We start from the raw sequence: 227,230 nt of genomic DNA, 5'->3' as shown, positions 1-227,230 counted from the left end.
CCGACCAACCGGTCAATGGCATTCCCACCAACTTGCGGTTCGCTCTGCAGAACCTGACGGTCGCGCTCCCTGCAACGAGTGAGGCCGACGGTCTGAAGGATCTGCTGGCACTGGGCTACAAGAACGTCGACATGTCCTTCGCCATGGCCGGGCAGTGGAGCGAGGGGAGCGGAGAATTCAATTTGCGCGACCTGTCGTTCCAGGGCGCGGACATGGCCAATCTCGCCCTGTCGGGCAGCCTCGGCAACATCACCAAGGACGTGTTCGATCCCGACACCGCCGTCGCGACCGTCGCCTTCATGGCAGCCCGCATCAAGAGTCTCGATCTGCGTCTTGAAAACAAGGGTCTGTTTGAACGCTTCATCGCCAAGACGGCCAAGGAAGAAAAGACGACGCCGGAATCCCTGCGCCAGACCTACGGCATGGGTGCGGCAATCGTCGTGCCATCGCTGATCGGGAACTCTGAACAGGCCTCGCGCCTTAGCCAGGCCATCGCCCGGTTCGTCGCCAAGCCGGGCCTCCTCATGATCAGCGCGAAGACCAAGGACCCGTCGGGCCTGGGCGTCGTCGAGGCGCTGTCGTTCGACGACCCGAAGGCTGCATTCGACAAGCTGGATATCACCGCCAGGGCGGAATAAGCGCTTCCTTAGAGGCGATCAGGCGGAGAGGACAAGCTCCTCGCCCGCCTGGGCCTCGACCACCGCGATCGCCGTCAGGTTGACGATGCCACGGGCCGTTACCGACGGGGTCAGCACGTGCGCGGGCTTGGCGGGGCCGATCAGGATCGGGCCGACGGGCAGGGAATCGGCCAGGATCTTGGTGAACTGGAACGCGATGTTGGCCGCATCCAGGTTCGGCATGATCAGCACGTTCGCGGCCCCCTTGAGTCGCGAGGCCGGATAGACCCGCTCGCGGATCAGTTCGGACAATGCCGCATCGGCCTGCATCTCGCCGTCGACCTCGAGTTCCGGTGCCCGCGCGCGGATGAGTTCGAGGGCGTCGCGCATCTTGATGGCCGAGCGGGTATCCGCCGCGCCGAAATCCGCATGGGACAGCAAGGCGATCTTGGGCTCGAGTCCGAACCGCCGCACATGGCTCGCGCAGGCGATCGTCATGTCGGCGATTTCCTGCGCGTTGGGATCGGGCTGCACATGGGTGTCGGCAAGGAAATACGCGCCCTTCGACGTGATCACGAGCGACAGGGCCGCCATGTCGCGCACCCCCGGCGCGAGGCCGATGATGTCCTTGATGTGCTTGAGGCGGGATTGAAACCGCCCTTCCAGCCCGCAGATGAGCGCGTCCGCATCGCCCCGGCGCACGGCGAGCGCGCCGATGACGGTGCTGTTGGTGCGCACGAGGGTTTTGGCGGCATCGGGGGTGATTCCCTTGCGGCCGGCGGCCTCCACGTAGGTGGCCACATAATCGCGATAGCGCGGATCGTCCTCCGGATTCACCAGTTCGAAATGCCGGCCGATCTCGAGTGACAGGCCGTAGCGCACGATGCGGGCCTCGACGACGTTGGGTCGCCCGATCAGGATCGGTCGCGCGATGCCTTCCTCCACGATCACCTGCACGGCGCGCAGGACGCGCTCGTCCTCGCCTTCCGCATAGATGACCCGCTTCGGGTTGGCCTTCGCCTTCGAGAACAGCGGCTTCATGATGAAGCCGGAGCGGAACACGAACCGCGTCAAGGAATCCGCGTAGGCGTCGAGGTCGTCCAGCGGCGACTTGGCGACGCCGGAATCCATGGCGGCCTTGGCGACCGCAGGGGCGATGCGCAGGATCAGGCGCGGGTCGAAGGGGCTCGGGATAAGGGATTTGGCGCCGAACGGATGCGCCTCGCCCCCATAGGCCCGCGCGACGACCTCGGACGGCGCTTCGCGGGCGAGCGACGCGATCGCCTTGACGGCAGCGGCCTTCATCTCTTCGTTGATGGTGGTGGCGCCCACATCCAGCGCGCCCCGGAAGATATAGGGGAAGCACAGGACGTTGTTGACCTGGTTCGGGTAGTCGGACCGCCCGGTGCAGATCATCGCGTCGGGCCGTGCGGCCTCCGCCAGTTCGGGCATGATCTCCGGATAGGGATTGGCCAGCGCCATGATGAGCGGACGCGGCGCCATGCGCGCGAGAAGCTCGGGCTTGAGCACGCCGCCGGCGGAGACACCGAGGAACACGTCCGCATCGGTGATGATGTCCGACAGGGTGCGGGCGTCTGTGCGCTGCGCATAGACCGATTTCCAGCGATCCATGAGAACCTCGCGGCCCTCATAAACAACGCCCTCGATATCCGACAGCCAGATGTTCTCGCGCCTTGCGCCGAGCGACACCAGCAGGTTGAGACAGGCGAGCGCCGCGGCGCCCGCGCCCGAGGTGACGATCTTCACGTCCTCGATGCGCTTGCCCGCGATTTCGAGCGCATTCGTCACCGCCGCCCCGACGATGATCGCGGTGCCGTGCTGGTCGTCGTGGAAGACCGGGATGCCCATGCGGGCCTTCAGGCGCTCCTCGACCTCGAAGCATTCCGGCGCCTTGATGTCCTCGAGGTTGATGCCGCCGAAAGTCGGCTCGAGTGCGGCGATCACGTCGACGAGCCGGTCGACGTTCTTCTCGTCGATCTCGATGTCGAACACGTCGATACCCGAGAATTTCTTGAACAGGACGGCCTTGCCCTCCATCACCGGTTTCGAGGCGAGCGGGCCGATATCGCCCAGCCCCAGCACGGCGGTGCCGTTGGTGATGACCGCCACGAGGTTCTGGCGCGAGGTGAGGTTGGCGGCCTCGGCCGGATCGGCCGCGATCGCCTCGCAGGGGGCAGCGACACCCGGCGTATAGGCAAGCGCGAGGTCGCGCTGGTTCCCAAGCGGTTTGGTGGGCTGGATCTCGAGCTTTCCCGGACGCGGGAAGCGGTGGTAAAACAACGCGCCCTGCTTTAGATCCTGCGAGATGTTATCAGCCATCCCCAACGCTCCTCACGCCAAGTGCCAGTTCGTTTTCGTCACGTGCCCTTGTGCGCGCCTTGCCGGGTGGCGTCAACGCCGGCCCCAGAGCGGTCCCTGACCCATGGGACTTGGTCATCGCCTGAAAAACTGGCGCAATCCCGATAACCAGACCGACGTGCATCTCAGCCGGCTCGCGGCGCGTCACGGCTTTGACATCGGCGCGTTCAGCTATGGACGGCCCAAGGTGCGTTTCGCCGAATCGGGCAGGAAGCTGACCATCGGCCGCTATTGCTCCATCGCCGACAAGGTGGAGATCCTGCTCGGTGGGAATCACCGGGTCGACTGGGCGACGACCTATCCGTTTTCAGCCCTGCGGAGCCTGTGGCCATCCGCGCCCGAAACGAACGATTACCACGGCTCGCGCGGAGACGTGACGATCGGGAATGACGTGTGGCTCGGGTCGGGCGCGACCATCCTGTCGGGCGTGACGGTGGGGCATGGTGCGGTCGTCGCCGCCCATGCGCTGGTGACCAAGGACGTCCCGCCTTACGCGATCGTTGGCGGCAATCCGGCCAAACTCATCCGCTACCGGTTCGACGAGGCGACGATTGCGGCGCTGCTCGAGGCCCGATGGTGGGACCTGCCGCGCGAGCGGATCGCCACGCTGATCCATCTGCTCCAGAGCGACCGCATCCGCGAGCTGATCGCGGCCGTCAAGGTGCTGCGGGCTCAATCGTCTTAAGGGTCCGCCGTCCCAGCGCCCTCGCCTTCAGGGCCAAGGCGGGCTTTTCGACGCCCATCCACGACAGGGACGCGATCGCGAGCGTCAGTACCAGCGCCGGCACGAGCAGCGCGAGGGGCGCCACCAGCGGAAACAGGGCGTGCAGACTCTGCTGGACGGGCCAGCCGTACAGATAGGTGCCATATGACAGGTCCTGTCGCGGCTCAAGGCTCCAGCGCGATAAAGCCGGCGACAGCGCAATCCAGATCATCGCGTAAGCGGTGCCGGTGAAGAGCAGCGGGGTGTAGAGCGCGGTGGATGCAAGCAGGAACGTCAGCGCGGCAAATGCGACAACAATCATCGCCGACAGCCGGACCGTGTCCCGCCACACATAGAGCGCACCGCCGCAGGCGAAAATCAGCGGAAGACGCAACGCCGTCTCGATGCCCTTGGGCACTGCGGGATCAGTCCACGCGAGAGCGAGAAGGGCAACGAACAGCCCCCCGACGAGCGCTGCCGCAAAGATCCGCGACCTGAGAAGACCCGTCACACCGAGAAGCAGCACGCCGCCGTAGCACAGCACTTCATATTTCAGCGTCCAGACCGTTCCCATCGGGAACCGGAACGGATTGTTCTCGAAGACTCCCGGCAGCGCGATGTTGCTCTTGTAGGTCGTCAACGTCGCCACGATGAAGCGCCAGACGCCTTCGCTGCGCCAATACGTCCCCAGCGGCAACACGGTCATGACACTGCCGAAGACGAGCGCCACCACCAGCGTTGCCACGATCAGCCCGGGCGCGATTCGCAAGGCGCGGGCGAGAACGTAGTCCCGAAAGCCGCGACGGTCGAAGCTCATGGTGACGAGAAAGCCCGAGATCGCGAAGAAGCCGTTGACCGCGTGTTCGCCGAGGGTGAAGCCCGTGGCCCGCGTGAGCGGCTCGTCCTCGATCGTGCCGGTGGTGACGCTGAACGCGTGCGACAGCACCACCGCCAGGGCAAGTGCCAGCCGCAGCACCGTGAAGTGATTGTTCTCCCGCACCATCGCGGACGAGAGGGTTGGCATGCTGGCGAAAAACCGCTTCACGACAGCCCCTCCCGCCCCAGTGCGGTCCGGCCGCGCAGAAACGCAAAGGCGCCGGCGGCAGATCCCGCATAGCGCTCGATGAGGGCGCGCCGGAAGGTGAGGCACACGCCGAGCGTCTTCAGGGCATTGACCAGAAACATTCCCAGCGCGGGCGCGGGAAGATTGTACTTCCGGCTCACATAGGCGCGCGACCACGCCTGATGCCAGCGGGCACGAAAGATCCGGCCGGGTTTCGGCCCGCTCGAGCGCCCTCGCCCGTGCCGGACGACGGCCTGCGGAACATAGACGAGCGCCGCGCCGCTATCGGCGATCCGGCGGCAGAGATCGTCATCCTCGTAGAACAGGAAGATGTGGGGATCGAAGCCGCCGAGTTGGAGAAACAGCGCGCGGCGGACGAGAAAGCACGCACCCGAAAAGAACGGCGCGCAGGCTTCCCCATCCGGGAGAGCCAATGCGCCGCGCGGGTTCGTGAGGTACGGCGCGAGCAGCGAACGCGGCTGGAAGAACACCCGGCCGCTCGGTTCCACGATCTGCGGCGCGAACAGGCCCGCATCCGGATAGCGCGCGGCGGCATCGAGAAGGGCCGCGACAGCCCCGGCCTCGACGATGACATCGGGATTGACCACCAGCACGAAGTCGCTCTCGGCGGCGCGCGCGCCGAGATTGTTCGCCCGGCCATAGCCTTCGTTGCGCAGGTTGCGGACGACCCTTGCACCGAAAGCCTCGGCAATGGCCACCGTGTCGTCGAGGGACGCGTTGTCGACGACGACGACCGGCACCTGCTCGGCCTTCAGGGCCGCGAGACAATCCGGCAGCGCGTGGGCGCTGTCGAAGGTCACGACGATGGCCGTCGCCGGGATCATTTCTCCTGCAGGTTCAGACGAATGTGCGATTCGCGCAGCTGCTTGGGCGAGACCTCGGACGGCGCACCGAGCAGAAGATCCTCGGCCCGCTGGTTCATCGGGAAGATCGTGATCTCGCGCAGGTTCACCGCGCCGCAGAGCAGCATCACGATACGGTCGATGCCCGCCGCCATGCCGCCGTGCGGCGGCGCGCCGTAATGGAACGCGCGATACATGCCGCCGAACTTGTCCTCAAGCGTCTTCTCGTCATAGCCGGCAATACCGAACGCCTTCTTCATCACGTCCGGACGATGGTTGCGGATCGCCCCCGAGGCGAGCTCGAAGCCGTTGCACACCATGTCGTATTGATAAGCGGTGAGCGTGAGGATGCGCTCCTTGTCGGCATCGGTGAGCGCGAGAAAGTCCTCCGCCTCGATGGCCGGCATCGAGAACGGGTTGTGCGAGAAGTCGATCTTCTTCTCGTCCTCGTTCCACTCATATTGCGGGAAATCGACGATCCACGCGAAAGCGAACTGGTTCCTGTCGCCGAGCCCCAGCTCGTCGCCGATGCGAACGCGCGCCTTGCCGGCAAGCGAGGCGGCCTTGTCCTCGGTTCCGGCCGAGAAGAACACCGCGTCGCCGGCCTTCAGACCGGCCTTCTCGCGGATCGCGGCCTGCGCCTCGGCGGGGATGAACTTCGCAATCGGACCCTTGCCGACGATCGCCCCGCCCTCTTCCTCGAACACCACATAGCCGAGGCCGGGCGCGCCTTCCGTGCGGGCCCATTCGTTGAGCTTGTCGAAGAACGAGCGCGGCTGGGCGGCCGCCCCCGTGGCCGGGATCGCGCGCACGACCCCGCCCGACTTGATGACGTTCTTGAAGGCGTTGAAGCTTACATCGTCGCGGGAGAACTCGTCCGACACGTCCACGATGACGAGCGGGTTGCGCAGGTCGGGCTTGTCGGTGCCGTATTTCAGCAGGGCGTCGAAGTACTTGATGCGGGGAAAGACGTCGGTCACCGGCTTGCCGTCGGCGAAATCCTTGAAGGTGTCGCGGATGACCGGCTCCATGGTCTGGAACACGTCCTCCTGGGTGACAAAGCTCATTTCCACGTCGATCTGGTAGAACTCGCCCGGCAGGCGGTCGGCGCGGGGGTCCTCGTCGCGGAAGCAGGGCGCGATCTGGAAATAGCGGTCGAAGCCCGAGATCATGATGAGCTGCTTGAACTGCTGCGGCGCCTGCGGCAGGGCGTAGAACTTGCCCGGATGCAGGCGCGACGGCACAAGAAAGTCGCGCGCGCCCTCGGGCGAGGAGGCAGTCAGGATCGGGGTCGTGAATTCCGTGAAGCTGCTCTCCTTCATGCGGCGGCGGATGGCGTCGATGATCGCCCCGCGCTTCATGATGTTCTGGTGCAGCTTGTCCCGGCGCAGATCGAGATAGCGATAACGAAGGCGGGTCTCCTCCGGGTATTCCTGGTCGCCGAAGACCGGCATCGGCAATTCGTCGGCCGGGCCCAGCACCTCGATCTCGGTGATGTAGAGTTCGATCAGGCCGGTCGGGAGATCGGCGTTTTCAGTACCGGCGGGACGCTTGCGCACCTTGCCGTCGACGCGGATCACCCATTCGGAGCGGGCACTCTCGGCGAGCTTGAAGGCCGGCGAATCCGGATCGATGACGCATTGCGTCATGCCGTAATGATCGCGCAGGTCGATGAAGAGGACACCGCCGTGATCGCGGATACGGTGGCACCAACCGGACAGGCGGGCCGTGCCGCCGACATCGGTGTCGCGGAGCGCGCCGCAGGTATGGGAGCGGTAGCGGTGCATTGGGGCGGTCATGGGAGCCTGCTCAGAATGGTGTTTTGCCGCACCATTCATGGCCGCCGGGCGATGTCAAGGCGGGCCGGGGTTCGACGGGGCTTTTGTCATGGACTGAGCCTCATCGAACCCCTCAAAAGCGCCTGGGCTTTTGCCGTGATCCGGAATCAGCCGGTGACGACCGGAAGTTCCGGGTCCTTGCCGCCGATGCAGGGGCGACGACCGCCGGACACCAGAGCGTATTCAGCCGCATCCAACGCGATGATCGCCATCGTATCGACGGCGAGATCGGCCTGGTTCGCGGCAGTCTCAGAGCGAGCAGTTTTGACGAGAACGTCCATTTCAACTCTCCATTCCAAGGTGGGGCGATCGCTTGGCGGCCCGGCAGGGTTGTCGAACCACGGTACAGCGACCTCACCTTAACGTTATTACATTAAGAGTAACATGTAGAGTCAAGCCTGCCGGGCGTTGGCGGCACTATTGTCGCAGCATTCGGCGTTTCGGACGCGACTGCCCAACGGAGTCTTATTTTGCCGGTGTTTTCGCATCGACAATCAGGATTTGGGAGCGCGTTCCGTTTATTACTCAGGTTGCAATATTTAAATGCTTCAATCTTAAATTGCCGCTCTTTGCTCGTCGGACTTCTTGCAATCCCGGGCAAATCGGGGGCTCAGAGCCGTTTCAGAGGAGGGGGACGTTCGACTCTGACGCTTCCGCGACACACAGGTGCGCCACCGCACAAGGATGCAGGCGCACGATCCGGAACACCCAGCGGTTGTTTGACGATACACTGTAACACTTCATAATGCCGACGAACCGGCGTCGCGTCCGGAGCGTGTGGGCGATGCCGCTTCTCCGCGCGGCTCAACAAAGGGAAACCAAAGCATGACTGAACACGACATCACGATCCAGGCCCCCGAAGCGCTGTGCGCGCCCCTGCCTTCCGAGATTCCCGCTCCTGCGACCCTGAGTGACAACGAGCTCGCCGCGGTTTCGGGCGGCATGACTCGGAAGGTCAACGAATACGAAGGCCAGCACTGACACTCGTCGCAATCGCCAGCCTTCGGAGCGCTGCGTCGTTCGCAAAACCGGCCGACGCGACAGAAGGCGCGCCGGCCATGACTCTCGTCGAAGGGAAGCCTGAGCTCCCCTTCGACAGGATCGATTTCTAAATGTCGAAGACGCTTAGCAGCACCTGAAATTAGGGTCCCGCTTCGGCAGCGGCGGCTCTTTCGGCAATTCGATAATCTTGTTCGGCGTAATCAGGATCGGATCCATGTACATTACGGGCTTCTTCGGTTTGGCTGAGGTTCCTCCCCCGCCATCTCCGGCGGACCCGCCACCGCTGCCGATCAGATCCATGAACTCAACGAAGTCATTGGAATATATCCCGCCCGACACGCGCGCCAAGTCATCGTCGCAAAGGGCCAACATAATCGTATCCGTTAAAATCTCGTCGCTCTGAAATTCTTGAGATAGACCTCCCCGACGGAGAGGTCGGCTTCAAGAACCGCGCAATTCAATAATGTTGCTGTTCACGCATTATGATAAATCCCGTTGCGTCAATTTGAGCAATTACCCCGCATATTCTTCAAGCCACAGCCCGATTTTATCTAGGCAAAGGAGGATTGAAATCTACAAGAGCTATCCGTTTAGATAGCTAACATTGTGATTGTGGTGTGCTATCGATAATTCTACTTACAGTATCTGGTTCTATATTTGATTTTCACAAGGCGGACTTGCCTTCTTGCTGTTTGTGCAACACTCTTTCATTAGCTTCATTGTTTGATTGAAAGCCCGAGGACAGGCCGTGACACAGAGCTTCTTTCGTCCGCAGGTCCTGGCGGGTGCGGACGAAACAGCGGCGTCCATGCCGGCTTCCCCCATGTCCTGGCACCTGCTCGGCGGCTTTCTGTTTCTCGCGACAGCCGTCTCGATCGCGTTCGCGGCCAATGCGGGCTATTCCCGCAAGGAGATGGCGTCCGGGGCGCTCGTCTCGAGCGCAGGTCTCGTGCGGGTGGCGGCGCGTCGCGACGGCATCGTGACCGACATCAGAATCCGCGAGGGCGATAGCGTGGCCGCCGGCCAGGCGCTTTTTACCGTCGACACGCAGCAGGGACTGGCGGGTGGCGGCACGCTCGGCACCGCGCTCTTTGCTTCGCTCGACGCCCAGGCCCGCCTGCTCCGCGAGCAGATCGCGGCCGATCCCGCCCGCGTCGCCAACGAGAGCATCCGGCTCGATGCCGCCATCGCAAGCGTCAAGGCCCAAAGAACCGCCATCGCCGCACAGCGCGACCTGCAGGCGCAGCATATCGAGGCCGTCGACGACCGGCGGCAGACGCTCGCCGAACTCTATCGCAAAGGGAACGCCACCAAGGTCGCACTGCAGGAGCAGGAGGCCAATCTGCTGGCCAGCCGTCAAAGCCTCGCCGACCTTGAGCGCCAGATGGCCGCGGTCGATCGCGAGCTCGAGCAGATCCAGCTCCAGCGCGAGCAATTGCCGGTGCAGCAGAACGAGCGTGTCTCGCAGCTGCGTCTCGCCCTGGCAGACCGGGAGCGCGATCGCGCCGAAGTGGAGGCGCGGGGCGCGCAGGTCGTCCGGGCGCCGATCGCCGGGCGCGTCACCGCGCTCCAGGCCAATGCGGGGCAGATCGTCGATGCGAGCCGCCCTCTCCTGACCCTGGTGCCCGACGGCGCCGAGCTCCTCGTCGAACTCTTCGTGCCGAGCCGGGCCATCGGCTTCGTGCGCGTCGGCCAGCGGGTGCGCCTCATGGTCGACGCGTTTCCCTATCAGCGGTTCGGAATCGTCGAGGGCCATGTGGAGACGGTCTCGCAGGCCGTCCTCGCGCCGAACGAAACGTATGGCAAGGTCGCCCTGAAGGAGCCTTCCTATCGGGTTGCCGTCGCCCTGCGCCAGCAGAGCATCGAGGCCTTCGGACATTCCGTCGCGCTGCAACCGGATATGTCCGTTCAGGCCGATATCATCCTGGAGGAACGCTCCCTTCTCGCGTGGCTGTTCGAGCCACTCCTGAGTGTCCGGGGGCGCATGTGAGCCTGCTCGACAAGCTCGACATTCTCGGCCGCCCGCAGCTGCCCCTGATCCGACAGACGGAGGCGGCCGAATGCGGATTGGCCTGCCTTGCCATGGTCGCCTCCTACCACGGCTACGCGCTCGACCTGATCAGCCTGCGCCGAAAGTTTTCGATCTCTCTCAAGGGCACCACCCTCAAGGACTTGCTCACGCTCGCGCAGCGCATCGGCCTGATGGGGCGGGGCCTGCGACTTGAACCAGAACAGCTGGGGCGCATCGCGACTCCGTGCATCCTGCACTGGGACATGAACCATTTTGTGGTGCTCAAGGAAGTCCGCGGACGGAAGCTCGTCATCCACGATCCCGCCTCGGGCCTGCGCACCTACACGCTGAAGGAGGCCGGACGCCACTTTACCGGCATTGCCCTGGAACTGTCGCCCACCCGCAGCTTCGAGAAAAAGCAGGAGACCAGCAGGCTGCCGCTGTCGGCCTTCTGGGGCCGTCTCAAGGGCATGAACCGCGCCCTTGGGCAGGCCCTCGTACTATCCGCCATCCTGCAGATCGTGACCCTGGCGAGCCCGTTCTACATGCAATTGGCGGTTGATGACGCCATCATGAAGAGCGATGCCGGCCTGCTCGGGGCGCTGGCACTCGGGTTTAGCCTGCTGCTCGTGATCAATACCGGGGCGGCGTGGCTGCGCGCGCAGGTGCTGATGTTCCTCGGCAACGCCCTGAACTTTCAGATGAGCGCGAACCTCTTCAACCACCTGGTCCGGCTGCCGCTGGAATGGTTCGAGAAACGGCATATCGGCGACGTCGTCTCACGCTTCGGTGCGACCGCGCCCATCCAGAGCCTGTTCTCGCAGGGCCTCATCGGCGCGGTGGTCGACGGGGTGATGGCGGTCCTGACGCTGGGGATGATCCTTGTCTACAGTCCCGCCCTGTCGGCCGTCGTTCTTTCGGTGCTGGCCTTGTATGCGGTGCTGCGCATCGCGTCGTATCTGTTGTCGCGCCAAATGCAGGAAGAGGTCATCGAAGCGGCAGCCCGGGAAAGCACGACCTTCATCGAGACCGTGAGGGCGATCCAGAGCATCAAGATCTTCGGTCGCGAGGCGGACCGGGAGGCGCTGTGGCAGAACCGCCATGCGGACGCCATCAACCGGGGCATGAAACAGGCCCGCCTCGCGCTCGGGTTCAACACGGCCAACCAGCTGCTCTACGGGCTCGAAAACGTGCTGGTCGTGTATCTGGGCGCGCGGGCCGCCATGGCGGGCGAGATCACCATCGGCATGCTCTATGCCTTCATGGCCTACAAAGAGCAGTTCCTCGGCAAGGCCACCAATCTGATCGAGATGGCGCTCCAATACCGGATGCTGGACCTTTACGTGTCCCGCCTGTCGGATATTGCGCTGACCGAGAAGGAGCCCGGCCATGGGCGTCGCGGCCTCATCGACCGGCCGATCAGCGGGGACATCGAGGTCCGATCGGTCCATTACCGCTATGCCGACATAGAACCGGAGGTGCTGTCCGGCGCGAGCTTCTCGGCAAGCCCCGGCGAATTCGTCGCCATCACCGGCCCGTCCGGTGGCGGCAAGACGACCCTGCTCAAGGTCATGCTGGGCCTGCTGACCCCGAGAGACGGATCCGTGCTGGTGGATGGCGTCCCGCTCGACCATGTGGGATTGCAGGCCTTCCGGTCGCAGGTCGGCGTCGTCATGCAGGACGATCACCTTCTCTCCGGCACCCTTGCGGACAACATCTGCTTCTTCGACGCGACCCTGGATGTGGACTGGATGCGGCGCTGCGCGGAGATGGCCGGCATCGACGACGAGATCATGGCGATGCCGATGAACTACAACACCCTGATCGGCGATATGGGCACGACCCTGTCGGGCGGCCAGCGCCAACGGGTTCTCCTCGCCCGCGCGCTTTATCGGCGGCCCAGGATCCTGTTCATGGACGAGGGCACGTCCAATCTCGACCTCGACAAGGAGCGGGAGGTGAACCGGGCGCTGGCCGAACTCGCCATCACCCGCATCGTCATCGCACACCGCCCGGATACCATCCGGGCCGCGGACCGCATCGTCGTCCTGCGCGGCGGCCAGCTCTCGGCCCCGATCGATTCCGAAGCCCTCGCTTTCGTCGAGACCGCCCGCTCCCATGGCAGCGTCGCATGAGGTCCTGATAAACACCCGCTAACCGTTGCGGGCCAACGGTCACCCCGGCACAAAGGCCCTCCACCGGTCGGTCGCCATGTCCCCGGTTTTGCGCGTCTGGCACCAAGTCAGGAGTCGCAGGAACGCCCGGCTTCGGCTAAAAGCCTTGACCATGGATTTGATCACTTCCACCGACGCCCTTGCGGCAGCCTGTGCCCGTCTTGCCGCCCACCCGTTCGTGACGGTCGATACGGAGTTTCTGCGAGAAACCACGTATTATCCCAAGCTCTGCCTGATCCAGATGGCGGGGCCGGATCCGGACGACGCCTTCCTGATCGATCCGCTGGCGGAGGGCATCAGTCTCGATCCCTTCATGGCCCTGATGGCCGACCCGGCCGTGACAAAGGTCTTCCACTCGGCCCGGCAGGATCTGGAGATCGTGTGGAATATCGGCCAGATGGTCCCCGCCCCGCTTTTCGACACCCAGATTGCCGCCATGGTCTGCGGCTACGGCGATTCGGTCTCCTACGAGCAACTGGTCAACGATTTGGCGAAGGCCCGCGTCGACAAGTCGTCGCGCTTTACCGATTGGTCGCGCCGGCCGCTCACCGAGGCGCAACTCACCTACGCCTTGTCGGACGTCACCTATCTGGTGACCGTCTATCAGGAATTGCTCGCCCAGCTCCAGAAGAGCGGCCGGCTCGCTTGGTTGAGCGAAGAAATGGCGGTGCTCACCGCGCCCGAGACCTACCAGGCCGATCCCGAAAACGCGTGGCGTCGCCTTGTGGGCCGCCTGCGCAAGCCCAAGGAGGTCGCCGTCCTGATGGAGATCGCCGCCTGGCGCGAGCGTGAGGCCCAGAGTCGCGATGTCCCCCGGGGACGGATCCTCAAGGACGACGCCGTCGTCGACCTCGCGGTTTCAGCCCCGCGCAACGTGGAGGCCCTCGGCCGGCTCCGGTCGATTCCCAACGGTTTCGAGCGCTCCCGCACCGGCGGGGACATTCTCGAGGCGGTGGAGCGCGGTCTTGCCCGTGATCCCTCCACGGTTCCGGCCCCCGAGCGCTCCCGAGGCCGCGGTGCGGCCGGCGCCGTCGTCGAACTGCTGAAGGTTCTCCTGAAGGCGATCGCCGAGGAAGAGGGCGTCGCGCCCAAGATCATCGCCACGGTGGACGAGCTGGAGGCCATCGCCGAGAGCGACAGCGCCGATGTGCCGTCCCTGAAAGGCTGGCGTCGGACCCTTTTCGGCGAGAAGGCCCTGGCCCTCAAGAACGGGGAATTCGGGCTGGTTCTGGAGCGCGGCCGGGTGAAGGTTCGGCCGATCCATGCGGCTGCGGCGGCGACCGCACCTGTCTGAACACGGCAGACGGAAACACCGGGCAATCCCGGTGTTTTGCTCGTCCTCGCGACATCGAGGGCTGGCGAGAGGCTTGCTGCCAGCAGGATTGCTCAGATCACTTCAATCACCGGATCCAGATTCGTGAGCTTGCCCAACGCTTTCATGCGTCCGGCGAGGCGCTCATTGGCAAGGTCCGCCATGGCCTTCGGCAGGCTGAGCACGATGTTTCGGCCGCGCACGACGAGTGGCGTGCGGGGCAGCACGCCTTCCATGGCGACCGAGACCGGATAAGCGATCCGCATCAGGGCGGCGAGGAAACGGGCGCGTTCCATCAACCGGGTTCCGGCCAGCACCTTGATGCGCGACCCGACCTTGTCGGGGGACAGGCCCTCATGCCGGAAGAAGATCGACAGCGCAAGATAGGCGCGCCCCGCATGGTCGAGGCCCGCAAAGGACCCGTAGGCGATGAGGTTGAGGCTCTGCTCGCCCCGGTAATCCGGGTGGGCGCGCCAGCCGATATCGGCCAGCAGACAGGCGGCCCGTCTCAGGCGACGCTCCGCATCCGTTTCCGGCAGGCCGACCGAGTCGATGAACTGGCTCGTCCAGGCCCACAATTCGTCGCCATGCCCGGGCGAGCGCGAGCGCAGCAGGTTGAGGTCGGCGGCGGCCGCTACCAGCGGATCGAGCTGCTGGGTCTCGTTGTCGAGCTTCTGGTAGAGCACCCCCTCGCGGACGCCATAGGCGGAGATGGCGACGTCCTTCGGTTGCCCGAGGCGGATGATTTCCTCAAGCAGAATCGCCCCGTAGGCGAGCAGCGGCCGGCGCGCTTCTGAAACGCTCTCGATGTCTTTCAGCGTCTTGGCGTCTGCCTCCTCCACCAGGTGGAGAAAGTCGAGGCTGCCGCCCGGATCGATGGTGTAGGCGTGCATGACGTGGAGGGGATAATCCGTCGCCGCCTGATGAAGCCGCGCCAGGGATCGCCAGGTGCCGCCCACCGCGTAGAAGGTCCGGCCATGGAGCTTTTCGAGATAGTCGGGTGCTCGTTCGAGCGACGCGCGGATGATCTTCTGGGCTTTCTTCACCGAGCCCCCGCTGAGGTCCTGGAGAGCAAGGCCGCCGAGCGGCATCGTCACGCCCACGCCCACATGACCTGCCCTGACATCCACCAGTTCGAGGCTGCCGCCGCCCATGTCGCCCACCAGGCCGTCCGGCGTGTGGAAGCCGGAGAGGACGCCGAGGGCTGACAGGCGGGCTTCCTCAGCCCCGGAGAGCAGCGCGATTTCGCGGCCGCAGGCTCTGGATGCCGCCTCAAGGAAGGCAGGCCCGTTCGACGCGTCCCGCGCGGCGGCGGTGGCGAGGACGAACACGTCCGAGACGTTCATGGTCGCGCACAGAACCCGGAACCGGGCAAGCGCCCGAAGCGCACGGCCGACCGCATCATCATCGAGACGGCCGGTGGTGGCTACATGACGGCCGAGGCCGCACAGGACCTTCTCGTTGTAGATCGGCGTCAGAGAGCGAACGAGGCCCTCGTAGGCCACGAGGCGGACCGAGTTCGAGCCGATATCGATGATCGCGATGGGCTGGCCCACCTTGAGCCGGCCCTGTGCCTCGCGCCGGTTGAGAAGCTGCATGTCAGCGCTGCCCACGTTTGGCCAGCGCTTTCGGGCTGGACGTCTTGAGCGACTTGCCGCGTCCGGACAAGCTGGGATTGGTCATGAAATACCGATGGGCGTTGAAGGGTTCCTCGCCTTTCGACAACGTGATCCGCTGGCTGGAGCCATCCGACAGGACGGTCCAGCTCTGCTCGTTGTCGAGGAGGTTGGCGAGCATGATCTGGTCGAGCACCTGCTGGTGAACGGTCGGGTTGAGGATCGGCAGGAGCGCCTCCACGCGCCGGTCGAGATTGCGCGACATGAGGTCCGCGGACGAGATGTACACATGCGCTTTCGGATTCGGCAGGCTCTTGCCGTTGCCGAAGGCGTAAATGCGGGTGTGTTCGAGGAACCGCCCGACGATCGACTTGACGCGGATATTCTCCGACAGGCCCTTGATGCCCGGCCTGAGGCAGCAGATGCCGCGCACGATGAGATCGACCTGCACGCCGGCAGCGCTCGCATCGTAGAGCGCATCGATGATCTCCTGATCGACGAGCGAGTTGCACTTGCACCAGATCGCGCCGGGGAGACCCGCCTTCGCGTTGGCGATCTCCTCGCCGATATGCTGGAGCAGGCGCTTCTTGAGCGTCAGCGGCGACACCGCCATCCGCTCGAGTTCGGCCGGCTCCGCATAGCCCGTGATGTAGTTGAAGATGCGGCCCACATCGCGCCCGATCACCGGATCGGCGGTGAAGAACGAGAGGTCGGTGTAAACCCGCGCCGTGATCGGGTGGTAGTTGCCGGTGCCCACATGGCAATAGGTGATGAGCTGGCCACCCTCCCGGCGCACCACCATCGACAGCTTGGCATGCGTCTTCAGCTCGATGAAGCCGAACACCACCTGGGCGCCGGCCCGCTCGAGATCCCGCGCCCAGCGGATATTGGCCTCTTCGTCGAAGCGGGCCTTCAGCTCGACCAGTGCAGTGACGGCCTTGCCCGACTCGGCCGCCTCGGCAAGTGCGGCGACGATGGGCGAATTGGACGAGGTCCGATAGAGCGTCTGCTTGATCGCCACCACGTTGGGATCGGCCGCCGCCTGACGCAGGAACTGCACCACCGCGTCGAACGACTCGTAGGGGTGATGGACGATCAGGTCCTTCTCGCGGATGGCGGCGAAACAATCGCCGCTATGCTCGCGGATGCGCTCCGGGAAGCGCGCATTATAAGGTTTGAACTTCAGATCGGGCCGCTCGAGCGCCACCAGATGCGACAGCTCGTCGAGCCCCAGCATGCCTTCCACGACGAACATTTCATCGCCGGAGATCTCGAGCTCCTCGGCCACGAAGAGGCGCAGATCCTCCGGCATCGCGGCCTCGACCTCAAGCCGGATCACGCTGCCGCGGCGGCGTTGCTTCAGGGCGCTCTCAAAGAGGCGGACGAGATCCTCGGCCTCTTCCTCGATTTCCAGATCGCTGTCGCGGATGACGCGGAACGCCCCCTGCCCCTGCATGTCGTAGCCGGGGAACAGCCGGTTGGTGTAGAGCGCGATCACCTGCTCCAGCGCGATGAAGCGGGTTGCGCCGGTCTCGGCGAAATCCGGCAGGCGGATGAAGCGGTCGGCCTTCGTCGGCAGGCGGATCAGGGCGTTGAGCACCTTGCCGTCGCTTTGGCGCGCCAGCTTGAGCGCGATGGACGCGCCAAGGTTCGGAATGAACGGGAAGGGATGGGCCGGATCGATGGCGAGCGGCGTGAGCAGCGGAAAGACGTGATTGAGGAAGTAATCCTCGAGCCAGGAGGCCTCGGGCTTGGTAAGGCCGGTCGCGCCGTCCACGAGGACGATGCCCTCCTCCAGCAAGGCGTCCTTGAGTTCCCGCCAGCGGCGCTGCTGGTCGGAGGCCAGCGCCGACACCGCGACGCTGATGCGGTTCAACTGCTCCTGTGGCGTCAATCCATCCTGCGAGGGCGCGGAGATACCCGAGCGGACCTGTCCGCGCAGGCCCGCCACGCGGACCATGAAGAACTCATCGAGATTGCCGGCCGAGATGGACAGGAAGCGCAACTGCTCGAGCAACGGATGCGAGCGGTTAGAGGCCTCCTCGAGAACCCGGCGGTTGAATTGCAGCCAGGACAATTCGCGATTGATGAATCGCTGGGGAAACTGGCGCAGCACGGCCCCGTCGAACTCGATATCCGGCGGCGCCTTCGGGGATGGCGCTTCGCTGACGATATCGTCCAGATCCAGGCTATTCCGCACGTCGCTCTCCGTCGCTGCTTTCAGGGTGACCTTCGGCGTCCGTTTTGGTTTGGACTGCGTGACGGTTTCACGACGGGGGGGCGTAAGGGGCTTCAATCGATGTCATCCATTTCCTGCGCGGCCCCGAGAATCTCAGCCGCCATGGCCCGCGACACGCGGCGGCCCCGACTCAGCGCTTCCTTATCGAGGATTTTCACCAGCTCGTCTGCCTTGGCGAGCGAGCGTTCGATCCTCAACGCGATATAGTCAACAACACTGGTATCCACCACCAGCTGTCTGTCCACGAAGAGCTTGACGAGGACGGCCTTGAGGAGCGCGTCGTCGGGCGCGCCGATCGATACGCCAGGCGCAAGACGGAGCCGTGACAGCAGGTCCGGCGTGCGCAATCCCCAGAGATCAGGCGGTTTCTCGCAGGTCAGCAGGAGGAAAGCGCGCTTTTCCCGCGCCAGATTGAGCAGATGAAACAGGGCCGCCTCGTCGCGGTCAGGCCCGTCGGCGTTCTCGATGGCAAGCGCCCCGCTCGACACCAGATGCGGCACCTGCGCTTCGCCGATCTCGAACGCGTCGATGGTCCAGGCATGGGCGGCGGCTGCCCAGATCGAGGCCAGATGGCTCTTGCCGCTGCCTTTGGGACCGGACAGGAGGAGGATCGTGTCGGTCCATGCGGGCCAGCGTTCGATTTGCGCATAGGCCAGCTCGTTCGACGGGGAGACCAGAAAATCCTCCCGTCCGAACCGGGGATCGAGCGGCAGATCGAAAGCGAGCTGCCGCGGTGGCTCACGCATCGAGATCGACCCTCGGCGTGATGATGGCAGGATCAGTGCCGCGATAGAGCGGGCTGGTCAGGTATTGGTGAAGACCGAAGCGGGCCACGACGCCAATTGCCGCGGCGAGCGGCACCGCCAGCAGCAAGCCGACGAAGCCGAAGACCGAGCCGAAGGCCAGAAGCGCGAACATCAGCCAGACCGGATGCAGCCCGACGCTTTCGCCCACGAGCTTGGGCGACAGGATGTTGCCCTCGACGAACTGGCCGAACACGAAAATGCCGAGGGTGGCGACGATCAGCGTCCAATCCGGCCAGAACTGCACGATGGCCACGCCCATGGACAGGATGAGGCCCGTCAGCGAGCCCACATAGGGAATGAAGCTAAGGATGCCCGATGTCATGCCGATCATGGCGCCGAAATTGAGCCCCAGCAGGGACAGCGCGACCGCGTAGAAGGTGCCGAGAATGATGCAGACCAGCGCCTGACCGCGCACGAAGCCCGCAATCGCCTTGTCGATATCGCGGGCAATCGCCCGGATCGTGTCGCGGTGGCGCATCGGCATCCAGGAATCGACGGTGGTGACCATGCGGTCCCAGTCGATCAGCATGTAGAACGCGACAACCGGTGTCACCACCAGCAGGGAGAAGATGCCCAGCAGCGCCTGCCCGCCCGACCACAGGGACTGGAGGAACGACCCCATCCAGGCCATTCCCTGCGAAATCAGATTTCCGACCGAGGTCTGCATGTCCTTGAGGGCGTTGGAGCCCCCCAGCCGCTCGATGAGCGGCCCGCCCTGCTCGACGGCCAATTGCTGCAGCCGCGCGACGTAGCTTGGCAGCCGCTCGACGAACTCGCCCAGCTGCTGGGCGATCAGCGGCACGACGACCATCAGGCCGACGATGAAGATCAGCACGAAGAGCACAAGGATGATGAGGCTTGCTCCGAGGCGGCCGAGACCGACGCGCTGTAGCCGGTCCGCCAACGGGTCGAGGAGGTAGGCCAAGGCAAATCCTGCGACGAACGGCAGCAGGATGGTGCTGAAGACCGCAAGCAGGCCGGCAACAATGAAAAGGCTGACGAGCCAGAAAATCATCTGCCGTTGGAATGTCATCGTGGCACCACTCGGAATGTCGCAAGCCGGCTCTGCCGACCAAACCCCGAAATAGGCACCCTGGCGCATGCGGGTCAAGGCTGTGCTCCCCGGCTGGCCTTCCCCTTCGTCAGCACCGCTCCGGCCGCGTTGCGGACAACCGACTGTGCGACACCCTCGCGATTGCGACAAAAAATGCGAGTATCGCTTGCCTCTCGGCAGCGCTCGTCTTACTGCCGCCGGGACACGGGGTGAGCGGATGACCGAGAAACTGCCGAACGGGATGACCTATGCTGAGGCAGGCGTCGATATCGATGCCGGCAACGCCATGGTCGATCAGATCAAGCCCCTCGTGCGCTCCACGCGGCGGCCGGGGGCCGATGCCGAGATCGGCGGCTTCGGCGGCCTCTTCGACCTGAAGGCGGCGGGTTTTTCCGATCCGATCCTGGTCGCGGCCAATGACGGGGTCGGCACGAAGGTCAAGATCGCCATCGACACCGGCATCCACGACACCATCGGCATCGATCTCGTGGCCATGTGCGTGAACGACATCATCGTGCAGGGCGCCGAGCCCTTGTTCTTTCTCGACTATTTCGCCACCGGCAAGCTGACACCGGAAATCGGCGTCGCCATCGTCAAGGGCATCGCGGCAGGCTGCGTACAGGCCGGCTGTGCCCTCGTGGGCGGCGAGACGGCCGAGATGCCCGGACTTTACGCGCGCGGCGACTACGATCTGGCAGGCTTTGCGGTGGGTGCGGCCGAACGTGGTACCCTGCTACCGAAGGGCGTGGTCGCGGGCGACGTGCTGATCGGCCTGCCGTCGTCGGGCGTCCATTCGAACGGCTTCTCGCTCGTCCGCCGCATCGTCGAGGCCTCCGGCCTGCCGTGGGATGCGCCGGCCCCCTTCGCGCCAGGCCGCAGCCTCGGCCAGGCCCTGCTCGATCCGACGCGGATCTACGTGAAGCCGCTGCTGTCCGCCCTGAAAGCTGGTGCTGGGATCAAGGCGCTGGCCCATATCACCGGCGGAGGCTTCCCGGACAACATTCCGCGGGTACTCCCCGATGGCGTGGGCGTGCTTCTCGACCTCGACGCCATTCCGGTCCCGCCGGTCTTCGGGTGGCTGTCCCGCACCGGCGGCGTCACCGAGGCCGAGATGCTGCGCACCTTCAACTGCGGGATCGGGATGATCGTCGTGGCCGCATCCGACGACGCCGAAGCAGTGATGCAGAGCCTCCGCGACGCCGGGGAAAGCCCTGTTCTTGTTGGCAAAACCGTTGTTCATACCGACGGCGAGCAGGTTCGCGCTTCGGGCCGATTGAAGGTCTGATGCGCCGACGCCGCATTGCCATTCTGATCTCGGGACGGGGCTCCAACAGCGCCACGCTCATGGCAGCCGCGCGGTCGACGGAATTCCCCGGTGAGGTCGTCCTCGTGATGTCGAACCGGCCGGAGGCCGAAGGGCTCGCGCGGGCCCGGGAGGCCGGGATTGCGACGGGGGTGGTCGATCACACATCCTACAACGATCGGGAGAGCTTCGACGAAGCACTTCATGCGATGCTTGAAGCCCACGCCGTCGACGTCGTGTGCCTGGCTGGGTTCATGCGGGTCCTGACGGACGCCTTCGTCGAGCGGTGGGCGGGGCGGATGATCAATATCCATCCGTCGCTCCTTCCGCTCTTCCGCGGCACCAAGACCCACCAACGGGCGCTCGATGCCGGGGTGCTCGTGCATGGCTGCACCGTGCATTTCGTGGTCCCGGAACTCGATGCCGGACCCATCATCGCCCAGGCGGCAATCCCGGTCGTGCCGGGCGATACGGCAGAGGCCCTGTCAGCGCGTGTGCTCGCGCAGGAACATCTGCTCTATCCGCGGGCGCTGCAGATGGTCTGTGATGGGTCGGCAACCCTCGTGGGCGAGCGTGTCGTGTTCGCGGGATCCTGGGCTCCGACGGGTTCAATGCGATCCCCGGATTGACCGGGCGCGGGTGCGGAAACGACAGTGGCCGGGTCAGGCCCGGCCACGACGTTCAGATTATCAGTGTCGGCACCTGCGGAAGTACAGCGAGCGGATCCGACCGCTCGGCCAGTCAGAGCGCCGGGCGCTGGAGCTTGCACGACTCGAGCGCGGCGAGGGCCTTGCCCCGGGCCGTGTCGTTGAAGACTCCCGTGTCGCGGTAGGCCTGGACTTCGTCGGCAGACATCGTCCGCAACGTACGGCCGGCATAGCAATCGCATTTGCGCGACAGCGAGGTCTCGCTGACGCCCTGGAGCTTGGCCTGCGTGACACCGCAGGCCTGACGGATGCGCGCCTGCAACTGGCTGACGCTTTCCGTCTTCAGCGCGGGGTCGGGCTGGTACATCGTCGGGGTGTTCGACGCGGATGCCAGAACCGCCGACGCGGACACGGTGAGGAATGCGGCTGCCAGCAGCGCGCGGAGGGCGGGTTTCATCGGAACTCCATGGGGCAACGATACAATCGTGCCCTAAGAATAGCCTCCTTGTGAGGCCGTCAAGGGGGATGCGCAAACAGCCTTAAAACTTAGGCAAGAGCACCCCTCCCCGGCACAAAAAAGGCCGCCCGGAGGCGGCCTCTTCGTGCCGGAGCTTCGGGATCAGCCGACGATTTCGTTGCCGGAGAAGAACTGCGCCATCTCAAGCTTGGCATTGTCCTGGCTGTCCGAGCCGTGCACCGAGTTCTCGCCGATGGACTTGGCGTAGAGCTTGCGGATCGTGCCCTCGGCGGCGCTTTCCGGGTTGGTCGCGCCCATGATCTCGCGATACTTCACGACGGCGTTGTCGCCTTCGAGAACCTGGACGACGACCGGACCGGAGACCATGAAATCGACCAGCTCACCGAAAAACGGGCGTTCCTTGTGAACGGCGTAGAAGGTCTCGGCCTCGCGACGGCTCATGAGGATCCGCTTCTGGGCGACGACCCGCAGACCGGCCTTTTCGATGACGGCATTGACGGCGCCCGTGAGGTTCCGCTCGGTCGCGTCCGGCTTGATGATGGAAAATGTGCGCTCGGTGGCCATGAAACTCACTCTCGGGATGAAATAGGGAAGGTGGCGCGCTTATAGCCGCGCGCTCCCCTGCCCTCAAGGGGCCTTTTCGCATCTGCGAAGATTCGCAAGGCCTGGCCATGGCGGCAGCCACGCTGCGCCCTACCTCTTCGGTCTGACACAACGGAGATGCTGTCATGAAGTGGATCAGCCTTGCGGCCTTTGCGGCGGCGCTCAGTGTGTCTTCCGTGTCCGCGCAGACGGCCGATCCCAGTGGGGTCTATGTCAACGAGACCGGCGAGACCCGGGTGCGTGTCGCCCGCTGCGGCCCCGTCCATTGCGGGACGATCATCGGCGTGAACGGGCAGACCATCGACGAGAACAATCCCGATCCATCGCTGAGGGCCCGCAGCCTCATCGGGGTCCTGATGATCGCCGATATCAAACCGGCCGAAGGCGGGTTTTCCGGGCAGCTCTACAATTACAAAGACGGTCGCACCTATGCGGGCAAGGCGGTCTTCGAGGGCGGCGCCATGCGGCTCTCGGGCTGTGTGCTCGGCGGCCTGATCTGCCGGACGCAGGTCTGGGCGCGCGCCAACTGACAATGCACCGCAAGACCAGTGGGAACCCGTCGGATCCCCACTGGTGCTTGTCGAAAGGTCAGCGCGCCTTCTGTCCGAAGAGCACGGCCTGCACGGCGGGATCTTTCATGTCGTAAGATCCGCGATCTTCCGCGCCGACCTCGATCCCCTTCTTCACGGCCGGCCGGCCGAGAACGACATCGAGCCAGCGCTTCACGTTCGGAAAGTCCTCGATGTTCTGACCCTGCCGTTCCCACAGCTTCGCCCACGGGGCGATTGCCATGTCGGCGATGGAATACGCGCCGGCGACGAAATCGCGATCGGCCAAACGCTTGTCGAGGATGCCATAGAGACGATTGGTCTCGTTGGTGTAGCGGTCGATGGCGTATTGCACCTTCTCGGGCGCATAGATGCGGAAATGGTGGGTCTGGCCGAGCATCGGGCCGAAACCGCCCATCTGCCAGAACAGCCATTGATCGACCTCGACCCGCTGGCGTTCATCGGTCGGGTAGAACTGCCCGGTCTTGCGACCAAGATATTGCAGGATCGCGCCGGATTCGAACACCGAGATGGGTTTGCCGTCAGGACCAGCAGGGTCGACAATCGCCGGCATCTTGTTGTTGGGCGAAATCGCCAGGAAGTCGGGTTTGAACTGATCGCCCTTGCCGATATTCACCGGGTGGATGCGATAGGGAAGACCCGCCTCCTCCAGCATGATGGTGACCTTCCATCCGTTCGGAGTCGGCCAGTAATACAGATCGATGGGTGGTTGGGCGGAAGCCGCCATAGCATACCTCTCCTTGGCTCACGATCGGGCGCGAATTGCGACGTTAGGGCAAAACGATGGATTGCGGCACCCTCTCCCCGCGCGCAAATGCGGTGGATAGAACGCATGGCTGCGCGTTAATGCTTGAATGTTTTAACATTGCGCAGGATGTTTGCTCGAGCACCGTCCACCATGGGTGCGCTTTAGGGGAAACATATGACGAAACGAATTCTACGGTCCGCACTCGCCTGCGCCCTCGCAATCGCCCCGCTCGGCAGCGCGCTGGCGGAAAGCGCCGAGAAGCCCGCGAAGGAATTGACCGTCGGGCAGAAGGCCGCGCGTGAGCGCATGACCCAATGCAGCACGGAGTGGAAAGCCGCAAAGGCCGCGGGAAAAACCGAGGCGGCGACGACGTGGCCGAAGTTCTGGAGCGCCTGCAACACCCGCCTGAAAGCAGTGAAGGCCTGAGCAGAGACATCTGCGGGCAGTTCCGAGCAGCGGAAGGCGTCGTCATGGCCGGTCTCAGAGCGCCTTCTTGAAGCCCTCGTGCGACCTCACATAGCCGATGCGCTCATAGAAGCGGTGCGCGTCCTTGCGAGCCTTGTTGGACGATAGCTCCAGCAGGCTCGCACCTCGGGCGCGCGCCTCGGTGGCGGCAAAATCCATCATCCTCGCACCGATGCCGGTCGAGCGCCGACTCGCCTTCACCTTCACGCTCTCCACCTTGGCCCGCAATGCGCCACGTCCGGTCAGGTTTGGAATGAAGGTGATCTGGAACGTGCCGACGACGACACCCTCCTCGACCGCGACAAACAACCGGTTGTCGGGGCTGCGCGCGATCGCCTCGAAAGCCCGCTCGTAGGAGAGCCGGTTTTCCGCCGTCCACACATCGCCATGGGCGCCAAGGTCATCCTCTTCATGGAGGCGGATGATGGCTTCCAGATCGGCTGGCATCGCCTCGCGGATGTCCAGGATGGTCACGCTTTTCTCCCCTGCTGGCAGGCTTATAGACGCGCGGTCGCGGTGCGCAAAGCATCGCCGCAAACGGTGCGCGGCATATGGTTGAAAAACGAGGTGTTCAAACGGCAAGGATTGATCTCTTGTCCGGAAGGATCAAAATCGGCGCAGGAGGACCACGGATGACGAAACTGGAACAGGAACGGCGGCGCCTGCAGCAGGCCGTGGCGCTGGCAGCCCTCATTCCGGTGGCGACAGGCCTCTACGGCGTCCTCTTCGGGCAAGCGTTGACGGGAGATTCGGTGAGCATTTCGGCAGAGAGCCATTTCCGGTTTCTCTCCGGCCTGCTCCTGGGCATCGGCGTCTTGTTCTGGACGACCGTGCCCCGGATCGAGATCCGGACCGATCGTTTCCGCATTCTCACGCTTCTGATCGTCATCGGCGGCCTTGCGCGGCTCGCAGCCTTCGCGCTGACCGGCCTGCCGTCCCTGTTCATGATCGGCGGCCTCGTCATGGAACTGGTCGTCACACCAGTGCTCTGCCTGTGGCAGACGCGGATCGCAAACCGCTATGCGGACGCATTCGGGGTCGCTTAAGCGGACGTTCGGGGCAAGCCCCACGGGCCGCGCCCCGCCACCAGGCGGATCACAAGTCCCGTTGGAAATGGAACTCGACCGTCCCCGAAATGTCGCCGATCGGCCTCTCGCCGGGCTGCAGGCCATAGCCGAGAGACTGGTAGAGCCGGTGCGCCGCTGAGAAGCGGGTGTCCGACCAGAGAACGATCCGGACGGCCCCGCGATCGCGCGCATAGGCTTCCACATGAGCGACGAGACGGGCGCCAAGGCCCCGACGACGCTGATCGGGGCGGACATAGAGCCGGTGCAGCTCGGCAGTCCCCGGTTCCGGAAACCCGATCGCCACGCAGGCGCAGACCCGACCGCGTTCATCCTCGAGAACCCAAAAGGCTTCGTCCTTCTGGACAAAGGCCCGGCTCGGCTCCCGCAGATCCTGCAGGTCCTCATGGGGGTCGACAAAACAGCCGGGATAATCGGCGAAGCATAGCGACAGCAACCCGAAGAGGTCCTGCGAATCGTCATCACGCGCCAGCCGGAGCGCAAGGGCCGGTGCCTGCGGAGCCTCGATCATCGTCGCGATCTCCTCACTCGATGCCGAGCTTGGCTTTCAGCAGCTCGTTGACCGCCTGTGGATTGGCCTTTCCACCGGTGGATTTCATCACCTGCCCGACGAACCATCCCAGCAGGGTCGGCTTGGCCTTCGCCTGCTCGACCTTTTCCGGATTGGACGCGATGATGGCATCGATCGCCGCCTCGATGGCGCCCGTATCCGTCACCTGCTTCATGCCGCGGGTTTCGACGATCTGGCGCGGGTCGCCGCCTTCGTTGTAGACGATCTCGAACAGGTCCTTGGCGATCTTGCCCGAAATCACGCCCTCGCCGATGAGATCGACGATTTCGCCGAGCTGGGCTGCCGACATGGGCGAGGCCGCGATATCCTCGCCCTTCTTGTTCAGGCGCCCGAACAGCTCGTTGATGACCCAGTTGGCCGCCGTCTTGCCGTCCCGGCCCTTGGCCACATCCTCGAAGAAGTCCGCCGAGGAGCGCTCGGCGACGAGGACGCCAGCATCATAGGCGGTCAGCGCGTAATCGGCGATAAAGCGCGTCTTCTTGGCATCCGGCAATTCGGGCAGGTGCTGGGCGAGGTCGTCCACATAGGCCTGATCGAATTCCAGCGGCAGCAGGTCGGGATCCGGGAAGTAGCGGTAATCATGCGCCTCTTCCTTCGAGCGCATAGAGCGCGTTTCGCCCTTGCCGGGATCGAACAGGCGGGTCTCCTGGTCGATGGAGCCGCCATCCTCCAGAATGCCGATCTGACGCCGCGCCTCATATTCGATCGCCTGGCCGATGAAGCGGATGGAATTGACGTTCTTGATCTCGCAGCGCGTGCCGAGCTCCTCACCCGGACGCCGGACAGACACGTTCACGTCGGCGCGCAGGTTGCCCTTCTCCATGTCGCCGTCGCAGGTGCCGAGATAGCGCAGGATGGTGCGCAACTTCGTCACAAAGGCCTTGGCCTCCTCAGACGAGCGCATATCGGGCTTGGACACGATTTCCATCAGGGCCACGCCCGACCGGTTGAGATCGACGAAGCTCAGGGTCGGGTGCAGGTCGTGGATCGACTTGCCGGCATCCTGCTCAAGGTGCAGGCGCTCGATGCGCACCGTAATCGTCTCGTTGTCGCTGACGTCGACGATGACCTCGCCCTCGCCCACGATCGGGCTCTTGAACTGGCTGATCTGGTAGCCCTGCGGCAGGTCCGGATAGAAGTAGTTCTTGCGGTCGAAGGTGCTGCGCAGGTTGACCTGGGCATTGAGCCCCAGACCGGTCCGGATGGCCTGCCGCACGCATTCTTCGTTGATGACCGGCAACATGCCGGGCATGGCCGCATCGACCAGCGAGACGTGGCTGTTGGGGTCACCCCCGAATTCCGTCGAGGCGCCCGAGAACAGCTTGGCCTGTGAATTGACCTGGGCGTGAATCTCCAGGCCGAGGACGATTTCCCAATCGCCGGTCGCGCCCTTGATCAGCTTCTTCGAATTGACTGGAGCGTTCATGCGCCTCGCGCCCTTTTATCGTGCATTTCAAGCCCGGAGTAAGTGCCATCGCGTGTCGGGGTCAACCCCCTTTGCGCGGCGGGAACCCTGACAGTCCAGGCGCGCCGCCAAGCTTAATTGAAGAGCCATTTGGAACTCGGAAGGCAAAAAGGCCAAGCCGATTTGAAACCTCACGGCGAATTGAACGTTGAGCCTGTATAACAGACGAAGGAGATGATAATGGCCATCGATCCCATCGACCGCGATCCCAACGTCGTTAATCGCGAAACCAACGTTTACGAGACCGAACCCCGGAGTTCCAACACTCTAGCCTACTTGATCGGCGGACTTGTTGTGGCGCTCGGCCTTCTGGCGTTCCTGTTCTATGACGGCGGCGCCCGGGACGTAAGCACCACCGGCAGCACGACGCCTCAAACCCAGACGATCCCGTCAAATCCGAGCGCGCCCACGACTCCCATGAGCCCCATGGCGCCGGCTCCGATGGCTCCGGCCGCTCCGGCGACCCCGGCGCCGCAGTAACCTCGACCACAACGCTATGCGACAAGGGCCCGATTTCGATCGGGCCCTTTTTGGTTACGAACGGGCGAACGCCCGGCGCGCCGCATAGCCGACGATCGCCCAGGCAAGCGCCGCTATCGTCCTGACGGGATAAAGCGTCGGGTAGTCGCCGCCGATCGGCGCAATCCAGGGCAGGCCCGTGGCGGTGATGGCCCAGGACACGAGAACAGATCCGGCCAAGGCCGCAATGGCGGCGATAAACACTTTGCCGAATTGATCCGCCTTCCAGCCCAGGATCACCGCGATGGCGATGAGGACTGGGTCGAACGCCGCGAGCAGCCAGACGGCGGCGGGAATGACCGGTGGGGTCATGCCTTCGCCCACCAGGCGGAGGGCAGCGCGATCCGTCCGGCGGCGTTTTCGATCACCTGTCCGGCAGCAAACAGCGTTTCCTCATCAAAGGCCCGCCCGATCAGCTGCAACCCCAAGGGGAGCCCCTGCGGATCAAGCCCTGCCGGAACCGCAATTCCCGGCAAACCCGCCATGTTCACCGTGACGGTGAAAATGTCGTTGAGATACATCTCGACCGGGTCGGCCGCGCCCTTTTCGCCGATGCCGAAAGCGGCTGTCGGAGTGGCGGGCGTAAGAATGGCGTGGACGCCCTTCGCGTAGACGTCCTCGAAATCGCGCTTGATCAGGGTGCGGATCTTCTGGGCCCGGACGTAGTAAGCATCGTAATAGCCCGCCGACAGCACATACGTGCCAATCATGATCCGGCGCTTGACCTCGCGACCAAAGCCTTCGGCCCGCGTGTTCTCGTACATCTCGGCGATATCGCGCCCCGGAACCCGCAATCCATAGCGCACGCCGTCGTAACGGGCGAGGTTAGACGACGCTTCGGCGGGTGCCACGATGTAATACGCCGGCAGCGCATATTTCGTATGGGGCAGAGAGACTTCGACGATCTCGGCGCCGGCGTCCCGCAGCCATTCCGCACCCTTGCTCCAGAGCGCCTCGATTTCGGGGGACATGCCCTCGACCCGATATTCCTTCGGAATGCCGATCTTGAGGCCCTTGACGCCACGGGACACGGCAGCCTCGAAATCGGGGACCGCAAGATCCGCGCTGGTGGTGTCCTTCAGGTCGAGGCCTGCCATCGACCGCAGCATGATGGCGGAATCCCGCACCGTGCGGGTGATCGGTCCGGCCTGGTCGAGCGAGGAGGCAAAGGCCACCGTTCCCCAGCGCGAGCAGCGCCCGTAGGTGGGCTTGATGCCGACGGTGCCCGTAAAGGCCGCCGGCTGGCGGATCGAACCGCCCGTATCGGTGGCCGTCGCTCCCAGGCACAGATGAGCCGCAACGGCCGATGCCGAGCCACCGGAGGAGCCGCCCGGGACGAGATGCGTCCCCTCGATTCCCCCAGCCCCGGCAGCGCCGACATTCGAGCCCGTCCGCCGCCACGGCGACACGACCGGCCCGAAGGCGCTGGTCTCGTTCGACGAGCCCATGGCGAACTCGTCCATGTTGAGCTTGCCCAGCATGACCGCGCCGTCGTTCCACAGGTTCTTCGTCACCGTGGATTCGTAGGGCGGATTGAACGTCTTGAGGATGTTGGAGCCCGCGGTGGACACGACGCCTTCGGTACAGAACAGGTCCTTGATCCCGAGCGGAATGCCCTCGAGCGGCCCCGCAGTGCCGGCGGCGATCTTCGCGTCCGAGGCCTTGGCCATGGCGAGCGCTTTTTCGGGCGTCTCGAGCACATAGGCGTTCAGCGCCCGCGCCTGCGCGATGGCCGCCACATGGGCGGTGGCGAGTTCGACGGCCGAGAAGGATTTGGCCTTCAGGCCATCCCGGGCTTCGGCGAGCGTCAGATGGGTCAGTTCGGTCACGACGTTCGATCCTCGTCATCCCGGCGACGGCAGCGATCCGGGAGCGTCATGGAGAGTTCACGGGAAGGCCTCGCCCCGGCAACCGGCCGGAGCAGGCGCGGGAGGGCGGCTCTCTTATTCGACCACCTTGGGCACCAGGAAGAAGTTGTCCTCGGCGGCGGGGGCATTGAGCAGGATCTTGTCCACGCAATACCCGTCCGTCACCCCGTCCTGGCGCTTGCGCATGGTCATCGGCGTGACGGATGTCATGGGCTCGATGCCATCCACATCCACTTCGTTGAGCTGCTCGACGAACGACAGGATCGCATTGAGTTCGCCCTGAAGGTGCGGAACCTCTTCGTCCGTCACCGCAATGCGCGCCAGATGCGCGATGCGGCGAACCGTTTTCTCATCGACCGACATGGATCGCCAACCCTTTTGATGTTGCGGGGGCTATAGCACCGGGGCGCCGTGAGCCGCAATGTCAGATGCGCAGGCCCACGGTCTTGTGGGGCACCACCACCTGAACCCCACTGCCCTCGAGGGCCGCGACGAAACGGTCGGCATTGGGCTCAAGCCCGGGGAACGAGCCGTAATGGCACGGGATCGCCGCCTTGACCTGGAAATACCGCCTGACGGCGAGCGCCGCCACATCGGGGCCCATGGTGTAGCGATCTCCGATCGGCACGATCACCACGTCCGGGCGATGGATTTCGGCGATCAGCGCCATGTCGCCAAAAATATCCGTGTCGCCCATGTGATAGACGGTAGGCTCGCCCGGCGCCTTGACGATGACGCCGTTGGCATTCCCGACCGGCCCGGCGGCTCCCATTTCGGTGAGGCTCGCGGAATGGTCGGCCCGTACCAGGGTGACGGTGAAGCCGCCCTGATCGGTGGTGCCGCCGGTGTTCATCGAGTCCAGCGATTCCACTCCTTGCGAACCGAGAAACCCGCAGAGGTCGGCATTGGTGACGATGGTCGCGCCGCTATCCCGCGCGATCGACACCGCATCGCCCACGTGGTCACCATGACCGTGGGTCAGGAGAATGTGCGTCACACCGCTCGACGCCGTCGCGACATCGCTCGAGAATGCCGGATTGCCGGTAAAGAACGGATCGATGAGCACGACCTTGTCGGCGAAATCGAGCCGGAAAGCGGAATGACCGAACCAGGTGATCTTCATGATGTCCTCGCTTGAAATTGCCCCGTTGAGCTAGGGCATTGCAGAGAAATTGGCTATAACCGCGGCGCCGGCCACAGGGGCCCGAGGGAAATTCGGTGAACGACAGCGACAAGGATCTGATCGCCCTCATTGATGGCCTGGCTCCCCGCGCCCGCCTCGTTGGCATGGATCTGGGCACGAAGACCATCGGGCTTGCCCTGTCGGATGTGGAGCGCCGGATTGCAACGCCGCTGGAAACCCTCAAGCGGGTGAAGTTCACCGCCGACGCCGAGCGCATCAAGGGGCTCCTGTCCCGCTATGATGTGGGCGGCCTCGTCATCGGCCTGCCGCTCAACATGGACGGCACCGAGGGGCCGCGCTCGCAGGCGACGCGCGCTTTCGTGCGCAATCTGAAAGGATTGGTGGGGCTGCCGATCCTGTTCTGGGACGAGCGGCTGTCGACCGTTGCCGTCACCCGCACGCTTCTCGATGCGGATGCGTCCCGCGCCAAGCGGGCGGAGTCGGTCGACAAGATGGCGGCTGCCTACATTCTCCAGGGTGCGCTCGATCGCTATGAGCGCATTCTCCGGGACCGCGACGACGCGGCCGAAGAAGAAGCCTTGAGGGCCGAACGGGAAACGCCGCCCGAAGGCGGCGCTCTCGACGACTGAAAAAACTCGCTCAGAACCCGTTTGCCCGGTTCCAGGCGCGAACCTGGTCCTTGGTGTAATAGGATGGCGGACGCCGCGGATAATTATTGCCGTACCGGGGCGGCGGATTGCCGTAGCGTGGCGGAGGATTGCCGTAGCGGGGCGGCGGCGGGTAGTAGGCCGGCGGCGGCGGCGGCGGATAATAGGCCGGCGGCGGGTAATCCGGATAGTAGCGACGCGGCGGCGGACCGTAATAGACCGGCGGCGGCGGATCGTCATCGAAGAAGAACTGCACTGTCTGTGCGGAAGGGGCAATCTCCACCGGCCATGCCGGCAGGGGCGCCGCCGTCGCGCCAACGGCACCGAGGGCGAGGACCGCCGCAACCGTACCGAGAACCAAACGCCTTGACCTCATCATTCCAACTCTCCTGCCCGCCGAATCCGGAAGGCTTTTCATGGGCGATCCTGACCCGATGAACTTGAACAATCAATGAACCCGGTTGTCCGCGCGCGGCTGCCCTTGCGGAGGGCTGTCGCCGGTGCGAACGCCTGCAAGGTCTGAACCCATAGCGAGGGCTTCCCGTTCCGTCGTCCCCTCGGCCATTCGGCGGTCGAGGAACCGCATGACGGGCGTCACGGTCGCGCCGTGGATCAGGATCGAGATGAGGATCACGAGACCAAGGGTACTCCACAGCAGGTCCGGCTCGGCAAACACGCCTCGCGTCAGGGCATACGCCAAGTAGTAGATCGACCCGATCCCGCGAATGCCGAAAAAGCTGATCACCGCGCGCTCGGAGGCGGGACAGCCCACACGGGAAAGGCTGACCCAGGCGGCGATGGGGCGGACCAGGAACACAACGATCACTGCGAATGCGACCGCCTGCCAGGTCAGCCCGCGCAACAACTCGCCGCTCGTCACCATGCCGCCAAGCATCACGAGGACCACCATCATGAGGAGCCGTTCGAGCTGTTCGGCAAAATCGTGGAGCTTCTCGTGATAATGGTGATTGCGTTCCGTGGCGCGCATGGCGAGCGCCGAGACGAACACCGCCACGAATCCGTAGCCGTGGACCATTTCGGTGACCGCGTAGACCAGGCAGGTCACGCCGAGGGCGACGAACCCATCGCCCGTTCGCGACAACCGCGCGCGGTTTGGCATGTGGAACAGAAGCCAGCCAAGCGCCGCGCCGGCCGCAAGGCCGATTGCGACACCGCAGGCGAGACGCCACACCACGTCGACCGCGGCCCATTGCCAGAACCACGCCGCTCCGCTCTCGCCCGCTTTCGACAGCGCGATGGCCGCCATCACGAACGGAAAGGCGAGGCTGTCGTTGAGACCCGCTTCCGACGTCAGCGCGAAGCGGGTCTCATCCTCTTCGCCGGTCTGGGGCGGCCCCACCTGCACGTCGCTTGCCAGAACCGGATCGGTGGGGGCAAGCGATGCGGCGAGAAGCAAGGCCGTGGCCACACCGAGCCCGAGAAGCCAATGCCCGAGGATCACGATGGCGGCGATGGTCAGCGGCATCGCGAAAGCCAGCAAGCGCCATGTCACCCGCCACGACCGAAATCCGGCAGGCCGGTCGATCTTCAGGCCGGCGCCCATCAGCGAGATGATGACCACCAATTCGCTCACGTGTTCGACAATTGTCGCGTGCTCGCCAGGATGCGGCATCGCTCCACGCAAGGCGGGCAGCCAGAACAGCGCCATGCCGATGGCGACGCAGACGATCGGCAGGGACAGGGGCGCCTCGCGCAGCAGCATCGGCAGCCATGCGGTCAGCAGAACGAGGGCGCCGAAGGCCGCCAGAACGAGAATGTAGGAGGTCATCGCTGCGAACGCGCGTTATCCCGTTTCGTTCCGATCTCTTGGCCACGCCCGAGGTTGCGCCCCTGGATGCATCGGCGCTGCGCTAGACGATTCGCCATTTATGCAATGTTATGACGTCTTTAACTCTCCGGCTGCTATCGGGAGATCCTGATGTCGGAGACCGGTTCATGTTTCGTCTTGCTCTTGCAATTGTTGCCCTGACCCTCGGCACAAGCCTCGTCGGGGCCCCGCCTGCAAACGCCCAGGGCCTGGTCCCTTGCGCGCCGGAGAATGGGTTCTGCCGGGTGCCCTACCCGACCCGCGTGATCTACGGGGTGCCCGGTCGCGATGCGGCCCGCGACGTGGGCGAGCGCGGCATTCCCTGCAACAATCAGGTCTTCGGCGACCCTGCTCCGGGAATTCCCAAGCGGTGCGCTTACATCGCCCGCGGTTACGGTGGTTTCGAGGACGCCCCCCGACCCCACCATCGCCCCGACGGCCCGCGCCACGGGAGACCGACCGGCGATGACGAATGGTCCGACGCAGAAAGGCCACGCCCGGATGAACGTTGGGGCTGGCGCACCTGCGCACGCGAGAATGATTTCTGCGAGTTCCGCGGACGCATGCGCGTCCGCTACGGCGCCGCCGGCCGCTTCGCCGAGGGCGTTTTCCGGGACGGGGTCCCCTGCGACAACGCCACCTTCGGCGACTCCGCCCCCGGCATCCGCAAGTTCTGCCAGGTCAGAGACTGACCACGGCACCCCGCCAACGGAGGAACGGGTCGACGGTCCAGCCAGAAAAAAGCCCGCTAAGTCACTGACCGAGCGGGCGAAATCGATTGGCTGGGGGACAAGGACTCGAACCTTGACTAGCGGAGTCAGAGAACTCTCGGAAGCGTTACGCCATAAGGCTTTGACCTGACCGTGTTGCATCCGTGTTGCAACATTAGCTGAAAAGCCTTTCCTCGATCGCGCGCATTGCGCGCTGGTCCGCTTCATCGTCGCTGAACAAATGGCCGTAGACGTCGAACGTCACCTGGATCGACGAATGGCCCATGACAGTCTGCACCCTTTTCGCGTTCATGCCGCTCTCGATGAACATCGAGGCGGCCGCATGCCGGAGAGAATGAAAGTTGTACTTGGCCTTCGCAATCTTGATCGGTTTCCCCTCTTTGTCGGTGCCGTCCTCATAGGTGGCGACACCGGCCTCGATCTGGATCGGCGCCCAGCCACGATTCACGATATTGGGATGATGCTCGACCTGTCCCGCCCCACTCGGAAAGACGAGATCGAGGTCGCCTTTTGGACAGGCGAGCTTCCATTCCCTGAGCGTGTTGACGACCATCGGAGCCAGGGGGACGTCGCGGGTCCCGGCCTCGCTCTTCGGGGCTCCGATCCTCTTCCAGGCATCCGCTCGCTGCGAGACGGTCAGGACTGCCCGTTTAAGGTCGACATCGGCCCAGCGTAGCCCGCGAAGCTCCGACGCCCTCAGTCCCGTGAAAACGGCCGTGACGATGAGCGGCCGCCACCTTCCCGCCGCCGCGCCAAGGATCGCCCTCAGCTCTTCCTTGGTCGGAATCTCCGGTCGAGCCTTGCCCCGTTTCGAGACGCGCATGGTCACGTCCGCCACCGGATTGATACCGGCCAATCCCCTGCCCTTGGCGAATCGGAAGATGCGCCCAAGGGATTGCACCGCGCGGCGGGTCGTTTCGGCAGAACGGCCCTTCGCCTTCAGGTCATCGATGAACGCATAGACCCGGGGCGTTGTGACCGTCGTCAGTTTCAGGCCGCCGACAAGAGGCCGAATGTGTTCGTTCACATGCTGCCGGTAGTGCAGGACGGTTGAATGTTCGAGCCCGCTCTCTTCGACGTGCTTCAGCCAGAGATCGGCCGCCTGGCCCACCGTCACACTTTGCGACTCGGCAACGTGGACGCCCGCTGACACCTGGCCGCGTGCGAGCACCAGGAACGCGTCGGCGTCCGCCTTCCGTATGAACTGCTTCGAGCGACGCTTTCCCGCTCCGTCGACGTAATCAGCCAACCACACGGCCTTGCCGCTTGGGAGCGTTCGTTTTCGGATAGAAGCCATTGCCTCATTCCTTCGTTGCGGGGGCAGTCAATTGTGCGTTCAATTGTCGGAGCGTGTCGCCGATGTTGATCATGAGCGCTCTGCGTTTCTCGCCTGTTAGCGAAAACGAAACGTGGCCCAATCCCACTTGCCAACCTGCGGTTCGGAGTCCTGCCAGGCTTTCGTCCGCAGGCTCCCACGATGCCGACATCATGCCAACCGTCAGTATCAAGATCCTATCAGCGGAGCGCTTGGACGATTGGGCGGCCTCTCTCATTGCATCAAGAAATATCTTGTCCCAGCACTGTTGAATCATCTTAACGATTGTGACGGGATCAACCCCGCATTGTGCGAGTTCTAGGGCGAGGGCAAGTTGCCAAACTTGTCCTTCTGAATACTTGATCCGTTTTCCCTTACCAGGCTTATCTCCCAGGGGGAGACCTAAGCGCTGGAGGTGTTTCAGGCGCCCGCGAAAAGCGCCGCGCTGAACTTCGGGCCCGGCTCCATGCATGTGGGCAAGGGCAGTTTCCAACTCTGCGTATCCATACATTCCGAGTCTTTCTTAAACGCGGCCGCCTATAGCTATACGATTCCATATCTAGTGCAAGTTTACACTTGACCTCAAAATTTTTCATAATTAACACGTTATAGCGTAAGTTTACACTTAATCTTTGGAGGATCGCGTGCTGATATCTGAGCGTGACACGATCAAGGGTGACCTTCTCGAAGGCGCAGACGAAATTGCCCGGTTCATGTTTGATGACCCCGGAAAGCGCCGCAAGATCTACCACCTCGCAGACAAGGCCGAGTTGCCCGTCTTTCGGCTTGGCACCGTTATCTGCGCTCGGAAAAGCACTCTGATGGCATGGATTGAGAGCCGCGAGCGGAGCGCTGTTTCGGGAGGCGAAACAGCCACGCGCGACGCTGCGGGGGCCTGATCTATGACGGCCACGATTTATCCCTTCCCGGCGACGCGCCGGCGAAGTCTCATCAAGAAAACTGCGGGCTACATGGCTTCGACAACCGCCTCTGTCGCGGAGAGCCATCTCAAGAATCAGCTTTCCCGCCTCGAGTCGCGCTTGCGAAAAGCGGGCGTTTCAGAGACGGCGATCCTCGGAGAACGCCGGGCGTATGAGGCTGCCATCCGTTCGGAGCTTTGGCGGCAAGTGCTCACGCCCGGGGGCGCCGCATGAGTCATGCTTTCCGTCGAGCGGCCACCGAACGTATCCACCGCATCGGGAATGAAGTCGAACCCTCAAGCGGATCGGCGCTGTCGAGTGCCCCGCCCGTCCCATCTTCTCAGCGTCTGGCGAGTTCGTTCGTTGTCGCGAAGCTGCGGTGGATTGACCAGATTCGCCTCGATGGGCGGCTCACGCCCACGTCAGTCATGGTCGGCCTTGCGATTGCGCAGCACGTCAACAGCAAGAGCCTGCTCGCGTGGCCACAACAGGCAACACTGTCAGCGGAGGTTCGACTGAGCGAGCGCACCATCCGTGAAGAGATTGGCAAGCTGGTCGAGTTTGGCCACCTGGCCCGTGGCAAAAAGGGCAAAGGCAACCTGAATTGTTACGGTTGGATCTTGTGGCAGCCGGTCCGCGGCTGAGGCAATCCAAACCGGCAACCAGCTTCCGGTTCACGTTGCGTTAAACCGGCAATCAACTACCGGTTCGCACTATGTCCAAACCGGAAGCCCACTGCCGGTTAAACCGGAAGCCCATTGCCGGTTTAAACCGGAAGCCCAGTTCCTCCAGAACACTTTGATAGAACACATTGAAGAACACGGGCCAACGAGAGCGGCGGGCGGGCGTGCCCTCAAGGGCCGCCAGAGCCCGGCCGACGCGTTCCAGCGAGACGCCTGTTTCTTCGATTTGATCATTCGCAATCCCCATCGAGATATGCCCAGCCTCACGCCAGGCCGGATCACCACCAGCCTGCTCGCTCGCAGCCCTGGGGGCCGCTCGCAGGCTGTCACCCTGTCGCCGCCCACCCCCCCGGGTGGCTGGGTCCTTCCCGCGCGCCCCTCCCCAGCGGGGGACCTTCCCCCCGGTTTTTGAACGTATTCGGACACCGCCAAATCCCATTTTGATTTGATTCAGCCTCAGAAAATTCGTCGCTTGACGAAGTTCACGGTGCGTTCTATATATTTCGTCACATAGCGAATTTTGGATTGCGACATGATCGGCACAACTGAACTGCTGGCTCTGGTTGAACGGGAATACGGTTGGTGGGACAGCCTTTGCCGGCGAGCGCGCGAATCAACGTCGGATGCGGCTCTCCTGCCGGTGAAGGATCTAGGCGGTCGAAAGTGGGCCAAGTTCGATCTCGAAGATTCGTTCTGCCTGAAACTCGCGCTCGATATCGAACGTGGCCTTGGAATCAGCTTCCGACAGGCGACGAAGCTCGTTTTCAATGCCGGTGCTCTCGAACTCCTGACCCGTTCGGAGGATGAACCAGATTTTTGGATCGCCTTCGTCCAGGACGCACCAGAAGGTCGTCGCCACCTATCGGGCTCCCTTGCCGATGTCCTGTCCGCATTCTCCAAGCACGCGCCGGCCTCTGGCGATGCGGTCGCCCTCGCATTCGGTTGCGTCAATGCAAGTTTGAGTTTTCGGGAGCTCCGTGAGCGAGCGCGAATCCTCGACTTGACAGACGCCCTTGGAGTCTGAGGCCAAGCCGATGCCGAGCACCGCTCTCGAAAACGTTCGTCACGCTCCCGAAGGCTGGACTCCAGGCCAGATCGAAAGCCGCTACGTCGCGGCGCAAAGTCTGACGCCACGCTCCTACAACGAGAAAGACCGGACAATTGAGGCCGTCTTTGCGACAGGCTATCGGGTGCGGCGCTGGTTCGGCTGGGAAGAGCTGGCGATCCGCGACGACGCCATCAACCTGCAGCGCGTCGGCCTGGGCAAGGTGCGGCTTCTCGACCACCACAACCAGTTTGAGCGGAATGCGGTCCTCGGGGTCGTGACCGATGCGCGGATCGCGAACGGCGCTCTCGTCGGCACCATTCGGTTTTCCGACAGCGATGCGGGCCTCGCGGCCGAGCGTCAGGTGTCGAGCGGAGAGCTGACGGGCATCTCCGTCGGCTATCGCATCAACAAACTGATCCTGTCCGAGACCGGTGAGGATGACGACGTTTACCGGGCCGATGCCTGGGAATTGCTCGAAGTCTCGCTCGTCTCCGTTCCTGCCGATCCGCACGCGGGCGTGCGATCGGCCGACACACTTCCAAGGAAAAGCCAGATGCTTGAAACTGAAACGACGACTGCGGCCGAACGCCAGCGCACGGCGGATATCACGTTCATCGGCCGCAAGGCTGGCCTCGACGACGAGGTGATCCAGTCTGCCATCCGCAACAACACGTCGCTTTCCGACTTCCGGCAGCTCGCCTTCGACAAGCTGGCTGCAGACGCCGACAAGATCCGCATTTCTGCGGTACATACCAGCGTCGAGTTTGGTCGACAGGATTCCGACGAGACGTTGCAAACGGCTATCACGGGAGCGTTGGTCTCACGGATGAGCGGCGCGGCCCCAGAGGGCCCCGCCCGCGAGTATGCGGGCCGTAGCCTTCTCGAACTCGGGTCCGCTCTGCTGCAAGCGCGTGGCGAGCGCGTTTCCTGGCTCGGCCGCGACCAGCTTGCCGAGAGGATCATGGCCCGGGGAATGCACTCGACGAGCGATTTCCCGGCGCTCTTGAATACTGCCGGCAATCGCGTGCTGGCCGATTCGTACAAGGTCGCTCAAAGCCCCTTGAAGGCTCTGGCACGGCGACGCACGAGGGTCGATTTTCGCGATGTGACGGGCATCAACCTGTCCGAGCCCCCGCGCCTTCTCAAAGTCAACGAGTCGGGCGAAATCCGCCACGGCAGCCGGGTCGAGGAAAGCCGGCCCCGGTACAAGATCGACGACTACGGGCGCATCTTCGCATTGACCCGCCGCGCCCTCGTGAATGACGATCTGTCGGCATTCGGTGACGCCCTCAGCGCCTTCGGTAGGGGCGCGGCGGCGACGGAAGCCGACCTGCTTGCGGACCTGTTTCTCACGAACGGCGGCAACGGAACGACCCTCTGGGACAACAAGCCCCTGTTCCATGCCGATCACCGCAACAGGGCTCCCTCGGGTGCTCCGCTTTCGATTGACAGCCTGGGGCAGGCCCGCCAGGCGATGCGCGAGCAAACCGATATCGACGGCAAGTCGCTCATCAACGTGTCGCCGCGGCACTTGGTCGTCGGACCGGCATTGGAAACTGCGGCCGAGCAGATCCTTGCAACGATAGCCGCCACGCAATCGGACCACGTCAATCCGTTCGCCGGTCGGCTGACGCTGCACGTCGAGCCGCGATTTACCGGGAATGCCTGGCGGCTGTTTGCAGATCCTGCCGAGCTGCCGTGCATCGAAGTTGCGTATCTTGAGGGCAACGAGGGTCCGCAACTGTCCATGAAGGAAGGATGGACCACGCTTGGCCAAGAGTTCCGAGCGCTGCTCACCTTCGGTTGCGGTGTCGTCGAGTTCCGGAGCGCTTACCTGAACCCTGGCGCCTGATAATTCTGCGCGGCAACTCGTGGGGGCGCCGCAGCTCGCCCGCTCAAGACCGCGACCCTCCCTGCGCCGCGCAGGGGCCGTGATATCAAGGGTCAAGGGTCGCGATGCTGCTCCCTCCCGCCTTTCAAGGCGGGAGGGAAACCAATTCAGCTTGGTCCACCGTGAGGACCGCCGGACGGGGCCCGGCGCGGATGTACCGCCGGGCCTCGTCTCCCCCAGTTGGAGGTCGCTGAGTCCTTGCCTTTGTGACGGCTGGCTGCCCTCGGTGCCGGAGGTTTGCCATGCCTTGCGACAAGCCCCTTCGCTTTAAGTCTCAGCTGGGGTCCGCTCGATCAACTCGCGGATCAAACGCGGCATTAATCGCGCTTGACGCGATTAATGCCGAGTGACGCCAGCTCTGCCTCATTCGCGATGATGACGCGCCGGATATCGGCTGGCTGAGCCATTCCAAGCGCCGCCGCCGCCAGGTCAGTGTCGAGCACGCGAGTTTTGGGGGTGTCGTATAGCGCGACACCCTCGTCTCTGCTCACCGAGCCGATGTCCGGACGCTCATCAACAAAAACCGGAAAGAATTGGAGAGCTTCGGAGATTTATCGGCCGCGCCGATAATTCACTCTGGAGCGGGCCGCCTTGGGACCGCTTTCCTTGTCAACGAATTGGAGAGTTTCGGGAGTTTGATGGCGAGGCCGACAAACTCCGGAACCAAAGGTGGCCGGCCCGCCATTGCCCACTTTCTCAACGAGATGGCGAGGGCTTCGAGGTTTACCGTCTTCGCCGGCAAACCCCGGTTCGAGCGGCCGTCTTTTCACCCGCGAGGTGAAAACTGGTGGCAGTGCCTACAGTTTCCGGAACCCAAGGGCTGGCAAATGCCCAGGTTTGCCCTCGCCGCGGGCAAACCTCCTGAGGTCTCAAATTCATTCCGGTTTGCCCTATTAATACAGGTCTCGGAGCCGGAGGTTATTTCGCACTACGAAAGAACCTAAGGGAGCGAGCTGACCATCAGTTGCCGTTGGGCCTGGGGCAGAGGATGCGCATGGCTCACGCGCAGCGTGAACCATGCCGGCCATCATCACGATCGACAGCCTATGGCTGATCGAGAACGAGCCTCGGGTGCTCGATACAGATCTGGCGGCGGCGCTTGGGATGGCTCGGCCCACAAATATCCGAGGGCTCATCGAGACGAATAGGCAGGAGCTTGAGAACTTCGGATCATTGCACACCAAGCGTGCAGTGATCCAAGCCGGGAAGGGGGCGAACCGCGAGGTCGCCATGTTCCTCTTGAATGAAGAACAGTCCCTCCCAATTTGCATGCTCTCCCGCGCTGACCGCGCCAAACAGGTCCGCGCCGACATCATAACGGTCTTCGTCGCCTACCGGCGACAGGGATGGCGAACCCGACGCATATCCGGCAAAACGTATCGCTCCGAACCGGCACGAACTTTCATCATTCGGCGGTTTAGCTGTTGAGCAGCGAAACCCCGGCTCAAAGGGTGGGCAGTTTGGCGTCCTCGCCGCGTCCGCCAATGCGGTCGTCCGTGGGCGTGGGCGCACCATCAAGTCGAACATCGGAGAACTTGAGTCCTTCGGGGGCGTTCACACCGCGAACACCCTCGCTTCCAAAAACGCAGCGGTGGCCTTTGCTTGAACGAGGACAAGGCCGGTATTCCCTATGCGGCGATTGCCTTTGGAGCAGCTTCGACGGTCACGAGGCGAGACGTTGCGCTCAAAACCCCAATGTGCGGCGTCTTGTCCCTGTTTGCTAAGACGGAAAACCGGATCAACCGATCTGCGTCATGACTGCGGCTGATATCAAGGAATTTAGTGACCGTCGCGTTGACCGAATTTGCGTTCGCCGAGACCATTTCAAGAATCGCGGGCCTCTCGGGGTGAAGCACGAGGGCATCAACTTTCCACGTTGAGGCTGCTCCATTTACTTCCGCGTCGCGAACAACATTCTTAACGCCAAAAGCCGATTCCAGACGTCCAAACAGGTCCTCAAGTTGAGTCTCGTTTCGACGCTCCGCTAGCCGAAAAGCCGTAAGCTCGACCGCAGTCTTGGACGCATTTGCGACGACCATAGCGGCCGTCACTAGAGCCTGCCGCGGCACGTCAACATCAAAAATCAAATCGCTATCAAAACGAATGTCGTTGATCACGGCCTGCTCGCGAGCGATTCTGGCGAATAAACGGGAGCCTCCGAGAAGCTCGGCCTCTCTAGCCCCATAGCCGGCGTCACTCACAAAAAAGCCGCGGGGATGCTGTCGCAGGCTCAGCACCACACGTGAACCGCCAGGATAAAGCAGCGGCGTCACAATTAGCGGCGCCTCGCCGGCTCCCTTAGTGAACGCAAGGGATCGAGCAATTTCGTCAGCGACCGCATACAGATCCGGTTTTGTGAAGCTCACGGCTCGGGTTGAAATTTCGGTGGAGATCACAGCATGCTCTCCTGGACAGGTGGACGCCTGAGGTCTTCTAAGCCCTGAACATTAAATGCAGTTCCCACGACCTTCATGAAATCTCTAAAGGATTGAGGCTCTTCGTCAATGGGAACGGCTACCTGGAGGTTTCCCTCGGGTGGGAACGCCTGACGGCCGAGAAGGGCGTTCTCGTAAAAAGGGTGGTGGTGCGACCCTGCAATCTCTGGGAGGCAGTTGAAGCGACGCCAGTGCTTATTGGCGTGAGGCGAAGTCGGAGCAACGTCGACCCTACTGATGCAAAGAGATTTTCCCTCATGGGATATTTCCAAGATGGCAGTCATATCCCGCAGAAGGTGATGCTTCCAAACCATAATCCGAACGCCCGCACCTTCAATGGCAGCCCCAGAACCATCGTCAAGCAATACGCGCAGGGTCAGCCGTTCGGCATCCTCAGAGTAAAACGGCTGCCTTCCGGCTCTCTGAGCGTCCTTTTTGCTCTCTCGCGACAGCTTACCCTCGTCCCAGTCAGGCCAACCAAATACAGTTTTTGGCTTCTTGACAAATGCCTGCCAGATATCGAGGGGGTAAGGAAAGGCCATGTGATATGTGGAACCGAATAAACGGAACTAGGCATCTGAGTTGTACTCTTCCTACACTATCGAGGTGTGGTTGTGTCCCTCCGTTGAATTGCACCTGGGAATTAGTTACGTTGATGGTTAATCGGTTCTTGCTGTTTCCAACCTTTTCCGCAGCCGAACCCCTGGCCCCTCCCCGTTCTCCGCAATGAAGATGACGCCGGCGGCTTCGAGAGCCGCCTTAACGGCGTCTACCGTTCGCTCTTTCAGTTCCTCGCCAGCCTCAAGTCGAGTGATCGTGTTGGTTGAAACCTTTGCCAGCTCAGCAAGCTTCCGCACACCGATCCCTAAGCCTGCCCTGGCCATTCTGCACTGCTCGGGGGACATTTCGCTACCTCATCAATTTTTCGCTTGTGTGTAGCGATTTAACTGATATTCGTTAACACACAGTAGCGATTTCAATACAAATTGCAAGGAACACGCCATGATCCCCCTTGGCAGTGAACGGGAGAGGTGCGCCGCGCTTGCGGACGCATACCAGGCTTTGAACGACCTTCGGACCGTTCGGGTCGAACTGTTGTTCGACCTGGACGGCAGGAAATTCGCCTTCATGGAGTCGGAGGGGCCGCCGCACTCTGACGAAGAATGCGCCGAGTTCGCTCGGATCAAGGGGCGCATCCGGACCGATCGCGCACTGAGGGAGGCCCTGCCGACCCTCCTGACCGATCACACCGCCGCCCCTTGGGCGCGGCAGGCGGAAGGGGCCTCGCGATGACGAGGGTCAATCACGGCCGGTTCCGGCGCCAGAAAATCCACGAGCCGGACGTCCCGGAAGAATTCCGCCAGGAACGCCCTCCGGGGCCCACCAAGGCGGAATTGAGGGCGTGGGCAGAGAAAGCCACCGCCGAGTACAGAAAGCCCGTCAGCAAGCTTCCTACGGCGTCCGCTGTGTCAGGGCGTCTTAAGCGGACCGATTCCTAGTAGTCGAACAATTCGATTCCAAAGCTTTTCGCGCAGATCGGCCGGGTCGGTCCAGAAGATGTGATTGTACTGCCGCGTGTCGAAATGAATTTCCTTCTCCATGCGCTCATGCGCCGTCCAGATCACGGGCACGTTCAGGCCAAGGGCAAAGCCTGCCTCGAAATAGACCCCGCCCCGCGGCTTATCTTTCTCCGACGTGAAGTCTGCTACCAGGAAACGCGACGTCCGAATCTGGGCGAGGATTTCGTCATCGATACGGTTCACATGCTCATGCTTGTCAATTCGAAAGGCTTCATAGCCCGCGTCTCCGATGGCCGGCTCGAGCCCATCCTGCCAGGCCGCACTCATTTCGCCGCCAAACCACATTGCAACAAAAGCGCGAGTGGAGCTTGAAATCTGCCGTTGCTCGCTTTCGCGGTATATGAAAGCCTCAGGCTGGACCCCAGCAAAAGCGACGCCGTTGGTGATCGATATAGAAATAAATCCTCTCTTTTGTAGGTAACTCAAGAAAAACATCAGCTCTTTTTCGTGCTCGCTGCCAATAATCGTCCCTGCTTCTACTGTGGTATCACTGCCCGGCTCGAAGGACACTGTTCGAGTGAGGGGTTTTGCTTTCGAAACCATGAGTTCCAGAAGGTCGTCGACGCGCCGTGAGAAGGACGGCATCGGCGAAAGCTCTGCCGCCAAATAATCACTCGTGACCTTGAGCGCGGCCCCCGCTTGGTTCGCCTCCCACATCTTGCGGCGTAGAAGGAGGAGCTTTTCCGCCGGCATCCCTCCTATTCCAGCGAGGGCAGATCCAGAGATCCAGAACCTGCCGCCAACGGCATCCGCAATCCCTGCGAAATTATCACCTTGCGAAGGTTCGAGACTGACCTTGCCCGGAAGCAGCTTCCTCAAATTTTCTGGAATCTCTGACATAAGATCGGTCCTTCTAGGCTCAATCCGTGTTGCATCCGTGTTGCATGGACCAAAATGCAACACATGCGAAACCCTTGTAAACTAAGGGAACGTGTTGCAACCATTTGCAACACGAAAGCCCCTAAATTGGACATTAAAAAAACCCGCTAAGTCACTGACTGAGCGGGCGAAATCGATTGGCTGGGGGACAAGGACTCGAACCTTGACTAGCGGAGTCAGAGTCCGCTGTTCTACCATTAAACTATCCCCCAACGAAGGTGTTGAATGAGCACGCATATTTCAGCGGACTCGCTCCCCGGGGGAGTCATCTTCAACCGTCGTGGTGGCGCTCAAATAGGGGCTTTTTGGATGGCGGTCAACCGATGTGTGGACCTCTTTCCGGGCAAAATACCGGCCGACTCGGCCATGCCGTCATAGCGGTCCCGCGGGCAATCCACGTCGGGACGCGACAGTGGCGCCGACCCCGCGAGAGTTGCCTTACCTTTGCGCCGCTTCGTCCGGCGTTGCAGGTCTCATGCGCAGCGAACTTGTGAGCGCGGCGACGAGGGCAAAGACGACCGCAAGCTGAAGGCATGCAGTGGCGGCGCTCTGGGGAAAGAGGGCGAACAAGGAGGCCACGAGAGCGGCACCGATGGTCTGGCCGATGAGCCGCGCCGCCGATTGCAGCGCGCTGGCGGCACCGCTTCGGTGGATGGGCGAGCCGGACACAATCGCCCGGCTGTTGGGCGCCTGGAACAACCCGAATCCGAGGCCGCACACGCCCATGCGCCACAGAATGTTCAGGACGGAGGGATCAGCAGGAAGCAGCACGAGGGATGCGATGCCGAGCGCCAGCAGGACCAGCCCGATCGTGCCGAGAATACCCGGCGGGAAGCGGTCGGACAGGCGGCCGGCCAAAGGTGAGACGAACGCGATGGCGAGCGGCCAGGGCGTCATCAGCACGCCAACCGCCACAAGACCGAATCCGAGCGCGCCATGAAAATAGAACGGCAAGGCGATGTAGCACAGGCTCTGAACGACGTAGGAGGCGAGCGCCGTTGCGGATGACAGGCCGACGAGACGGACCTTGAGAAGGTCGATGGGAATCACCGGGTGGGGCTTGGCCCTCTGGTCGCGATAGAGCCAGACCAGGAGCAGCAAGCTGAGAGCAAACAAGGAAGCGGGCGCGGTCCAGGTCTGACTGCGGCCGAAGCCGTCGATGGCGAGAACCAGCGTGCCGATGGCGACAGCGGTCAGCAGCGCGCCCGTGCCGTCGAAACGCCGTGACGAGAGCGGGTTGGTCGGCAGCGCCCAGGCGCCCACCGCAAGGGCCGCGATTCCCAACGGCAGATTGACGGCAAACAGCCAGGGCCAGGCGGCGACGGAAAGAAGCGCTGCGGCGACTGACGGACCGGCGGTGGCGGAGAGAGCCACGATCAGCGTGTTGTAGCCGATGCCGCGGCCAAGGGATTGTTTGGGGTAGATGAACCGGATCAGCGCGATGTTGACGCACATGATGCCGGACGCGCCAAGCCCCTGCAGGATTCGCGCAGTAATCAGCGCGGGCGCACTTGCGGCCATCGCGCAGGCTGCCGACGCGATGGTGAACAGGATCAGGCCGCCGCAATAGACCCGGCGATAGCCGATCTTTTCCCCGAGTGCCGACAAGGGAAAAAGCGAGAGCGCGATGGTCAGTTGATACGCGCTGACAACCCACACGACCACGGACGGGCTGACTGCAAGATCGCGCGCGATGGTGGGCAGCGCCAGGTTGATCAGGGTCCCGTCCATCACCGCCATGGTGACGGCGATGGCAACGGCCGTCATCGCCCAGTAGCGGCGCGGTGCCGGCAAGCCGTCGCTGTGCGTTGCGCTCGCCGTCACCGCTCGATCCTCCGCGCTTCGGTCTTACGCTGCGTCCCGCATCGGATCGACCGGGTGGCGCGCCAGCGGATGAACGACGATGTCGTGCATCCACGGATTGGCGGGCAGGCCCGTGATGGTCTCGTGCAGCTCGGTGGCATCCTTGGCCCGCCAGATGCCCCAATTCTCGAAACGGCAGGGGACCCGCCACATGCGGACCAGGCGGCCTTCCTTGATGAGCTCGGCAGCATGCGCGCGCTCCTCGTGGATGATGCGCTCCTTAAGCTCCGGGTCCATGTTTTCCGACCAGCGCAGTTTGATATTGACGAGGAATTCCATTTTATTCTCCTGAGGTGCCCGCGCGCGTCTGGCCCGCGAGATCGTTGATGACGGCATTGCTTGCGTTGAAGCCCGGAATGCCAGTGACGTACCCGCCCGGCCACGTTCCCGCGCCCGACAGATAGAAACCCTTGAGCGGCGTGCGGTAATCGTGAGCCGCCCGGTGCGGTCGTGCGCCGAACAGGGCGCCCGGCAGCATGTCGCCGTGGGTAATGTTGGCGTGGACGAGGCCAAGCTCATCCTGCAACGTGACAGGGTCGACGAAGCGATGATCGACGATGCAATCCTTGAGGTCGGGCATGAACTGCGTCAGCGTGTCGATGCAACGCTGGCCGAAAACGTCCCGCTCTGTGCTCCAATCGCCCTCCCGCAGGTCATAGGGTGCGTGCCACACATTGACGCTGAGCAGATGGTGGCCTTCCGGAGCGAGGCCCGGCGACGTCACGGACGGGATCAACCCCCACATGATCGGTTCGCGGGACGATCGCCCGCCAAGACCGTCAGCAACCGCCTTTTCGATGTAGTCGACGGACGGCGCGATGCGGAACTGCACCGCCGCCGCCTGCTCGGACGACACGTCGGCCGGCAGGCCGGCATAATGGGGCAGACCGTCGAGGGCGAGGACGAGCTTGAATGCGGAACCGCGCATGGGCACCGCCGCCACCTCGTGGCGGATGTCGGCGCCCACCGCTTCGTCGTCCAGAAGGTCGGCAAACAACGTGCGAGGATTGATCGCCGAGACGACAACCGGTGCGGTATACTCGTCGCCGCCCGCGAGCGCGACGCCGGTCACGCGGCCGTCGCGATGAAGGACCTGCGCGACCCTCGCGCCGGTCGCGATGTGAACGCCATGGTGCCGGCAGCAGGCTTCGAGCGCGTCGATGATGGCGCCCATTCCGCCAAGGGGCAGGCCGGTCGACCCACGCAGGGCGGCGCGGCGGGGATCGTCCTGGTCGAGCGCTGGCGAGGAGGCCAGCGACAAGGGGCGCATCATCAGACCGACCGCTGTTCCCGGCGCCGAGGGCGGCGTGAAAGTCGCGTTGAGCGCAACCATGCCCAGCAGCGCCTTGGCCTCTTCCGAGCGCAGCTCCTCGTCGAGGATCTGCCGCAGGCTGCCGAAGAACACCCGGTTGAACAGGCTCTCCTGTTCGCGCGGGAGATGGCGCGCGATGGTTGCGAGGTCCGGCGAGGGCGCGAACAGCGAGGTACCAAGGTGCTGCCCGAGGGTCTCGAGCTTGGACAGGAACGCAAAATAGCGGGCCGCCTCGCCTGCTGCGAAATGATCGAGCTGTGCCGCGATCCGGTCACGGTCGCGCCAGCCGATAAACGTCTTGCTGGGGAAGGGATGAACGACGGTCGGATCGGTCCGCACGAAGGTGAGCCCGAAGGAGGCAAGGTCGAGTTCCTGAATGAAACGCGGCTCGAAGCTGCCGGGCGAGTTGGTAAAGGCAGTGCGGTAGCCCGGCATGAATTCATAGGTCCCGCAGGGCCCCCCGAGGGTCTCGCGCGATTCCAGAACCGCCACCTTCAGGCCCGCACGGCCCAGATAGGCTGCGGCAATCAGGCCGTTATGTCCGCCGCCCACAATAATGGCGTCGAACCGATGACCGGTGTCTTTCGAGGTCTCGAGCATCCTGGAATCCTGTCATGCGTCCGCGGCGCCCGCGCCGTGATGCGCGAGCTTTTGCGGTCATCGAAAAATGAAGGCCGTGAGCGGCGCGCGAAGCGACCGTTAGGGGGCCAGAAAGGCGTTGGAGAAATAGCTCGCCGAGTCCTTGCGCCCCGTCATCCCGCCATATTGCTCCAGCGTCTTGTTCATCGAGTCCCAATCCCCGGCAGACATCACGCCGGTCGGCTTGCCCTCGGTGCCAGCGGTGTGGAGGGACGCCTCATAGGATTCCAGCGCGCTCTTGTGAAAGCTTGCCGGCTGCGTGTTGCCGGTCAGCTTGATGAAGAGCTGAACCGCCTCGTCCTTGTTGGCGAAGGTATAGTCGAGCCCTTTGCGCGTGGCGGCGAGAAAGCGCCGGACGACGTCGGGATTGTCTTTCAGGAACGTGTTGTTGACGATGATGCCGAAGCTGAGGTTGGTGACGCCCCAATCCGCATAGCGCAGGATCGACACGGTCTTGCCCTGCGCGATGAGCTGCGGCGCGTAGTAGTAGTCGTCGCCGCTGATGCAATCGAGCTGACCCGATGAGATGGCGGCGAACTTGGCGTCACCCGGCATGTTCACCAGCGAGATGTCCTTCACGTCCAGGCCATTGGCGCGCAGGAACGCTGGCAGGACCTGACCGTCGGAGCCGGTCGGCGTGGAGCCGACGCGTTTGCCCTTGACGTCAGCGGGCTTCTTGACGGTGTCGCCAAGACAGATCAGCGAGATCGGGCCCTTCTGCCAAAATCCTGCGACCGCCGTGATGGGCACGCCAGCGGAAATGGACTGCGCCGCCGTCGACAGGCTGGCATGGCCGATGGGATCGCGATTCTCGCCGACCACGAGCGTGGTGGTCTTGGACCCCTGCCCCTGCAGGATATCGACCTCCAGGCCGGCGTCCTTGTAGAATCCCTTCTCCTTGGCGACGAGCATCGGTGTCTGTCCGGGCCACCAGCTCCAGTCGAGCCTCACGCTCACCTTGTCGGCGGCATAGGCGGCGCTCGCGCTCAGGAGCGAGAGCGCAACCGCGCCGGCCATTATCCGAAACGTCGTCTTCATAGTGCCATCTCCGCATCCTGGGGGGTCGATTGGTCGTCCTCGTCGTCACGGATCACGCCCATGCGCTGGAAATGGCGCAGGATCTCGTTGACGATCGCATTGAAGGCTGGGGTGCCGCGGACGGAGAGCCGCCGCGGCCGCGGAAGGTCGACGTCGATGACCGCCTCGACGCGTCCCGGCCGCGGCGCCATCACCACGATCCGGTCGGCGAGGAAGACCGCCTCCTGAACGCTGTGCGTGACGAACAGAACGGTGGGACGGGATCGCAGCCACAGCTTCTGGAGATCGACCATCATCTGGTCGCGCGTGAGCGCATCCAGAGCCCCGAACGGCTCGTCCATCAACAGCAGGGCCGGGTCATGCACGAGGGCGCGACACACGCTCACGCGCTGGCTCATGCCGCCGGAGAGCTGATGGGGATAGGCCCCCTCGAAACCGTCGAGCCCCGCCGCGCCGAGCAGGTCGCGGGCGCGCTTGAGATAGAGATCCCGCGGGAGCTTTCGGGCCTCCGCCTGAATCATCACGTTGTCGAGAACGGTCCGCCAGTCGAGCAGGACCGGGCTTTGAAACACAATTCCGACATCCGTTTCCGGCTTGTCGACAACCCGGGTTCCGATCGACACGCGGCCCTTGGTGGCACTGTCGAGTCCAGCCACGATCCGCAGCAACGTGCTCTTGCCGCATCCGCTGGGACCCACGATGGAGACGAACTCTCCCTCGGCGACCGTCAGGCTTGTGGGCGAGAGAGCCTCCATGCCGTTATAGGACTTGGTCGCCTGCTCGATCCGGATCGGCTGTCCCATGCTTCTGGTCCCTCGCATCGTCAATGCCCCGCATCCTGCCGAACCGAGCTGTGCCATGGCATCAGGCGGCCCTCGGCCCATTGCACGATGGCAAAACTCGTGACCCCGATAAGGATCAGGAAGATCAGCGCGGCAAACATCAAGGCTGTCTGCAACTGCCCGCTGGCGAGCAGGATGAGATAGCCGAGGCCGCGATCAGCGCCCACGAATTCACCCACCACCGCGCCCACCACCGCGAGGGTGATGCAGACTTTAAGGCCGCCGAAAATGCTCGGCAGCGCGTAGGGAAAGTAGATCTTGCGGAACATCTCCCCGGCGGACAGGCCCATGGAGCGACCCAGATACGTCATGTCCTTGGGCACGCTCTTCAGGCCCACCACCGCGCTGATGACGACGGGGAAAAACGCCACGAGCACGCCGATCATCACCTTTGTGCTCAATCCGAAGCCGAGCCAGACCAGGATGAGAGGCGCTAGCGCCACCTTGGGCACGGCCTGGCTGATCACCAGGACGGGATAGATCGTCTCCTCGAACCACTTGTAGCGCGCGATCATGAAGGCGAGCGGCATGGCGACGACGATGCTGAACACAAATGCCAGCGTCGTCTCGAAGGCCGTGATCCCCGTGTGATAGATCAGCGCCGGAAATTCACTGACGATGACGTTCGCAACCGCAATGGGAGACGGCAGCAGATAGGGTGCTGGTTTGAACAGCACGACGCCGAGATGCCAGGCGATGAGAAGCACCGCCAGCGACAGGAAGGGATAGAACGCCTTCATCTTTCGCCACGACGGCGTCGGCGCTGCCGAAACGGATAATGTCGCGTCCGCTTGTCCCATTCGTCTCTCCGATCGTGATTGTCAGGCCCTGCGCCGATCATTCAACGGCGCAGGGCTCGCATGCAAGCGCGTCCGGTGCCTTAAGCGGCGCTGGCCTCGGCCTGCACCTGCTGCGGCGCAAAGCTCTCGTCGAAGAGGCGCAGCCAGTTGCCGCCGGCGATCTTGGCAATCTCATCTTCCGAGAAGCCACGTTTGGCCATTCCTTCGAGGATCTTGGGAAAATCGACCGATGACTGGAACCAGGACGGCCAGGCCGAGAATCCCTTGATTGGGATGGCGCTCTCGCGTGACCAGCGACCGGCGCGCCACCACTTGATCTCGCTCTCGGGCCAGCCGTCGTAGTAGTCGGTTCCCAATCCCACGGCGTCGACGCCCACGAGATCCACGGTCCAGGCCGTCATGTCGAGGAAGGTGTCGAGGGTGCAGTTCGAGCCATCGCGCATGATCTTCGGATACATGCTGAGCCCGATCACCCCGCCACGTTCCGCCAGCCGCTTGATCAGCGGCGTCGACTTGTTGCGACGGTTGAGCTCGATGTCGGTGCCGACGAATTCAGACGGGTTGGCGTGGGTAACGGCGATCGGTCGCGAGGAGTACTCGATCGCGTCGAAGCAGCTGCGCTCGGTGCAGTGCGACACGTCGACCAGCATCCCGAGCCGGTTCATCTCGTTGATCACATTGCGGCCGAAGAATTTCGACACGCCGTTCTCGTCGGGCTCCCAGCAGCCGGATGCAACACGGTTCTGCACGTTGTAGGTGAGCTGCGCGATGCGCACGCCGAGCTGGTAGAAGATCTCGACCAGCTCGATATCGTCCTCGAACGGCGAGGTATCCTGAAAGCCGTAGACGATGGCGGTGCGACCGGACGCGGCGATGCGCTGGATGTCCTCGCCGCTGGTGGCAAGCGCCACGAGATCCGCATTGTGCTCGAGCAGCCGGTTCCACTCGCCGATCACCGCGAGCGTCTCGCGTGCGTTCTCCCAGATGGCGAGTGTGACGTGGACGCATCCGACGCCCCCATCGCGCCATTCCTTGAAGCGGGCGCGCTCCGGCTTGTTGTATTGCAAGGCATCGATCAGGAGAGGCTTGCGGGCGAGTGAAGTGGTCATGTCGGCTCCTTTCGTCTTTTGGATGTCATTGGGCAAAGGGATCGCTCGCGGGTCCGTATTCCGTGACGATGGCTTTGACCTGTGAGAATTCGTCGAGGGCCTCGAGGCCGTTTTCACGCCCGATCCCCGATTGCTTGTAGCCCCCGAACGGGACGCGCAGATTGATCGCCCGATAAGTGTTGATCCACACCGTGCCGGCCTGCAGGCGCCGCGATACGCGACGGGCACGGGCGAGGTCCTTGGTCCAGAACCCTGCCGCCAGACCGTATTCGACGCCGTTGGCGATCGCGATCGCCTCGTCCTCGGTCGCAAAACTCTGGACCGTCACGACGGGGCCGAAAATCTCCTCGCGGCAGACGCGCATATCGCTGGTGACGTCGACCAGCACCGTCGGCGCGACCCAGAATCCGCCCGCAAGCGCGTCATCGACGACAGGTGCCGCACCGCCCAGAACAGCCCGCGCCCCATTGGCGACGGCCTCCGCCACAAAGCCGTTCACGCGCTCGAACTGGCGGCGCGAGGCGACGGGGCCGATATGGCTTGACGGTGACGACGGCACGCCCAGCCGGATGCGCTTTGCGGACGCGATGTAGCGTTCGAGAAAGGTGTCGTAGAGCGATTGATGGACGAGCACGCGGGAGCCGGCGACGCAGGTCTGGCCCGCGGCCGAGAAGGCTCCTTGCGTCGCGGCGATGACGGCAGCATCCAGATCCGCGTCCTCGAAAATGATGTGCGCGGATTTACCGCCCGCCTCGCAGACAAAGCGCTTCATGCCGGCGGCGATCTTGGCGCCGAGCAGGCGCGCGGTTGCCGTGCTGCCGGTAAAGCTCACCATGGCGACGTCCGGATGGGTCGCCAATTGTTCGCTCAGTGGCGCATCCGCGATGACGACGTTCACGAGGCCTTTTGGGAAGCCCGCTTCGATTGCAAGTTCGGCAAGGCGGATCGAGGAGCCGGGAGCCTCCGCGGGAGGCTTCAGGATCACCGCGTTGCCCATGGCGAGCGCGGGGGCGAGCTTCCAGGAGCCGAGAGAGAGCGCGCCGTTGAAGGGCGTGATGGCCACCACCACACCCAGAGCCTCGCGGATGATCTCCGCCTCGGCTGTGCGTGAGATCGTGCGATGGAGGCCCTGATGGGTCTCGAGCGCACTGGCGTAATAATGATACCATTGCGCCGTGGCGCGCATTTCTGCGGCGGTGGCCGCGTGGCTTTTGCCGTTGGCGAGGCTTTCGAGTTCGCCGAGTGCAGGCGCATTGGCGGCGATCAGATCACCCAGCCGGCGCAGGAGGGCGGCGCGCTCGGCCGGCGCCAGGACCGACCAGGGTTCGCTATCGAAGGCAGCCGACGCGCTGGCGATCGCAAGCGGCACCGCGCTCGGATTGATGCAGGACTGTGCCCAGACAGCGCCGGTCGCAGGGTCGACGAGGTCCAGCCTGTCGCCGGCTGGCGGCAGGGCGGCACCGTCAACATACGACGTGAAGGCGGGTGCGCGGGAGGTGGAAGAGGTCATCAGGACAAGGCTCCATGGCTTGCGCGCGACAAGGCTTCGCGCACCAGCGGTTCATCCATGCGGTGGCATGCCGCGACGTGGCGGCTGTCATGCGAACCGATGGGGCGAAGGACAGGACGTTCGATCTGGCAGCGGGAGATCGCAAAGGCGCAGGAGCGCTGGAAGCGGCAGCCCGGGAGCGGCGCGGACGGATCCGGCGGCTCGGAGCGGACTTCCAGGCGCGCCCGGGCGCGCTCGATCCTGGGATCGGGCACCGGAACCGCCGACAGCAGAGCCGAGGTATAGGGATGCAAGGGCTGCGCGAAAAGACTGTCGCGCGGCCCCATCTCCATGATCTGCCCGCCGTAGAGCACTACGATGCTGTGGGACACATGCCGGACGATGCTGAGATCGTGGGTGATGAAGAGGTAGGTCAGATTACGCTGGCGCTGAAGGTCCTGCAGCAGATTGACGATCTGACCCTGGATGCTCACATCGAGCGCCGACACGACCTCGTCGAGCACGATGAATTTCGGCTCAATGGCGAGCGCTCGCGCAATCGCCACGCGCTGCCGCTGGCCGCCGGAGAGCGCATGCGGATGCCGCTCGGCGGTTTCACGCCGAAGCCCCACATCGTCGAGCAGCTTGGCGACCCGGGCGCCGATCTCGGCTGGCGGCACAAGGCGATGCACGTGAAGAACCTCGCCCAGCGTCTCGCCGATGGTCATGCGGGGATTGAGGCTGGCATAGGGGTCCTGGAAGACGAGCTGGCTGATCCGCGGCAGCGCGCCGCGATCGCGCTTGAGCGCTGCCAGATCCTGGCCGAAGCACTCCACCGTGCCGCCGCTGAGGTGCGACAGGCCGAGAAGGCCGCGGCCCGTCGTGCTTTTGCCGCTGCCGCTTTCACCCACCAGACCGACGGTTTCACCCTCGTTGATATCGAACGAAATGGAATCGACCGCCCTCACCTCACCGACGACGCGCCGCAGCACGCCTTTGCGAATGGGGAAGCGGATCGAGACGTCCTTCAACCTGATTGCCGGAGTGCTCATCGCGCCGCCTCCCCTGCTCGCCGGGCAGGCGCGGTTACGAACGGATCGACAAAACAGCGCACCGGGTGTTCCCCGCCGGCGATGCCGTCCACCAGTTGCGGCAGGTCTTGGTGGCAGACGTCGCGCACATAGGAACAGCGTGGGTGGAAGGCGCAGCCGGACACGGGCGAGCGCGGATCGGGCGGCAGACCGGGGATCGGGCTCAGACGGTCGGAGACCTGGCCCTCAATCCGGGCGGTCGAGTCGAGCAGCGCCTTGGTATAGGGGTGGCGCGGCGAGGCGAACAGGTCCTCGGTCGTGGCGGTCTCGACGACGCGCCCGGCATACATCACCGCAACCCGATCGGTGACCCCGGCCACCACGCCGAGATCATGCGTGATGAGAATGAGCGCCATGCCGAGATCGCGGCGCAAGCGATCGATGAGCTGCAGGATCTGGGCCTGCGTCGTCACGTCGAGTGCGGTGGTCGGCTCGTCGGCGATGAGAACCTTCGGGTTCGCGCTGATCGCCATGGCAATGAGCGCGCGCTGGCGCATGCCCCCGGACAATTCGTGCGGATAGGAGCCGAGCCGCGAGGTCGCACCGGGGATGCCGACGAGATCGAGCAGTTCGGCGCAGCGCTTGCGGGCCTGCGCACCGGAAACCCCATCGTAGTGGATGAGCGGCTCGGCCATCTGGGTGCCAATGGTCATGGCCGGGTTCAGCGCCGTCAGCGCATCCTGCGAGATGAGCGCCAGACCGTGGCCCCGGATGCCGCGAACATCGCGCGCCGAGAGGGCAAGGACGTCGCGTCCATCGAAGCGCACCGCGCCGCCGCTTACCCGGCCGCCGCGCGGCAACAGTCGCAGCACCGCCAGCATCGTCTGGCTCTTGCCGCAGCCGGATTCGCCAACAATTCCCAACGCCTCGCCGGGCGACACAGCGAGCGACACGTCGTGAACGACCTGCACCTTGCGCGCATCGTTGCCATAGGCGACGCCAAGATGGCTGACCTCGAGGATCGGCGCGGCGGGAGATGGGGCGGCGTTGGAATGCATCGTCATGCCAACTTAATTTTCGGGTTGAAATAGGCGTAGAGAATGTCGACCACGAAGTTGATCAGCACGAAGGCGATCGCCAGGACGAGGATGCCGCCCTGGATCAGCGGAATATCGCGGGTCGAGATGGCCTGGTACATGGCAAGCCCGATGCCCGGCCACGAGAAGACGGTCTCGGTCAGCACCGCACCGCTGAGCAGGAAGCCCATCTGCATGCCGATGACCGTGATGACGGTTGGCATGGCATTCGGCAGGGCATGGCGCAGCACGATCCGCGCCTCACTCACGCCGCGGCTGCGCGCCGTGCGAATGTAGTCGCTGTTGATCACATCGAGGATCGCCGATCGGGTCATGCGGGCGATGACCGCCAATGACCAGGCGGCAAGCGTAAATGTCGGCAGCACCATGTGGGCTGCAAGGCCCGCAAGGCTGCCGGTCGCATCGTCCATGCCGCCCACGGGCAGCAGGCGCAGATGCAATCCGAAGATCAGGATCAGCACCAGACCGAGCCAGAACGACGGCATGCTGTTGAAGAACAGGACGACGACCGACAAACCCTGGTCGCGGATCGATCCCGGCTTCAGCGCCGCCCAGGTTCCGGCGGCCACGCCGACGATCGACGCGAGGATGATGGCCGCAATCGCCAGCAGCGAGGTGTTGAAGAGACGCGAAACGAGCACTTGCGTGACCGGCTCCGCGAAGGTGAAGGACTGGCCGAGATCGCCCTGCAGGAGGTTTTTCAGGTAGATTCCGTATTGGATATAGACGGGCTCGCTGAGACCCAGTGCCGTGCGCAGTTCCTGGCGGGTCTCTTCGGACGCGGTGCTGCCGAGCAGCACGTCGGCGGGGTCGCCTGGAATGATCTGCGCCAGCAGAAAGGTCGCGATCGTCACGCCGATGATCACGGGGATGATCTGCAGTGCGCGGTTGAGGATGAAGGAGAGCATGGCCTGTCAGCTCCGCTCTTTGGTGAAGCGCGGGTCCATCATGTCGCGCGCGCCGTCGCCGATGAGGTTGAAGCCAATCGCCAGAAGGACGATGGCAAGGCCGGGGATTGTTGCCACATGCGCTGCTGTTGCGATGGCCGTGCGGCCGCTTGCGAGCATCTGCCCCCATTCCGGCGTCGGCGGCTGCGGGCCAAGCCCCAGAAAGCTCAGGCTTGCCGAGAGAATGACGTTGCGGCCCGTCTGCAGCGTGCCGTACACGACGGCCGGCCCCAGAACGTTGGGCAGGATGTGGCGCAGCGCGATGCGGGCATGGCTGTAACCCAGCGTCCGCGCCGCCTCCACATAGAGTTCTTCCTTGATGCCGAGGACGACGCCGCGCACGATGCGGCCGAAGGCGGGGATCGTGACGACCACCATCGCGATGATCATCGATGTGAGTCCAGGGCCGAGCGCCGCGCTGATCCCGAGCGCCAGCAGAATGCCGGGAAACGCGAACATGATGTCGAACACACGCATGATCACGGTATCCCCGATCCCGCCCGCATAGCCGGCAAGAAGGCCGATCGCACCCCCGATCACGAGCGCGATCAGAGTGGGGAGAATGGCGACCAGCAGGGCGAACCGTGCGCCGTAGATCAGGCGGCTGAGAATATCGCGGCCGATCTCGTCGGTGCCGAGAATGTGCCAGCCTGAGAAAGGTCGCTGATAGCGTGCCAGCGGGTCCACATGGAGCGGGTCGAAGGGAGCGATCCAGTGAGCGAAGACGGCAGCAAAAATGATGATGGCGACGATGATCAATCCGATCACCAGCGAGCCGTTGGAGAGAACGCGACGAAGCACGCTCTCCTTCTGTTCGCTCGCTGCAGGAATGGATTGGGTCATCGTCGCCATCGTCATGTTACTCCTGTGGCTCAGCCGCTCAGGCGACGGTCCAGAGCTTGCCGAGGTTCGGGATCTGGTCCGGCAAACCGACGGCGCGCAGCGCCCGCCAGAGAGTTGCCTGGTTGCTCGAAATCACGGGAACGCCGGTATCCATCTCGAGATAAGGCAGGATCTCGAAGGTCCGGTAGGTGCCGCAGGAAATGAGGATCGCGTCGGCCGTCCCGGCTTCCTTGAGGGCCGCCTTGCCGAGCCGATAGGCGCTGTCGGCGTCATGGACGCTCGCATCGAACGGATCGGTGATCTGCAGGCCGATCATCGACTTGATGGTGAAGCCGTAGGACTCCATGTAGCTCGCCATCTTCCGGTTGACCTCGTCGGAATAGACCGTGCCGACCGCGATGGTTTTTGCGCCGAGCGCCTTGAGGCCCTCCATCTGGGCGCCCATCATGGTGATGGCCGGAATCCCGGTCTCTTTTTCGATGTCGGCGCAGACCGTCTCGTCATGGCCGGGGCCACGCAGGAAGGTTCCGGGCGCGCCGCATTGCACGATGAGATCGACCCGGGCGGTGGCAAGCTGACGGGCGGCCTCCATGACTTGGCCCATCATGACCTTCAGGCCCTCTTCGTCCACACGCGGCACGATCGTGCGTGCATCCGCGAAGGCGACGCCGACGGGGGCGACGGTGCGCCATTCCTCAGCGCCTTCGATGGCAGTGGCAGGCCTCATTTGGCCGATGCGCGCGCGCCAACCTAACATCATGTGATGAACTCCTGATAAAAGCGGAAAGGAAGAGAGAGGGACAGCGATGTCTCAGCGGACGCCAATGGCCGCGTAGTCGAAGAACACCGAGCGTGCGGGAACGATTCCGGTAACCCGTGCGCGCAACACGCGCGGCAACCGGTCCTGATACATGAAGATCCACGGTGCATCGGTGGCGATCAGCGCAGCCGCCTGGCGATAGAGCGCGTTGCGTTTGGCGTCGTCGCTCTCGCCGCGGGCGGCCGCGAAGAGGCGGTCCACCTCGGGGTTTTCATACCATCCGCGATTGACGCCGCTCGGGGGCTGCTGGGCTCCGCTGAACATCCGCTCGAGCCAATAGGTGCTGTCCGCTCCTGTCGTCCATCCGTTGAACGAGCCCTGGACATCGTCCTTGTAGCCGGGGCCCTCGGTCGACACGAGAGTGGCGAATTCGAGGAATTGCGGCTGCAGGTCGATGCCGACTGCTTTCAGGTCCTGTTGCAGCAGCGCGATGATCTGCGACGCCTGTCCGAAGCCAGGTCCGCTGTTGGGCGCGAGGATCTTGATCCTCGCCGGCGTGGCGATGCCGGCCGTGGCCAGCAATTGTTTGGCCTTGGCGGGATCGTAGGAATATGGCGCGGTTGACGGATCGCGCGGCAGTTCGTTGCCGGCGGGAACCGGACCCGTCGCCGGCGTCACCTGGCCATCGAGCAGCGCCGCAAGGCTGTCGCGGTTGATCGCATAGTTGAGCGCCTGGCGGAATTGCGGGTTCTTCGTCAGTTCAGCGCGGGCATTCAGACGCACGAAGTACTGGTTCGCAGGCTCCGCATATTGCACCTGAAGACTCGGATCGACCTTGAGCTGCGCGACCTGCTGGGAACTGGCGCTGGGGATGATGTCGATCTGCCCCGTCTGCATGGCGATGGCCATGGCGGTGGGATCCGTCATCGGACGGAACACGATCTGATCGAGCGCCGGCTTCTGTCCCCAGTAGGAGGCGTTCCGCGGCAGCGTGAGTTGCTGGCCCTGCTGGAATGCCGCCAGCGTGAAAGGCCCGGTGCCAACCGGGCGCAGGCCCAGTTGGTCGCCCTTGTGCTGCTCGATGGCGGCGGGGCTGATCATGCCGACTCGGCGATCGCTCAAAAGCCGCGGAAACCCAGAAAATGCCTCCTTCAACACAACCTGGAAGGTCGAAGGATCGACGACTTTGGTGCTTTTGATCCACCGGGTCAGAAACGTCATGTTGCCCGCGGCCCGGCTGTCGAAGACCGGCGATTCCTTGTTCATCATCCGGGCGAAATTGACGTCGGCCGCCGCTGCGTTGAATTCGGTTCCGTCATGAAATTTGACGCCCTTGCGCAGGACGAGCGTGTAGGTGAGACCATCGGCCGACACGCTCCAGGATTCCGCGAGGCCACCTTTCAGCTGCGGTGCCGTGTCGGTTGGCTTGCTGAGATCCTCGCGGATGAGCGGATCGAAGATCGCATCGATGACGCGCAGGCCGGGCGTCCCCGTCATGCGATGCGGATCGAGGGGCGGCACCGCGCCTTCCGATCCGATGATGATTGAAGCCCCGACCGCAGGGGCCGCCGACAGCAGGAGGGCCGGGCTTGTCGTCAAGGCGAGTGCAAACAGGATTGCAGGCGGGCGAGCCGTCGTGAAATTGCGCATCTTCGTTCCCCGTTATGGCGCGTCATCACATCGAGGGGACGTGAGCGGCCTGTTAGATCGAATGGACCGCACTCCGCCAGCTGAGGCAAATTTAAAAAATTTGCGTATTAATGTGGTTTACTTATAATTCACCGGGCGCACGAAAACGGAGGAGCCAACGGGTGACCCGACGACCCTCACCACTCGATAAGGCGTTTCAGGTCCCCGCGTCCTACACGGTCTCGATCAAGCATCTGAGAGCCTTCCTGCGCCTGGCTCACCACAGAAGCTTTACCCGCGCGGCCATGGACCTGCACATGTCGCAGCCCTCCCTGACGATGACGATCCGCCAGCTTGAGGACATCATCGGCAGCTCGCTCTTCGACCGCACAACCCGCAACGTGATCCTGACCCCGGAAGGACAGGACTTCGTGCCCATCGCGGAGCGCGTCGTCGGCGATTTTGACCTTGCGATCCAGAACATCCGGGTCGCCGCCTCGGCGCGCAAGGGACGGATCGGGATTGCGCTGAACCACTCCGTGGCCATCAAGGTCATTCCCAAAGTGCTTGAGAGTTTCCTCGCCGACCACCCAGGACTTCATGTCCAGTTGCGCGACGGAAACTCGGCCGATGTCCGCCGCCGCGTGCGGCGAAACGAGGTCGATATCGGCTTTGGCAGCAAGGACGAGGAAGACACGGATCTCGATTTCCGCCCGCTGTTCCGGGACCGCATGGGCTTGCTGGCGCGCAGCGATCATCCACTCGCCGCGAAACAAGCCTCGTTGGAATGGGCCGATCTTGCCGGATATGATTTCGTCGGCCTCACCTCGGACACGGCCACCGGACGCATTCTCGACCAGATCGCATACCTGCCGCCCTCTGTCACGGCGCCGCGCTATGAGGTTTCCACCAATCCGACACTCTGGGCGCTTCTCGAAAGCGGAATCGGCATCACGACAGCGCCGGCGATGTCGGTGGAGAACAACCCGAACCCGTTGCTGCGGTTCTTCCCGCTGAGCAACCCTGTGGCATGGCGGGACGTGTACCTGATCACCAGGCGCGGACGCATTCTCACGCCCACCGCTAACGATATCGTGCGTCGCGTCAGCAAGGAGGTGGCGGCGATTGCGCGCGGTCACACGCTCATCGAACCTTACGCCCTTTAAGGGTCTGGCTTGTCCCGGCTGGCCGTGTCCGCCCGGAAGCCCATCATGGAATCTCGCACGCGCCTATCGCGTCGGGGCGAGTTTCGCAGGCGCGGCTTTTCCGACTGCGCTGACGCTCGCCATGTCGTCCAGAATGGGGCAATCGGGCCGGCCGTCCCCGTGGCAATGGCTGGCGAGGTGGCGAAGAGTCCGGCACATGCCCTCGAGCTCGGCGATCTTGCCCTCGAGGTCGGCCAGATGTTTCAGGGCGAACGATTTGACGTCGGCGCTCGCGCGGGTCTTGTCACGCCAGAGGGCGAGCAGCCCAGCGGTTTCCTCGACCGAAAACCCAAGTCCGCGCGCGCGCCGGATGAAGCGGAGCGTGTGGATATCCTCGCTGCGATAAACGCGATATCCGCTCTCGGTGCGCAAGGCCGGCTGGATGAGCCCGATGCTCTCATAATAGCGTACCATCTTGGCCGAAAGCCCTGTTTCGCGTGCCGCCTCGCCGATGTTCATCTCGTCTCTCCGTCGTCTTGCACAGTGGTCACGCGACCGGTTGGGGATGGAGGGTCACCGGAATCTCCCGCGCGCTGCGCAACGGTGGCGTGAAACGACGAAGCCGCAGGGCATTGCCCACGACGCTGACGCTCGACAGCGCCATCGCAAGGCCCGCCACCATCGGCGACAGCAGGATCCCGAAATTTGGATACAACACGCCGGCCGCGACCGGAATCAGGATCGCGTTGTAGCCGAACGCCCAGAACAGGTTCTCGACGATGTTGCGGATGGTTGCCTTCGAGAGCGCGATGGCATTGGGCACGTTGCGCAGGTCGCCCGACATCAGGACCACGTCGGCGCTCTCGATGGCGATGTCCGTGCCCGTGCCGATCGCGAGCCCGACATCGGCCTGCGCCAGCGCCGGCGCGTCGTTGATGCCGTCGCCCACAAACGCAACGGCGACGCCGCCTGCCTGCAGACGCTTGACGACCGATGCCTTGTCGGTCGGCAGGACTTCGGCCACGACCTCGTCCACGCCCAATGTGCGGGCGATGGCGTCGGCCGTGCGGCGGTTGTCGCCGGTGATCATCACGATCCGCAGGCCCAGGGCGCGAAGCGCGTCGAGCGCTTCAGGCGTCGTCGCCTTGATCGGGTCGGCAACCGCGATGATGGCCGCGAGACGGCCGTCGATGGCCACATAGAGCGGCGACTTGCCCTGTTCGCCAAGCCGTTGAGCAACAGCCTGGAACGCTCCCACATCGAGACCGCGCTGAGCCATCAGCCTGTCGGCACCAACCGCGAGGGTGCGGCCACGCACAGTGGCCACAATGCCGTATCCCGGCAGGCTCTCGAAGGTCCCAGGCTCGTTCAAGGACAGTCCGCGACGACGCGCCTCCGCAACGATCGCCTCGGCGATGGGATGCTCGGAACGCATTTCGACGGACGCGACGAGGGCCAGAACCTCCGCTTCGTCGAACCCCTCGGCCACCTGCAGGTCGGTGAGTTTCGGGCGGCCTTCGGTGAGCGTGCCGGTCTTGTCGAGGGCGACAATCCGGGCATTCCGAAGGGCCTGGAGCGCTTCGCCGCGACGGAACAGGATTCCGAGTTCAGCCGCCTTCCCGGTGCCGACCATGATCGAGGTGGGCGTCGCCAATCCCATGGCGCAGGGGCACGCGATAATGAGCACCGCGACCGCGTTGACCATGGCGAAGCTCAGCGCCGGCGCGGGACCAAAGATGAGCCAGATCACAAACGTAACAGCAGCGCATGCCAGGACCGCCGGGACGAACCACATGGTGATCCGGTCGACGATGGCTTGAATGGGAAGCTTTGCGCCCTGGGCTGTCTCGACCGTCCGCACGATCTGCGCCAGCACCGTGTCGCTGCCGACCTTGGCGGCCTCGAACTGGAACGCGCCGGTCTTGTTGACCGTGCCGCCGACGACTTCGGAACCGGCATTCTTCTGCGACGGGATCGGCTCGCCCGTGATCATCGACTCGTCCACGAATGACGAACCGGATGTCACACGGCCATCGACGGGCACGCGCTCGCCCGGCCGCACCACGACGATGTCGCCGACACGGACCTCCTCGACGGGCACGTCGGCCTCTTCGGAATCCCGCACCACACGCGCGGTTTTGGGCTGCAGCGTGAGCAGCCGGCGGATCGCGTCGCCCGTCCGGCCCTTGGCGCGCGCTTCGAAATAGCGGCCGAGGAGGATCAGTGTCACGACCACCGCGCCGGCCTCGAAATACGTGTAGTCCATCCCGGCCGGCAGCAGCCATGGCGCGAAAGTGGCGATGACGGAATAGCCATAGGCCGTGCTCGTGCCGATCATCACGAGCGCGTTCATGTCCGGCGCACCGCGCATCAAGGCCGGCCATCCCTTCGCGTAGAACACCCGCCCCGGGCCGAACTGGACGATGCTCGCGAGAATGAAGCTCAGCCAGCCGATTAGGGTCTCGCCGATCGTTTCCGCGAGCGCATGGTGCAGGGCGTCCGAGAGGTGCGATCCCATCTCGAAAATCAGCAGCGGCACCGTGGCGATGGCCGCAACCACGATGGCGCCGCGCAGGCGTGCGGTGTCGGCAGCCTTGGATGTCGCCTCGCTGTCGCGCCGGTCGGCGGCGATCCCCACCGGCTCTGCCGGGTAGCCGACCTTCGCCGAGGCCGCGCGGATGGCAGCAACGGTGTCCACGCCTCCCACATAGCGCACATGTGCCCGCTCGGTGGCAAGATTGACGGCGGCGGAGATCACCCCAGGGACCGTTGAAATTGCCCGCTCGACCCGGCCGACGCAGGATGCGCAGGTCATACCCGAGATTGCCAGATCGGCAGTCTCCTCCCGGGGTTCGTAGCCGGCTTTGCGGATCGCGTCGAGGATGGGTGCGACATCACCGTCGCGGGTGACAATGTCAGCCCGTTCGGTCGCCAGGTTGACGGCGGCGCGATCCACGCCGGGAACCGCCAGAATTGCCTTCTCGACGCGGCCGACGCAGGACGCACACGTCATCCCCTCCACGGGAATGGAGAGCGCTGTGGCTGACAAGGTGGGTGGGCGAAGCATATCCGTCACGAGGGAATTCCTTTGAAATCTCGAGTCGGCTGTTGTGATAAACCTTCCCCTCGTAGGAAGGTCAAGCGCTCATTCCGGGCTGCGGATGGTGTCTGAGAATGTCGCTTGACCTTCCCATATGGGAACGCCGCAGGGTCGCTTCACGCCTTGAAAAGGAGATTCTCATGTGCGGTTGTTCCCAGCATACCAATGGCGCTGCCACCCAGGCGGCGACCACCTCCGGCCTTTCGATGCATGTCGAGGACATGACGTGCGGGCATTGCGCCAGCACCATCACCAGCGCCATCGAGACAGCTTTCCCCGGGACCCGCGTCGTCGCCGATCCGGCGGCAAAGCGCGTCACGGTCGAGGGTGCGGTCGACGCGGCCCGCCTCGGTCAGGTCATCGCCCTTGCCGGCTACACGCCCACGGCTGACAGGCTCTGACACATAGCCCCCTAGCCCGATTCCACAAAAAGGATCTGGAAGCATGCACACTGCGCATTGGTTCGCGGCCGGCCTGACGGCGGCACTCTTCACCACCGCCGTGGCGATCGCGGCGCCCGGCGGTGCCGGCCATCATCACGGCGAGATGGGTCCGGGCAAAGCCGGCGATACGTCGACGGCATCGCGCGTCATACCTATCACCCTGACCGATCGGGATGACGGCGCCATGCGGTTCTTTCCCGAGCGCGTCGAGGTCAGGACCGGCGAGCAGGTCCGATTCGTCCTGCGCAACAGCGGCAAGGTCGAGCACGAATTCGTGCTCGATACGCCCGCCAACAACGCCGCCCACAAGCAAGCGATGATGGCCGACCCGGCGATGGCGCACGACGATCCGAACGCCCGGCGTCTCGCCGCCAGCGCAAGCGGCGAGATCGTCTGGCAATTCACCGCGCCCGGAGAATACGAGTATGCCTGCCTCATCCCCGGTCACTACGAAGCCGGCATGAGAGGCACGGTCGTCGTCAGGTGAGGCTCAGCCGCGCCCGATAAAGGGCATTTTCGTCGCCATGACGGTCATGAACTGCACATTGGCGTCGAGCGGCAGGCTCGCCATGTAGACGATCGCGTCCGCCACGCGCTGCGGGTCGATGGTCGGCTCGATCGCAAACGACCCATCGGCCTGCACGATGCCCTTTGTCATGCGCTGGGTCATGTCCGTAAGGGCGTTGCCGATATCGATCTGTCCGCAGGCGATGTCGAAGGCGCGCCCGTCGAGCGAGGTGGAGCGAGTGAGACCGGTGATCGCGTGCTTGGTCGCCGTGTAGGGCGCGGAGAGCGGGCGCGGCACGTGCGCGGAAATCGAGCCGTTGTTGATGATCCGGCCGCCCTGCGGCTGTTGCGCTTTCATCAGCCTGAAGGCCCCCTGGGTGCACAGGAAGGCCCCCGTCAGATTCGTGTCGACCACTGTCTTCCACTGCGCGTAGGTGATGTCCTCGATCGGGACCGCCGGCGCGCCAACCCCGGCATTGTTGAAAAGCAGGTCGAGCCTTCCGAAAGCCGCGTGGATCGCGGCAAAGAGGGCTGCCACAGAGTCAGGGTCCGACACGTCACTGGGCACGACCAACGTGCGCTCGGGCGCTGCGGACGATGAAGCCACGGCCGCGAGCGGCGCCTGCCGGCGTCCCGTCAGCACCACATGGTAACCTGCCTGCACGAGTGCGAGGGCCACGGCGCGTCCGACGCCGCTGCCAGCGCCGGTGACGAGCGCGATCTTCGGAACGACAGTCATGGGCGCGATCCCTTTTGCGGTTGATGAGGACCAAGCTGATAGCCCATTTGGGCGCTTCCGGTCTCGGTCGGTTCTAACATCCGATTGGAAAGCCGCCTGATCTGAGGCATAGCTACGCGGACTTTCCTCCCAAAATCGCGGATCCATGACACTCTCAGATCTCGAAATGGTGGGCCGCCTCGCGCTGGCGGCCGGCCTTGGCAGCATGATCGGCTTCGAACGCGAGCGGCTGCTCTGGGCTGCGGGTCTGCGCACTCATATGCTGGTCGCGGTCGGCTCCTGCCTCATCATGATCGTGTCAGCGTTCGGCTTCGCCGATGTGCTCGGAACACCGAACGTCAATCTCGATCCATCGCGCATTGCGGCGCAGGTCGTTTCCGGGATCGGGTTCCTGGGCGCCGGTGCCATTCTCCTGCGGGGTGAAATCATCCGTGGGCTGACCACGGCGGCCAGTCTCTGGACGGTCGCGGGGATCGGCCTTGCAGTCGGTAGCGGTCTGTACATGGCGGCAACGGCCACCACCGTGATCGTGCTGGTGATCCTGGCAGGCCTCAAGCCGCTGGAAGCCCGCTTCCGCAACCGGAATCAATCGGCGCAGATCCGGATCATGGCCGATCGGGGCGCCTTCACGACCGACGTGGCGCGCCAGGCGCTGGGCTACCGCTTCGACTCGCTCCGGCAATTCGTGTCCTGCCCGTCCGACCACGGCGACAGCGACGAGATCAGCCTCACGATCGAGCGCATTTCGCACGACGAGGCCATCCACCTCACCGAGCAGCTCCGGAGCCTGAAGGACGTCAAATCCGTGGAGCTTGCCTGATCCGTGCCAAGCCTCCCCGCGTGCCCATCAGGCAGGTTTCTTTGGCCGACAGGCGATGATCGAGGCCAGAAAGCCGGGAAAGCGCTCGTCCAGATCCGCACGGCGCAGGCTGATGAGGCGCTTGGTGCCCTCTGGCTGCACATTGACAAGCCCCGCTTCCCGCAGCTTGGCCAGATGATAGCTGAGCCCCGTCTTCGAGCCGAGGTGCAGGAACTGGCTGCAGGTCATCGCGTCGTCGTCGTTGGCCGCCAGCGTTCCGACAATGGCAAGCCGCGTCTCGTCACCGAGGGCTGCCAGCACCTGGGCGAGGTCGAGTTCGTCGAGACGGGGATGCGGCAGCGTGCTCATGGCGGGAGACTAACCACGCCATGGAGGTAGTTCAAGAGGCGTTGAACTAACCCTTGACACAGCGTCGGGTTGGGAATCAATTGTTCAACATTCATTGAACAAGGCAAGCGACATGAACAGACGTCTGTTATGGCTGGCGCTCGGCACTTTCGCCATCGGCGCGGAGGCGTTCGTGATTTCGTCGCTGCTGCCGCAGATCGCCGAGGATACCGGGGTGTCCCTGATCGAGGCAGGGTATCTGGTGGTGAGCTTCGCCCTCGCCTATGCGTTCGGCGCACCGGTTCTCACCGCCTTGACGGGGGCGAGCGACCGCCGCCGGGTTCTCGTGATCAGCGCCCTCGTGTTTGCTGCCGGCGCACTCGCCGCCGCCTTCACCCCCAGCTACGCCGTCCTGATGATGGTGCGAACCGTCATCGCAGGGGCGGCCGGGCTCTATGCGGCGACGGCCCAGGCCACCGCCGTCGCCATCTCCCAGCCGGACCACCGGGCGCGCGCGATTTCCATCGTCGTCGGCGGCACCTCGCTCGCGGTGGCGCTCGGAGCCCCCCTGGGCGCCCTCATCGCTTCCGTTGCCGGCTGGCGGGGCACGTATCTCACCATTGCGGGTGCGGGCCTGACAGCCGCGGCCGCGATCTGGATCATGCTGCCGAAAGGAATCCGCGGCGAGCGACTGACGTTGCGGGAGCGCGTCGGGGTGCTGGCTCAACCCAACGTCCTGCCGACCCTGGTGACCACCCTGCTCTACATGACCGGCTGCTTTGCCGTGTTCACCTATATTGCGCCCCTGACGCTGCAGGCAGCGGGCCTCGGACGCAGCATGATCCCGACCGTCCTGCTGATCTACGGGATCGGTGCCGCCGTCGGCAATTACGTGGGCGGGCAGCTGGCCGACCGCTGGGGTGCGCAGCGCACGGTGGTCACGGCGATCATCCTCAATATCGGCATGCTGATCCTGTTCTCCGTGGTCGGACGCCTTCCGGATGGGTGGGGTGCGCCGGTCTTCCTTGTCGCCTTGGCGCCATGGGGAATCATGTCGTGGTCCTTTCCCCCGGCCCAGGCCAGCCGGATCCTCGCGGTCGCACCGGACAGCGCCCCGCTGGCGCTGTCGCTGAACGGGTCCGCACTCTATCTCGGGGTTGCGCTGGGCTCGTTCGTCGGAGGCCTCGTTTTGCGCTACGGAACGGTGATGGATATCGGCTGGATCTCGTCCTTCTTCCTGCTGGCCGCGCTGGGACTGATCTGGCGCAGTGCGCGCCGTCGCGCCAAAACCCTTTCCCTCTCAGCTCTCAATGCCTGACGCCGTCACTGGACTTGCCCAGGCGGAACACCACATCACACCTGCGCGCCACCACCTTCACAGGAGACTTCCCATGCAGAAGCGTCATCTCGGCAAACTTGAAGTCTCGGCCATGGGGCTCGGCTGCATGGGCATGTCGGATTTCTACGGCGGCCGCGACGAGCAGGAGGCGATTGCCACCCTGCATCGCGCCATCGAACTCGGCGTGACATTTCTCGATACCGCCGACATGTACGGCGTCGGTCGCAACGAGGAACTGGTCGGCCGCGCGGTGCGCGACCGCCGCGACGCGGTCGTCATCGCCACCAAATTCGGCAATGTCCGGGCACCCGATGGAACGTCGCTCGGCATCAACGGTCGGCCCGAATATGTCCGGCAGGCCTGTGACGCCAGCCTCAAGCGGCTCGGCATCGACACGATCGATCTCTATTATCAGCACCGGGTCGATCCCAACACGCCCATCGAGGACACGGTCGGGGCCATGGCGGAGCTCGTTCAAGCGGGAAAGGTGCGATACCTTGGCCTGTCAGAGGCCGGACCGCAGACGATCAGGAAAGCCCATGCGGTTCACCCGATCACCGCACTCCAGACCGAGTATTCCCTGTGGAGCCGCGATCCTGAGGCCGAGATCCTGCCGACCTTGCGAGAGCTGGGCATCGGCTTCGTGGCCTATTCGCCGCTCGGTCGCGGCTTCCTGACCGGACAGATCAAGAGCGTCGATGATCTCGAGGACGGCGATTATCGCCGGACGACGCCGCGCTTCCAGGGCGAAAACTTCCAGAAGAATCTCGACCTCGTGGGCGAGATCGAGACGATGGCGAAGGACAAGGGCTGCACACCCGCCCAGCTCGCGCTTGCCTGGGTTATGGCGCAGGCAACGGACATCGTCCCCATCCCCGGCACGAAGCGGCGGCGCTATCTCGAGGACAATGCCGGAGCGCTCCAGGTGACGCTCACGCCGGCTGACCTCGCGCGCCTCGACAGCATTATCCCGCCCGGAGCGGCCGCAGGCAGCCGCTATGCGGCCGCGCAGATGCAGAATCTCGGACGCTGAAGGGGTGGCTCAGGCCTCGTGCGCCGGCACGAGGTTCTGGGCGCTGCCCGTCGACAAATGGGCGGCATTGGCGGCCTGCAAGGCGACACGCTTGATGTCGCGGCGGCCGATTCCGAGATCCGACAATTCGCGCTCGCCGAGGCTTTCGAGCTCGAACACCGTCTCCCGGTACGAGAGCCAGGTCTGCACTTTCTTCATCACGATCGACATCAACATGGAATGAACTTTCGGAGACGAAAAGGATGCCCCGGGGGACCGGGGAGATCGGATGCGGGCAAATTAACGCTGGCTGAAGCGCTCGCCGAGCTGGCGTTCGATGGTGTCGTTGAAGACGCCGCCATTGTTCACGATGAAGCGGCCGATTTCCCGGTGAGCGCGCCGCTCATTGGCGAGGGAGATTGCCTCGACGATGCCTGACACCAGCGCTTTCGCACGGGCGGCCAGGGACGGGGTGACGGCGCGGGCTGCAGTGGTCGCTTCAAAATACGCGGCGACCGGGCTTGCGATAGACATAGGGTTCATCTCCTGGCGTGGTTGGACACCGATGATCCCGAGCGCTTCCGTCGTTGTTGTTTGTTGACACCAATCTACACGCTTTGCTGCGCTGCGGTATAAAGGTCAGCGCATATGACCTATGCGCCTCGGTCAAAGGTTTATCCGCCGATGGCGCTGAATGAGGCGAAGCCGTGCGCAATCACGCGGCAACAGCATGCGCGTGTGGCAGAGTGCCGGTTAAGCGGGCGCTTCCGTTAGGTCGGGACCAGGACCAACTCGCACGTCACGCAAACCGGGTTGTCGCCGCGCACGATCTCACCCACGGCGACCCTGCCGGACATGTCGACGACAGCAATGTCGATACGGGCACGCACGCCCTGACCTTCCGGCCCGACCCGGCCGTGGCGGATCAGGATTTCGGTCGCGTAAGAACTGACCTGCCGACCATCAGCGAACCGGACTTCATTGAGACTGCCGATCCCGTGCACCTCTGCGCTCTCTATGCCATGGGCTTCACAGACGGCTTCGATGGCCTGACAGAGATCCTCGTTCGGTCGAATTCTGAGCAGCAGGGCCGATGGGGCGCCTCCGCGATCGCTGCCTCCCGTTGGCTCGAACAGGGTGAAACCGCTCTCCTCATCCGGCATGGAGCGGAAGGTCGCGTTCCGGAAGCCAAAACCCGCAGCCATGACGGGAGCCGTCAGAACGCAGAGTGGGGTGAGCATGTGGCCCATGCAGAGCCCTGTTGCCGTGTGCCACAGGCCGTGACAGTGACCATAGAGCTGCCCGTCCCGTAGCCCCACGATCGCACCGCATTGGCGCAGGTCCACAGGCCCTTCCGGCGTGAGCGGTGCGCTATACCAGGCGGCATGCCCGTCATCGGGCGAGGCTGCGGGGATGACGTATTGGAAAGGCGCGCAGGTTCCACCCTCGAAGCCGACAAAACCACCGATGCAACCGGCGGCTTCGAACCCTCTTGCAAGGGCGTGGTCGACGCGCTCGCCTGCATCGAGCCGGAAATTCAAGCGAATGGGACGGTCCGCGGCGGTCACGGTCCGGGCACCGGCGACCGGCCCGGGATGATGGAGATGTCTGATCGTTTCCTCCTGGTCACAGCCTCGACGGATCCGTGCGCGGTTGAGAAAACGATACACCGGCATCGCTCCATTGCAATGACGGCAGCCGGCTACTAGCCTCCTGCCGACGATCGCCCACGGTGGCAAAGGATTGCTGTTGACCGCACCCATGACTGAGATGCCCATCAGCCCCGTCTCAAAGCGCGTCATGAACCTGTCGCATCTTGTCCGGCAGGCGGCCCGTCGCTTCGGCCAAGAAATTGGATTCGTGTGGGGCGAGACAACCTGGACCTGGTTGGATCTCGACCGGCGCATCAACGCGATGGCGTCGGTCCTCCTGTCGCGCGGCGTGAGCAAGGGCGATCGGGTTCTTGTGCAGGCCAGAAACAGCAATCAGCTTTTCGAGTCGATGTTCGCCTGTTTTCGCATCGGCGCGGTCTGGGTCCCGACGAATTTCAGGCAGACGCCAGCCGAGGTCGCGTTCCTGGCACAGGCGAGCGGAGCGTCAGCGCTCATTTGCCAGAACGATTTCCCCGACCATGTGGCGGCCGTTCGCGCCGCCCTTCCCGATCTGCGTTTCGTCATCTCGATCGGCGAGTCCACTTTCGGCGGCGATTACGATGGGCTTGTCAGGGAGGCGCTCGGTCAATCCGTGCCGGACGCGTCCGTCGCCTATGACGATCCGTGCTGGTTTTTCTTCACCTCGGGCACCACCGGTCGCCCGAAAGGCGCGATCCTTACTCACGGGCAATTGGCGTTCGTGATCACGAACCATCTGAGCGACCTCATGCCCGGCACGACGCAGGCCGACGCGTCCCTGGTGGTCGCGCCCCTGTCGCATGGGGCCGGCATCCATCAACTCGTCCAGACCGCGCGCGGGGCCAAGACCGTGTTGATGACGAGCGAGAAATTCGATCCTGCGGAGGCCTGGGCGCTCGTCGAACGGTGGCGGATCACCAACATGTTCACGGTGCCGACGATCGTGAAAATCCTCACCGAGCATCCCTCCGTGGACACGCACGACCATCGTTCGCTGCGCTATGTGATTTACGCCGGCGCGCCCATGTATCGTGAGGATCAGAAACATGCGTTGAGGAAACTCGGCAAGGTCCTGGTGCAATATTTCGGCCTCGGGGAAGTCACCGGAAACATCACCGTGCTGCCACCTGACATGCATGAGATCGAGGATCACGACGACCTGAGGCGCGGGACCTGCGGGTATGAACGCACCGGCATGCAGGTCTCCATTCAGGACAGTTCCGGCCGCGAGGTCGGTGCTGGCGAGACAGGCGAGATCTGCGTGTGCGGCCCCGCCGTCTTCGCCGGCTATTACAGAAATCCGGACGCCAATGCCAAGGCCTTCCGGGAGGGCTGGTTCCGGACCGGGGATCTCGGCCACATGGACCAGGAGGGATTCCTCTTCATCACTGGACGCGCCTCCGACATGTACATCTCCGGCGGGTCCAATGTGTATCCGCGCGAAACGGAAGAGACGTTGCTCGAGCACCCGGCCATCGCGGAGGTCGCGATCCTTGGCGTTCCTGACAGAACCTGGGGCGAGGTGGGCGTCGCAGTCTGTGTTCTGCGACCGGAAGCAACACTCGACGAACCCGGCCTGCTCGCCTGGATGGACGGCCGGGTTGCCCGTTACAAATGTCCGAAGCGCGTGTTCTTTTGGGATGCGTTGCCGAAATCGGGCTACGGCAAGATCACGAAGCTCGCCATCCGCGCGGAACTCGAAGCCCGCGGCAACCTGCCCCTCGAGACTGCCCCTTGAAGCCGCTCCCGCCCTATCGGACGATGAGGCGTGCGGTTCACAACGACCTAAACCGGAGAAAGCCATGATGACGCGCGCCATCCGCATGGAGACCCATGGCGGCCCCGAGGTGCTGCAATTGCGCGAGGTCGACATCGGTTCGCCTGACGCGGGACAGGTCCTCGTGGGCCAGACCGCCTGCGGGGTCAACTTCCTCGACGTGTATCATCGCACCGGCGCCTACCCGCTTCCCTTGCCCGGCGGCTGCGGGAGTGAGGCTGCCGGAACCGTCGAGGCCGTCGGGGCGGGCGTGACGGCTTTCAGCATTGGCGATCGTGTCGCCTATCAGGGTGGAGAGCCCGGTTCCTACGCGCAAAAGCGCATCCTTCCCGCTGCCCGGCTGGTGAAGGTCCCGGACGGCGTCACCGACGAGCAGGCCGCCGCCGTCCTCCTGAAAGGCATGACGGTCGAGTATCTGCTGAACCGGTGCGTGGACCTGAAAAGCGGTGATTTCGCCCTGATGTACGCGGCCGCGGGAGGGGTCGGTCTGCTCGCGGGGCAATGGGCAAAGCATCGCGGCATTCGGCTGATCGGCGTTGCAGCGGGCGCTGCCAAATGCGCGAAGGCGCTCGCCAACGGCTACGAGGTGGTCATCGACCGCAACAGTGAGGACGTCCTCGCGCGCATCCGCGAGATCACGGGCGGAAAGGGGGTACCCGTCGTGTTCGACTCGATCGGCAAGGCGACCTTCACGACCTCGATCGACTGCCTTGCTCCGCGCGGAATCCTTGTGTCCTTCGGCGCCACGTCCGGTCCGCCGCCGCCCGTCGAGGCCTCCCTGTTGCAGAAGAAAGGGTCGCTGTATTTCACCCGCCCCACCCTTGCCACCTATGCCGTTTCCCCAGAGGAATATGCAGCATCGTCCGGGGAAGTGTTCGCCATGGTGGCCAACTTTGCGCTCAGACCGGAGATCGGTCAGCGCTACCCGCTCGCAGACGCCGCGAAGGCCCACGAGGACCTCGAGGCGGGGCGCACCAGCGGCTCCACAATCCTGATCCCGTAAAGCACCTGCCGGTGCCCCGCCGGATGAGGCGGGACACCGGATGGGGTCAGGCTATCGCAGGCAGCACGGCCTCGATCTCGGCGCGTCGCTTCTCAAGGAAGGCGGGAAGCTTCAGGGCTTGCCCGAGCGCGTCAGCCGCCTCGTCGACCGCAAAGCCAGGATCATCGGTGGCAATCTCGAACAGCAGACCGCCCGGCTCGCGGAAATACACGGCCCGGAAATAGTCGCGGTTCTTCGGCTCGGTTGCGACGATCCCGTGATTTCGGGCCAGTTTCTCAACCATCTCGGTCTGCACGGCATCGCTTGCGGCCCGGAACGCCACATGGTGAACCGTCCCGGCCCCGGGGCGTCCTTTGAGAAAGCCCCCGGCTTCGCGCAGATCGACGATGCCGCCGAGGGCGGTGTCGCCTGACGCGAACCGCACGAGCGATCCTTCCCGCGCAACTTCCTTGAAGCCCAGCACATCCGTCAGGATCGCTCCCGTCGGTGCTGCTTCAGCCACCAGAAGACTGACGGAATGGAATCCCCTGATCGCAGCCTCTGCCGGAATGTCGGACCCGTTCCAGAACGGCGCATCGTCGATGCCGGCAATGCCGACCACGGCGAGGCGGGTTCCGTCAGGGTCTTTGAAGGACAAGACTGTCTCGCCGAACCGCTTCTCGGGCGCCTCGTGCAACACGCCCTTCTCCACAAACCGGTGCGTCCAGAATCCAATCGAAGCCTGCGGCACGCGGAACACCGTCTCCTGCGTCTCGCCCACACCGAGACGACCCGGTGCGGCATGTTCCCAGGGGAAAAACGTGAGGATCGTCCCAGGCTGCCCTGCCGCATCCCCATAATAGAGATGGTAGGTGCTCGGATCGTCGAAATTGACCGTTTTCTTGACGAGCCGGAGTCCAAGGACCTGCGTGTAGAAGTCCAGATTCCGGCTCGCCGGTCCCGCAATCGCCGTGACGTGATGAATGCCGTGCTGACGCATGATCCTGTTCCTCGATGGGGCGAGAGCCGCCCTGTGTGGCGCTCAAGATAAGCCTGCGGGCAATCCACGCCAGAGGCAGGTCAATGCATTCACGCAAAGTCAAAAGCGCGTTTCGGCTGATGGGAGTGCGTCTGAGGCGAAAACAGAATCGGCGGACGCACACATTCCCGTCCCCGGAATCGGCCCGACGATTGATCGCCGCCCTGCGCCTCGAGGCGTGTTTCACGCACGCCAGTCCCCCCTTGGGACGGGCGCATGATTCCGGCCATCCAATATCAGCGGAGAGCCGGCCCATATCTCGGCTCCACAACCCCACCCTCTACAGGCGCATCGGGGCGCTCATCTCTCTCCAGAGCAAGCCCACTTACCCGTCTGGATTATAGCCAGCGGGTGGCGTGAGACGGTAGGCCTGAAGGATCGTAACGTGTTTCGGAGGCGCCGCGGAATGGATCTCGAGGACGATATGAAGCCGTATCCCCGTTGGCTGCCATTCGCCATTGTGGCCATCGTCGTGGCGGGCGCCGTCTACGGGTTCCGAATGATGGGGGCCTAGCGTTCGTGCAGACAGGATAGCGCCCCGGATCGGGGCGCTATCGAAGTGTCACAGAATGCGCAGTGTCAGAGAACGAAGAAGTCGGTCGAGGCGACAGTCTTGGGAGCACCCATGAGGGTCGCGATATGGACCTGCGCAGCCGCACCGGTCCCGTCGGAATCGTAGTAAATTGCGCCGGTGTTGTCGTCGTAGATGATCCGGTCGCTCATGGACGTGGCGGTATTGCCGATGTGAAACGCCGAGGTTGGGACGACGCCCTTGCCGAGTCCGAGGAAGACAGAGCTCGCAAGCTCGATTTTGTCCGAGCCGTGAGTGAAATCCTTGATCTTGTCGAGATTGGCGCTCAGCGGCGAGGCATTGATCACGAACGTGTCCTTGCCCTTGCCGCCCGTCATGATGTCGTGGCCCTTGCCGCCCACGAGGCGATCGTTACCGTCGCCACCATAAAGGATGTCGTTGCCGGTGCCGCCAAGGATGGTGTCATGGTCGGCCCCGCCGAGCAGGCGATCATTGCCCGCATCGCCGCGCAGAACATCCCTGCCAGCCCCGCCGAAGAGAACGTCCTTGCCGCTGCCGCCGAACAGGCGGTCGCTGCCACTGCCGCCTTCGAGCCGATCGTGACCGGCCGAACCGTAGAGGTAATCATTGCCGCCCTGGCCCAGAAGAGTGTCATTACCGGCCCCGCCGACAAGCCGATCGTGGCCAGCACCGCCGTCAATTCTGTCGTTTCCACCCAAGCCGTAGAGAGTGTCCCTGCCGGAATACCCGTTCAGGTGGTCATCACCGGGCGTGCCGGTGAGGTGATCGTCAGTGCTCTTGCCATTCTGGACGGAGCGGGCGACCGGTGCCGCCACGGAGGGCTCGGACGTTGCGCTGAACGCACCTGCGCCGACGCGGATACTCAGGTCCTTGAAGCTCACCGCCGTCGTTTCGGAAGCCGATGAGCGGTAGACGCCTTCTTTCCAGTAGGTCTGGGTCTGGTCCGTGTAGCCGAGCGCACCGTTATAGTCGACGATCTTGACGCCATCGCGCCAGATATCGGCGCTGCCGTTGCCGCTGGCATCCAGCTTGATGTTCAGCTTCATCGTATACCATTTGCCCCGGACGATATCCTGGCTGTCCTGGTACAGGTCGCGATAGACGATGTTGCTGCTGGATCCGGACTTGCCGGAAATCGCCATCTTGTCGTTGCCGTTAAACTTAATCTCGACGGGGGGCGTGACGCCCATTCCGGAGTGCAACTGGCCGACGACCATCCACTTAGCCGTGTTCTTGGTGCCAGGTTCGATCATGAACTTGTATTCGACGCTGATTTCCTGCCGCATGCCGTAGCGGGCGGAATCGCTCATTTCAGCGCGTTCGACGCCTTGAATGTCAGTGTAATAACTGCTGGTGAACTGGTCGCCCTTGCGAACTTCGAAACGAACCGTGTTGTTGTCGGTCGACGTGAAGCTCCAGGATTTTTCGCCAGCGATATAAAATTGCCTGCCAAGATAAGAAATCGGTGTGTTGTCGTTGAGGTTCTCGAGAAACTGCGAAGGCAAAATAGCCATATTTTAGAATCCATTCAGTTTTCGCGTGGTCAAGTATTGCCGTTAAATACGCATTACAAATACACTCAGAAACCGTCGGATGGACGATCTATAACTAAAAAATACGGCGATTGACCGCGAGATGTTGCGTTTAGTCTAGCGCAGCCTACGAATAGACACTGCCCCATGCTTTAGTCTTGTCTTCCGATGCCAGTTATTTACCAATCCCTGCCAGTTAACTTGGCTTTGCCAAACCAAGGAGATCAGCTGAATTCGGCACACGGTTACGCAAGGTTACAAAGAAACAAAAAGAGCGCGGACTGAGCTTTTGAAAGAACGATGGTTGGCCCTCCGGGGAGGAGAGCGGTGGAATTCAAGCCGCAAGATTGCCGGGGAGACAACAAATACGGCCTACCTCTGAAGAGCTTAACAATGGGGCGAGAAAATGGCCATATGGCAAAGCTTAAGATTTTGCAAAAATTCTTCGTTTGAGCCGAAAAATTTCTCAACTGCCTCTGCGGCAGATCACGGCCGAACCCACCATCGCGCCGAGGCGCAGCCTTCGGCAGTCTGAGGCTACGCTTGTGCTGCGCCGCACACCAAGAGCAGAATAACCCCTGTGTGGGAATTGCCCTAACGTCAGCCACGTGATTTATCCCCCGAAACTTCTGCATCGGGGACCCCATGGCGACGATCACCTGGAAGGCATCTTACGGCCTCGCGCTGAAAGACCTCAACTTCGCAAGCCTCTATTACGGCAGCAAGTATGTTCGGTCCTCCGGCACCTTCGCAGTCCACTACGACCTCGACAAGCTCGGGTACTTTCGCGACGAGTTCCGTGGGTCTGGGTTCACTTACGATGCGGCGGGCATTCCGATCGCCGGCACGGTGAAGAGCTACACCTTCGTCCTCGATGGCAAGGCCCTTGGGATCGTATCAGGCATCGCGGCGCCAGTGACTTCGATCGTGAAGGCTGCGAGGTCCAAATCCACCAGCGACGACATGGCCGTGTACCGCCTCGCCTTGGCGGGTGACGACACGATCACGGGCGGGCGCGCCAGTGACCTGCTTGAGGGCTTCGCCGGCAAGGACAAACTCCAGGGCGGAATAGGGTCCGACAAGCTCTTCGGGGGCGCCGGGGCCGATAGCTTCGTCTACAAGTCGATCCGCGACAGCACGGTCGACTTCGCCGGCCGCGATCGGATCCAGGATTTTTCACGGAGCGAGAAGGACAAGATCGATCTCTCCGGAATCGACGCCAATCTCGAACGCGCCGGCAATCAGGCCTTCACGTTCCTCGGAACGGGCGCCTTCCACCAGACAAAGGGCGAACTACGCTACGAGAAGGCCGGCGGCCAGACCCACGTGTACGGCGATGTGAATGGCGACGGGGTGGCCGATTTCGCGGTGACGTCGAAAGGCTATGTGACGTTGGCGAAAGGCGATTTCTTTCTCTAGATCGCCCGTGGCCTCCAACTGACTTGCGCACGAGTGACGCCTGGGCCAGGAATGAGATTCCCCACTTAGCCGCAGAAAGAGAATTTTGTTCTCTTTGCGCGTTAGAAATGAGGCAACTTACCTTATCAGAACGCGCGCTCTTGCCAAACCGGAGAATTCTTTTCTACATCGACACAATCAACCGATGTGGAGAGCGACATGGACCGCCGTCACTTCCTGACACTATGCGGGGCAATTGCCGCCATGCCGCTGTTGGGCGCGAGCCCCTGGGCGCAGGGTGCCGTCAAGGCCCGCGTCGGCGTCATTCCGGTTCTGGGTGCCGCCCCGCTTTTCGTTGCCGAAAAGGAAGGTTACCTCAAGGAGGGCGGCCTCGAGATCGGTGTCACGACGTTCGAGTCGGGTCCGAACATGATCCAGGCGCTGGCCTCCGGCACCATCGACATCTACGTGGCCGGCGTTGCGCCTTTGGCCGTCGCCCGTTCCAAGGGAATCGACGTCCGGGTCGTTGCCGCAACGGCCGTGGCTGAAAACGTGTTCGTGGCGACCCCGAAGCTTGCCAAATACTTCACGCCGGGCACAAGCCCTGCTGCTGCCTTCAAGGCCTATCGGACGGCGGAAGGCAAACCTGCGCGGGTGGCGACGCAGCCCCCCGGCTCGGTTCCGAATACCACCTTGCAGTACTGGCTGTGGGAGACCGCCAAGATCGAAAAGGCCGACGTGGAGGTGATCTCCATGGGAATCGACGCGACGCAGCAAGCCGTCCTCGCCGGCGCTGTCGAGGGCGCCTCGATTCGCGAGCCGGCCGTCTCGATCGTCATGGGGCGCAATCCCGCCATCAAGCTCGTGGCGCTCGGCGACGAGATGTTCCCAGGCCAGCCGGGAACGGTGGTCGCCGTCGCCGGCGCATTCGCCGACAAGAACCCGGCTGCCGTGCAAACCCTTGTCAACGCTCTGGTGAGGGCGGCAGCCCTTATCGAGGCAGCGCCCGACCGCGCCGCGCCCGCCATCGAGGCGGCCCTCGGCAAGGGGATCGTCGACACCGCCACCATTCGCACCGCCCTCGCCTCCCCGGCCACCAGGTTCATCGTCGATCCCCGAGCCATCATCGAGCCGGCGCGCGCCATGCAGAGCTATCAGGTCAAGCTTGGATCGCTGGAGAAGGAACTCCCCTTCGACGGGCTGTTCGACACCCGCTTTTACGAGCGCGCCCTGAAGGGTGGCTGAGCGCCCCGATGCGCAGCCTCACTCTGGCGTTTCTCGGGCTCCTGGCCTTTCTGGGTCTGTGGGAGCTTGTCCCACGGCTCGGCCTCGTCAATGCGGCCCTGCTTTCCGTGCCGAGCGTTCTTCCGGCTGCTTTCCTGAAGGAGTTGGCAAGCGGCGAATGGGCGAAGGCGGTGTCCAGCAGTCTTTCCCATTATCTCATGGGCCTCTCGGTCGGGGCGGGGCTCGGGGTGGGCCTGGGCATTCTGACGGGGATGTATCCGGATGCGGAATCGTTCACTGCCTGGATCGTGCGGGTTCTGCGGCCGGTCCCAGGGCTCGCCTGGGTCCCGTTCGCGATCCTGTGGTTCGGGGTCAGCACCGGCGCCGCGGTTTTCATCATCACCATGGGCGTGTTCTGGATCGTGTATTTTGCCGCCCACGGAGCGGTTCGCGCGGTCGATCGCGACCTGATCGAGGTTGCTGAGGCCTTCGGCTTTCATTCCGGTCTCCAGCGCCTCCAGAAGATCCTCCTGCCCGCCGCGACGCCCGGGATTCTTGTCGGACTTCGAACCGCCCTCGGGCAGGCCTGGATGGCGGTCGTGGCAGCCGAGATCTTCGGCGTAGCCGGCCTCGGCCAGCGGATGATGCAGGCATCGAGCCTCCTCGCGACCGACGTGGTGGTGGTCTACATGCTGACGATGGCGGCGCTCTACGGACTTCTCGACACGGCCTTTGTGGCCTTGCAAGGAAGGCTGCTCAGATGGCGAGCGTAATCGAGATCAGGGACCTGTCGCTGACCTTCGAGCGCGACGGCGAGCGCACCGCCGTGCTGGAACATCTGGACCTGACAGTCGAGCGGGGCGAGTTCCTCGCCATCGTCGGTCCTTCCGGCGTCGGCAAGTCGACTCTCCTGCGTGTGTTGGCGGGACTCGCCACGTCCAGCTCGGGCACAGTGACAATCACGCCGACCGAAAGCGTCCGGCGGGCCGTGGCGCTGGTTTTCCAGGATTCGCGGCTTCTGCCATGGCGACGGGTGAGTGACAACGTGTCTTTCGGCCTGGAGCATGGCGGCCTGTCGCAGCGCGAGCGCAGGGCTGCGGCCGATGCGTGCCTCGATCTGGTGGGGCTGAGCGCCTTGTCGGAGCGCTGGCCGCACCAGTTGTCGGGCGGCCAGCGACAGCGGGTGTCGCTCGCGCGCGCACTGGCCGTCGAACCGGAGGTGCTTCTGATGGACGAACCCTTCTCCGCCCTCGACGCCATCACGCGGGAAGGCCTGCAGGACGAGCTGATCCGGGTCTGGCAGGCGACGGGCAAAACCGTCCTTTTCGTCACCCACGATATCGAGGAGGCGACCTATCTGGCCGACCGGGTGATCGTGCTGTCGGGCGCTCCGGGGCGCATCAGCGCCGCCTTTCCGGTCGAAACTGCCAGACCGCGCCATCGCCAGGACCCCGCCCTCTTCGACACCGCCAGGGCGCTGCGCGCCGGGCTGACCTCCGACATCGTCACGGATGGCGGCATGATCTGAGAGAGGCGGTCCCCCGCCGCCCCTCGCGAAGTCGTGCAGAGACCGAGCGACCGGAATGTGAAATGGGGGCGATCTGCTCTATGTTCCGGGCGGACCCGTTCGGCCGCCATGAGACCGCATCTCCGCATGCAAGCCCCGCTCTTTCTCACATCAATCCGCAGGATCCGCCTGCGGGAAATTCGGCTCGTCTCCGGGCTGGTACTGGGCCTGTTTCTGGTCACCCACTTCTCCAACCACGCGCTGGGCCTGATCTCGCTCGAGGCGATGGAGACCGGCCGCGCCGTGTTCAATCTGCTTTGGCGGAGCTGGCTGGGGACGGTGCTGCTCTATGGCGCGCTTTCTGGCCATTTCCTGCTCGCCCTCGTTGCCCTGTTCCGCAGGCGGACATTGCGGATGCCGGTAAGGGAGGCCGTCCAACTGGCCTTCGGCCTCGCCCTCCCCTTTCTGCTCATCCCGCATGTGGTCGGCACCCGGGTGGACTTCGCCCTCACGGGCCGCGGGGTCGGCTACGCGGATGTGGTTCGCAATCTGTGGATCCTGTCGCCTGATCTCGGGCTTAAACAAACCGTCGCGCTGGTCATCGCCTGGCTGCATTTTTGCGTCGGGCTTTATTTCTGGCTGCGCAACAAGGCCTGGTTCGCCCGAGTCGGGCTGACGCTTTATTCAGCAGCCCTTCTTGTTCCGGTCCTGGCTCTGCTCGGTTTTGCCGAAGCCGGTCGCGCGCTTTCGGAGGATCCTCTGAGGTATCCGGAGACGCCCATGATCCCCGGTGCCGAACAGGTGCTACCGGTTGTGCGGGACAGCCTGTTCGTGGCCATTTCGCTTTCGATCGCGGCGGTACTGGCGGCTCGCATGCTGCGCTATTACCTGCGCCGCTCCAGACGGGTCCAGGTGACCTATCCGGGCGGTCGCACGATCACCATCCTCCAAGGCTTCAGCGTCCTCGAAGGAAGCCGGCAGGCCGGCATCCCGCACCAATCCGTCTGCGGCGGGCGGGGACGCTGTTCGACCTGCCGCGTCCGCGTGATCGAAGGCCTGAGCGAGCAGCCGTCACCGACGCCGCAGGAGCGCGCGACGCTGGCCCGGATCGATGCGGGGCCCAACATTCGCCTGGCCTGTCAGCTGCGCCCGAGCCACGACCTGACCATCGCGCCGGTCCTGTCGGCGAACCGCCTCGGGCCGGTCCTGCTTGCCAGCGGCAGCCCGGCGGCGCGCGGCCGCGAGCGCGACCTCGCGGTGCTGTTCTGCGATCTGCGGGGATTCACGCGTCTCACGGAACATCGCCTGCCATACGACACGGTCTTTCTCCTCAACAGTTACTTCGAGGTTGTCGGACAGGCGGTGGAAAGTGCTGGCGGGCACCTCGACAAGTTCATCGGCGATGGGGCGCTTGCACTGTTCGGCCTGACCGACACGCCGGACGTCGCCTCGCGACAGGCCTTCGATGCCGCGCTGCGCATCTTCGAGGGCGTGCGCCACCTCAATGAGACCTACGCCAGCGAACTCGACCAACCGCTCCGTCTGGCGTTGAGCCTTCATGTGGGGCCTGCCATCGCAGGCGAAATGGGTTATGGCCACGCCATGGGCCTCACGGCGGTGGGAGACACCATCAATGCCGGCAGTCGTCTCGAAAACCTCGCCAAGGAATTGGATGCGGAACTCGTGATCTCGGCAGAGCTTGCGGCCCGTGCGGGCCTCGATCTGACGGCGCATGAGCGGCGGACGGTGAAGATCCGCGGCCGCAATCAGCCGATCGACGCCTGGATCATCACACAGGTCGGCGACATGACGGGAGCGGCAAGCATGTCAAATCGCGCGTTCAGGACGCCCTGATCGCGCATTTGCGTGAGATCGCTCGGGAACCTTAGCCGCTCCAAACCATTGTCCGGTTCTACAATGCTTATAAGGAGCCAAAAATAATGCGCCGTACCCTTATCGCTCTCGCTGCGACCTCCATGTTTGCCGGAGCGGCAATCGCCCAAACGGCCATCACCGTTCAGCCTGAGACCTTCGTCGTCGCCAAGCCGACCGACGTTCTCACGCACAACCTCATTGGCCTCAACGTCGTGAACGACGCCAACGACAAGATCGGCGAGATCAAGGATCTCATCCTGTCGCAGGGCGACCTGACTGGCTACATCGTCTCCGTCGGCGGTTTCCTCGGCATGGGCGAGCGCAACGTCATCGTGCGTCCGAATGCCGTGAAGGTCACCTATGTCGAAAACGACAAGAAGTGGCATGCTGTCATGAACGCGACGAAGGATCAGCTCAAGGCTGCGCCCGAGTTCAAGTACGACGGCAAGTGGAAGCGCTAAGCGCGCCCTTCACTCTTCACGCAAGCGGGTCCTTCGGGACCCGTTTGTCGTTTCAGCTGGCCCTGAGATACGCGTCAACCATGAGCGTGCCGGTGGTTGCGCGCTCCACATGGATGCCCACTCCGTAGGCGTCCTCGATCGCCCCGCCGTCGAGCACCTCGTGGGGCGAACCGTCGGCTACGATCACGCCGCTGTCGAGGAGCAGAAAGCGGTCGGCGAAGCGGCTCGCGAGCGACAGATCGTGCAGCGCCACGAGCGTGACGATGTTCCGCGCGATCGTGACCTTTCGGACCAGTTCCATCACCTCCAGCTGGCGTCGCAGATCGAGCGCACTCGTGGGCTCATCCAGCAACAGCACCTGCGGCTCGCGGACAAAGGCCTGCGCGGTCGCGACAAGCTGCTGCTGCCCGCCTGACAGATCCGTTACGTGCCGGTCAGACAGATGGTCGATACCGAGTTCACACAGGATCGTTTCGACGCGCGCGAGATCGTCTGGTGTCGTGCGCCCGCCGCGCCCGCTCTTGCGCGCCAGCAGCACGAGGTCGAAGACTGTGAGCGCGGCGCGGATGGCCACATGCTGCGACAGGAAGAAGACCGTCTCGTGCCGACGTCTCTGCGGGAGCGTTGCAAGGTCGGTTCCATCGAGCGAGAGGGAACCGCGCCGGGGCAACCTCAGGCCGGCGATCAACCGGAAGAGCGAGGACTTGCCGACGCCATTGGGCCCGACCACCGCGGTGATGGTTCCACGCCGCAGACCTGTCGCGCCGAGGCCCCGAAACAGGGGGACTTTGCCATAGCCGAAATGAATGTCGTTGATCGCGAGACTCATCACCAGTTTTCCCGTCGCACGGACATCACGAGGCTGAGGAAGAACGGCACGCCCACCAGCGCCGTGATGATTCCGATGGGATAGATGATGCCCGGTGTGATGGCCTTGGAGAGTGTCGAGGCGACGGACAGGATGACCGCGCCGGAGGCCGCCGAGACGGGAAGAAAATAGCGCTGATCTTCGCCTACCAGCAGGCGGGCGATGTGCGGGCCGACCAGTCCGATAAAGCCGATGGTCCCCACGAACGCTACGGCGGTCGAGGCCAGCAGCGAGATGCAGGCCAGCATCTCCAGCCGCAACCGGGCGACCGGGATGCCGAGGCTCGCGGCGCGGTCGTCTCCCATGGTGAGCGCGGTGAGCATCCAGCTGCGGCGCATGCAGATGGGAACAATCACCGCCAACAACCCGGCGCAGACCGCGATCTTGGTCCAAGTAGCGCGCGCCAGTGAGCCCATCATCCAGAAAATGATCTGCTGGAGCTGGGTTTCAGAGGCCTGATACTGGATGAAGGCGAGCAGCGCGTTGAAGGTGAAGAACAGCGCGATGCCGACCAGGATGAACGTTTCGATGGTCACGCCGCGCATGCGGGTGAACAGGAACAGGATGATCGAGGTGGCGAGCGCGAAGACAAACGCGTTGGCTGTCACCAGAAACGCGCCGGCGAAAGGCACAAGCCCGATCCCCGTGCCGATGGCGAGCGCTGCGCCAAAACTCGCGGCCGACGAGATGCCGAGGGTGAAGGGATCGGCCAGGGGATTGTTGAGGATCGTCTGCATCTGCGCTCCTGCAACACCGAGCATCGCGCCGACGAGTACGGCCATGACGGCCACCGGCAAGCGGACATTCCAGACGATGACGTCGACCTTCGGTCCCTGCGATCCTGGATCGACAATAGCCGACAGGACCTGCAGGAGACTGAAGTTTCCAGGTCCCACCGCAACGTCTGTGATCAGGGCCGCAAGAAGCACTGCAAGCGCTCCCGCCACGATTGCGACTTTGCGGGCGGCGCGGCGGCGATACCGGATTCCCGCGCCGTCCATCGTCAGGTCTGCCATTGAAAGCCCCATGCCGGGCTGGCGCGAGCCGGTGAGGACTCGCGCCACGCGACTACTTGAGTTCGGTCCAGAACACGCCCGTCAACGCGATGGGAAGGAACTGCTTGTGCATGTCGTCGAACGTCGCCTTCGGATCGAGATCCTTGAACGCGTCCGGATGGAGCCACTTGGCGAGCGCCTGAATGGCCACGAAGTGATACGGGCTCTGATAGAACTGATGATATATGGCCATCACGCGCTTGTTCTTGACGGCAGACGTTTCCTTGAAGCCGGGACGCTCGATGAGACCCTTGATCTGCTCCTGCGCGGACGCCTCCTTGGTCTCGTAGCCCAGCCACACAGCCTTGTTGCCGGGGTTTGAATTCGACCAGTTGGCGCCCGTCATGAGCAGGAAGGCCGGATCGTCGACAACGATCTTCTCGGGATTGACGAGACCGCCTGCGCCCGAGAAGAATTTGGAACCCCAGTTGAGGCCGCCCGCTTCCGCGACGAATTCGCCGAAGTTGAAATTGCCGAAGGTACGGCAGCACGCCGTCGGATCGAGACCGGCGGCCTGTTCGGCGAAGACCAGCGGGCGCTCGTTCTGCTTCAGCTTCGAGGTCACGTTGTAGACCCGCCGCATCTGCTGGAGATAATAATCGACGAAGGCCTGTGCCTGCTCCTGCCGGTCGAACACGCGCCCGAGCAGCAGCATGCTTGGCACGGTGTTCTGGGTCGGCCGCTCACGAAAATCGATGAAGATCGTCGGGATGCCAGCCTTGGCGAGGTTGTCGACGATGCCGGTCTCGTTGGCCTTGTCCAGGAACCCGAGCGAGAGGATGACCAGATCGGCGTTAAGCGAGATCGCCTTCTCGACACTGAAGTCACTGGACGCCAGCGCACCGACCTGCGTGACGGCTTTGGCCTCCGGCACCTTGGCCAGGTATTGATGCCAGCTGTCAGGATCGAACTTCTCGAGATCGTCGCCGATCGCCGCGAGCTGCGCGAAGGGCTTGTCCTTATTGAGGACGACGGTCGCATAGAAGAGACGGCCTTCTCCGAGAATGGCGTGCTGGACACCCTTCTTGACGGAAACAGTCCGACCCGCAAGGTCCGTCACCTTGATCATCTCGTCCGCAGCCTGCGCGGGGAGTGCCGCCGCAAGCGACGGCATCGCAAGCGCGCAGGCAACGGCAAGATGGCGCGACAGGCGGGTCAGGTGCGACCACGGTCGCTGATCGGTCAAACGGACGTTCGGCATGTCAATCCTCAATCGGTGGGTTAAAGGCCCAGCGTTGAAAGAAATCCTTCAAGCCAGAGAAGGACTCTCGGGTTTGCGGGCGGCGATCGCAAAACGATCCTGGCTTGCACGCTCTAGTCGTTGGCGCAGGCGCATGTTGCGGCCCTGCCCCCGATGAATGGCGGTGAGATCGCGGTCGACGACAATGTCGGTAAAGCCCGCGGCAGAAAGAAGCGCCACGATGCGGTCCGCTTCCGCGCCTTGCGAGAAATAGACCTGCGAGACGATGCGATCGTGAGTGGCGCGGTCGATGACGTGGCCTGTTGCACCCTTCTGGAAACGCCCGACAAGCCGCGCCATCGCGCGCAGCCATGCTGCCTTGAGGGTGCGCGGGACCGGCGTATCCGCGTCCACGATGAGAAGGCGGCCGCCGGGCTTGAGCACGCGAAACCATTCGGCGAACGCCACGTCGGGATTGACGAGGGTCCAGACCAGATGCCGGTTCACGAGGGCGTCATAGGTCGCGTCCGGCTCGAGTGTCTGCTCAGCATCGCCGAGCACGAAACGGATGGGCGCGCCCTTGCGGGCAATCTTGTCCCGCGCGCGGGCGAGCATCGGTTCGGCGAAGTCGATTCCGGTGACGGAAAATCCGATGTCATGAAGCAGCAGCGAGATGACCCCGGTTCCGCTCGCCACATCGAGCACCTGGCGCCCCTGCCCGGCGCCGAGGTGGCGACGGAACAACGCATGCCAGCCAGTGCGTTCTTCCTCGTTGAAAATCTCGTGGCCAGGTGAAAGGTCGAACGTTTCCGAACGCTTGCCCCAGTACTCGCGAATATCGTCTTTGACAGTGTGATTCAGGGCCACGTTCGAACTCATCGACAACACCAATTCCATGCCGGCGACCGAGCGTATAGATATGTATTCGGGCGATGTCACGCCAAAAAATGCGCCTTATATCAAGTTTTACTTTTAGATTGTTCTAATTAAAATGTAGCGACGCAATCGAAGATTCGCGATTACTTTGGAAGCTTTCGAAACTGCGCATGACAGATGGCGCCAGGGCGTCACCGTGCCGAGGCCGCAGCGACTGTGCGACAGGCGATGTCACGGGATGACTTGTGTGGGGCAAGCCCTACAATGAGGGGCATCGGCCGCAGAGCCGCCTGGAGTCATCCGCACCATGACGACCGAACTCACGCTTCTCGCCTGGACGCTCGTCCTCGCTCTCGTTCAGATCGGGCTGACAGCCATGCTGCGAACGAAGGAGACCGGCAGCGCGTATAATGCCGGTCCGCGGGATGAGCCCGGCCCGCCTGTCGGCCCGCTGACGGGGCGCATGCAACGGGCGCAGCGCAACCTCTTCGAGACGCTCCCGCTCTTTGCGGCCGCTATCTTGATCGCGCACGTGGCCGATCGCGACGGAACGCTGACGCGGTGGGGCGCGATGTTGTATTTCTGGTCCCGCGTCGCTTACGTGCCGCTCTACGCCTTCGGTGTTCCCTATATCCGCTCGCTCGTCTGGATGGTCGGGCTCGGCGGCACCATCATGGTGATCTGCGCCACCCTGCTGCCAACCTGAGCGCCGATCAGGCCGCAGTCTCAATCGCGAGTGCGGCAGGACAGCGGTCAAGCACCCACGCTCTGGCCGCCCGCACCTGCTCTCCGACCAGAACATGCTCGAGATAGATTGTCTGGCGCGCAGGGTCAGCGCCGGCAGCAACCCGATAGACATGGGTAAACGTGCCGGCCGACCGGTGGACGACGATGTACAGGGACGATGGCTCTGTCCGTCGCCCAGCTCGCGACCAGTCCATATTGGCCACGAAGATCGACATGTCACTCGTCGCAACAGTCAGGTGCCGTGCAGGGGGGCCGTTCGCGCTCATCGCTTCACACTCCGTACGAAAGAGGCGCGCTGACGAGGTGGCTGTGTTCCGTTTCGTTGCCGGTCGGGCCACATCCTTCCTTTCGGAAGCGCCACCTTGCTCGGACAGCAGGTTGGCGTTGGACGTCAGCCCAACTCTTGATGTGCGGCCTTGATATCCCGTCGACGCCGGCGATTCAAGACAGAATGCGACTACTCGGCTTCAGCCGGACAGGGCCAGGAACTGGGTGCCGTCAACCCTGCCGGGAGTTTGGTCGTGCCGTCACCGCAGGCGATATCGATCTGCGCCTGAGTCAGCCCCTTGGCCTTCGCCAGGTTCGCGCCGGCGAATTGGGTCAGGAAAACATAAGATCGCGTCAGGTCCACGGCGTCGAGATCGGCACCTGCGAGATTGGCCCGCGAGAGGTTCGAGAGGCTGAAATTCACCCCGCCGAGTTTTGCTTTGGCAAAGCCCGCGCGAGCGAGTTCAGCCCGCGACATATCGGCCCCGGTCAGGTCGGCGCTGCTGAAATCCGACCGGTTCATCTCCGACTTGCCGAGATTGGCGCCCGCAAGGTTGGCCTGAACGAAGGATGACCGACTCATATCGGCGCTGTGGAAATTGGCCTTGGCCAGATTGGCCTTGGTAAAATTGGCCCGCCAGCCGATCGCCTTGGTGAAATCCGCATCCGAGAGAACCGCCCCCTCGAATCGGGTGCGCGTGACCTCCGTCTCGTTGAGCTTTGCGCCCACCATGGAGGAACCGGCGAAATCGCTCGCGCTCAGGGCGGCCTTGGTCAGCACGCTGCCCGAAAAGTCGTCGCCGGCGAGCATCAGGCGCGCCTTCGAGCACCCCGTCCAGTTGATGTTGGGGCCGGGGTTATCGGAACAGCCGGCATACGCACCACTCGTCATGAGGACGCCGATCGCGCAGGTCCCGAGGAGCAGCCAAGGCCCTCTCATGCGGCTTTCGGCCTGCGGGGAGCTCTTACACAGCATGATACGACCTCGCTCTCAGCATCACTGTCCCTTGGAATGTGGTGCCAGGGCCCGCAGCAGGGAAGGCCCGACTGCTCATTTGCGGTTCAGAGGGCAAAAAAAGGCCCCGACGACGAGCGGCGGGGCCAGGTTCTCTCCTCGTACCATTCCCCAGCTGCCACTGAAAAATCGCAGTGAATGAGTGCATTTTGGAAACCCTCGGTCAAGAACACACTGTATCTATTGGTAAATATGATTAAATCAAACCGTACTGATATTAGGTTTCATTTCACATTTTGTTAGCGCTGTTGCCAAAGAGCCATATCAAAGCGCGTGACGTTTGGGTAAGTTGGGATCTCTGAAAACACGAACAAGGGAAACTCCCATGCGCTCTACTCTCCTCAGCCTGCTCGCCGGTACGGCAGCCCTGGCGATTGCTGCATCCGCTGCCCAGGCTGCGGACCTGCCGTCGCGTTACGCTCCTCCTCCGATGGTCGCCGCTATCCCCGTCTTCACCTGGACGGGCTTCTACGTCGGTGTGAACGCTGGTTACGGCTGGAACACGAGCAACAATAACAACGCATTCTACAATGGCGTTGGCTATTATGGCAGCAGCAGCAACGACGGCGGCTTCGTCGGCGGCGGTCAGGTCGGCTACAACTACCAGATGGGTCAGTTCGTCCTCGGTCTCGAGACGGACATCCAGTACGCTGACATCGGCGGCGGCAACAACAACTACGCCTTCAACGGCATCTATGGCGGCAACGGCGGCAGCGATGGCTACTTCGGCACCGTGCGCGCTCGCGCTGGTTTTGCCATTGACCGCGCTCTCATCTACGTGACCGGCGGTTTCGCTTACGGCGACGTTGGCACCACCGCTTCTAACTTCGGCTACTCGAGCAACAGCAGCACGAACACCGGCTGGGTTCTCGGCGGCGGCGTGGAATACGCCTTCACCAACAACCTGACTGCCAAGATCGAAGGTCTGTACGTCAACCTCGGCAGCAAGAACGATTACGGCTACGCCGGTGTCGCTCCGATCGCCGTCTACGACTACAGCAAGAAGGACAACGAGTTCGGCGTCATCCGCGCCGGCCTGAACTACAAGTTCAGCTCGTACTAAGATCTCGCGATCAACGAAAAGGCCCGGTGGAAACACCGGGCCTTTTTTCATGGCGTCCGCACGACAAGGGCTTTTCCCGCGCCGGCCTCGACATGGCGAGCCCTCCAATTCCATAATCCGTCGCACCAGAAGGATATCGTCCATGCGCAGGCTGATCGCACCGCCCGCTCTCGTTCTGATCGCGCTCTCACTGTCCGGCTGCAACACCGGGGCTCCGCAGGGCGTTCTGCCCCGCACGTCGGTCCCGCCGCCGCCCTCGCTGGCCGGCCCCGATTCGCGACGCAATTCCGCCTCGGCGGAAAAAGCAGCCGCAACCCAGCGCCGCCCTGTCAGCGTGCCCAGCACCTTGTCCACACCAGCGCCCGCTGAGAGCACCATTCAGCCGGTCATGACCGGCAGTGGCGTGGGTGCAGGGTTCAAATTCTGACGGTTGAGCCGTATCCCAATAGCGCGGATCTCATCGGTGATCAGGGCGGGCATAACAGCCCGTCCTTCGGGGGAGACACCGCCAGGGCACGTCAGGGCGCGACCATCAGGGCGGCACCGTCGCGCGCGACGATCCGGCCGGCTTTCATGACCAGTTTGCGCGGCCTGCGACTGACGATGGCTTCAGCCAGCGTTTCGCCGTCGAGCAGAACGAGATCCGCACGGGAGCCGGGTGCCAAACCGTAGTTTTCCAGCCCCATCATCCGCGCTCCGCCCCACGTGCAGGTATCAAGCGCCATCGCGACCTCGTCGTCGCGGCGAAGATTGTTGCGCAAGCCGACGAATACCGCGCGCTCGAGCATGTCGGCATTGCCGTAGGGCCCCCATGTATCGCGCACGCCGTCCGAACCCGCCGCCACCACAACGCCCGCATCCATCAGTCGCTTGACCGGCGGGACCGCCTTGAACGACGGCGCCGTGGTCAGAATGTGCACCCTCGCCTCTGCCAAAGCGTCGATCAGCAGACCCACCTGATCCTGCTCGGGCATCCCGAGGCAGAACGCATGGCTGATCGTCACGCGGCCCTGCAGGCCCAGCGCTCTGGTGCGCTCGATGATCAATTCCATCGAGAAAGCGCCGAGTTCGCCGGTTTCATGGAGATGAATGTCGACCGGGCGGCCGTATCGGTCGGCGAGGCCGAAGATGACGTCCAGATGCCCCTTCGGATCACGATCAATGGCGGACGGGTCGAGGCCACCGACGACCTGCGCCCCGAGTTTCAGCGCTTCCTCCATCAACGTCGCGGTTCCCGGGCGAATCAGCATGCCGCTCTGCGGGAAGGCGACGACCTCGATGTCCACGATGTCGCGCAGGCGCTCGCTCGTCTCAAGGACGCCCTCGATCCCGGCAAGGCCCATATCCGTGTCCACATCCACGTGCGAACGGATATGCGTCGAACCCAGCGAGGCCGACAGTAACGCCTGCCGCATGGACTGGCGGGCCGGCTCAATCCCCAGCAGCCGCTTCTGCGCGCGCTCGTTGTCGATCTTGTCCACAAGCCGGGGGCCCACATCGTTGCGGTACCAGGGCATGCCGAGCAGGGTCTTGTCGAGGTGGGTATGCGCCTCCACCAGGCCGGGGATCAGAATCGCCCCGTCGCCGTCGATCGATCGGGCGTCCTCGGGAGCATGGTCCCCATAAGCCACGATGGCCCCGTCGCGGATGGTGACCGACGTCGCATCGCCACCCATCGGCCGGACATTCGTCAGGAAGACCTCTTCGCTCATCTGTCATGCCCCTGTTTGTCGCGATGCCGGTGCCGCCCGACGGCGAAAGTTGGCATATCGGCGGACAATTATCGTATACAGCCGTGAACACAATTCATAGAACGGATTGGGCTTTTGTGCGAGATCGAAATGCATGCAAGATGGTGGAAACCGTTCCTCGCGTCCTCGGACCCGGTGCCCATGGCCCTCAATGCGCTCAAGACCAGTAAAATCCCCCGCAGCGATGCGGTTTATTTCGGCCTGCGACGGGCGATTATTGAACAGGCCCTGATGCCGGGCGACAAGATGACCGAAGACGTGATCGGCGATCGATTCGGCGTCAGCCGGACCATCGTCCGCACGGCCCTTGCCCGCCTTCATGCGGAAGGGCTGGTTGATCTTCAACCCAACAAGGGCGCGGCCATCGCCCAGCCCAGCCTGTCCGAGGCGCATGACATCTTCGAGGCCCGCATGTGCCTCGAGCGGCAGGTGTTGACCCGCCTCGCCGCCAAGGTCACTGACCGCGACATCGCCCTGCTCGAAAAGCACATCGCGCTCGAGCGCAAGGCGAGCCCTGCCGACGGGCCCGCCTCGATCCGGCTTGCGGGGGAGTTTCATATCCTGCTGGCCGACCTTTCCGGCAATACGGTGCTGGCGCGGTTTGTCGACGAGGTGGTGTCGCGCTGTTCGCTCATTCTCGCCCTGTACGGCAGGCCGCATTCGTCCGATTGCTCCCTGACCGAGCATGAGCAGATCATCGAGGCCCTGCGACAGCGCGACGGGGCCGGCGCCGTCGCCAGCATGGACCATCATCTCCACGCCGTAACCGAGCGGGCGCTGCTGTCCTCCACCGCCGACCGGCATCGCGACATCCGGTCGATCCTTGATCATTACGCAAAGTAATATCGAGTTGCGACAGTGCATGGACGATATCGCGCCGGCTCTAATTTACCCGTGAAGAGGCCCGATTAGTCGCGCTCAACTCTATCGGTCGGCGGGACTTCTGGAATACTCTCCGGGCTGGACTGCCGCAGAGGCCCGCGCAGAATCTTGCTTGGATCACGCCTCAATGTGCCCGATTGTGCATGCGGGAGCGTTGACGGCGAAATTTCTGTATGCAAGTTTTGCGTTGATTGTATCCAATAACAACGAACCAGAAGGCTCGTGGAGGTTCTTCATGACGATCAAGCTTGCCGCCACCCTGTCCGTCGCGCTCGGCGCCCTGATGGGGCTCTCGGCCGAGGCCAAGACCCTGCGCTGGTCTTCGCCGACCGACATCACGACGCTCGATCCGTATGCTCACACGGAAAGCTTCACGACGAGCATGCTGCACCATGTCTTCGACCCTCTGGTGCGCCGCGGCCGCACCCTTGAGCTCGAGCCGGCACTTGCGGTGAGTTGGAAGAACGTTAAGCCGGACACGTGGCGCTTCGAACTGCGTCGCAACGTGAAATTCCACAACGGCAATCCGTTTACGGCCGACGATGTGGTGGCGTCCTTCGCCCGCTTGCTCGACCCCGGCGCGCGGGCGCGGGGCAACATCGCGAACGTGCTGCGCGCCGAAAAGGTGGATGACTTCACGGTCGACATCGTCACCAAGGGCCCCTACCCGCTTCTGCTCAACGATCTCGCGGGCGTCTACATCCTCGACAAGGAGTGGATGGAGGCCAACGGCGCCCTGAAGCCGGGCAACATCGCCACCGGCGTCACCACCGCAGCCTCGACCACCGCCATCGGCACCGGCCCGTTCAAGGTCGAATCCTACAAGCCGGATTCGGGCACGAATTTCGTCGTCAATCCCGATTGGTGGGATAAGCCGCAGCACAACCTGACGCGGATCGAGTTCAAGCCGGTCAAGTCCGACGCCACCCGCGTCGCGGCGCTTCTGTCCGGCGAACTCGACCTCATCGCGCCGGCGCCCCTGCAGGATCTGGCGCGCATCGGCAATGCCCCGGGCTTCAAGGTGATCGAGGAGCCGTCGTTGCGCCTCATCATGCTGTCGCTCAACTTCCGCCCCGAATTGAAGGCGATGCCGGGTCAGAAGAACCCGCTGCTCGACCCCAAGGTCCGCCAGGCAATGTGGCATGCGATCGACATGGAGACGATCAAGAAGCGCGTGATGCGCGACAAGTCCCGCAACACCGGCACCCTCGTGGCGCCCCCGGTGCCCGGCTATGCCAAGGAGAACGACACGGTTCTGGCCTATGACGGCGCCAAGGCGAAGGCTCTGCTGGCGGAGGCGGGTTATCCCAACGGCTTCAAGGTGAAGCTCAACTGCCCGAACGACCGCTACATCAACGACGAGCAGACCTGCGTGGCGCTGGCCGCCATGTGGACGCGGGCGGGCATCCAGGCCGACCTGCAGACCGAGTCGCGCGCGACCTATTTTCCGCGCCAGGATCGCGGCGAGTTCGACGTGTCGATGGTCGGCTGGGCGACACTCCCGCCCATGGACGGCTTCAGCGTGCTGTCGGCCCTGCTGACGGCGCAGAAGGACGGCTATGGCGGCTCGAACTCCAGCACCTATGAGAACGCCCGCATCGAAGCCCTGACCCGTCAGGCGGCCTCCGAGCTCGACGAGCCGAAGCGCCGCGCCATGCTGGTCGAGGCGCTGAAGGTCGCGCATGACGACGTCGCCTATATCCCGCTTCACCAGCAGCCGCTGGCATGGGCGGCGCGCGACAACATCGACGTGCCCCAGTTCCCGGACGAATACGTCCGTCTCTGGTTCGCGACCGTCAAATAGACCCGCTTCGGGAAAGACGCGGCCCGCTTCATGACGAGGCGGGCCGCAGGTGAGAACCATGTTCAAAGTTCTTCTCTCACGGCTCGGCCAGGCAGCCCTCGTGATGCTTGTGGTCTCGGCCGTGTCGTTCGTGATGTTTCGCTATGTCGGCGATCCGGTCGCCACCATGGCGCGCGAGAACGCCTCCATCGCCGAGAAGGAGGAATTGCGCCAATCCCTCGGGCTCGATCAATCGATCGTCACCCAGTACGGCCGGTTTCTCAAGCGCACCCTGTCGGGCGATCTCGGCATCAGCTATCGCAACCAGCGGCCCGTGACACAGTTGATCGCGGAGCGCCTGCCGGCCACGATGGAACTGGTGATCGTCGCGACCTTCCTGTCGCTTGCCCTCGGGATCCCGCTCGGCGTCCTGTGCGCGTTGCGGCCCAACGGCGCAACCGCGCGCCTCGTCCAGGCGATCTCGCTCATCGGCATCTCGACGCCCACCTTCGTCACCGGCATCGTGCTGATCCTCGTCTTCGCCGTCACGCTCGGATGGCTGCCCTCCTTCGGGAGAGGACAGGTCGTCGATCTCGGCTGGTGGTCGACCGGCTTTCTCACCTGGAGCGGGATCAAGTCGCTGATCCTGCCGGGCATCACGCTCGCGCTCTACCAGCTCACCCTGATCATGCGGCTGGTGCGCTCGGAGATGATCGACGTGCTGTCGACGGACTACATCCGCTTCGCACGGGCGCGGGGATTGCCGACGCGCTACATCCATTTCCATCTGGCGCTGCGCAATGCCCTGATGCCGGTCATCACCGTGACCGGTCTCCAGATCGGATCGCTCATCGCGTTTGCGATCGTCACCGAGACGGTCTTCCAATGGCCCGGAATGGGACTGCTCTTCATCCAGGCGGTGAGCTTCGTCGATATCCCCGTGATGGCCGCCTACCTGCTCTTCGTCGGCCTTCTCTTCGTCATCATCAACACGATCGTCGACGTGCTCTATGCGGTCGTCGATCCCCGCCTGCGCGCGAGGTCCGCATGAACACCCTCGCGTCTCCCGGTCTGCGCCACCGCATCGGAGCGCCGATATCGGTGATGCTCGCCGCACTCCTGGCGCTCGTCATCATCGGCTGCGCGCTGTTTGCCGGCTGGCTCGCGCCCTATGACCCGACCGATCTGTCGACCTTCGACCTGATCAACGCCGAGATCCCGCCCGCCTTCACGGCCGATGGCGACGCTCGCTTCCTGCTGGGCACCGACAACCAGGGTCGCGACCTGCTCTCGGCCATGATGTACGGCGCGCGCGTGTCGATTGCCATCGGCGGCGGCGCGGTGCTGCTGGCCGCATCGATCGGTGTGTTCCTCGGTCTCGTCGCGGGCTATTTTGGCGGCAAGGTCGATGCACTCATCATGCGGATCGGCGACGTGATCCTGAGCTTCCCGACGATCCTGCTGGCGCTGCTCGTGAGCGGCATCGCGCGGGCGCTGTTTCCGCAGGCCGCCACGGCGCAATGGGCCCCTGTCATCCTGATCTGCGCCATCTCCATCCACGAATGGGTGCAATATGCCCGCACCGTGCGCGCCGCCACGATGGTGGAGACGGCGAAGGACTACGTGAAAGCCGTCAAGGTCATCGGATTGCCGTCCCGCCGCATCATGCTGCGCCACATCCTGCCCAACGTGATGGGACCGGTGCTGGTGATCGCCACGATCAATCTGGCGGGCGCCATCCTGACGGAAGCGACGCTCTCGTTCCTCGGCGTCGGCATGCCGCCGACCTACCCGTCGCTCGGCACCCTGATCCGCATCGGCAATGAATTCGTCTTCTCGGGAATCTGGTGGATCGCGCTCTTTCCGGCGCTCGTGCTCGTGCTTCTCGTCCTGGCCGTCAACGTGGTGGGCGACTGGCTGCGCGATCGCTTCAATCCCAAACTGCGGGTGAAACGATGACCGATCGCGCCCCGCCCGCCCTCGCCATCGACGGCCTGCGCGTTGAATATCCCCTCGCCAATGGCGGTCTTTTTACCGCTGTCGAGAATGCCTCGCTGATCATTCAACCCGGCGAGATCCATGCGCTCGTCGGCGAATCCGGCGCCGGCAAGACCACCATCGGCAATGCGGTCATGGGGCTTCTCGAGAAGCCGGGCCGCATCGCCGCGGGCTCGATCCACATAGCCGGCAAGAAGCTCGATCCCGCGAGCGGCTCCGCAGACGGGGTCATCCTCGGCCGCGATGTGGGGGCGGTGTTTCAGGATCCGATGACGAGCCTCAACCCGCTCTTCACGGTGGAAAGTCAGCTCACCGAGACCCTGCGCGCGCATCTCAAGCTCGACAAAGCCGCCGCACGCCAGCGCGCCTTGGAGCTGATGCGGTCCGTCGGCATTCCCGAGCCCGAACGGCGGCTGAAGGCCTATCCGCATCAATTGTCGGGTGGCCAGCGCCAGCGGGTCGTCATCGCGGCGGCCCTGTCATGCGATCCCGCACTGGTCGTCGCGGACGAACCGACGACAGCGCTCGACGTGTCGGTGCAGGCGCAGATCCTCAAGCTTCTGCGCGACCTGGCCGACAACCGTCGCATCGGCATTCTGCTCGTCACGCACAATATGGGCGTGGTCGCCCAGATCGCCGATCGCGTCACGATCATGCATCGCGGCCTCATCGTCGAGAGCGGAACCACGGCAGAGGTTCTCCGGCGTCCGAAGGCCGATTACGCCAAAGCGCTGATCGGCGCGGTGCCGCGGATCGATATGCGGCTCGATCGCTTCCCCGTCGTCGGCGAGGAGGCCAAGGGCCGCGCCGCCGATGCCCGCGAGGCCATCCGCACCAAGGCCTTTCGCGAGGTCGAGACGGTGGATGGATCCGAGATCCTGTCGGTTCGCAATCTGTGCGTCGACTACGTGACCAGCGGGCTGCTGCCGGGCTCCAAAGGCCACCGCTTCCGCGCCGTCGACGATGTGAGTTTCACCGTCCGCAGCGGCGAGGTGTTCGGCCTTGTGGGGGAATCCGGGTGCGGCAAGACGACGATCGCCAATGTGGTGGCGGGCCTCGTCAAGCCCACATCCGGACAGGTCCTGTATCAGGGCAAGCCCATCGCCGGGGACGGCGCCATAAGGCGGACCGGTCCGGTCCGGCAGGCGATCCAGATGATCTTTCAGGATCCCTATTCATCGCTCAACAGCCGCATCCGCATCGGCTCCATCCTGGCCGAGCCGATCCTGTTCTACAAACTGGCGCCGAGCCGCGCCGAGGCCGAAGCCGATGTGGCGCAGTTGATCGAAGCCGTCGGTCTCGATGCGGATTCGGCAGGGCGTTATGCACATGCCTTCTCGGGCGGACAACGCCAGCGCCTCTCGATCGCCCGAGCCCTCGGTGCGCGTCCGAGGCTGATCGTGTGCGATGAGCCGACCTCGTCCCTCGATGTCTCGGTCCAGGCCCAGATCCTGAACCTCTTGAAGGACCTGCGCGACGCCACCGGCCTCACCCTCCTGCTGATCAGCCACGACCTCGCGGTGGTTCGCCAGATGTGCGACCGCATCGCCGTCATGAAAAGCGGGAAGCTCGTCGAGGAAGCGGCGGCCGAGACGCTCTTCGAATCCCCGCAGCACCCCTACACACGCGAATTGCTGTCGCTGGTTCCGACGCTGGACCGCATTCGCGGCGAAGCCGACGCCACCTGAAACTGTCCCTACGCCTGACTGGAGAAACGTGAATGGCCGATATCATCATCACCCATGGCATTGTCGTCACGATGGATGAGGAGCGCCGTGTCATCGAGGATGGCGCCGTCGCCATCACCAACGACCGTATCGTGGCCGTCGGGACGACCGCTGACGTCATGGCGGCCCATCAGGCCCCGACGGTGATCGACGCCCGCAACAAGATCGTCATGCCGGGTCTGATCGACGGCCATGCCCATGCGGGCCACGGCCTCATCAAGACGATGGGCGGCGGCGACAGCGAGAAATGGTATGACGCGTGCCACGCCGCCTACACCGTCGCGTCCACTCCTGAATTCTGGCGCGCCGAGGCACGCCTCGCGGCGCTCGAGCGCCTGCGTTTCGGGGTCACCACCGGCATCTCCCTGCTGGGCGGTGGCGACACCATCCTGCGCACCGACGATCCGATCTATGGCGACGCCCATTGCGAGGGCGTGCGCGAGGTCGGCACCCGCTCCGTGGTGGCCGTCGGCCCGACCCGTCCGCCGCATCCGCGCACCTATGCGCGCATCGAGAACGAAGTCGCGCACGAATACCCGGTCGATTTCGAGCAGCAATACGCCACCTCCGTCAAGCTGATCGACACGTGGCACGGCACCCATGGCGGTAGGCTCAACATCGCCCTCATCACACCGACCCTACGCGCCGAGCATGTGGAAACCCTGGGCGCCGAAGAACTCGGCAAGGCGCGCGACCAGGCAGTGAAAGTGGCGGGCCTTGCCCGCGAGCGCGGCCTCGTCTTCACCCAGGACGGGCACAAGAAGGGCAGCGTTCTCTACGCCCAGGAGCTCGGCATTCTCGGCCCCAATGCCTTGCTGTCGCATTCCACCGATCTCACCGCGGAAGAGATCCGCATCGTGGCCGACACCGGCACGCACATCGCGCATAATCCCAGCGCCATTGGTTCGATTCTCGGCCGGTGCCCGGTGCCTGAACTGCTGGAGGCCGGCGCCAATGTGTGCCTCGGTTCGGACGCGACGGCACCGGACCGCTCCGGCGACATGTTCCGGCACATGCAGCAATGCATGCATTATCACCGCACCTTCTTCAAGGACCCGACCTGGCTGCCGCCGGGCCGCGTGCTGGAGATGTGCACCATCGATGCCGCGAAGGCGCTTGGCATGGACAAGGATATCGGCTCGCTCGAAGTCGGAAAGAAGGCCGACGTGGTGCTCGTCGATATGCGCCGCCCCCACCTCTATCCGCTCAACATGCCGGTTTCGCGCCTGATCTACTTCGCCAATGGCAACGATGTGGACACGGTGATCGTCGACGGCCGCATCGCTTTGAAGGGCCGGGCCGCGCAGTTCGTCAACGAGGACGAAGTGCTCGACGACGCCCAGCGCGAGACCGAGCTGATGCTCGACCGCACCGGCTTCCGGTCGATGCTGGAGACCCCGAAGATGTTCTGGAAGCACGTGCGCGCCACCGACCAGATCGAGGCCTAGGTCGCGGCCCAGCCGCTCTTTTCAACTCTCCCGTCAGGAGCCCGGCGCGCCGGGCTCCTCGCCTTCCCTTGCGCCGAGGTTACGCGATGCTCCAGGAACGACCGGTCCCGACCGCGAAGGCTCCCGTGATCCTCCTGTCGTCCGGATTTATCGGGCTTTGCCTGCTGGCCGCCGCGTTCAACCTCCGCCCGGCGCTCACGAGCCTTGCCACCATGCTGGCGGAGATCCAGGCCGGGCTCGACATCAGCAGTTTCCAGGCTGGTATCCTCACCACCATCCCGGTCCTGTGCTTTGGCGTCTTCGGGCCGCTCGCCCCCATGGTGTCGGCGCGTTTCGGTATCGAGAAGGCGATCGCGATCCTGCTCCTCGTCCTGGCGGCCGGGCTTGGCCTGCGCACCATCGGCAGCACGACAGCGTTGGTCAGCTCGACGTTGCTCGCTGGTGCCACCATCGGAATGGCGGGCGTCCTCCTTCCGGTGATCATCCGGCGCGATTTCCCCCATCGTCTCGGCCTGATGACGGGTCTCTACACGATGATCCTCAGCGTCGGCGGGGCGAGCGCTGCCGGTTTGACGCCGATGATCGAGCGGAGCTTGAGCAGTTGGACCTTGGCGCTGGCCGTCTGGTGCGTGCCGGTCCTGCTGGCCGCTGGCCTGTGGGGTGCCCTTGCGGCCGGTCGACAGGGTGCCTTCAAGGTTGCGCGCATGCCGCGCTTCACACGGCTGTTCCGGGATCCGACAGCCTGGGCAGTCACCGGCTTCATGGGCCTGCAGGCGGCACTGGCGTTCATCGTCCTCGGCTGGCTGCCGACCCTGCTGCGCGATCGGGGTATCGACGTGGTCGAGGCGGGCCTCGTCACTTCCGTGTCGATCATCGCCCAGACTCTCACCGCGCTGGCCGTTCCGGTTCTGGCCACGCGCCGGCTACCCCCCGGCCTGCTGGTGGTCGGCGTGCTCGCGGCCTCCGCGACCGGCTTCGTGGGGCTGCTTGTTGCCCCCCCGGTGACGGCGATCTTCTGGGGCTTCGTCCTCGGCCTCGGACAGGGTGGGCTCTTTGGCCTCGCCCTGCTGTTTATCTCCCTGCGCTCCCCATCGGCCGAGATCGCCGCCATGCTGTCCGGGATGTCCCAGAGCATCGGCTATCTTGGTGCCTCCCTCGGCCCTCTCGCGGTCAGCCTGCTGCGCGACGTGGCATACGGTCCCCAGGGGACAGCGGCGCTTTTCGTGGTCATCGCGTGCCTGGCGGGAATTTGCGGTCTTGGCGCAGCCCGCCCCCGTATGGTTCTGTCGGGCTGAATGGCGGGTGCGCCGACGCATATCGCGCTGACACCCGGCCACGATTGGTATATGCCGCAGCGGAATTAGCGAACGTCGGATGGTGCACATGACGTGGGTTGAAGCGATCGGGTGGCTCGGCGCCGCCCTGGCCATTGCCGGCAGCGCGATGAAGACGATCATCCCGCTGCGCTGCATCGGGATCGTCACCAATCTCACGTCGCTCGTCTACGCGTCATCGATGGGGCTCTATCCCAGCATGGCCGTCAACATGGTGCTCCTGCCCCTCAACGGCATCCGGCTCTACCAGATGCTGCGTCTGATCCAGAAGGTGAAAGTGGCCTCGCGCAGCGACCTGACGATGGATTGGCTCAAGCCCTTCATGGGCCGGCGCACCGTCAAAAGCGGCGAGGTGCTGTTTGCCAAGGGCGACACGGCCAATTGCATGTTCTACACCCTGTCCGGCCGCTACTTCCTCAAGGAACTGGGGATCGAAATTCCGCAAGGCCGGGTGGTGGGCGAAATGGGTTTCCTGTCGCCGGACCATACCCGCTCGCAGACCCTGCAATGTCTGGAGGCCGGCGACGTGCTCAGCATCACCTACGACGAGGTGCGCCAGCTCTACTTCCAGAACCCGGAATTCGGCTTCTACTTTCTGCGCCTCAGCAGCGAGCGGTTGTTCGAGAACAACAAGAAGCTCGAGGCCGAGATCGCCCGCCTGCGCAATGCCGCCGTCGAGCCCGGCATGGTGGAGCGATCGGTCTCGACCTAGCGACCCCTGCATCGGACAGGCCACCCCACATGAAATGGCCCCGCACACATCGTGCCGGGGCCATTTCGAGACATTGCTGCAGCGATCGGTTCAGGCCGCGTCGGACCGCGCGCCGTCCAGTTTCACGCGGAACGTCGCGTCGGTCTTCTGGGTGATTTCCTCGACACTGACACCCTCGGCCAGTTCGATCAGGGTCATCCCTCCATCGCCCTTCTTGTCGATGGAAAACACACCCAGATCCGTAATCACGAGATCGACGACCCGTGCGCCGGTGATCGGCAGGTTGCATTCCTTGAGGAGCTTGGGCGCGTCCTTGGCGGTATGCTCCATGACCACGACGACGCGCTTGACGCCCGCCACCAGATCCATGGCGCCGCCCATCCCCTTGACCATCTTGCCCGGGATCATCCAGTTGGCGAGATCGCCGTTCTGCGCCACCTGCATGGCGCCCAGAATGGACAGGTCGATATGGCCGCCCCGGATCATGCCGAACGAGTCCGCGCTCGAAAAGAAACTCGTCGTCGGCAGCTCGGTGATGGTCTGCTTGCCGGCGTTGATGAGGTCGGCATCCTCCTCGCCCTCGAGGGGGAACGGGCCCATGCCCAGCATGCCATTTTCGGATTGAAGCTGCACGCTCATGCCATGCGGAATGTTGTTCGACACGAGGGTCGGGATACCGATGCCCAGATTGACATAATATCCGTCGCGCAATTCCTTCGCGGCCCGAGCCGCCATCTGGTCGCGTGTCCAGGCCATCAGATTTCCTCCCCTGCCCCGGCGGGCACGGCTGGTTGATCGCGTTTGCGGGTTGTTCTGTGTTCGATGTGCTTGACCGGGTTGGGCACGTGAACGAGGCGCTTCACAAAGATCCCGGGCGTGTGGATCTGATCCGGGTCGATGTCGCCGGCGCTCACCAGATGCTCGACCTGCGCGACCGTCATTTTCGAGGCCGTGGCCATCATCGGGTTAAAGTTGCGGGCGGACTTGCGGTAGACAAGGTTACCTTCCGTGTCGCCCTTCCACGCATGCACGATGGACAGATCGGCCACGATTCCGCGTTCCATGATGTAGCGCTCGCCATCGAACTCGCGTTCCTCCTTGCCTTCGGCGATCAACGTTCCGACGCCCGTCTTGGTGAAGAAGGCAGGAATGCCCGCGCCACCGGCGCGGATGCGCTCGGCAAGGGTGCCCTGCGGGGTAAATTCCAGCTCGAGTTCGCCGGAAAGAAACTGCTGCGCGAAAAGCTTGTTCTCGCCCACATAGGAGGAGATCATCTTCCGGATCTGGCGGGTCTCCAGGAGACGCCCGAGGCCAATCCCGTCGACACCGGCATTGTTGGAGATGAAGGTGAGGTTCTTGGCGCCCGAATCACGGATGGCCTCGATGAGAATCTCGGGAATGCCGCACAGGCCGAACCCCCCGGCCATGATGGTCATCCCATCCTTGAGCAGCTCGGCCATGGCCGAGTGCGCATCCTTGTAGACCTTCTTCATTCCAAATCTCTCCCGCACCGCAGCCCTGGTCACGCCAAGGTCGTTCTTCACACCCTCCCGGGGGCACTCGGCGACACCCTGCAACTTGGCCTCAATTTAGACAATCCCTTCCTGTGCATATATGAAAAGCAAGCGGCGAGGCCGGGCAACCAGGCCATCGTCCGATTCGGTGCGGTTCTCCCAACGGCATCGCGGACCCGGATTTTTACTGAATGTCACGACGCGCCGTCCTGTCCATTGCGGTTGTCTGCCTGCTCGTGCTGGCTGTAGCAGCGGTGCCGTGGACGCTCCCCAAAGGGGGCTTGTCGGCGAGGATCGCGTCCCACCTCAAGCAGCAATACGATATCGACTTCGCCGTCTCGGGACGCAGCACCTTCGCGTTGCTGCCGACCCCCCGGATCAAGTTCGAAGACGTGCACCTCGAGGCTCCGGGACCTGCCGTGATCGCACAAGGCGGAACGTTGCGGGCCGAGCTCAATATTATCCCGCTTTTTCTTGGCAGGCTGGAGATGGGCGCGATTTCGCTAAGCGAGAGCAAGCTCAGCGCCTCATTCGAGCAGTTGAGACGCCACGATTGGTCGGGGGCAATCGCCGACGAGGCCCAACACATGCGTCTTTCCCGCGTGGTGATCGCCGGCTCGACCCTGCGATGGACTGACAGGCCGGACGACGGCCTCAGCAGTATTAACGCCATTCTGGCCTGGGCCGCCCTCGACGATACCCTGAGCGCGGTCGGCTCGTTTTCGTGGCGGGGCGAGACCGTCGCGGTCGAGCAGGCGCAGTTTCAGCCGCTGGCCCTGTCATCGGACCGCCCCGGTGCTCTCTCCTTCACGCTGGCGCTGCCGGCGGCGCGTGTGAGCGTGGACGGGACGGCGCAACTGGGCTCGGACCCGCGCTTCACTGGCAAGAGCCAGATCAAGGCCACGTCAGTTCGCGACTTCACCCGCTGGAGCGGACTTGACCTGCCGTTCGGCTCGTTGCTGAAGGCTGTCTCCGTCGATGGCATGCTGTCTTTCGATCGGCGCCGCCTCTCCTGGCCGTCCGTCACCGTCAAACTCGGCCCCGATGCACTCGAGGGCACCCTGGCGGTCCGCCTCGACGGGGAACGACCCCTGATCACCGGGACCCTTGCGGCAGACGAAGTCGATTTCTCCGATGTCGTGATGCCGCTGTCCTCCGTGACGACCTCCGCCGGAACCTGGAGCGACGAGGTCATCGACCTGTCGAGCGCCACCGGAAGCGATCTCGACCTGCGCCTCTCGGCCACCACGGCACAACTCGGCCGCATGCGCTTGGGTGACATGGCCATGAGCGTGCTCGTGCGGCCCGGCCGCGTCGAGGCCTCGTTGGGACGCGGAACCTTCCACGACGGCACCCTCAAAGGGCGGCTGTCGCTGACCCGCGTCGACGAGGGCACGGAATTGCGCGCCCAGGGCGCGTTTGACCGCGTCGACATGGCGGCCTTCCTCGCCGCGACGGGCCAGGGGCGGTGGATCCAGGGCCCCGGCCAGGGACAGTTCGCCATCGAGGGAACCGGGCGCACTCCCTCCGACCTCGTCCGGCACGCCAATGGGCGGAGCACCGTGACGATCAAGGACGGCGAGTTGATCGGCATTGGTCTGGACGAAGCTATCCGCCGGGTGGAGAAACGCCCGCTCGCGGCCTCGCTGGGCTGGAAAGGCGGCCGTACGCCGTTCGATCAGGCGCAGGTGCAATTCAACATCGTCGACGGCCTGGCGGACATCGCCGACAGCCGCCTGACGGCCTCCGGATTCGTGACCACCCTGCGCGGGCAGATCTCTCTCATCGAACGGGATCTGGATCTGAAGGCGGATGTCTCCGCCGCCAGCGCCACCACGCCGCTACCGCCGGCCATCGTGTTCGGCGTCTCTGGTCGCTGGCACAACGTCATCGTGACGCCGGATGCCCGGTCGCTTATCGAACGGTCAGGGGCCGCAAAGCCCCTCTTCGGACAGGCTCACCCGCTCGCAACCAGCGTCATGCCACGCCCCATCGCGACCTCGCAGTAGCCGAGATGCTCCGGGTTTGCGCGTGCGCCGATCGGTCTTCGGGACATCGCAACGCCGCGCTGCTGCTCCCTACCACAACGCAATAGTTCTGATGACTGTCGTTCAATGCCCGCCTCCGGCCCCGGGCGGGGCTGCCCGCGGTTTACGGATCAGCGGCAGCGCGAAGATGAACGAGATGAACAGGACCGTCAGCAGCAGAAACACATCGGCAAACGCCATCACCAGCGCTTCGCGGCGCAGCATGTTGGACATGGTGCGCAGAGCGGCGGCCGTCGCGTCGGAGCCAAGCCCATGGTACTTCTGCGTCAGGTTGTTGAGGGTTTCGATGGCGGTCTGACTGCCCCAGTTGACGTTTTCCCGCAGCCGCTGAAGGTGCAGATCCCACCGGTTGTTGAGGATCGTGTTGATCAGGGCGAGGCCCATCGCGCCGCCGAGGTTCCGCGTGAGGTTGTAGAGGCCGGACGCGTTCTTCAGCCGATGCGGCGGCAATGTCCCCAAGGCGATATTGTTGATCGGCACCATGCAGATCATCAGTCCCACGCCCCGGAAGACCTGGGGAATGAAGAGTTCCCAGAAATCCCAGTCCTTCGTGAGGCCGGTGATCAGCCACGTGCCGATGGCAAACGACGCAAAGCCCATTCCCATCATGACCCGCGGATCGAGCTTGCGCGACATGATGCCCGCCACCGGAGCCATCAGGAACATGCAGGCGCCCGAGACGAACATGGTCTCGCCGATCTGAAGGGAGGAATATCCGCGCACACGGCTGAGATAGACCGGATAGAGATAGGTCAGGCCGTAGAGCCCGATGCCCAGCACAAAGCTGAAGGCCGACCCGGCCGCGAAGTTCCGATCCTGGAACGCACGCAGGTCCACGATGGGATGCTCGGCGGTCAACGCCCGATAGAAGAACGCGATGCCACCCACGGCGCCCGCAACCGACAGGATCAACACCGTCCCGTCCTGGAACCAGTCGTTGACCGGCCCCTCTTCGAGAACGAATTCCAGGCTGCCCAGAAACACCGCCATGAAGGCAAGGCCAGCCCAGTCGAAGGTCTTGAACAGACTGAGATCCGGTTCGTCGAAATCGACCAGCAGATAGGTCGAGACGGTGACGAATATCCCCGGGATGATGTTGACGAGAAACAGCCAGTGCCAGGAGAACATGTCGGTGAGGTAGCCGCCGATGGTCGGCCCAATGGTCGGGGCCAACGTCGCCACTAGGCCGATGATCGGCGAGATAACCGGGCGCTTTTCGGGCGGGAAGATCGTGAACGCGGAGGCAAACACGGTCGGGATCATGCCGCCGCCGATGAAGCCCTGCAGCGCCCGCCAGACGATCATCTCCTCGATCGACGTTGAGGTGGCGCACATCAGGCTCATGAGCGTGAAGCCGCCGGCCGAAATGACGAACATCCACCTCGTCGACAACACGCGCGAGAGCGTGCCCGACAGGGGGATCATGATCACCTCGGCAATGAGGTAGCTGGTCTGAACCCACGAGATTTCATCGGACGAGGCCGAGAGGCCCGCCTGGATCTCGGCCAGCGAGGCCGAGACGATCTGGATGTCCAGGATCGCCATGAACATCCCGAACACCATGCAGATGAACGCGAATGTCCGCTTGCGCTCCTGTGCCGGGGTGCGAGGAAGCGGCCTTGCGCCGATGGGGGCATTGATCGCAGCCGTGCCGGCCATGAGGGTGGGTCTTTCAGCGCTCGGCGGTCTTGGGCGCGTTCGCGGGTGCGCGGGTGTCCACATCCACGACCACCGACATGCCCGGTCGCAGGAGGCCCTGTCGGGCCACCTCGGGACTGACCTTGATCCGCACAGGCACGCGCTGGACGATCTTGGTGAAGTTGCCTGTGGCGTTCTCCGGCGGCAGCAGGCTGAACACGGAGCCCGAGGCCGGGGACACGCTCTCGATCACGCCGGTGATATCGGCATCCGGATAGGCATCCACCTCGATGCGCACCGTCTGTCCGCTTTTGACGGCTGCGAGCTGCGTTTCTTTGAAGTTGGCTTCCACATGCACCGATTCCAGCGGCACGATGGCCGCCAGCCGCGTGCCCGGCTGCACGAAGGTTCCGACCTCGACGGCCTTGTTGCCCACGACTCCATCGACCGGCGCGCGCATCTCCGTGAAGGACAGATCGCGCTCCGCCTTGGCGACCGCCGTCTGCAGCTCGGCAGCCAGGCGCTGGGCCTCCACCTGCTGGGCTGCCAGCACATCCACATTGGCCTGCGCGGCGCGGAAGGCTGCCTGTGCGCTTCTTACGTTCGCGTCCGACCGATCGCGGCCTGCTTCGGCGGACTCGAAGGTCGCCTTGCTGGCGTAATCCGACTTGGCCAGTTGCTGCTGACGGGCGAAATCGGACGCTGCCCGGCGCGCATCGGCCTGCGCTGCGGCAATCTGGGCATCGGCCTGCGCGACCGAGGCCTTCTCAGCCTCGATCTGCCGCCCGATGCGCAGGATCGCGCTCTGCTGGGTATCGAGCTTGTCCTTGGCAGCCTGGAGCGCCAGGCGATAATCACCATCGTCGAGGGTGGCGATCAAATCGCCCGCCTTGACGCTCTGGTTGTGAGCCACCGCGACGGAGGCCACGTAGCCTGAGACTTTGGCCGACAGGATGGTGATATCGGCCTGCACATAGGCATCGTCGGTCGACACGAAGAAGCGGCCTGTCTGCCACCAATGGACACCCTTGTACCCTCCGAAAATGAGGGCAGCGGCAACGACCACGAGGACCACAAGCCGTTTTGCACGGCCGGATTTACCCGTTGCCGGCGCGCCGGTGGGAGCCTGCGCGGGCGGGGTGGCGACGGCGTTGCCGGCGGGCGCGGGTTCGCGCGGGAGGGCCGGGTTCGATTCGCCCCGGGCCCGTGAATCTTTATCGCGATAAGCCATATCAAGCCTCGTCGTCGGCGTCAGGCAGGCCGGGCAATTCCTCCGCAGCCAGCTCTAGACGTCCGACTTTACGGCGTCTATATGCTATGACTGAACGGTTCGGTCAATAGTCGTGAGGTAACAAAAAAGCGTATGGACGACGTGAAGGAGAGCGCCACTTTTCCCTGCCCGAAAGCCGATGATAGCGGAGAAGGGCTGAAGCGGCGGCAAATTCTGCAAGGGGCGCGAAACGTCTTTCTGGCGCACGGATTCGATGGCGCCAGCATGGGCGAGATCGCCCGCGCGGCCGGCGTTTCCAAGGGCACCCTGTATGTCTACTTCGACAGCAAGGAGAAGCTTTTCGAAGCCCTGACCCTTGAGCAGAAAGGCGTCCTGGCGGAAGTCCTGTTCAAGCTGAACCCGGACAATCCCGATGTTCGCTCCGTACTCGTCGAACTGGGACGGACCTTTCTCAAGTTCATGTGCGAGCCCGCCCATGTGTCGTCCGTGCGGATGGTGATGGGCGCCGCCGAGAAGGTCCCGGCGGTCGGACAAGCATTTTATGAGGGTGGACCCAGCAAGGGGATCGCGCGCCTGAGTGCCTATCTGTCGCAACAGGCGCAGGCTGGCAGGTTGACCATCGACGACCCAGAGACGGCCGCCGAGCATTTCCTCGCCCTCTGCCAGTCAGAGACCATGAAGAGATTGCTGTTCGCCGTCGGCGCGCCTCCGGATGAGGCGCAGATCGACATCAAGGTGCAGAAGGCCGTGCGGGTTTTCCTGGCAGCCTACGGACCCGCCGCCTGAGCGCGTCTCAGGCGTCCTCGCGCATCGCATCGGCGACCCGCGCGCGCAAGATATCGGGCTTGCAGAGAACGAGGGCGCCGCGCGTGCGCTCAATGAGACCCTCGTGCGACATCATGGTGAATTCCCGTGTCACCTGCTCCCGCCGGCAGCCGATGCGCGAGGCAATGATGTGATGAAAGGGCGGCGGCGTGATCACGCGTTCGTCGGCGCGCTCGTGACGCGGCGCTGAGAGGCGCAGCAGTTCCGAATACAGGCGATGCCTCAGATCGAGGACGGTCTGTTCCACGAAGCGCTCATTGAGTTCGCGGATTCGCGAGGCCAGCAGGCAGAACAGGCGTCCTGCCACGATCTTGTTGGAGAAAACCAGCTCCCGGAACGCCGTTGCCGGCATCACCGCCGCCTCCCCGCGCGTTAGCGCGGTGACATTGGCGGATCGCTTGATTCCATCCATGGCGGCCAGCTCGCCAAACAACTCGTTTGGCTTGAGCTCGTCGAGGATGACCTCTTTGCCCGATGCCGTGCGCATGAGGACACGCACCTCGCCCGAGAGGAGAAAGTAGACGTCCGACGACAGATCGTCGAAATCGACCAGCGTCTCCTCCATGTCGAAGCGGCGCCAGTTGCAGCGCGCCTCGAAGGGAGCAAGATCCAGATCCACGTCCTTGAATAGCAGCGCGTTGGTCAGCCGACCCATACCCATCCCCTGACGCATCCCAAATTGGGACACGGTTGTATCTCAACGTCAACATGATCGACCGTTACGGTATTTCATAACGAGGAAAGGCCGCATCGGTTCCGACACGGCCTTTCGATTCCTGATCTGACGTGCGGGTCGCCTATTCGGCGGCGGCCCGGCGCTGTTTGACCATGGCGTCCTTGACGGCTGCGATCACCCGATCCTGGACGGCCTCTGTCAGGTACGGATGCATGGGCAGGCTGACGACTTCCAGTGCGAGGCGCTCGGAGACCGGCAGGCCGTTGCCGGCGACCGGATAGCCCTTGTAGGCCGTCTGCTGGTGGAGCGGCTTGGGGTAATAGACGGCCGTCGGAACGCCCGCAGCCTTGAGATCGGCCTGGAACTGCTCGCGATCGAAACCAGCCATTCGCAGGGTGTATTGCGCCCAGACCGACGTGTAGCCTTCAGGCGTCTCCGGCACGACCGCGATGTCGCGCAGATGCGCGTTATAGCGCTTGGCGACCTTGTCGCGCGCCTCGATCTCGCTCGGGAAGATCTTCAGCTTCTCGATGAGAACGGCGGCCTGCATCGTGTCGAGGCGGCCGTTCATGCCGATCCGCACGTTGTCGTACTTGTCGCTGCCCTGCCCGTGCACGCGGATCGAGCGCATCACGGCAGCGAGTTCGTCATCATTGGTGAAGACCGCACCGCCGTCGCCGTAGCAGCCCAGGGGCTTGGCCGGGAAGAAGCTGGTGGTGGTGGCAAGGCCCATCGAGCCGACCTTGTGGCCCTTGTAACTCGCGCCGAAGCTCTGTGCGGCGTCGCACAGCATCCACATGCCCTCGCGCTCACAGACAGCCTCGATGGCATCATAATCGGCCGGAAGGCCGAAGAGATCGACCGGGATGACGGCGACCGGGTTGAGACCCAGTTTGCGGGCTGTCTTCACGCCTGCCTCGAGGCTCGCGATGTCGAGATTGAACGTGTCTTCGCGCACATCGATGAAGATGGGCGTGGCGCCGGTCCAGGCAACGACTTCGGCGGTGGCCGCGAAGGTGAAGGACGGGCAAAGGACCGCGTCGCATTCCTTGACGCCCTTGGCCATCAGTACGAAGCCGAGCGCATCGGTGCCGTTGGCGCACGAGATGGTGTGCTTGGCGCCGCAGAAGGCCGACAGGTCGGCTTCGAGCGTCTTGACCTCGGGGCCCATGATGTAGCCGCCGTGATTGACGACGCGCAGGATGGCCTCGTCCACGCGGGAGCCCAGGCGCTCGCGCTGGGCGGCAAGATCGATGAACGCAATCGGGTCCGACATCACACAATCTCCTCAAGTGTGTTGAGTCCGGTCTCGCGATAGCGCCGACCGGTTTCGGGGCAGACAAGATCGGCGCCGAGCTTGGCGCCCACATGGCTCATCCAGCCGATGCGCTTGGCGGGAACGCCCGCCATCAGCGCGAAGGCCGGAACGTCCTTGGCAACGACAGCACCCGCCGCGATGAACGCGTATTCGCCCAGGGTGTGGCCGCACACGATGGTGGCGTTGGCGCCGATGGACGCTCCGCGCTTGACCAGCGTCGGACGGTATTCGCTCTTGCGGGCGACTTCCGAGCGCGGGTTGTTCACGTTGGTGAAAACGCAGGACGGACCGCAGAACACGCCGTCCTCCAGCGTCACGCCTTCATAGACCGACACGTTGTTCTGGATTTTGACGTCGTTGCCGACACTGACCTTCGGGCCGATGACAACGTTCTGGCCGATATTGACGCGCTTGCCGAGGGAGACCTGCCCGAGAATATGGCTGAAGTGCCAGATCTTGGTGCCCTCGCCGATCTCGACGCCCGCATCCACATAAGCCGTCTCGTGGATCGTGACGCCCGGATAATCCTTGGCCACGCGCGGCTTTGCTGCGGAGGCGGCGGGAGCCTCGGCGACGGCGGGCGTGCCCCGCGCCTGGCGCAGAGATTCGGCGGCGCGCGACAGCACGGAGAGAACGCGCATGCCTTCGCGTCCGTCGGTTCGCGGCGTTTCGCCGGAGCGGGCGCAATCGATAAAGTGCTGGCACTCCTGCTTCAGCGGCTCGTCCTGCGGCACCGCGATGGCGACCGGATCGGCCTTGAGCGGCACCGGCATGCCATCCTTCCACTCGACCTTGTGCGGATAGAGCAGGAGCTTGCGCTCCCATGCTTCGCCATCGTCGAACACCGCCATGGCGTCGGAGCCGACGACCACGAGTTTCTGCTCCTTGAACGGATGCAGCCACGACACGAAGACGTGCGCGCGCTCTCCACCAGGGAAGGACAGATGCGTGGTTGTGACGTCGGCGATGGCGTCGTGCAGATAGTAACCGCCGACTGCCTCGACCTTGTCTGGCTCACTGCCGATCAGGGACAGGATCATCGAGAGATCGTGCGGCGCGAACGACCAGAGGATGTCCTCCTCGCGCCGGATCTTGCCGAGATTCAGGCGGTTCGAATAGACGTATTGCAGGCGACCCAACCGGCCATCCGCCACAAGCTTCTTCAACTCGAGGAAGATCGGATGATACTGCAGGAGGTGGCCCACCATCAGGCGGCGGTCGAGACGATCGGCGATGGCGCAAAGCTCGCGCGCTTCCTCCACCTCGAGCGACAGCGGCTTCTCGACGAAGACGTGCTTTCCGGCCTCCAGGCCGCGCTTGGCCAGCGTGTAGTGCAGTGCCGCCGGAGCAGCGATGGCGAGCGCGTGGACGTTGGCATCGGCCAACGCTTCCTCAAAGCTCAGTGCGCGACCGCCATGCTTGGCGATGAGTGCGTCGACGCTGGGCTTGTGCGCGTCGACGAGCGCTTCCAGGGCACCGAGTTCAGCGAAGTTGCGGACGAGGTTCTTGCCCCAATATCCGCAGCCGACAACGGCTACCCGAACGTCGCTTGCCATGTTCAACCGTTCCTCTTCGCTTCTCTGGTTCTGCCGTTAGGCCTTGACGACGCGGGCATCGGAGATCCCGGCCCGGGCGCAGGCGTTGCGCGTATCGACGACGACTTTCGAATGCGCCACGGTCAGGTTGTAATCGACATTGTCATGGTCGGTCGCAATGAGCACCGCGTCAAAGCCTGCGAGCGTCTTGGCATCGAGGATCACCGAACGACGGCCGGCGAGCTCCGCGTGTTCGCGCGTCATCGGAATCACCGGGATATAGGGGTCGTAGTAATCAACATGGGCGCCACGGCCCTCCATCAGCTCGATGAGCTTGAGAGACGGGCTTTCGCGCATGTCGTCGACGTTCTTCTTGTAGGCAATGCCGAGCAACAGGATCTTGGACCCGGTGAAGGCCTTGCCGCTGCGGTCGACAGCCTCGGCGAGCTTGTTCACCACATGATACGGCATCTGCGTGTTGATCTGGCCGGCCAGCTCGATGAAGCGGGTCGCGATGTCGAACTCGCGCGCCTTCCAGGTCAGGTAGAACGGATCGATGGGGATGCAGTGGCCGCCGAGCCCAGGGCCCGGATAGAACGGCATGAAGCCGAAAGGCTTGGTCTTGGCAGCGTCAATGACTTCCCACACGTCAATGCCCATGGCCGCGTAGACGACCTTCAGTTCATTGACGAGCGCGATGTTGACCGCACGGAAGATGTTCTCCGTCAGCTTGACCGCTTCGGCGGTCGCAGCCGACGAGACCGGGACGGTCTTGACGATGAGCTGGCTGTAGAGCGTGTCCGCCAGCGACAACGCCTCTGCGCCGTCGCCGCCGACGACCTTCGGGATGGTGGAGGTGCCAAAATCCGGATTGCCGGGATCTTCGCGCTCGGGCGAGAAGGCGAGGAAGAAATCGACGCCGCTCTTCAGGCCGGTCGCCTCGAAGATCGGGCGGATCACCTCGTCGGTGGTGCCCGGATAGGTGGTCGATTCGAGAACGATCAGCTGACCCTTGCGCAGGCGCGGCGCGATGGCGCGGGCCGTGTTGACCACATAGGAAAGGTCCGGCTCCCGGTGCTTTGTGAGCGGCGTGGGCACGCAGATGAGGATCGCGTCAGGCTCGGCGAGCCGGGCAAAATCGGCGGTCGCTTCGAACTTTCCGCTCGTCACGATCTCGGAGATGAGCGCTGAATCGATATGCTTGATGAAGCTTTCGCCACGGTTGATCTGGTCGACCCGCGGCGCATCGATGTCGTAGCCGATGACCTTGAACCCGGCTTTGGCGGCCGTGATGGCAAGGGGAATGCCCACATAGCCGAGGCCGACGATGCCGATTCGGGCAGAACGGTCCTTGAAGCGGGCCAGCGTGTCAGTGATGTCCACGGGCGCCCTATCGGCATTCACCGGGCGTTTTGCATGCATCTCAAGCTCCTGACTGTTCCTTGCGCGACACCAACAGGGTGTTTCAAGGCGGGGAACGCGCGGCCGCGATGGCACCGCTGATTTTGGGCGTTCTGTGGTGTGATTACTTTACAAAGTCAAGTCACAGCGCGGGTCGGATGGCCGCATGGCGGTGCGCCGGTCCTCCGACCGGCCCGGTGAGAACGCCTTGCCAGAGGGCTGTTCCCTTGTCAAAAGGCCTGATGCTCCACGCCAACGACCTCACCTACCGCATCGGCGCCCGCGTTCTGTTCGACAAGGCCTCGTTCGCCCTGCCGACCGGCAGCAAAGTGGGCCTTGTGGGGCGCAACGGCGCCGGCAAGACGACCCTGTTCCGCATCATCCAAGGCGAGATTTCGCCCGAAAGCGGCGATGTCACCCTCCCCCGCGGTTTGCGCATCGGTGCGGTGGCCCAGGAGGCCCCCGGCGGCCCCGAGAGTCTCATCGACGTGGTGCTGGCTGCCGACAAGGAGCGCACCGCCCTGCTCATTGAGGCTGAGACGGCCGAAGGGTTTCGCCGCGCCGAGATCGAGATGCGCCTGAACGATATCGGGGCCTATTCGGCTCCCGCCCGCGCCGCCACCATCCTGCACGGCCTTGGCTTCGATGCGGCGGCTCAGAACCGGCCCTGCTCGTCGTTTTCCGGGGGCTGGCGGATGCGGGTGGCGCTAGCAGCCATCCTGTTCTCGGAACCTGACCTGCTCCTTCTGGACGAGCCCACCAACTACCTCGATCTGGAGGGCACGCTCTGGCTCTACGACTACTTGAGCCGTTATCCGCACACGGTCCTGGTCATCAGCCACGACCGGGAACTGCTCGATACCAGCGTCAGTCACATTCTCCACCTCGACCAGGCCAAGTTGTCGATCTATCGGGGCGGCTACACGTCCTTCGCCAAGCAGTTTGCCGAAAAGCGGGAGCTGACGGCCAAGGCCAAGGTGAAGCAGGACGCGGAGCGCAAGCATCTGCAGGCCTTTGTGGACCGGTTCAAGGCCAAGGCTTCCAAGGCCCGCCAGGCGCAATCCCGCGTCAAGCGGCTGGCCAAGCTCGATCCGATTTCCACCATCGTCGAGGACGATGTCCTGCCCTTCGACCTGCCTTCGCCGGAGCGCATGCTCGCGCCGCCCCTCATTGCCGTGGAGGGCGTGGCCGTGGGGTATGGAGACCGGGTTATCCTCGATCGCCTCAACCTCACCATCCAGCCGGATGATCGAATCGCGCTGCTTGGCGCCAACGGCAACGGGAAGTCGACCTTCTGCAAACTGATCGGCGGACGGCTCGCGCCTCTCAAGGGCGAGGTCAAGCGTCCGGCGAAGATGGATGTGGCCTATTTCGCGCAGCATCAGGTCGACGAACTCAATCCCAATGCCACCGCCTATGATCACGTGGCCCAGCGGATGCCGGACGCGCCGGTGGCCAAAGCGCGGGCGCGCGCTGCCCGCTTCGGGTTCGGCGGCGCAAAGTCGGAGACGCCGGTCTCCAACCTGTCAGGCGGCGAGAAAGCCCGGCTTCTCATGGGATTGGCAGCCTTCAACGGTCCCAATCTGCTGATCCTGGACGAGCCCACCAACCACCTCGACATCGATAGTCGCACCGCGCTGATGGAAGCGATCAACGACTACGAAGGCGCCGTCATCCTCGTCAGCCATGACCGGTTTCTCATCGAGGCCTGCGCCGACCGCCTGTGGATCGTGGGCGACGGGACCGTCAGGACGTTTGAAGGCGATATGGACGATTACCGCCAGCTCGTGCTGTCCGGCGATCTCGATCCGCAGAAGCGGGACGAGAAACCCGACATCACAGCTGCCTCCCGCGTCGACGAGCGCCGCGCCGCCGCCGAACGCCGCGTGGCGCTGGCGCCGCTGCGCAAGAAGCTCGAGGCCCTCGAATCCCGTATGGCCAAGCTCACGGACGTCATCGCAAAGGTCGATTCCGCGCTGGCCGATGGCACGGCCTTTCTCAAGGATCCGGCGAAAGCAACCGGCCTGTCGAAGATGCGCGCCGAAGCCGCCGGGACGTTGGAGGCCGCCGAGGAAGAATGGCTCACGATCAGCGCCGCCATCGAGACAGCGAGCGCCTGACGGATTATTTGAGAATGCGGTCGAGCCGGTTGTCGACAAACAGGTAGAGCTCGCGGCCGCCAGGCTCCGAATAAAGCACCTGCACTTCGCGCGTGCCCTTGCCCTCCCCGATCAGCACATCGGTGGGCGGCTTGCCCTTGAGGCGAACGAGGTCGCATTCACCGATGCCCGGGGCGATTGCGCCGGCAGCTCCGGCCGAGGTGCCGGTGCAGCGTCCGTCACTGGTGAGGACGGGCCCGAAATCGGGTCCTGCGCTCATTGCCGGCATGGTGGTCGGCGCTACCGCTGCAGACGTCAACGGCTGCTGCGAGCCGGTGCTGCCGCAGGCCGACAGTCCGAGCGTCGCAAAAACGACCGTCGCGATGACCTTGGGATGCATGGACATTCAGTTTCCGTTCGGGTTGGCGCGCGCCTTGAGGGCGTCGTCGTAGAGTTGCCGCACGTCGTCGCGAAAGGCCCGGCGCGAGGCAGCCCGCGAATAGAACATGTGCCCGCCGTCGTAAACCTTGAGCGCGACCCGTCGCTGCGCCCCGAGGTCGGGCATCTGGTTCAGCAGCAGCTGCGTGGCGTAATAGGGCGTCACGAGATCGGTGAAGCCGTGCGAGATGAGCACCCGGAGATTGCCATCGAGCGCCAGGGCCTGCTGCAATTCACCGAGGTTTTCCGGAGCGCTTCGCCCGCTATCCCACTTCCACGCCCGGTTGACCGCGTTGCTGAGGAGTTCGTAGCGTCCCTCCGGCCGATAGTTCAGCGTCCGGCTCAAATGGTCGATCATTGCGCTGGTGAGGGGGCCGGTCATCGCGGTGAGGACCGGATCCTCGAAACGCGAGGACTGACTGAACGGATTGGGATCGGCGCTCGACACGTTCGTGTCGTAGGCACTGACCACCCGTGATTGATCACGCAGCATTTCGCGCTGGAAGGTCCGCGTATCGATCCGCCCGGCAAGACGCTTCGTCAGCGCGGGGTCGAGGCCGGTCAGGGCACTGGTTCGCGTCGCGACGCGGTCGAGCGCCGCGGGATCGACCACGCCGCGCAGGAGGTCGACGATATACTCGCCTGACGCATAGCGTTCGGCCTCGCTCAGATCCGCACGGGAAACCGGGCCTTTCTTTGCCAGAGCCGCCGCCGCCATGGAGGGCAGGCGCGCCGCATCGCTCCAGAGCGCATGCGAGGATTGCTCGATCCAGTTGAAGTCGAGCACCGGAGAAACCAGCACCAGACCGCTGACGCCAATGCCGAGATCGCTTTGCAGCTTTTCGGCCAATAGAGGTCCACGAAACCCGCCGTAGCTTTCGCCGGCGATGAATTTGGGAGACCGCAGCCTGTTCTTCTCCTTCAGCCACCGGACGATGAAGGCCGACAGGCCATCGATATCACCCTGGACGGAATAGAACCGCTCGCGCACCTGATCGGCACCGAGAACCCGGCTGTAACCGGTGCCGGGCGGATCGATGAAGACGAGATCGGTGAAATCGAGCCAGGTCTCGGCATTGGGCGCGAGTGCGGGCGGGGCCGACGGGCTGATGCTGGGACCGTCGAGCGACAGCCGCCACGGCCCGATGGCAAGGAGATTGAGATAGGCCGAGGATGCGCCGGGACCGCCGTTGACCGCAAAGGTGACAGGCCGCTCGACCTGATCCTCCTCATCCCGCACATAGGCGACGAACCCGTATTCGGCCTGGGGCGTGCCATCCGGGCTGGTGAGCGTGAGGCTGCCCGCCGTCGCCGTCAGCTTGATCGTCCGCCCGGGCAATTCAATCGTATGGCGGGTCACTGATTCAGGCGGAAGGCGCGATTCGGGCTGCGGACGCCGCGCCTCCGCACGCTCGGTTGGCGCAGCGCGGGGCGCATCCTGCGCGACAGCGGAAAGCGGCAAAACGAGCGCGAGACAGAGGGTCGGAAACAGCGGCAAACGCGACAACAGGGTCATCCAGGCAATCCTCATGGGCTTTGCGTCCAATGGAACAGGGGGCGATGCGTTCCGAGCGGCTCGGGGATATCAGGCCTTGCGCTCCCACCTCCCGTTCTCGTCCTGCTGCCAGTAGGTCGCCTCGTGGCCGCCCTGCTTGACGGAGCGCCATTGATCGCGGGCAACCGCCAGCGCGCGGTCGTCGTCGCCGTCAAAGAGGATGGCGACGCGCTCATAGGCCCCGAGATCCGTCGGTAAGTCAGCGCTTTCCACGAGAAAGCGGATCGCAGCACCATTCGCATTGCCGGGCGACAGGGTGAGCAGGATGGGTTGCTCCTCCCCCAGAGGCTCCCGGTCGGTGCCGTGCGGCAGAAAGCTGTCGTCCGCAAATGTCCAGAGATGGTCGTCGAGGGCCGAAAGACGCTCGTCGGTCGTGGCCTGCACGACCGCCCGCCAGCCCCGCCCCAGTGTCTTCTGGAGCAGGGTCGGCAGGACCGCCTCGAGAGGCTGTCGCTGCAGGTGGTAGAAAAGGACGTCAGGCATGGGATCCCGTCCGGCCGAGGCCGGTCTTCCAGCCCTTATGCAGGGTCATGACCTGTCTCATCGCTCGTAATGGTCGTGGACCAGCCGGTCGAGGAGCCTCACGCCCCAGCCCGATGCCCAGCCCTTGTTCGTCTCGGTCTGGGGGGAACTCATGGCGGTTCCGGCAATGTCGAGATGCGCCCACGGCACATCGTTGACGAAGCGCTGCAGGAGAGCCGCCGCCGTGCTCGACCCGCCATAGCGCCCTGCCGCATTCTTCATGTCGGCGAATTTCGACTCGATCATCTTGTCGAATTCGGGACCGAGCGGCATCCGCCACACCCGTTCGCCGGTTTCGCGACCGGCTACGCTCAGGCGCTCGGCAAGTTCATCGTTGTTCGAGAACAGCCCGGCATATTCCTGCGCCAAAGCAACGAGGATGGCGCCAGTGAGCGTTGCCAGATTGATCATGAATGTCGGCTTGAAGCGGTCCTGCACGTACCAGAGGAGATCAGCCAGGACGAGGCGACCCTCGGCGTCGGTATTGATGATCTCGATGGTCTGGCCGGACATGGTCGTGACGATGTCGCCGGGACGCTGTGCATTCCCGTCCGGCATGTTCTCCACGAGGCCGATCGCGCCGACGACGTTGACCTTGGCCTTTCGGCTGGCCAAGGCGTGCATGAGTCCGACCACGCTGGCAGCGCCGGCCATGTCGCCCTTCATGTCTTCCATCCCGCCGCCCGGCTTGATGGAGATGCCGCCCGAATCGAAAACGACGCCCTTGCCCACGAAGGCGATAGGCGCGTCAGACGATTTGCCGCCATTCCACCGCATGATGGCGACGCGACTGCCGCGCGAGGAGCCCTGCCCCACCGCAAGCAGCGCCCGCATGCCGAGCTTTTCCATCGCTTTCTCGTGGAGAATCTCCACTTCGACGCCAAGCTTGCTCAGCGCTTCGGCGCGGGCGGCGAATTCCTTGGGTCCGAGCACGTTCGGCGGTTCGTTGACAAGGTCGCGGGCAAGCAGGACGCCTGACGCCACCCCATCCCTTAGCTTGTGCGCCTTCTTCGTGGCTGCCGGATCGGCGACCTGCAGGGTCAGCTTGGTGGGGCCGCCGGGCTTCTTGTCGTCCTTCTTGGTCTTGTAGCGGTCGAAATGGTAGGCGCGCAGGCGGGCGCCCATGACGAGGTCGGCGACGTTCTCGGGCGACGGGTTGACCCCCGGCAGATCCAGCACAAGGGTCGCCGCGCGCCCGGCCACCTTGGCTCCCACGACGCCGCCGAGCTGTGGATAATCGATTTTCTCGAGATCCTTCTCGCCGCCGATCCCAACGACGATGAGCCGGTCGGCCTGGATTCCCGCAGGGACCGGGATCGTCATGACCGCTTTGGATTTCCCGGTGAATTTTTCTGCCGCAGCCGCCTTTGCGAGCAGGCTCGCGGCCGGATGTCCAAGCCGCTTGGCCACGGCGGAGCTTGGCTTGAGGGTCTCACCGACGAAAATCACAAGATCCCCGCCTTCCAAATCGCCAAAAGGCTGGAAGTCGATTTTTAAGCTGTCGGCCATAAGATCCTCGTGCCTGTTGGGGTCCGGTCGCGCGCTGCGACGTTTCGGACATACAGCAATTCCCATCCGGGATCACGCGGGCTTTGCCGCGAAAGCGGCGCAATCGCAAGTTCTTGAGTGCCCTGCTTCCCGACGGGACGCGCGGTCGTCTTGCCTGACAAGATGTGACAGGGTACCGAAGTCCTCATGACACTGCTCGAGCGTTACATCTTCAAGATCTCGTTCACGGCCTTCGCCGCGTGTCTGCTTGCGCTCACCGGCGTGATCTGGATCACGCAGGCCCTGCGCGAACTGGACTTGCTGACCGGCAAGGGTCAGACGATCTTCATCTTCCTGACCGTGACGGGTTTGTCCCTTCCGGCTCTGATCAACGTGATCTCCCCCGTCGCGCTGTTTCTCGCGACCCTCTATGCGCTGAACAAGCTCAACGGCGATTCCGAACTAATTGTCATGAGCGCTGCCGGCATGTCGCCACAGCGGCTGATGCGGCCGTTCCTTGCCCTTGGGATCTTCGTGTCGGTGATCGTGGGCCTGATCACGATCTACATCATGCCGGCAAGCTTCCAGGAGATGCGCAATCTCGTCACCAAGATCAGGGCCGATTTCGTGGCCACCATGGCCAAGGAGGGACAGTTCATCACCCTCGATAACGGGATTACGTTCCATTACCGCGAGCGGTCGGGGGATGCCCTGCTGGGAATCTTCATGGAAGACCAGCGGGACAAGAACAAGGTCGTGGTCTATCTGGCCGAGCGGGGCCAGACGGTGGAATCGAACGGCACCGCCTATCTCGTGCTGGAACAGGGCAGCGTCCAGCGCAAGGAGGCCGACAGCAAGGACAGTTCGATCGTCGCTTTCGAGCGTTACGCGGTCGATCTGTCGGCCTTCAACCAGGAGGGCGGCGACATCGTCTACAAGCCCCGCGAACGCGGCACGACACAGCTCCTTTTTCCCGACAAGGACGAGTTTTTCTATCAGTTTCAGGAAGGTCGCTTCCGCGCGGAACTCCACGACAGGTTGTCCTCCTGGCTTTACCCGCTCGCCATGATGGCGATCGCCTTCGCGGCTTTGGGCGATGCCCGCACGACCCGGCAGGGACGCGGGGTGGCGATGGCTCTCGCGGTTCTGGCGGTTGTCGTGTTGCGGGTGGCGGGCTTTGCAGCCTCGAGCGCCGTGGTGCGCAGCTCCTGGGCGACCATCGGCGTCTACGGCGCACCGCTTCTGGCCATCACCATCTCGCTCATGCTGATCCTCCAGGGTGCGGCGATCCGAAAAGCCCGGTCGCGAATCGCAGCCATAGGCCGAGCGCTCATGCCGTCTCGCGCCGACCGCCTGCAGAAGGCTTGACGATGCTCATCGGCGCGACCCTCGGCGGGTATTTTTCCCGGCAATTCCTGAAGACGATCTTTCTCGTTTTCGCCACCGTCTTCTCCCTCGTCTACACCCTCGACTTCGTCGAGCTGATGCGGCGCGCCGGCGACGCGGAGAATGCCACCGCAGGCCTGATGGCGCAGCTGGCGTTGTTCCGTACACCGGCGATCGCCGAGCAGGTCATGCCGTTTGCGGTCCTGTTCGGCAGCATGGCCGCGCTGCTGCAGCTCAGCCGCAAGCTGGAACTGGTAATTGCCCGAGCGGCAGGGGTGTCTGCCTGGCAGTTCCTGCAGCCCGGCCTGTTCGTCGCCCTCGTCATCGGCGTTGGCTCGGTGGCGATCTACAACCCGGTTTCGGCGTTGCTGAAACAGCGGGCAGCGGAGCTTGAGACGCGGATCTTCTCCCGCACCCTGCAGACGAACGGCAAGCCGATCTGGCTGCGGCAGCGGAGCACCGACGGACAGGCCATTTTCCGCGCGGCCGGGTCGGTCAACGACACCACGACGATCACCGGCGTGACTGTCTACACGTTTACCAATACGGGCACGTTCACCCAGCGAATCGAGGCGCCGGAGGCCACCCTCCACGAGGGTTTCTGGTCACTGAAAAACGCCCGCGTTCTCACCGCCACGGAGCATCCCCAGACGTTCGAGCAATACGTCATTGCGTCGAATCTCGAGCCGTCCCAGGTCAGGCAGAGCTTCATCGATCCGGACGCCGTGCCCTTCTGGGATCTTAAAAGCACGATCGACAGGCTCGAGCGCGCCGACCTGAACACCACCGCCTACAGGTTGCATTACGACGTGCTCCTCGCACGGCCCCTTCTGTTCATTGCGATGGTGCTTGTGGCCGCTTCCGTTTCGTTAAGATTCTTTCGATTTGGTGGCGTGGCCATGATGGTTCTGGGTGGCGTGGCCGCTGGCTTCATGCTTTATGTCGCCACTGAGCTAATGGTGGAGCTTGGCGCCGCCGGCATCATCAGCTCGACAGTCGCCGCATGGCTTCCGGCGATTGTTGGAAGTCTGCTAGGAATACTTGCCCTGTTATACCAGGAGGACGGTTGATGCGCCTCGTGGTGAAGGCTTCGCGAGGAGTGAGGATGGACCGGATTAAGACAACGATCGCACCGTTTGCGGTCGCGATGGCGCTTTTCTGCGCCGTCGGGTCGACACCCGTGCTGTCCCAGGGCCTGAACTCCCTCATGAGCAACCAGGCCCAGTCGAAGACCGGCGAAAAAGACCGCCTGCTCGTCGACGCCAAGGAAATCGTCTACAACAACGACAAGAATACTATTTCTGCCTCAGGCGACGTCCAGCTCAACTATCAGGGCCGTTCCCTGCAGGCCGACAAGGTCATTTACGACCGCAATACCGGCCGGGTTTACGCCGAGGGCAATGCGAAGCTGACGGACGAGAAGGGCGCGGTCATGAACGCCGCCCGATTCGAGCTGACGGACGATTTCAAGAGCGGCTTCATCGATTCCCTGCGCCTGGTTCAGACCTCCGTCGATAACGGCGTGACCGTGACGACCCGTTTCTCCTCGCCACGGGCCGAGCGTTCCGAAGGCGAGACGACCACGTTCGAGCGCGGCACCTACACGGCCTGCGAGCCCTGTAAGGACCATCCCGAGAAGCCGCCCCTCTGGCAGGTGCGCGCGGCCAAGATTATCCACAACAACAGCGAGCAGACGATCTACTACGAGGACGCGACCCTCGAGATCCTCGGCCTGCCCGTCGCCTACATGCCGTATTTCTGGACCCCGGACCCCACGGTTAAACGGAAGACCGGCTTTCTGGCCCCCAATTACATCGTGTCAAACTCGCTCGGATACGGGGGATCGGTCCCGTTCTTCTGGGCAATCGCGCCGAATTACGACCTGACGCTCAACCCAACCTTCCTGAGCCGGCAGGGCCTGCTGGCGCAAGCCGAGTGGCGTCACCGGCTTGAGACAGGCGCCTACAACATCCGGGCAGCCGGGATTTTCCAGCGGGACGGCGACGCCTTCTTGAAATCCCCCTACGGAGCGGGTGACCGGGACTTCCGCGGCTCGCTCGAATCGGCCGGTATTTTCCATATCAACGAAAGATGGAAGTGGGGCTGGGACGTCGCCCTGCTCTCGGACAAGTGGTTCCTGCAAAACTACGGTGTGAAGAGCGAAAGCATCAACTCGATTTACATCAAGGAATCGATCTCGACGCTCTACCTTCAGGGCCAGGGCGACCGGTCGTTCTTCGACATGCGGGGTTACTACTTCCAGGGCCTCTCCACCACCGACTGGCAGAAGCAGCAGCCCGTCGTGCTTCCCGTCGTCGACTACAACAAGCGCATTACTCCATCGACGATCGGTGGCGAACTATCCATCGACGTCAACGTGACGAGCCTGTCGCGGCAGGCCGCTCAATATGAGCAGGTGCCCATCCCCACCGCAGCCCTGTTCGGCCTCTACGAGACCTGCAGCGTCTTCCAGGCCGGCAAATGCCTGGTCCGCGGCATCAGCGGGACGACCTCGCGCGCTTCCGTCAATGTGTCCTGGCGCCGGGAATTCATCGATCCGGCCGGGCAGGTCTGGACGCCCTTCGCCTTCTTCAAGGGCGACGCCTATAAAGTTTCGGCTGATTTCACCGGCTACCAGAACGCCCAGTTGTCCAACTTCTTCAGCGGCAACGACAATGTCGATTTCCGCGGCATGCCGGGCGTCGGGCTTGAATACCGCTTCCCGTTCGTGGGCACGATCGGCACCTCCGGCACCCAGACCCTGGAGCCGATTGCCCAGATCATCGCGCGCCCGAACGAGACGCTCATCGGCAAGGTGCCCAACGAGGATGCGCAAAGCCTCGTTTTCGAGGACACGTCCCTGTTCGAGTGGAACAAGTTCACCGGTTACGATCGCAGCGAGGGCGGCGTTCGCGCCAATGTGGGGCTGCAATACACCGTCACGGGCGCGAACGATTTCTACGCCAATGTGCTGTTCGGACAATCCTATCAGGTGGCAGGCAGGAACTCGTTCTCCAAGGCCGACTTCGTCAATACCGGTCTTGATTCGGGCCTCGATCAGACCCAGTCGGATTATGTTGGCCGGTTCCAGATCTCGCCCAATAGGAACTTCTCGTTCGTGACGCGCGGACGGTTCGATCATGAGGATTTCGGCCTCAACCGGATCGAGACCAGCGCGATCATGAACTTCAACCCCTACCTGCCGATCAGCACTTCGCTGACTTATGCGCGCTATGCGGCACAGCCGGAAATCGGGTTCGCGCGCCGCCGTGAGGGCGTATCCGCCTCGGCGACCTGGAGCATCACCCCTAACTGGTCGATTTCGGGCTCCGTCCTGCTCGATCTCGACCGTTATCTCCTTGCGCGGGACACCTATGCGGCCGCCTACGCCATCAACCCGGCGACAGCGGTCTATAACCGCCAGGACAGTGCCTACATCACGGGCATGAGCGTCGGGCTCGGCTACGTCGACGAGTGCACGACCTTCTCGGTGAGCTATACCGTGTCTCCCCGCGATATCGCCGTGACGTCCGGCGAAAAGGACAAGAACCAGACCGTGATGTTCCGGCTCGAGCTGCGGACACTCGGCGAGGTCGCCTTCAATCAGAACATCGGGACGGCGGCCTCCAACGACGGCGTTGCAGCGCAGTGATCTCTGACGGACGCAGTCCGCTCCTTCTTCTGACGCAGGGCGATCCGGCAGGGATAGGGCCTGAACTGACCCTGCGGGCCTGGATGGAGCGTCTGGATCTGGGAATAGCACCCTTCGCGGTGCTCACCGATCCTGACTATATCGCCTCTGTCGCTCGATCATTCGGCTGGAACATCCCGGTGGCAGTGGTCGGCCCGCAGGACGCAGCCGCGGCCTTCACCAACGCCCTGCCGGTGATCCCCCTCTCCACCACGGTCTCGGCGGAACCCGGGAAGCCAGATCCTCTGGCTGCTGCCTCCACCATCGAATCCATCGAGAGTGCCGTTGCCCTGGTGAGCAGCGGGCAGGCGGACGCCGTGGTGACCAACCCGATCTCGAAACATGTGTTGTATCAGGCAGGGTTTCCTCATCCCGGCCATACGGAATTCCTGGCGGCCCTTGCAAGCGCGCGGGCCGGGCATCCCGTCCACCCGGTCATGATGCTCTGGAGCGAGGAGCTGGCTGTCGTGCCGGTGACGGTTCACATTCCGCTGTCTGCGGTCTCATCTGCCCTGACCACGGCGCTGATCGTCGAGACGGGTCGGATCGTGGCGCGGGAGCTGAGGGAACGCTTCGGGCTGCATCGCCCCCGCCTCGCTGTCGCGGGCCTGAACCCGCATGCGGGCGAAAACGGCGCGATGGGCCAGGAAGATGACGCCATCATCGCACCGGCTGTCGAGATTCTGAGGGCCGAAGGCATCGACACCGTCGGGCCTCTTCCGGCCGACACGATGTTCCACGCCCGCGCCCGCAGCCGTTTCGATGCGGCGCTGGCGATGTATCACGATCAGGCGCTGATCCCGATCAAGACGCTGGCCTTCGACGAGGCCGTCAACATTACCCTCGGCCTGCCTTTTGTCCGGACCTCGCCGGATCATGGGACCGCGTTCGATATTGCGGGCAAGGGCGTCGCCCGTCCGGACAGCCTGATCGCCGCCCTGAAGCTCGCCGCCCGCCTCACCAGAAGGCCGTCCGCGTGAGCCGGATCGATGACCTTCCGCCGCTGCGGGACGTGGTGCGCGATCATGGCCTGCTGGCCAAGAAATCCCTCGGGCAGAACTTCCTGTTCGACCTCAACCTCACGAGCCGGATTGCCCGATCGGCAGGTCCCCTTACCGATTGTACGGTGATCGAAGTCGGGCCAGGACCAGGCGGGCTCACCCGGGCCATCCTGGCGGCTGGCGCCCGCAAGGTCATCGCCATCGAGCGCGACCCCCGTTGCCTTCCGGCGCTGGCACAGATCGCCGCGCATTACCCCGGCAGGCTCGAAGTCGTGGAGGCGGATGCGCTGACGTTCGATCCGCGCCCCCTCGTGCAGGACGCACCCGTCCGCATCATCTCCAACCTTCCCTACAATGTCGGCACAGCCCTGCTGACGGGCTGGATCACGACCGAGCCGTGGCCGCCCTGGTGGCTGTCGCTGACGCTGATGTTCCAGCGTGAGGTGGCTGAGCGCATTGTCGGCGACGAGAGCGATCCGCGGGATTACGGCCGGTTGGGCGTGCTGTGCGGCTGGCGGACCGAGGCGAGCATTCTGTTCGACGTGCCGCCATCCGCGTTCGTCCCGCCGCCGAAGATCACGTCGAGCGTGGTCCACCTGACCCCGAGGGCAGAGCCCCTGCCCTGTCGGCTGAAGGCCCTGGAAGCCGTCACCCGAGCGGCCTTCGGACAACGGCGCAAGATGCTGCGGCAGAGCCTGAAATCCATCGCGCCGCAGCCGGGGATCATCATTGCAGAGGCCGGGCTTCTCGAGACCAGCCGGGCCGAAGAGGTGCCAGTGGCAGGATTTGTTGCCCTCGCGAATGCCTATGACCGCTCGCGGGCGGAATAGGCGAAAACCTATTCGACGGCAGCCGACAGCAGGGTCTCGATAAATCCGCTCAATTCGACCTGACGCTCACGGCGCAGGCGCTCGGCCGCCAGAATCGCCTTCAGGTCGCTGAATGTCCGGTCGAGGTCGTCATTGACGAGGACGTAATCGTAGGCCTCCCATTGCGCGATCTCGTCACGCGCATTTCTCAGGCGTCGGGCAATGACATCGGGCAGATCCTCCGCGCGGCGCTCAAGCCGGGCTTTGAGTTCCTCCATGGACGGGGGGAGAATGAAGACGCTCACCACGTCCGAGCGCATTTTCTCGACGATCTGCTTAGTGCCCTGCCAGTCGATATCGAACATCACGTCCTCGCCGCGGGACAAGGCCTGCTCGACCGCCTTGCGCGGCGTGCCGTAGTAATTGCCGTGGACCTGGGCCCATTCCAGAAGATCGCCCCGGTCGCGTTTTTCCTCGAATTCCGCGACATTCTCCATGAAGGTGTAGTGGACGTTGTTGATCTCGGACGGACGCTTGTGCCGCGTGGTCACGGAGATGGAGAGCCTGATGCCGCGGTCCTCCCGCACCAGGTTGCGCGTCAGGGTGGATTTTCCCGCGCCGGACGGGGACGACAGGATGAGGAGGAGGCCACGTCGCTTCAAGGGCACCACTGTCGTCTCCATCACTCGACGTTTTGAACCTGCTCGCGGAATTGCTCGATAACCGCCTTCAGTTCAAGCCCGATCCGCGAGAGAGACACATCGTTGGCCTTTGCACACAAGGTATTGGCCTCGCGACCGAATTCCTGTGCGAGAAAATCGAGGCGCCGTCCAGCGGGACCGCCTTCGTCGAGGAGACCGATGGCTGCCTCCACATGGGCGCGAAGACGGTCGAGTTCCTCGCGGATATCGGCCCGACCGGCGATCAGCACGGCCTCCTGATGCAGCCGATCTGGATCCAGCGTGGCCTGGCCGGCAAAGAGCTGGCTGATCTGGGACTCCAGCCGCGCCCGAATGGCCTCCGGCTGCCGCGAGGGCGACGCCTCCGCGTCGTCAACGAGAGAGGCGACCAACGCGAGTTGCTGACGCAAAACGGTGGCGAGGGCTTGCCCTTCCCGCAGGCGAGCCTCTTTCAACGCGGCGAGCAGGCTGGCGACTCCGCCTTTGAGCGCCGGCGCGAGGTCAGGGTCCTGACCGGGTTCGATCGCCTCCTCGTCGAGCTCCACGACGCCCCGGATCGCCAACAGGCCATCAAGCGAGGCAGGACGCACGCTGGCGGGGAGGTCGAGTGTGGCCACAGCGTCGATGAGCGACCGCAGGATATCCGTGTTGACCCGCAAGCGCGGAGCCGATGTCGCCTTGCTGACGGAGAGGGTCAACTGGCCCTGCCCGCGGCTCAGGCCCTTCAGCATCAGGCCTCGGGCCTCCTCCCCCAGGCCATCGAGGCCGGTGGGTGTGCGTACGCGGATCTCGAGACCGCGGCCATTCACGGTCTTGATCTCCCAGGCCCATTGATAGGATCCGGTCACGCCCGCCTCGCGGGCAAAACCCGTCATGCTCGCAATCGACACGCGTCACCTCGAACGAAAGATAGGGAAAGCCGAACCTTAGTCCGGCGACCGTCCGGTCACAAGCAGCCGGGTCCACCCCACGCGGGCGATCAGGGCTGTTTCAGCGCCGGCACATTCTTGGGGGTGGTCAGGTCGAAGGACTTGTTCTTGAGCGGGTCTTTCGCCGTCCCCTCGCTGGCGTCGAACCCTCTCGGCCTGCCGGTGCGCGGCAGGCTTCCGTCCTGCGCCACCGCCCCGGCGGGGGTCAGCTGGCTACGGCTGTCCGGGTCCGGCTCGGTTCGATCGACGGCATTGTCGTCCGGCGCAGCCTTGGCCTTCTCAAGCTGGCGCCAGCGGGTGACGTTGCGCAAATGCTGGTCATAGGTTTCGGCAAAGGCGTGTCCGCCTGAGCCATCCGCGACGAAATACAGGTCCTTCGTCCGCGACGGGTTGGCGACGGCCTCGAGAGCGGCCCGGCCCGGATTGGCGATCGGGCCCGGCGGCAGACCCTCGATCACGTAGGTGTTGTAGGGAGTCGCACTCTCGATCTCGCTGCGCATGATCCCCCGGCCGAGGGTTCCCTTGCCGCCCACCAGCCCGTAGACGATCGTCGGGTCCGATTGCAGTTTCATGCGCTTCATGAGGCGGTTGATGAACACGCCGGCGACGCGGGTGCGCTCGTCGGCACGGCCGGTTTCCTTCTCGACAATGGACGCCAGAATCACGAGTTCCTGCGCGGTCTTCACAGGCAGTTCGGGCGAGCGTCGCTGCCAGATCTGCGCCAGCGCCTGCCGATGGGCGGCCTGCATGGCGTTGACGATCTGCTGCCGGGTCATGCCACGCTCGAACTTGTAGGTATCGGGCAGGACGGTGCCCTCGCGCGGCGTCTCGGCGATCTCGCCGGTGAGAATGTCGTTGTCGAACAGGCGCGACATGATCTGTTCGCTCGTCAGACCCTCGGGAATCGTGATCGAGTGCAGGATCGCCTTGCCCTCCACGAGGGTGTCGATGGCGGATTCGATGCTCGTTCCGGCTTTGAACTGGAACTCGCCGGCTTTCAGCTGACCGCGCCGCCGATTGAGGAGCGCATAGGTCTCGAACAACATGGGTTGGGTTATGACGCCCTCGCGCCGGAGGATGTCGGCGATCTCGTTCGTGCCGGTGTTGCGCGGAATGACCACGACCTTCTCGGTCTGAAGCGGCCCCGGGGCCGTCACCTCCCGCTCCAGGACGCTGAAGCCGAACACCACCGCGATCGCGATGGCGACAAAAAGGGTCAACAATCCGCTGGCAACCGACAACATGCCACCGCGCTTGCGGCGGATGCGGGGCGGTGGCGGGGGCGCAGCCATGGGCTTGATCGCCTCGCTCGGGGAACGCGGCGAAAGACGCGGTTGCTGCTCCTCTGCCTGCGATTCGGGCGAGTTGAGAAGAGTCTGCTTTTTTCTGCCGAACATCACTGCGCTTTTCTGGTGTCGACAACGCGTCGCCGTCTGTCGAACACCCTAAGAGGGATTATGGCGAAAAGCCGTAACGTCGCTCCACGATCCTCAAGATAACCGGATCCTCAAGATAACCGGATCCTCAAGATAACTGGATCCTCAAGATAACTGGATCCTCAAGATAACCGAATCTTTAAGGGAACCGAAACCTCAAGAGACACGCCGGAAGATCACTGACGCATTGGTGCCGCCGAACCCGAACGAGTTCGACAGGGCCACATTGACCTCCTTGCGTTTGGCAACATGCGGCACAAGGTCAATCACGGTGTCGACGGACGGGTTGTCGAGATTGAGCGTCGGCGGGATCATGCCGTCCCTGATCGCCAGCATGGAGAAGATCGCCTCGATCGCGCCCGCCGCCCCCAGCAGGTGGCCCACGGCAGACTTGGTCGACGACATGGTGAGCGTCGCAGCGGCATCCCCGACGACGCGCTCGACCGCCTTGAGCTCAAGTTCGTCGCCGAGGGGCGTCGAGGTGCCATGGGCGTTCACATAGTCGATCTCGGACGGCGCGATGCCGGCCCGTTTGATGGCTGCCTGCATGCAACGGAACGCCCCATCCCCGTCTTCGGCTGGCGATGTGATGTGGAAGGCATCGCCCGACATGCCATAGCCGATCACCTCGGCATACATTTTCGCCCCACGGGCCTTGGCATGCCCGTACTCTTCCAGCACGACCATGCCCGCGCCCTCGCCCATGACGAAGCCGTCACGGTCCTTGTCATAGGGACGGGAGGCCCGGGTCGGGTCGTCGTTGAAGCCGGTCGACAGGGCCCGGCAGGCCGCAAACCCTGCAATGGACAGGCGGTTGATGGGCGATTCGGTGCCCCCCGCCACCATCACGTCGGCATCGCCGAGGCCGACGAGGCGGGCCGCGTCGCCGATGGCGTGGGAGCCGGTCGAGCAGGCGGTAACGACCGCGTGGTTCGGTCCCTTGAGACCGTGGGCGATCGAAACGTAGCCGCCCGCCAGATTGATCAGGCGGCCAGGAATGAAAAACGGAGAAATGCGGCGCGGCCCGCGCTCGATCAGGGTCGCCGAGGCCTCATAGATGCCGCCGATGCCGCCGATGCCGGAGCCGATGAGGACGCCGGATGCGCATTGATCCTCGTAGGTGGTGGGGTTCCAGCCCGCATCGTCGAGGGCCTGGGTGGCGGCCGCCATCGCGTAGACGATGAAGGGATCGACCTTGCGCTGCTCCTTGGGCTCCATCCACTGGTCGGGCGCAAAGGTGCCGTCCGTGCCATCTCCGAGGGGGATCTGGCAGGCGATCTGGCAGGCGAGGTCGTCGATCCTGAAACCTTCGATTCGGTTGGCGCCGCTCCGGCCCTCCAGAAGACGCGACCAAGTCGGCTCGACCCCGCAACCGAGCGGAGTGACCATGCCGAGACCCGTGACAACGACCCGCCTCATGCTGATTCCTGCCCTTTGGCGCATGTCAGCGAAAAGTTGCGCGACCTTCCGATGAACACCATGCCCAAGATGATGATGGGAAGCGGGCTATCGACGGCCGAACGTGCGGTGCGACCGGAACGCGCTCCAGACGAAAATCGGGCGCCGAACCTCAAGGTCCGGCGCCCGAGGGCGTGATTACGCCGCGTTCTTCTCAAGAAACTTGATCGCGTCACCCACCGTTACGATGGTCTCTGCGGCATCGTCGGGGATTTCGACGTTGAACTCTTCTTCGAACGCCATGACGAGCTCGACGGTGTCAAGGCTGTCCGCGCCCAAGTCATCGATGAAGTTCGCATTGTCGACCACCTTATCGGCCTCTACGCCCAGGTGCTCGACAACGATCTTCTTCACGCGATCAGCGACGTCACTCATCGTTTTTTCCTCAGTGGCTGCCGCCTCAGGATAGGGCGGTTGAAAATGGAAACTCAGATCAGCTGCTCAGCTGAGAACGCTGGAACGACTGCCTTGTGCCGTGCAAAGCCGCATTTTTCAGCGCCGGTCAACCCCTCCGACCCGAACTGGACCATGATTAACACAAGCGTATCGGCTCTGGCGAGGGGCGCGAAACGGATCGCAGGATGATTCCGCAATTGCCCCCAAGACCTTCTAGAACATGGCCATTCCGCCGTTGATATGCAGGGTCTGGCCGGTCATGTAGGCGGCTTCGGAGGAGGCGAGATAAACCACGGAGGCCGCGATTTCATCGCCCTGCCCAAGGCGTCCCATGGGAATCGTCGTCAGGATGGCGTCGCGCTGCTTCTCGTTGAGAGCGTCCGTCATCGGCGAACCGATGAAGCCGGGAGCGACGCAATTGACCGTGATGTTGCGGCTGGCAACCTCCGCCCCGAGCGCCTTGGTCATCCCCACGAGGCCTGCCTTTGACGCCGCGTAATTCGCCTGTCCGGGGTTCCCTGTCGCCCCTACGACCGAACCGATATTGACGATGCGCCCGTATCGGCGGCGCATCATGCCCTTGACGGCTGCGCGGGAGAGGCGGAAGGCCGCCGTGAGATTGACGGTCAGCACCGTCTCCCACTCCTCGTCCTTCATGCGCATAAACAGGTTGTCGCGGGTCACGCCCGCATTGTTGACCAGGATGTCGAGACCCTCCATGGCCAATTCCGCAGCCGGAACAAGAGCTTCGACCGAATCCTTGTCGGCGAGATTCGCCTCCGCCACATGGACCCGTTCGCCGAGTTCCGCAGCGAGCGCGTCAAGGGCGCTCCGACGGGTCCCGGACAGCATGACGGTCGCGCCCTGGGCATGAAGCGCCCGCGCAATCGCGCCGCCAATGCCGCCTGTCGCGCCGGTCACCAGAGCCTTCCGGCCAGTGAGATCGAACATGATGATGTGTCCTTACCCTTGAAGAGAGGCCGCGAAGGCGGCGACGTCGTCCGGCGTCCCGATCACGCTTGCGGCGGCGCCGGGCGCAATGCGTTTCGCGAGTCCGGTCAGAACCTTGCCCGACCCAACCTCATAAAATGATTCAACGCCCTGGGCTGCCATGAAGGCAACGCTCTCGCGCCAGCGCACGGTGCCTGTCACCTGACGCACAAGGCCATCGCGGATGGCGTCGGGATCCGTCACCGGCCCGGCGGTGACGTTCGACACCAGGGGGACGACGGGGACGTTGACCGTCACGCCGGCGAGCGCCGCGCGCATCGCGTCCGCGGCCGGCTGCATGAGCGCGCAGTGGAATGGCGCCGAGACGGCGAGCATGATGGCGCGTTTGGCGCCGCGCTCCTGCGCGATGCGGATCGCCCGTTCGACCGCCGCCTTGTTGCCGGACACGACCACCTGCGCGCCGCCATTGTCGTTGGCGGCATCGCACACCTCGCCTTCGCGGGCGGCTATCGCCACCTCGAGAGCGGCGTCGTATTCCAGCCCGAGCAGCGCCGCCATAGCCCCCTCGCCGACCGGGACCGCGCCCTGCATGGCGTTGCCACGGATGCGCAGGAGACGCGCCGTGTCCCCGATCGACAGGCTGCCAGCGGCGGCAAGCGCTGAATATTCGCCAAGCGAGTGTCCCGCCACAAAGGTCGCGTGGCGTTTGAGATCGAGACCGGCTTCGGCTTCCAGCACCCGCATGGCCGCAAGGCTGACTGCCATCAGGGCCGGCTGGGTGTTGGCCGTCAGCGTCAGGTCCTCGGCCGGACCCTCCCACATGACCGCCGACAGTTTCTGGGAGAGCGCTTCGTCGACTTCGTCGAAGACGGCTCTCGCTTGCGGAAAAGCATCGGCGAGCGCCTTGCCCATCCCGACAACCTGACTTCCCTGACCCGGAAATACGAATGCGCGTTTCATGCGGGACCGCCCTCTGAAGGAGAAAACCGGGCGGGACTCGCACTCCGGGAAGAGGGAGTCAAGGCAACGCGACCGGGTCGTGCGGGAATGGCGATACAAAAACGCCCCTGGCTCGGACGAGAGACAGGGGGCGGGTGGGGCGGTGTCGCGGGGCGGGCGGCGAAGGGGATCCGCGCCCGACCGCGTGGTCCGCTAGACGATCATGAAGTCGCTCAGGGCCAGCTTGTCCTTGGCCTGCAGGGTCGCAAACTTGATCTGCTCCGCGCCGCCATTGCCATCGCGATCATAGTAGAGAGAATTCTTGGTCTGGTCGTAGATGATCCGGTCCGATCCATCGGCAGCCGCTTTTCCGACATGGAAGGCGTCAGCCTTGAGGTGGCCCTTCTGGTTGCTCTCGTAATCGACCGTCGCGCCTTCCCGTAGAGCCAGCTTGCCGTCAACAATCGCGAACCTGTTGTTTGGATCATTGACGATCGCGTTCGCAAAGGTCCCAGCGCTCGAACCGAACGCGCTCAGCGCGCCGATCACCGTCCCGCCGACGCTGTTCTCGAGGAGCCGGCGCCCTCGAGATTGATCGTCTCGACCTGGTCGGAGACGCTGATCGTATTGACCCATTTTCTTGGCTTGCCGCTTTGTCGGTCATCCGTCAGCGCCGCGCGCTCTCACAGATCCCCTGCTCGTGGTCCCAGCGCCCACTCCGGTCGAGGCAGGCGTCGATCCGGGTGAACTCCAGACAATTCACCACGATCCACACGACCATCAGCAGCAGGGTGAGTGCGAAGGCGATGGGCCAGGTGGGTCTCATCGGCCTGCCCTGCCCGGAAAGGATGCGCGTTTAGCGGGTGGTGGGGCTTCACGCCCAACGTGCCTCGTTGCCGCGTGCCGCCAGTCTGTACGACCGGCGGCACGCGGGGAAAGTCTCCCGCACTCAATAGATGACGACATCGAGGGCCGTGAGGTGCAGCTTCTTGCTGAGGGTGCAGATCTCGACGGCAGCGTGTTTGCCGGAGCCATCGGCATCGAACGAGACCACGCCGGTCTTGGCCGAGTAGAGAATGTAGTCGTTCTTGTCCTTGGCGTGGCCATCGCCCGAGAAGAAGGCCTTCTTGAGCTTGCCGGGGTGGAACTCCGACCCCTTCCCGATCTTCTTGAAGATCGCGTCGTCGAGCGCCAACGTATCGTCCTTCACGTTGAAGTCGGTGATCTTGTCGAGGTTCGTCTTCTTGTTCGGCCGGCTGCTGAACACGAACACATCGCGGCCCGCGCCACCGATCAGCACGTCCTTGCCGAGGTCGCCAGAAAGCACGTCGTCGCCGATGCCGCCCGACAGGACGTCCCGGCCCATGCCCCCGATCAGCCTGTCATGGCCTGCGTTGCCCACCAGGGTGTTGGCCGCAGCATTCCCGAGAAGCTTGTTGTCACGGTCATTGCCGGACAGCGTGAGTGCATTCGCGCCCGACGCGATGAGGGTCTCGACATTCGCCCCGAGAACATAGTCGATGGCCGTCACGACCGTATCGGTTCCGCCCGACGCCTCCTCGACGATGCGGTCGCCAGCGGAATCGATCTGGTAAGTGTCATCGCCGGCGCCGCCCGTCAGCACGTCATTGCCGGCCCGCCCATCGAGGCTGTCATTGCCATCGCCGCCCGCGAGGGCGTTGGCACCGCCGTCGCCGATGAGCGTATCGGCGAAAGTCGAGCCCCGGATGCTACCGATCTTCACGAAGCGGTCGCCCGCAGCCTCGCCGGTGTTTTGGGAGCCGTCGGTTGCCGACAGATTCACGGTCACGGCCTGAGTCGCGTGTTGATAGGTGACCGAGCTGTCCCCGTCGGTGCCGTCGAACGTGTCGGCACCCGCGCCGCCGTCGAGCAGGTTGGCGCCCTTTCCGCCCTTCAGCACATCATTGCCGCCGCCACCGCTCAGGGTATCGTTGCCGTCTTTGCCCGACAGGGTATTGGCCGCGTCGTTGCCCGTGATCGCGTTGTCGCTGGCATTGCCCTGGAGCGTGATCGCTCCATTGCCCGTGGCGATGCCGATCTCGACCTCATCATCCAGGGTGTAGTTGATCGATACCTTGATGGTGTCGATGCCCTCGCCTTTCGATTCAATCGCGAAGTCCAAACCGTTATCGACCACATAGGTGTCGTCGCCCTTCCCGCCGACCATGTCGTCTTTGCCAGCGCCGCCATCGAGGGTATCGTTCCCTTCTCCGCCCTCTAGAATGTTATGGCCTGCGGTGCCGGTCAGGTTGTCGGAGAAGGTGGTGCCTATGACGCCGCTGATATTGAGCAGCCTGTCATTGGCCGCCTCGCCGGTGTTGCGCGAGCTGTCGCTTTGCGAGAGGTCGACGGTCACGGCGGCCTTCTCGTGCTCATAGGAGGCGATGCTGATGCCCCCGGTACCATCGAGAATGTCGCGCCCCGACCCGCCTTCCAGGATGTTCTTGCCACTGTCGCCCTTCAACTGATCGTCGCCGTCGCCACCCATCATGTGATCGTCGCCGTCCAATCCGTACATGAGATTGCCAGCGGCGTTGCCCCAGATCGTGTTGTTTTCATTGTTTCCCGTCAGGGACATGCCCCGGACGCCGATCGCTCGGAGATTCTCGACATTCTGGGCCAGAGCGAAGTCGATGGTGGTTTCGACCGTGTCGACCCCGTCGTGCTCCAGTTCCACGACCACGTCGAACCGGCTATCGACCCGATAAACGTCATCCGCAGCGCCGCCGGTCATCCGGTCGCCGTCGAGCCCGCCATCAAGGGTGTCATTGCCTATCCCACCATCGAGCAAATCGTTATTCTCACCACCCGCCAGCAGATCGTCGCCAATCCCACCAAAAAGAGAGTCGTTCCCGGCTCCTCCGGTCAGTGTGTCATGGCCCGCATCGCCCACGATCCAGTTGTCTTGGGCGTCTCCGCCGATCACGTCGGCAAACGCCGATCCCCAGACGCTCTCGATATTGATGAAATGGTCGTCCCGCGCCTCGCCAAGATTGCTTGAGCCATCCACTTTCGAAAGGTCGACCGTGACGGCCTGCGACGCATGACTATAGGACGCGACGCTGGCGCCGCCGGAGCCGTCGATGGTGTCGCCGCCGGCGCCGCCCTCCAGCAGGTTGCTGCCACCGCCGCCCAGCAGAACGTCCGCGCCGTCGCCACCAAGAAGCGTGTCGTCCCCCCCACCGCCGTCGAGCTGGTTTGCTGAGACGTTGCCGGTCAAATGATCGGCGCCGGCGCCGGCCCGGATATTCTCGATGGCGGCGAGGATGTCGTTGCCTTCGCCAGTATCTTGCGAACGGGTCAGAGACAGGTCGATGGTGTGGCTGACATTCGCGTCGTAGATGACGGTGTCGCTACCGCCGCGGCCGTCGATCGTGTCGGCACCTGAGCCGCCGAGGAACGTCTCGCTGCCCTCCCCGCCAATGGCGAAGTCGTCGCCGGCACCGAGATCGATCACGCCCGTTACGGTGCCGCCCCTGCCGTCATATGTATCGGCGCCGTCCTGAAGAAGCAGAGCCTTGGGGCCCTCGATGTGGCCTTTGTTGGTGACGATATCGTTGTAGATGCCACCCTGGATGCCGATCTTTCCACCATCGATGGTTCCCGTGTTGGTAACCTGCATTCTGCCTCCCGCGACATCACCCTCCTTAAAGAAGATCCCGACCTCGCCCGAATGAATCGTTCCGCGATTATCGACACCCATGCCCCAGTGGCCTTCCACCGCATGTTTCGACGCCGATATCGTCCCTTCGTTGACCGTGATGCTGCCACTTCCATAGCGAACGCCGTTATCTCCACCGACGATCCGTCCTGTTTTCCCAACAGTCACATTCCCGTAACTGAGGTCGACGGCGGTCCCGGTGGCCCCCGAATTATGGACGAAGCCGTCGACTTTCAGCTGGCCGAGGCTCACTGAAACGACACAGTTGTTGGCAGTGACGACTTCACCCTTTGCCGTAACGGTGACGGTGTCAGTGACGCCAACAACGACTGTGTCTGTGACCTGATGGTCGATGATTACCTCTGACATTGAAACCTCTTCTCCATTGCGGTGTTAACGCCGGCATCCCATCCCGCGAGACGGCCAGCAGGTAACGCTCCAACGTTGCTTTTTAGGATTAGGTCCCTCTCATGCGGCGGATCGCGTGCCGCAGGGTACCATCCCGCACACTGCGCCGGTTCGAGGCCCCCCTGTCCGCCTCCCTTGCCTTCGGCCCGCATCCGGTGTAATCACGCCCGCTTCCGCTATTCCTTGAACCACGAAAAGGAGCCTCTTCATGGCTCGTGTGACCGTCGAAGATTGCATCGACAAGGTCGACAACCGGTTTGAGCTCGTGCTGCTCGCCAGCCACCGCGCCCGTCTCATTTCCTCGGGTTCGCCGCTCACCATCGACCGCGACCGCGACAAGAACCCCGTCGTCGCCCTGCGCGAAATCGCCGATGAGACCATTGCTCCGGACGATCTGAAGGAGCAGCTGATCCATTCGATGCAGAAATACGTCGAGGTGGACGAGCCAGAGGCCGAGACCGTTCCGCTGCTTGGCAATACGGCTGCTGCCGCAACGGCACGCAATGACAGCGACACGGACGTCACCTTCGATCGCATGAGCGAGGACGACCTGCTCCGCGGCCTGGAAGGCCTCGTTCCTCCGAGCAGCAGCGCGGATGACGACGAGCGCGAATAAGCGCCAAAAAACCTGATTTCATCAAAAGCCCGGCCTGAAGCCGGGCTTTTTCATGTCTGCATGGCCCCATTCCGAGAGAAACCTTGCAGTTTGGAGGCGTTGCACAATATCCTTTTAACTTCAGCCCGTTAAACCGCTGTGAGGAGATCGCCGCCGGATGATGCGCCAGTACGAACTAGTCGAGCGGGTGAAGCGCTATAACCCGTCGACTGACGAGGCGCTTCTGAACCGTGCTTACGTGTATGCCATGATGGCGCATGGCAACCAGAAGCGCGCATCCGGCGACCTGTTCTTTGGCCATCCGCTTGAAGTGGCGGCCATTCTCACCGACCTGAAACTCGACGACGCCACCATCGCGGCCGCCGTCCTCCACGACACTGTCGAGGACACCCAGGCGACGCTCGAGGAAATCACCAAGTCGTTCGGGCCGCAAATCGGCGCTCTCGTGGACGGTCTCACCAAGATCAAGCGCCTCGATCTGGTGTCCCGGCGCGCGGCCCAGGGTGAGAACTTCCGCAAGCTCCTGCTGGCGGTGGCCGATGACGTACGGGTGCTTCTGGTCAAGCTGGCCGACCGCCTGCACAACATGCGCACCTTGCAATTCATGCCGCCCGACAAGCGCCACCGGATCGCCGAGGAGACCCTCGACATCTACGCGCCGCTGGCCGGCCGCATGGGTATCCAGGAGATCCGCGAGGAACTCGAGGACCTGTCCTTCCACACGCTCGACCCGGAGGCCTACGAGGCGATCAGCCGGCATCTCAACGAGGTGACGGCCAAGAGCGAGAAGCTCGTCGAGGAAATCGAGCAGACGCTGACCGCCAAGCTGAAGGCGCAGGGCATCAATGCGGAGGTCTCGGGCCGGCAGAAGCGACCCTATTCGATCTGGCGCAAGATGGAACGCAAGTCCGTGTCCTTCGAACAGCTCTCCGACATCTTCGGGTTCCGCGTGATCGTCGACACGGTTGACGAATGCTACCGGGCGCTTGGCGTGGTGCATACCAGCTGGCCGATGATCCCCGGCCGCTACAAGGACTATATTTCGACGCCGAAGCAGAACGATTACCGCTCGCTCCACACCACCGTCATCGGACCGAGCCGGCAGCGTGTGGAATTGCAGATCCGCACCGTCGCCATGGAAGAGGTCGCCGAATACGGCATCGCCGCGCACGCCCTCTACAAGGAGGGCGTCAATGACAATTCGCGTCTGGCGGTGGAGAGCCGGGCATACCAGTGGCTGCGCCGCACGATCGATCTGCTGGCCGAAGGCGACAACCCGGAGGAATTCCTTGAGCACACCAAGCTCGAGCTGTTCCACGATCAGGTCTTCTGCTTCACGCCGAAAGCGCGCCTCATCGCCCTGCCGCGCGGCGCTACTCCGATCGATTTCGCCTATGCGGTCCACACCGATGTCGGCAATACGGCGGTGGGCTGCAAGATCAACGGACGGATGTCCCCGCTTCTGACCGAGTTGCAGAACGGCGACGAGGTCGAGATCGTCCGGGCCGAGGGCCAGACGCCGCCAGCCGCCTGGGAATCGCTGGTGGTGACCGGGAAGGCCCGCGCCTCGATCCGCCGGGCGACCCGGGCCGCGGTGCGACAGCAATATACCGGTCTCGGCACGCAGATTCTCGAACGCGCCTTCGAGCGCGCCAACCGGGCCTATTCCCACGAGAAGCTGAAGGGCGCCCTTCCGCGCCTTGCCCGCGGGTCGACCGAGGACGTCCTGGCGGCGGTGGGCAGGGGTGAGATGTTTTCCGGCGATGTCGTGCGCGCCGTTTATCCCGACTACAAGGAGGATCGCCGCGCCGGCCTTGCCGACCAGTCGGCAGCCATCGAGCGGCCGGGCGGTTCAAGCGAAACGGTGACCGACGGCATTCCGATCCGCGGCCTCAACGACGACCTGCCGGTGCATTTCGCCCCCAACGGCGGAGCGGTGCCGGGCGACCGTATCGTCGGCATCCTGACGCCCGGCGAAGGGGTGACGATCTACCCGATTCAATCCGCCTCTCTCGCGGATTTCGACAACGAGCCGGATCGCTGGATCGACGTGCGGTGGGATCTCGAGGCCGAACCGCAGCGCTACCCCGCCCGCATCAAGCTGCAATCCATCAACGAGCCGGGGTCGCTGGCCCAGATCACGCAGGTGATTGCCGATCATGAAGGCAACATCGACAACGTCACCATGAAACGGCGAACCCAGGACTTTACCGACGTTACCATCGACCTCGGTGTCTGGGACCTCAAACATCTCAACGCGATCATCGCGGAGCTGCGCGCCAAGCGCACGGTGAGCCGCGTGGATCGCGTCACAGGATAATTCGGCATGCGTGACAGAAAGCCTCGCATCGCCGTCATCCTGGATGAGAACACGAGCACCGGCGGCAGCCATTATGAGACGTCGAAGGCCTATTTCGCGGCCATTGCGCAGGCCGGCGGAGTCCCGTTCGGCATTCCCTACCTGCCGGATCTCGTGGAACCGGTCGCGGATGACTTCGACGGTTTCCTGAGCGTCGGCGGCCGCATCCGGTTTCCGCAAAGCTGGTACGTGGATGGGGATCGCTCCCAATATCCGGCCTCCGACAGGCTGGCGGTCGACCAGGCGCTGATGGAGGGTTTTCTCGCCCGGGGGAAACCGGTGCTGGGCATCTGCAATGGCATGCAGATGCTGGCCTGCCTCCACGGCTGCCGCATGGTGTCGGACGTGCAGTCATCACGCCCGGGCGCCCTTGCGCACGACAGGAGCGACGTTCTCCACCCTGTGCAGGTCGCAGGCGACACAGCGCTTGCGCGCATCCTCGGCACCGCAACCTTCGATGCCAACACGTTCCATCGGGAAGCGATCGTCACCGTGTCGGACCAGGTTGTGGCCAGCGCCCATGCGCCCGATGGGATCATTGAGGCAATCGAAGTGCCATCGCATCGCTTCGCCATCGGCCTGCAATGGCATCCCGAACGCTTCACAGGCGGCGATCATCCGGGCTTGAAGGTTTTCGCGGCATTCGTGGAGGCCGCGCGGCCGGTCACCTAGCAGCGTTTGGCCGGCGATGCTTTGGACGCCGGGCGGAACACACGTATCCGATGCGCCAACGTTGAAAATGGGAGTCGACGCAAGCCGCTGGCATGGTTTAACCAGCCAGTCTCCTCGCAGGTTGGATGTGCCATGACCCCGAACGACGTCCTCGACGAATTTCGCTCCGCCGGCGCTCTGCTGGAAGGCCACTTCGTATTGTCGTCGGGGCTGCACTCGCCCGTCTTTCTGCAGAAGATGTTCATCTTCCAGGATCCGGTCCGCACCGAGCGGGTCTGCCGCGCACTGGCCGACCGCATTCGGGAGGTCTACGGCAAGGTGGATTACGTGGTGTCGCCGGCCGTCGGCGGGATTGTCCCCGGCTACGAGACGGCCCGGCACCTTGGCTGCAAAGCCATCTTCGTCGAGCGCGAGAATGGCGTCTTTGTGCTGCGGCGCGGCTTCACCATTCCGGCAGGCGCCCGTGTGGTGATGGTCGAGGACATCGTGACCACGGGCCTGTCGTCGCGGGAGTGCCTCGCGGCCCTGCGGGAGCATCCCGGCGAGGTGCTGGGGGCGGCCTGCCTGATCGACCGGTCAGGGGGCAAGGCGGATCTGGGCGCCACGCTGGTTTCCCTGCTGCAGCTCGACATCCCCGCCTATCCCGCCGACCAGCTCCCGCCGGAACTGGCGGCGATCCCGGCTACCAAACCGGGCAGCCGCAATATGACAACGTAGAACTGAAACATCACGATTACGTATAAATTCCGCTGTGACACTGCCACATTCTTGACACGATGCGGTCACGCGGCTTTAACTCGTGATGTTGTCACTTTTACTCGTCTTATGGGAATTCGAACAGCCAGTTTCCTGTTACGTCGCAATTTGATCGCGCCATTGTATTGCAAGCGTAGATAATGTTGATGCCGATGTACAGGCGATGCTGTTTCTATCACCCGGCAGATTAAAACAGAGAATATTTATGGCTGGCCAACAACGGATCGCTCTTTTTATCGACGGAGCGAATCTTTACGCAACGACTAAAACTCTCGGGTTCGACATCGACTACAAGCGGCTGTTGAAAGAGTTTCAAGGTCGCGGCACTTTGGTGCGGGCATTTTATTACACGGCCCTCGTTGAAGACCAAGAATACTCGTCCATTCGCCCGCTGATCGACTGGCTTGACTATAACGGATACCGCGTCGTCACCAAGCCCACCAAGGAATTCGTCGATTCCGCCGGCCGTCGCAAAGTCAAAGGCAACATGGATATTGAGCTCGCGATCGATGCGCTCGAGCTTGCCCCTTACGTCGACCAGATGGTGATTTTCTCAGGCGACGGCGATTTCAGGTCACTGGTCGAGGCGCTCCAGCGCCGCGGCGTCCACGTATCCGTTGCCTCCACCGTGACGACGCAGCCACCGATGGTCGCCGACGAGTTGCGGCGTCAGGCGGACGAATTCATCGAGCTTGCGCATATGGCCTCAAAAATCGGGCGCGACCCTTCCGATCGCCCCAATCGGTCGGCAGTCGCGGAAGGCGAGCGCCCTGACAGGGCGCGCCCTGCGGTCGCAGGGCCGGGCCTCGAGCGGCGCTACGGCATTCGCCAGAATCAAGGCGACGACGTCGACGTCTGACGCGAAGGCCGGCCGCACTGCTTCCGTCGGCCCTGGCGGATCAGCCCTTGTCGCGCAGGAGCCGTGACTTCTCGCGGTTCCAGGTCCGTTCCTTGTCGGCCTCCCGCTTGTCGTGAAGCTTCTTGCCGCGTCCAAGCCCCAGTTCCACTTTCGCCCGACCACGCTCGTTGAAGTAGATCTTCAGCGGCACCACGGTCATGCCGTCGCGCTGGGTCGCCCCGATGAGCCGATTGATCTGGCGCTTGTGGAGCAAAAGCCGACGGGGCCGCTTGGTTTCGTGGTTGAAGCGGTTCGCCTGCAGGTATTCCGGGATATAGGCGTTGAAAAGCACGAACTCGGTGCCCGACGGTCCCGCATGGGCATCGCCAATGGTCGCCTTGCCCTGACGCAGGGACTTGACCTCGGTGCCGGTCAAGGCAATCCCAGCCTCGAAGCTGTCCACGATCTCATAGTTGAATCGCGCTTTGCGGTTGTCCGCGACGATCTTGTTGGGCCGCGTGGTGTCTTTTGCCATGGCCTTATCCGTTGATCAGGCCGGCATGGACCATGGCAGCCCGCACGATGGTGCGGGTGCGCTCGGAGACCGGCAGGAGCGGGAGACGCACGTCCTCCGCCATCAGTCCGAGTACAGATGCTGCATACTTGGCCGGAGACGGATTGGTTTCGATGAACAGCGATTCGTGGAGCGGCATAAGCCGGTCCTGAATTGCCAGCGCGGCGCGGAAATCACCGGCAAGGCACGCGGTCTGCATATCGGCGCACAGGCGCGGCGCCACATTGGCCGTCACCGAGATGCAGCCCTGGCCGCCATGGGCCATGAACCCGAGCGCGGTGGCGTCCTCGCCGGAGAGCTGGATGAAATCCGGCCCCATGGCAAAGCGCTGCTGGCTGGCCCGTGCCATGCTGGCGGTCGCATCCTTTACGCCGACGATATTCTTGAGCTCATAGAGCCTCGTCATCGTCTCGACCGACATGTCGACCACCGAGCGCCCGGGAATGTTGTAGATCACGATCGGAATGCCGATTGCATCGTTGATCGCCTTGTAATGGGCGTAGAGGCCGTCCTGAGTCGGCTTGTTGTAGTAGGGCGTGACCACAAGAACCGCATCCGCCCCAACCTTTTCCGCATGCTGGGCAAAGCCGATGGCCTCGGCGGTGCTGTTGGAGCCCGCCCCCGCGATCACTGGAATGCGACCCTTGACCTCGTCGACGGTGATCTCGATCACCCGGTCATGTTCCTTGTGGGTAAGCGTGGGCGACTCGCCCGTCGTTCCCACCGGGACCAAGCCGTGCGTCCCGTTCTCGATCTGCCAGTTGATGAACCCGCGCAACCCGGCCTCGTCGACGGCTCCGTCCTTGAAGGGGGTCACGAGTGCCGTGATGGAGCCTGTGAATAGAGACATCGATATTCCTCGCGAATGAGACGGCGGGTCGGTTGAGACTGACCGACAGACATAAGGGCTGCGGCGCATCGGCGCAAACTCCCCCAGTGGAGGTTGTCCTAAGCACTTGGTTAGTGTTTCTTCAAGATAATCATCGTCACACGGCTTAACCCGTGACGAAATTGGGGATCGCATGAACCTCAGAGCCCGATTGCTTGGTGCAATTCTGACCACCGCGACTCTGTCGGCACTTGTGCCGCAGGTGGCCGCTGGCCCGGTCGTGACGATCCCGCCCCCCCGCCCGGCTATGGTGGCAAGCGCCGAACTTGGCCTTGGCAACTCCCTTCCCGAGCTTCCCGTTACGGCAGCGCCCGCTCTTGGCGATGTCGCGCTGCTGCCGTTGATTTTCAAGGCTTATCGTAGCGGCGATTGGACGGAGGCGCTGATTCTCAAGAGCCGCCTCTCCGACCCGGCAGCCGTGGCGCTCTCCGAATGGTTCGCGATCCGCGGAGCGATTCCCATGGGGTTTGACCGCCTGTCCGCTTTCAAGCGCGACAACCCCGACTGGCCGGCCACCGCCCTGCTGCGCCGACGGATGGAAGAGGTGTTGCTCACCGAACGCCGGCCTGCCGGCGAAGTGCGGGCGTTCTTTGCCGATCAACCGCCCAGCACTGGCTCCGGCCGGATTGCCCTTGCGTTCGCCATGAAGGCCGAGGGCCTCGATGGGCAGGCCAATGAGCAGATCCGCCAGGTCTGGCGCGAAGACACGTTCGGCGAAGGCCTGGAAACCCGCCTGATCGAGCGCTTTGGCGGAGTCCTGACCGAATCCGACCATCGCTTTCGCATGGAACGCTTCCTGTTAAAGGAAAACTGGTCCGCCGCGACCCGCGCCGCGGGCTATGCGGGCAAGGATTACGGCAGTCTCGTCAAGGCGCGGATGGGCCTCTTTCGCGGCAAGAAGAATGCCGAAAAGGCGTTTGCGGACGTGCCGGCAGCGCTGAGGAAGGACGCCTCCTACCTGTTCTCCCGGGCTCTTTATCTGCGTCGCGACAACCAGCTTCTGGCGGCCGCAAAGGTGCTGGCCGAGGCTCCGCGCGACCATGAATCCCTCGTCGACGGGGACGAGTGGTGGGCCGAGCGACGCCTGGTTGCCCGCGCCCTGTTGGACAAGAACGATCCGAAGACCGCCTATGAGGTAGCGAGCCGCCACGGGGCCGAGTCGCCCGCACAGCAGATCGAAGCGGAGTTTCACGCCGGCTGGATCGCGTTGCGTTTCCTCAGCGATCCCGAAACCGCCGCCCGGCATTTCGCCACCGTGGCCAGAACCGGTTCGACGCCGATCTCGGTCGCACGGGTCGCCTATTGGCAGGGCCGGGCCGCTGAGACAGCCGGCCAGCACGACGAAGCGGAAGCCTTCTTCGCCCAGGCGGCCGAACGGCCGACCACCTATTACGGGCAATTGGCCATCGCCAAGCTGACCAAGCCCGTGGCTCTGCGCCAGGTGGAACCTCTGCTCGTGGATGACCGCTCGGCATTCGAGCAGCGGACGCCGATTCGCGCCCTGAAAATTCTGGGACAGGCCGGGGAGGCCGAACTCTCCCTCTCCCTCTACACGGATCTGGCCCAAACCCTCGACAATCCCGGCCAGCTCGATGCGCTTGCCTCCATCGCGGCCGCTCAGCAAAATCCCCGAGCGGTCCTGCTTGTCGGAAAAATCGCCTCACAGCGCGGCTTTCCGCTTGATCTGCATGCCTACCCGCTGGCCGCAATCCCTGATTATGCGCCGGTTGGGGACGAGGTCGAGCCGGCCATGGTCTACGCCATCGCCCGTCAGGAGAGCGCCTTCAATCCGCGCGCGGTCTCGAGCGCCGGCGCCCGGGGCCTCATGCAGTTGATGCCCGCGACCGCCAAACGCACCGCGCAGCGCTTCGGGGTCGGGTTCGATCTCAACCGGCTGGTGGACGACCCGGCCTACAACGCGAAGCTGGGCTCCGCCCATCTCGGCGAGTTGATGGAGGATTGGAAGGGCTCTCACATTCTGGCTTTCGCCTCCTACAATGCGGGGGGCGGCAACGTGAAAAAATGGATCACCGCCTATGGAGATCCCCGCCGGCCAGGAATTGACATGGTCGACTGGATCGAGCGCATCCCGTTCTATGAGACACGCAACTATGTCCAACGTGTCATGGAGAACCTGAACGTCTATCGCGAACGGTTGATCGGTGCCGCGCCGACCACGGCGGATTCCATCACCAGTTCCAGCGGCGACGTGATCGCCGACGCCCTTCGGGACGAGTAGTGGGACCTGCGACAGAAAGGGACCCGGGCGCGCAACCCGCGGGAGCCATCGATTGGGATGGGGGCTTCCGCGACCTGTTCGTGTCGAGCGCCGACGGCCTGTCACTCTACGCCCGCGATTACGGGCCGGACCTAGGGTCCGCCGTACCGGTCGTTTGCCTCCCGGGGCTCGCCCGCACCTCGGAGGATTTCCACGAGCTTGCCAGCGTCCTCAGCGCCGACCCGGCCCATCCGCGCCGTGTCCTGGCCTTGGATTACCGGGGCCGGGGCCGGTCGGAATGGGACAAGGATTGGCGCCACTACGACGTGCGGGTCGAGGCCAACGACGTTCTCCAGGTCCTGATAGCGGCCGGCATCACGCGCGCGGTCTTCGTGGGAACCTCGCGGGGCGGATTGATCACCATGGCGCTGGCAGCCATCAAGCCCGACCTGATCCGCGCCGTCGTCTTCAACGATGTCGGGCCGGTCATCGAGGGCAAGGGCATCGCCCGGATCAAGGGATATGTGGGAAAGCTGCCACCTCCCCGGGATTTCGACGAGGCGGGCCGCATGCTGAAACAGATCTCGGAGGCGCAGTTTCCCAAATACACCGACGCCCAGTGGCGCCGCCTCGCGGCCGGCACCTGGCGCGAGGAAAATGGCCGGCTGGTCCTGCGCTATGATCCGGCTCTGATGAAAATGCTGGCGACCATCGACCTGGGTGTGCCGCTGCCGGATCTCTGGCCGTTCTTCCACGGCCTGCGGCAAGTCCCGATGATGGCGATCAGAGGCGCGAATTCGGATCTTCTGTCGGCCCAGACCCTGCGCATGATGGCCGACGCGCATCCGGGGTTGACCGCCCTCACGGCCCCCGATGAAGGCCATGCCCCCGCGATCGAGGGCAAGATGGTGGGTGCCATCATCGAATTCATCCGCGATGTCGAGCGCGCCGACGCTTCCCAGGCGGCCTGAACCGGGCCCGTAAAACGCCATGCTCCGGCGACAAAGGACCATCCGGAGATCGGTTCACTGATCAATGATCACCCGAGATGTCGGGCGCGCCGACACTTCCCACGCGGCCTGAATCAGGCCCATTGAACGCCATGCTGCCGCGATAAAGTGGCATCGAAGGATGAGTTCGATGGTCAACCTCATCCGCGATGTCGGGCGCGCCGACGCTTCCCACGCGGCCTGAGCCGGGCACGCTGAACGCCATGCTCCGGCGCCAAAGGACCATCCGGACATCGGTGCAACGATCATTCCTCATCCGCGATGTCGTCCGATCCGGCCGGGGTGGCTCGTTCCCCGGAGTGCGTCGGCGGCGGAGAGTTGCCGACTGGGCCCGAAAGCCTCGTCCAGCCCGTCGCTCGATGCGGCCATCGCTCTCATCCGCGATGTCGCGGGCTGCGGCTCAGGATTGCTCAAGCCGGCCTGATTCCTCGCTCCGCCGCGCGGGTCTGGGCGAGTATCGCTCTCATCCCGACAGTGAATGCGAAAATCCGACTGCTCCGTTTCGCGTGTATCGGCAGTCTTCCGTCGCCAAATAGAGCGTGACCCGTGCCGCGTTGGCAGCAACAGCCCGGCCGCAGAGAATGGCAAGCCAGGAAAGCCGCCTGAAACACCGCCATGGGGGTCGTCCACCCCAAGCCACGAGCATTGAGACCCGCGCAAAAAGAAAACCCCGGTGTTGCCACCGGGGTTTCCTGAACCAATCGGATTGAACCGATTAGAAGTCGCGCTGCACGCGCAGACGACCTTCCCACGAGTCAGACGAGCTGATCGGGTTGATCGAGTTCGTGACTGCCAGACGACCGCGGGGATCGATGTTGGCGTAGATCACTTCCACACCGAGATCGAGGCCGCTGACCGGCTGCCAGAAGATGTTGGCACCGACGCGGTATTCGCTGAAGTCAGGCAGACCGACAGTCGTGCCGCTCGCGAGGATCTGATCCGATCCGCCCGAGTAGTTGATGCGCATGTACGAACCGAAGAAGTTCGAACGGACGGTCGGGGTCCAGTAGTGACGCAGACCACCGGCAAGCGACCAACCACGACCGCGCTTGATATCACCCGAGAGCGAGTTGATGTAAGCGTCGGTGAGGAGGATGTTGCCAGCGCCGAACTCGGTGATCGGGCTGATGATGGTGCCTGCGTTGCCGCCGTTGAGGTAAGACAGAGCGCCATCAGCGTAGGTCGCTGCGAACCACAGAGCATCGCCGGGAGCGAGCTGCGGCAGGTTCACGCCGACCGAACCTGCAACGGCGAAGCCGTATTCGGTATCCGGGTAGTCAGAGAAGCCTGCTGCGTTGGTGAACAGGTTGCCTGCGCGGATCTGGTGAACCGCACCGGACAGCTGTGCCGTGCCCCAGGTGCCAGCGTACTTCAGGTTGGCGACGACGTCGGGCGTGCGCTGACCAGCGTAGGTCAGAGCAAGAGCGGTCGGGCCGCCAGCGATGAAGCCGGACTGACGACGGTCAAGGCCGTCTTCGATCGAGATCGAAGCCGAGAAGCCGTTACCGAACGTGAAGGTGTAGGCCAACAGGTCGACGTCAGGAGCGTCGTCGAAGCGCAGCGTGCCCATGTGACCGGTCGGGAGATCGCCGTTCGAGAAGAACGAGGTCACGCGACCAGCGGTGAGGCCGCCGAACTGGATGAACGCCTGAGCGACGTTCGGAGCAGTACCGATCGTGCCGGTGTTGCCGAACGGCGTTGCCGACGAACGGGTGATTTCGAAGCGGACGACCGAACGGAGAAGGCCGTAAGCCGTTGCCGTACGTGCGTCGAGCTGGATACGACCACGAGCGCGGAAGCCGACCGAGTCAGCCTGACGCGTCAGGGGCGAGTTGTAGAGATAGTCAGCGCGAACACGGCCACCAACGCGGAGGCAGGTTTCGGTGCCGGGAAGATAGAAGAAGCCTGCGCCGTAGGTGGAGCAAACGCGAACGTACTCAACAGGTGCAGCCTTCTTCGAGGGAAGATCGGCAGCCTGAGCGCCAGCAACGGCGGCGAGACCCGCGACCGTACCGAGAAGAAGGCTCTTAACGAGCTTCATAGTTGACCTCCAAAGTTTCGAGACCCTGGGGGGCCCGGGTTAGCGCCTCAAGGAAGCGCGTCCCATTTCCCCTAGAAATTGGCGGAACCACCCCTCATTGGGTGGAGCCGGAAATTCACGACTGGGGTGCCCCCGCCGCTGAAGTCACATTACTGAGAGCCGCACCGGGCGCAATCGAATGAAGGCGCAAAAGCGGCAGAGCACCCGGCTTTTCAAGGGGCTGTTGCACAATGGACACGTTCGGCAGCCGGAAATTAACCAATTGTAAAGATCCGCCGGGAAATTCTTAACAAACCCTTACCAGGAAAGGGTTTGAGGAGGGTGGCCGAGAGGAAGGAGCCAGCCTCTCTGCCGCCCGATGAGCCTCTTTTGTGCCGCAGCGTTGAAAACCGGCGCCCGCGCCCACCGGCCGCCGTCGATGGCTCATTTTCTCGCGATAGCGGCTGGACAGTACGCGAGCCGCCTCGAATCACCGTCTTTGCTCCGCCTGATCCTCAGTGAGTCGCGGCTTCAGAACGCCCCGGCGGATCTGGTCCTCCTCGATGGATTCGAACAAGGCTTTGAAATTGCCCTCCCCGAATCCGTCATCGCCCTTGCGCTGGATGTATTCGAAGAAGATCGGCCCGATGGCGGTCTTGCCGAACCGCTGCAGAAGCACCTTGGTAAAGCCGCCCTCCACCACGCCCTCCCCGTCGATGAGGATCCCGTCCCGCCGCAGTCGGTCGACGGGTTCGCCGTGACGGGGGAGCCGCTTGTCGATCCGGCCGTAATAGACGTCGTTGGGTGCGGGCATGAAGTCGACGCCCCGCTCGATCAGGGTCTCGATGGACTGGTAGAGATCGGTGGAGCCCAGAGCCACGTGCTGGATGCCCTCCCCTTTGTATTCCTGAAGGTATTCCTCGATCTGGCCGCGCTCGCCGGCATCCTCGTTGATCGGGATGCGGATCTTGCCGTCCGGGCTGGTCATGGCCCGGGAATGCAGGCCCGACATCTTGCCGGCGATATCGAAATAGCGGATCTGCCTGAAATTGAACAGCCGCTCATAGAAGCCTGCCCATTCGGCCAGGCGTCCCCGGACGACATTGTGGGTGAGATGGTCGAGGTAATGGAGCCCAACCCCTTCAGGCCGGGGGTCGGCCTCGCCGATCCATTCAAAATCCACGTCGTAGATCGATCCCTTCTCGCCGTAGCGATCCACCAGGTAGATCTGCAGCCCGCCGATGCCCTCGATGGCCGGGATGACGAGCTCGTGGGGTCCCGTCTGAGTCGCGACCGGTTTCGCCCCAAGGGACAGCGCCCGTTCGAACGCCTGCTGTGCGTCGACGACCCGAAACGCCATCGCGGGGGCCGATGGCCCGTGCTGGCTCGCGAAACGTTCGGCAAATGAGCCCGGCTCGGCGTTGACGATGAAGTTGATATCGCCCTGCCGGTACAGCATGGCGGTCTTGGAGCGGTGCCGCGCCACAAGCGAAAAGCCCATTCTTTTGAACAGCGTATCCAGGGCCTGCGGGTCAGGGTGGCAGAATTCCACGAACTCGAACCCGTCGGTGCCCATGGGGTTCTCGGGGGAGATTTCGGGCGGCGGTGCGTCGTGAGGGAACGGACCCATGGCTTTTCCTCCTGCGGCATGTCCGCGACGCGCGGACGAATGTTGGCCGACCGAGTCTTTAGGCGGCATCCGGCTGGCGCGCCGGCGCCGCCCGCTCGAAGGCGTCGATCCGCGAACAGGCGGCCTCGACCGCCACAATCCTCGGATAGGGCGAGAGCGGGATGTCGAAACGGCGCGCATTGAAGACCTGTGGAACGAGATAGATGTCGGCGAGCGTCGGCCGTGATCCGAACGCATAGGGGCCGGGCTGAAGGAGGGTCTCGATGGCATCGAACCCGGCTGTGACCCAATGGGCGTACCAGGAATCCATGCTCGCGCGGTCCTGCCCGAGGCGGGTCTTGAGATACGCGAGGGTGCCGGAATTGTTGAGCGGATGGATATCGCAGGCGACGATGCTGCCGACCGCACGCACCCTGGCCCGCTGCAGGGCGCCGATCGGCAGCAGGGGCGGCTCGGGATAAACCTCGTCGAGGTATTCGAGGATCGCCGGGGATTGCAGCAGGATGGTGCCCTGGATGTCGAGGGCCGGCACCCGGCGCTGTGGGTTGATCTCCGCAAAAGGCGCAAGTTTGTGCTCGCCCTTCAGCAGATCCACGGCAACGGATTCGACCGTCACGCCCTTGAGGTTAAGGGCGATCCGCACCCGATAGGCCGCAGACGACCGGAAATACGTATAGAGCTTCATGCTCGCCCCTCTTCGTCAGGGGCCAGCGCGCGCGCTTTCGTGGTCAGCTTGTCCATCAGCGCCGCGAGGACTCGCTGCTCACCCGGTTCGAGGACTGACAGGAGTTGCCGCTCGAACGCCAGGGCCTGCGGGGCAAGCGCTGTGTAGACCGCCGCGCCCTTCTCGGTCAGCGCCAGCAGCTCCTCGCGCCGATCCGCCGGATTGGGGCGCCTGCCGACCAGGCCACGCTTTTCGAGCGCGGAGACAGCACGGGAAATCGTGGATTTGTGCATGACGCCATGGGCCGCAATATCCCGTGCGGTGCGATATTCGTATTGCCCGAGGGTGGCGATGACCCGCCAGGCCGGGATGGAGAGACCGAACCGCTCCGCGTAGATCTGGGCCAGCGCATTGGAGCTCAAGCTCGCCAGCACGTTCAGCCGATAGGGCAGGAACCGCTCCAGGATCACGAGGGCGTCGGGATCATCCTGAAAGGCCGACGTTGCGATTGCCATTGACACCAACCGTTGCTCAAGCAACCAATACCCGCTATTCGTTGCACACGCAACCACTTTGAGACGATGAACTGCTTGGCAAGGAGGACATCATGGATGATCGGACCGTTCCCCATAGGCCCGTCCCCGACGCGCGGTCGAGCGCCATCGTGCCGCATTATATGTCCGGTTTCGGCAACAGCTTCGAGACGGAGGCTCTGCCCGGCGCATTGCCCCTGGGTCGCAACTCGCCCCAAAGACTGAATTACGGCCTGTATGCGGAGCAACTGTCGGGGTCCCCGTTCACGGCTCCGCAGGCGACCAACCAGCGCTCATGGCTTTACCGCATCAGGCCCAGCGTCAAGCATTCCGGCCGCTACACGAAGGTCGACAAGGGGTTGATGCGCACGGCGCCGTGCCGGGAAGAGAGCGACCTCGCCATCGGCCCGTTGCGCTGGGATCCGACGCCGTTTCCGGATGGCAATGTGACGTTTCTCGATGGGCTGCGCACGATCACCACAGCCGGCGATTCAGACACGCAGGTGGGCATGGCAGCCCATGTGCTGGTCGCGACCGCTTCCATGACCAACGCCTACATGTTCAACGCAGATGGCGAGTACCTGGTGGTGGCCCAGGAGAATCGACTCCGCTTCCGCACCGAGTTCGGAGTGATCGATATCGAGCCCGGAGAAATCTGCGTCCTGCCGCGCGGCGTCATCTTCAGCGTCGAGGTGCCTGACGGTAAGGCCCGCGCCTATCTGTGTGAAAACTACGGCGGCGGCTTCACGTTGCCGGATCGCGGCCCGATCGGCGCCAATTGCCTGGCCAACCCGCGCGATTTCCTGACACCGGTTGCGGCCTACGAAGACCGGGAAGAGCCGTCCTGGCTCTTCGTCAAATGGGGTGGTGAACTCTATCGCACCGGGATCGGCCAATCCCCCCTCGATGTTGTGGCATGGCACGGCAATTACGCGCCTTACAAATACGACCTGCGCCACTTCTCACCGGTCGGCGCGATCCTGTTCGATCACCCGGATCCGTCGATCTTCACGGTGCTCACCGCACCATCCGAAACGCCGGGAACGGCCAATGTGGACTTCGTGATTTTTCCGGAGCGCTGGTCAGTGGCCGAGAACACCTTCCGGCCGCCCTGGTATCATCGCAACCTGATGTCGGAATTCATGGGTCTGGTCTACGGCGTCTACGACGCCAAGCCAGAGGGATTCGTGCCGGGCGGGTTCTCGCTGCACAATCAGATGCTGCCGCACGGGCCCGACGCTTCGGCCTTCGATCATGCGAGTAAAGTGGCCCTCCAGCCGGTCAAGCTCACCGGCACCATGGCGTTCATGTTCGAAACGCGATTTCCGCAACGGGTGACGAAATACGCCGCGGAATCGGCGACATTGCAGAAGGACTACAGCGATTGCTGGCACGGTCTGAAGAAGACCTTCGACCCAACCCGTCGCGACCCCGATTGAGCATGGCGGCTGTGACCCCTGTCATGCCGCGAAAAGGCCCGGCATGACAGGGACGATCGCAGGTTCAGGAGCGTCCGCGCGTGCGGATCATGAACGTGTCGTACGCGTATTCATTGAGCTGCCACCAGGGCAACACCTCGCCGCGATAAGCCACCATCGAGTCGTAGGCCCGCTTGAAATCGGCATTCTTGGCGGAGATTTCGCCATACAACTCGTTGGCCGACTTCAACGCCGCCTCCATGATCGGCAGCGGGAAAGAGCGAAGCTCGACCCCCTGCGCCAGCAGGCGCCGCAGGCCGCCGGGATTGACGAAGTCGTACTTCGCCAGCATCCAGTTATTGGCAGCCTCGCAGGCATGGAAGATGATCGACTGGTAGTTCTTCGGCAGGGCGTTGTACTTGTCGAGATTGATCATCAGGTGGAGCATCGCGCCACCCTCCCACCAGCCGGGCGCGTAGTAGTATTTGGCGACCTTCACCAATCCGAGCTTCTCGTCATCGTAGGGACCGACGAATTCGGCCGCATCGATGGTGCCACGCTCGAGTGCCGGAAAGACGTCGCCGGCCGGGATCTGCTGCGGCACCACGCCGAGCTTGGCGAGCACATCGCCGCCCAGACCGCCGATGCGGAATTTCAGTCCCTTCAGATCCTCGACCGAATTCAGCTCCTTGCGAAAGAATCCGCCCATCTGCGTGCCGGACTGGCCGCACGCGAAGGCGATTGCGTTGTAGCGCGCAAGCACCTCATTGGTGATTTTCTGCCCTTCGGCGAAATGCCACCAGGAATGCTGCTGGCGGGCATTGAGGCCGAAGGGGACGCCGGTTCCGAAGGCCAGCGTCGGATCCTTGCCGATATACATGTAGCTCGGCGTGTGGGCGCATTCGACGGTGCCATTCTGTACCGCATCGAGCGCCTGTCCGCCGCCCACGATCTCGCCGGCCGAGAAGGTCTGGATCTGAAACTTGTTGTCGGTGGCTTCGGCCATGTAGCGGGCGAAGGTCTGCGCCGTCCCGAAGATCGTATCGAGGGATTTGGGGAAACTGGAGGTGAGCCGCCAGCGAATTTCCGGCATGGATTGCGCAATCGCAGGCGAGGCCACGGCTCCGGCCGCGGCCGCAAGGCCTGCGCCGGTCAGGAAGCTTCGTCTTTTCATGGTCGAGGACGTCATAGGCGTTTCCCTGAGATTCAATTTGTTGCAAGCTACTGAAGCACAATAACCCGGCGGGTGGCTATGAAGCTTTCTTCCCTAAAGCAAGGCCGCGACGGCCGTCTGGTGGTGGTGTCGAAAGACCTCACGCGGGCGACGGACGCTTTTTTCATCGTTCCGACGCTTCAGCAAGCCCTGGATGACTGGGCGAGGGTCGCGCCATTGCTGTCCGATCTCTCGGCGCAGCTCGAAATCGGCTCGGTTCCGTCGATCAGGTTTCACGAACACGATTGCGCGTCCCCCCTGCCCCGCGCGTATCAGTGGGCGGATGGGTCCGCTTACGTCAATCACGTGGAGCTGGTGCGAAAAGCGCGCGGGGCGGCCATGCCGGAGTCGTTCTGGACCGACCCGCTGATCTATCAGGGCGGCGCGGACGGTTTTCTCAATCCCCGGGACCCTATTCGCGCACTCGATGAGGCCCATGGAATCGATTTCGAGGCTGAAATCGCCGTCATCACCGGCGACGTGCCCATGGGCGCGAGCCGGGAGGAGGCAGCGGCGGCAATTCTGCTGGTGGTGCTCGTCAACGACGTGTCGTTGCGGGCGCTGGTCCCCGCAGAACTCGACAAGGGCTTCGGCTTCTTCCAATCGAAGCCCGCCTCCACCCTGTCACCCATCGCCGTCACCCCGGACGAACTGGGCGAGGCCTGGGATGGCGGCAGGCTGCATCTTCCCCTGCTCTCGAGCCTCAATGGGAAGCCGTTCGGCAGGCCCAATGCGGGGATCGACATGGCGTTCGATTTTCCGGCCCTGATCAGCCACGCGGCCAAGACCCGCAGCCTCACCGCGGGCAGCGTCATCGGCTCGGGAACCGTGTCCAACAAGGCCGAAGACGGCGGTCCTGGATTGCCTTTGGCCGAAGGCGGCGTCGGTTATTCGTGCATTGCCGAACAGCGGTGCGTGGAGACGCTCCGGAGCGGGCAAAGCCAGACCCCGTTCCTGTCGTTCGGCGACGTCGTGCGCATCGAAATGAAGGACAAGGTCGGCCACTCCCTCTTCGGCGCCATCGAACAGGAAGTGACGCGGTACAGCAAGGACGCCTGACAGGTCGGCGTGGCCCTTCGGGATCATGCACGGAACCCTTTCCTCCTCAGGGTCTTTCCCCCGAATAACAGCGCAAGCACAGGGAGCGTGAACGATGAATCTCGGCAGCATTCTGGAAGGCCTCATGCAAGGTCAGGGCAACGCCCGGCAGGCGGACCCGATGGGCGGCGCACGTCCGCCACAGGGTGGTTTTGGCGGCGGGTCGGGCATGGGCGGGCTGCAAGGCAGCCTCAGCGATATCGTGTCCAAGATCCCCGGCGGCATGGGCGGGCTTGCCGGCGGCGGCCTCCTGTCGATAATCCTTGGCTCCGGCGCAGGGCGCTCGGCGGGGGGGTCGTTGCTCAAGGCCGGCGGCCTCGCGGTCCTCTCGGCTGTCGCCTTCAAGGCCTACGACGACTGGAAGAAGAATCAGGCGCCGGGCGCTGCTCCCCTCGACCGCATTCCGGCCCAGGCTCCCGCGGGAAGCGGCTTTCACCTTGATGAAGAGAAGGACAAGAACGGCAACGAACTCGGCTTGGCGCTGGTCCAGGCGATGATTTCCGCCGCGAAATCCGATGGTCATCTCGATGGCGAGGAGACCACGCGCATCCAGCAGCAGATTCAACAACTTGGGCTGGGGAACGCGGAGAAGGGCTTCCTTATGGACGTCATGGGGAAGCCTGCCGATGCTGCCGCCATCGCGCGGCTCGCCAGGACGAAGGAGCAGGCGGCCGAACTTTATGCCGCCTCGCGCATGGCCATCGGGGATGTGAACACGCCCGAGGAAAAGGCCTATCTCGACCGGCTGACGGCGCTGCTGGACCTGCCGGCGGATCTCGTGGCCCATCTGGACACCCAGATCGACGGCGTCCGCGGCGCCATTGCCTGATACGTGGTTACCGGGGCCGCTTCGGCGGCCCCGCGCTTTTCCGGCGCGACCTTAGCCGCCCAGCTCGTCCTTCAGCATTTCCAGCTCGATCCAGCGGTCTTCCGAGGCCGATAGGTCACTCTGCAGGGTGGCCAGCGCCATCGACGCCTTCTGGAACCGTTCCGGATCGCGCGCATAGAGCTGCGGATCGGCCATGATCGCCTGAACCTTGGCGATCTTGGCCTCGATCTCACCGATCTTGGCCGGGAGCGTCTTGAGATCGTGCTGATCGTTGAAATTCATCTTGCGCCTGGCGGGCGCGGTTGGTGCGGACGCTGACTTGGGCGCTGCCCTCGGCTTGTCGTCCTTGGCGATGACCCGCGCCTGCACGCCCTGCCCGCGCTGGCGGATCATGTCGGTATAGCCGCCCGCGTACTCGTTCCACACACCCTCGCCTTCCGACACAAGGAGCGAACTCGCGGTGCGGTCGAGGAAATCACGATCGTGGCTGACGAGGATGACCGTGCCGGCATAGTCGGTGATCATCTCCTGGAGGAGATCGAGCGTTTCAAGGTCAAGATCGTTGGTCGGCTCGTCGAGAACGAGGAGGTTCGACGGTTGGGCCAGCGCGCGGGCCAGCATCAGCCGGTTGCGCTCGCCGCCTGAGAGCACACTCACGGGGGTGCGAGCCTGTTCGGGCGCGAACAGGAAGTCCTTCATGTAGCCGATGACATGCTTGGTGATGCCACCAATCACGACCGTGTCGCCGCGTCCCCCCGTCAGGGTCTCGGCAACTGTCGCATTGGGGTCAAGGCTCATGCGGCGCTGATCGAGGGTGATCATCTGGAGGTTGGAGCCGAGACGGATGCGACCCTCATCGGGTTTCGTGACGCCCGTCAGGAGATTGATGAGCGTGGTCTTGCCCGCGCCGTTGGGCCCCACGATGCCGAGCCGGTCGCCACGCAGAATGCGCAGGGACAGGTCCGAGACCAAGGTGCGCTCCCCGTAGGACTTGGAAATCTTGTCCGCCTCGACCACCAGCGTGCCCGATTGCTCGCTCTCGGCCAGCGTCATCGTCACGGTGCCGACCGCGCCGCGATGCTCGCGGTATTGCTGCCGCATGGCATGCAGATTGCCGAGCCGCCGGACGTTGCGCTTGCGCCGAGCGGTCACGCCATAGCGCAGCCAGTCGGCTTCGGCCGCAAGCTTGCGGTCGAGTTTGTGGTGATCGAGCTCTTCCTGCTCGAGAACGGCGTCACGCCAGGCCTCGAAATGGGCAAAGCCACGATCCATCCGGCGGGTCAAACCGCGGTCGAGCCAGATCGTCGCCTCCGACAGGTCCTCGAGAAAACGCCGATCGTGGCTGATCAGCACCATGGCGGAGCGGAGACTCTTGAGTTCGCTCTCCAGCCATTCGATGGCCGGCAGGTCGAGGTGGTTCGTCGGCTCGTCGAGCAGCAGGATATCCGGCGCCGGCGCCAGGGCATGGGCGAGCGCCGCCCGGCGGCCCTCGCCTCCCGACAGGGAGGCCGGTTGCTCTTCGCCGGTCAGGCCCAATTGCTCCAGCAGATATCGGGCACGATATGGATCGTCCCCCGGGCCGAGGCCGGATTCCACATAGGCGAGCGTGCTCTCGAACGCGCCGAGATCGGGCTCCTGCGCGAGATACCTGATCGTCGCACCCGGTTGCACGAAGCGCGTGCCGCGATCGGATTCGACGAGGCCCGCGGCGATTTTCAGAAGCGTCGACTTGCCCGAGCCATTGCGCCCGACAAGACAGGCGCGCTCGCCCGGCGCGATCGACAGTTCCGCATTCTGAATCAGGGGCGTCCCCCCGAAGGTGAGCGCGATGTTTTGAAGGGTCAGGAGGGGAGGTGCAGCCATTGCCGTTTCCGTGACATCTCCGGGGCGCGGATGCAAGGTCGATGGGGCGCACGCCAGGGTGGACGCGTGTTGATCTTTGTGATCCCCTTCTGGTCCACGGGCTGGACGCTTGCATGACGCTCACCAGACGCCTGCTCCTTCTGGCCCTGATTTCGGTTCTCCCTGCAATCGTGATCTGGACCTATACCGAGGTGTCACTCCGTCGCGCCCGGGAGGCGGAAGTGACCGAGCTCGCCGTGCGCCAGGCGCGGCTTGCGGCATCCGAGCTCGAACGGATCCTCGACGGAATTCAAAGCCTCTTGCTGGCGGTCGACGAAACGCCCTCGATCCGCGCCCTGAATGCTCCCGCGTGCAGCACCTACCTGCGCTCCCTGCAGCAGAAGGTGCCTCATCTCGTCTCCCTCGTGGCCTTGGATATGGAGGGCGCCGTCCGGTGCCGGCAGTCCGAGATCGGCGACGTCACTGCGCGATTCAGCGATCGGTCCTATTTCAAGATGGCACTCGCGAGTCAGGGCTTCGCGGTCGGAGATTTCACACCGGATTTTCCCGAAGGCGAGCTTGGTCCGCAGCCGGTGCTGCCGCTTGCCCTGCCGATCTGGGGCGAAGACGGACGGATTGTCGGGGTCATCGCGGCGGCCCTCGATCTCGGCTGGCTCGACGCCAAGCTGAAGGAGCGCGTCCTGCCAACCGACGGCTCGGTGACGATTGCGGATCGGTACGGGGTGATCATCGCACGGGAGCCCTTCCCGGAGCGCTTCGTCGGCAGCCGCATTCCTGACCTGTCGATGAAATACGTGCTGGCGAGCGAGCCCGGCTCCTTCGAGGCCCTCAGCCAGGATGGGGTGAAGCGCATTCTCGGCTTCATTCCGATCTCGACCTCGGCGCATGGAATCTACGTCAGTGCGGGCTTTTCGTCGAAGGCAGCGTTCGACACCATCAACCGCGCCGCCAACCGGGGCTTCCTGATCATCGCGGCGGCTCTCGTTCTGGTCCTGTCCCTGTCGTGGCTGACGAGCCATGCCTTCATCACCAAGCCGCTCGATGCCATGACGCAGGCGGTCCGCGCGTGGCGCCGGGGCGATTACAACGCCCGCATGGACCTCAAATCCGCACCGGGGGAGCTGGGCGTGCTCGCCCGCGCCTTCAACGACCTCATGGACGATCTGGCCACGCGCCAGCGGGCATTGCAGGCAAGCGAGGAGCGGGCGCGCCTGGCCCTTGAGGCAGGATCCATGGGGACCTGGTGGTACGACCACCTCAAAGGCACGGGCGGCTGGTCGACCCAGGCGGCGATCCTGCTGGGACTGTCGCCCGATGATCTCACGACGACGCTGCCAGCCTGGAAGGCCTTGGTCCACCCGCGGGATACCGACGCGGTGATGGCCAAGCTGCGCGCCGCCGCGACCGGTGACGGGGACTACGAGGATGAATACCGGATCGTCCGCGGCGATGAGGAGACACGCTGGATCAACTCCAAGGGCCGGGTGTTTTTCGACGCCGTCAAGCGGCCGGTCTATTTCGTCGGCATCTTTCAGGACATCACAGAGCGCAAACAGGCCGAAAACCAGCAGCGGCTCCTTCTCGACGAGCTTAATCACCGGGTCAAGAACACGCTGGCCACGGTCCAGTCGATCGCCGCGCAGACCCACCGCTCATCGCCGGACCCCAAGCAATTCAGGCAGGCTTTCGAGGGGCGGCTCTTCGCCCTGTCCAAGACGCACGACCTCCTGACACGCAATTCCTGGCAGGCCGCCGATCTTCACGACATCGCCGAGCAGGAGCTTGCCCCCTATCGACGGGACGGGGACGACAGGGTCCATATCGAAGGGCCGCCTGTGAAGCTTCCGCCGCGGCACGCCATCAATTTCGGTCTTGTGCTGCACGAGTTGGTGACGAATGCCGTCAAATACGGGGCGCTGTCACCAGCAGGGGGAATCCTCGACCTCAGCTGGAGCATCGTCACCTTTGCCCAATCGGCGGAACTTCACCTGACCTGGCGCGAGCATGACGGACCGCCCGTCAAACCCTCCAAGCACCAGGGCTTCGGATCTCGCCTGATCCGTCGCAGCATCGAAGGCGAATTGGCCGGTGCAGTGACGGTCAGCTTCGCGGAATCGGGCGTGTCGTATGTGATCGTCGTACCCGTTTGACGCGCTTGGTCCTCAGCGCAGCACGAGGTTGAGAAGCCAGTTCATCCGCTTGCCATACGGAGGGCGCGTCATCCCGGCGCCATTCAGGCGGGACTGGCGAAACACCGATCTGGCATGGCTGAATGTGCGGAATCCTGCCTCCCCATGATAGGCGCCCATCCCGCTCTCTCCGACCCCGCCGAAGGGAAGCTCCTCCTGCACGCAATGCAAAAGCGTGTCGTTGAGGGCCACGCCGCCCGAGATCGTGGCGGCGAGTGCATGGTCCACGGTCGCCTGGTCATTGCTGAAAAGATAGAATGCCAGAGGCCGGGGGCGCTCGTTGATGTATCGGCAGGCCTCCGCGAGGTCGTCATAGGGGACCACCGGCAGGACCGGCCCGAAGATTTCTTCGCGCAATGCGGTTGCGTCGGTCGGGACGCCCGACAGAACCACAGGCGGAAATTTGCGGGCGAGCGCCGAGACGGTCTCGTTTGCCGGATTGATCTCGCGCACCATGGCACCCCTCCCCCGCGCATCGGCCACGAGGGCTGTCAGCCGGTCGAAATGCGCGTCGCTGACGATGGCAGTGTAATCGGGGTTCCCGGCAAGGGAGGGATAGAGCCGAGCCACCGCCTGGGAATAGGCGTCGATGAAGGCTGCTTCCTGCACTCTCGGCACCAGGGCATAATCCGGTGCGATGCAGGTCTGGCCCGCATTGAACAGTTTGCCCACGGCGATCCGTTCGGCAGCTTTTGCGACCGGAAAATCCGGCGCCAGCACAACCGGCGACTTGCCCCCCAGTTCGAGCGTCACCGGAACCAGATGTTCAGCCGCCGCGCGCATCACCTTTCGGCCCACTCCTGTCGATCCGGTAAACAGCAGATGGTCGAAGGCAAGGCTCGAGAAGGCCTGGGCGACCTCGGGGCCGCCCTGGATCACCGCCACATCCTCCGGGAGAAAGACGAGAGCGATGACCTCTGCCAGCAGGGCAGAAGTCGCAGGCGTGAGTTCCGACGGCTTGATCATGGCCCGGTTTCCCGCCGCAATCGCTCCGGTCAACGGTCCGAGTGCGAGTTGAACCGGGTAATTCCAGGGCGCGACGATCCCCACGACGCCAAGGGCCTGCCACATGATCTCGCCCCGCGCGGGCCTGAACATCAGGTCGATCGGTCGCCGGGTCGGCTTTGCCCAGCGCCGGAAATGCCGGCGGGCATGCCGCAAGCCAGCAATGACCGGAAAAATGTCGGCGAGCCGGGTCTCATGCGGCGAGCGATGTCCGAAATCCGCGCTGATCGCCTGCGCGAAATCCTCAGACCGGCTGAGAAGAGCCTCGACAAGGGCATCCATGGCGGCAGCCCTACGCTCCATGGAAAGCGGCCCGTCGCGCAAATAGGCTGCCCGTTGCGCGGCCAAGACCCCCGGCAAACGTTCAATTGATGCCGTCCAGTCCTGTGCGCGCATAACGTGAAACCATGGTTGAGGAGCCGTTAAGATATGGCCGCGCCTGCGGAAATCCAGCAGGTTCGGGGGCGAGAGCATGGCGGCCAGGCCACACCCGGCGTCTATCATGGTTCGCGCACCGAGGTTTCCGTTGCGCGAAGATTGTGGCTGGTCCAGTTTCCCGCGCAGGGATGGAGACCTCATGGTCATCCCCGCGCGTGGCAGAGGTTAGCGGCTTTTCATGTCTCAAGGTCTCGCATCGCTCCTGCGCCGCACTCAGCTGATCGCTGGAGGCCTCGCCATGGCCTTTACGCTGGCCGCCTGTGCCGGGACGCCGCGGGGCGTCCTCCTGCCGGTCGCGGCCGGAACGCCGGGGACCACGCAGGTCGACATGCTGGTGGCGACCACCCGCGACCGGGCCACCGACCCCGGGGAAATGTATACCGGCGAGCGCGGCACGCCCCAGGCAACCTTCGCCAACATCACCGTGTCGATCCCGCCACAGCAGGTTCGCCAAGTGGGCGAGGTGCAGTGGCCGCGGTCTGTTCCCGGGAATCCCGCCACCGATTTCGTCGCCCTCAGGGCGGATTCGCTGACGCAGCCGCAAGCTCTCAAGTGGTTCAATCGGAAACTGGCGCAGACGCCGCAACGGCGGGTGCTGGTTTTCATCCACGGGTTCAACAATCGCTTCGAGGACGCGGTCTTCCGCTTCGCGCAGATCGTTCATGATTCCGATGCGCCGGTCGTGCCCGTTCTCTTCACGTGGCCGTCACGCGGGTCGCTTTTCGCCTACGGCTACGATCGGGAAAGCAGCAATTTCTCACGGGATTCCCTCGAAAACCTGCTGACGCATCTCGCCCAGGACCCCAGCGTGGGCGAGATCTCGATCCTCGCCCATTCCATGGGCAACTGGGTCGCCATCGAGGCGCTTCGCCAGATGGCGATCCGCAACAAGCGGATCGCTCCCAAGATCCGAAATGTGATGCTGGCCGCACCGGACGTGGACGTGGACGTGTTCCGGTCCCAGTTCACCCAGTTCGGACCGAACCGACCCAATTTCACGCTGTTCGTCTCGCAGGACGACCGTGCGCTAGCCGTCTCGCGCCGTGTGTGGGGCAGCACGTCGCGGCTGGGCGCCATCGATCCCGAAGCGGAACCCTACCGGACAGAATTGGCGCAGGAGAAAATCACCGTCATCGACCTGACCAGCCTCCGCACGGGCGACAGCCTCAACCACGCCAAATTCGCCCAGAGTCCCCAGGTGGTGCAGATGATCGGCCAGCGCCTTGCCAGTCAGGATACGATCACGGATTCGCGGGTCGGGCTCGGGGAGCGCATCGTGCAGGTGACCACGGGAGCCGCCGCGACCGTCGGGAGCGCCGCCGGCGTCATCATCTCGGCCCCGGTCGCCGTGATCGACCCGCGCACCCGCGAGAACTTCGGCGGACAGGTCAAGGAACTGGGCGCCACCATCGGAGACGCGGCGACCTCGACCGGGGACCTGATCGTGGAAGGGCCCAACGCGGTGGTGCGGCGCCGGCCCTGAGCCTGACGCGATCGATCATCCGCCGGTTTTCCACCGTAGCGCTTCCCACAGGCTGTGAAAAATGGGGATTGCGGGGACCGCGCGGCGCGTCACGGCATTGTACGGAACTGTCCGGGCCGGCTGATCTTTGACAGCCTGCGCAGGGCGGAGCGGTCCTGCCGGAGGCACGGCGATGTCCCTGCACTATTTCCATTGCACGAACGGCGTCGACATGATCGTCGACCGCCACGGGGCCCGGATCCGGCCGCAACAGGTCGAGCGGGTCGCAGCCTGCGTGGCAGGCGCATTGATGGCCGGGCTGCCGGCCTTCCCAGATTGGTCGGATTGGCTGGTCAACGTCTACGACTCATCGGGGAGTGTGGTGGCGATCGTGCCGTTCTCCGCCACCCACGCTTGAGACTCGCGTCAGGGACTTAGCGCAAGCCGCCGATGGTGGGAGGAAGGTCGTTGCTGCCGAAATTGTCGGTGACGGGCATCGGAGATTGGTAGATCTGCGACTGGACGTAATTCGGCTCGCGGCTGGGCGCGTTCGAGGAAACGCAGCCGGCCATGAGAACGGCTGCGGCCAGCGTGAGGGCGATCTGTTTCATTGTCGGTCCTAAGAATGCCCGCGGCATGATGCCCGCGGACGGAGTGAAGTCGGTCCCTGGATGAAGGGGACACACCTTGCGTGCCGGCCCCGCCAGTGCAGCTCGCCGAGAGCCGGATTATCGCCCTCTCCCCGCAACCAATGGGTCAGACAAAACCATTCACTCCCCCGTACGGTCAAGTCTAAACGGCCGTTGGAGCGGTCCCCTCCGGGCCTCGAATGAAAATTTCGTTAACGCGATGGAATCGCGCCACAGCAGGGAAAACATCGCCTGAAAACGGCACTTGATCCTCGGCAACATTATCCACTCTCCAGCCGGAGAGCAGACGGGGTTCCACGATTCGGCTAGATCTGATGCCGCTCAGTCAAGAAGTGGAAGCACAGATGGCCCCAGACCTGGATCTCGATCTTATCGGCGCACTCACCGGGTTCTCCGTTGGGACCCTCGATGGGCGTGACGCGATGATGGTCATCGAAATCGCCGCCAACGCGAAGGACTTCGCCCAAGGCATCCGTCACAAGATGCCTGTTGCCATGACACCGGAGCGGGCGCGGGAACTCGGCGAAGCCCTTTTGATGGCCGCGGACGCCGCCTCCATGGGTGAAGTGCCCTCCTGCGCCGTCAACTGAAGTCGTCTCGCGATCGGTTCGGCCGATCCTCATCAGACTGGTAGGCCGGTGTAATTCTCCGCAAGGGACTGCGCAGCGGCCCGCGACCCGACCAGATAGTCGAACTCGCTGCGCTGGATGCGACGCCCGAACGAATCGGTGTTCGGGAGGGTGTGGAGGATCGACGTCATCCACCACGAAAACCGCTCCGCTTTCCAGACCCGCGCGAGCGCCCGGGACGAATAGGCGTTTACGCCAGCCTCAGACCCCTCGCCGTAGAACTCGATTAGTCCCTCTGCCAGATACCGCACATCGCTCGCAGCCAGATTCAGTCCCTTCGCGCCCGTTGGTGGCACGATGTGGGCGGCATCGCCGGCGAGAAAGAGGCGCCCGAACCGCATCGGCTCCGCCACGAAACTCCGCAGTGGGGCGATCGACTTTTCAAGGGACGGACCCGTCACCAGTTGCTCGGCGGTTTCAGGATCGAGGCGGCTGCGCAATTCGTCCCAGAAGCGATCATCCGTCCAGCGGGCCACATCCTCATCCGACGCGCATTGAACATAATAGCGACTGCGGGTCGGCGACCGCATGGAGCAGAGCGCGAACCCTCTCTCGTGATGGGCGTAGATCAGTTCATCCGCCACCGGCGGTGTCTCGGAGAGAACGCCCAACCATCCGAAAGGGTAGACCCGCTCGAAGGTGCGAAGCGAGTCCGGCGAAACACTCGCGCGCGACACGCCATGATAGCCGTCGCAGCCGGCGATGAAATCGCACGCAATCTCGTGCGCTACTCCGTCTTTCACGTAGCGAACCCTGGGGTTGGCGCTGTCGAAATCGTCCACGCTCACATGATCGGCCTCGTAGATGGTCAGCGCGCCGGACGCATCGCGCGCCGCCATGAGATCATGGGTCACTTCGGTCTGGCCATAGACCATCACGCGGCGTCCGATGAGATCCTCGAAATCGAATCGGTGACGGTCGCCATCGAAGCTGAATTCGACACCCCGATGCACCAGCCCTTCAGCGTGCATGCGCTGTCCCACGCCAGCCTCGTCCAGCAGGTCCACGGTGCCTTGTTCGAGGACGCCAGCGCGAATCCGGCCGAGCACATACGCACGGCTGCGTCGCTCGACGATCACCGTCTCGATTCCCCGGTTCTGGAGCAGGCGGCCGAGCAGGAGGCCAGCCGGACCTGCTCCGATGATCGCGACCTGAACACGCATGCCTGTCTCTCCGAATCCGCGGGATTGATCCGCGCGACGATGGAACGGGCGGCGGCGCGGGAGGTCTCAGCCTATCGCGGTTTTCCCGAAATGGCAGGCCCCTTTGGGGTGTCGCCTGGCGACAGAGAGGCCGATTGCAGGACGCCATGGCCGCACCCGTGGAACCGCCTAGTCTGCTCGGCGACTGAAACAACCGCATGTCCGACCTGAGACTTGGCATCTGGATCACCCATGCATATACGTTCCATATACGAATCGTAAGGGGGCTCTCATGGGCATTGTGAACATCGACGACGACCTGCACGATCAGGTGCGCCGGGCGTGCAAGGTCTCGTGTCGGTCGATCAACGCGCAAGCCGCCTACTGGATCAAGGTTGGCATGCTCTGCGAGACCAATCCGACCCTGAGCTTCACAGAAATCATCAAGGAACAGCTACGCTCGGCGGGCGTATCGGCCCCACCGTTGGTGGTGAGCGAGGCATGACGAGGAAGCCTAACGAACTGGCCCTGTTGGCGGATTCCGGCAGGCTTCTGGCATCCGTCTTCACGATGTTGGATCAACTATCGCTCGCCGGCATGTCCACCCTCGAAATTAACGACCGAGTCGAAGATTTCATCGTCCGCGATCTGCAGGCTCGACCGGCCAGCAAGGGCCAATATGGCTATGGGTTTGTGTTGAACTCGTCGTTGAATGACGTGGTCTGCCACGGCGTTCCGTCCCCATCGACCGTGCTTCGGGGCGGCGACATCGTCAATGTCGACATCACGCTTGAGAAGAACGGCTATCTGGCCGATTCCAGCAAGACTTACCTCGTGGGCGAGGTCAATCCGCTCGCGGCGAAGCTCGTCAGCACCGCCTATGAGGCCCTGTGGATGGGGATTCGGGCGGTGCGTCCCGGCGCACAACTGGGCGATATCGGCTGGGCGATCGAGCGTCATGCCAAGCGGCATGGATACTCCGTGGTGCGGGAATATTGCGGCCACGGCATCGGCCGCGAGATGCATGAAGAACCGCAGGTGATGCATTTCGGAAAGCCGGGAACTGGCCTCGCGCTCCGTGAGGGGATGGTGTTCACCATCGAACCGATGATCAACCGGGGCCGAAGGGGCGTGAAGACCGAAGCTGACGGCTGGACTGTCGTGACGAAAGACGGGTCGCTCTCGGCCCAGTTCGAGCACACCGTTGCGGTGACAGCATCGGGCGTGTCCGTGCTCACACTGCGTCCTGACGAACGACACATGTTGAAAAAGATGAAGGGCCGGGACTGACCGAGGACGATCGCTGTCCGTTCCTGCGATGGTTCGGACATCGATCTGGAAAGCGGCAGACCCGATTCCGCGCCGGCGTTGAGACTCGTTGGCGCGACGCCGTCAGCGTCTATCCGTGGTCCTGCGTTTTGAAGTGCATGCCCGCGGCGAGCGTCTGCGCTTTATGCAACGCGGCGGCTGTCGCTGTCGTCATCTGAGGAAGCACCATCCATTCCAGCGTCCAGGCCGCGCCGGAGCGCTCGTTCTCGTGAACGAGCGCCTGATGGAGCGTGCCCAGCAGGCCCGCATTGAAACGCGCGATGGCCACGAGCACCTCGGCGGTGACCGGGTTCGATTTATGCGCCATCGCAGAGGATCCTCCGCCATCGGGCAACAGGACTGCACCCACTTCGTTCTGCGCCATCAGGACGATGTCCTGGCCGATCTTGCCCAGAGATCCCGACACCAACGAGAGGAACCCGCCATATGCCCCGATTCTTTCCCGTTGCGAATGCCAGGGGGGCACATTGCGCAGATCGAGGCGCTCCGCCAACCCGATCGCCACGGCCTCGCTTACGCCGCCCTGTTCACTGCGCGTGCCAATCGGCCCGCCCAGTTGAATCACCAGAAGCTCAGACCGCAATGCGAGAAGGGCTGCGCGGTGGCGCACCAGTGGCGCGATCCAGGTGTCGAGTTTGTCGGCAACGGTGAACGCAAGCGCCTGCTGCATGCGCGTATGTGCCATCAGCGGCACCGCACCCTCGCGTGCTTTCAGAGCCTCAAGCGTTGCGAGCAGAGTAGACAGGCGATCGAACAGAAGTGTGGTGACGCTCCTCAACCGCAGCATCAGGCCCGTGTCGATGACATCCTGACTCGTCGCATCAAGATGCACGAACGGCGCGTGCGCCTCGCCGACCGCGCGCCGTAATTGCCGCACGAGCGCCGGCACCACGACCCCGTCCCGGGCAAAGCCTGCGGAGAGATCCGGCCAATCGGGCCGGAAATCCTGGCAGGCCCGTACGATTGCATCGGCCGTAGCGGGTTCGATCAGCCCCGCACTCGCCTGTGCCTGCGCGAGCGCCGCCTCGAACGCCAGCATAGCCCGCAATTCGGACTCGTTCGAGAAGTACGCGCCGACCTCCTCGTCGCCCACGAGGGCGGAGAGCAGTGGCGATGAGGGACCGACAGGCATCATCCGGGAAGCCTAGACGGCCTCGAGGGCGATGGAAATGCCCTGCCCCACCCCGACGCACATGGTGGCGAGCGCGCGCTTGCCGCCGTTCAGCTTAAGCTCGAGCGCAGCGGTGCCCGCAATGCGGGCACCCGTCATGCCAAGGGGATGGCCGAGCGCGATGGCCCCGCCATTGCGGTTCACATGCGCGGCGTCCTCGGCGATTCCCAATTCACGCAAGACCGCGATGCCTTGGCTGGCAAAGGCCTCGTTCAACTCGACGACGTCGAAATCCGCCGGGGTGAGCCCGAGGCGTGCGCACAATTTTCGCGTGGCCGGCACGGGGCCCATTCCCATGACCCGGGGCGCAACGCCCGCGGCGGCGCCACCGACGATGCGCGCCAGTGGCTCCAGCCCGTATTTGCGCATCGCCTCCTCGGACGCGACGATGAGCGCCGCCGCACCGTCATTGACGCCCGAGGCGTTGCCGGCTGTCACCGTGCCATCCTTCCGGAACGGTGTCGGCAGCTTCGCCAGCATTGCGAGCGTGGTGTCGCTGCGCGGGTGCTCGTCCATGGCGACCGTCACCGGATCGCCGCGGCGCTGCTTGATCGAGACCGGTGTGATCTCCTTGGCGAGACGTCCGTTCTTCTGCGCTTCGCCCGCCTTCTGCTGAGACCGCAATGCGAAGGCGTCCTGGTCCTGCCGCGACACGCCGTGATCCTCCGCGACATTCTCGCCGGTCTCGGGCATGGAATCGACGCCGTATTGCTGCTTCATCAGCGGATTGACGAACCGCCAGCCAATCGTGGTGTCGAAAATTTCCGCATTTCGGGAAAATGCCGACTCCGCCTTCGGCATCACGAAGGGCGCGCGGGACATGGATTCGACGCCGCCGGCGATGATGAGATCGGCATCACCGGAGCGGATGGCGCGGGCGGCGGCAATGACCGCATCCATCCCCGATCCGCACAGACGATTGATGGTCGATCCCGAAATCCCGGTTGGGAGGCCCGCAAGCAGGAGCGACATGCGGGCAACGTTGCGATTATCTTCGCCCGCCTGGTTGGCGCAGCCGAAGATGACGTCGTCGACCGCCTCGAAATCGATCAAGGGGAATTGCGCCATCAGCGCACGCAGCGGCACAGCGCCGAGATCGTCGGCCCGCACGCTGGAAAGAGCCCCTGCATAGCGGCCGATGGGGGTGCGCAGATAGGCGCAGATATAGGCGTCTCGCATCATGATTGTTCCTTCTTGCCGCCATGGGCGCGCGCGGTGCGCGCATGCAGGTCACGCAGTGTCGTCAATTCCAGTTCGGTCGGGGGCGGTGTCTCCTCGACGGTCGCGGCGAAGCGCACCGTCCAACCGCAGGTTTCCTGCACCTTTTCGCGTGTGACGCCGGGATGCAAGGAGACGACAGTGAATTCCTTGCTCTCAGCGTCCGGTTTCCAGATTGCCAGATCGGTGACCAGCAATGTCGGGCCCTTGGTGGAGATCCCCAGGCGCTTGCGATGATCGCCCCCTTCGCCATGCCCGAAGGAGGTGAAGAAATCGATTTTCTCCACCATTCCCCGCGTCGTCTGCTTCATGGTGATGAACACCTCCTGGCAGGATGTCGCGATCTCCGGAGCGCCTCCCCCACCGGGCAACCTGACCTTCGGGTGATGGTAGTCACCGATCACCGTCGTGTTGATGTTACCGAAGCGATCAAGCTGCGCGGCGCCGAGAAAGCCCACGGTCACACGGCCGCCCTGCAGCCAGTAGCGAAACATCTCCGGCACCGACACGGTCGTGACCGCGGTCGCGCACAATTCACCGTCGCCGATCGACAGCGGCAGGACATCGGGTGCCGTGCCAATGGTCCCGCTCTCATAGATCAAGGTAATGCCCGGCGCATGCGTCAGGCGCGCCACGTTGCAGGCCGCCGAGGGCGCGCCGATGCCGACGAAGCACACATCGTCGTTGGAGAGCGCGCGGGCTGCCGCAATGGTCATCATTTCGGTCGGTGTGACGTTGGAAAGATCCGTCATCTCAGAGTCCCTTCACGCGTTCGGCAAAGACATCGGGGGTTGCATCAAGGACGTTGTCTTTCATCCAGCGCGTGAAGAGATCGCGATCGGCCGAGATCTTGTCCCATTCCAGATAGGCTGCGTTGTCGCGGGCATAGTACCCATGGGTGTAAGACGGGTGCGCCCCGCCGGGGACCTTCACGATGGATGTCACCGTCCAGTGCGGCAGGACGCACAGGTTGGGATGCAGGCCCGCGAAGTCGTCGACAATTTCTTCGACCGTCACAACGGCGCGCTTGGCGGCCAGGACAACCTCCTTCTGCACACCGACAATGCCTTCGACGAGAACGTCGCCACGCTTGTTGGCCTTCTGTGCGTGGATGAAGGCCACATCCGGCCGGTGCGCGGGAACGGCCGCGAGCTCCTCGCCCGTGAAGGGGCAGATCACGCTCTTGATGCCGGGATTGACGTCCTTGAGGCCAGCGCCCCGGTAGCCGCGAAAGATTGCGCAAGGGAGCCCGGCGGCGCCTGCCTCGTAGGCATTCGCCATGGCCGCATGGCTGTGCTCGACGGTCTCGAGCGGAACCGGCCATTGGTTTTCGATTGCATCGCGCATCCGCCGCAGCAGGCCGACACCCGGATTTCCGGCGTACGAGAAAACCGCGGCCTTGGCCAGTCCCATGCCGATCATCTGATCGTAGATGATATCCGGCGTCATGCGGATCAGCGTCAGGTTCCGGCGCCCCTGGCGGATCGCCTCATGGGCTGCGGCATGTGGAATGAGATGGGTAAACCCCTCGAACGCAACCGTGTCGCCGTCCTTGAGATTGTCGGCGACCGCCTCGCGGAGGCTTTGAAACTGGGCCATTGGATTCTTTCGTTACGATCAGATGTCGAAGAAAACGGTTTCGCCTTCACCCTGAAGGCGAATGTCGAAGGTGTAGGTCGCAAGCCCATTCGCCTCTGAACGCGATGCGATCAGCGTCGGAATGCGGCGTGTGTGTTCGATGCGGGCCAGAACCGGGCATTGCGCATTGGCTTCTTCCTCGTCGGCGAAATACAGGCGCGTGTGCAGGCCCAGATTGATTCCGCGCGAGACGAGCCAGAACGTCACGTGCGGCGCCATCATTCGCCCGTCGCGATAAGGCACCCTGCCCGGCTTGACGGTCTCAAAGTGGTAGATGCCGGTGACGGGATCGACCGGCTGCCGCCCCCAGCCGGCGAAATGGGGATCGGCCTTTCCACGCTTTTCCTGCGGAGAGGGATAGAGCCCCTGCGCGTCGGCCTGCCAGATCTCCACCAGCACGTCCTTGAGCGGTGCGCCGCTGCCGTCAAGGACACGGCCCTCGAGGACGATGCGCTCACCGAGCGTTTGCGTGTTCAGCATCCGGCTGCCGAGGTCCTCGTTCCAGACGCCCTTGATCTCCACGCTGTTCGGATTGGTGCCGATGTGCACATAGGGCCCGGCCGTCTGCGACGGCGATTCCTTCAGACGATCCAATTTCTGCACCATCAATTCCCCTCCGGGCGGTTCTCGAACATCGTCGCGCGTCGGCCGCGCAGGACGATGTCGAACTTGTAGGCAAGCGCATCCATCGGAAGCGTCGCGTTGCGGTCGAGCGCCGCCACGAGTTGCTCGATCGCGGCCTTGTCCGGGATCGTTCGCACGATCGGGCATTGCCAGATCATCGGATCGCCCTCGAAATACATCTGCGTGATCAGGCGCTGCGCAAAGGCATGACCGAAGACCGAAAAATGGATATGCGCCGGACGCCAATCATTGACGCCGTTGGGCCACGGATACGCACCCGGCTTGATGGTGCGGAACTCATAGCGTCCCTCGGAATCGGTGATCGCCCGGCCGCATCCGCCGAAATTCGGATCGATCGCCGCGAGATACGTCTCCTTCCTGTGCCGATAGCGTCCGCCCGCATTGGCCTGCCAGAATTCAAGCAGCGCGCCCGGAACAGCACGGGCATTCTCGTCAAGGACGCGGCCGTAGACGACGATGCGTTGGCCGATGGGATCGCCATCCTTGGCGTAGTTGCGGATCAGATCGTTATCGAGCGGCCCCAGAAGCGCGTCGCCAAAGACCGGACCGGTCAATTCCGAGATTGTGTTGTCCAGAGACAGCAATGGAAAGCGCGGGGAGCGCAGGATGGACGTCTTGTAGTCCGGGGTGAATGCGGGCGGATGCCAGGCGCGATCACGCTGGAAGTAGGATCCGTCGTCGGACATGTGTGCTCCTCACAACAGCAGAAAGCTTGGGCTCAAGTCGTTTCCATGTCGGCCAGAACCTTCTTTACAATCTTGAAGGCGTGATTGGCCGCGGGAACACCGGCGTAGACGGCCACGTGCATCAAGGCCTCCCGGATATCCTCGCGCGTCGCGCCGGTATTGGCGGTCGCGCGCACATGCATTGCGACCTCCTCGTCCTGTCCGAGAGCGGCGAGCAACGCGATCGTGACGATCGACCGCTCGCGAAGGGAAAAGTGGGGGCGCGACCAGACGGTGCCCCAGGCCCCTTCCGTAATGAAGGACTGGAAGTCCGCATCGAGATCGGTCACCTGTGCGCTCGCGCGATCCACATGCGCGTCGCCAAGCACCTTGCGCCGCACCACCATGCCGGCCTCGTAACGCTCGCTCCTGTCGTGATCAGACATATCCCGCCTCCTCAAGATGCTGCGCAATCAGCCGCGACGTGACCGCCGGCTGTTCGATGCATGGAATGTGTCCGGCAGCCGGGATGATCTCGAACCGAGCGCCGGGGATGAGGCCGGCGGTGTGCCGGACGAGCTCCGGCGGCGTCGACCCATCCTGATCGCCGACGATGCACAACGTGGGTGCCGCAATCGACGGCGCGTCTGCGGTCAGATCCGCATCGCGGATCGAAGCGCACGTGCCCGTGTAGCCATGAGGCGGCGTGCGCACGAGCATGTTGCGCCAGCCCGTCCATTCGGCGGATCGCACCTCGCGGAATGATGGGGTGAACCACCTCTGCATGACGGCGTCGGCAATCGACGCGAGGCCTGACGTTTCCACGGCAGCGATACGTTCGGCCCAGCTCTCTGCGGTTCCGATCTTCGTGGCGGTGTCACACAGAATGAGAGCCGCGACCCTTTGCGGGGCCCGCACAGCTATCCGCTGGGCGATCATGCCACCGACCGACAGGCCGACGATCGCGGCCCGTTTGACCTGGATCTGTTCGAGCAGGGCCAAAAGGTCGTCCGCATGGTCGTCCATAGCGTAAGGAGCCGGCGGCGCATCCGACAATCCGTGGCCGCGCTTGTCGTAGAGGATGACCCGGTATGTGCCGCAGAATGCGTCAACCACGTCCTGCCAGATCCGAAGGTCGCTGCCGAGCGAGTTGACAAAGACCAAAGCCGGGCCGTCGGCGCGGCCGAGGATCCGGTAGTGAAGAACGAGCCCGTTTGCGCGGATGAATGCCATGAACCCTCTCAGTGCAGCGTTCCAACGCCGATGTAATGCTCAATCAGTTGGTCGTCCGCGCGAAGGGCGGTCGAGGTGCCCTGCCAGACAATGCGACCGCGCTCGAGGATCACGACCTTTTCGGCGAAATCGAGGGCCGCCTCGATCCGCTGCTCGACCAGCAGGACGGTCATGCTCCCGCCTGCGGCGAGCTTCGTGAAGGCGATCATCAACTCGTCGCAGATCACCGGCGCGAGGCCTTCGAGCGGTTCGTCGAGGAGAAGCAGCGATGGCTCCCCGAGAATACAGCGGGCCGTCGACAGCATCTGCTGTTCACCGCCCGACAATTGCCAACCCAGATTGCGCCGCCGCTCTTTCAGGCGCGGAAACATCTCGTAGGCTTCCGCGATGACGCTGCCGGGCCTGTCCTTGATGCCGGCCAGCAGGTTTTCCTCGACGGTCAGCGACCGAAAGATATCGCGGGTCTGCGGCACAAGGCCGACCCCCCTGCGGGCCCGTTCAGATCCGCGCAGCCGGGACACATCGTCGCCATCGAGCAGGATAGCGCCGCCCTGGTGGCGCGTCAGGCCCATGATGCTCGACAGCAGCGTCGTTTTGCCCATCCCGTTTCGCCCGAGAATTGACAGGCGTTCGCCGGCAGCCACCGAGAACGACAGATCTTCGAGGACGCGTGTCGGACCGTAGCCCGCGCTCAGGCCCTGTACCTCAAGCGTGCTTGCGGGCATCGGCGTAACTTCCCAGGTAGGCTTCGCGAACCTTGGCGTTCGCGGCGACTTCAGACGGCAGCCCTTCGAAGATGATCTCGCCGGCAGCAAGCACGACCACGTGCTTGGCGAACCGGAACACGAGATCCATGTCATGCTCGATCATCAGTACAGCAAGACTCGGCGGCAGGCGTTCGAGCGCCCGCTCGATCCGCGGCGTCTCGCTCTGCGGCACGCCGGCGGCCGGCTCGTCCAGCAACAGCACCTTCGGCTTCAACGCCAGTGCGATGGCAATCTCGAGAAGCCGCTGCTGGCCATAGGCGATCTCGCCGACCTTGCGCCGCGCCACCTCGAGGAGCCCGAGCGCTGCGAGCAGACCTTCCACCTCGCCCGTCACGGTCGAGTCGCTCCTGAATCCGCCGAGGATACGGGACGCGCGCCCCTCGCGCTGGAGCACCGTGAGGATCAGGTGCTCCTCCGGGGTCATATCGGAAAAGAGGCGTGTGACCTGGAAGGTCCGCACAAGACCCTGACGAACCCGAGGCACGACGCCGAGCCGCGTGACATCCTGCTCCCCGATCAAGATCCTGCCGGTGTCCGCACGCAACTGGCCAATGACCAGATTGACGAAGGTCGTCTTGCCGGCGCCGTTTGGACCGATGAGCGCAACGCGGGCACCCGCCTTCATGGCAAGCGAGATGTTGCGGCTCACGGTCAGCCCGCCGAAGGCCTTCGACAGAGCCTCGACCTTGAACACGTCGCTCATGGGCGCTCCCCATGTCGGCTCGGCGTCCAGAGCCGTGCAACCAGGCCGCCGAGGCCACGGGGCGCGGCGATGACGACCGCGATGAGAAGGGCGCCGACCATCGTCATCCAGTGGAACGGATTGATGGCCGAGACCACGTGTTCGAACGCCATGAAGATGATCGTTCCGACAATTGCCCCGTACAGCGTGCCGATCCCGCCAAGCACGAGCATGACCAAGGCATTCGCCGAGAGTTCGAAGCTCACGCTGTCGAGACCGACGACCTGGGTCGAGATCGCCGCCAGCGCACCGCCGGTTCCGGCCACGGCGCCGGAGATGACGAACATCTTGAGCAGCACCGGCGAGACGAAGGCCCCCATGGAGCGGATGCGGATCGGATCCTCCTTGATGCCACGGCACATCATTCCGAAGGGGGATGCGACGACAAATTTCAACGCCGCAAAGACGGCCACCAGGATTACCACGCCAAGCAGATAAGCGGTGCGTCCCCACAGATCGAATGCGAAGATGCCGAACAGCGGCCCGACCGTCAGGCCGGCAAGTCCATCGCTCCCGCCCGTATAGGACGACGCCTTGTTGGCCGCCTCATGGAAGAGCTGCACGATGGCAATGGACAATACCAGCTGGGCGAGACCGTGGGCGCGCAGCATGATGCCGCCCATCACCAGCCCGGCAGCAGCGCCCGCCACCGCACCGATCAGGAGGAGGCTCAACGGCTCGGTCACTCCTGAAACGCAGGCAATGCCCGCCGCATACGCGCCGGCCCCGAACAAGGCGGCTTGGCCAAGTGTCGCAACGCCGCAATAGCCCACCACGAGGTCGAGCGAGAGAGCGAGCATCGCCAGAGCCGTCACCCGCGTCAGAAGCGCGAGGCTGTCGGGGAACAGGAAATACCCGGCAGCGCCGGCGACCGCGATCAGCAGAATGCCCGCAACGTCGCGCCATGCCCCGCCGCGGTGCTTCGGCAACGCCGGGATGGAACGGGTGTCTGCTTCGATCTGCACCTCAGTGCGCCCTTCCGAGAAGACCGCGCGGAAACACCCAGACAATGGCAATCACAGCTGCGTAGAAAAAGAAATTGCCGAATTCAGGCATGAGATATCGGGCCGTCGTGTCGACTGCGCCCAGCACCAGACAGGCGATCAGCGCGCCGGGAATGGAGCCTGCGCCGCCCACGGAGACGACCACCAGAAACGTCACCATGTAGCGCAAGGCATAATAGGGTTCGATTGGCAGGAACTCGGCGCCGACCACGCCGCCGAAGGCGGCAAGGCCCATCGCAACAGCGAAGGCGATCGCGTAGACGACCTGCGTGCGGATGCCCAGCGCTTCGGAGATCGGCGCGTTGTCGACAGTGGCGCGCAACCGAATGCCGAAGGCGGTCTTCTCGATGAGGAACCAGAGCCCGAGCGCGACAACCGCCCCGCAGGCCATCACGAAAAGCCGATGCGCCGCCACTGACCGAAAGCCCAGATCGACCGGCTGCGATAAGAAGCCCGGCAGCGGAATCGTCTTCAAGGTGGGGCCGAAGAAGTAGTTGGTGATGCCGATCACGCAGAACGTGATACCGATGGTCATCAGCACCTGCGTCAGCTGCGGCGCACCATAAATCCGCCGATACAAGAACCGCTCGAGGGGTATCGACACGGCAATGGTGCCCGCCATCGCCAGCAGGATCGCCACCCCATAATTCGTGCCGAGGTCGCGCACCGCATAGGACGCGATGTAGCCCGCGATCATCGCGAAGGCCCCATGCGCCAGATTGACGACCCGCATCAGGCCCATGGTCAGAGACAGGCCGATGCAGATGATGAACAGCGCCATGCCGTAAGCGAGAGCGTCGATGGCGATACTGAATGCGGTCTGCATGTGGATGTCCCGTCGGGCCCAGCCGGATTTTTGCGCGCGGGCGCGCTGTCCGGAGCCGGACGCGCGCCCCCGCCGATGTCAGACGTCAGGGTGCTGCAAGGCCGGGATCTTTTTGATTGGCGAAGGTCTCGATTTCCTTGTTGTAGGCCTTGCCCGCGCTGTCCTTGGCGACTTCGCGCAGATAGATATTCTGCGTCACATGGCGCGTCTCGGGGTCGATACTGACCGGGCCGCGGGGGCTGGTCCATGACAGCCCCTTGACGGCCGCCACCGCTTTTTCCGCGTCCTGCTTGCCGTCGGTCGCCTCCATCATCTTGTAGATGACGTTCATCCCGTCATAGGCTCCGACGGCGGGAAACGACAATTGCTCAGGCGAACCGATGGCTTTGCTGGCCGCGTCGACAAAGGTCTTGTTCTCTGGACTGTCGTGCGCGACCGCGTAGTGGAACGACGTCAGGAGGCCTAGCGCACCATCGCCAAGCGCCGGCAGATCAGATTCCTGTGTCAGGTCGCCGGGGGCAAGAAACTTGATGCCGGCCTGCCGAAGTCCCGTCTCGTTATAGGCCTTCACAAACCCCAGTGTGGTTGGTCCTGAGGGCAGGAATGCGAAGACAGCATCCGCTTTCGAGTCGCGAACACGCTGCATGATCGGGCTGAAATCGTTGGTGTTGAGCGGCATTCTGATGGCCTCGACCACCTGGCCGCCAGCTGCCTCGAATGCCTTCTTGAACGCCACTTCGGCGTCGACGCCCGGGCCGTAATCGCTGACGGCCGTGATGACCTTCTTGATGCCGCGGTCGACCGCGACCTTGCCGAGGGGAGTCGTCGTCTGGGCGGTCGTGAAGGACGTCCTCACCACCAGCGGCGACGTGTTCATGATCGCCGAGGTCGCGGCGTTGAAGATGACCAGCGGGGTATTCGCCTGTTTCAACAGGGGAGTAATCGCCATCGCGTCGGGGGTGAAATAGACGCCGCCGAGATACTGTACCTTGTCCTTCACCACCAGTTCCTGCGCCAGCGCGCGCGACTGCGCCGGGTTGGCGGCGGGCAGGTCGCGATAGATGATCTCGACATCGTGTCCCTTCACGCTCTTGCCGTTGAGCGCCATGAAGGCTTCCACGCCAGCCTGAAAGTTCTTTCCCTGCAGGGCGAACGGACCTGAGAAGGGTCCGATGATGCCGACTTTGATGGTATCCGCCGATGCGGCGACCGTGCCGAGAAGCAACGCGCCGAGCGCAGCCCCCAGGAGCTTCTTTTCAACCATGGCATTTCCTCCGTGCTGTTTGCGACAGCCTGCTTGTTCATCCTAAGCGGTCGAGGCCCATCGATGAAGCCGTCTCATGCTCCCTGGGAGTGTTCGCAGAACGAACATTGAAACTCACACCGAACATGAAGTACTCTCCGTCCGTGAGGTGTCAAGTCCGTGACGCTTACGGATGGAGGGTGGGGATGAAAGAGCGCGCGGAGACGACAGAAACTCGGCCTCCGGACCCCGACGCGAAGGAATTCGTGGCAAGTCTCGAAAAGGGACTCGCGGTGATAGAGGCATTCGGCCCCGACCAGCCACGGCTGACGCTGGCGGATGTGGCCAAACGCACCGGGATTACCCGGGCGGCCGCTCGCCGCTATCTCCGAACCCTGGCGAAACTCAATTACGCGGAGTTCGACGGACGCTACTTCAGCCTCAGCCCACGCATCCTGCGGCTGGGCTATGCGTATCTGTCGTCTTCTTCGCTCTCGGAACGGCTCCAGCCCGCCCTGGAAAAGATCTCGCGGCTCACCGGCGAGTCCAGTTCGGCGGCGATGCTCGATGGCGACGATATCGTCTACGTGGCCCGATCGCCGACGCAGCGCATCATGTCCGTGAGCCTCGGGATAGGGACGCGACTGCCCGCTTATTGCACATCGCTTGGCCGCGCCATCCTTGCTCACCAATCCGCGGAAGCCATCGACGCCTATCTCAAGCGGGTCAAACTGGAACCGCGCACGCCTCGGACGGTCACCCGCAGGCAGGATCTGAGGGACCGGCTCGACGACGTCCGTCTGCGGGGATGTGCGGTGATCGACGAGGAACTGGAACTGGGCCTGCGATCCATCGCACTTCCGCTCATCGAGCCGAACGGGTCGGTCCGCATCGCGCTGAACGTCAGCACCCAGGCAGCGCGCGTGTCCGCAAACGATATGGAAAGCCGCTTCCTCCCCGCTTTGCGCGAGGTGGCCGAGGGGCTGCGTCACATCCTTTAGAGAATAAGATTCCAATCGGGCGGAACCGCCCGATTGGAGGATTGGCAGGTGCCCGGGCCTCGCCCGGGGGCTCTGTTACTTGCGGGCGCGGCGCTTGGTGTTGACGCGCTCTTTCAGGCCCTTCGACTGCTCGAACTTCACGTTCTTCGAGGCGGCGATCTTGATGGCTTCACCCGTCTGCGGGTTGCGGCCCTTGCGCGCCTTGCGATCGACGAGCTTGAACTTCCCGAAACCGAAGATCGAAACCTCGTCGCCCTTGTGGACGGTGTCGGTGATCTTGTCGAAAATATTCTCGAGCATTTCCTTCGCGAAGGTCTTGGTGAGTTCGTATTCCTGAGCGATGTGCTCGATGAGATCATTCTTGTTCATGATGGTCCTCATGGTCCGATTGGAAAGCCAAACACGACAGCGTTTCCCAGTTACGTCCGGCCTGACGCCGCCGTGGCATGGCCGGAAGGCCGGCGTCAAGGCCCTGTGACTGGATTTTGCCGATCCCGCCTCTGACTCGATACGTTACCTACTGCCGGGTGCCAAGCCGTGGATGCGGCGCGAATCGCCTGTAGTCACAGGCATTCTCGCGAATCACATCCATTCTGCGAGGCGTTGGGTCGCGCAGGATGGTCCTGCCACAAGGCGCCCGCGCAGAGGAGACGGGCCGGGATGGTGATGGTAACGTCCGAAAACCGCCAGTCGCCGCTTCCGACCGGTGCTAGGCCTTGCGACATGACGCTCATCGACCCTCACATCGGCTACCGAGCCCTCCAGAGCCGCGATTCGCGCTTTGACGGCCGCCTCTTCGTCGGCGTGACCTCGACGGGGATCTATTGTCGTCCAATCTGCCCGGCGCGGACACCGAAAGCGGAGAACTGCCGTTTCTTTCCGTCCTCAGCCGCCGCTCAAGAGAACGGATTCCGCCCCTGCCTGCGCTGTCGCCCGGAGACGGCGCCCGAACTCGCCTTCTGGCGCGGCACATCGAACACCGTGTCGCGCGCCCTGGCGCTGATCGCCGAAGGGGGGCTCGATAGCAGTTCGGGGGTCGACATCCTCGCGGGACGTCTGGGTATCGGAGAGCGTCAGCTGCGGCGGCTCTTCAAGCAGCATCTGGGCGCGTCGCCCGTGGCTGTCGCCCAGACGCGGCGGGTTCTGTTCGCCAAGCAGCTCATTCACGATACCCGCATGCCCATGACCGAGATTGCCTTCGCGGCGGGGTTCGGATCCGTTCGACGATTCAACGAGACCTTCCAGACCCTCTTTCGCCGGCCGCCCCGTGCCCTCCGGCGCTCGGCGGCCAGCGATGTCCCGGCAGGGGATGCGAGCCAGAGTGGCGTGACGCTGCTGCTTCCCTATCGCCCTCCCTTCGATTGGGCCTCGATGCTAGGGTTTCTCGAGGCGCGCGCGATCGCCGGCGTCGAGCGCGTGGCGGATGACACCTATTCCCGGACAGTGCGCCACAATGGGTCATGCGGTCTGGTCACGGTCCGGCACGCGCCAACCCGGCAGAGTCTGGCGGTGACGGTCCGATTTCCCTGCGTGCGGGCACTGCCCCATATCCTTGCCAGGGTGCGGCGGGTCTTCGATACCGGCGCCGATATCGACGTGATCGGGCTCCACCTCTCGAAAGACCCTTTTCTGGCCAGACTGGTGGCGCAGCGACCCGGCCTACGCGCGCCCGGCGCCTGGGACGGATTCGAGCTGGCGGTGCGGGCGATCTTGGGTCAACAGATCACCGTCGAGGCCGCACGTCATCTCGCCGGACGCCTGGTGCAGATCGCCGGCCCATCCTTGGCCGGACAGCCAGACAGCGCACCTCCCCTCTCCCTGATCTTTCCGTCTGCCGACGAGGTGGTGACGGCCGATCTCGCGCCGCTCGGCATGCCATCGGCCCGCCGAGCCGCTCTGACGGCGATGGCACAGGCGGCGATCGAAGACCCGTTGCTGTTTCACGCGGCCGGCACTCTGGAGGAAGCGGTGGACAGGCTACGCCGCATCCGCGGGATCGGCGACTGGACGGCCCAATACATCGCGTTGCGGGCGCTGCGCGAAACGGACGCTTTTCCCGCAACCGACATCGGTCTTCTGCGCGGCGCGGCGGATGTGTCCGGCCGCAGGCCCACACCGGCCGACCTCGTGACGCGGTCGGAACAATGGCGGCCCTGGCGCGCCTACGCTGCCCAGCACCTTTGGGCTGCCGATGCCGCTCTCGCCGGCGCAAGCAAAGGTCGCCTGACATGACGCCGACACTCACCCTTCGGATTGACCGAGTCGCAACGCCGATCGGCGAAATGGCGATCGTGGCAGACAACGATGACGGCTTGCGGGCGGTGGACTGGAGCGACCATGACGATCGACTTCATCGACTCTTCAGCCGCCATTACGGCAAGACCGGCTATGTGTTGGAGCCAGCCCGCAATCCCGGCGGCCTGACGGACGCGATGCTGGCTTATTTCGAGGGCGATCTCGACATCATCGACAAGCTGCCCGTGGCAACGGCTGGCACGGAGTTCCAACGGCAGGTCTGGCAGGAATTACGCCGGATCCCACACGGGATGACCATCACCTATTCGGAGCTCGCCCGACGCATTGGGCGACCGGCAGCGATTCGAGCGGTGGGCCTTGCCAACGGCGCCAACCCGATCGGGATCGTCGTCCCTTGCCATCGCGTCATCGGCGCCAACGGCACCCTCACGGGATATGGCGGCGGCATGGCGCGAAAGAAGTGGCTTCTCGCCCACGAGGGCATCGCTCATTCCGGCGCGCAACTGCCCCTGGGCCTATAGCGCGCCGCGCCGAATTGTCAGCGGACGTTGCGGCCGCTGACGAGTGTCCAAAGCGTGGCGAACACGATCTCGACATCCATCGCGAAGCTGAATTCACGCACATAAAAGAGGTCGTATTCAAGCTTCGTCTTCGTCTCCTCGACGGTCGAGGCATAGCCGTAGGTGACCTGTGCCCAACCGGACAGACCGGGCTGCACCGCATGGCGGAGGTCGTAGTTCGAGACGATCTGACCGTATTTCTGCACCAGCTCCGGTTGTTCCGGGCGGGGACCGATGAGGCTCATCTCGCCCTTCAGGATATTCAGCAGCTGCGGGAGTTCGTCGATGCGGAAGCGGCGCAGGACTTTCCCGAGCGGCGTGATCCGCATGTCGCCGTGCGAGGTGGCGATCTGCAGCGCACCGGGCTTTGCCACACGCATCGTGCGCAGCTTGTACATCCGGAACACGCGGCCATTCTGGCCGACGCGGTTCTGGGTGAAGAAGATGGGCGCGCCCATGGTGAGCGCGATCGCCGCAGCAGCAAACGTCAGGAGCACGAGGGCAATCGGGGCCAGCAGGAATACGGCCAGGATATCGATGCAGCGCTTGACCGGAACATAAAGGCTGTTCATGCGCAGGTTGCGCCGGATCGTCTGTGGCTCGACGTCTTCCGATTGCAGGCAAGAGGTTCTCTGAACCGCATAACTGCGGACGTGAGAAAGCTCGCAATCGGCAAGAGCGGCCGCGGAAACGAAGGGCGCCCATTCAGACGGCATCACTGTCGAGAAATCGATCAACAGGACATCGTAGCGGGACGCGTCGCTGGTTGGATCCGTGATCAGCTCCACGTCGCTGTCGAGGCGCCGCAGCAAGTCGGGGACCGCGCCGACCGCGATCGCACCGACGCGGCGCGGACGCGCAACCTTTCGGAAGGCATCGACGGCCAGGCTGCAGGCAAGCGCCGCCAGATAGGTCCACGGAACGTAAGTCCAGCTCACTGCTCGGTGCAGCGATTCTTCGTAGGCGAACCACACGAAATGGACCAGGAAACTGAACGTGAAGGCGAGCAGGAGACGCGAGGTCGACTGCTTGCGGGTGAACGTCGCAATGGCAATGATCGCAAGGGCGTTCAGGCCCACCACCTGCAACATCGTGGCGCTGAACTCGACATTGCGCGGCGAGGCCTGCAACATCGTGCTGAACAGGATGGCCGATTGCGAGGCGCTGACCAAGCCGCCGAGCGCCGCGATGGCGGGCCAGACGATGAGACGGAGGGGCCTTGTCGCGGTGACATGAGCTGGCTGCGAAACCTGTTCGGCAACCACCTCCCGCAATGGAAGTTTGGAGACAATTGCCATCGTGCAAACTCCTGCCCGTGCTCATGGACAACAAAACCACTCGGCGCCTCTCAACTGGGCGACGACGCGGTGAACCTTGGTGTCACCATAAGACAGGAGATTCGCGCTAAAGTTCAGACTCAAAGAAGGGGTAGTTCAGATTATTCGGAAGAGTCAGAAGCAGCCCGGACGGGCCACTGCATGCAATTCGGAGACAAAGCCTGAACCCCACGGCGGAGGGATGCCGCTCTGAGCCGGCCTAAAGAGGCGGGAGGCCTATTAAGACCCGTGCTGCAAGCGAGCGCAATGTCAATTTTCGTCAGATTGCGCCACAGGCCGCAGAGCGCGCCTGGCATCCCTGGGAGATTGGCCGGTCCAGCGCTGAAAGGCGTGAACGAACGAGCTGACCTCGGTGTAGCCGAGCAGCCACGCGATCTGGGAGATCGAGAGGTCTTTGTTCTGCAGATAGCGGTCTGACAGCGCGCGCCGCAATTCGTCGAGAATGCTGCTGAAGGTGAGCCCCTCATCGGCCAATCGGCGCGACAGCGTGCGCGTGCTCAACCCGAGATCGCTGGCAATCGTGCCGATATTGACGGTCGCGTGCTGCAAGCGCGGCGAGATGGCATTCTCGACACGGGTGCGCAACGGGTTCTGCCGCCAGTGGCGCTGCGCAGCAGCGTCCTCATAATAGGCCACCATGAACCTGTTTAAGGAGGGATCAGCGGTCACGACCGGCATGTCGGCTTCCTGCGGCTCGAAATGGACGCGGTCCGCCGACGCGCCGAATTCGACCGCGCAGCCAAAGTAACGCTCCATCTCCGAACTGTCGCCAATGCTGTGATGGACAAATCCCACATGGCTCGGGACCAGTTCCCGATTGAGGAGAAGGCGAGCCGCTTTGACCGTCCAGGTAGCCCAGAACTCGATCTGCTGCCTGTCGATATACCGCTCGATGCCCACGTAGCCGAACTCGACGGAAAGGCTTGATGCATTGCGTGCCGCAATGAACCGAACGCCCTCGTTGATCACGGTGCTGTAGCGGGCAACGTGCTCGAAGGCCTCGCCGAGCTTCTCGGAGGATGAGAGAACGTAGAAGAACGGGTCGATCTCGCGCAGGTCCGCGTCGCGCGCCATGTGGAAACCCAACAGGGGATCGGCGATGGCCTCCGCGATCATATTGAGAAACAGGATCTGGCTTCGCGCATCCAGTCGCAAGCGCGGATCGATCACCAGGGTTGACGGCAGCCCTGCCCGCTTGATGATTGGCGCAAGGGCCTCCACCCCGGACTCCATGGCCCGGCGGGCGGCGAGTCTGGCCAGCACCCCCACCGTTGTTGGGAGTGTCGGGTTATCCTTTGCCAGGAGGCGGCTTACCTTACCGTTCGACATCGGTCAGCCCTAACGCGAGAGCCAGTATCGATCCTTTCCGCAAGCAGAGGCAAGATGCCAAGCTTGCGTCGGGAGGCCTTATGCCTTCGGGACTACACCTTATGGATGATGCGGCGATCACCTTCTGAATGTCTTGGACAGTTCGAGAGAACGGGTATGCTGCGCATGAATATGTTCACAGGCTCCGCCGCGCCGCGCGCCGGGCGAGAGCATCGAGAATCGAACAGCCCATGCGAATGTCATCGTCACCTGTCCGCGTGCTTGCCGTCATCCCTGGCGATGAGGACCAGCCCAGCAGCATGGTTTTCGCGCGTCGCCAGGTCGCGGCGCTTCAGCAGCGCGGCATCGTCACACGCACCTTCTTCCTTTCCTCCCGGACATCGCCGGGCGCTGTTCTTGCCGAGATGCGGCGATTTCGAAAGGTTGTGCGCGACTTCGACCCCAGCATTGTCCATGCCCACTATGGCACGATGACGGCGTTGTTCTGTGCGCTTGGCACTCTGCGCCCTCTGGTCATCAGCTTTCGCGGCAGTGACCTCAATCCGACAAGCGACATCGGCTACGTTCGCAGCCTGGTGGGCCGAATCTTTTCGCAGATTTCGGTTTTGCGCGCGCGACACGTGATCTGCGTTTCCCAGCAGTTGAAGGACCGGCTGTGGATCCGCTCACGACCGGTCTCGATCATTTTCGACGGGGTCGATCTCTCCGCGTTTCAGCCCACTCCCCGGCAGGAGGCACGGAGGAAACTCGGATGGAATCCCGAGACGCGGTTCGTCTTCTTCAATCTCGGCGGCCGCCCGGCAGGCAAGCGCCTTGCCTTGGCCGAAAGTGCCATTGCGTATGCACGCCGGACGATTCCCGACATCGAGCTGGTGCCGGTCAGCAACGTGGACCCGAACCAGATCCCGATCTTCATGAATGCGTGTGACTGTCTCCTGCTCACCAGCGACTTCGAGGGATCGCCCACGGTCGTCAAGGAAGCGCTGGCCTGCAATCTTCCCGTCATCACAGTCGATGTGGGAGACGTGCGGGATCTCCTCAGCGGCGTCGAGCCCTCGCGGATCGTTGCCGATCAGGTGGAAACGCTGGGCAATGCGCTCGTCGAGGTTCTGCGCCTCGACATCCGCTCTGACGGTGCAAGCCGCGCCGAAGAGCTGTCGGAACGGCGCACGACCGACCGCGTTGTCGAGGTCTTCGAAAACGCGGTCCTATCCTCGGCGGCCTGAGCGCCGCGCCCTCTTATCTGGCCGACGAGACTTCTGGGGCGAGCCGACCCGGAACCGGGGCAACCGCGCGACCAAGGACCGACTCCAACTGGCGCGCCAGCACGTCCCGGGCAAATTTCTTTTCAGCCAGACGGCGGGCATTCAGTCGAAATTCCTCGATCTGGTCCGGATGATCCCGGAGCCAGACGCACTTGTCGGCGAAGTCGACTGCATTGTCCGGCTCGACGAAAACGCCGGTCCGGTCCTTCTCGGCGATATCTGCCAGCCAGCCGGGCATATTGGTGAGGACGGGTTTTCCCGCTGCGAGCGCGTCGAAGAGTTTGTTTGGGGAACAAGTCTGCAGAACCGGCACATTCTTGAAAATCGTCATGCACACGTCGACGGCCGCCACCAGCTCCGCAATCTCGTGCTTGGGCGTCGGCCCGGAGAATTTCACGTTATCGAGGCCCTCGCGGCGCGCCCGCTCTTCGAGAGCAGCGCGCTGCATGCCGTCACCGTGCAGCATGAGGAGGATGTCATCGACCCGGCGGTGTTTGAGCTCGGCTGCGGCGTCGAGGACGAAATCGAGGCCGTTGGCGAGCCCCATAGTGCCGATATAGGCGAGCGTGAACTTATCGTCGATTCCCAAAGCGCGCCGTTGCTCCGTCCCGTCGACTAGGGGGTGGAACAGGTCCAGATCCGCCGCATTGGGAATGACCGAAACCTTCGCGGGCGCAGTGCCGGTCGCGACAATGCCGTCACGCATGCCGGGGGATAGAGCGACCACGTGCGTCGAACGACGATACGCCCACTTCTCGAGGCGTCGCGCGAGCCATTTTGCGACCGGATTGGTCAGCACGCCGAGCTGGATTGCGCCCTCCGGCCAGAGATCGCGGACCTCGAACACCATCGGAATGCGACGCGCCCACGAAGCGTAGATCCCCGGGATGGCGATGGTCAGGGGCCCGCTCGTCGCAAACACCACGTCGCCGTCGATCGACGCCGCGCGCCTTGCTGCGCCGATGGCAAAGCGCTGAAACGCGTAGAGACGCTTCTTGAAATCCATCTTGTTGGAATAGGGCACTGGGAGCCAATGGACGTGAATGCCTTCCTCCACCGTCTCGAACCACTCCTTCGAATCGCCCTCGCGCGCATGGGTGTGAGACGTGATCATATGGACCTCGTGACCCATGGCGACCAGCCGCCGGGCGAATTCGTATGAGCGGTTTCCCGCCACGCCGATCATCGTCCGCGTGAAGAAATACTGGTGAAGATAGATGATCTTCATGGAGACGAATCCCTTGAGCATGGAACGCAACGCGCGATGCCGAACCTTACCAAGCCGCGACCTGCGAGGAAGCAACCCATTCGGACACCATGGTTGGCAATTTCGGGGGCCATCAGGCCGATCGGATCTGTCTGCGTTCCACGCGGTTGATCACCGCCCAGAGCACGATTTCGCCGATGATCATGACGATCGTCGACCAGATGACGACCCCGATGGGTGAGATGGTCGGAAGAAGCATGAGCAACGCGGTGGCGCCCGCTCGTCCGAGATTGACCAGAACAGCAAGCCTCAGCAGGTTCTCTCGCTGGACGCGGAGGTTCAGCAGCCCGACAGAAATCGTCACGACCGCGCCGCCGAAATAGATCAGAAAGAACCACCCGGCCAGGGGGAACTGGGCACCGTAGATCCAGTGGATGAGGCCCGCGATGGGCACCGTGACGGTCATGAACACGGCCGCAAAGGCGAGCACGATGACGTTGAACGACCCTGCGCCGAGGCCGAAGACGTCGATTTCCTTCATGTCCCGGAGAAGGATCTGCGGAAGCACGTAGACTCGGAAGGTGCCGATCACCAGGTCGACGGGCGACATGAACAGGAGGGCGACGCCGAAGGCGGATGTCGCAAGCACGTCGCCACGATCGTGCAGAACGCTTTGTGTGATGAGCGAGAGCGAGCCCCACAGGGAGATCGACAGGAACATCAGTGGCGAGACCGTCAGCATCGGGCGCAGGCTGCTCAGCGTGATGGTCGAGCGCAACTCCCGGACAGCCGTTGCAAGCGTGGTGACATGAACCGGCAATTGCGCAATCACATGCAGTGCGAGCACGATCAGCACCCAGTCCTGCGATGCGATCGCCAGCCCGCCAACCACGAGCCGGGTGATGGCGAAAGACAGGTTGAGCCAGGCAAGCCGCGTGAAATGGCGCTCGTATTGCTCGACCACCCGCGTTGCGGACCAGAGCGCGACGCCGGCAGCTGCCGCCACGATGACAAGGTTGGCACTCGGGCCATAGAGGAGGGTCCCAACCAGAAAGACCCCGAACGCGATGACGAAGAAAAGTGCCTTGGCGATCAAGTTGATGCCGATATAGCTGCTGCTGTGCCGCTCGATCGACAGTTTCAGCGCGGTTTGATCCATGCCGAAGCTGAAGATTGTCGCCAGAGTCATGATCCATGTATTGGCCAGCGACAGACTGGCGAATTCCGCCGCGCCGAGGCTCTTGGATGCGATGAACATGACGAGGAAGAACGAGATGTTCAGCAACAGGTGAGACGTGAAAACGCCGGCCTGCTCGCGCGCATCGCGGGAGGCATAGACCTTCTGAAACATCGTCAACATAATGCGCCCTGCACCCTCGAGATGGCCAGGTGGCAAGCTTGCGCCGTACTCATCCTGCAGTGATTCATGATGCGGACCGCAAGGCGTCGACCGGCGCGGGGCGTTCCGCGAGGCGCCGTCGCGGTCGCGTGGTGCGGTGGAAAGCGGTCGCAGCGAGCGCTTCAGCCTGCTTGCGCTTGAAGGCGCCCCGCGCGCCGACGGCAATCGCCATGGCGAGCGCAACGTTCGACAGTCGGAACGCAAACGAGCTGTGGCTTGAGAACATGTCGACCATAAACACGACCCCAAATCCCACCGCCACCAGACGGTCTTTCGCCTGGACTCCGATGATGAACAGCCGCGCCAGGAACGTCATGAAGATGACGAACGGGATGAGGCCTGCTTCGCCAATGATCATCAGAAACGTATTGTGGACCCCTAGCCAGACCTCGACGCTTCCACGCGAGCCGCCCTCAAGCGAGTGAAAGCTCCCTAGTCCGGAGCCTGACGGCAGTTGATCCTCGATCCGCCAGATTCCCGTCTCCCACAGGATCGTTCGTCCGGTCGTCGCCCGCGTGGTGACCTCGCCACCCGCGAGGTTGAGAACATCTGCGATGCGTTCGCGCTGCTCCCGGCTGAGACCGAACAGATCGTGGTCGAACAGATACTGGAGAGCGATTCCCGCGATCGCGAAGGCCAGGATGGCAAGAAGAATCAGCTTCAGCGATCGACGCTCGACGAGGATGAACAAGGTCAGCAGGCCGAGGCAGAGGATGCCGGCTTTCGAAAAGGTGAGCGCCAGCGCGACCAGCGCGATGATGGCATGGATCGCGGTGACAAGCCGGCTTTTTGCCGGATAGGCGGCAATCAGCACGAGGCAATACAGCGCCGCCACCCCCGCGTCGTTCGGGCTCCCGAACAGTCCGGTCGCCCGTCCTTCGGGTCCTTTGTAGTCGAGATACGGCGCGATGTACGGCGACAAAGGCACGAGCGCACAGGCGATCAGAAGGATCCCCTTGAACAGCCGCATCACCTTCTCGAACTCGGCATCGGTGCATCCGAACAGCCAGAAATAGACGCCAGGGATCAGGAGCAGCGTGGCCGAATAGATGGTCAGATAGGTGGTCTCGAAGCTGCCGTTGATGAGGCTGATGACCGTCGCGAAGGCGAGAAACGACACCATGAAGGTCATGAACAGAACCAGCAGTTCGCTCACCGCCACCGGGCGCGCATATCGCAGCCACAGCACGAGGACCAGAACCAGCACGAGCGGCGACAGCAGCGCCGACTCCTTGATGAACATCAGAAAGACGCCGTTGAGATTCAGGCCTGCGAAGACCAGAAGCGCGCAGGCTGCCAGATCATGCTCCCGCCGCCTGGCGCCTCGCTGCACATTGCCCGTCTGCACGGCTAGCCCTCACCGGTTGCGGGCATTTGAAGAATGCGCCTCTTGTCTGACGGGGTTTGATACGCGCATGGCATGTGGGTCATCATCGGCTCACACCTCCGCGAGGCGCCCGGACACCCGGAGCGACATCTCAAGAGCTTCCCAGTAGACCTCGAGCGTGCGGTCGATGATTCCATTGATCTCGTAGCGCGATGCCGCACCGGTGCGGATTCTCTCCCGATCCAGACCGACATCCAGCACCCGGCCGACCCGCGTTGCGTCGTCCGCCACGGACGGACCGTCGAGGAAAATGCCGTTGACACCTTCGCTCACCATCGAGCGCAGGCCGAAGGCCCGGGGCACCGCGACGGGAAGGCCGCGGCAATGGGCCTCGGCGACCACCATCGGCGCCATCTCCTGTTTGGAGATGAGCAGCAGGAGGTCCGACCGGTCCATCCAGGCGGCGACCTCGGGCGGGGTGGCATTGCCGTGGAACGTCACGACATCGTCAAGGCCCAGCTTGGCGACCTCGCGCAGGCAATACTGATGATATTTCACGTCGACAATCGGGCCGAGGACATGAAGATGAACCGGCGTTCCGCGACGGGTGAGTTCGCCCGCGATCTCGATCGACGCCAAAATGTTCTTGAGCGGGCTCACAACCCCGACTTGCAGCAGGTGATAGACGCCATCAGGGGAACGGGGCGCCCGTGGGGAGTGGAAGAACACATCGTCGACCGGGTTCGGGATCAGATGATAGCGCAGGTCTGCCACATCGGGCATGGCCTCGAGCACATACTCGTTGATGGCGATGACCTCGTCGTAACGATCCCGGGATTTCCGCTCCACTGTCCCGATCAAGGCGGCGCGGGCCGGAACCGTGATTCGCCGCAGCACGTCCTCGCCAGCCGTGTGCACGATATCGACTTCGAGGACGCCGTGGGCCGTGAAAATCATTGGGCGCTTGCGGGGCTTCTTCCCCACCGGCCAGAAAAGAGAATCGCCCGCCACGCCCTGGACATGCACAATGTCCGGGTTGAGGCGCTCGATTTCCTGATAAACCGCGAGAGAGCTCCACGACCAGTAGGTCAGGAAGCCGGGGCCGGCCGTCCGCTTCAGGTAGGTGATGTCGCCGAATTCGTCAGTAAAACGCAGCCCCTCTCGTGCGCCCGGCACGACAAGCGAGACCTGCATCCGCTCCGCCAGCTTGCGCCGGAGCACCTGGACCACGCGTTCGACACCGCCCTTGCTCGGCTCGCCGGGCAATGCGTGGGCTCCCACCAGTGCAACGTGCATGGCAACTCTTCCGATCCGCAACTTGACTCATGAACCCCAGGCGAGAACTGGACCGTCGACCGTCGTCGTGGTGTGCTGTCACCTCCGAAGACCAGACCGCGTCGGAAGACGTCTCAGAATGGAGCATTCTCGCGATACGGTACTGCCTGTCTCGTCCCAGCGCATCCTTTCGTAGGAGGTAACTCTCATGCTCACGCGTCATTCCCTCCTGACGACGACACATGCGTGGAGCGTTCACGGCACTTGCCGTACAAGGCTGTCATGGGATCGGATATACTCGTGAACCAGCGGCAGGGCGTAGCAGTCGGTGACGGTCGTCCCGCGCAAACGCATGCGCGCGACTCCGCGCCGTCTTCTGCCCATTCGGCCGACGACATCGTTCTGTCTCGCGGTGACGCGGCCCGATCTCTTCTGCGGGATCCGCAATTCCGCGCGGCGTGGATGGATCTGGCAGAGGCCTGTCCCTGGGCCACAGCATGGCAATCCTTCGGATACGCGGAAGCCTGGCTGTCCGTTTATGGGGACACCCACGAACCTCTTCTCGTCGCGCAAGTTGACTCCTCCGGCACGCTGACCGGCCTCCTGCCACTGGCAATCGGCCGCCACGACGGGGCGTTGGTCCATGTGGGCGCGCACCAGGCCGAGTATCAGGGCTGGCTCGCGCGACCGGAGGTTTCCGATCACTTCATCCAGCAGGCACTTTCAGTTCTGGGCGAGACCTTCCCCCGTGGCCGATTGGCGTTGCGCTTTCTTCCTCAAGGCACGCCCGTCGGCTGGTGCGCGACGACGGGACTGCGCGTGATCCTTCAGACACAGGCGCGGCCGCTCCTCGCCCTTGGGCCGGAGGGCGGCGTCGAAAAGTCCCTGAAGAAAAAGCATACCCGCAACCGGATCAACCGCCTGCAGCGCATCGCGCCGTTGCGATTCGTGGAGCTGGAGTCCCGCGAGGAACTCGAACGGGTGATCGACGCCGTGGCCGATTTCTGCGACCTGCGGCAGGGCGCTCTCAACGCGTCACTCCCGTTTCGCGACGATCCGCACAAGCGTGAGTTCTGGCTGCGGCTCATGGAGACGCCCGGACTGGCGCATGCCTCGGTGCTTCTCCTCGGCGAAACCGTCATCGCGGCGCATGTGGGGCCCATCAACCGCACGTCGGTAGCCCTGGGCGTGATCGCCCACTCGCCCTTCGTCGCGGACAGCTCGCCCGGCAAACTTCTGGTGCTGATGCTGGCGCGCGCTCTCGGCGGGAAGGGTTTTCAGGATTTGGACCTGACACCGGAGGGAACCTACAAGGAACGGATCGCCGACCACGCGGATGAGGTCCAATCGCTGGCCGTTCACTTCCGATGGTCCGACCATATCAAGGCGCGCGCGCTGCTCCGGCTGCGAGACCGCCTTGGCGCGAGCGGCGTGTTACGGGTGCGTCGCTTCCGGCAGAGACTCGCCGATCGGATGCGCCGGTTCTCAGGAAAGACGGCGGCTGGCTCCGCGCCCCTTGTGACCTTTGCGCTCGACAGCCGCACCGGCCTTGTCGTCGGACCCGGCACGATCCTGTTGAATGTGAACAATGTCGCGGATCTGCTGCTGTACCGCCCGTCCGCTCCGTCGGAGATCAGCCAGACCGCCTTTCTGTCCCGCGCGCTCGAGCGTCTAGAAGCCGGCGACCGCGCTTATACCCTCGTGACCGATGGCGTGCTGCTTTACTGCGGATGGTCGTCAGATGCACCGGCCCACCCGGCACCCGATGCGCCAGTCGCGGCCGGTGCACTCCACCTGTCTGAGGGTTTCATGCATCCCACGGGGACAGAGGATGTGCGGATCGCAGCGATCACGCAGCGTCTTCGCGATGGGCTCTCACGCGCTGCCGAGGGCGCAATCGTGGTGGCGATCCCGGCCGAAGACCGACGATCGGCCGAGGTTCTGACAAGTTGGGGATTTCGCTCCACCAGCACCGGCCACCCTTGAGGCCGGCCCCTCTCAGGCCGCGTCGTTGGTGCTCAACCGGCTCGTGGCCGCGCGGCGGGGCTTGCGCTCACCACGGCGTCGAAACTTTTGATAGGCGGCTTTGAGGCCAGGGGGAATCCGGGGCCGGACGACGTTCTGGTAGAACGACCAGGCTTCAATGCGCGGCAATTGAAGAACGGCCGCGACTGGCCCGCGCCGCACCAGATGGGCGTTCAGGTAGCCTTCCGGCTGCATGTGCCAGGTCCGATGGGCCTCGCCATCGCTCATCGGATTGACTTCGTCGATCTCGCCGCGCGCAAAGGCGTCCCGCAGCACTTCCCCGGTGAGCAAGGAGCCTGGCCGGAATTCAGCGAAATCCTCATCGAACGAGTATTTCGGCAGCATCAGTCCCGAGCCGCAGCGCGCTCCCATCTGGGCGGCGATCAAGCGACCATCGACGCGAATGGTGTGCCATTCCCAGCGGCCCTGCCGGGCAAAATTCGTGACGAGCGTTTCGTAGAAGGCGACCACGCGCGGATTATCGGCAATCGACGTGCCGTTGCGGCCCTTCCATCCCGATGCCTCGAGGGCAATGAATTCCGGCAGGAAGGCTTCGGTCGCGTCCTCGCCCCGCAACAGCTCGACCGTGACGGTCCCGCGGCCGTCGAGCTTCTTGCGAAACCGCCTGAGGTTCGACCGCAATTTTTTCAACTCGGCGAAATATGCCTCGGCATCGCCGTCGACGGCCAGTGATGAATATTTCGGACAGAAGCCTTCGCGCAGCACATAACCGTCAACGCCGCTCTGCAGCGCGTCCCAAAGTGCGGAGCTTTGCCGGACCGCCTTGAAGTCGACACCCAGATGATGCGGCAACTGTCGACGGACCTCGCCGAGCAGCGCGTTGAGCGCCAAAGTGGCATGATCGGCCGAAAGCACGATGTCGCCGGACGGGGTGAGAGCGTCATACGGGGTGTAGAGGACCGGTCGCGCCCGTCCGAAGACCGGATGCGGCGTAACGACGAGCGGGAGGGCGCCGACGAGGCGATCCCCCAGGTACGCGAAGCAGCAAATCCAGCTTTCGTTGGGACCCAGACGGTGGCGCAGATACGCGTCGATCCAGGCCGGCAGCAGGTTGGGAATCCGTTGCGGCGCGTGCCAGGCGAGATCATCCCACGCCGCAAGATGCGGTGCCAGGCCTTCGAAGTCACTGACGCTGACGGTTCGCATGGTCTCGGGTCGCTGGCGCTGATCCTTGGAACGCATGTCCGCGGAACGGGTGTTGGATCGCATGATATTCGCCTAGCTCGGAACCGGACATCGTCGGCATGATGACGCCAGCGTTTACTGCCCTTCTGATTAGATTTAAGATAGGAACAATACCGCAATCTCCTATGGAAATGTGCGGTTGCCCTGTTGTTCATTGGGGCTACTTCCGATGTCCGAGCGAAGAGAACGCCGATGCCCGGTTGACCTTGCGGACCGAACTGGCAGAAGGTCTTTTCCGCTTACTGTATATTGATCGAGTGCCCAACATGACGACGCCCAGACAGGTCATCATCACGTCCGCAGCCTTGGCTGTTGTCGGACTGGGAGTGGGGCTTGTATCCTCGACTTCGGTCATGAGCCAGTTCAGTTATCGCTCGATTCCTCCCTCGCAATGGACCAAGTCGACGCCGGAAGATGTGCTGATCGCCTATGCGGGCCGTCAGTTCGTGATCAACGGAGCCAAGCCGTGGAGCTTCAGTTCGCCCGATGACGACACGGTGCGGTTCGAGGTGCGCAAGGGCGATCAATATTCAGGCTCCACCTGGACGGACATGCAGGGGGTCGAACGCGCCGAGATGGGCGACACCCAGCGCTATCCCATCAACCAGGACATCAGTGTCGAATATTCCTTCATGATCGACCCCGGCCCAAAAAATTCGGCACGATGGGTCACTCTTGGCCAGCTCCATTCCGGTATGGCGATGTCGCCACCTGTCGAGATCAAGCTTAACGGCGACGACAAGATGAAGATTTCCGGTAATTCCGGTTTTGGCGGAGATACCACGAAGGCTGTCTATAACGATCTCTTTGACGACAACGAGGATATCGTCCGCGGCCACTGGTACAAGATGAAGCTGGACATCCGGTTCGATCCCGCCGGCAAAGGCTACGCGGAAATCTGGCGCGACGGCAAGAAGATCGTCGAGTACGACGGCCCGCTCGGATATTCCAACCAGAAAGTCACTTACTGGAAACAGGGCGTCTACCGCTCGACAGCGCCCGAGTCACTCGCCGTCTCTTACAAAGACCTCAAGATTCGCGTCAGCCCGCGTCTCGACTGAGCCGCCTTCCTGGCGACCCGAGGGGAGACGGTTCCCCGCTCTCTCGGGTGCTGAAGCGGACGCTCAGTTGGCAGGCGTTGCCGGAGACAACTCGAACTTGATGGTGATCTCCACCACATCGCCGGGCTGAACGGGAGAATCCTCTGTCGCCGGTACGCGCGCCTGTGTCTCTCCGGTCTTTCTGAAGATTGCAACCTGCGTCGTGCTCCGCCCGGTCGCCTCGGCTTGCGACCCGATATTGCCCGACAGCGCCAATTGCTCTCCCAACGCTTCCATCTGCGTTCCGATTCCGTCGAGAGTCGCAATCGCGACCTGCAGGTCCTGCGGAAGCTTTGCCTGCCGTTCGTCGGCTTTCTGAAGTCGCCGCGCCATCTCTTCCCTCGCCTGCCTGGCCTGGGCAAGACGAGCCGCCGTGTCCATCTCGCGGCTTCGCGTCAGAACCATCGCCCTCTGCTCGTCGGTGGTGCGCCCGGTGGATGCGAGGCCGCGCTTTGTCAGGTCGGCAACGCGCGCCAGCTCGTCAGCTTGCTGGCGCGAGGCTTCCTCATCCTGCTTCTGGCCGCGATCGAGCGCGCCGACCTGCGCATCGGCGAGCTGCAGCGCGACGGCCAGATATTTCTTTTCCTTCTCGCGCTCGTCCATACTGGCTTTGAGCTGCTGCGTTTCCAGCTCGATCAGCTCAGCGACGACCTTTTGGGACCTCACGGAGCGCGGCAAACCGCTCAAATCGAGTTCAGACTTTCCCTCGGCTTCTGCTCGGAGGCTCGCCACGCGAACCTGCTGCTTGGCGTAGTCTGCCGAGAGGGTCCGATAGCGACCGCGCAGTTCTGCCGAGGCCACCGGTGTGGTGTTGCCTTGCGAGCGGATTGTCTCGTACCCCCCCGCCAGCGCCAACGCGTGGCGCACGGTCATGCCCGGACGATAGGGATAGGCACCGCCCCGCGTGACGTTTCCATAGACGTAAAAGGGACGGTGCTCGACGATATCGACGATGACGTCACCGCCGCGAACCGAATCGCTGGTCGCCAACAAGTCCTTGATGCGTGCGCGCAGCTCCGACATCGTCAGCCCGGACGCCGCAACCTCGCCGATGAGCGGCACCTGAATCTTCCCGTCGGCATCGATCATGGCCCGGCGCGCCAGATCGTTTCGGCCAAACACCGAAACCTCGATGGTGTCGCCGCTATCGAGCTTGTAATCCGCAAGAGCCGGCGGCGCCCACGCTATCGCGCTCAGCAGAAGTGCCGGGGCGAGCATGCGCCCTGCCCTCAGAGCGGCCCGGGTCGTCGACCGCGACCTGGAGGTGACTGAACGCAGTTTACAAAGAAAGTTCGGCACGCGCGCCTCGCATCTGGGTGTAGGTCATGACGGTGTAGATGTCGGCTTCGCTGCTGCGGCGCAGCTGCCGGATATTGGACCGGATGGCCGTGGGGGTGGACGCGCCGGCTCTTGCAATGAACAGGACCACGTCAATGTCGCGCATGAAGATCAGCGGTTCGGCTGCCGAGCCCACCGGTGGAGCGCTGAGGACGACGAGATCGTAGTTCGCCTCCAGCTTGCGCAGGGTTTCCTTGATGCGATCGGGGTTGAGCAACCATTCGGATGGGATGGTTCCCATCTTGCCGCTGGCGATCACCTTGCAGTTTGATTTCCGATCGGCCTGGACGACGCTGCGTTCCTCCGCGGTCTGGGCCAGCAGGTCGACGAGCCCGACCTCGTTCCTCAGATCCAGCGCCTTGTGCAGGGTCGGACGCCTGAGGTCGCAATCGACGATCACGACGTTCAGCCCGGCCACGGCGGCCGCGCGGGCGAGAGACAAGGCCACCGTCGAGCGTCCTTCATGCTCCTCCGAGGACGTCACCAGCACCAATCCGAGCTTGGAGCCACGGTTGACGAGCAGCTGAAGGTTAAAATAGAGGCGGCGGATCGCGCCCGAATACGCAGAGCGCGGCCGGGTCAGGATATCGTCCGGCAACTTCGTTGCATCGCCCCGCCGTACCTTCGTGACATCCGGCACAGAGGCGAGATTCGGCACCCCGGACAGCAGCTCCAGCTCATCGACCGTGTGAACCTGCCGGGAATAGACGTCGCGCAGGTAGCCTGCCGCGATGCCGGCCCCCAGGCTCAACATCCCACCGAGCAACATGAACAGGGTCGGTCGCGGAAAGCTCGGGATATCGGGCGCGCGCGCCCGGGACGCGATTCGCGAATCAGGCGCGACGGTCTCACGCCGCTGGGCAATGGCTTTGAAACGCTGGACGTTGTCCTGGTAGATCTGCCTTGTACCGATCTGGCTCTCGGAGCGCTTCAACTCCTCGTCGAGTTCGGCCATGCGCCGGGAGATGGCAATGCTCGCGCGCTCGATGCCGGCCAATTTTGCCGCGACCTGTTCTTCAAGATAGGCCTCGGCATAAGTGTTGGCGATCTGCGCGGCCCGCTGGGGCGTGGGTGCCGTCGCCTCGAGCGCGATGACGTCGGTAAGCCCGCGGCGGCGGACGGTCACGCTCTGCATGAGAAGTCGGACCGCCGTCGCGACGGCCGGCGAGGCCGGCTTGGTCGAAGGATCATCCGCTGACACCGGCTCGTTCGACGCCGCCGCGGGATCTGTCGTGCTGTCATCCGTGCCGGTGGTCCCTTTGAACAATCCGGTCAGGCGCGCGATCAGGCCAGGCTTTGCCGGGGGCGCGCCGATCTCGTCAGCGAGATTGAGCCGCTCGACCACGCGCATCGCAACACTGTCCGATTTCAGAATCTCCACCTCGCCGTCGGCTTCGATCTTGTTCTGGGTAACCGGCTCTAGGAGGTTTGAACTGCGCTGATCGAGCACCAGAAGCGCGGTGGCGGTGTAACTCTTCTGGAGCGTAGACACCCAGAGCCCCACGCCGACGGTGCCGAGAACTGCAATCGTGAGAATCAGCAGCGCCTGCCGGCGGAGCAGTCCGAGGGGGAACGACAATCCGAACGGCGAATGAGTCGGCTCGAAGGGCGGCTCCTCGTGGAACCGGTCGAACTGGCCGATCTGACCCTGGGCCGAAATGTCCCGCAGCGACGCGCCCGAATAGGCAGGGCCGTCCTTGTCCGGCAGCAGACCGCGCGGACGGGCAAGCATCTCATTGAATCTCGGCCGAATTTTCATGCTACCCGCTATCTGCCACTTCGGCCGCCACGCGACTCTGCCGGGCAACGCTTCACCAAACCACTCGTCCTGCATGCGGGATTCGGCCCACGCCGACCGCCGCCTGACTGACACAGGTGTTAAATTCTCATTTATGGAAACCCAACGCACTAACTCGTAAGGGCTATCCGTAAGGGCATAGGAGGGTGCCCAACTTTGGGATGTTAAGATGGTCCAGGAAATGTAGGAATGTCGTCAAGACGGCCCGAAACAAGGGGCCTCAACCCTTTGATGCGTTGACCACGCTCTTCTCAAAGGCGCCGGGAAAGCGCAGGCTGCTGACAGTTCGCGCGATGGGGTGAATGGGTACGAGAATGCTCACGGACAGGCTGGCCTCGTACCTTCGGGATTTGAAGGGCAGAATCATCGGTGACCGATGGCTCGGCCATTACCACCGTGAGCGCCTGACCGTGATCTGCTATCACCGCGTCTGGCCCGTCGGCGACCCGCGCTTCGCGGGCTACAAGCCCACAATCAGTGCCTCGCCTGAGGTTTTCGCGCAGCAGATCGACTATATCCGCGAGCGCCACAACCCCATATCGGCCTGCGACCTTGCGCGCTGGCTGGACGGCACGGGAACGCTGCCACCCCGACCTGCCCTGATCACCTTCGATGACGGATATCGCGACAACGCGGATATCGCCTGGCCGATCCTGCGCAAGCGCAACGTGCCGGCAGTCATCTTCCTGGCGACCGACTACATTGGAACCGGCCGGGCATTCCTTTGGGATTTCGCCGCGTATTGCTTCGCCAATTGTAAAATGACCAGCCTCGAGATTCCCCTGATCGGCGCGACGAACCTCGCCAGCGAATCGCAACGCGACGCCGCCACCATCGCCTGGGTGGAAGCCGCCAAACTGCTGCCTGGCGCGCTTCGCGACGAGGCCATGGCAACTTTGGCGGCCGCACTGGGCGTTGCCATGCCAGGGCCGGACGCCTTCCAGCATCTGTACATGGATTGGACGGATGTCCGCCGGCTGTCGCAGGAAGGGGTGGAGTTCGGAGGCCACACCCATACCCATCCGATCCTGACGCGATTGCCCCTCGACGAATCCTGCGCGGAAATTGACGTCTCGATCGAGCGATTGACGGCCGCCCTCGGGACACGTCCGCGGACCTTTGCCTATCCTAACGGCTCGGCACAGGATTTCGGGATCGACCACGAGGAAACCGCGAAACGAGCGGGGATTTCGATGGCATTCAGCCTTGAGCCGGGGCCGGTTCCGTTGGCGCAGGTGCGCGCCCGGCCGATGGCGATTCGGCGCATCTATGTGGGCGAGCGCGACAGTCTTCCACGCTTCATCGCCAAGGTGAACGGAGCCGCACGGCTCGGCGAGATGTTGCATCGGCCGAATCGATTCTTCGCCGTCCGCCCCAGCGAAAACGGCCCCGGCTTGAACCGGGGCCGCGCATCGTGATGGGAAGCGCCGTGAGCGCCTAGAAGACCCAGAAATCCGAAGCGGCGATCTTGGCCTTGTTGGACAAGGTTGCGATTTCGATGGCTGCGCCGCTTCCGGAACCGTCAGCGTCGTAGCTGAGTACGCCGGTCTTGTCGTTGTAGATGATCCGATCGGTCGAATCGTGCGCGGCCGTACCGACCCAGAAGGCATCCTTCGACACGTAGCCGGCAGGCAGCTTGGTCAAGACCGCACTTGCCAGATCGATGCGATCGGAACCCGATACGAAATCGGTGATGGTGGTCTTGCTGGATGCCGTGATCTTTGTATTGAACACGAAGGCATCGTTGCCCGCTCCTCCCGACAGCACGTCAATTCCGCCCTTGCCATTGAGTTTGTCGTTGCCGCCATTGCCCGAGATATTCTCGTTGCCCGAGGTTCCGACGAGCGTGTTGGCACCGCTGTCGCCGGAGATGACCGTCGAGGTCGGAGACGGCGTGGGAGAGGGCGTGGGAGTGGGTGTCGGAGTCGGAGTCGGGGTAGGAGTGGGTGTCGGGGTCGCATCGAAGGCACCGGGGCCCGTATGGATGACAAGATCCTTGTAGCTCGCAGCAAAGGTCTCTGGCGCCGTTGACCGGTAGACGCCTTCCTTCCAATAAGTCTGCGTCTGATCCGTGTAGCCCAATGCGCCGTTGTAATCGACGATCTTCACGCCGTCGCGCCAGATGTCCGCGCTGCCGTTGCCATAGGGATCAAAGTGAATGTTCATCTTTATCGTGTACCAATGGCCACGGACGATATCCTGGCTGTCCTGATACAAATCCCTGTAGACAACGTTGCTGCTCGATCCCGACTTGCCGGAGATCGCCATCTTGTCGTTGCCGTTGAACTTGATCTCTACCGGCGGCGTCACGCTGAGGCCGGAGTGCAACTGACCGACGACCACCCACTTGGCGGTGTTCTTCGCGCCGGGCTCGATCATGAATTTGTATTCGACGCTGATGTCCTGGTTGATGCTGTAGCGAGCGGAATCGCTCATTTCCGCGCGCTCGACGCCCTGGATGTCGGTGAAGTAACTACTGGCGAACTGATCGCCCTGACGCACTTCGAACCGAAGGGTGTTGTTGTCGACGGAATCGAAGCTCCAGGATTTCTCGCCGGCCACATAAAATTCACGTCCCGCATAGGACACGGTGTTGAGATCGTTGACGTTCTCTTGAAATTGACTGGGAAGTAAAGCCATAATTAAAAATCCATTCGTAACCGCAATACGGGCGGCAATGTGAGGTTGAACCGAATATTGATGAGCCAATATTGTTACGCAGCCGCCCAAGAGCGCGGCCTTCTATGCAATAATCTGACAATTAATAGCGCAATAATGGAAATTAATGCTTAGCGCTATCTACGCGTACACTTGCTATCGCAAGTAATCTTGTTAAGAAGCGCCACTTGTTCAGCAATGCGGGCCACCTTGGCCTTCGGCTTATCAATCTCCATATATGTGTGTCGGACCCTGCCGAAACGGCGGCGGTCTTGTTCCTCTACGTTATGATATAACCTTCAACAACTGATCAAATAGATAGGCTGTGCCATTTTTTTTGCATCCGGGGCGGATGCGAGCGGCTTGCCGTCGAAATGTCGCCGGGGAGACGACGTGGCAGGAAGGCTCAAAAGCGCGTCAATGGGGCGAGATCATGGCGCGCGAAAGCGCCGCCCGCGACACTCGTCGGGACGGACGCATCGCCAGGCCTTGCGCGATTAAGCGACGTCGGTGAGGATAGCTGCCGATTGGCCCGCGTGTGGGTTCAGCAAAGCCAGTGAGGGGACCTGCGAGCGGTCCAGGAACATCCGGCTCCACAGCTCGATGCTCATGAGCGACAGCAGCGTGTAGGTACCGTCGATCTGCCCGCGATCATTGGCCTCGCGGAGGTTCTGTACAGCTGCCGGGTCAAAGAAGCCGCGGTTCTGGACCGACTGCCGCGACAGCAGGTCTTCCTGCATGTCCTTCAGCTCGTCCCGCATCCACACGCGCAACGGCATTCCGAAACCGGTCTTCGGGCGATAGATGATATCATTCGGAAGATGGCGCTCCATCGCCTTCTTGAACACCCATTTGCCTTCTCGTCCGACCTGCTTGAACTGCGTCGGCAGAGACGTCGCAGCTTTGATCAGTTCGATGTCGAGCAGCGGCACGCGGCACTCGACCCCGCAGGCCATCGATACCTTGTCGAAGAAGTTCAGATTGTGATCGGGCACGAAGAACTTGCCGTCGAGATAGAGCATCTGGTTCACGAGCGGCGTCGAGGCGGGCAGCCGTCCAAGCGCTTCCATCAGGGGCGCCTCGACTGGCTCATGGGCGAGGCCCGCGCGGATATCGGGCGCGAGCATGCCGGAGACCGTATCCGGATGGGCCCAGAAAAAGTAGCTCGCGATGCGTTCCTGCTGCGGCAGATGCGCGTAGGAAAACGCCTTGCGGACTTGACGCATGCGCGGGATGCTGACCGGCAGTTGGCGCGCGACACCGGCCAGCGTCCTGCGGGCCGTTTCCGGCAGCCAACGCCAGTAGCGCTCCTGCTCGAGCGCATAATGGCGCCTGTAGCCTGTGAGAATATCGTCCCCGCCCATGCCCGAGAGCAGCACCTTGATGCCGCGGTCCCGCGCGGCCGCGCTGATCAGAAAAGCGTTGATGGGCGATACGTCGGCCTGCGGCTCGTCCATCATGTAAACCATGTCAGGCAGCATCCGCAGGGATTCCGGCCCGACTGACACCTCGTCGAGAGAGACGCCGAGATGGCGAGCCACGCGACGGGCATAGGGCAGATCGTCCTCGATCCCCTCCTGCTTCGCGCCGGCGCGATCGAAACGGATGGTGAAGCACGGCACATCGCCGCCCTTCGCGTGCTCTTTCGCGAAAGCCACGACCGAACTGGAATCGAGACCGCCCGACAGAAAGGCACCCACCGGGACGTCGGCGACCATCTGGCGCTCGACGGCGGCCTTGACCCCATCATGGATGCGCTCGATGGCCTCTTCCGCACTCATTGGCTCTGGCGCGGTGTGATAGGGCAGATCGTAGTAGGACCACATCTTCTCGATGCGTCCGTCGCGCGCCAGCATCGCGTGGCCAGGCAGCAGCTTGCGGATGCCCTTGACCATCGTGGCCTCGCCGGGCCCCCATTGATAGGTCATGTAGGCCCGCAACGCGGAAGGATCGACCGTCCAGTCCACGTCGGGAAGATCCAGGAACGATTTCATCTCACTGGAGAACAGGAGGCCGCGCGGCGTCTGCGTGTAGTAGAACGGCTTCACGCCAACGCCATCACGCGCGGCAAACAGGGTGCGCGAGCGTGGATCCCAGATCGCGAACGCAAAGATCCCGTTCAGGGAATCGAGCATGTCGACCCCTTTCCAGAGATACATCTTGAGGAGGACTTCGGTGTCCGAGCGGGTTTTGAACTGGAACCCCGCACCCACAAGCTTCTCGCGCAGCTCGCGGTAATTGTAGAGTTCGCCATTATAAATCAGCACGACCTGGCTGGCATCGTCGAACATCGGCTGGTTCGCGGCGGTCGAGAGGTCGATGATGGAGAGGCGCCGGTGGGCGAGGCCCGCATGCCCGTCGCGCGAGAACCAGATTCCCTCGCCGTCAGGACCTCTGTGCGCGATGCGCCGGCTCATCGCTTCCAGTTCGGTCCGTTCGAACTGGCCCAGATATCCCGCAATCCCACACATCGCCGCCTCCACACACGCCCGAACGCCAATAGAAAAGGGGCACGCCGCGGCCCTCGGCCGGCGCAGCCCCGAACGTCACTCTAATCGATCAGACAACAAAAGCGCGGCGCTTCAGGGGTAAGCAGGAAGGTCAATCGAGGGAGCGCCTGCCCTGCGCTGCCTCAGGAGACGGGGTAATGAGCAACAGTCTTTCTCGCACCGTCGCGAAACAGCTGCGTCAAGGCGCTCTTCACGGGACCCGTGAAGGCCGGATTCGCTGGAAGGTCGTCCCCGAAAATCTCGCGGATGCCGAAGAGACCATGAACCAGCAGCTCTGGCTCCCCTGCCGCGCTGTCCGCCAGCGACCGCAGCCTTGCCACCATGGGATCGCGCACGTCGATGGCGCGCCCGCTCTCATCGACCCCTGTCGCATAGCGCATCCAGGCCGCGACCCCGAGCGCCAGACGGTCAATCCCGCCACCGGCCTGGAGGCGGTCGCGAATGGTGCCAAGAAGACGCTGCGGGAGCTTTTGCGACCCATCCATGGCGATCTGCCCGGTGCGGTGCTTCAGCGCCGGATTCTTGAAGCGCTCGATCAGAGCCTTCTTGTAGGAGTGGAGGTCCGCGCCCTCCGGCATGTGGAGGGTCGGCGTAACCTCGAGGTCCATCATGTCCCTGAGCAGGCGCTCGAAAGCCGGATCGCCCATGGCGGACGAAACCGTCTCGTAGCCGGCGAGGAAGCCCAGATAGGCGAGCGTAGAGTGGCTGCCGTTGAGAAGTCGGAGCTTCATCTGCTCAAAGGGCTCGACATCGGTGACGAATTCAGCGCCGGCCTTTTCCCATGCCGGGCGTCCCTGCGGGAAGTGATCCTCGATGACCCATTGCGTGAACGGCTCGGTCACCACGGGCCAGGCATCGCGAACGCCCAGAACGGCTGCGATTCGCGCACGGTCGTCGTCCGTGGTTGCCGGCACGATGCGGTCGACCATCGTGGAGGGGCAGGCCACCTCGCCGGCGACAAACGCGCCAAGATCGCGATCAACCAGAGACGCATAGCGGCTGAGAATGCGGTGGACCGTGCGGCCATTCGACGGAAGGTTGTCGCAGGTCAGCACCGTGAACGGCGCGATGCCGGCCTCTCGCCTTCGGCGAAGCGCCTCCACGATCAGGCCGGGGGCCGATTTCGGTCGGTACTGGTGGGCAAGATCATGAATGATGTCGGGATGGCGTTCATCGAGGTCGCCCGTGGCCGGGTCGTGGCAATAGCCCTTCTCGGTCACGGTGAGCGTGACGATCCTGGTTTTCGGATCGGTCAAGGACGCCATCAACTCATCCGGCTCCTGGGGCGCCAGGATGACCCGGGAGATGGATCCGACGATCCGAAGCAACTCGCCCCCATCCGAGCGAACGGACACCGCATAGAGCCCGTCCTGGGGCGCGAGCGCATCCTGCGTGTCGGGGCTTCTGAGACTGGCGGCGACGATGCCCCAGCTCGGATCGTGCTCCAGCACATCGTCCGTATAGACCGCCTGGTGAGCGCGGTGGAACGCACCGATCCCGAGGTGGACAATACCCGTCCGCACCTTGCTCCTGTCGTAGCGCGGCACGGCCACGGTGGAGGGAAACTGCGACAGGGTGGCGTTGCTCAATCGTCTGGTCATCGTCTTCTCAATGGGCCGGCTGCTGCTTGGCGCGGGTGACGATCTGCGCCGGGTTGACGAAGCGCAGGGCAACCAGAAGCCAGATCAACGTCGTGACCATGTAGATCACCGCCATCGCGTCGATGGATTGGACGGCGCGGACGCCGGCGGCGAAGACCGCATAATACAGCGCGACGACGAGCGTCTGACTGGTCGGACCTGCGACGAGGAAGGTGAGTTCAAACATCGCGATGGTGCGCACCAGAACAAGCAGGAGCGAGGCCAGGATGCCCGGAAGCAGGAGGGGCAGCAGGACGTGGAGAAACAGCTTGAACGTGTTCGCGCCGAAGACGCGAGCAGCCGCTTCGATCTTCGGGTCGATCTGCTCGATGAAAGGAATCATCACCAGAATCACGAACGGCACCGTCGGCACAAGGTTTGCCGCGACCACGCCCCAGAACGTGCCCGCAAGCCCCGTCTGATACAGAACCGTTGCGAGCGGAATGCCGAAGGTGATCGGCGGGATCAGCAGGGGCAGCAGGAAGAGCAGCATCACCAGCTTCTTGCCTGGGAAGTCGCGACGGGCGAGCGCATAGGCCGCCGTCACGCCGAGCAGGCCGGAAATGAGCACGACGAGGCCCACAACCTGGAAGGACACGATCAGGACATCGCCGAGCTGGAATTCAGACCAGGCAGACGAATACCACCGGGTCGTCCAGCCGGCCGGAAGCCATGTGCCGAGCCAGCGCGTTCCAAACGAGCTGACGACGACGGTGCCGATCATGGCGAAGAGATTGATGATGAAGAAGCCGACCACGGCCCAGACCGCAGTCGCCCAGAGTTTCGCGCCGATCGTCGTGTCGCGGATCATGATCCCTACCCTTTCGCGCCGCTGGCAGGGCCGCGGTAGAACAATCCACGCGAGGCCAGAATGGCCACGACGATTGCAAGCTGGACGAAACCCATGATCATCGCGATGGCGGACGCCATCGAGTAATCATATTCCTCAAAGGCCGCCTGATAGGCCGCGATGGAGATGACACGGGTCGGTCCGGCCGGAGCCCCAAGCAGAACCGCCGAGGGGAAGACCGAGAAGGCCTGCACGAATGACAGGCAGAAGGTGATGGCAAAACCCGGCATCAGGAGAGGCAGGTAGACGTGGCGGAATCGCTGCCGGGCTCCGGCGCCAAGGGTGGCTGCTGCCTGCTCGAGAGCCGGATCGATGCCCGTCACATAGGACAGGGTGAGCAGGAATGTGAACGGGAAGCCGGTCAGCAGGAGCGAGATGAAAACGCCCCAGTAATTATGCAAGAGCTTGAGGGGCTGCGAGGCGAGGCCGAACGTCACCAGGGTGCGGTTGAGCCAGCCCTGCGGACCGAGGTAGTTCAGCAGTCCTTCGGCCACCAGAACCGTGCCGAGGGTGATGGGCAGGATCAGGATCGCGGTCAGGATGCGCTGGTTGCGCATCAAACGAACCCGGAACGCGATGGGAACCGCCAGGAAAAGGTTGAGCAGTGTGGTCGGGATCGACAGCCACAGAGTCTTGGCAATCGTCTCGTAGAGAAACGGATCGGCGAAGAAGCGGCTGTAATTGGCAAGCCACGAGCCGCCGGCCTTGGGCTCGAAGGAGAGCACCAACCCGAAGGCGAACGGGTAGATGAACAGCAGCACGAGAAAGAGAGCCGCGGGCAGAACGAGCAACGTCACGGCGTCGAGCCCGCGCGCAGCAAGACGCTGGCGCAGGCTGGGGCCGTGATCGTGGTGAGACGCCTGAGAGGTGGAGTGCATGCGAGCCCCCTACGCCTGGTCTGCAAAGACCAGCACGCGGTCATCTGACGCTGTGAGGTGAATGCTGCCGCCTGGCGCGATGGAATGATGAGAGCGAAACACGAAATCCGCCCCTTGAGCCGAACGGGCGGTGCCGACGAATTCGCGGCCCCGGTATTCGATAGTCTCGACGGTCGCCTTGAGAGCGTTGATGCCGGGCTCGCCCAGCATCAGGTCGTCCGGGCGGATCGCAACGAACGCCGCAGCACCGATCGGCAGGGCCTGCCGCGTCACGCCGCGAAACGTCGCGCCCTCGACATCGATAACCGCGCGGCCATCCCCGTCATTGGCGATGACCTTGCCCTTCAGCTTGTTGCGGAAGCCCATGAAATCGGCGACGTCGAGATGGGCCGGCGCCTCGTAGAGTTCCTTCGGCGTGCCGACCTGCCGGATCACGCCATCGCGCAGGACCACGATGCGGTCAGCCAGCGACAACGCCTCATCCTGATCGTGCGTCACGTAGATCGTGGTGGCGCCGAGCTCATTGTGAATGCGGCGAATTTCGGCGCGCATTTCAAGGCGGAGCTTCGCATCGAGGTTCGAGAGCGGTTCGTCCATCAGCACCAGCGGCGGCTCGATGACGATGGCGCGCGCAATCGCCACGCGCTGCTGCTGTCCACCCGAGAGTTGCCCCGGAAGCTTGTGTTCCTGACCTTTCAACCGAACGAGGGCTACGGCCTCGTCGATCTTGCGCTCCATCTCGACGCGCGGCGTGTTGCGCATCTTGAGACCGAAACCGATATTCTGCCGAACGTTCAGATGGGGGAAGAGCGCGTAGTTCTGGAACACCATCCCGAACCCGCGTTCTTCCGGCTTGAGCGTATCGACCCGGGTCTTGTCGAGCCAGATCGACCCGCCGGTAACGGGAAGAAGGCCCGCGATGCAGTTGAGCGTCGTCGACTTTCCGCAGCCGGACGGCCCGAGCAGGGCGATGAATTCGCCCCGCTTGATCGTCAGGCTCACATCGCGCAAAGCGTTGAGCGATCCGAAATCGCGGCTGACATGGTCGAGCCGCACTTCGTCGAACTTCGAGAGAGCGATTGGCATCGCGGGTCCTTACTCTTACTTGCGTTTCGCGCCGCCGACCTGCTCATCCCACATGCGGAATGCGATCACCATCTGGTCAGGCTGCAGCGGAACTTCGATCGGGTTGTCGGCAATCAGCTTCTCGTATTCGGGACGCCCGAATTCCTTGATGGCGGCCTGGCTCTCGGCCGGCGCCATGTCGAGCGTGACGCCCTTCACGGCCGGTCCCGGATAGAAATAGCCCTCATCGTAGGTGTAGGCCTGCTGCTCTTTGGTGAGCAGGAAACTCATCAGATCGAGCAGAACGGCCATCTTCTCGTTCGGAAGGCCTTTGGGCACGCACATGTAGTGCGCATCGGCGACCCAATGGAAGCCTTTCAGTGCCGCGACCTTGGCTTCCTTCGGAACGACGCCGAGAACGCGCGGGTTGATGTCCCACCCGGTGGTCGAGACGGTCATGTCGCGCGAGCCCTCGCCCAGCTCCTTCATGACAGCACCGGTGCCCGAGGGATAGTACTCGATGTTCTCGCCAAGCGCTTTCAGGTAAGCCCAGGTCTTGTCCCAGCCCTTTGCTGGATCCTGCGGATTGCTGTCGCCGAGAATATAGGGAAGGCCCATGATGAAGGTCCGACCGGGGCCGGAATTGGCCGGGCGGGCATAGATCAGGCGGTTCGGATTGGCCTTGGTCCAGGCCAGAAGTTCCTCGGCCGTCGTCGGCGGGGTCTTCACGCGGTCAGGCATGTATTCGAGCAGCGGACCGGACGGGTAGTAGGTCACCACGACCCCCTGCCCCTTCGCCAGCGCCTGCATCTTGGCGGCCGCGGGCAGATAGATGTCGTCGAGCTTCGGCAACGCGGCTGCGTGGGTGCCGAGCAGATCGACCCAAAGCTTCTGGTCGAGACCGGCCGAGAGTGCGTCCGTTCCTGTCAGCACGAGATCGATATCGACGCGACCTGCATCCTGCTGGGCCTTGATCTTGCCGGCGAGCTCGGGCGCAGGCGCCTTGGTGAAGGTGATCCGCGAGACGAGATTGGGCTTCGCCTTGCGATAGTTTTCGATCGCCTTCTGCGTCAGGGCAAGATTGCCCGCGACGTCGATGACGCTGAGCGCAATCGGCTCCTTTGGGAGCGCAAGCTGTGCGAAGCTTGGGCCGCCGAATGCGGCCACGCCCGCTGCGCCGGCAACACCGCCGACGAAAGTCCGTCTGGTCACTGTCTTCATGATCGTTCTCCTCCCGTTTTGAGCGACGTTACCGACCCTTACGGTCGGGCGTCACAGTTTGTAGGCGTCTTTAGCAAGGCGATAGGCGAGATCGTGCGCCACCTCGTGCGCCTCATCTTCTTCAAGACGATGGCTGGTGACGAGATTGGCGAGGAACGCGCAATCCACCCGCCGCGCCATGTCGTGACGCGCCGGAATGGACAGATAGGCCCGTGTATCGTCGTTGAAACCGACCGTGTTGTAGAATCCGGCCGTCTCAGTGGTGAGTTCGCGAAACCGCCGCATCCCCTCCGGCGCATCGAAGAACCACCAGGCGGGACCGAGCCGGAGAGCCGGGTAGTGGCCCGCAAGCGGCGCAAGCTCGCGGGAATAGGCTGTCTCGTCGAGCGTGAACAGAATGATCGAAAGCCGGCGGTCGTTGCCGAAGCGGTCGAGCAGCGGCTTCAGTGCACCAACATAGTCGGTCCGCGTGGGAATGTCGGCACCCATGTCGCGCCCGAAGGCCCGGTAGAGATCCGCATTGTGATTGCGGAAGGAGCCCGGATGGATCTGCATGACCATCCCGTCCTCGATGCTCATGGCGGCCATTTCGGTCAGCAGCTGGGCGCGAAACAATTCGGCGTCGGCGGCGCTTGCAGTGTCACTGGACACGCGCCGAAACAGGGCTTCGGCATCGGCTTGTGACAGATCCGCGGTGCGGGCGGTGGGATGCCCATGATCCGTCGAGGTGGCCCCGTGCTGGCGAAAAAAGGCCCGACGGTTGCGGTGAGCCTCGAGATAGCCACCCCATGTGCCCGTGTCGCAGCCGGTCAGTTCGCCAAGACGAACCAGGTTTTCGCGGAAGCCCTCGAATTCGGGATCGATGACGGGATCGGGCCGGTAGGCGGTGATGACGCGCCCGCCCCACCCGGAACTCCGGATCTTGTCATGGTGTTTCAACGGATCGAGCGGGCTCTCCGTCGTGGCGATCACCTCGATGCCGAACCGTTCAAAGAGCGCGCGCGGACGGAACGCGGGGGTTCGCAGGGCGGCGTCGATCCGGTCGTAATAGGCGTCGGCCGTATCGGCCGAGAGGCGCTCTTCGAAGCCGAAAAGCGTCGAGAAGGTATGGTCAAGCCAGGTGCGGGTCGGGGTGCCCCGGAAGAGGTGATAATTCGCCGCGAAAATCCGCCAGATCGCGCGTGGATCTGAGGGATGAAGACCTGCTGCTTTAGGAGATACACCGAGATCCTCCAGCCGGTGTCCCTGGCTGTAGAGCATCCGTGTCACGTAATGGTCGGGCACCACGAAAAGCGTCGCCGGGTCCGGAAAAGCCTCATTGTCCGCGTACCAGCGGGGATCGGTATGACCGTGAGGTGAAACGATCGGCAAATCCTTGACCGCCGCATAGAGGTTGCGCGCAATCGCGCGGCTCGACGGGTCGGAAGGAAATAGCCGATCCTCGTGGACCAGCATGACGTGTCTCCCAGGGCAGACGGCTTCTCGCGGCCGGCTTACTTGCCAGTTGTCGTCACCTTATGATGGGCCGGATCGCTTTGCAATGGTCTACTAGTATGGTAGCGTACCACTAATGTCTGAGAACCCTCTCGCAAAGCTCGAGGAAAGCAGCCAACCGATGGCGCGGCGTGTGGCCGTGGCTTTGCGGCAGGCAATCGTCTCCATGCAACTGTCTCCCGGCGAGATGCTGTCGGAACAGGATCTGGCGCAGCGGTTCGGGGTGAGTCGCTCACCTGTGCGCGAGGCCTTCATCAAGCTCAGTCAATCGGGCCTCGTGCGGGTGCTGCCCCAGCGCGGCACACTGGTCGTCAAGATCTCGCGGGCCGCGGTCGAGGATGCGCGCTTTATCCGCGAAGCGGTGGAATGCGCGGTTGTGCGGGAGGCGGCTCTGAAATCGACGCCCCTGCTGCTTGCCGGACTGACGGACAGCATCGCGAGGCAGAAACGGGCGATGCGCACGCTCACCACGTCGGAGTTCCTGGCCCTCGATGAGGAATTTCACCGCCTGCTTGCCGAATGCGCCGGACGCCCCGCCGCATGGGATATGATCGAGGACGTCAAACCCCAGATGGACAGGGTGCGTTTCCTCGACATGGCACAGGGCTCCCAGCGCTCGCGCGTGATTGCGCAGCACGTGACCATCGTGGACGCGATCAAGGCCCGTGATGCGGTGGAGGCGGTGAATGCCATGCAGCGTCACCTGAGCGAAATCCTGCTCTCACTGCCTGAGATGGCCGAAAAATATCCGGAACTGTTCGAGCCCGTGCTCGACGATGCGCAGCAGGCGTTAAGCGCATGACGGCGCTCACGAAAGGGATCGACCATGCTCGATAAACCCAACCTCGCCCCGCGAACGGTTCGCCTTCATGACCGCGACAATCTCGTGGTTGCGGTCGATCCCATTGATCCCGGAGCAAGGGTGAACGGCGTCTCGGCCGCAGCCCGCATCCCCCGCGGCCACAAGATGGCGATTGCGCCCATCGCGGAAGGTGAGCCGATCCTGAAATTCGGACAGATCATCGGATTTGCCGCCACGGCCATTGGTCCCGGGGATTGGCTGCACGAGCATAACGTCGTCCTGCATGATTTCGCCCGCGACTATCGGTTTGCCGAAGCGGCCGAGCCGGAATCCATCCTGCCTGTGGCCGAACAGGCGACGTTTGAAGGATTCAGGCGGGCGAACGGCAAGGTCGGCACGCGCAACTATCTGGCCATCCTCACGAGTGTGAACTGCTCGGCCTCGGTCGCCCGGTTCATCGCCCGCGAGGTGGAGCGGTCGGGCCTGCTCGATGCCTACCCGCACGTGGACGGAGTCATTCCCCTCGTCCACGGCACTGGTTGTGCCATGGACAACAAGGGCGAGGGTTACGACATCCTCAAGCGCACCCAGTGGGGCTATGCGGCCAACCCGAATATGGCCGGCGTGCTGATGGTGGGGCTGGGCTGCGAAGTCTTCCAGATCGGCCGATGGAAAGAAGCTTATGGCCTGGTGGAGAGCGATACGTTCCGCACCATGACGATCCAGGATGTCGGCGGCACCCGCAAGACGGTCGCGGCCGGCCTCGATGTCATCCGGGAGATGCTGCCCGCCGCCGACCGGGCGCGCCGTGAGACCGTTTCGGCCTCGGAAATTATGCTCGCCCTGCAATGCGGTGGGTCGGACGGCTATTCGGGCATCACCGGCAACCCCGCTCTGGGGGTTGCCGTCGACACCCTGGTTCGCAACGGCGGCACCGCGATTCTCTCGGAAACACCCGAAATCTACGGGGCTGAGCACCTCCTCACCCGTCGCGCCGCCACTCGCGAAATCGGCGAAAAGCTCGTGGAGCGGATCGCCTGGTGGAAAGATTACACGGCGCGCAACCGGGGCGAGATGAACAACAATCCGTCCCCCGGCAACAAGGCCGGCGGCCTCACCACCATTCTCGAGAAATCGCTTGGCGCAGCCGCCAAGGGCGGCACCACGACCCTGCGTGGCGTCTATGAATATGCCGAGCCCGTCACGGCCAAGGGCTTCGTGTATATGGACACGCCGGGCTACGACCCGGTCGCTGCGACCGGTCAGGTCGCTGGCGGCGCCAATGTGCTGTGTTTCACGACCGGCCGGGGGTCGGCCTATGGCTGCAAACCGACGCCCTCCATCAAGATTGCCACGAACAGCGACATCTACCGTCGGATGATCGACGACATGGACATCAATTGCGGCGATATCCTCGACGGGGTGTCGCTGGAAGCCAAGGGTGCCGAGATTTTCAAGACGATTCTGGCTGTCGCGTCCGGTCAACGCACCAAATCGGAGGATTTGGGTTACGGCGACGCCGAGTTCATCCCCTGGCAGGTCGGCGCCACAATGTAGTCAACCGACCTACCCGCCGGCGATCTTCGTCGTCATGTCGACGAGGGGTGCGGAGGTGGATTGCTTGACCAGATCGATGCCGTGCTCGCAATCCTGGCGACGGACGTAACCCTCGCCGGATTCTGCAATCACCTGCCCGTTCTGGACCCGAAGCCGCCATCTCCATTCCCCGGTAGAATCACGGTAAAGCTCAAAACGCATGGGATGCTCCTGTGGCGACCCGGATCTAACGTTCGAACAGGTGTTTGGTTACGGCTGTGGCTCTCGACCATCCGTTCGAAAGACGAAGATCGCCAGGGCAAAGGCTACCGCGGACGGTATCCATAGCGCATCAAGGCCAATGGCCGCGTAGGAATGCGCGCCGAGCAGGGCGCCGAAGCATAGCGACGCCCACAGGCCCAGACTCGGCCCCCATCCGGAGCCGTCGCCGCCCCGAAGTGCTGCGGCCAACCGGTGGCCGACGCGGACAAGGGCGCCGGTCATGTAGGTCAGCCCGATGCCGGGCTCGCCCTTCTTCTGAAAGATGGCATTCTCCATCCCCATCGCAATCACCATCGCGCCGACGCTGATAGCGGACACGCCCAGAAGGTTCGCCAGCGCTGCGCCGCCGAGCAGGCACCCTTCGGTCAGAAGGAGGATCGGGCGGCGGGAGGGGCGGCCATCATGGGCGACAAGGGCGCCCGCCGCCGCCCCGACTACAAATAGCAGGATGATCATCACCCCTCTCGCAGCGTCATGCCATTCCCCCTGCGCGAGGCTGACGCCGAGCCGGGTGGAGTTGCCGCTCATGAAGGACACGAACAGGCCGCCGAGGTGGATGAATCCCATCCCGTCCACGAAACCTGCGAGCCCGGCAAGCATCAGGGCCAGGGTGATATGGGCCTTCGAATAACCGATCATGGGCGCCGGATATCTCTCCTGAAGCAATAATCCGGCCAAGCTTGGCACATCGTCTCCCGATGCGCGAGGTGCGTGACCGTGTTTCCAGCGTCGGCCGGAACGCGAACGGTCTCCGGTCGTTGATCGGCCAGCGGCAACTGCCGAGCTCGAAGAAGGACCAATGATGGCCAAGGATCACGAAAGTTACTACGCCCCGGAAGTCGAAGCGCATTTCAGGCGCGACTCCCGCATCGGCACTTACACGGCTGGTGCGCTGGTGATCGCTGGACTGGTGGGCTGCGGTGTCGGCTGGTTGATCTATGATCGCATGTCGGCCAAAGCCGAGGAGGAGCGGCGTCATCAGGCGCGGCTCGCCAATAAGGCAAATGCCCGGCGCGCGCTCGAAATGAAAAAGCGCAGCCCGAAACATTCCTATCCGGAAACCACGACGGCTCATGAGGGAATGCGCAACAAACCCTCACCCTCCTAAATAACAGGAGAGCCGGCCGACAAACGGTGTCGGTCGGCTAGCGCACCCTGCCGAAGAGACGCGACAGGCGTTCGGAAAAGTGTGCGGGCCAAAACGCCACGACTGCGACGATCATCGCCATGAGGCCGAGGGTCACCAGGATCTGGACGACGCCAAAAAGCGGCGCGTCCTTCGCCATAACCCACCCCGTCAATGCGCTCGCGCCGATCATGAGCACGCGTAGGACCCAACCGATCACCGTGAACTCCCACTTTGCAAGGGCGCCCATATGCCCGAGCTTTCCTTACGCCAGCCCGGCCTTCGATCCTAGCCGAAATCACAATGTCGAGGCTCAGGGTGGGGCCGGCCTTCTGGACCTGTCCTCGCCCGGCAGCCTCTCTATAATCTGACGGATCATCAAGGATCAAAGCCATGTGGACGACATCGAAGACAGCTGCTGCCCTTGTTTTCTGCACGTTGGCAGGTTTGCCGGCAGCGGCATTGTCGGCAGAAACGCAACGGGTCCGAGGCACCATCGAGAGCCTCGATGGCTCTGTGCTCCTGGTGAAGTCCCGCGAGGGCCCTGCCCTGTCGATCGCCCTCAATTCCGACTGGACGGTCTCAAGCGTCGCCAAAGCTGCGATGTCGGACATCAAGCCCGGCGATTATATCGGCACCGCCTCCGTGCCGAAAGGCGACAACGGCGCCGAAGCGCTCGAGGTGCTGATCTTCCCGGCTGCGATGAAGGGGACGGGCGAAGGCAGCTTCGCCTGGGATCTTGCTCCCAACAGCACGATGACGAACGCCACGGTCGCAAACGCGGTCACTGGCGTGGACGGTCAGAAGCTTGTTCTGTCCTACAAAGGCAACGAGAAGACGGTCGTCATTCCCGATGGAACCCCGATCGTTACCTTTGCGCCCGCGCAGAAGACCGACATGGTTCCGGGCGCACCAATCTTCATCTCGGCGCAGAGGGACGACGCCGGCAAGCTGAGCGCCGGCCGGGTGGTGGTCGGTACCAAAGGGGTCGCGCCGCCGATGTAGCACAGGTTGCCAGAGTGATTCGCTGCCTTCATCTTTGTCAATGAACGCGGTAGCGTGGGCGCATCCACTCTGGCATTGAGGATTTCATGCGCCATCTGCTTGCTTCCGTCTCCCTTGTCTTGGTCAGCCTCGGGGTCTCCGCCGCCTGCGCACAGGATTTCGACGTCAAGGGCCTGATGGCAACGGCCATGAGCGCGGGCCGGGTTGGTCTCGCTCAGAAGACAAAGCCGGTGGATGCCAAGCCTGCTGACCTGGGCGAAGTCGTCGTCACCATCATCCGCAGCGAAGGCGTCGAGACAAAGAGCAAGCCCGCGGAGGCCGGCGATATGGTGGTGCGCAACCGCTGCCCCGAATCCGGCAACGAACAATATCTTGTCAAGGCGGCGGCATTTCCCAAGCGCTATAGTGCGGCGCAGAGCGAAGGAGACGCGCAGGGCTGGCGAAGCTTCAAGCCGCTGGGCACTCCCATGCGTTTCGTGATCCTCGGACCGTCCGAAGGCCCCTATACGTTCAAGGCGCCATGGGGCGAGGCGATGGTCGCAAAGCCGGGCGATGCGATCGTTCAGGACCCGGCCAACGAGACGGACACCTATCGAATCGCCGCGACCTCGTTCGTCTGCACCTATGAGGTGACGGAAAAGCCGAAGGCCGGCGGCTAGAGAGCAACTGCACGCGCCTATCGTTGGATATAAGGCGCGTCAGTCACCGGACTGCCAGCCGAGCCTTTTCTCGATGCTTCGCGCGGCGTTGCGGACTGCCGGAACGAAGCGCTCGGGCTCATCCCGCACCTTGAATTCAGGCAGCACGATCGAGATGGTCACCACGCATTCGCCGTCGTCCCGACGCACCGGGGCGGCGATGCAGGCCACCGCATAATCGGACTCGCCCGATTGAATCGATATGCCGCTTGCGACGGCCTCCCGTGACTGCGCGGCCAGAATCTCCGGATCAGTGATCGCACGCCCCGTCGGCGACGCCTTGGCGCTGCGGCGAAAAAGGGCCACGCGCTCGGCCTCGCTGAGCCGCGCGACCAGCAAGCGGCCGGAGGCCGTCCAGTTGAGCGGAATGCGTGTGCCGACGCGGGACGTGACGCTGAAATGGCCTGCGCCCTCGGTCATCGCCTGCACGACCATCATGTCCCCGTCACGGCCGCATATCTGAACGGTCTCGCCGACCTCCTGGGCCAACATGTTCATCTCGTGAACGGCCACCGTCATCACGTCCAGTTCACGGGCGTAAGCGAGGCCGTAATGGAACAGCTTGTGACCCAGCCAGACATTGTTGTCCGCGTCGCGGCTGAGAATCGCCCGCGCCACCAGATCGTCGACGATGGTGTAGATCGTCGAGAGGGGAGCACCGACCGCACGCGCGATATCGTAGGCGGTCGTCGCCCGGCCGATGGCCTGCAGATGATCGAGGATCTGGATGGCGCGCTCGATGCCGCTGACTCGCGCGCGCTTCTTCGAACCGGCATCCTCGTCGAGCGCGTGCGGTTCAATCAGGCGTTGGCCTAGTCTTTCGACCTGGTTCATAGCGTCCCTCCGACCGCGGTCATCGTGATGAACAGGGGCGTTCTCAAGCCCTCCATTATGGCACGACCCATCATGCGCCGTCACCGGCCATGCTCACCAGGTGGCCCGGTGACACATTGCGGTATTGGCGCAGCGGAGGGACATAATTCAGCGTCCGGACCGGACTTGCGATCTCATCGTTGTTCAATGCCCGCCGCCTCCCTTGACGGGCAGGATCCGGAACCGGAACGGCGGCGAGAAGCTTGCGGGTATACGGGTGCTGGGGATTGCCGAAAATCGCCTCGCGTGGCCCGATCTCCACGATTTCGCCCAGAAACATCACGGCGACACGGTGACTGACGCGCTCGACAACAGCCATGTCGTGCGAAATGAACAGATAGGCAAGCTTGAGGCTCTCTTGCAGGTCGAGCATGAGGTTGATCACTTGTGCCTTGATGGACGCATCAAGCGCGGAGACCGATTCGTCGGCAATGATCACATTGGGCTGCAGGGCAAGGGCACGGGCAATGCAGATGCGCTGTCGCTGCCCTCCGGAAAATTCGTGCGGATAGCGCCGCGACATCTCTGGCGGAAGACCAACCCGTTCGAGCAGATCCGCAGCGCGCGCCCGCGCGCCCGCGGCATCTGCGAGACCGTTCTGCAGCAGCGGCTCCGCGATCGCATCGCCCACTCTCATCCGCGGGTTGAGGCTCGCGAAGGGGTCCTGAAAGATCATCTGAACGCGCTGGCGCATGGCGTGCAGCGCCCGCCCCTTCTGGCGCAGGATATCCTCACCATCGACGAGAACAGATCCGCTGTCGGCTTCCACGAGCCGCACGATCGACCGACCGATCGTCGACTTCCCGCACCCGGATTCGCCGACCAGCGCGAGGGTTTCGCCCGGCTGAACGCTGAACGACACATTCTCGACCGCGTGCACGCGCCCGGTCAGCCGGCTCATCATGCCGGAGCGGATGTCGAAGCGCGTGGTCAGGTGCGCAACCTCCAGGACCGGGCTTCCCAGAGGCGAGACCGTGTCGGACGTCTCCTCGGGCGTGTCGGATCCGCCGGTCGCCGGATCGACGACGGGAAACCGCATCGGTCGTGCGTGACCCGTCATGCTTCCCAGTTGCGGAACTGCGGCCAACAGAGCCCGCGTGTAGGGGTGCTCCGGCACGCGAAAGATGCGCTCGGTCGGCCCCGTCTCGACCGCCTCGCCCTTCAACATCACCACCGTGCGGTCGGCGATTTCGGCCACCACACCCATGTCATGGGTAATGAAGAGAACGGACATGTCCTCCTCATCCTGCAATTCCTTGATGAGGGCGAGGATCTGCGCCTGAATCGTGACGTCGAGCGCCGTTGTCGGCTCGTCCGCAATCAGCAGCGAGGGCCGACACGCGAGCGCCATGGCGATCATCACCCGCTGACGCATGCCGCCCGAGAAGCGATGGGGATACTCCCCGAAGCGCGCCTTCGCGGCGGGAATTCGCACACGCTCCAGCAGACGGAGCGTCTCCGCCTCGGCCTCGGCACGCTGGAGCGGCTTATGCCACATCAGCGCTTCGGCGATCTGCGTCCCGATCGTCATGGCCGGGTTGAGGCTCGTCATCGGCTCCTGGAAGATCATCGCGACGTCGTTGCCACGAACCGCCTGCATCTGCGGCTCCGACAGGGCCAGCAGGTCCCGACCGGCCAGGGTGATCTGTCCGGAGATGCGACTGTTCGCACTCGGAAGCAGCCGCATGATCGACAGGGCGGTCATGCTCTTGCCCGACCCGGACTCGCCCACGACCGCCACCGTTTCCTTGGGCATGATGTCGAACGACACGTTGCGCACCACCGGACGCCATGTTCCTTCCAGCAGGAAGGACGTGGTCAGGTCTGTCACGGAGAGGACGGGGGTTGTCATCCCTCAGAGGTCCGTCGGCGAGAAAAGCCGCAGGGCGTTGTCGCGAAAAATCAGGCGTCGCTCCTGCTCGTTGAGAAAATCAGCGTGGTCCCAGAGATAGGCCAGGCTCTGGCGATAGGTGCAGTAGCGCTCAACATTGGGCATGTCGGAGCCCCACATGAAGCGATCGGCCCCGAACGTTTCCACGAGTTGCCGCACATGCGGGAGAACCGCCGTATACGGATAGGCCATGCGGCCGCCCCATCCGATCGGATACAGAATTTCCGCCGAGACCGGCCCCTCTGTCAGCAGTCGCGTGAGAACGTCCGGCAGATCGAGCGTTCCGTCCTCGCGCGCGTAGAGCGCGGTTGGGATGCCGTGCACGAGCACGTGCCGAAGTGTCGGGTGTCGCTCCACGATGCGGGCGAGATGGCGCATCTCGTCCTCGTAGGTGCCGATCGGCGACTTCGCCGAATGGACCCAGAAGATCGGAACGTCGCGTCGTGCCATCTCGCGCCAGAGCGGGCCGAAGGACGGATCGTCAGGCAGCCTCCGGTAGCCGTCGCGGAAGAGGCCTGTGGTGGTGTAGTAGAGCCCAGCCATGTCGAGCCTGTCGAGTTCGTCGGCGACGCGCGCCAATTCGGCATCCCGGTCGGCAAAGCTTTCCTCCACCTGCGCGAGCCCGATGAACCGACCCGGATACTGAGCCCGGGCGCTTGCAAAATCCTCCGCCAGATTGCCGTAGATGTGCTCATTCTGGAGAACGGCGGTAGCGATGCCGGCATAATCCATCTGCCGCACGATGATCTCGGCCGGCGCTGACATGTCGGCCATATAGGGCGGCAGAAACTGCACATACCCATCCTCGCCGTCCGCAGACCATTCGAAGCGGCCACACCGGCCGACCTTGAACCCTGCATTCGCGTTGCGGCCGGCCTCCGATGGATCCTCGGCGTTCCAGAGCGGGCGATTCTGGATGACGGAATCGTCCTTCAGCCGACGATATGGCTGGTTGCCGTGCACATGCATCGAACGCTGCTGATGCAGGCGATGGGTCTCGACGTCCGGAAAGCCCGACGCGCCCGCAAGCGGCGGAAAGATGTGGCAATGGATATCGACGATACCGAAGGTCAAGGTCTGTCTCCGCTAGGGCGAGGTGTTGGGATCGAACCGGTCGCGCAGCCCGTCGCCCAGCATGTTGAACGCGAAGACCAGCAGCGTGATGGCAAGACCCGGTGCAATCACCAGATGGGGGGCGGTGGTGAGGTATTCCCGCGCGGTGCCAAGCATTGAGCCCCATTCCGGATCGGGCGGTTGAACGCCGAGGCCGAGGAAGCCGAGAGCGGAGGCGACCAGCACCGCCTGCCCTGCCAGGAGGCTGAGTTCGATGACGATCACCGAGACCGCGTTGGGTAGCACGTGGCGGACGAGAATGCGCGGCTGACGGATGCCAAGGGTGCGGGCCGCGCTGATGAAATCCTCGTCGCGCAGTTCCATGACCCGGCCGCGCACGAGACGCGCGAGCGGCGGCACGAAGCTGACCGTAATGGCGACTGTCAGCCCCGCAGCACTGGCGCCGACCACAGAAACAACCGCGATCGCCAGAACCATGTTCGGCACCGTGAGCAGCAGGTCCATCACCACCGTGATGGCCCGATCGATGAACCCGCCGAAATAGCCGGAGACGACCCCAAGGGCGACGCCGATGACCCCTGCCACCGCGACCGACGTCAGCGCGATCGACAGCGTCGCGCGGGTTCCCACGATGATGCGCGAGAGGATGTCGCGTCCGACCTGATCCGCGCCGAACCAGTGGCTGGCGGAGGGCGGATCGAGGATGGCCATCAGATCCTGCGCATTGGGATCGTATGGCGCCACCGCCCCGCCGAAAACCGCTAGCACGACGAAGAGTGCGAGCAGGCTCGAACCCGTCGTCAGATAGACGTTGCGCCGCGCAGAACGCCGCTTTTTCGGCTCCGCGGCACTGATGGCGGCATCAGCCATGTCGGAGCCTCGGGTTGATGATGGTGTACAGCACCTCGACAATGAGATTGATCAGCAGGAATCCCACCACGAAGAGCACAGTGATGCCCTGCACAAGGTTGTAGTCACGCACGCTGATGCCGGTCAGCAGCAGGTCGCCGATCCCCGGCCACGCGAAGAGCCGCTCGACCACCACCGAACCGCCGAGCAGGAACCCCGCCTGCAAGCCGACCACCGTGACGATCGGGATCATCGCATTGCGCAGCACATGACGCGTCAACGTCGTGCGGCGATCGAGGCCCTTGGCGCGCGCGGTGCGGGCATAATCCTTGCGCATTTCCTCGATCACCACGCCGCGGGTCATGCGTGCCACAAGTGCAATGAGACGGGCCGACAGGGCGAGCGTCGGCATGATCAGCGACAAGGCGCCGGTCAAGCCGAAACTCGGCAGCCAGCCGAGCTGGACCGACAGCACCGCGATGAGGATCATGCCGAGCCAGAAATTCGGAACCGCCAGCAACGCCACCACGACGCTGGAAATCAGATAATCCGGCCAGCGGTTCTGAAAGGCAGCCGACGCCACCCCTGCGGGAAGTCCGACAGCGGTCATGACGACGATGGAACTGAGCATCAGCAGAAGCGTCGCCGGCACGCGCTCCATGATGTTGGGCAGGGGATTGGTGCGGAACGTGGACGAGTAGCCGAAATCGCCGGACAGAAGTCCCACGATATGCTTGACGTATTGCTCGGTCAGGGGACGATCCAGACCGAGCATCGTGCGAATGTTTTCGATCTCGGCCTGCGTGGCCGTCGCGCCCGCGACGATCGATGCCTGATCTCCCGGCACGGATTTGAAGATCACGAACAGGATCGTGACCACGCCGAGCGCGACGAGAGGGATCAGGGCAATGCGAAAGGCGAGGAAACGCAACATCGGCGACTGTTCAGACCTTCGCGCGGCGGACGATGGTGAAGACGATCGGCCACACCTCGACGCCGGTCGTGCCCTTGCGGATCGCCGAGACGTTCTCGTTGATCTGCAGCCAGATGTAGGGATTGTCCTTCCAGATCAGTTCCTGCGCCTTGGCCAGAGCCGCATTCTGCTTGGCGGCGTCGGGAGTCGAATCAGCCTCTTTGAGAAGCGCGTCCACGTCCGCATTGCGATAGCGTGCCATGTTCCAGACGTCAGGCTTTCCGGCGTCGTTCGCATTCGACTTGAACAGGGAAGCCAGATGGTAGAGGCCTGACGCGTTCGACGGGTTGAACCCGAACATCGCCAGATCCCATTGCACATTCGCCTGGTCCTGCCGGACCGCGTCCCAATAGGACGCGCCTTCGATCTTGGTGATCTCGACCTTGATGCCGACCTGCTGCAGCGCGTTGGCGACGATTTCGGCGACCGAGACGTCGCCGGGGAACAAGCCCTGCGGCGTGAAGAGCTTCAGGGTGAGCGGCTTGGACGGACCATAGCCGGCCTCGGCCAGCAACGCCTTGGCCTTTTCCACATCGTAGACCAGCGGCGACACGGACGAATATCCCGCCGTGTTGAATGCCAGCGGTGAGTCGGGCGCTTTGGCGAAGTTGAAGAAGACTTTTTCCGCGATGGTCTTGACCGGCACTGCCAGATTGAGAGCCTGACGAACCCTGGGATCCTTCATCGGCTCGCGGGTGAGATTGAGTGCAAACCCGATGGGCCGCAGCCCCGGCGTGGAGACGATCTCGACCGCCGGATCCTGCTTGAGCTGGGCCACAAGTGCCACCGGCACGTTGTCGATCACATCCACCGCGCCTGTCTTCAGCGCCGAAATCCGGGTCGCCGCCTCCGTGATGGCCTTGAAGACGAGCCGTTTGGTGGCCGGCGCGCCGCCCCAGTAGCCGGGATAGGCTTCGAGCACCAGTTCCTGGCCGGGCGTAAAGCTCACCACCTTGTAGGGGCCGGCACCAATGGCGTTCTTGGCAATGCCACTTTCGCCAAATTGCTGCAGGGCTGCCGGCGAGACGATCGAGCCTGATCCATGGGCCAGCGAGTTGGGAAGCTGGGAGAACGGCGTCTTGAGACGGATCACAACCGTGCGTGCGTCAGGGGTATCGACGCTCGCGAGCGGGTCCCAGAGCGGGCGGTTGGTCGGGTTGCGGGTCTTGTCGATCAAGCGATCGAGATTGACCTTCACTGCGGCGCTGTCGACAGGCGTGCCGTCGTGGAAGGTCGCTCCCTGCCGCAATCTGATGGTGGCCGACATGAGATCGGGGGCGAGGTCGAAGCTCTCCGCAAGCTGCGGAACAATCTTCATCGCGGCATCGAAATCCAGCAGGCGGTCGTAGATGCACAGACCGGCCTCGTAGCCCGCCGGATAGGCCGTAAAGCTGCCCTGCGCCGGGTCGAGCGTCAGGACGGCCGTGCTCTGGCCGAAGGTGAGCACATCTTTCTTGGCTTGCGCCAACGCCCGGATATCCGGGCGCATCACCATTCCGACGGCGGCGGCTCCGCCCAGTCCAGTCAACACTTCACGGCGATTCATCAGTCCCCTCCTTCGTTGCGCTCAAGAAAACGACGCGGCCGCCCCGGCATCGCGCCAAAGGTCGTTCCACGTGAAGATCGCCGGCATGCCGCCGGTATGGACAAAGACCAGGACATCGTCAGGACCATAGCGGCCCTCGCGGATGTGGCCGATCATGCCGGCTGCGGCCTTGCCGGTGTAGATGGGATCAAGCACGATCCCTTCAGTCCTCGCGAAGAGCCGCACGGCCTCGATGCCGGCCGCACTCGGCACACCGTAGCGCTCGCCCACATACGCGCCGTCATTGTCGATGTCGCTGTCGCCGATCACCACATCGAGCTCCAGCAGGCGCGCCGTGTCATTGGCGATTGCAGCAGTGCGGGACGGGACGTGGAATTCCGATGTCGCCGTGATGCCGCGCATGCGGAAACCCGCATTGGTGATGCGCTGCGCCAGCACGATGCCCGCCTGCCCTTTGCCGCTCGACGACATGTAGATGTCGGTCGCCCGCGTGTTCAGGCGCTCCATCTGCTCGAGGATTTCCAGCGTCGTTTCGATATAGGCGATCGCCGAGGCCACATCGAACATCGGGTTGTCGTTCAGGATGTGGGGACGACCGCCATCCGCCCGACATCGTTGCGCGAGGCTGTCCAGAAGGCGGCGCTGATCCTGCGGGTCGCTCGCAAAATGAATCTCCGCCCCAAGCAGATAATCGACAAGGAGATTGCCCTGCACCGCCTGCGGCGGCCGCCCCTCCAGCACGAGGATCGTCTTCAGGCCGAGCTTGTTGCACGCCCCCACCGTCTGGCGGGCCGAATTCGATTGCAGGTCAAGCCCGACGATGACCGTATCGGGGTCGTCCTTCAGGGCGTGAGCCAAACGGAATTCGAGATTGCGGAGCTTGTTGCCGCCCAGCGCGACCCCGGTCATGTCATCGCGCTTCACGAAGATGCGCGGGCCACCGAGTTCACGGGCGAGATTGGGCGCTTCATGCAACGGCGTGGGTGTCAGCGCGATCGGAACGCGCGGGACCTTTGCGATGCGATCGCGAATCCAACCGAAGCTTTCTGCCGGTGGCGTGGGCGCCTGATCGTAAGCTGACGTCATTCCCTTGAAGTCCTTGGTGGTGCGCTCGTCCGGATCGCGAAGACGGTTATTGCGTGAGCAATTGTCCGCCATCGACGACAATGGTCTGGCCGACGACCCAGCTCGCTCGCGGCGAGGCCAGAAAGACGACCATTTCGGCAATTTCCTCCGCACGCCCGAGCCTGCCGAGGGGCATGCGCAGAAGGGTCTTCTCGTAGAGCGAGGGATCGCTCGTGCGACGCGTATCCCAGACGCCGCCGGGGAACTCGATGGCGCCCGGCGCCACGCAGTTCACGCGCACGCCCTTGCGGATCAGTTGCGAGGCCTGTGTAGCGCTGTATTGAATAACTGCCGCCTTCGCGGCTCCGTAAGGCGGCGTCCGCGGAGAGGCGGCGAGCCCGGAAATCGACGCGACGTTGACGATGGCGCCACTTTTCGATTCCAGGAGGAACGGCATCGCCGCGCCGCTCGTGCGCACCACGGCCATGAGGTCGACGGAGAGGGACGCGTCCCACCCTTCCTCGGTATCCGAGAGGCCCGATCCGGTCGCGTTATTGACGAGGATATCGATCCCGCCCAGCGCCTCGGCGGCGGCCGCGACGTAGACCGGAATATCGTGAGGGTCGGAAAGATCGCAGCGCGCCGCATGCACCGTTCCTCCGGCCCTTGCCAGCATCGCGCGCGTGTCCTCGAGGGCCGCAACCCCACGAGCGCATATCGATACCGATGCGCCATTTTGCGCAAAAGCGAGAGCCACGGCCTTACCGATTCCGCGGCTTCCTCCGGTGACGACGACCTTGCGTCCTGAAAGGCTGTCCTGCGACATGCTCATGGTCTCCGCGAGCCTTTATCGACAGCGTCGTGCACCGCAACGACGACTTCGATTTCCACGGTGATCTGCATGGG

217 protein-coding genes, 1 tRNA gene and 1 riboswitch (2 of these 219 running past the window's edge) are annotated in these 227,230 nt (G+C 63.5%); of the genes, 81 read left to right on the top strand and 137 right to left on the bottom strand.

Annotated elements, in window-relative coordinates; all coding sequences use genetic code 11:
* Positions 1-638, top strand: partial view of a hypothetical protein gene (locus J4G32_RS09515; RefSeq protein WP_210487596.1) — the 3' portion only. The gene continues 1,246 nt to the left of window position 1, outside the view; 638 of the gene's 1,884 nt are visible here — the last part of the coding sequence; its start codon lies beyond the left edge, outside the window; the stop codon is at positions 636-638.
* Positions 639-656: 18 nt separating this feature from the next.
* Here the strand turns inward: J4G32_RS09515 and J4G32_RS09510 are convergent, their stop codons facing one another.
* Complete coding sequence (locus J4G32_RS09510) at positions 657-2,957, bottom strand: NADP-dependent malic enzyme (protein WP_210487579.1); 2,301 nt, start codon at positions 2,955-2,957, stop codon at positions 657-659.
* A gap of 103 nt (positions 2,958-3,060) precedes the next feature.
* Here J4G32_RS09510 and J4G32_RS09505 point away from each other — a divergent pair, with 103 nt between their 5' ends.
* Entirely contained in the window at positions 3,061-3,681 is a 621-nt protein-coding gene (locus J4G32_RS09505) for a CatB-related O-acetyltransferase (protein ID WP_210487554.1), read from the top strand.
* Here the strand turns inward: J4G32_RS09505 and J4G32_RS09500 are convergent.
* From J4G32_RS09500 to J4G32_RS09485, 4 genes are all read right to left on the bottom strand, one after another.
* Positions 3,653-4,723: an acyltransferase family protein gene (locus J4G32_RS09500; RefSeq protein WP_210491298.1), complete on the bottom strand. Its 1,071-nt coding sequence runs from the start codon at positions 4,721-4,723 to the stop codon at positions 3,653-3,655. The genes J4G32_RS09505 and J4G32_RS09500 overlap by 29 nt on opposite strands.
* Before the next feature lie 17 nt (positions 4,724-4,740).
* Positions 4,741-5,607 carry a glycosyltransferase family 2 protein gene (locus J4G32_RS09495; protein ID WP_210487537.1) on the bottom strand — a complete coding sequence of 289 codons (867 nt, stop codon included), beginning with the start codon at positions 5,605-5,607 and terminating at the stop codon, positions 4,741-4,743.
* Positions 5,604-7,412 (bottom strand): aspartate--tRNA ligase, encoded by a 1,809-nt coding sequence (gene aspS, locus J4G32_RS09490; RefSeq protein ID WP_210491291.1) that lies wholly within the window; start codon positions 7,410-7,412, stop codon positions 5,604-5,606. The genes J4G32_RS09495 and aspS overlap by 4 nt, the downstream gene beginning before the upstream one ends.
* A gap of 158 nt (positions 7,413-7,570) precedes the next feature.
* A complete protein-coding gene (locus tag J4G32_RS09485; protein WP_210487503.1) occupies positions 7,571-7,744 on the bottom strand; it encodes a hypothetical protein in 174 nt (57 codons plus the stop codon).
* 544 nt (positions 7,745-8,288) lie between these two features.
* Between J4G32_RS09485 and J4G32_RS09480 the strand changes: the two genes are divergently transcribed.
* Positions 8,289-8,444: a bacteriocin gene (locus J4G32_RS09480; protein ID WP_210487468.1), complete on the top strand. Its 156-nt coding sequence runs from the start codon at positions 8,289-8,291 to the stop codon at positions 8,442-8,444.
* Positions 8,445-8,588: 144 nt separating this feature from the next.
* Here the strand turns inward: J4G32_RS09480 and J4G32_RS09475 are convergent, their stop codons facing one another.
* Positions 8,589-8,837 (bottom strand): hypothetical protein, encoded by a 249-nt coding sequence (locus tag J4G32_RS09475; protein ID WP_210487442.1) that lies wholly within the window; start codon positions 8,835-8,837, stop codon positions 8,589-8,591.
* A 376-nt stretch (positions 8,838-9,213) separates the two neighbouring features.
* Here J4G32_RS09475 and J4G32_RS09470 point away from each other — a divergent pair, with 376 nt between their 5' ends.
* From J4G32_RS09470 to rnd, 3 genes are all read left to right on the top strand, one after another.
* Complete coding sequence (locus tag J4G32_RS09470; RefSeq protein WP_210487424.1) at positions 9,214-10,455, top strand: beta-barrel domain-containing protein; 1,242 nt, start codon at positions 9,214-9,216, stop codon at positions 10,453-10,455.
* Entirely contained in the window at positions 10,452-12,611 is a 2,160-nt protein-coding gene (locus tag J4G32_RS09465) for a peptidase domain-containing ABC transporter (RefSeq protein ID WP_210487401.1), read from the top strand. Before J4G32_RS09470 ends, J4G32_RS09465 begins: the two co-directional genes overlap by 4 nt.
* Before the next feature lie 151 nt (positions 12,612-12,762).
* A complete protein-coding gene (gene rnd / locus J4G32_RS09460; RefSeq protein ID WP_210487377.1) occupies positions 12,763-13,944 on the top strand; it encodes a ribonuclease D in 1,182 nt (393 codons plus the stop codon).
* 92 nt (positions 13,945-14,036) lie between these two features.
* Here rnd and ppx read toward each other — a convergent pair whose 3' ends face one another.
* From ppx to J4G32_RS09440, 4 genes are all read right to left on the bottom strand, one after another.
* A complete protein-coding gene (ppx, locus tag J4G32_RS09455; protein ID WP_210487357.1) occupies positions 14,037-15,560 on the bottom strand; it encodes an exopolyphosphatase in 1,524 nt (507 codons plus the stop codon).
* A 1-nt stretch (position 15,561) separates the two neighbouring features.
* A complete protein-coding gene (locus J4G32_RS09450; protein WP_343232636.1) occupies positions 15,562-17,751 on the bottom strand; it encodes an RNA degradosome polyphosphate kinase in 2,190 nt (729 codons plus the stop codon).
* A 119-nt stretch (positions 17,752-17,870) separates the two neighbouring features.
* Positions 17,871-18,563 (bottom strand): P-loop NTPase family protein, encoded by a 693-nt coding sequence (locus J4G32_RS09445; protein WP_210487328.1) that lies wholly within the window; start codon positions 18,561-18,563, stop codon positions 17,871-17,873.
* Positions 18,556-19,656 (bottom strand): AI-2E family transporter, encoded by a 1,101-nt coding sequence (locus tag J4G32_RS09440; protein ID WP_210491270.1) that lies wholly within the window; start codon positions 19,654-19,656, stop codon positions 18,556-18,558. The genes J4G32_RS09445 and J4G32_RS09440 overlap by 8 nt, the downstream gene beginning before the upstream one ends.
* A gap of 238 nt (positions 19,657-19,894) precedes the next feature.
* Between J4G32_RS09440 and purM the strand changes: the two genes are divergently transcribed.
* Together purM and purN are read left to right on the top strand one after the other, a co-directional pair.
* Positions 19,895-20,962, top strand: coding sequence for a phosphoribosylformylglycinamidine cyclo-ligase (gene purM / locus J4G32_RS09435; RefSeq protein WP_210487321.1), 1,068 nt, complete (start codon positions 19,895-19,897; stop codon positions 20,960-20,962).
* The gene (purN, locus tag J4G32_RS09430; protein WP_210487296.1) at positions 20,962-21,609 is read left to right on the top strand and encodes a phosphoribosylglycinamide formyltransferase; all 648 of its coding nucleotides are present in this window, start codon (positions 20,962-20,964) and stop codon (positions 21,607-21,609) included. The genes purM and purN overlap by 1 nt, the downstream gene beginning before the upstream one ends.
* Before the next feature lie 112 nt (positions 21,610-21,721).
* Here purN and J4G32_RS09425 read toward each other — a convergent pair whose 3' ends face one another.
* Positions 21,722-22,084 carry a hypothetical protein gene (locus J4G32_RS09425; protein WP_210487270.1) on the bottom strand — a complete coding sequence of 121 codons (363 nt, stop codon included), beginning with the start codon at positions 22,082-22,084 and terminating at the stop codon, positions 21,722-21,724.
* 162 nt (positions 22,085-22,246) lie between these two features.
* Positions 22,247-22,669: a nucleoside-diphosphate kinase gene (gene ndk, locus J4G32_RS09420; protein WP_210487251.1), complete on the bottom strand. Its 423-nt coding sequence runs from the start codon at positions 22,667-22,669 to the stop codon at positions 22,247-22,249.
* 164 nt (positions 22,670-22,833) lie between these two features.
* Here ndk and J4G32_RS09415 point away from each other — a divergent pair, with 164 nt between their 5' ends.
* Positions 22,834-23,238: a DUF2147 domain-containing protein gene (locus J4G32_RS09415; protein WP_210487224.1), complete on the top strand. Its 405-nt coding sequence runs from the start codon at positions 22,834-22,836 to the stop codon at positions 23,236-23,238.
* 58 nt (positions 23,239-23,296) lie between these two features.
* Here J4G32_RS09415 and J4G32_RS09410 read toward each other — a convergent pair whose 3' ends face one another.
* Positions 23,297-24,004: a glutathione S-transferase N-terminal domain-containing protein gene (locus J4G32_RS09410; RefSeq protein WP_210487197.1), complete on the bottom strand. Its 708-nt coding sequence runs from the start codon at positions 24,002-24,004 to the stop codon at positions 23,297-23,299.
* 195 nt (positions 24,005-24,199) lie between these two features.
* Between J4G32_RS09410 and J4G32_RS09405 the strand changes: the two genes are divergently transcribed.
* Positions 24,200-24,451, top strand: a complete 252-nt coding sequence (locus J4G32_RS09405; protein WP_210487170.1) for a hypothetical protein — start codon at positions 24,200-24,202, stop codon at positions 24,449-24,451.
* 54 nt (positions 24,452-24,505) lie between these two features.
* On the opposite strand, the gene J4G32_RS09400 is transcribed toward J4G32_RS09405, so the two are convergent.
* Positions 24,506-24,964, bottom strand: coding sequence for a GNAT family N-acetyltransferase (locus J4G32_RS09400; RefSeq protein WP_343232623.1), 459 nt, complete (start codon positions 24,962-24,964; stop codon positions 24,506-24,508).
* A gap of 167 nt (positions 24,965-25,131) precedes the next feature.
* Here J4G32_RS09400 and J4G32_RS09395 point away from each other — a divergent pair, with 167 nt between their 5' ends.
* Positions 25,132-25,536, top strand: coding sequence for a DUF4345 domain-containing protein (locus J4G32_RS09395; protein WP_210491246.1), 405 nt, complete (start codon positions 25,132-25,134; stop codon positions 25,534-25,536).
* 49 nt (positions 25,537-25,585) lie between these two features.
* On the opposite strand, the gene J4G32_RS09390 is transcribed toward J4G32_RS09395, so the two are convergent.
* Together J4G32_RS09390 and gatB are read right to left on the bottom strand one after the other, a co-directional pair.
* Positions 25,586-26,086, bottom strand: a complete 501-nt coding sequence (locus tag J4G32_RS09390; protein WP_210487154.1) for a GNAT family N-acetyltransferase — start codon at positions 26,084-26,086, stop codon at positions 25,586-25,588.
* Positions 26,087-26,099: 13 nt separating this feature from the next.
* Positions 26,100-27,572 carry an Asp-tRNA(Asn)/Glu-tRNA(Gln) amidotransferase subunit GatB gene (gatB, locus tag J4G32_RS09385; protein WP_210487126.1) on the bottom strand — a complete coding sequence of 491 codons (1,473 nt, stop codon included), beginning with the start codon at positions 27,570-27,572 and terminating at the stop codon, positions 26,100-26,102.
* A gap of 219 nt (positions 27,573-27,791) precedes the next feature.
* On the opposite strand from gatB, the gene J4G32_RS09380 reads away from it, so the two are divergent.
* The gene (locus tag J4G32_RS09380; RefSeq protein ID WP_210487095.1) at positions 27,792-28,091 is read left to right on the top strand and encodes a hypothetical protein; all 300 of its coding nucleotides are present in this window, start codon (positions 27,792-27,794) and stop codon (positions 28,089-28,091) included.
* 54 nt (positions 28,092-28,145) lie between these two features.
* On the opposite strand, the gene J4G32_RS09375 is transcribed toward J4G32_RS09380, so the two are convergent.
* From J4G32_RS09375 to J4G32_RS09360, 4 genes are all read right to left on the bottom strand, one after another.
* A complete protein-coding gene (locus J4G32_RS09375; RefSeq protein WP_425515508.1) occupies positions 28,146-28,382 on the bottom strand; it encodes a hypothetical protein in 237 nt (78 codons plus the stop codon).
* A 56-nt stretch (positions 28,383-28,438) separates the two neighbouring features.
* Entirely contained in the window at positions 28,439-29,959 is a 1,521-nt protein-coding gene (gatA, locus tag J4G32_RS09370) for an Asp-tRNA(Asn)/Glu-tRNA(Gln) amidotransferase subunit GatA (protein ID WP_210487045.1), read from the bottom strand.
* A gap of 114 nt (positions 29,960-30,073) precedes the next feature.
* Positions 30,074-30,361 (bottom strand): Asp-tRNA(Asn)/Glu-tRNA(Gln) amidotransferase subunit GatC, encoded by a 288-nt coding sequence (gatC, locus tag J4G32_RS09365; RefSeq protein WP_210486962.1) that lies wholly within the window; start codon positions 30,359-30,361, stop codon positions 30,074-30,076.
* A 61-nt stretch (positions 30,362-30,422) separates the two neighbouring features.
* Positions 30,423-31,121, bottom strand: a complete 699-nt coding sequence (locus J4G32_RS09360) for a metal-dependent hydrolase (RefSeq protein ID WP_210486943.1) — start codon at positions 31,119-31,121, stop codon at positions 30,423-30,425.
* Between the two features lie 95 nt (positions 31,122-31,216).
* Between J4G32_RS09360 and ruvX the strand changes: the two genes are divergently transcribed.
* Positions 31,217-31,771, top strand: coding sequence for a Holliday junction resolvase RuvX (gene ruvX / locus J4G32_RS09355; RefSeq protein ID WP_343232622.1), 555 nt, complete (start codon positions 31,217-31,219; stop codon positions 31,769-31,771).
* A gap of 10 nt (positions 31,772-31,781) precedes the next feature.
* Here ruvX and J4G32_RS09350 read toward each other — a convergent pair whose 3' ends face one another.
* Both J4G32_RS09350 and J4G32_RS09345 read right to left on the bottom strand, forming a co-directional pair.
* Entirely contained in the window at positions 31,782-32,168 is a 387-nt protein-coding gene (locus J4G32_RS09350) for a hypothetical protein (protein WP_210486923.1), read from the bottom strand.
* Between the two features lie 69 nt (positions 32,169-32,237).
* A complete protein-coding gene (locus J4G32_RS09345; protein ID WP_210486900.1) occupies positions 32,238-33,578 on the bottom strand; it encodes a cation:proton antiporter in 1,341 nt (446 codons plus the stop codon).
* A 167-nt stretch (positions 33,579-33,745) separates the two neighbouring features.
* On the opposite strand from J4G32_RS09345, the gene J4G32_RS09340 reads away from it, so the two are divergent.
* The gene (locus J4G32_RS09340; protein WP_210486837.1) at positions 33,746-34,309 is read left to right on the top strand and encodes a hypothetical protein; all 564 of its coding nucleotides are present in this window, start codon (positions 33,746-33,748) and stop codon (positions 34,307-34,309) included.
* A 193-nt stretch (positions 34,310-34,502) separates the two neighbouring features.
* Here the strand turns inward: J4G32_RS09340 and J4G32_RS09335 are convergent, their stop codons facing one another.
* On the bottom strand, positions 34,503-35,645 hold the full coding sequence (locus J4G32_RS09335) for a tyrosine-type recombinase/integrase (RefSeq protein ID WP_210486809.1): 1,143 nt from the start codon (positions 35,643-35,645) through the stop codon (positions 34,503-34,505).
* Between the two features lie 4 nt (positions 35,646-35,649).
* Positions 35,650-36,156, bottom strand: a complete 507-nt coding sequence (locus J4G32_RS09330) for a hypothetical protein (protein WP_210486764.1) — start codon at positions 36,154-36,156, stop codon at positions 35,650-35,652.
* 409 nt (positions 36,157-36,565) lie between these two features.
* On the opposite strand from J4G32_RS09330, the gene J4G32_RS21755 reads away from it, so the two are divergent.
* Both J4G32_RS21755 and J4G32_RS09325 read left to right on the top strand, forming a co-directional pair.
* Positions 36,566-36,817, top strand: coding sequence for a DUF6074 family protein (locus tag J4G32_RS21755; RefSeq protein WP_246504933.1), 252 nt, complete (start codon positions 36,566-36,568; stop codon positions 36,815-36,817).
* The gene (locus J4G32_RS09325) at positions 36,814-37,227 is read left to right on the top strand and encodes a helix-turn-helix domain-containing protein (RefSeq protein ID WP_210486742.1); all 414 of its coding nucleotides are present in this window, start codon (positions 36,814-36,816) and stop codon (positions 37,225-37,227) included. Before J4G32_RS21755 ends, J4G32_RS09325 begins: the two co-directional genes overlap by 4 nt.
* 52 nt (positions 37,228-37,279) lie before the next feature.
* Here J4G32_RS09325 and J4G32_RS09320 read toward each other — a convergent pair whose 3' ends face one another.
* Positions 37,280-37,513 (bottom strand): hypothetical protein, encoded by a 234-nt coding sequence (locus tag J4G32_RS09320; protein WP_210486711.1) that lies wholly within the window; start codon positions 37,511-37,513, stop codon positions 37,280-37,282.
* A 285-nt stretch (positions 37,514-37,798) separates the two neighbouring features.
* Between J4G32_RS09320 and J4G32_RS09315 the strand changes: the two genes are divergently transcribed.
* Together J4G32_RS09315 and J4G32_RS09310 are read left to right on the top strand one after the other, a co-directional pair.
* Complete coding sequence (locus J4G32_RS09315) at positions 37,799-38,290, top strand: hypothetical protein (RefSeq protein WP_210486686.1); 492 nt, start codon at positions 37,799-37,801, stop codon at positions 38,288-38,290.
* A 10-nt stretch (positions 38,291-38,300) separates the two neighbouring features.
* Positions 38,301-40,166 (top strand): prohead protease/major capsid protein fusion protein, encoded by a 1,866-nt coding sequence (locus tag J4G32_RS09310; RefSeq protein ID WP_210486669.1) that lies wholly within the window; start codon positions 38,301-38,303, stop codon positions 40,164-40,166.
* 356 nt (positions 40,167-40,522) lie between these two features.
* On the opposite strand, the gene J4G32_RS09305 is transcribed toward J4G32_RS09310, so the two are convergent.
* The gene (locus J4G32_RS09305; protein WP_210486653.1) at positions 40,523-40,696 is read right to left on the bottom strand and encodes a hypothetical protein; all 174 of its coding nucleotides are present in this window, start codon (positions 40,694-40,696) and stop codon (positions 40,523-40,525) included.
* Between the two features lie 526 nt (positions 40,697-41,222).
* Here J4G32_RS09305 and J4G32_RS09300 point away from each other — a divergent pair.
* Positions 41,223-41,633: a hypothetical protein gene (locus J4G32_RS09300; protein WP_210486649.1), complete on the top strand. Its 411-nt coding sequence runs from the start codon at positions 41,223-41,225 to the stop codon at positions 41,631-41,633.
* A 200-nt stretch (positions 41,634-41,833) separates the two neighbouring features.
* Here J4G32_RS09300 and J4G32_RS09295 read toward each other — a convergent pair whose 3' ends face one another.
* The 3 genes from J4G32_RS09295 to J4G32_RS09285 form a co-directional block, all read right to left on the bottom strand.
* Complete coding sequence (locus J4G32_RS09295; protein ID WP_210486630.1) at positions 41,834-42,601, bottom strand: hypothetical protein; 768 nt, start codon at positions 42,599-42,601, stop codon at positions 41,834-41,836.
* Positions 42,598-43,182: a hypothetical protein gene (locus tag J4G32_RS09290; protein ID WP_210486616.1), complete on the bottom strand. Its 585-nt coding sequence runs from the start codon at positions 43,180-43,182 to the stop codon at positions 42,598-42,600. Before J4G32_RS09290 ends, J4G32_RS09295 begins: the two co-directional genes overlap by 4 nt.
* A gap of 117 nt (positions 43,183-43,299) precedes the next feature.
* On the bottom strand, positions 43,300-43,545 hold the full coding sequence (locus J4G32_RS09285; RefSeq protein WP_210486592.1) for a helix-turn-helix domain-containing protein: 246 nt from the start codon (positions 43,543-43,545) through the stop codon (positions 43,300-43,302).
* A 97-nt stretch (positions 43,546-43,642) separates the two neighbouring features.
* Between J4G32_RS09285 and J4G32_RS09280 the strand changes: the two genes are divergently transcribed.
* Positions 43,643-43,933, top strand: a complete 291-nt coding sequence (locus tag J4G32_RS09280) for a hypothetical protein (protein WP_210486576.1) — start codon at positions 43,643-43,645, stop codon at positions 43,931-43,933.
* A gap of 176 nt (positions 43,934-44,109) precedes the next feature.
* Here J4G32_RS09280 and J4G32_RS09275 read toward each other — a convergent pair whose 3' ends face one another.
* The 16 genes from J4G32_RS09275 to J4G32_RS09200 all read right to left on the bottom strand — a co-directional run bounded on the left by J4G32_RS09275 (position 44,110) and on the right by J4G32_RS09200 (position 60,519).
* Positions 44,110-45,060: a hypothetical protein gene (locus J4G32_RS09275; protein ID WP_210486556.1), complete on the bottom strand. Its 951-nt coding sequence runs from the start codon at positions 45,058-45,060 to the stop codon at positions 44,110-44,112.
* A gap of 177 nt (positions 45,061-45,237) precedes the next feature.
* Positions 45,238-45,311 (bottom strand) — tRNA-Gln (locus J4G32_RS09270).
* A 226-nt stretch (positions 45,312-45,537) separates the two neighbouring features.
* Positions 45,538-46,923, bottom strand: a complete 1,386-nt coding sequence (locus J4G32_RS09265) for an MFS transporter (protein WP_343232621.1) — start codon at positions 46,921-46,923, stop codon at positions 45,538-45,540.
* A gap of 24 nt (positions 46,924-46,947) precedes the next feature.
* The gene (locus J4G32_RS09260; protein ID WP_210486536.1) at positions 46,948-47,241 is read right to left on the bottom strand and encodes a muconolactone Delta-isomerase; all 294 of its coding nucleotides are present in this window, start codon (positions 47,239-47,241) and stop codon (positions 46,948-46,950) included.
* A gap of 1 nt (position 47,242) precedes the next feature.
* Positions 47,243-48,874 carry a phytoene desaturase family protein gene (locus J4G32_RS09255; protein ID WP_210486513.1) on the bottom strand — a complete coding sequence of 544 codons (1,632 nt, stop codon included), beginning with the start codon at positions 48,872-48,874 and terminating at the stop codon, positions 47,243-47,245.
* A gap of 99 nt (positions 48,875-48,973) precedes the next feature.
* On the bottom strand, positions 48,974-49,951 hold the full coding sequence (locus J4G32_RS09250; protein ID WP_210486477.1) for an ABC transporter substrate-binding protein: 978 nt from the start codon (positions 49,949-49,951) through the stop codon (positions 48,974-48,976).
* Positions 49,948-50,754 carry an ABC transporter ATP-binding protein gene (locus J4G32_RS09245; RefSeq protein WP_210486448.1) on the bottom strand — a complete coding sequence of 269 codons (807 nt, stop codon included), beginning with the start codon at positions 50,752-50,754 and terminating at the stop codon, positions 49,948-49,950. The genes J4G32_RS09250 and J4G32_RS09245 overlap by 4 nt, the downstream gene beginning before the upstream one ends.
* A gap of 20 nt (positions 50,755-50,774) precedes the next feature.
* Complete coding sequence (locus tag J4G32_RS09240; RefSeq protein WP_210486433.1) at positions 50,775-51,593, bottom strand: ABC transporter permease; 819 nt, start codon at positions 51,591-51,593, stop codon at positions 50,775-50,777.
* A gap of 80 nt (positions 51,594-51,673) precedes the next feature.
* Positions 51,674-52,702, bottom strand: coding sequence for a dipeptidase (locus J4G32_RS09235; RefSeq protein ID WP_210486414.1), 1,029 nt, complete (start codon positions 52,700-52,702; stop codon positions 51,674-51,676).
* Positions 52,703-52,727: 25 nt separating this feature from the next.
* The gene (locus tag J4G32_RS09230) at positions 52,728-54,212 is read right to left on the bottom strand and encodes an aldehyde dehydrogenase family protein (protein ID WP_210486386.1); all 1,485 of its coding nucleotides are present in this window, start codon (positions 54,210-54,212) and stop codon (positions 52,728-52,730) included.
* Positions 54,212-55,243: an ABC transporter ATP-binding protein gene (locus J4G32_RS09225; RefSeq protein ID WP_210486351.1), complete on the bottom strand. Its 1,032-nt coding sequence runs from the start codon at positions 55,241-55,243 to the stop codon at positions 54,212-54,214. The genes J4G32_RS09230 and J4G32_RS09225 overlap by 1 nt, the downstream gene beginning before the upstream one ends.
* Positions 55,240-56,286, bottom strand: a complete 1,047-nt coding sequence (locus J4G32_RS09220) for an ABC transporter ATP-binding protein (protein ID WP_246504932.1) — start codon at positions 56,284-56,286, stop codon at positions 55,240-55,242. Before J4G32_RS09220 ends, J4G32_RS09225 begins: the two co-directional genes overlap by 4 nt.
* Entirely contained in the window at positions 56,283-57,227 is a 945-nt protein-coding gene (locus J4G32_RS09215) for an ABC transporter permease (protein ID WP_210486327.1), read from the bottom strand. The genes J4G32_RS09220 and J4G32_RS09215 overlap by 4 nt, the downstream gene beginning before the upstream one ends.
* Before the next feature lie 6 nt (positions 57,228-57,233).
* Positions 57,234-58,118 (bottom strand): ABC transporter permease, encoded by an 885-nt coding sequence (locus J4G32_RS09210; RefSeq protein ID WP_210486309.1) that lies wholly within the window; start codon positions 58,116-58,118, stop codon positions 57,234-57,236.
* Between the two features lie 28 nt (positions 58,119-58,146).
* Positions 58,147-58,869 (bottom strand): maleate cis-trans isomerase family protein, encoded by a 723-nt coding sequence (locus J4G32_RS09205; RefSeq protein WP_246504931.1) that lies wholly within the window; start codon positions 58,867-58,869, stop codon positions 58,147-58,149.
* Positions 58,870-58,920: 51 nt separating this feature from the next.
* Positions 58,921-60,519 carry an ABC transporter substrate-binding protein gene (locus tag J4G32_RS09200; RefSeq protein ID WP_210486289.1) on the bottom strand — a complete coding sequence of 533 codons (1,599 nt, stop codon included), beginning with the start codon at positions 60,517-60,519 and terminating at the stop codon, positions 58,921-58,923.
* Between the two features lie 161 nt (positions 60,520-60,680).
* Between J4G32_RS09200 and J4G32_RS09195 the strand changes: the two genes are divergently transcribed.
* Positions 60,681-61,664, top strand: a complete 984-nt coding sequence (locus tag J4G32_RS09195) for a LysR family transcriptional regulator (protein ID WP_210486271.1) — start codon at positions 60,681-60,683, stop codon at positions 61,662-61,664.
* Positions 61,665-61,727: 63 nt separating this feature from the next.
* On the opposite strand, the gene cueR is transcribed toward J4G32_RS09195, so the two are convergent.
* Positions 61,728-62,162: a Cu(I)-responsive transcriptional regulator gene (cueR, locus tag J4G32_RS09190; RefSeq protein WP_210486238.1), complete on the bottom strand. Its 435-nt coding sequence runs from the start codon at positions 62,160-62,162 to the stop codon at positions 61,728-61,730.
* Between the two features lie 28 nt (positions 62,163-62,190).
* Entirely contained in the window at positions 62,191-64,710 is a 2,520-nt protein-coding gene (locus tag J4G32_RS09185) for a heavy metal translocating P-type ATPase (protein ID WP_210491197.1), read from the bottom strand.
* A 173-nt stretch (positions 64,711-64,883) separates the two neighbouring features.
* On the opposite strand from J4G32_RS09185, the gene J4G32_RS09180 reads away from it, so the two are divergent.
* Both J4G32_RS09180 and J4G32_RS09175 read left to right on the top strand, forming a co-directional pair.
* A complete protein-coding gene (locus tag J4G32_RS09180) occupies positions 64,884-65,144 on the top strand; it encodes a heavy-metal-associated domain-containing protein (RefSeq protein ID WP_210486197.1) in 261 nt (86 codons plus the stop codon).
* A gap of 43 nt (positions 65,145-65,187) precedes the next feature.
* Entirely contained in the window at positions 65,188-65,673 is a 486-nt protein-coding gene (locus tag J4G32_RS09175; RefSeq protein ID WP_210486171.1) for a cupredoxin domain-containing protein, read from the top strand.
* Positions 65,674-65,676: 3 nt separating this feature from the next.
* On the opposite strand, the gene J4G32_RS09170 is transcribed toward J4G32_RS09175, so the two are convergent.
* Positions 65,677-66,432 (bottom strand): SDR family oxidoreductase, encoded by a 756-nt coding sequence (locus tag J4G32_RS09170; protein ID WP_210485998.1) that lies wholly within the window; start codon positions 66,430-66,432, stop codon positions 65,677-65,679.
* A 145-nt stretch (positions 66,433-66,577) separates the two neighbouring features.
* Between J4G32_RS09170 and J4G32_RS09165 the strand changes: the two genes are divergently transcribed.
* Entirely contained in the window at positions 66,578-67,252 is a 675-nt protein-coding gene (locus J4G32_RS09165) for an MgtC/SapB family protein (RefSeq protein WP_246504930.1), read from the top strand.
* A gap of 27 nt (positions 67,253-67,279) precedes the next feature.
* On the opposite strand, the gene J4G32_RS09160 is transcribed toward J4G32_RS09165, so the two are convergent.
* A complete protein-coding gene (locus J4G32_RS09160) occupies positions 67,280-67,600 on the bottom strand; it encodes an ArsR/SmtB family transcription factor (protein ID WP_210485996.1) in 321 nt (106 codons plus the stop codon).
* Positions 67,601-67,712: 112 nt separating this feature from the next.
* Between J4G32_RS09160 and J4G32_RS09155 the strand changes: the two genes are divergently transcribed.
* Both J4G32_RS09155 and J4G32_RS09150 read left to right on the top strand, forming a co-directional pair.
* Positions 67,713-68,897 carry an MFS transporter gene (locus tag J4G32_RS09155; protein WP_210485994.1) on the top strand — a complete coding sequence of 395 codons (1,185 nt, stop codon included), beginning with the start codon at positions 67,713-67,715 and terminating at the stop codon, positions 68,895-68,897.
* A gap of 73 nt (positions 68,898-68,970) precedes the next feature.
* A complete protein-coding gene (locus J4G32_RS09150) occupies positions 68,971-69,951 on the top strand; it encodes an aldo/keto reductase (protein ID WP_210485992.1) in 981 nt (326 codons plus the stop codon).
* A gap of 9 nt (positions 69,952-69,960) precedes the next feature.
* Here the strand turns inward: J4G32_RS09150 and J4G32_RS09145 are convergent, their stop codons facing one another.
* From J4G32_RS09145 to J4G32_RS22080, 3 genes are all read right to left on the bottom strand, one after another.
* Positions 69,961-70,167 (bottom strand): DUF1127 domain-containing protein, encoded by a 207-nt coding sequence (locus J4G32_RS09145; protein WP_343232620.1) that lies wholly within the window; start codon positions 70,165-70,167, stop codon positions 69,961-69,963.
* A gap of 63 nt (positions 70,168-70,230) precedes the next feature.
* Positions 70,231-70,464 carry a hypothetical protein gene (locus tag J4G32_RS09140; protein WP_210485991.1) on the bottom strand — a complete coding sequence of 78 codons (234 nt, stop codon included), beginning with the start codon at positions 70,462-70,464 and terminating at the stop codon, positions 70,231-70,233.
* 236 nt (positions 70,465-70,700) lie between these two features.
* Positions 70,701-71,498: a PCC domain-containing protein gene (locus J4G32_RS22080; RefSeq protein ID WP_210485989.1), complete on the bottom strand. Its 798-nt coding sequence runs from the start codon at positions 71,496-71,498 to the stop codon at positions 70,701-70,703.
* 193 nt (positions 71,499-71,691) lie between these two features.
* Between J4G32_RS22080 and J4G32_RS09130 the strand changes: the two genes are divergently transcribed.
* Together J4G32_RS09130 and J4G32_RS09125 are read left to right on the top strand one after the other, a co-directional pair.
* Complete coding sequence (locus J4G32_RS09130) at positions 71,692-73,299, top strand: acyl-CoA synthetase (protein WP_210491177.1); 1,608 nt, start codon at positions 71,692-71,694, stop codon at positions 73,297-73,299.
* Between the two features lie 67 nt (positions 73,300-73,366).
* Positions 73,367-74,341: a quinone oxidoreductase family protein gene (locus J4G32_RS09125; protein ID WP_210491172.1), complete on the top strand. Its 975-nt coding sequence runs from the start codon at positions 73,367-73,369 to the stop codon at positions 74,339-74,341.
* Positions 74,342-74,387: 46 nt separating this feature from the next.
* Here the strand turns inward: J4G32_RS09125 and J4G32_RS09120 are convergent, their stop codons facing one another.
* Together J4G32_RS09120 and J4G32_RS21960 are read right to left on the bottom strand one after the other, a co-directional pair.
* A complete protein-coding gene (locus tag J4G32_RS09120) occupies positions 74,388-75,320 on the bottom strand; it encodes a ring-cleaving dioxygenase (protein WP_210485985.1) in 933 nt (310 codons plus the stop codon).
* 618 nt (positions 75,321-75,938) lie between these two features.
* Positions 75,939-77,426 (bottom strand): heparin lyase I family protein, encoded by a 1,488-nt coding sequence (locus tag J4G32_RS21960; RefSeq protein ID WP_281413543.1) that lies wholly within the window; start codon positions 77,424-77,426, stop codon positions 75,939-75,941.
* A gap of 663 nt (positions 77,427-78,089) precedes the next feature.
* Between J4G32_RS21960 and J4G32_RS09110 the strand changes: the two genes are divergently transcribed.
* The 6 genes from J4G32_RS09110 (at position 78,090) to J4G32_RS09085 (ending at position 83,909) form a co-directional block, all read left to right on the top strand.
* Complete coding sequence (locus J4G32_RS09110; protein WP_246504929.1) at positions 78,090-78,863, top strand: M10 family metallopeptidase C-terminal domain-containing protein; 774 nt, start codon at positions 78,090-78,092, stop codon at positions 78,861-78,863.
* Between the two features lie 198 nt (positions 78,864-79,061).
* Complete coding sequence (locus tag J4G32_RS09105; protein ID WP_210485983.1) at positions 79,062-80,087, top strand: ABC transporter substrate-binding protein; 1,026 nt, start codon at positions 79,062-79,064, stop codon at positions 80,085-80,087.
* Between the two features lie 8 nt (positions 80,088-80,095).
* Entirely contained in the window at positions 80,096-80,839 is a 744-nt protein-coding gene (locus J4G32_RS09100; RefSeq protein WP_210485981.1) for an ABC transporter permease, read from the top strand.
* Positions 80,827-81,594 carry an ABC transporter ATP-binding protein gene (locus tag J4G32_RS09095; RefSeq protein ID WP_210485979.1) on the top strand — a complete coding sequence of 256 codons (768 nt, stop codon included), beginning with the start codon at positions 80,827-80,829 and terminating at the stop codon, positions 81,592-81,594. Before J4G32_RS09100 ends, J4G32_RS09095 begins: the two co-directional genes overlap by 13 nt.
* Before the next feature lie 108 nt (positions 81,595-81,702).
* Entirely contained in the window at positions 81,703-83,427 is a 1,725-nt protein-coding gene (locus J4G32_RS09090; RefSeq protein WP_281413542.1) for an adenylate/guanylate cyclase domain-containing protein, read from the top strand.
* An 86-nt stretch (positions 83,428-83,513) separates the two neighbouring features.
* The gene (locus J4G32_RS09085) at positions 83,514-83,909 is read left to right on the top strand and encodes a PRC-barrel domain-containing protein (protein WP_210485977.1); all 396 of its coding nucleotides are present in this window, start codon (positions 83,514-83,516) and stop codon (positions 83,907-83,909) included.
* Between the two features lie 52 nt (positions 83,910-83,961).
* Here the strand turns inward: J4G32_RS09085 and J4G32_RS09080 are convergent, their stop codons facing one another.
* Genes J4G32_RS09080 through J4G32_RS09065 form a run of 4 tightly spaced genes read right to left on the bottom strand, consistent with a single transcriptional unit; the run spans position 83,962 to position 87,891 of the window.
* Entirely contained in the window at positions 83,962-84,738 is a 777-nt protein-coding gene (locus J4G32_RS09080) for an ABC transporter ATP-binding protein (protein WP_210485975.1), read from the bottom strand.
* Positions 84,738-85,793 carry a FecCD family ABC transporter permease gene (locus tag J4G32_RS09075; protein WP_246504928.1) on the bottom strand — a complete coding sequence of 352 codons (1,056 nt, stop codon included), beginning with the start codon at positions 85,791-85,793 and terminating at the stop codon, positions 84,738-84,740. Before J4G32_RS09075 ends, J4G32_RS09080 begins: the two co-directional genes overlap by 1 nt.
* 52 nt (positions 85,794-85,845) lie before the next feature.
* On the bottom strand, positions 85,846-87,033 hold the full coding sequence (locus tag J4G32_RS09070) for an ABC transporter substrate-binding protein (RefSeq protein WP_210485973.1): 1,188 nt from the start codon (positions 87,031-87,033) through the stop codon (positions 85,846-85,848).
* Between the two features lie 48 nt (positions 87,034-87,081).
* Positions 87,082-87,891, bottom strand: a complete 810-nt coding sequence (locus J4G32_RS09065; protein WP_425515504.1) for a class I SAM-dependent methyltransferase — start codon at positions 87,889-87,891, stop codon at positions 87,082-87,084.
* A gap of 304 nt (positions 87,892-88,195) precedes the next feature.
* Between J4G32_RS09065 and J4G32_RS09060 the strand changes: the two genes are divergently transcribed.
* Positions 88,196-88,594, top strand: coding sequence for an MAPEG family protein (locus J4G32_RS09060; protein ID WP_210485971.1), 399 nt, complete (start codon positions 88,196-88,198; stop codon positions 88,592-88,594).
* A 7-nt stretch (positions 88,595-88,601) separates the two neighbouring features.
* Here J4G32_RS09060 and J4G32_RS09055 read toward each other — a convergent pair whose 3' ends face one another.
* Both J4G32_RS09055 and J4G32_RS09050 read right to left on the bottom strand, forming a co-directional pair.
* Positions 88,602-88,901 (bottom strand): hypothetical protein, encoded by a 300-nt coding sequence (locus J4G32_RS09055; protein WP_210485967.1) that lies wholly within the window; start codon positions 88,899-88,901, stop codon positions 88,602-88,604.
* A gap of 42 nt (positions 88,902-88,943) precedes the next feature.
* Positions 88,944-89,050: riboswitch (SAM-I-IV-variant riboswitch) on the bottom strand.
* Between the two features lie 42 nt (positions 89,051-89,092).
* Positions 89,093-89,842: a pentapeptide repeat-containing protein gene (locus tag J4G32_RS09050; protein WP_210485965.1), complete on the bottom strand. Its 750-nt coding sequence runs from the start codon at positions 89,840-89,842 to the stop codon at positions 89,093-89,095.
* A gap of 400 nt (positions 89,843-90,242) precedes the next feature.
* On the opposite strand from J4G32_RS09050, the gene J4G32_RS09045 reads away from it, so the two are divergent.
* Together J4G32_RS09045 and J4G32_RS09040 are read left to right on the top strand one after the other, a co-directional pair.
* Entirely contained in the window at positions 90,243-90,980 is a 738-nt protein-coding gene (locus J4G32_RS09045) for an outer membrane protein (RefSeq protein WP_210485963.1), read from the top strand.
* A gap of 142 nt (positions 90,981-91,122) precedes the next feature.
* Entirely contained in the window at positions 91,123-91,407 is a 285-nt protein-coding gene (locus J4G32_RS09040) for a hypothetical protein (protein WP_210485961.1), read from the top strand.
* A gap of 91 nt (positions 91,408-91,498) precedes the next feature.
* Here the strand turns inward: J4G32_RS09040 and J4G32_RS09035 are convergent, their stop codons facing one another.
* Entirely contained in the window at positions 91,499-92,692 is a 1,194-nt protein-coding gene (locus tag J4G32_RS09035) for an amidohydrolase family protein (protein ID WP_210485959.1), read from the bottom strand.
* Positions 92,693-92,821: 129 nt separating this feature from the next.
* Between J4G32_RS09035 and J4G32_RS09030 the strand changes: the two genes are divergently transcribed.
* The 8 genes from J4G32_RS09030 (at position 92,822) to J4G32_RS08995 (ending at position 102,615) form a co-directional block, all read left to right on the top strand.
* Complete coding sequence (locus J4G32_RS09030) at positions 92,822-93,574, top strand: GntR family transcriptional regulator (protein ID WP_246504927.1); 753 nt, start codon at positions 92,822-92,824, stop codon at positions 93,572-93,574.
* A gap of 274 nt (positions 93,575-93,848) precedes the next feature.
* Positions 93,849-95,417 (top strand): ABC transporter substrate-binding protein, encoded by a 1,569-nt coding sequence (locus tag J4G32_RS09025; RefSeq protein WP_210485957.1) that lies wholly within the window; start codon positions 93,849-93,851, stop codon positions 95,415-95,417.
* A 58-nt stretch (positions 95,418-95,475) separates the two neighbouring features.
* Positions 95,476-96,447: an ABC transporter permease gene (locus J4G32_RS09020; protein ID WP_210485955.1), complete on the top strand. Its 972-nt coding sequence runs from the start codon at positions 95,476-95,478 to the stop codon at positions 96,445-96,447.
* The gene (locus tag J4G32_RS09015; protein ID WP_210485953.1) at positions 96,444-97,355 is read left to right on the top strand and encodes an ABC transporter permease; all 912 of its coding nucleotides are present in this window, start codon (positions 96,444-96,446) and stop codon (positions 97,353-97,355) included. Before J4G32_RS09020 ends, J4G32_RS09015 begins: the two co-directional genes overlap by 4 nt.
* Entirely contained in the window at positions 97,352-99,082 is a 1,731-nt protein-coding gene (locus J4G32_RS09010; RefSeq protein WP_210485949.1) for a dipeptide ABC transporter ATP-binding protein, read from the top strand. Before J4G32_RS09015 ends, J4G32_RS09010 begins: the two co-directional genes overlap by 4 nt.
* Before the next feature lie 32 nt (positions 99,083-99,114).
* The gene (locus tag J4G32_RS09005; RefSeq protein WP_210485947.1) at positions 99,115-100,569 is read left to right on the top strand and encodes an amidohydrolase family protein; all 1,455 of its coding nucleotides are present in this window, start codon (positions 99,115-99,117) and stop codon (positions 100,567-100,569) included.
* An 86-nt stretch (positions 100,570-100,655) separates the two neighbouring features.
* Entirely contained in the window at positions 100,656-101,864 is a 1,209-nt protein-coding gene (locus J4G32_RS09000) for an MFS transporter (protein WP_210485945.1), read from the top strand.
* 88 nt (positions 101,865-101,952) lie between these two features.
* Positions 101,953-102,615 (top strand): Crp/Fnr family transcriptional regulator, encoded by a 663-nt coding sequence (locus J4G32_RS08995; protein ID WP_210485943.1) that lies wholly within the window; start codon positions 101,953-101,955, stop codon positions 102,613-102,615.
* Positions 102,616-102,705: 90 nt separating this feature from the next.
* Here the strand turns inward: J4G32_RS08995 and J4G32_RS08990 are convergent, their stop codons facing one another.
* Positions 102,706-103,371, bottom strand: a complete 666-nt coding sequence (locus J4G32_RS08990) for a 3-oxoacid CoA-transferase subunit B (RefSeq protein WP_210485941.1) — start codon at positions 103,369-103,371, stop codon at positions 102,706-102,708.
* On the bottom strand, positions 103,371-104,108 hold the full coding sequence (locus J4G32_RS08985; protein ID WP_210485939.1) for a CoA transferase subunit A: 738 nt from the start codon (positions 104,106-104,108) through the stop codon (positions 103,371-103,373). The genes J4G32_RS08990 and J4G32_RS08985 overlap by 1 nt, the downstream gene beginning before the upstream one ends.
* 212 nt (positions 104,109-104,320) lie before the next feature.
* On the opposite strand from J4G32_RS08985, the gene J4G32_RS08980 reads away from it, so the two are divergent.
* The gene (locus J4G32_RS08980; protein ID WP_210485937.1) at positions 104,321-106,138 is read left to right on the top strand and encodes an AsmA family protein; all 1,818 of its coding nucleotides are present in this window, start codon (positions 104,321-104,323) and stop codon (positions 106,136-106,138) included.
* A gap of 102 nt (positions 106,139-106,240) precedes the next feature.
* Here J4G32_RS08980 and J4G32_RS08975 read toward each other — a convergent pair whose 3' ends face one another.
* Together J4G32_RS08975 and J4G32_RS08970 are read right to left on the bottom strand one after the other, a co-directional pair.
* Positions 106,241-107,836 carry a DHA2 family efflux MFS transporter permease subunit gene (locus J4G32_RS08975; protein ID WP_210485935.1) on the bottom strand — a complete coding sequence of 532 codons (1,596 nt, stop codon included), beginning with the start codon at positions 107,834-107,836 and terminating at the stop codon, positions 106,241-106,243.
* Between the two features lie 13 nt (positions 107,837-107,849).
* Entirely contained in the window at positions 107,850-109,046 is a 1,197-nt protein-coding gene (locus tag J4G32_RS08970; protein ID WP_210485933.1) for an HlyD family secretion protein, read from the bottom strand.
* A gap of 132 nt (positions 109,047-109,178) precedes the next feature.
* Here J4G32_RS08970 and J4G32_RS08965 point away from each other — a divergent pair, with 132 nt between their 5' ends.
* Positions 109,179-109,832: a TetR/AcrR family transcriptional regulator gene (locus J4G32_RS08965; protein WP_210485930.1), complete on the top strand. Its 654-nt coding sequence runs from the start codon at positions 109,179-109,181 to the stop codon at positions 109,830-109,832.
* 7 nt (positions 109,833-109,839) lie between these two features.
* On the opposite strand, the gene J4G32_RS08960 is transcribed toward J4G32_RS08965, so the two are convergent.
* The 4 genes from J4G32_RS08960 to J4G32_RS08945 all read right to left on the bottom strand — a co-directional run bounded on the left by J4G32_RS08960 (position 109,840) and on the right by J4G32_RS08945 (position 114,822).
* Positions 109,840-110,526 (bottom strand): Crp/Fnr family transcriptional regulator, encoded by a 687-nt coding sequence (locus J4G32_RS08960; RefSeq protein ID WP_210485928.1) that lies wholly within the window; start codon positions 110,524-110,526, stop codon positions 109,840-109,842.
* Positions 110,527-110,668: 142 nt separating this feature from the next.
* The gene (locus J4G32_RS08955; protein WP_210485926.1) at positions 110,669-111,823 is read right to left on the bottom strand and encodes a DegT/DnrJ/EryC1/StrS family aminotransferase; all 1,155 of its coding nucleotides are present in this window, start codon (positions 111,821-111,823) and stop codon (positions 110,669-110,671) included.
* On the bottom strand, positions 111,823-113,421 hold the full coding sequence (locus J4G32_RS21955; RefSeq protein ID WP_210485924.1) for a Gfo/Idh/MocA family oxidoreductase: 1,599 nt from the start codon (positions 113,419-113,421) through the stop codon (positions 111,823-111,825). The genes J4G32_RS08955 and J4G32_RS21955 overlap by 1 nt, the downstream gene beginning before the upstream one ends.
* A gap of 36 nt (positions 113,422-113,457) precedes the next feature.
* On the bottom strand, positions 113,458-114,822 hold the full coding sequence (locus J4G32_RS08945; RefSeq protein ID WP_210485922.1) for a nucleotide sugar dehydrogenase: 1,365 nt from the start codon (positions 114,820-114,822) through the stop codon (positions 113,458-113,460).
* 221 nt (positions 114,823-115,043) lie between these two features.
* Between J4G32_RS08945 and J4G32_RS08940 the strand changes: the two genes are divergently transcribed.
* Entirely contained in the window at positions 115,044-116,921 is a 1,878-nt protein-coding gene (locus J4G32_RS08940; RefSeq protein WP_210491127.1) for an ABC-F family ATP-binding cassette domain-containing protein, read from the top strand.
* Between the two features lie 4 nt (positions 116,922-116,925).
* On the opposite strand, the gene J4G32_RS08935 is transcribed toward J4G32_RS08940, so the two are convergent.
* From J4G32_RS08935 to J4G32_RS08920, 4 genes are all read right to left on the bottom strand, one after another.
* Positions 116,926-117,306, bottom strand: a complete 381-nt coding sequence (locus tag J4G32_RS08935) for a hypothetical protein (RefSeq protein WP_210485920.1) — start codon at positions 117,304-117,306, stop codon at positions 116,926-116,928.
* Positions 117,307-118,854 carry a S10 family peptidase gene (locus J4G32_RS08930; protein WP_210485918.1) on the bottom strand — a complete coding sequence of 516 codons (1,548 nt, stop codon included), beginning with the start codon at positions 118,852-118,854 and terminating at the stop codon, positions 117,307-117,309.
* A gap of 69 nt (positions 118,855-118,923) precedes the next feature.
* A complete protein-coding gene (locus tag J4G32_RS08925; RefSeq protein ID WP_210485915.1) occupies positions 118,924-119,376 on the bottom strand; it encodes a DNA polymerase III subunit chi in 453 nt (150 codons plus the stop codon).
* A 57-nt stretch (positions 119,377-119,433) separates the two neighbouring features.
* Positions 119,434-120,924 (bottom strand): leucyl aminopeptidase, encoded by a 1,491-nt coding sequence (locus tag J4G32_RS08920; protein WP_210485913.1) that lies wholly within the window; start codon positions 120,922-120,924, stop codon positions 119,434-119,436.
* A 186-nt stretch (positions 120,925-121,110) separates the two neighbouring features.
* On the opposite strand from J4G32_RS08920, the gene lptF reads away from it, so the two are divergent.
* From lptF to rsmA, 5 genes are read left to right on the top strand one after another with little or no spacing between them, the layout of a single operon-like run.
* Entirely contained in the window at positions 121,111-122,271 is a 1,161-nt protein-coding gene (gene lptF, locus J4G32_RS08915) for an LPS export ABC transporter permease LptF (protein WP_210485911.1), read from the top strand.
* Between the two features lie 2 nt (positions 122,272-122,273).
* Entirely contained in the window at positions 122,274-123,359 is a 1,086-nt protein-coding gene (lptG, locus tag J4G32_RS08910) for an LPS export ABC transporter permease LptG (protein ID WP_210491120.1), read from the top strand.
* 35 nt (positions 123,360-123,394) lie between these two features.
* Positions 123,395-125,941, top strand: a complete 2,547-nt coding sequence (locus J4G32_RS08905; protein WP_246504926.1) for an LPS-assembly protein LptD — start codon at positions 123,395-123,397, stop codon at positions 125,939-125,941.
* A complete protein-coding gene (gene pdxA, locus J4G32_RS08900; protein ID WP_343232618.1) occupies positions 125,938-126,960 on the top strand; it encodes a 4-hydroxythreonine-4-phosphate dehydrogenase PdxA in 1,023 nt (340 codons plus the stop codon). The genes J4G32_RS08905 and pdxA overlap by 4 nt, the downstream gene beginning before the upstream one ends.
* Complete coding sequence (rsmA, locus tag J4G32_RS08895) at positions 126,957-127,811, top strand: 16S rRNA (adenine(1518)-N(6)/adenine(1519)-N(6))-dimethyltransferase RsmA (RefSeq protein ID WP_210485907.1); 855 nt, start codon at positions 126,957-126,959, stop codon at positions 127,809-127,811. Before pdxA ends, rsmA begins: the two co-directional genes overlap by 4 nt.
* 8 nt (positions 127,812-127,819) lie before the next feature.
* Here rsmA and gmk read toward each other — a convergent pair whose 3' ends face one another.
* From gmk to J4G32_RS21950, 10 genes are all read right to left on the bottom strand, one after another.
* Complete coding sequence (gmk, locus tag J4G32_RS08890) at positions 127,820-128,476, bottom strand: guanylate kinase (RefSeq protein ID WP_210485905.1); 657 nt, start codon at positions 128,474-128,476, stop codon at positions 127,820-127,822.
* On the bottom strand, positions 128,473-129,360 hold the full coding sequence (locus J4G32_RS08885) for a YicC/YloC family endoribonuclease (RefSeq protein ID WP_343232617.1): 888 nt from the start codon (positions 129,358-129,360) through the stop codon (positions 128,473-128,475). The genes gmk and J4G32_RS08885 overlap by 4 nt, the downstream gene beginning before the upstream one ends.
* Before the next feature lie 89 nt (positions 129,361-129,449).
* Positions 129,450-130,796, bottom strand: coding sequence for an endolytic transglycosylase MltG (gene mltG, locus J4G32_RS08880; protein ID WP_210485903.1), 1,347 nt, complete (start codon positions 130,794-130,796; stop codon positions 129,450-129,452).
* A 195-nt stretch (positions 130,797-130,991) separates the two neighbouring features.
* Positions 130,992-132,254 carry a beta-ketoacyl-ACP synthase II gene (gene fabF, locus J4G32_RS08875; RefSeq protein ID WP_210485901.1) on the bottom strand — a complete coding sequence of 421 codons (1,263 nt, stop codon included), beginning with the start codon at positions 132,252-132,254 and terminating at the stop codon, positions 130,992-130,994.
* A 177-nt stretch (positions 132,255-132,431) separates the two neighbouring features.
* Positions 132,432-132,668 carry an acyl carrier protein gene (locus J4G32_RS08870; RefSeq protein ID WP_150946458.1) on the bottom strand — a complete coding sequence of 79 codons (237 nt, stop codon included), beginning with the start codon at positions 132,666-132,668 and terminating at the stop codon, positions 132,432-132,434.
* 234 nt (positions 132,669-132,902) lie between these two features.
* A complete protein-coding gene (gene fabG / locus J4G32_RS08865) occupies positions 132,903-133,640 on the bottom strand; it encodes a 3-oxoacyl-[acyl-carrier-protein] reductase (protein ID WP_210485898.1) in 738 nt (245 codons plus the stop codon).
* A 12-nt stretch (positions 133,641-133,652) separates the two neighbouring features.
* Positions 133,653-134,600, bottom strand: coding sequence for an ACP S-malonyltransferase (fabD, locus tag J4G32_RS08860; RefSeq protein WP_210485896.1), 948 nt, complete (start codon positions 134,598-134,600; stop codon positions 133,653-133,655).
* Between the two features lie 192 nt (positions 134,601-134,792).
* Positions 134,793-135,215, bottom strand: a complete 423-nt coding sequence (locus J4G32_RS08855) for a hypothetical protein (protein ID WP_210485894.1) — start codon at positions 135,213-135,215, stop codon at positions 134,793-134,795.
* A 31-nt stretch (positions 135,216-135,246) separates the two neighbouring features.
* Positions 135,247-135,405 carry a hypothetical protein gene (locus tag J4G32_RS08850; protein WP_210485892.1) on the bottom strand — a complete coding sequence of 53 codons (159 nt, stop codon included), beginning with the start codon at positions 135,403-135,405 and terminating at the stop codon, positions 135,247-135,249.
* A 123-nt stretch (positions 135,406-135,528) separates the two neighbouring features.
* Entirely contained in the window at positions 135,529-138,630 is a 3,102-nt protein-coding gene (locus J4G32_RS21950; protein ID WP_210485890.1) for a beta strand repeat-containing protein, read from the bottom strand.
* 247 nt (positions 138,631-138,877) lie between these two features.
* Here J4G32_RS21950 and rpoZ point away from each other — a divergent pair, with 247 nt between their 5' ends.
* From rpoZ to J4G32_RS08820, 5 genes are all read left to right on the top strand, one after another.
* On the top strand, positions 138,878-139,285 hold the full coding sequence (gene rpoZ, locus J4G32_RS08840) for a DNA-directed RNA polymerase subunit omega (RefSeq protein WP_210485888.1): 408 nt from the start codon (positions 138,878-138,880) through the stop codon (positions 139,283-139,285).
* A gap of 157 nt (positions 139,286-139,442) precedes the next feature.
* Entirely contained in the window at positions 139,443-141,605 is a 2,163-nt protein-coding gene (locus tag J4G32_RS08835; RefSeq protein WP_210485886.1) for a RelA/SpoT family protein, read from the top strand.
* A gap of 6 nt (positions 141,606-141,611) precedes the next feature.
* Positions 141,612-142,316: a gamma-glutamyl-gamma-aminobutyrate hydrolase family protein gene (locus J4G32_RS08830; protein ID WP_210485883.1), complete on the top strand. Its 705-nt coding sequence runs from the start codon at positions 141,612-141,614 to the stop codon at positions 142,314-142,316.
* 132 nt (positions 142,317-142,448) lie between these two features.
* A complete protein-coding gene (pyrE, locus tag J4G32_RS08825) occupies positions 142,449-143,033 on the top strand; it encodes an orotate phosphoribosyltransferase (protein ID WP_210485881.1) in 585 nt (194 codons plus the stop codon).
* Positions 143,034-143,277: 244 nt separating this feature from the next.
* On the top strand, positions 143,278-143,931 hold the full coding sequence (locus J4G32_RS08820) for a LabA-like NYN domain-containing protein (protein WP_210485879.1): 654 nt from the start codon (positions 143,278-143,280) through the stop codon (positions 143,929-143,931).
* A gap of 40 nt (positions 143,932-143,971) precedes the next feature.
* Here the strand turns inward: J4G32_RS08820 and smpB are convergent, their stop codons facing one another.
* On the bottom strand, positions 143,972-144,445 hold the full coding sequence (gene smpB / locus J4G32_RS08815; protein ID WP_210485877.1) for an SsrA-binding protein SmpB: 474 nt from the start codon (positions 144,443-144,445) through the stop codon (positions 143,972-143,974).
* 4 nt (positions 144,446-144,449) lie between these two features.
* A complete protein-coding gene (gene dapA, locus J4G32_RS08810) occupies positions 144,450-145,334 on the bottom strand; it encodes a 4-hydroxy-tetrahydrodipicolinate synthase (protein WP_210485875.1) in 885 nt (294 codons plus the stop codon).
* A 172-nt stretch (positions 145,335-145,506) separates the two neighbouring features.
* Here dapA and J4G32_RS08805 point away from each other — a divergent pair, with 172 nt between their 5' ends.
* Together J4G32_RS08805 and J4G32_RS08800 are read left to right on the top strand one after the other, a co-directional pair.
* Positions 145,507-147,612, top strand: coding sequence for a lytic transglycosylase domain-containing protein (locus J4G32_RS08805; RefSeq protein ID WP_210485873.1), 2,106 nt, complete (start codon positions 145,507-145,509; stop codon positions 147,610-147,612).
* Positions 147,612-148,562: an alpha/beta fold hydrolase gene (locus J4G32_RS08800; RefSeq protein ID WP_343232616.1), complete on the top strand. Its 951-nt coding sequence runs from the start codon at positions 147,612-147,614 to the stop codon at positions 148,560-148,562. Before J4G32_RS08805 ends, J4G32_RS08800 begins: the two co-directional genes overlap by 1 nt.
* A gap of 754 nt (positions 148,563-149,316) precedes the next feature.
* Here J4G32_RS08800 and J4G32_RS08795 read toward each other — a convergent pair.
* From J4G32_RS08795 to J4G32_RS08780, 4 genes are all read right to left on the bottom strand, one after another.
* A complete protein-coding gene (locus J4G32_RS08795) occupies positions 149,317-150,642 on the bottom strand; it encodes a porin (protein ID WP_210485871.1) in 1,326 nt (441 codons plus the stop codon).
* Positions 150,643-151,111: 469 nt separating this feature from the next.
* Positions 151,112-152,251, bottom strand: a complete 1,140-nt coding sequence (hppD, locus tag J4G32_RS08790) for a 4-hydroxyphenylpyruvate dioxygenase (protein WP_210485867.1) — start codon at positions 152,249-152,251, stop codon at positions 151,112-151,114.
* A 58-nt stretch (positions 152,252-152,309) separates the two neighbouring features.
* Positions 152,310-152,936: a maleylacetoacetate isomerase gene (gene maiA / locus J4G32_RS08785; RefSeq protein WP_210485865.1), complete on the bottom strand. Its 627-nt coding sequence runs from the start codon at positions 152,934-152,936 to the stop codon at positions 152,310-152,312.
* Positions 152,933-153,430: a MarR family winged helix-turn-helix transcriptional regulator gene (locus J4G32_RS08780; RefSeq protein ID WP_210485863.1), complete on the bottom strand. Its 498-nt coding sequence runs from the start codon at positions 153,428-153,430 to the stop codon at positions 152,933-152,935. The genes maiA and J4G32_RS08780 overlap by 4 nt, the downstream gene beginning before the upstream one ends.
* Positions 153,431-153,522: 92 nt before the next feature.
* On the opposite strand from J4G32_RS08780, the gene hmgA reads away from it, so the two are divergent.
* The gene (gene hmgA / locus J4G32_RS08775) at positions 153,523-154,887 is read left to right on the top strand and encodes a homogentisate 1,2-dioxygenase (RefSeq protein ID WP_210485861.1); all 1,365 of its coding nucleotides are present in this window, start codon (positions 153,523-153,525) and stop codon (positions 154,885-154,887) included.
* Between the two features lie 64 nt (positions 154,888-154,951).
* On the opposite strand, the gene J4G32_RS08770 is transcribed toward hmgA, so the two are convergent.
* Complete coding sequence (locus tag J4G32_RS08770) at positions 154,952-156,040, bottom strand: TRAP transporter substrate-binding protein (protein ID WP_210491082.1); 1,089 nt, start codon at positions 156,038-156,040, stop codon at positions 154,952-154,954.
* A 78-nt stretch (positions 156,041-156,118) separates the two neighbouring features.
* On the opposite strand from J4G32_RS08770, the gene J4G32_RS08765 reads away from it, so the two are divergent.
* Together J4G32_RS08765 and J4G32_RS08760 are read left to right on the top strand one after the other, a co-directional pair.
* A complete protein-coding gene (locus tag J4G32_RS08765) occupies positions 156,119-157,138 on the top strand; it encodes a fumarylacetoacetate hydrolase family protein (RefSeq protein WP_210485859.1) in 1,020 nt (339 codons plus the stop codon).
* 94 nt (positions 157,139-157,232) lie between these two features.
* Positions 157,233-158,006 (top strand): tellurite resistance TerB family protein, encoded by a 774-nt coding sequence (locus J4G32_RS08760; RefSeq protein ID WP_210485857.1) that lies wholly within the window; start codon positions 157,233-157,235, stop codon positions 158,004-158,006.
* Positions 158,007-158,057: 51 nt separating this feature from the next.
* On the opposite strand, the gene J4G32_RS08755 is transcribed toward J4G32_RS08760, so the two are convergent.
* Positions 158,058-159,869 carry an ATP-binding cassette domain-containing protein gene (locus J4G32_RS08755; protein ID WP_210485855.1) on the bottom strand — a complete coding sequence of 604 codons (1,812 nt, stop codon included), beginning with the start codon at positions 159,867-159,869 and terminating at the stop codon, positions 158,058-158,060.
* A gap of 113 nt (positions 159,870-159,982) precedes the next feature.
* Here J4G32_RS08755 and J4G32_RS08750 point away from each other — a divergent pair, with 113 nt between their 5' ends.
* Positions 159,983-162,019 (top strand): sensor histidine kinase, encoded by a 2,037-nt coding sequence (locus J4G32_RS08750; protein WP_210485850.1) that lies wholly within the window; start codon positions 159,983-159,985, stop codon positions 162,017-162,019.
* Between the two features lie 12 nt (positions 162,020-162,031).
* On the opposite strand, the gene J4G32_RS08745 is transcribed toward J4G32_RS08750, so the two are convergent.
* A complete protein-coding gene (locus J4G32_RS08745) occupies positions 162,032-163,459 on the bottom strand; it encodes a coniferyl aldehyde dehydrogenase (protein ID WP_210485848.1) in 1,428 nt (475 codons plus the stop codon).
* Between the two features lie 220 nt (positions 163,460-163,679).
* On the opposite strand from J4G32_RS08745, the gene J4G32_RS08740 reads away from it, so the two are divergent.
* Positions 163,680-164,984: an alpha/beta hydrolase gene (locus tag J4G32_RS08740; protein WP_210485846.1), complete on the top strand. Its 1,305-nt coding sequence runs from the start codon at positions 163,680-163,682 to the stop codon at positions 164,982-164,984.
* Positions 164,985-165,156: 172 nt separating this feature from the next.
* A complete protein-coding gene (locus J4G32_RS08735; RefSeq protein WP_210485844.1) occupies positions 165,157-165,381 on the top strand; it encodes a DUF6894 family protein in 225 nt (74 codons plus the stop codon).
* 16 nt (positions 165,382-165,397) lie between these two features.
* Here J4G32_RS08735 and J4G32_RS08730 read toward each other — a convergent pair whose 3' ends face one another.
* A complete protein-coding gene (locus J4G32_RS08730; RefSeq protein WP_210485842.1) occupies positions 165,398-165,574 on the bottom strand; it encodes a hypothetical protein in 177 nt (58 codons plus the stop codon).
* 383 nt (positions 165,575-165,957) lie between these two features.
* On the opposite strand from J4G32_RS08730, the gene J4G32_RS08725 reads away from it, so the two are divergent.
* Positions 165,958-166,203: a hypothetical protein gene (locus tag J4G32_RS08725; RefSeq protein WP_210485840.1), complete on the top strand. Its 246-nt coding sequence runs from the start codon at positions 165,958-165,960 to the stop codon at positions 166,201-166,203.
* A gap of 32 nt (positions 166,204-166,235) precedes the next feature.
* Here J4G32_RS08725 and pobA read toward each other — a convergent pair whose 3' ends face one another.
* On the bottom strand, positions 166,236-167,405 hold the full coding sequence (gene pobA, locus J4G32_RS08720; RefSeq protein ID WP_210485838.1) for a 4-hydroxybenzoate 3-monooxygenase: 1,170 nt from the start codon (positions 167,403-167,405) through the stop codon (positions 166,236-166,238).
* Between the two features lie 271 nt (positions 167,406-167,676).
* Between pobA and J4G32_RS08715 the strand changes: the two genes are divergently transcribed.
* Together J4G32_RS08715 and map are read left to right on the top strand one after the other, a co-directional pair.
* Positions 167,677-167,889 carry a ParD-like family protein gene (locus J4G32_RS08715; protein ID WP_210485834.1) on the top strand — a complete coding sequence of 71 codons (213 nt, stop codon included), beginning with the start codon at positions 167,677-167,679 and terminating at the stop codon, positions 167,887-167,889.
* Positions 167,886-168,674 carry a type I methionyl aminopeptidase gene (map, locus tag J4G32_RS08710; RefSeq protein WP_210485832.1) on the top strand — a complete coding sequence of 263 codons (789 nt, stop codon included), beginning with the start codon at positions 167,886-167,888 and terminating at the stop codon, positions 168,672-168,674. Before J4G32_RS08715 ends, map begins: the two co-directional genes overlap by 4 nt.
* A gap of 109 nt (positions 168,675-168,783) precedes the next feature.
* On the opposite strand, the gene J4G32_RS08705 is transcribed toward map, so the two are convergent.
* The 13 genes from J4G32_RS08705 to J4G32_RS08645 form a co-directional block, all read right to left on the bottom strand.
* A complete protein-coding gene (locus J4G32_RS08705; protein ID WP_343232615.1) occupies positions 168,784-169,848 on the bottom strand; it encodes a 3-carboxy-cis,cis-muconate cycloisomerase in 1,065 nt (354 codons plus the stop codon).
* A gap of 9 nt (positions 169,849-169,857) precedes the next feature.
* Positions 169,858-171,063, bottom strand: a complete 1,206-nt coding sequence (gene pcaF, locus J4G32_RS08700) for a 3-oxoadipyl-CoA thiolase (RefSeq protein ID WP_210491068.1) — start codon at positions 171,061-171,063, stop codon at positions 169,858-169,860.
* Positions 171,063-171,854, bottom strand: a complete 792-nt coding sequence (locus J4G32_RS08695; RefSeq protein WP_210485830.1) for a CoA-transferase subunit beta — start codon at positions 171,852-171,854, stop codon at positions 171,063-171,065. The genes pcaF and J4G32_RS08695 overlap by 1 nt, the downstream gene beginning before the upstream one ends.
* Before the next feature lies 1 nt (position 171,855).
* Positions 171,856-172,701, bottom strand: a complete 846-nt coding sequence (locus J4G32_RS08690) for a CoA transferase subunit A (RefSeq protein ID WP_210485828.1) — start codon at positions 172,699-172,701, stop codon at positions 171,856-171,858.
* Between the two features lie 18 nt (positions 172,702-172,719).
* Positions 172,720-173,346 (bottom strand): protocatechuate 3,4-dioxygenase subunit alpha, encoded by a 627-nt coding sequence (gene pcaG / locus J4G32_RS08685; protein WP_210485826.1) that lies wholly within the window; start codon positions 173,344-173,346, stop codon positions 172,720-172,722.
* On the bottom strand, positions 173,346-174,071 hold the full coding sequence (gene pcaH / locus J4G32_RS08680) for a protocatechuate 3,4-dioxygenase subunit beta (RefSeq protein ID WP_210485824.1): 726 nt from the start codon (positions 174,069-174,071) through the stop codon (positions 173,346-173,348). Before pcaH ends, pcaG begins: the two co-directional genes overlap by 1 nt.
* Before the next feature lie 32 nt (positions 174,072-174,103).
* Positions 174,104-174,496 carry a 4-carboxymuconolactone decarboxylase gene (gene pcaC, locus J4G32_RS08675; protein WP_210485822.1) on the bottom strand — a complete coding sequence of 131 codons (393 nt, stop codon included), beginning with the start codon at positions 174,494-174,496 and terminating at the stop codon, positions 174,104-174,106.
* Entirely contained in the window at positions 174,489-175,283 is a 795-nt protein-coding gene (gene pcaD / locus J4G32_RS08670) for a 3-oxoadipate enol-lactonase (protein ID WP_210485818.1), read from the bottom strand. Before pcaD ends, pcaC begins: the two co-directional genes overlap by 8 nt.
* Positions 175,284-175,291: 8 nt before the next feature.
* Positions 175,292-176,008: an ABC transporter ATP-binding protein gene (locus J4G32_RS08665; protein ID WP_210485816.1), complete on the bottom strand. Its 717-nt coding sequence runs from the start codon at positions 176,006-176,008 to the stop codon at positions 175,292-175,294.
* Entirely contained in the window at positions 175,989-176,753 is a 765-nt protein-coding gene (locus J4G32_RS08660) for an ABC transporter ATP-binding protein (protein ID WP_210485815.1), read from the bottom strand. The genes J4G32_RS08665 and J4G32_RS08660 overlap by 20 nt, the downstream gene beginning before the upstream one ends.
* Positions 176,750-177,751: a branched-chain amino acid ABC transporter permease gene (locus J4G32_RS08655; protein WP_210491058.1), complete on the bottom strand. Its 1,002-nt coding sequence runs from the start codon at positions 177,749-177,751 to the stop codon at positions 176,750-176,752. The genes J4G32_RS08660 and J4G32_RS08655 overlap by 4 nt, the downstream gene beginning before the upstream one ends.
* A 7-nt stretch (positions 177,752-177,758) precedes the next feature.
* Positions 177,759-178,622, bottom strand: coding sequence for a branched-chain amino acid ABC transporter permease (locus J4G32_RS08650; RefSeq protein ID WP_210485813.1), 864 nt, complete (start codon positions 178,620-178,622; stop codon positions 177,759-177,761).
* Between the two features lie 85 nt (positions 178,623-178,707).
* Positions 178,708-179,886, bottom strand: a complete 1,179-nt coding sequence (locus J4G32_RS08645; protein WP_210485811.1) for an ABC transporter substrate-binding protein — start codon at positions 179,884-179,886, stop codon at positions 178,708-178,710.
* Positions 179,887-180,071: 185 nt separating this feature from the next.
* On the opposite strand from J4G32_RS08645, the gene J4G32_RS08640 reads away from it, so the two are divergent.
* A complete protein-coding gene (locus tag J4G32_RS08640; protein WP_210485809.1) occupies positions 180,072-180,866 on the top strand; it encodes an IclR family transcriptional regulator domain-containing protein in 795 nt (264 codons plus the stop codon).
* A 75-nt stretch (positions 180,867-180,941) separates the two neighbouring features.
* Here J4G32_RS08640 and J4G32_RS08635 read toward each other — a convergent pair whose 3' ends face one another.
* Entirely contained in the window at positions 180,942-181,235 is a 294-nt protein-coding gene (locus J4G32_RS08635) for an HU family DNA-binding protein (protein ID WP_210485807.1), read from the bottom strand.
* Between the two features lie 291 nt (positions 181,236-181,526).
* On the opposite strand from J4G32_RS08635, the gene J4G32_RS21700 reads away from it, so the two are divergent.
* On the top strand, positions 181,527-183,098 hold the full coding sequence (locus J4G32_RS21700; protein ID WP_246504924.1) for a DNA-3-methyladenine glycosylase 2 family protein: 1,572 nt from the start codon (positions 181,527-181,529) through the stop codon (positions 183,096-183,098).
* A complete protein-coding gene (gene ogt / locus J4G32_RS08620) occupies positions 183,095-183,643 on the top strand; it encodes a methylated-DNA--[protein]-cysteine S-methyltransferase (protein ID WP_210485805.1) in 549 nt (182 codons plus the stop codon). Before J4G32_RS21700 ends, ogt begins: the two co-directional genes overlap by 4 nt.
* Positions 183,644-183,660: 17 nt before the next feature.
* Here the strand turns inward: ogt and J4G32_RS08615 are convergent, their stop codons facing one another.
* Entirely contained in the window at positions 183,661-184,980 is a 1,320-nt protein-coding gene (locus J4G32_RS08615) for a sugar transferase (protein ID WP_210485803.1), read from the bottom strand.
* 288 nt (positions 184,981-185,268) lie between these two features.
* Positions 185,269-186,348 carry an AraC family transcriptional regulator gene (locus tag J4G32_RS08610; RefSeq protein WP_210485801.1) on the bottom strand — a complete coding sequence of 360 codons (1,080 nt, stop codon included), beginning with the start codon at positions 186,346-186,348 and terminating at the stop codon, positions 185,269-185,271.
* A 230-nt stretch (positions 186,349-186,578) separates the two neighbouring features.
* On the opposite strand from J4G32_RS08610, the gene J4G32_RS08605 reads away from it, so the two are divergent.
* Entirely contained in the window at positions 186,579-187,574 is a 996-nt protein-coding gene (locus tag J4G32_RS08605) for a glycosyltransferase (protein WP_210485799.1), read from the top strand.
* 13 nt (positions 187,575-187,587) lie between these two features.
* On the opposite strand, the gene J4G32_RS08600 is transcribed toward J4G32_RS08605, so the two are convergent.
* The 4 genes from J4G32_RS08600 to J4G32_RS08585 form a co-directional block, all read right to left on the bottom strand.
* The gene (locus tag J4G32_RS08600) at positions 187,588-188,841 is read right to left on the bottom strand and encodes a glycosyltransferase family 4 protein (protein WP_210485797.1); all 1,254 of its coding nucleotides are present in this window, start codon (positions 188,839-188,841) and stop codon (positions 187,588-187,590) included.
* Between the two features lie 112 nt (positions 188,842-188,953).
* Entirely contained in the window at positions 188,954-190,180 is a 1,227-nt protein-coding gene (locus J4G32_RS08595) for an oligosaccharide flippase family protein (protein WP_210485795.1), read from the bottom strand.
* A gap of 64 nt (positions 190,181-190,244) precedes the next feature.
* Complete coding sequence (locus tag J4G32_RS08590; RefSeq protein WP_210485793.1) at positions 190,245-191,567, bottom strand: O-antigen ligase family protein; 1,323 nt, start codon at positions 191,565-191,567, stop codon at positions 190,245-190,247.
* 90 nt (positions 191,568-191,657) lie between these two features.
* Entirely contained in the window at positions 191,658-192,842 is a 1,185-nt protein-coding gene (locus tag J4G32_RS08585) for a glycosyltransferase family 4 protein (protein ID WP_210485791.1), read from the bottom strand.
* A 279-nt stretch (positions 192,843-193,121) separates the two neighbouring features.
* Here J4G32_RS08585 and J4G32_RS08580 point away from each other — a divergent pair, with 279 nt between their 5' ends.
* Positions 193,122-194,807 carry a GNAT family N-acetyltransferase gene (locus J4G32_RS08580; RefSeq protein ID WP_210485789.1) on the top strand — a complete coding sequence of 562 codons (1,686 nt, stop codon included), beginning with the start codon at positions 193,122-193,124 and terminating at the stop codon, positions 194,805-194,807.
* Positions 194,808-194,819: 12 nt separating this feature from the next.
* On the opposite strand, the gene J4G32_RS08575 is transcribed toward J4G32_RS08580, so the two are convergent.
* Positions 194,820-196,076: a GNAT family N-acetyltransferase gene (locus tag J4G32_RS08575; protein ID WP_210485787.1), complete on the bottom strand. Its 1,257-nt coding sequence runs from the start codon at positions 196,074-196,076 to the stop codon at positions 194,820-194,822.
* Positions 196,077-196,318: 242 nt separating this feature from the next.
* Between J4G32_RS08575 and J4G32_RS08570 the strand changes: the two genes are divergently transcribed.
* The gene (locus J4G32_RS08570) at positions 196,319-197,113 is read left to right on the top strand and encodes a heparin lyase I family protein (protein ID WP_210485785.1); all 795 of its coding nucleotides are present in this window, start codon (positions 196,319-196,321) and stop codon (positions 197,111-197,113) included.
* A gap of 63 nt (positions 197,114-197,176) precedes the next feature.
* On the opposite strand, the gene J4G32_RS08565 is transcribed toward J4G32_RS08570, so the two are convergent.
* Both J4G32_RS08565 and J4G32_RS08560 read right to left on the bottom strand, forming a co-directional pair.
* Positions 197,177-198,370: a polysaccharide biosynthesis/export family protein gene (locus tag J4G32_RS08565; protein WP_210485783.1), complete on the bottom strand. Its 1,194-nt coding sequence runs from the start codon at positions 198,368-198,370 to the stop codon at positions 197,177-197,179.
* A 61-nt stretch (positions 198,371-198,431) separates the two neighbouring features.
* Complete coding sequence (locus J4G32_RS08560; protein WP_210485781.1) at positions 198,432-200,222, bottom strand: tyrosine-protein kinase domain-containing protein; 1,791 nt, start codon at positions 200,220-200,222, stop codon at positions 198,432-198,434.
* A 380-nt stretch (positions 200,223-200,602) separates the two neighbouring features.
* Between J4G32_RS08560 and J4G32_RS08555 the strand changes: the two genes are divergently transcribed.
* The gene (locus J4G32_RS08555) at positions 200,603-201,706 is read left to right on the top strand and encodes a polysaccharide deacetylase family protein (protein ID WP_210485779.1); all 1,104 of its coding nucleotides are present in this window, start codon (positions 200,603-200,605) and stop codon (positions 201,704-201,706) included.
* Positions 201,707-201,725: 19 nt separating this feature from the next.
* Here J4G32_RS08555 and J4G32_RS08550 read toward each other — a convergent pair whose 3' ends face one another.
* The 8 genes from J4G32_RS08550 to uxaC form a co-directional block, all read right to left on the bottom strand.
* Positions 201,726-202,928 carry a heparin lyase I family protein gene (locus J4G32_RS08550; RefSeq protein WP_210485777.1) on the bottom strand — a complete coding sequence of 401 codons (1,203 nt, stop codon included), beginning with the start codon at positions 202,926-202,928 and terminating at the stop codon, positions 201,726-201,728.
* A gap of 515 nt (positions 202,929-203,443) precedes the next feature.
* The gene (asnB, locus tag J4G32_RS08545) at positions 203,444-205,417 is read right to left on the bottom strand and encodes an asparagine synthase (glutamine-hydrolyzing) (protein WP_210485776.1); all 1,974 of its coding nucleotides are present in this window, start codon (positions 205,415-205,417) and stop codon (positions 203,444-203,446) included.
* Between the two features lie 161 nt (positions 205,418-205,578).
* A complete protein-coding gene (locus J4G32_RS08540) occupies positions 205,579-207,057 on the bottom strand; it encodes a mannitol dehydrogenase family protein (RefSeq protein ID WP_210485774.1) in 1,479 nt (492 codons plus the stop codon).
* A gap of 7 nt (positions 207,058-207,064) precedes the next feature.
* Entirely contained in the window at positions 207,065-207,907 is an 843-nt protein-coding gene (locus J4G32_RS08535; protein ID WP_210485772.1) for an ABC transporter permease, read from the bottom strand.
* Positions 207,908-207,912: 5 nt separating this feature from the next.
* Entirely contained in the window at positions 207,913-208,824 is a 912-nt protein-coding gene (locus J4G32_RS08530; RefSeq protein WP_210485770.1) for an ABC transporter permease, read from the bottom strand.
* Between the two features lie 9 nt (positions 208,825-208,833).
* On the bottom strand, positions 208,834-209,910 hold the full coding sequence (locus J4G32_RS08525; RefSeq protein ID WP_210485768.1) for an ABC transporter ATP-binding protein: 1,077 nt from the start codon (positions 209,908-209,910) through the stop codon (positions 208,834-208,836).
* 15 nt (positions 209,911-209,925) lie between these two features.
* Positions 209,926-211,110, bottom strand: coding sequence for an ABC transporter substrate-binding protein (locus tag J4G32_RS08520; protein ID WP_210485766.1), 1,185 nt, complete (start codon positions 211,108-211,110; stop codon positions 209,926-209,928).
* A gap of 51 nt (positions 211,111-211,161) precedes the next feature.
* Positions 211,162-212,565, bottom strand: a complete 1,404-nt coding sequence (uxaC, locus tag J4G32_RS08515) for a glucuronate isomerase (RefSeq protein WP_210485764.1) — start codon at positions 212,563-212,565, stop codon at positions 211,162-211,164.
* A gap of 160 nt (positions 212,566-212,725) precedes the next feature.
* Here uxaC and J4G32_RS08510 point away from each other — a divergent pair, with 160 nt between their 5' ends.
* Positions 212,726-213,406, top strand: a complete 681-nt coding sequence (locus tag J4G32_RS08510) for a GntR family transcriptional regulator (RefSeq protein ID WP_246504923.1) — start codon at positions 212,726-212,728, stop codon at positions 213,404-213,406.
* A gap of 24 nt (positions 213,407-213,430) precedes the next feature.
* Complete coding sequence (locus tag J4G32_RS08505; RefSeq protein WP_210485761.1) at positions 213,431-214,963, top strand: UxaA family hydrolase; 1,533 nt, start codon at positions 213,431-213,433, stop codon at positions 214,961-214,963.
* Positions 214,964-214,972: 9 nt separating this feature from the next.
* On the opposite strand, the gene J4G32_RS08500 is transcribed toward J4G32_RS08505, so the two are convergent.
* Both J4G32_RS08500 and J4G32_RS08495 read right to left on the bottom strand, forming a co-directional pair.
* Complete coding sequence (locus tag J4G32_RS08500) at positions 214,973-215,164, bottom strand: YegP family protein (protein ID WP_210485760.1); 192 nt, start codon at positions 215,162-215,164, stop codon at positions 214,973-214,975.
* A gap of 48 nt (positions 215,165-215,212) precedes the next feature.
* Entirely contained in the window at positions 215,213-215,863 is a 651-nt protein-coding gene (locus J4G32_RS08495) for a YoaK family protein (protein ID WP_210485759.1), read from the bottom strand.
* A gap of 163 nt (positions 215,864-216,026) precedes the next feature.
* On the opposite strand from J4G32_RS08495, the gene J4G32_RS08490 reads away from it, so the two are divergent.
* Complete coding sequence (locus J4G32_RS08490) at positions 216,027-216,332, top strand: hypothetical protein (RefSeq protein ID WP_210485758.1); 306 nt, start codon at positions 216,027-216,029, stop codon at positions 216,330-216,332.
* 37 nt (positions 216,333-216,369) lie between these two features.
* On the opposite strand, the gene J4G32_RS08485 is transcribed toward J4G32_RS08490, so the two are convergent.
* On the bottom strand, positions 216,370-216,600 hold the full coding sequence (locus J4G32_RS08485) for a hypothetical protein (RefSeq protein ID WP_246504922.1): 231 nt from the start codon (positions 216,598-216,600) through the stop codon (positions 216,370-216,372).
* Between the two features lie 143 nt (positions 216,601-216,743).
* Here J4G32_RS08485 and J4G32_RS08480 point away from each other — a divergent pair, with 143 nt between their 5' ends.
* Positions 216,744-217,355, top strand: coding sequence for a hypothetical protein (locus tag J4G32_RS08480; RefSeq protein WP_210485757.1), 612 nt, complete (start codon positions 216,744-216,746; stop codon positions 217,353-217,355).
* Positions 217,356-217,441: 86 nt separating this feature from the next.
* A complete protein-coding gene (locus J4G32_RS08475) occupies positions 217,442-218,014 on the top strand; it encodes a hypothetical protein (RefSeq protein ID WP_210485756.1) in 573 nt (190 codons plus the stop codon).
* 39 nt (positions 218,015-218,053) lie between these two features.
* Here the strand turns inward: J4G32_RS08475 and J4G32_RS08470 are convergent, their stop codons facing one another.
* From J4G32_RS08470 to J4G32_RS08430, 9 genes are all read right to left on the bottom strand, one after another.
* Positions 218,054-218,887 carry an IclR family transcriptional regulator gene (locus tag J4G32_RS08470; protein ID WP_210485755.1) on the bottom strand — a complete coding sequence of 278 codons (834 nt, stop codon included), beginning with the start codon at positions 218,885-218,887 and terminating at the stop codon, positions 218,054-218,056.
* 70 nt (positions 218,888-218,957) lie between these two features.
* A complete protein-coding gene (locus tag J4G32_RS08465) occupies positions 218,958-220,778 on the bottom strand; it encodes an ABC transporter ATP-binding protein (protein WP_210485754.1) in 1,821 nt (606 codons plus the stop codon).
* Between the two features lie 3 nt (positions 220,779-220,781).
* On the bottom strand, positions 220,782-221,891 hold the full coding sequence (locus tag J4G32_RS08460) for an amidohydrolase family protein (RefSeq protein ID WP_210485753.1): 1,110 nt from the start codon (positions 221,889-221,891) through the stop codon (positions 220,782-220,784).
* Between the two features lie 12 nt (positions 221,892-221,903).
* Complete coding sequence (locus J4G32_RS08455) at positions 221,904-222,761, bottom strand: ABC transporter permease (protein ID WP_210485752.1); 858 nt, start codon at positions 222,759-222,761, stop codon at positions 221,904-221,906.
* Positions 222,754-223,674 carry an ABC transporter permease gene (locus J4G32_RS08450; RefSeq protein ID WP_210485751.1) on the bottom strand — a complete coding sequence of 307 codons (921 nt, stop codon included), beginning with the start codon at positions 223,672-223,674 and terminating at the stop codon, positions 222,754-222,756. Before J4G32_RS08450 ends, J4G32_RS08455 begins: the two co-directional genes overlap by 8 nt.
* A 10-nt stretch (positions 223,675-223,684) precedes the next feature.
* Positions 223,685-225,259, bottom strand: coding sequence for an ABC transporter substrate-binding protein (locus tag J4G32_RS08445; protein ID WP_210485750.1), 1,575 nt, complete (start codon positions 225,257-225,259; stop codon positions 223,685-223,687).
* A gap of 21 nt (positions 225,260-225,280) precedes the next feature.
* A complete protein-coding gene (locus J4G32_RS08440) occupies positions 225,281-226,345 on the bottom strand; it encodes a pyridoxal-phosphate dependent enzyme (protein ID WP_210485749.1) in 1,065 nt (354 codons plus the stop codon).
* A 46-nt stretch (positions 226,346-226,391) separates the two neighbouring features.
* A complete protein-coding gene (locus tag J4G32_RS08435; RefSeq protein WP_210485748.1) occupies positions 226,392-227,150 on the bottom strand; it encodes an SDR family NAD(P)-dependent oxidoreductase in 759 nt (252 codons plus the stop codon).
* A gap of 2 nt (positions 227,151-227,152) precedes the next feature.
* Positions 227,153-227,230: the 3' end of a RidA family protein gene (locus tag J4G32_RS08430; RefSeq protein ID WP_210485747.1), read on the bottom strand. Its footprint extends 471 nt past the window's final position; the window shows 78 of its 549 coding nt (coding positions 472-549); its start codon lies beyond the right edge, outside the window; it ends in the stop codon at positions 227,153-227,155.

It is taken from the genome of Microvirga antarctica (assembly GCF_017921815.1).
GTDB lineage: Bacteria > Pseudomonadota > Alphaproteobacteria > Rhizobiales > Beijerinckiaceae > Microvirga > Microvirga antarctica.
This window is presented reverse-complemented; position numbering and strand designations above follow the sequence as displayed.

Bases quoted from the DNA above. Each gene is read 5' to 3' on its own strand.
- J4G32_RS09510 (WP_210487579.1), bottom strand. From the start codon at position 2,957: ATGGCTGATAACATCTCGCAGGATCTAAAGCAGGGCGCGTTGTTTTAC.
- J4G32_RS09505 (WP_210487554.1), top strand. From the start codon at position 3,061: ATGGGACTTGGTCATCGCCTGAAAAACTGGCGCAATCCCGATAACCAG.
- J4G32_RS09500 (WP_210491298.1), bottom strand. From the start codon at position 4,723: ATGCCAACCCTCTCGTCCGCGATGGTGCGGGAGAACAATCACTTCACG.
- J4G32_RS09495 (WP_210487537.1), bottom strand. From the start codon at position 5,607: ATGATCCCGGCGACGGCCATCGTCGTGACCTTCGACAGCGCCCACGCG.
- aspS (WP_210491291.1), bottom strand. From the start codon at position 7,412: ATGCACCGCTACCGCTCCCATACCTGCGGCGCGCTCCGCGACACCGAT.
- J4G32_RS09485 (WP_210487503.1), bottom strand. From the start codon at position 7,744: ATGGACGTTCTCGTCAAAACTGCTCGCTCTGAGACTGCCGCGAACCAG.
- J4G32_RS09480 (WP_210487468.1), top strand. From the start codon at position 8,289: ATGACTGAACACGACATCACGATCCAGGCCCCCGAAGCGCTGTGCGCG.
- J4G32_RS09475 (WP_210487442.1), bottom strand. From the start codon at position 8,837: ATGTTGGCCCTTTGCGACGATGACTTGGCGCGCGTGTCGGGCGGGATA.
- rnd (WP_210487377.1), top strand. From the start codon at position 12,763: ATGGATTTGATCACTTCCACCGACGCCCTTGCGGCAGCCTGTGCCCGT.
- ppx (WP_210487357.1), bottom strand. From the start codon at position 15,560: ATGCAGCTTCTCAACCGGCGCGAGGCACAGGGCCGGCTCAAGGTGGGC.
- J4G32_RS09445 (WP_210487328.1), bottom strand. From the start codon at position 18,563: ATGCGTGAGCCACCGCGGCAGCTCGCTTTCGATCTGCCGCTCGATCCC.
- J4G32_RS09440 (WP_210491270.1), bottom strand. From the start codon at position 19,656: ATGACATTCCAACGGCAGATGATTTTCTGGCTCGTCAGCCTTTTCATT.
- purM (WP_210487321.1), top strand. From the start codon at position 19,895: ATGACCGAGAAACTGCCGAACGGGATGACCTATGCTGAGGCAGGCGTC.
- purN (WP_210487296.1), top strand. From the start codon at position 20,962: ATGCGCCGACGCCGCATTGCCATTCTGATCTCGGGACGGGGCTCCAAC.
- J4G32_RS09425 (WP_210487270.1), bottom strand. From the start codon at position 22,084: ATGAAACCCGCCCTCCGCGCGCTGCTGGCAGCCGCATTCCTCACCGTG.
- ndk (WP_210487251.1), bottom strand. From the start codon at position 22,669: ATGGCCACCGAGCGCACATTTTCCATCATCAAGCCGGACGCGACCGAG.
- J4G32_RS09415 (WP_210487224.1), top strand. From the start codon at position 22,834: ATGAAGTGGATCAGCCTTGCGGCCTTTGCGGCGGCGCTCAGTGTGTCT.
- J4G32_RS09410 (WP_210487197.1), bottom strand. From the start codon at position 24,004: ATGGCGGCTTCCGCCCAACCACCCATCGATCTGTATTACTGGCCGACT.
- J4G32_RS09405 (WP_210487170.1), top strand. From the start codon at position 24,200: ATGACGAAACGAATTCTACGGTCCGCACTCGCCTGCGCCCTCGCAATC.
- J4G32_RS09390 (WP_210487154.1), bottom strand. From the start codon at position 26,086: ATGATCGAGGCTCCGCAGGCACCGGCCCTTGCGCTCCGGCTGGCGCGT.
- gatB (WP_210487126.1), bottom strand. From the start codon at position 27,572: ATGAACGCTCCAGTCAATTCGAAGAAGCTGATCAAGGGCGCGACCGGC.
- J4G32_RS09380 (WP_210487095.1), top strand. From the start codon at position 27,792: ATGGCCATCGATCCCATCGACCGCGATCCCAACGTCGTTAATCGCGAA.
- gatC (WP_210486962.1), bottom strand. From the start codon at position 30,361: ATGTCGGTCGATGAGAAAACGGTTCGCCGCATCGCGCATCTGGCGCGC.
- J4G32_RS09360 (WP_210486943.1), bottom strand. From the start codon at position 31,121: ATGAAGATCACCTGGTTCGGTCATTCCGCTTTCCGGCTCGATTTCGCC.
- J4G32_RS09350 (WP_210486923.1), bottom strand. From the start codon at position 32,168: ATGATGAGGTCAAGGCGTTTGGTTCTCGGTACGGTTGCGGCGGTCCTC.
- J4G32_RS09345 (WP_210486900.1), bottom strand. From the start codon at position 33,578: ATGACCTCCTACATTCTCGTTCTGGCGGCCTTCGGCGCCCTCGTTCTG.
- J4G32_RS09340 (WP_210486837.1), top strand. From the start codon at position 33,746: ATGTTTCGTCTTGCTCTTGCAATTGTTGCCCTGACCCTCGGCACAAGC.
- J4G32_RS09335 (WP_210486809.1), bottom strand. From the start codon at position 35,645: ATGGCTTCTATCCGAAAACGAACGCTCCCAAGCGGCAAGGCCGTGTGG.
- J4G32_RS21755 (WP_246504933.1), top strand. From the start codon at position 36,566: ATGACGGCCACGATTTATCCCTTCCCGGCGACGCGCCGGCGAAGTCTC.
- J4G32_RS09325 (WP_210486742.1), top strand. From the start codon at position 36,814: ATGAGTCATGCTTTCCGTCGAGCGGCCACCGAACGTATCCACCGCATC.
- J4G32_RS09320 (WP_210486711.1), bottom strand. From the start codon at position 37,513: ATGGGGATTGCGAATGATCAAATCGAAGAAACAGGCGTCTCGCTGGAA.
- J4G32_RS09315 (WP_210486686.1), top strand. From the start codon at position 37,799: ATGATCGGCACAACTGAACTGCTGGCTCTGGTTGAACGGGAATACGGT.
- J4G32_RS09310 (WP_210486669.1), top strand. From the start codon at position 38,301: ATGCCGAGCACCGCTCTCGAAAACGTTCGTCACGCTCCCGAAGGCTGG.
- J4G32_RS09300 (WP_210486649.1), top strand. From the start codon at position 41,223: ATGCCGGCCATCATCACGATCGACAGCCTATGGCTGATCGAGAACGAG.
- J4G32_RS09290 (WP_210486616.1), bottom strand. From the start codon at position 43,182: ATGGCCTTTCCTTACCCCCTCGATATCTGGCAGGCATTTGTCAAGAAG.
- J4G32_RS09285 (WP_210486592.1), bottom strand. From the start codon at position 43,545: ATGTCCCCCGAGCAGTGCAGAATGGCCAGGGCAGGCTTAGGGATCGGT.
- J4G32_RS09280 (WP_210486576.1), top strand. From the start codon at position 43,643: ATGATCCCCCTTGGCAGTGAACGGGAGAGGTGCGCCGCGCTTGCGGAC.
- J4G32_RS09275 (WP_210486556.1), bottom strand. From the start codon at position 45,060: ATGTCAGAGATTCCAGAAAATTTGAGGAAGCTGCTTCCGGGCAAGGTC.
- J4G32_RS09260 (WP_210486536.1), bottom strand. From the start codon at position 47,241: ATGGAATTCCTCGTCAATATCAAACTGCGCTGGTCGGAAAACATGGAC.
- J4G32_RS09255 (WP_210486513.1), bottom strand. From the start codon at position 48,874: ATGCTCGAGACCTCGAAAGACACCGGTCATCGGTTCGACGCCATTATT.
- J4G32_RS09250 (WP_210486477.1), bottom strand. From the start codon at position 49,951: ATGAAGACGACGTTTCGGATAATGGCCGGCGCGGTTGCGCTCTCGCTC.
- J4G32_RS09245 (WP_210486448.1), bottom strand. From the start codon at position 50,754: ATGGGACAGCCGATCCGGATCGAGCAGGCGACCAAGTCCTATAACGGC.
- J4G32_RS09240 (WP_210486433.1), bottom strand. From the start codon at position 51,593: ATGGGACAAGCGGACGCGACATTATCCGTTTCGGCAGCGCCGACGCCG.
- J4G32_RS09235 (WP_210486414.1), bottom strand. From the start codon at position 52,702: ATGACCACTTCACTCGCCCGCAAGCCTCTCCTGATCGATGCCTTGCAA.
- J4G32_RS09230 (WP_210486386.1), bottom strand. From the start codon at position 54,212: ATGACCTCTTCCACCTCCCGCGCACCCGCCTTCACGTCGTATGTTGAC.
- J4G32_RS09225 (WP_210486351.1), bottom strand. From the start codon at position 55,243: ATGAGCACTCCGGCAATCAGGTTGAAGGACGTCTCGATCCGCTTCCCC.
- J4G32_RS09220 (WP_246504932.1), bottom strand. From the start codon at position 56,286: ATGACGATGCATTCCAACGCCGCCCCATCTCCCGCCGCGCCGATCCTC.
- J4G32_RS09215 (WP_210486327.1), bottom strand. From the start codon at position 57,227: ATGCTCTCCTTCATCCTCAACCGCGCACTGCAGATCATCCCCGTGATC.
- J4G32_RS09210 (WP_210486309.1), bottom strand. From the start codon at position 58,118: ATGGCGACGATGACCCAATCCATTCCTGCAGCGAGCGAACAGAAGGAG.
- J4G32_RS09205 (WP_246504931.1), bottom strand. From the start codon at position 58,869: ATGATGTTAGGTTGGCGCGCGCGCATCGGCCAAATGAGGCCTGCCACT.
- J4G32_RS09200 (WP_210486289.1), bottom strand. From the start codon at position 60,519: ATGCGCAATTTCACGACGGCTCGCCCGCCTGCAATCCTGTTTGCACTC.
- cueR (WP_210486238.1), bottom strand. From the start codon at position 62,162: ATGAACATCGGCGAGGCGGCACGCGAAACAGGGCTTTCGGCCAAGATG.
- J4G32_RS09185 (WP_210491197.1), bottom strand. From the start codon at position 64,710: ATGCTTCGCCCACCCACCTTGTCAGCCACAGCGCTCTCCATTCCCGTG.
- J4G32_RS09180 (WP_210486197.1), top strand. From the start codon at position 64,884: ATGTGCGGTTGTTCCCAGCATACCAATGGCGCTGCCACCCAGGCGGCG.
- J4G32_RS09175 (WP_210486171.1), top strand. From the start codon at position 65,188: ATGCACACTGCGCATTGGTTCGCGGCCGGCCTGACGGCGGCACTCTTC.
- J4G32_RS09170 (WP_210485998.1), bottom strand. From the start codon at position 66,432: ATGACTGTCGTTCCGAAGATCGCGCTCGTCACCGGCGCTGGCAGCGGC.
- J4G32_RS09165 (WP_246504930.1), top strand. From the start codon at position 66,578: ATGACACTCTCAGATCTCGAAATGGTGGGCCGCCTCGCGCTGGCGGCC.
- J4G32_RS09160 (WP_210485996.1), bottom strand. From the start codon at position 67,600: ATGAGCACGCTGCCGCATCCCCGTCTCGACGAACTCGACCTCGCCCAG.
- J4G32_RS09155 (WP_210485994.1), top strand. From the start codon at position 67,713: ATGAACAGACGTCTGTTATGGCTGGCGCTCGGCACTTTCGCCATCGGC.
- J4G32_RS09150 (WP_210485992.1), top strand. From the start codon at position 68,971: ATGCAGAAGCGTCATCTCGGCAAACTTGAAGTCTCGGCCATGGGGCTC.
- J4G32_RS09145 (WP_343232620.1), bottom strand. From the start codon at position 70,167: ATGTTGATGTCGATCGTGATGAAGAAAGTGCAGACCTGGCTCTCGTAC.
- J4G32_RS09140 (WP_210485991.1), bottom strand. From the start codon at position 70,464: ATGTCTATCGCAAGCCCGGTCGCCGCGTATTTTGAAGCGACCACTGCA.
- J4G32_RS09130 (WP_210491177.1), top strand. From the start codon at position 71,692: ATGACTGAGATGCCCATCAGCCCCGTCTCAAAGCGCGTCATGAACCTG.
- J4G32_RS09125 (WP_210491172.1), top strand. From the start codon at position 73,367: ATGACGCGCGCCATCCGCATGGAGACCCATGGCGGCCCCGAGGTGCTG.
- J4G32_RS09120 (WP_210485985.1), bottom strand. From the start codon at position 75,320: ATGCGTCAGCACGGCATTCATCACGTCACGGCGATTGCGGGACCGGCG.
- J4G32_RS21960 (WP_281413543.1), bottom strand. From the start codon at position 77,426: ATGGCTATTTTGCCTTCGCAGTTTCTCGAGAACCTCAACGACAACACA.
- J4G32_RS09110 (WP_246504929.1), top strand. From the start codon at position 78,090: ATGGCGACGATCACCTGGAAGGCATCTTACGGCCTCGCGCTGAAAGAC.
- J4G32_RS09105 (WP_210485983.1), top strand. From the start codon at position 79,062: ATGGACCGCCGTCACTTCCTGACACTATGCGGGGCAATTGCCGCCATG.
- J4G32_RS09100 (WP_210485981.1), top strand. From the start codon at position 80,096: ATGCGCAGCCTCACTCTGGCGTTTCTCGGGCTCCTGGCCTTTCTGGGT.
- J4G32_RS09095 (WP_210485979.1), top strand. From the start codon at position 80,827: ATGGCGAGCGTAATCGAGATCAGGGACCTGTCGCTGACCTTCGAGCGC.
- J4G32_RS09090 (WP_281413542.1), top strand. From the start codon at position 81,703: ATGAGACCGCATCTCCGCATGCAAGCCCCGCTCTTTCTCACATCAATC.
- J4G32_RS09085 (WP_210485977.1), top strand. From the start codon at position 83,514: ATGCGCCGTACCCTTATCGCTCTCGCTGCGACCTCCATGTTTGCCGGA.
- J4G32_RS09080 (WP_210485975.1), bottom strand. From the start codon at position 84,738: ATGAGTCTCGCGATCAACGACATTCATTTCGGCTATGGCAAAGTCCCC.
- J4G32_RS09075 (WP_246504928.1), bottom strand. From the start codon at position 85,793: ATGGCAGACCTGACGATGGACGGCGCGGGAATCCGGTATCGCCGCCGC.
- J4G32_RS09070 (WP_210485973.1), bottom strand. From the start codon at position 87,033: ATGCCGAACGTCCGTTTGACCGATCAGCGACCGTGGTCGCACCTGACC.
- J4G32_RS09065 (WP_425515504.1), bottom strand. From the start codon at position 87,891: ATGAGTTCGAACGTGGCCCTGAATCACACTGTCAAAGACGATATTCGC.
- J4G32_RS09060 (WP_210485971.1), top strand. From the start codon at position 88,196: ATGACGACCGAACTCACGCTTCTCGCCTGGACGCTCGTCCTCGCTCTC.
- J4G32_RS09055 (WP_210485967.1), bottom strand. From the start codon at position 88,901: ATGAGCGCGAACGGCCCCCCTGCACGGCACCTGACTGTTGCGACGAGT.
- J4G32_RS09050 (WP_210485965.1), bottom strand. From the start codon at position 89,842: ATGAGAGGGCCTTGGCTGCTCCTCGGGACCTGCGCGATCGGCGTCCTC.
- J4G32_RS09045 (WP_210485963.1), top strand. From the start codon at position 90,243: ATGCGCTCTACTCTCCTCAGCCTGCTCGCCGGTACGGCAGCCCTGGCG.
- J4G32_RS09040 (WP_210485961.1), top strand. From the start codon at position 91,123: ATGCGCAGGCTGATCGCACCGCCCGCTCTCGTTCTGATCGCGCTCTCA.
- J4G32_RS09035 (WP_210485959.1), bottom strand. From the start codon at position 92,692: ATGAGCGAAGAGGTCTTCCTGACGAATGTCCGGCCGATGGGTGGCGAT.
- J4G32_RS09030 (WP_246504927.1), top strand. From the start codon at position 92,822: ATGCATGCAAGATGGTGGAAACCGTTCCTCGCGTCCTCGGACCCGGTG.
- J4G32_RS09025 (WP_210485957.1), top strand. From the start codon at position 93,849: ATGACGATCAAGCTTGCCGCCACCCTGTCCGTCGCGCTCGGCGCCCTG.
- J4G32_RS09020 (WP_210485955.1), top strand. From the start codon at position 95,476: ATGTTCAAAGTTCTTCTCTCACGGCTCGGCCAGGCAGCCCTCGTGATG.
- J4G32_RS09015 (WP_210485953.1), top strand. From the start codon at position 96,444: ATGAACACCCTCGCGTCTCCCGGTCTGCGCCACCGCATCGGAGCGCCG.
- J4G32_RS09010 (WP_210485949.1), top strand. From the start codon at position 97,352: ATGACCGATCGCGCCCCGCCCGCCCTCGCCATCGACGGCCTGCGCGTT.
- J4G32_RS09005 (WP_210485947.1), top strand. From the start codon at position 99,115: ATGGCCGATATCATCATCACCCATGGCATTGTCGTCACGATGGATGAG.
- J4G32_RS09000 (WP_210485945.1), top strand. From the start codon at position 100,656: ATGCTCCAGGAACGACCGGTCCCGACCGCGAAGGCTCCCGTGATCCTC.
- J4G32_RS08995 (WP_210485943.1), top strand. From the start codon at position 101,953: ATGACGTGGGTTGAAGCGATCGGGTGGCTCGGCGCCGCCCTGGCCATT.
- J4G32_RS08990 (WP_210485941.1), bottom strand. From the start codon at position 103,371: ATGGCCTGGACACGCGACCAGATGGCGGCTCGGGCCGCGAAGGAATTG.
- J4G32_RS08985 (WP_210485939.1), bottom strand. From the start codon at position 104,108: ATGAAGAAGGTCTACAAGGATGCGCACTCGGCCATGGCCGAGCTGCTC.
- J4G32_RS08980 (WP_210485937.1), top strand. From the start codon at position 104,321: ATGTCACGACGCGCCGTCCTGTCCATTGCGGTTGTCTGCCTGCTCGTG.
- J4G32_RS08975 (WP_210485935.1), bottom strand. From the start codon at position 107,836: ATGGCCGGCACGGCTGCGATCAATGCCCCCATCGGCGCAAGGCCGCTT.
- J4G32_RS08970 (WP_210485933.1), bottom strand. From the start codon at position 109,046: ATGGCTTATCGCGATAAAGATTCACGGGCCCGGGGCGAATCGAACCCG.
- J4G32_RS08965 (WP_210485930.1), top strand. From the start codon at position 109,179: ATGGACGACGTGAAGGAGAGCGCCACTTTTCCCTGCCCGAAAGCCGAT.
- J4G32_RS08960 (WP_210485928.1), bottom strand. From the start codon at position 110,526: ATGGGTCGGCTGACCAACGCGCTGCTATTCAAGGACGTGGATCTGGAT.
- J4G32_RS08955 (WP_210485926.1), bottom strand. From the start codon at position 111,823: ATGTCGGACCCGATTGCGTTCATCGATCTTGCCGCCCAGCGCGAGCGC.
- J4G32_RS21955 (WP_210485924.1), bottom strand. From the start codon at position 113,421: ATGGCAAGCGACGTTCGGGTAGCCGTTGTCGGCTGCGGATATTGGGGC.
- J4G32_RS08945 (WP_210485922.1), bottom strand. From the start codon at position 114,822: ATGCATGCAAAACGCCCGGTGAATGCCGATAGGGCGCCCGTGGACATC.
- J4G32_RS08940 (WP_210491127.1), top strand. From the start codon at position 115,044: ATGCTCCACGCCAACGACCTCACCTACCGCATCGGCGCCCGCGTTCTG.
- J4G32_RS08935 (WP_210485920.1), bottom strand. From the start codon at position 117,306: ATGTCCATGCATCCCAAGGTCATCGCGACGGTCGTTTTTGCGACGCTC.
- J4G32_RS08930 (WP_210485918.1), bottom strand. From the start codon at position 118,854: ATGACCCTGTTGTCGCGTTTGCCGCTGTTTCCGACCCTCTGTCTCGCG.
- J4G32_RS08925 (WP_210485915.1), bottom strand. From the start codon at position 119,376: ATGCCTGACGTCCTTTTCTACCACCTGCAGCGACAGCCTCTCGAGGCG.
- J4G32_RS08920 (WP_210485913.1), bottom strand. From the start codon at position 120,924: ATGGCCGACAGCTTAAAAATCGACTTCCAGCCTTTTGGCGATTTGGAA.
- lptF (WP_210485911.1), top strand. From the start codon at position 121,111: ATGACACTGCTCGAGCGTTACATCTTCAAGATCTCGTTCACGGCCTTC.
- lptG (WP_210491120.1), top strand. From the start codon at position 122,274: ATGCTCATCGGCGCGACCCTCGGCGGGTATTTTTCCCGGCAATTCCTG.
- J4G32_RS08905 (WP_246504926.1), top strand. From the start codon at position 123,395: ATGGACCGGATTAAGACAACGATCGCACCGTTTGCGGTCGCGATGGCG.
- mltG (WP_210485903.1), bottom strand. From the start codon at position 130,796: ATGTTCGGCAGAAAAAAGCAGACTCTTCTCAACTCGCCCGAATCGCAG.
- fabF (WP_210485901.1), bottom strand. From the start codon at position 132,254: ATGAGGCGGGTCGTTGTCACGGGTCTCGGCATGGTCACTCCGCTCGGT.
- J4G32_RS08870 (WP_150946458.1), bottom strand. From the start codon at position 132,668: ATGAGTGACGTCGCTGATCGCGTGAAGAAGATCGTTGTCGAGCACCTG.
- fabG (WP_210485898.1), bottom strand. From the start codon at position 133,640: ATGTTCGATCTCACTGGCCGGAAGGCTCTGGTGACCGGCGCGACAGGC.
- fabD (WP_210485896.1), bottom strand. From the start codon at position 134,600: ATGAAACGCGCATTCGTATTTCCGGGTCAGGGAAGTCAGGTTGTCGGG.
- J4G32_RS08855 (WP_210485894.1), bottom strand. From the start codon at position 135,215: ATGGGTCAATACGATCAGCGTCTCCGACCAGGTCGAGACGATCAATCT.
- J4G32_RS08850 (WP_210485892.1), bottom strand. From the start codon at position 135,405: ATGAGACCCACCTGGCCCATCGCCTTCGCACTCACCCTGCTGCTGATG.
- J4G32_RS21950 (WP_210485890.1), bottom strand. From the start codon at position 138,630: ATGTCAGAGGTAATCATCGACCATCAGGTCACAGACACAGTCGTTGTT.
- rpoZ (WP_210485888.1), top strand. From the start codon at position 138,878: ATGGCTCGTGTGACCGTCGAAGATTGCATCGACAAGGTCGACAACCGG.
- J4G32_RS08835 (WP_210485886.1), top strand. From the start codon at position 139,443: ATGATGCGCCAGTACGAACTAGTCGAGCGGGTGAAGCGCTATAACCCG.
- J4G32_RS08830 (WP_210485883.1), top strand. From the start codon at position 141,612: ATGCGTGACAGAAAGCCTCGCATCGCCGTCATCCTGGATGAGAACACG.
- pyrE (WP_210485881.1), top strand. From the start codon at position 142,449: ATGACCCCGAACGACGTCCTCGACGAATTTCGCTCCGCCGGCGCTCTG.
- J4G32_RS08820 (WP_210485879.1), top strand. From the start codon at position 143,278: ATGGCTGGCCAACAACGGATCGCTCTTTTTATCGACGGAGCGAATCTT.
- smpB (WP_210485877.1), bottom strand. From the start codon at position 144,445: ATGGCAAAAGACACCACGCGGCCCAACAAGATCGTCGCGGACAACCGC.
- dapA (WP_210485875.1), bottom strand. From the start codon at position 145,334: ATGTCTCTATTCACAGGCTCCATCACGGCACTCGTGACCCCCTTCAAG.
- J4G32_RS08805 (WP_210485873.1), top strand. From the start codon at position 145,507: ATGAACCTCAGAGCCCGATTGCTTGGTGCAATTCTGACCACCGCGACT.
- J4G32_RS08795 (WP_210485871.1), bottom strand. From the start codon at position 150,642: ATGAAGCTCGTTAAGAGCCTTCTTCTCGGTACGGTCGCGGGTCTCGCC.
- hppD (WP_210485867.1), bottom strand. From the start codon at position 152,251: ATGGGTCCGTTCCCTCACGACGCACCGCCGCCCGAAATCTCCCCCGAG.
- maiA (WP_210485865.1), bottom strand. From the start codon at position 152,936: ATGAAGCTCTATACGTATTTCCGGTCGTCTGCGGCCTATCGGGTGCGG.
- J4G32_RS08780 (WP_210485863.1), bottom strand. From the start codon at position 153,430: ATGGCAATCGCAACGTCGGCCTTTCAGGATGATCCCGACGCCCTCGTG.
- hmgA (WP_210485861.1), top strand. From the start codon at position 153,523: ATGGATGATCGGACCGTTCCCCATAGGCCCGTCCCCGACGCGCGGTCG.
- J4G32_RS08770 (WP_210491082.1), bottom strand. From the start codon at position 156,040: ATGAAAAGACGAAGCTTCCTGACCGGCGCAGGCCTTGCGGCCGCGGCC.
- J4G32_RS08765 (WP_210485859.1), top strand. From the start codon at position 156,119: ATGAAGCTTTCTTCCCTAAAGCAAGGCCGCGACGGCCGTCTGGTGGTG.
- J4G32_RS08760 (WP_210485857.1), top strand. From the start codon at position 157,233: ATGAATCTCGGCAGCATTCTGGAAGGCCTCATGCAAGGTCAGGGCAAC.
- J4G32_RS08755 (WP_210485855.1), bottom strand. From the start codon at position 159,869: ATGGCTGCACCTCCCCTCCTGACCCTTCAAAACATCGCGCTCACCTTC.
- J4G32_RS08750 (WP_210485850.1), top strand. From the start codon at position 159,983: ATGACGCTCACCAGACGCCTGCTCCTTCTGGCCCTGATTTCGGTTCTC.
- J4G32_RS08745 (WP_210485848.1), bottom strand. From the start codon at position 163,459: ATGCGCGCACAGGACTGGACGGCATCAATTGAACGTTTGCCGGGGGTC.
- J4G32_RS08740 (WP_210485846.1), top strand. From the start codon at position 163,680: ATGTCTCAAGGTCTCGCATCGCTCCTGCGCCGCACTCAGCTGATCGCT.
- J4G32_RS08735 (WP_210485844.1), top strand. From the start codon at position 165,157: ATGTCCCTGCACTATTTCCATTGCACGAACGGCGTCGACATGATCGTC.
- J4G32_RS08730 (WP_210485842.1), bottom strand. From the start codon at position 165,574: ATGAAACAGATCGCCCTCACGCTGGCCGCAGCCGTTCTCATGGCCGGC.
- J4G32_RS08725 (WP_210485840.1), top strand. From the start codon at position 165,958: ATGGCCCCAGACCTGGATCTCGATCTTATCGGCGCACTCACCGGGTTC.
- pobA (WP_210485838.1), bottom strand. From the start codon at position 167,405: ATGCGTGTTCAGGTCGCGATCATCGGAGCAGGTCCGGCTGGCCTCCTG.
- J4G32_RS08715 (WP_210485834.1), top strand. From the start codon at position 167,677: ATGGGCATTGTGAACATCGACGACGACCTGCACGATCAGGTGCGCCGG.
- map (WP_210485832.1), top strand. From the start codon at position 167,886: ATGACGAGGAAGCCTAACGAACTGGCCCTGTTGGCGGATTCCGGCAGG.
- J4G32_RS08705 (WP_343232615.1), bottom strand. From the start codon at position 169,848: ATGATGCCTGTCGGTCCCTCATCGCCACTGCTCTCCGCCCTCGTGGGC.
- pcaF (WP_210491068.1), bottom strand. From the start codon at position 171,063: ATGCGAGACGCCTATATCTGCGCCTATCTGCGCACCCCCATCGGCCGC.
- J4G32_RS08695 (WP_210485830.1), bottom strand. From the start codon at position 171,854: ATGACGGATCTTTCCAACGTCACACCGACCGAAATGATGACCATTGCG.
- J4G32_RS08690 (WP_210485828.1), bottom strand. From the start codon at position 172,701: ATGGCCCAGTTTCAAAGCCTCCGCGAGGCGGTCGCCGACAATCTCAAG.
- pcaG (WP_210485826.1), bottom strand. From the start codon at position 173,346: ATGGTGCAGAAATTGGATCGTCTGAAGGAATCGCCGTCGCAGACGGCC.
- pcaH (WP_210485824.1), bottom strand. From the start codon at position 174,071: ATGTCCGACGACGGATCCTACTTCCAGCGTGATCGCGCCTGGCATCCG.
- pcaC (WP_210485822.1), bottom strand. From the start codon at position 174,496: ATGTCTGATCACGACAGGAGCGAGCGTTACGAGGCCGGCATGGTGGTG.
- pcaD (WP_210485818.1), bottom strand. From the start codon at position 175,283: ATGGCATTCATCCGCGCAAACGGGCTCGTTCTTCACTACCGGATCCTC.
- J4G32_RS08665 (WP_210485816.1), bottom strand. From the start codon at position 176,008: ATGCCCGCAAGCACGCTTGAGGTACAGGGCCTGAGCGCGGGCTACGGT.
- J4G32_RS08660 (WP_210485815.1), bottom strand. From the start codon at position 176,753: ATGAGCGACGTGTTCAAGGTCGAGGCTCTGTCGAAGGCCTTCGGCGGG.
- J4G32_RS08650 (WP_210485813.1), bottom strand. From the start codon at position 178,622: ATGCAGACCGCATTCAGTATCGCCATCGACGCTCTCGCTTACGGCATG.
- J4G32_RS08645 (WP_210485811.1), bottom strand. From the start codon at position 179,886: ATGGTTGAAAAGAAGCTCCTGGGGGCTGCGCTCGGCGCGTTGCTTCTC.
- J4G32_RS08640 (WP_210485809.1), top strand. From the start codon at position 180,072: ATGAAAGAGCGCGCGGAGACGACAGAAACTCGGCCTCCGGACCCCGAC.
- J4G32_RS08635 (WP_210485807.1), bottom strand. From the start codon at position 181,235: ATGAACAAGAATGATCTCATCGAGCACATCGCTCAGGAATACGAACTC.
- J4G32_RS21700 (WP_246504924.1), top strand. From the start codon at position 181,527: ATGGTGATGGTAACGTCCGAAAACCGCCAGTCGCCGCTTCCGACCGGT.
- ogt (WP_210485805.1), top strand. From the start codon at position 183,095: ATGACGCCGACACTCACCCTTCGGATTGACCGAGTCGCAACGCCGATC.
- J4G32_RS08615 (WP_210485803.1), bottom strand. From the start codon at position 184,980: ATGGCAATTGTCTCCAAACTTCCATTGCGGGAGGTGGTTGCCGAACAG.
- J4G32_RS08610 (WP_210485801.1), bottom strand. From the start codon at position 186,348: ATGTCGAACGGTAAGGTAAGCCGCCTCCTGGCAAAGGATAACCCGACA.
- J4G32_RS08605 (WP_210485799.1), top strand. From the start codon at position 186,579: ATGCGAATGTCATCGTCACCTGTCCGCGTGCTTGCCGTCATCCCTGGC.
- J4G32_RS08600 (WP_210485797.1), bottom strand. From the start codon at position 188,841: ATGAAGATCATCTATCTTCACCAGTATTTCTTCACGCGGACGATGATC.
- J4G32_RS08595 (WP_210485795.1), bottom strand. From the start codon at position 190,180: ATGTTGACGATGTTTCAGAAGGTCTATGCCTCCCGCGATGCGCGCGAG.
- J4G32_RS08585 (WP_210485791.1), bottom strand. From the start codon at position 192,842: ATGCACGTTGCACTGGTGGGAGCCCACGCATTGCCCGGCGAGCCGAGC.
- J4G32_RS08575 (WP_210485787.1), bottom strand. From the start codon at position 196,076: ATGCGATCCAACACCCGTTCCGCGGACATGCGTTCCAAGGATCAGCGC.
- J4G32_RS08570 (WP_210485785.1), top strand. From the start codon at position 196,319: ATGACGACGCCCAGACAGGTCATCATCACGTCCGCAGCCTTGGCTGTT.
- J4G32_RS08565 (WP_210485783.1), bottom strand. From the start codon at position 198,370: ATGCTCGCCCCGGCACTTCTGCTGAGCGCGATAGCGTGGGCGCCGCCG.
- J4G32_RS08560 (WP_210485781.1), bottom strand. From the start codon at position 200,222: ATGCTTGCCCGTCCGCGCGGTCTGCTGCCGGACAAGGACGGCCCTGCC.
- J4G32_RS08555 (WP_210485779.1), top strand. From the start codon at position 200,603: ATGCTCACGGACAGGCTGGCCTCGTACCTTCGGGATTTGAAGGGCAGA.
- J4G32_RS08550 (WP_210485777.1), bottom strand. From the start codon at position 202,928: ATGGCTTTACTTCCCAGTCAATTTCAAGAGAACGTCAACGATCTCAAC.
- asnB (WP_210485776.1), bottom strand. From the start codon at position 205,417: ATGTGTGGGATTGCGGGATATCTGGGCCAGTTCGAACGGACCGAACTG.
- J4G32_RS08540 (WP_210485774.1), bottom strand. From the start codon at position 207,057: ATGACCAGACGATTGAGCAACGCCACCCTGTCGCAGTTTCCCTCCACC.
- J4G32_RS08535 (WP_210485772.1), bottom strand. From the start codon at position 207,907: ATGATCCGCGACACGACGATCGGCGCGAAACTCTGGGCGACTGCGGTC.
- J4G32_RS08530 (WP_210485770.1), bottom strand. From the start codon at position 208,824: ATGCACTCCACCTCTCAGGCGTCTCACCACGATCACGGCCCCAGCCTG.
- J4G32_RS08525 (WP_210485768.1), bottom strand. From the start codon at position 209,910: ATGCCAATCGCTCTCTCGAAGTTCGACGAAGTGCGGCTCGACCATGTC.
- J4G32_RS08520 (WP_210485766.1), bottom strand. From the start codon at position 211,110: ATGAAGACAGTGACCAGACGGACTTTCGTCGGCGGTGTTGCCGGCGCA.
- uxaC (WP_210485764.1), bottom strand. From the start codon at position 212,565: ATGCTGGTCCACGAGGATCGGCTATTTCCTTCCGACCCGTCGAGCCGC.
- J4G32_RS08510 (WP_246504923.1), top strand. From the start codon at position 212,726: ATGGCGCGGCGTGTGGCCGTGGCTTTGCGGCAGGCAATCGTCTCCATG.
- J4G32_RS08505 (WP_210485761.1), top strand. From the start codon at position 213,431: ATGCTCGATAAACCCAACCTCGCCCCGCGAACGGTTCGCCTTCATGAC.
- J4G32_RS08500 (WP_210485760.1), bottom strand. From the start codon at position 215,164: ATGCGTTTTGAGCTTTACCGTGATTCTACCGGGGAATGGAGATGGCGG.
- J4G32_RS08495 (WP_210485759.1), bottom strand. From the start codon at position 215,863: ATGATCGGTTATTCGAAGGCCCATATCACCCTGGCCCTGATGCTTGCC.
- J4G32_RS08490 (WP_210485758.1), top strand. From the start codon at position 216,027: ATGGCCAAGGATCACGAAAGTTACTACGCCCCGGAAGTCGAAGCGCAT.
- J4G32_RS08485 (WP_246504922.1), bottom strand. From the start codon at position 216,600: ATGGGCGCCCTTGCAAAGTGGGAGTTCACGGTGATCGGTTGGGTCCTA.
- J4G32_RS08480 (WP_210485757.1), top strand. From the start codon at position 216,744: ATGTGGACGACATCGAAGACAGCTGCTGCCCTTGTTTTCTGCACGTTG.
- J4G32_RS08475 (WP_210485756.1), top strand. From the start codon at position 217,442: ATGCGCCATCTGCTTGCTTCCGTCTCCCTTGTCTTGGTCAGCCTCGGG.
- J4G32_RS08470 (WP_210485755.1), bottom strand. From the start codon at position 218,887: ATGAACCAGGTCGAAAGACTAGGCCAACGCCTGATTGAACCGCACGCG.
- J4G32_RS08465 (WP_210485754.1), bottom strand. From the start codon at position 220,778: ATGACAACCCCCGTCCTCTCCGTGACAGACCTGACCACGTCCTTCCTG.
- J4G32_RS08455 (WP_210485752.1), bottom strand. From the start codon at position 222,761: ATGGCTGATGCCGCCATCAGTGCCGCGGAGCCGAAAAAGCGGCGTTCT.
- J4G32_RS08450 (WP_210485751.1), bottom strand. From the start codon at position 223,674: ATGTTGCGTTTCCTCGCCTTTCGCATTGCCCTGATCCCTCTCGTCGCG.
- J4G32_RS08445 (WP_210485750.1), bottom strand. From the start codon at position 225,259: ATGAATCGCCGTGAAGTGTTGACTGGACTGGGCGGAGCCGCCGCCGTC.
- J4G32_RS08440 (WP_210485749.1), bottom strand. From the start codon at position 226,345: ATGACGTCAGCTTACGATCAGGCGCCCACGCCACCGGCAGAAAGCTTC.
- J4G32_RS08435 (WP_210485748.1), bottom strand. From the start codon at position 227,150: ATGTCGCAGGACAGCCTTTCAGGACGCAAGGTCGTCGTCACCGGAGGA.